General features: G+C 53.5%; 225 protein-coding genes, 2 tRNA genes, 5 pseudogenes and 4 riboswitches (2 of these 236 running past the window's edge). Of the genes and pseudogenes, 103 read left to right on the forward strand and 129 right to left on the reverse strand.

From position 1 onward, the window contains the following. Window positions 1–151, forward strand: the 3' end of a protein-coding gene (locus tag ACKXGA_RS13160) for a CD1247 N-terminal domain-containing protein (RefSeq protein ID WP_005932905.1). 422 nt of this gene lie to the left of the window's left edge; only the last 151 of its 573 coding nucleotides appear in the window; the start codon falls outside the window, past its left edge; it ends in the stop codon at window positions 149–151. Window positions 152–205: 54 nt separating this feature from the next. On the opposite strand, the gene ACKXGA_RS13165 is transcribed toward ACKXGA_RS13160, so the two are convergent. Next, complete coding sequence (locus tag ACKXGA_RS13165; RefSeq protein ID WP_005932907.1) at window positions 206–493, reverse strand: hypothetical protein; 288 nt, start codon at window positions 491–493, stop codon at window positions 206–208. Window positions 494–643: 150 nt separating this feature from the next. Then, window positions 644–731, forward strand: a riboswitch (ZMP/ZTP riboswitch). A gap of 51 nt (window positions 732–782) precedes the next feature. Here ACKXGA_RS13165 and ACKXGA_RS13170 point away from each other — a divergent pair. Together ACKXGA_RS13170 and ACKXGA_RS13175 are read left to right on the forward strand one after the other, a co-directional pair. Then, a complete protein-coding gene (locus ACKXGA_RS13170; RefSeq protein ID WP_423729670.1) occupies window positions 783–2,444 on the forward strand; it encodes a formate--tetrahydrofolate ligase in 1,662 nt (553 codons plus the stop codon). A gap of 90 nt (window positions 2,445–2,534) precedes the next feature. Then, window positions 2,535–3,119 (forward strand): hypothetical protein, encoded by a 585-nt coding sequence (locus ACKXGA_RS13175; protein ID WP_097772658.1) that lies wholly within the window; start codon window positions 2,535–2,537, stop codon window positions 3,117–3,119. Window positions 3,120–3,598: 479 nt separating this feature from the next. On the opposite strand, the gene ACKXGA_RS13180 is transcribed toward ACKXGA_RS13175, so the two are convergent. Further along, a complete protein-coding gene (locus ACKXGA_RS13180; RefSeq protein WP_242888446.1) occupies window positions 3,599–4,501 on the reverse strand; it encodes a GDSL-type esterase/lipase family protein in 903 nt (300 codons plus the stop codon). A gap of 182 nt (window positions 4,502–4,683) precedes the next feature. On the opposite strand from ACKXGA_RS13180, the gene ACKXGA_RS13185 reads away from it, so the two are divergent. The 8 genes from ACKXGA_RS13185 to ACKXGA_RS13220 all read left to right on the forward strand — a co-directional run bounded on the left by ACKXGA_RS13185 (window position 4,684) and on the right by ACKXGA_RS13220 (window position 14,398). After that, window positions 4,684–5,835: a cysteine desulfurase family protein gene (locus tag ACKXGA_RS13185; RefSeq protein WP_423729671.1), complete on the forward strand. Its 1,152-nt coding sequence runs from the start codon at window positions 4,684–4,686 to the stop codon at window positions 5,833–5,835. A 175-nt stretch (window positions 5,836–6,010) separates the two neighbouring features. After that, on the forward strand, window positions 6,011–7,210 hold the full coding sequence (gene thiI / locus ACKXGA_RS13190; protein WP_005932913.1) for a tRNA uracil 4-sulfurtransferase ThiI: 1,200 nt from the start codon (window positions 6,011–6,013) through the stop codon (window positions 7,208–7,210). 5 nt (window positions 7,211–7,215) lie between these two features. Continuing rightward, window positions 7,216–8,535, forward strand: a complete 1,320-nt coding sequence (locus ACKXGA_RS13195; protein ID WP_423729672.1) for a competence/damage-inducible protein A — start codon at window positions 7,216–7,218, stop codon at window positions 8,533–8,535. Window positions 8,536–8,554: 19 nt separating this feature from the next. Then, window positions 8,555–9,454: a CinA family protein gene (locus ACKXGA_RS13200; protein WP_423729673.1), complete on the forward strand. Its 900-nt coding sequence runs from the start codon at window positions 8,555–8,557 to the stop codon at window positions 9,452–9,454. A gap of 201 nt (window positions 9,455–9,655) precedes the next feature. Beyond that, window positions 9,656–12,496, forward strand: a complete 2,841-nt coding sequence (gene secA, locus ACKXGA_RS13205) for a preprotein translocase subunit SecA (RefSeq protein ID WP_423729674.1) — start codon at window positions 9,656–9,658, stop codon at window positions 12,494–12,496. 63 nt (window positions 12,497–12,559) lie between these two features. Further along, window positions 12,560–12,814, forward strand: coding sequence for a type II toxin-antitoxin system HicA family toxin (locus ACKXGA_RS13210; RefSeq protein ID WP_097770846.1), 255 nt, complete (start codon window positions 12,560–12,562; stop codon window positions 12,812–12,814). Further along, on the forward strand, window positions 12,811–13,149 hold the full coding sequence (locus ACKXGA_RS13215) for a type II toxin-antitoxin system HicB family antitoxin (protein WP_097770847.1): 339 nt from the start codon (window positions 12,811–12,813) through the stop codon (window positions 13,147–13,149). The genes ACKXGA_RS13210 and ACKXGA_RS13215 overlap by 4 nt, the downstream gene beginning before the upstream one ends. Window positions 13,150–13,177: 28 nt before the next feature. Further along, a complete protein-coding gene (locus ACKXGA_RS13220) occupies window positions 13,178–14,398 on the forward strand; it encodes a M20 metallopeptidase family protein (protein WP_117534973.1) in 1,221 nt (406 codons plus the stop codon). Between the two features lie 121 nt (window positions 14,399–14,519). Here ACKXGA_RS13220 and ACKXGA_RS13225 read toward each other — a convergent pair whose 3' ends face one another. From ACKXGA_RS13225 to ACKXGA_RS13240, 4 genes are all read right to left on the reverse strand, one after another. Further along, a complete protein-coding gene (locus ACKXGA_RS13225) occupies window positions 14,520–15,047 on the reverse strand; it encodes a QueT transporter family protein (protein ID WP_035394114.1) in 528 nt (175 codons plus the stop codon). 7 nt (window positions 15,048–15,054) lie between these two features. After that, a riboswitch (PreQ1-III riboswitch) is annotated at window positions 15,055–15,155 on the reverse strand. 114 nt (window positions 15,156–15,269) lie between these two features. Next, window positions 15,270–16,157 carry a DegV family protein gene (locus ACKXGA_RS13230; protein WP_097772649.1) on the reverse strand — a complete coding sequence of 296 codons (888 nt, stop codon included), beginning with the start codon at window positions 16,155–16,157 and terminating at the stop codon, window positions 15,270–15,272. After that, a complete protein-coding gene (locus ACKXGA_RS13235) occupies window positions 16,148–16,654 on the reverse strand; it encodes a tRNA (cytidine(34)-2'-O)-methyltransferase (RefSeq protein WP_423729675.1) in 507 nt (168 codons plus the stop codon). Before ACKXGA_RS13235 ends, ACKXGA_RS13230 begins: the two co-directional genes overlap by 10 nt. Before the next feature lie 10 nt (window positions 16,655–16,664). Beyond that, a complete protein-coding gene (locus ACKXGA_RS13240; protein WP_227611539.1) occupies window positions 16,665–17,501 on the reverse strand; it encodes a bifunctional hydroxymethylpyrimidine kinase/phosphomethylpyrimidine kinase in 837 nt (278 codons plus the stop codon). Window positions 17,502–17,666: 165 nt separating this feature from the next. Here ACKXGA_RS13240 and ACKXGA_RS13245 point away from each other — a divergent pair, with 165 nt between their 5' ends. Next, on the forward strand, window positions 17,667–17,879 hold the full coding sequence (locus ACKXGA_RS13245) for a hypothetical protein (RefSeq protein ID WP_423729676.1): 213 nt from the start codon (window positions 17,667–17,669) through the stop codon (window positions 17,877–17,879). 49 nt (window positions 17,880–17,928) lie between these two features. On the opposite strand, the gene ACKXGA_RS13250 is transcribed toward ACKXGA_RS13245, so the two are convergent. The 3 genes from ACKXGA_RS13250 to mtaB form a co-directional block, all read right to left on the reverse strand. Then, window positions 17,929–18,405, reverse strand: coding sequence for a pilin (locus ACKXGA_RS13250; RefSeq protein ID WP_156068737.1), 477 nt, complete (start codon window positions 18,403–18,405; stop codon window positions 17,929–17,931). Window positions 18,406–18,672: 267 nt separating this feature from the next. Beyond that, the gene (locus ACKXGA_RS13255) at window positions 18,673–20,226 is read right to left on the reverse strand and encodes a 4Fe-4S dicluster domain-containing protein (protein WP_423729677.1); all 1,554 of its coding nucleotides are present in this window, start codon (window positions 20,224–20,226) and stop codon (window positions 18,673–18,675) included. 229 nt (window positions 20,227–20,455) lie between these two features. Beyond that, complete coding sequence (mtaB, locus tag ACKXGA_RS13260; RefSeq protein WP_423729678.1) at window positions 20,456–21,751, reverse strand: tRNA (N(6)-L-threonylcarbamoyladenosine(37)-C(2))-methylthiotransferase MtaB; 1,296 nt, start codon at window positions 21,749–21,751, stop codon at window positions 20,456–20,458. Between the two features lie 281 nt (window positions 21,752–22,032). On the opposite strand from mtaB, the gene ACKXGA_RS13265 reads away from it, so the two are divergent. From ACKXGA_RS13265 to ACKXGA_RS13305, 9 genes are all read left to right on the forward strand, one after another. Further along, window positions 22,033–23,271: a D-alanyl-D-alanine carboxypeptidase family protein gene (locus tag ACKXGA_RS13265; protein ID WP_117476278.1), complete on the forward strand. Its 1,239-nt coding sequence runs from the start codon at window positions 22,033–22,035 to the stop codon at window positions 23,269–23,271. A 220-nt stretch (window positions 23,272–23,491) separates the two neighbouring features. Continuing rightward, window positions 23,492–24,823: a glucose-6-phosphate isomerase gene (locus ACKXGA_RS13270; protein ID WP_097770853.1), complete on the forward strand. Its 1,332-nt coding sequence runs from the start codon at window positions 23,492–23,494 to the stop codon at window positions 24,821–24,823. 59 nt (window positions 24,824–24,882) lie between these two features. Next, the gene (locus ACKXGA_RS13275; RefSeq protein WP_035394124.1) at window positions 24,883–25,287 is read left to right on the forward strand and encodes a hypothetical protein; all 405 of its coding nucleotides are present in this window, start codon (window positions 24,883–24,885) and stop codon (window positions 25,285–25,287) included. Window positions 25,288–25,421: 134 nt separating this feature from the next. Continuing rightward, window positions 25,422–25,922 (forward strand): YceD family protein, encoded by a 501-nt coding sequence (locus ACKXGA_RS13280; RefSeq protein ID WP_215666415.1) that lies wholly within the window; start codon window positions 25,422–25,424, stop codon window positions 25,920–25,922. 26 nt (window positions 25,923–25,948) lie between these two features. Beyond that, window positions 25,949–26,128 carry a 50S ribosomal protein L32 gene (gene rpmF / locus ACKXGA_RS13285; protein WP_005920250.1) on the forward strand — a complete coding sequence of 60 codons (180 nt, stop codon included), beginning with the start codon at window positions 25,949–25,951 and terminating at the stop codon, window positions 26,126–26,128. A 252-nt stretch (window positions 26,129–26,380) separates the two neighbouring features. After that, window positions 26,381–27,712 (forward strand): DUF512 domain-containing protein, encoded by a 1,332-nt coding sequence (locus ACKXGA_RS13290; RefSeq protein WP_423729679.1) that lies wholly within the window; start codon window positions 26,381–26,383, stop codon window positions 27,710–27,712. Between the two features lie 18 nt (window positions 27,713–27,730). Next, window positions 27,731–29,074 (forward strand): ribosome biogenesis GTPase Der, encoded by a 1,344-nt coding sequence (der, locus tag ACKXGA_RS13295; RefSeq protein ID WP_117476275.1) that lies wholly within the window; start codon window positions 27,731–27,733, stop codon window positions 29,072–29,074. Window positions 29,075–29,092: 18 nt separating this feature from the next. Then, the gene (gene plsY, locus ACKXGA_RS13300) at window positions 29,093–29,752 is read left to right on the forward strand and encodes a glycerol-3-phosphate 1-O-acyltransferase PlsY (RefSeq protein ID WP_117476274.1); all 660 of its coding nucleotides are present in this window, start codon (window positions 29,093–29,095) and stop codon (window positions 29,750–29,752) included. 313 nt (window positions 29,753–30,065) lie between these two features. Beyond that, window positions 30,066–30,141, forward strand: a tRNA-Ala gene (locus tag ACKXGA_RS13305). Between the two features lie 179 nt (window positions 30,142–30,320). On the opposite strand, the gene ACKXGA_RS13310 is transcribed toward ACKXGA_RS13305, so the two are convergent. From ACKXGA_RS13310 to ACKXGA_RS13345, 8 genes are all read right to left on the reverse strand, one after another. Then, window positions 30,321–31,919, reverse strand: a complete 1,599-nt coding sequence (locus ACKXGA_RS13310) for a recombinase family protein (protein ID WP_423729680.1) — start codon at window positions 31,917–31,919, stop codon at window positions 30,321–30,323. A gap of 138 nt (window positions 31,920–32,057) precedes the next feature. Further along, on the reverse strand, window positions 32,058–32,243 hold the full coding sequence (locus ACKXGA_RS13315; protein WP_015565653.1) for a hypothetical protein: 186 nt from the start codon (window positions 32,241–32,243) through the stop codon (window positions 32,058–32,060). A gap of 107 nt (window positions 32,244–32,350) precedes the next feature. Continuing rightward, window positions 32,351–33,169: a DUF6551 family protein gene (locus ACKXGA_RS13320; protein ID WP_112145130.1), complete on the reverse strand. Its 819-nt coding sequence runs from the start codon at window positions 33,167–33,169 to the stop codon at window positions 32,351–32,353. Next, window positions 33,160–33,837 carry a type II toxin-antitoxin system PemK/MazF family toxin gene (locus ACKXGA_RS13325; RefSeq protein ID WP_117529634.1) on the reverse strand — a complete coding sequence of 226 codons (678 nt, stop codon included), beginning with the start codon at window positions 33,835–33,837 and terminating at the stop codon, window positions 33,160–33,162. Before ACKXGA_RS13325 ends, ACKXGA_RS13320 begins: the two co-directional genes overlap by 10 nt. Window positions 33,838–33,971: 134 nt before the next feature. Continuing rightward, complete coding sequence (locus ACKXGA_RS13330; protein ID WP_015565651.1) at window positions 33,972–34,199, reverse strand: hypothetical protein; 228 nt, start codon at window positions 34,197–34,199, stop codon at window positions 33,972–33,974. A 446-nt stretch (window positions 34,200–34,645) separates the two neighbouring features. Then, complete coding sequence (locus tag ACKXGA_RS13335; protein WP_117529633.1) at window positions 34,646–35,134, reverse strand: sigma-70 family RNA polymerase sigma factor; 489 nt, start codon at window positions 35,132–35,134, stop codon at window positions 34,646–34,648. 519 nt (window positions 35,135–35,653) lie between these two features. After that, window positions 35,654–36,979 (reverse strand): BTAD domain-containing putative transcriptional regulator, encoded by a 1,326-nt coding sequence (locus tag ACKXGA_RS13340; protein ID WP_207698580.1) that lies wholly within the window; start codon window positions 36,977–36,979, stop codon window positions 35,654–35,656. Window positions 36,980–37,186: 207 nt separating this feature from the next. After that, window positions 37,187–37,278, reverse strand: a riboswitch (cyclic di-GMP riboswitch). A gap of 12 nt (window positions 37,279–37,290) precedes the next feature. Beyond that, the gene (locus tag ACKXGA_RS13345; RefSeq protein ID WP_117529631.1) at window positions 37,291–37,602 is read right to left on the reverse strand and encodes a helix-turn-helix domain-containing protein; all 312 of its coding nucleotides are present in this window, start codon (window positions 37,600–37,602) and stop codon (window positions 37,291–37,293) included. Window positions 37,603–37,961: 359 nt separating this feature from the next. On the opposite strand from ACKXGA_RS13345, the gene ACKXGA_RS13350 reads away from it, so the two are divergent. The 14 genes from ACKXGA_RS13350 to ACKXGA_RS13415 all read left to right on the forward strand — a co-directional run bounded on the left by ACKXGA_RS13350 (window position 37,962) and on the right by ACKXGA_RS13415 (window position 54,036). Next, a complete protein-coding gene (locus tag ACKXGA_RS13350; protein WP_423729681.1) occupies window positions 37,962–39,098 on the forward strand; it encodes a tyrosine-type recombinase/integrase in 1,137 nt (378 codons plus the stop codon). 209 nt (window positions 39,099–39,307) lie between these two features. Continuing rightward, window positions 39,308–39,883: an FHA domain-containing protein gene (locus tag ACKXGA_RS13355; RefSeq protein WP_015565647.1), complete on the forward strand. Its 576-nt coding sequence runs from the start codon at window positions 39,308–39,310 to the stop codon at window positions 39,881–39,883. 22 nt (window positions 39,884–39,905) lie between these two features. Further along, window positions 39,906–41,156, forward strand: coding sequence for a DUF975 family protein (locus ACKXGA_RS13360; protein WP_423729682.1), 1,251 nt, complete (start codon window positions 39,906–39,908; stop codon window positions 41,154–41,156). An 85-nt stretch (window positions 41,157–41,241) separates the two neighbouring features. After that, a complete protein-coding gene (locus ACKXGA_RS13365; protein WP_423729683.1) occupies window positions 41,242–42,009 on the forward strand; it encodes a DUF4234 domain-containing protein in 768 nt (255 codons plus the stop codon). Further along, window positions 41,999–43,021: a tetratricopeptide repeat protein gene (locus ACKXGA_RS13370; RefSeq protein WP_423729684.1), complete on the forward strand. Its 1,023-nt coding sequence runs from the start codon at window positions 41,999–42,001 to the stop codon at window positions 43,019–43,021. The genes ACKXGA_RS13365 and ACKXGA_RS13370 overlap by 11 nt, the downstream gene beginning before the upstream one ends. A gap of 21 nt (window positions 43,022–43,042) precedes the next feature. Continuing rightward, window positions 43,043–45,202 carry a protein kinase domain-containing protein gene (locus tag ACKXGA_RS13375; RefSeq protein ID WP_423729685.1) on the forward strand — a complete coding sequence of 720 codons (2,160 nt, stop codon included), beginning with the start codon at window positions 43,043–43,045 and terminating at the stop codon, window positions 45,200–45,202. Between the two features lie 14 nt (window positions 45,203–45,216). Next, the gene (locus ACKXGA_RS13380) at window positions 45,217–45,354 is read left to right on the forward strand and encodes a hypothetical protein (RefSeq protein WP_015565642.1); all 138 of its coding nucleotides are present in this window, start codon (window positions 45,217–45,219) and stop codon (window positions 45,352–45,354) included. 18 nt (window positions 45,355–45,372) lie between these two features. Then, window positions 45,373–46,248 carry a PP2C family protein-serine/threonine phosphatase gene (locus tag ACKXGA_RS13385; protein WP_223451747.1) on the forward strand — a complete coding sequence of 292 codons (876 nt, stop codon included), beginning with the start codon at window positions 45,373–45,375 and terminating at the stop codon, window positions 46,246–46,248. 18 nt (window positions 46,249–46,266) lie between these two features. Then, entirely contained in the window at window positions 46,267–47,340 is a 1,074-nt protein-coding gene (locus ACKXGA_RS13390) for an FHA domain-containing protein (RefSeq protein ID WP_423729686.1), read from the forward strand. Window positions 47,341–47,374: 34 nt separating this feature from the next. Further along, window positions 47,375–48,856, forward strand: a complete 1,482-nt coding sequence (locus ACKXGA_RS13395) for a protein kinase domain-containing protein (RefSeq protein WP_412601206.1) — start codon at window positions 47,375–47,377, stop codon at window positions 48,854–48,856. After that, window positions 48,856–49,737 carry a PP2C family protein-serine/threonine phosphatase gene (locus ACKXGA_RS13400; RefSeq protein ID WP_015565638.1) on the forward strand — a complete coding sequence of 294 codons (882 nt, stop codon included), beginning with the start codon at window positions 48,856–48,858 and terminating at the stop codon, window positions 49,735–49,737. Before ACKXGA_RS13395 ends, ACKXGA_RS13400 begins: the two co-directional genes overlap by 1 nt. Window positions 49,738–49,813: 76 nt before the next feature. After that, a complete protein-coding gene (locus tag ACKXGA_RS13405) occupies window positions 49,814–50,137 on the forward strand; it encodes a hypothetical protein (protein ID WP_015565637.1) in 324 nt (107 codons plus the stop codon). A gap of 103 nt (window positions 50,138–50,240) precedes the next feature. Then, complete coding sequence (locus tag ACKXGA_RS13410) at window positions 50,241–53,537, forward strand: lectin-like protein (RefSeq protein WP_423729687.1); 3,297 nt, start codon at window positions 50,241–50,243, stop codon at window positions 53,535–53,537. A 322-nt stretch (window positions 53,538–53,859) separates the two neighbouring features. Continuing rightward, window positions 53,860–54,036: a DUF3873 family protein gene (locus ACKXGA_RS13415; protein WP_223385292.1), complete on the forward strand. Its 177-nt coding sequence runs from the start codon at window positions 53,860–53,862 to the stop codon at window positions 54,034–54,036. Window positions 54,037–54,088: 52 nt separating this feature from the next. On the opposite strand, the gene ACKXGA_RS13420 is transcribed toward ACKXGA_RS13415, so the two are convergent. From ACKXGA_RS13420 to ACKXGA_RS13450, 7 genes are all read right to left on the reverse strand, one after another. Further along, window positions 54,089–55,471, reverse strand: coding sequence for a relaxase/mobilization nuclease domain-containing protein (locus ACKXGA_RS13420; RefSeq protein WP_223390011.1), 1,383 nt, complete (start codon window positions 55,469–55,471; stop codon window positions 54,089–54,091). Window positions 55,472–55,526: 55 nt separating this feature from the next. After that, window positions 55,527–55,805, reverse strand: a complete 279-nt coding sequence (locus ACKXGA_RS13425; protein WP_117506243.1) for a hypothetical protein — start codon at window positions 55,803–55,805, stop codon at window positions 55,527–55,529. A 109-nt stretch (window positions 55,806–55,914) separates the two neighbouring features. Beyond that, a complete protein-coding gene (locus ACKXGA_RS13430) occupies window positions 55,915–56,247 on the reverse strand; it encodes a plasmid mobilization protein (protein ID WP_207698577.1) in 333 nt (110 codons plus the stop codon). Continuing rightward, complete coding sequence (locus tag ACKXGA_RS13435) at window positions 56,244–57,101, reverse strand: helicase (protein ID WP_423729688.1); 858 nt, start codon at window positions 57,099–57,101, stop codon at window positions 56,244–56,246. The genes ACKXGA_RS13430 and ACKXGA_RS13435 overlap by 4 nt, the downstream gene beginning before the upstream one ends. Before the next feature lie 121 nt (window positions 57,102–57,222). Continuing rightward, entirely contained in the window at window positions 57,223–58,914 is a 1,692-nt protein-coding gene (gene ltrA, locus ACKXGA_RS13440; protein WP_423729689.1) for a group II intron reverse transcriptase/maturase, read from the reverse strand. A gap of 590 nt (window positions 58,915–59,504) precedes the next feature. After that, the gene (locus ACKXGA_RS13445) at window positions 59,505–64,607 is read right to left on the reverse strand and encodes a DEAD/DEAH box helicase family protein (RefSeq protein ID WP_423730410.1); all 5,103 of its coding nucleotides are present in this window, start codon (window positions 64,605–64,607) and stop codon (window positions 59,505–59,507) included. A 161-nt stretch (window positions 64,608–64,768) separates the two neighbouring features. Then, window positions 64,769–65,122: a TnpV protein gene (locus ACKXGA_RS13450; protein WP_423729690.1), complete on the reverse strand. Its 354-nt coding sequence runs from the start codon at window positions 65,120–65,122 to the stop codon at window positions 64,769–64,771. Between ACKXGA_RS13450 and ACKXGA_RS13455 the strand changes: the two genes are divergently transcribed. Continuing rightward, window positions 65,106–65,924, forward strand: coding sequence for a hypothetical protein (locus tag ACKXGA_RS13455; protein ID WP_423729691.1), 819 nt, complete (start codon window positions 65,106–65,108; stop codon window positions 65,922–65,924). The genes ACKXGA_RS13450 and ACKXGA_RS13455 overlap by 17 nt on opposite strands. A 77-nt stretch (window positions 65,925–66,001) precedes the next feature. Here the strand turns inward: ACKXGA_RS13455 and ACKXGA_RS13460 are convergent, their stop codons facing one another. From ACKXGA_RS13460 to ACKXGA_RS13590, 27 genes are all read right to left on the reverse strand, one after another. Beyond that, entirely contained in the window at window positions 66,002–66,436 is a 435-nt protein-coding gene (locus ACKXGA_RS13460; protein WP_243136815.1) for a hypothetical protein, read from the reverse strand. Between the two features lie 86 nt (window positions 66,437–66,522). Next, on the reverse strand, window positions 66,523–67,458 hold the full coding sequence (locus ACKXGA_RS13465) for a hypothetical protein (protein WP_423729692.1): 936 nt from the start codon (window positions 67,456–67,458) through the stop codon (window positions 66,523–66,525). 21 nt (window positions 67,459–67,479) lie between these two features. Then, entirely contained in the window at window positions 67,480–68,202 is a 723-nt protein-coding gene (locus ACKXGA_RS13470) for an AAA family ATPase (RefSeq protein ID WP_005921747.1), read from the reverse strand. 33 nt (window positions 68,203–68,235) lie between these two features. Continuing rightward, window positions 68,236–68,622, reverse strand: coding sequence for a DUF2500 domain-containing protein (locus tag ACKXGA_RS13475; protein ID WP_015536783.1), 387 nt, complete (start codon window positions 68,620–68,622; stop codon window positions 68,236–68,238). Window position 68,623: 1 nt separating this feature from the next. After that, the gene (locus ACKXGA_RS13480) at window positions 68,624–68,971 is read right to left on the reverse strand and encodes a DUF6054 family protein (RefSeq protein ID WP_348817333.1); all 348 of its coding nucleotides are present in this window, start codon (window positions 68,969–68,971) and stop codon (window positions 68,624–68,626) included. Window positions 68,972–69,144: 173 nt separating this feature from the next. After that, window positions 69,145–69,348, reverse strand: coding sequence for a transposon-transfer assisting family protein (locus tag ACKXGA_RS13485; protein ID WP_423729693.1), 204 nt, complete (start codon window positions 69,346–69,348; stop codon window positions 69,145–69,147). Continuing rightward, window positions 69,338–69,853: a YodL domain-containing protein gene (locus ACKXGA_RS13490; protein ID WP_423729694.1), complete on the reverse strand. Its 516-nt coding sequence runs from the start codon at window positions 69,851–69,853 to the stop codon at window positions 69,338–69,340. Before ACKXGA_RS13490 ends, ACKXGA_RS13485 begins: the two co-directional genes overlap by 11 nt. 8 nt (window positions 69,854–69,861) lie before the next feature. After that, window positions 69,862–70,749 (reverse strand): LPD16 domain-containing protein, encoded by an 888-nt coding sequence (locus ACKXGA_RS13495; protein ID WP_423729695.1) that lies wholly within the window; start codon window positions 70,747–70,749, stop codon window positions 69,862–69,864. After that, the gene (locus tag ACKXGA_RS13500; protein ID WP_423729696.1) at window positions 70,749–72,782 is read right to left on the reverse strand and encodes a DNA topoisomerase 3; all 2,034 of its coding nucleotides are present in this window, start codon (window positions 72,780–72,782) and stop codon (window positions 70,749–70,751) included. The genes ACKXGA_RS13495 and ACKXGA_RS13500 overlap by 1 nt, the downstream gene beginning before the upstream one ends. Window positions 72,783–72,882: 100 nt before the next feature. Continuing rightward, complete coding sequence (locus tag ACKXGA_RS13505) at window positions 72,883–73,617, reverse strand: DUF4366 domain-containing protein (RefSeq protein WP_423729697.1); 735 nt, start codon at window positions 73,615–73,617, stop codon at window positions 72,883–72,885. Continuing rightward, window positions 73,601–73,873 (reverse strand): DUF4315 family protein, encoded by a 273-nt coding sequence (locus ACKXGA_RS13510; protein WP_423729698.1) that lies wholly within the window; start codon window positions 73,871–73,873, stop codon window positions 73,601–73,603. The genes ACKXGA_RS13505 and ACKXGA_RS13510 overlap by 17 nt, the downstream gene beginning before the upstream one ends. Before the next feature lie 13 nt (window positions 73,874–73,886). After that, a complete protein-coding gene (locus ACKXGA_RS13515; RefSeq protein ID WP_423729699.1) occupies window positions 73,887–75,620 on the reverse strand; it encodes a C40 family peptidase in 1,734 nt (577 codons plus the stop codon). After that, window positions 75,617–77,983, reverse strand: coding sequence for a VirB4-like conjugal transfer ATPase, CD1110 family (locus ACKXGA_RS13520; protein ID WP_423729700.1), 2,367 nt, complete (start codon window positions 77,981–77,983; stop codon window positions 75,617–75,619). Before ACKXGA_RS13520 ends, ACKXGA_RS13515 begins: the two co-directional genes overlap by 4 nt. Then, window positions 77,958–78,320, reverse strand: a complete 363-nt coding sequence (locus tag ACKXGA_RS13525) for a PrgI family protein (protein ID WP_044960449.1) — start codon at window positions 78,318–78,320, stop codon at window positions 77,958–77,960. The genes ACKXGA_RS13520 and ACKXGA_RS13525 overlap by 26 nt, the downstream gene beginning before the upstream one ends. Window positions 78,321–78,332: 12 nt before the next feature. Next, the gene (locus ACKXGA_RS13530; protein ID WP_044960452.1) at window positions 78,333–79,199 is read right to left on the reverse strand and encodes a VirB6/TrbL-like conjugal transfer protein, CD1112 family; all 867 of its coding nucleotides are present in this window, start codon (window positions 79,197–79,199) and stop codon (window positions 78,333–78,335) included. A gap of 228 nt (window positions 79,200–79,427) precedes the next feature. Then, a complete protein-coding gene (locus ACKXGA_RS13535) occupies window positions 79,428–79,643 on the reverse strand; it encodes a Maff2 family mobile element protein (RefSeq protein ID WP_015565185.1) in 216 nt (71 codons plus the stop codon). Window positions 79,644–79,779: 136 nt separating this feature from the next. Continuing rightward, complete coding sequence (locus ACKXGA_RS13540) at window positions 79,780–81,561, reverse strand: VirD4-like conjugal transfer protein, CD1115 family (protein ID WP_423729701.1); 1,782 nt, start codon at window positions 81,559–81,561, stop codon at window positions 79,780–79,782. Further along, complete coding sequence (locus tag ACKXGA_RS13545; RefSeq protein ID WP_154266061.1) at window positions 81,558–82,016, reverse strand: PcfB family protein; 459 nt, start codon at window positions 82,014–82,016, stop codon at window positions 81,558–81,560. Before ACKXGA_RS13545 ends, ACKXGA_RS13540 begins: the two co-directional genes overlap by 4 nt. A 30-nt stretch (window positions 82,017–82,046) precedes the next feature. Beyond that, the gene (locus ACKXGA_RS13550) at window positions 82,047–82,496 is read right to left on the reverse strand and encodes a DUF3846 domain-containing protein (RefSeq protein WP_154266145.1); all 450 of its coding nucleotides are present in this window, start codon (window positions 82,494–82,496) and stop codon (window positions 82,047–82,049) included. Beyond that, window positions 82,417–82,620, reverse strand: a complete 204-nt coding sequence (locus ACKXGA_RS13555) for a hypothetical protein (protein WP_173016332.1) — start codon at window positions 82,618–82,620, stop codon at window positions 82,417–82,419. The genes ACKXGA_RS13550 and ACKXGA_RS13555 overlap by 80 nt, the downstream gene beginning before the upstream one ends. Then, window positions 82,620–83,093 (reverse strand): hypothetical protein, encoded by a 474-nt coding sequence (locus ACKXGA_RS13560; protein WP_154266146.1) that lies wholly within the window; start codon window positions 83,091–83,093, stop codon window positions 82,620–82,622. Before ACKXGA_RS13560 ends, ACKXGA_RS13555 begins: the two co-directional genes overlap by 1 nt. A gap of 11 nt (window positions 83,094–83,104) precedes the next feature. Continuing rightward, window positions 83,105–83,530 (reverse strand): hypothetical protein, encoded by a 426-nt coding sequence (locus tag ACKXGA_RS13565; protein WP_154266147.1) that lies wholly within the window; start codon window positions 83,528–83,530, stop codon window positions 83,105–83,107. 63 nt (window positions 83,531–83,593) lie between these two features. Beyond that, window positions 83,594–84,520 (reverse strand): ParB/RepB/Spo0J family partition protein, encoded by a 927-nt coding sequence (locus ACKXGA_RS13570; RefSeq protein ID WP_154266148.1) that lies wholly within the window; start codon window positions 84,518–84,520, stop codon window positions 83,594–83,596. Next, complete coding sequence (locus ACKXGA_RS13575; protein ID WP_423730411.1) at window positions 84,477–85,310, reverse strand: ParA family protein; 834 nt, start codon at window positions 85,308–85,310, stop codon at window positions 84,477–84,479. The genes ACKXGA_RS13570 and ACKXGA_RS13575 overlap by 44 nt, the downstream gene beginning before the upstream one ends. Continuing rightward, window positions 85,310–86,179 carry a DUF6017 domain-containing protein gene (locus tag ACKXGA_RS13580; protein WP_423729702.1) on the reverse strand — a complete coding sequence of 290 codons (870 nt, stop codon included), beginning with the start codon at window positions 86,177–86,179 and terminating at the stop codon, window positions 85,310–85,312. Before ACKXGA_RS13580 ends, ACKXGA_RS13575 begins: the two co-directional genes overlap by 1 nt. A gap of 558 nt (window positions 86,180–86,737) precedes the next feature. Next, window positions 86,738–87,835 (reverse strand): phosphotransferase enzyme family protein, encoded by a 1,098-nt coding sequence (locus ACKXGA_RS13585; RefSeq protein ID WP_117476273.1) that lies wholly within the window; start codon window positions 87,833–87,835, stop codon window positions 86,738–86,740. 17 nt (window positions 87,836–87,852) lie between these two features. Next, complete coding sequence (locus ACKXGA_RS13590) at window positions 87,853–88,719, reverse strand: helix-turn-helix domain-containing protein (RefSeq protein ID WP_423729703.1); 867 nt, start codon at window positions 88,717–88,719, stop codon at window positions 87,853–87,855. A 182-nt stretch (window positions 88,720–88,901) separates the two neighbouring features. Between ACKXGA_RS13590 and ACKXGA_RS13595 the strand changes: the two genes are divergently transcribed. The 6 genes from ACKXGA_RS13595 to gnpA all read left to right on the forward strand — a co-directional run bounded on the left by ACKXGA_RS13595 (window position 88,902) and on the right by gnpA (window position 94,770). Beyond that, complete coding sequence (locus ACKXGA_RS13595) at window positions 88,902–89,105, forward strand: hypothetical protein (RefSeq protein WP_207684896.1); 204 nt, start codon at window positions 88,902–88,904, stop codon at window positions 89,103–89,105. A 27-nt stretch (window positions 89,106–89,132) separates the two neighbouring features. After that, complete coding sequence (locus ACKXGA_RS13600; protein ID WP_373098983.1) at window positions 89,133–90,503, forward strand: carbohydrate ABC transporter substrate-binding protein; 1,371 nt, start codon at window positions 89,133–89,135, stop codon at window positions 90,501–90,503. An 83-nt stretch (window positions 90,504–90,586) separates the two neighbouring features. Then, entirely contained in the window at window positions 90,587–91,471 is an 885-nt protein-coding gene (locus ACKXGA_RS13605; protein ID WP_097770860.1) for a carbohydrate ABC transporter permease, read from the forward strand. 12 nt (window positions 91,472–91,483) lie between these two features. Then, complete coding sequence (locus tag ACKXGA_RS13610) at window positions 91,484–92,380, forward strand: carbohydrate ABC transporter permease (protein ID WP_005932964.1); 897 nt, start codon at window positions 91,484–91,486, stop codon at window positions 92,378–92,380. Window positions 92,381–92,391: 11 nt separating this feature from the next. Beyond that, entirely contained in the window at window positions 92,392–92,583 is a 192-nt protein-coding gene (locus ACKXGA_RS13615; RefSeq protein ID WP_005932965.1) for a DUF6903 family protein, read from the forward strand. Between the two features lie 27 nt (window positions 92,584–92,610). Then, entirely contained in the window at window positions 92,611–94,770 is a 2,160-nt protein-coding gene (gene gnpA, locus ACKXGA_RS13620; protein ID WP_423729704.1) for a 1,3-beta-galactosyl-N-acetylhexosamine phosphorylase, read from the forward strand. A gap of 75 nt (window positions 94,771–94,845) precedes the next feature. Here gnpA and ACKXGA_RS13625 read toward each other — a convergent pair whose 3' ends face one another. The 5 genes from ACKXGA_RS13625 to ACKXGA_RS13645 are packed head-to-tail and all read right to left on the reverse strand — an operon-like array spanning window position 94,846 to window position 100,581. Next, window positions 94,846–96,060 (reverse strand): carboxynorspermidine decarboxylase, encoded by a 1,215-nt coding sequence (locus ACKXGA_RS13625; RefSeq protein WP_117534983.1) that lies wholly within the window; start codon window positions 96,058–96,060, stop codon window positions 94,846–94,848. Next, window positions 96,060–97,319 (reverse strand): saccharopine dehydrogenase C-terminal domain-containing protein, encoded by a 1,260-nt coding sequence (locus ACKXGA_RS13630; RefSeq protein WP_423729705.1) that lies wholly within the window; start codon window positions 97,317–97,319, stop codon window positions 96,060–96,062. Before ACKXGA_RS13630 ends, ACKXGA_RS13625 begins: the two co-directional genes overlap by 1 nt. Before the next feature lie 46 nt (window positions 97,320–97,365). Then, the gene (gene speB / locus ACKXGA_RS13635; RefSeq protein ID WP_005932969.1) at window positions 97,366–98,244 is read right to left on the reverse strand and encodes an agmatinase; all 879 of its coding nucleotides are present in this window, start codon (window positions 98,242–98,244) and stop codon (window positions 97,366–97,368) included. Continuing rightward, window positions 98,244–99,101: a polyamine aminopropyltransferase gene (speE, locus tag ACKXGA_RS13640; protein ID WP_423729706.1), complete on the reverse strand. Its 858-nt coding sequence runs from the start codon at window positions 99,099–99,101 to the stop codon at window positions 98,244–98,246. The genes speB and speE overlap by 1 nt, the downstream gene beginning before the upstream one ends. Before the next feature lie 13 nt (window positions 99,102–99,114). Further along, the gene (locus tag ACKXGA_RS13645) at window positions 99,115–100,581 is read right to left on the reverse strand and encodes an aminotransferase class I/II-fold pyridoxal phosphate-dependent enzyme (protein ID WP_005932972.1); all 1,467 of its coding nucleotides are present in this window, start codon (window positions 100,579–100,581) and stop codon (window positions 99,115–99,117) included. A 598-nt stretch (window positions 100,582–101,179) separates the two neighbouring features. Here ACKXGA_RS13645 and ACKXGA_RS13650 point away from each other — a divergent pair. Further along, window positions 101,180–101,250, forward strand: a tRNA-Gln gene (locus ACKXGA_RS13650). 76 nt (window positions 101,251–101,326) lie between these two features. Further along, window positions 101,327–102,646: an MATE family efflux transporter gene (locus ACKXGA_RS13655; protein WP_423729707.1), complete on the forward strand. Its 1,320-nt coding sequence runs from the start codon at window positions 101,327–101,329 to the stop codon at window positions 102,644–102,646. 37 nt (window positions 102,647–102,683) lie between these two features. Here the strand turns inward: ACKXGA_RS13655 and ACKXGA_RS13660 are convergent, their stop codons facing one another. The 3 genes from ACKXGA_RS13660 to dusB all read right to left on the reverse strand — a co-directional run bounded on the left by ACKXGA_RS13660 (window position 102,684) and on the right by dusB (window position 106,365). Then, window positions 102,684–102,857: a chorismate--pyruvate lyase gene (locus tag ACKXGA_RS13660; protein WP_097770869.1), complete on the reverse strand. Its 174-nt coding sequence runs from the start codon at window positions 102,855–102,857 to the stop codon at window positions 102,684–102,686. 61 nt (window positions 102,858–102,918) lie between these two features. Next, on the reverse strand, window positions 102,919–105,297 hold the full coding sequence (locus tag ACKXGA_RS13665; RefSeq protein WP_423729708.1) for a YfhO family protein: 2,379 nt from the start codon (window positions 105,295–105,297) through the stop codon (window positions 102,919–102,921). 36 nt (window positions 105,298–105,333) lie between these two features. Beyond that, window positions 105,334–106,365 (reverse strand): tRNA dihydrouridine synthase DusB, encoded by a 1,032-nt coding sequence (gene dusB, locus ACKXGA_RS13670; protein WP_423729709.1) that lies wholly within the window; start codon window positions 106,363–106,365, stop codon window positions 105,334–105,336. A 181-nt stretch (window positions 106,366–106,546) separates the two neighbouring features. Here dusB and ACKXGA_RS13675 point away from each other — a divergent pair, with 181 nt between their 5' ends. Further along, the gene (locus tag ACKXGA_RS13675; protein WP_423729710.1) at window positions 106,547–107,698 is read left to right on the forward strand and encodes an aldo/keto reductase; all 1,152 of its coding nucleotides are present in this window, start codon (window positions 106,547–106,549) and stop codon (window positions 107,696–107,698) included. A gap of 45 nt (window positions 107,699–107,743) precedes the next feature. On the opposite strand, the gene ACKXGA_RS13680 is transcribed toward ACKXGA_RS13675, so the two are convergent. Next, window positions 107,744–110,515, reverse strand: coding sequence for a Helicase associated domain protein (locus tag ACKXGA_RS13680; RefSeq protein ID WP_423729711.1), 2,772 nt, complete (start codon window positions 110,513–110,515; stop codon window positions 107,744–107,746). A 752-nt stretch (window positions 110,516–111,267) separates the two neighbouring features. Here ACKXGA_RS13680 and ACKXGA_RS13685 point away from each other — a divergent pair. The 6 genes from ACKXGA_RS13685 to ACKXGA_RS13710 all read left to right on the forward strand — a co-directional run bounded on the left by ACKXGA_RS13685 (window position 111,268) and on the right by ACKXGA_RS13710 (window position 115,309). After that, a complete protein-coding gene (locus tag ACKXGA_RS13685; protein ID WP_423729712.1) occupies window positions 111,268–112,365 on the forward strand; it encodes an ABC transporter substrate-binding protein in 1,098 nt (365 codons plus the stop codon). Between the two features lie 17 nt (window positions 112,366–112,382). Then, window positions 112,383–113,306: an ABC transporter permease gene (locus ACKXGA_RS13690; protein ID WP_156061928.1), complete on the forward strand. Its 924-nt coding sequence runs from the start codon at window positions 112,383–112,385 to the stop codon at window positions 113,304–113,306. 7 nt (window positions 113,307–113,313) lie between these two features. Next, on the forward strand, window positions 113,314–114,132 hold the full coding sequence (locus tag ACKXGA_RS13695; protein WP_304999669.1) for an ABC transporter ATP-binding protein: 819 nt from the start codon (window positions 113,314–113,316) through the stop codon (window positions 114,130–114,132). Window positions 114,133–114,210: 78 nt separating this feature from the next. Then, complete coding sequence (locus tag ACKXGA_RS13700; RefSeq protein WP_373099008.1) at window positions 114,211–114,672, forward strand: GNAT family N-acetyltransferase; 462 nt, start codon at window positions 114,211–114,213, stop codon at window positions 114,670–114,672. Window positions 114,673–114,741: 69 nt separating this feature from the next. Continuing rightward, the gene (locus tag ACKXGA_RS13705; RefSeq protein ID WP_097770882.1) at window positions 114,742–115,023 is read left to right on the forward strand and encodes a type II toxin-antitoxin system prevent-host-death family antitoxin; all 282 of its coding nucleotides are present in this window, start codon (window positions 114,742–114,744) and stop codon (window positions 115,021–115,023) included. After that, a complete protein-coding gene (locus ACKXGA_RS13710) occupies window positions 115,013–115,309 on the forward strand; it encodes a type II toxin-antitoxin system RelE/ParE family toxin (protein ID WP_156059672.1) in 297 nt (98 codons plus the stop codon). The genes ACKXGA_RS13705 and ACKXGA_RS13710 overlap by 11 nt, the downstream gene beginning before the upstream one ends. A gap of 77 nt (window positions 115,310–115,386) precedes the next feature. Here ACKXGA_RS13710 and ACKXGA_RS13715 read toward each other — a convergent pair whose 3' ends face one another. The 5 genes from ACKXGA_RS13715 to treR form a co-directional block, all read right to left on the reverse strand. Next, on the reverse strand, window positions 115,387–115,620 hold the full coding sequence (locus tag ACKXGA_RS13715) for a hypothetical protein (protein WP_005933001.1): 234 nt from the start codon (window positions 115,618–115,620) through the stop codon (window positions 115,387–115,389). Between the two features lie 114 nt (window positions 115,621–115,734). Continuing rightward, entirely contained in the window at window positions 115,735–116,556 is an 822-nt protein-coding gene (locus ACKXGA_RS13720; protein ID WP_423729713.1) for a TatD family hydrolase, read from the reverse strand. Between the two features lies 1 nt (window position 116,557). Then, window positions 116,558–117,517, reverse strand: a complete 960-nt coding sequence (locus tag ACKXGA_RS13725; RefSeq protein ID WP_423729714.1) for a DMT family transporter — start codon at window positions 117,515–117,517, stop codon at window positions 116,558–116,560. A 3-nt stretch (window positions 117,518–117,520) separates the two neighbouring features. Then, entirely contained in the window at window positions 117,521–119,521 is a 2,001-nt protein-coding gene (gene metG / locus ACKXGA_RS13730; protein ID WP_423729715.1) for a methionine--tRNA ligase, read from the reverse strand. A gap of 690 nt (window positions 119,522–120,211) precedes the next feature. Continuing rightward, window positions 120,212–120,934, reverse strand: a complete 723-nt coding sequence (gene treR, locus ACKXGA_RS13735) for a trehalose operon repressor (RefSeq protein ID WP_423729716.1) — start codon at window positions 120,932–120,934, stop codon at window positions 120,212–120,214. Between the two features lie 224 nt (window positions 120,935–121,158). Between treR and treP the strand changes: the two genes are divergently transcribed. Further along, window positions 121,159–122,574, forward strand: coding sequence for a PTS system trehalose-specific EIIBC component (gene treP / locus ACKXGA_RS13740; RefSeq protein ID WP_423729717.1), 1,416 nt, complete (start codon window positions 121,159–121,161; stop codon window positions 122,572–122,574). Between the two features lie 18 nt (window positions 122,575–122,592). Further along, window positions 122,593–124,218, forward strand: coding sequence for an alpha,alpha-phosphotrehalase (treC, locus tag ACKXGA_RS13745; RefSeq protein ID WP_117533560.1), 1,626 nt, complete (start codon window positions 122,593–122,595; stop codon window positions 124,216–124,218). A gap of 146 nt (window positions 124,219–124,364) precedes the next feature. On the opposite strand, the gene ACKXGA_RS13750 is transcribed toward treC, so the two are convergent. The 4 genes from ACKXGA_RS13750 to ACKXGA_RS13765 all read right to left on the reverse strand — a co-directional run bounded on the left by ACKXGA_RS13750 (window position 124,365) and on the right by ACKXGA_RS13765 (window position 125,972). Further along, window positions 124,365–124,514 carry a hypothetical protein gene (locus ACKXGA_RS13750; protein WP_423729718.1) on the reverse strand — a complete coding sequence of 50 codons (150 nt, stop codon included), beginning with the start codon at window positions 124,512–124,514 and terminating at the stop codon, window positions 124,365–124,367. Window positions 124,515–124,584: 70 nt separating this feature from the next. Further along, on the reverse strand, window positions 124,585–125,223 hold the full coding sequence (locus ACKXGA_RS13755; RefSeq protein WP_117533898.1) for a YczE/YyaS/YitT family protein: 639 nt from the start codon (window positions 125,221–125,223) through the stop codon (window positions 124,585–124,587). Window positions 125,224–125,325: 102 nt separating this feature from the next. Further along, window positions 125,326–125,565, reverse strand: coding sequence for a hypothetical protein (locus ACKXGA_RS13760; RefSeq protein WP_117476258.1), 240 nt, complete (start codon window positions 125,563–125,565; stop codon window positions 125,326–125,328). A gap of 200 nt (window positions 125,566–125,765) precedes the next feature. After that, complete coding sequence (locus ACKXGA_RS13765; RefSeq protein WP_097771469.1) at window positions 125,766–125,972, reverse strand: DUF6219 family protein; 207 nt, start codon at window positions 125,970–125,972, stop codon at window positions 125,766–125,768. 276 nt (window positions 125,973–126,248) lie between these two features. Here ACKXGA_RS13765 and ACKXGA_RS13770 point away from each other — a divergent pair, with 276 nt between their 5' ends. The 12 genes from ACKXGA_RS13770 (at window position 126,249) to trxB (ending at window position 138,753) form a co-directional block, all read left to right on the forward strand. Further along, on the forward strand, window positions 126,249–127,028 hold the full coding sequence (locus ACKXGA_RS13770; RefSeq protein WP_097771468.1) for a DUF134 domain-containing protein: 780 nt from the start codon (window positions 126,249–126,251) through the stop codon (window positions 127,026–127,028). Between the two features lie 55 nt (window positions 127,029–127,083). Next, complete coding sequence (locus ACKXGA_RS13775) at window positions 127,084–127,686, forward strand: Crp/Fnr family transcriptional regulator (RefSeq protein ID WP_268889851.1); 603 nt, start codon at window positions 127,084–127,086, stop codon at window positions 127,684–127,686. Window positions 127,687–127,765: 79 nt separating this feature from the next. Further along, entirely contained in the window at window positions 127,766–128,308 is a 543-nt protein-coding gene (gene rbr, locus ACKXGA_RS13780) for a rubrerythrin (protein ID WP_117506262.1), read from the forward strand. A 21-nt stretch (window positions 128,309–128,329) separates the two neighbouring features. Further along, window positions 128,330–128,704, forward strand: coding sequence for a desulfoferrodoxin family protein (locus ACKXGA_RS13785; protein WP_186850926.1), 375 nt, complete (start codon window positions 128,330–128,332; stop codon window positions 128,702–128,704). Window positions 128,705–129,026: 322 nt separating this feature from the next. Further along, window positions 129,027–129,458 (forward strand): RrF2 family transcriptional regulator, encoded by a 432-nt coding sequence (locus ACKXGA_RS13790; protein WP_015536758.1) that lies wholly within the window; start codon window positions 129,027–129,029, stop codon window positions 129,456–129,458. Window positions 129,459–129,480: 22 nt separating this feature from the next. Next, window positions 129,481–131,394 carry an acyl-CoA dehydrogenase family protein gene (locus tag ACKXGA_RS13795; protein ID WP_423729719.1) on the forward strand — a complete coding sequence of 638 codons (1,914 nt, stop codon included), beginning with the start codon at window positions 129,481–129,483 and terminating at the stop codon, window positions 131,392–131,394. A gap of 23 nt (window positions 131,395–131,417) precedes the next feature. Further along, window positions 131,418–132,629: an FprA family A-type flavoprotein gene (locus tag ACKXGA_RS13800; protein ID WP_005946385.1), complete on the forward strand. Its 1,212-nt coding sequence runs from the start codon at window positions 131,418–131,420 to the stop codon at window positions 132,627–132,629. A gap of 165 nt (window positions 132,630–132,794) precedes the next feature. Next, a complete protein-coding gene (locus ACKXGA_RS13805) occupies window positions 132,795–135,311 on the forward strand; it encodes a ribonucleoside-diphosphate reductase subunit alpha (RefSeq protein WP_044954297.1) in 2,517 nt (838 codons plus the stop codon). Between the two features lie 10 nt (window positions 135,312–135,321). After that, window positions 135,322–136,365, forward strand: a complete 1,044-nt coding sequence (locus tag ACKXGA_RS13810; protein ID WP_005946381.1) for a ribonucleotide-diphosphate reductase subunit beta — start codon at window positions 135,322–135,324, stop codon at window positions 136,363–136,365. 34 nt (window positions 136,366–136,399) lie between these two features. Continuing rightward, window positions 136,400–137,263: a nitroreductase family protein gene (locus ACKXGA_RS13815; RefSeq protein WP_423729720.1), complete on the forward strand. Its 864-nt coding sequence runs from the start codon at window positions 136,400–136,402 to the stop codon at window positions 137,261–137,263. Between the two features lie 222 nt (window positions 137,264–137,485). Then, a complete protein-coding gene (locus ACKXGA_RS13820) occupies window positions 137,486–137,809 on the forward strand; it encodes a thioredoxin family protein (protein WP_158403891.1) in 324 nt (107 codons plus the stop codon). Between the two features lie 14 nt (window positions 137,810–137,823). Continuing rightward, window positions 137,824–138,753 (forward strand): thioredoxin-disulfide reductase, encoded by a 930-nt coding sequence (gene trxB / locus ACKXGA_RS13825; RefSeq protein ID WP_117506270.1) that lies wholly within the window; start codon window positions 137,824–137,826, stop codon window positions 138,751–138,753. Window positions 138,754–138,983: 230 nt separating this feature from the next. Here the strand turns inward: trxB and ACKXGA_RS13830 are convergent, their stop codons facing one another. From ACKXGA_RS13830 to ACKXGA_RS13840, 3 genes are all read right to left on the reverse strand, one after another. Further along, window positions 138,984–139,880: an IS3 family transposase gene (locus ACKXGA_RS13830; protein WP_423730412.1), complete on the reverse strand. Its 897-nt coding sequence runs from the start codon at window positions 139,878–139,880 to the stop codon at window positions 138,984–138,986. Beyond that, window positions 139,829–140,185, reverse strand: a complete 357-nt coding sequence (locus ACKXGA_RS13835; protein WP_181967255.1) for a helix-turn-helix domain-containing protein — start codon at window positions 140,183–140,185, stop codon at window positions 139,829–139,831. The genes ACKXGA_RS13830 and ACKXGA_RS13835 overlap by 52 nt, the downstream gene beginning before the upstream one ends. Window positions 140,186–140,362: 177 nt before the next feature. Then, window positions 140,363–141,058, reverse strand: coding sequence for a Crp/Fnr family transcriptional regulator (locus ACKXGA_RS13840; protein WP_097771455.1), 696 nt, complete (start codon window positions 141,056–141,058; stop codon window positions 140,363–140,365). Window positions 141,059–141,173: 115 nt separating this feature from the next. Between ACKXGA_RS13840 and ACKXGA_RS13845 the strand changes: the two are divergent. From ACKXGA_RS13845 to ACKXGA_RS13860, 4 genes and pseudogenes are all read left to right on the forward strand, one after another. Next, window positions 141,174–141,311: pseudogene (locus ACKXGA_RS13845) on the forward strand (ferredoxin); the annotation flags it as partial. 52 nt (window positions 141,312–141,363) lie between these two features. Continuing rightward, window positions 141,364–141,621 (forward strand): DUF2249 domain-containing protein, encoded by a 258-nt coding sequence (locus ACKXGA_RS13850; protein WP_097771454.1) that lies wholly within the window; start codon window positions 141,364–141,366, stop codon window positions 141,619–141,621. A gap of 4 nt (window positions 141,622–141,625) precedes the next feature. Then, complete coding sequence (locus ACKXGA_RS13855) at window positions 141,626–142,318, forward strand: DUF2249 domain-containing protein (RefSeq protein WP_117476250.1); 693 nt, start codon at window positions 141,626–141,628, stop codon at window positions 142,316–142,318. 19 nt (window positions 142,319–142,337) lie between these two features. Continuing rightward, on the forward strand, window positions 142,338–143,519 hold the full coding sequence (locus ACKXGA_RS13860; protein WP_117476249.1) for an FprA family A-type flavoprotein: 1,182 nt from the start codon (window positions 142,338–142,340) through the stop codon (window positions 143,517–143,519). Window positions 143,520–143,721: 202 nt separating this feature from the next. On the opposite strand, the gene ACKXGA_RS13865 is transcribed toward ACKXGA_RS13860, so the two are convergent. Next, window positions 143,722–143,988 carry an Rrf2 family transcriptional regulator gene (locus ACKXGA_RS13865; protein WP_097777359.1) on the reverse strand — a complete coding sequence of 89 codons (267 nt, stop codon included), beginning with the start codon at window positions 143,986–143,988 and terminating at the stop codon, window positions 143,722–143,724. Between the two features lie 62 nt (window positions 143,989–144,050). On the opposite strand from ACKXGA_RS13865, the gene ACKXGA_RS13870 reads away from it, so the two are divergent. Continuing rightward, entirely contained in the window at window positions 144,051–144,341 is a 291-nt protein-coding gene (locus ACKXGA_RS13870; RefSeq protein ID WP_117476248.1) for a 23S rRNA methyltransferase, read from the forward strand. A gap of 61 nt (window positions 144,342–144,402) precedes the next feature. Here the strand turns inward: ACKXGA_RS13870 and ACKXGA_RS13875 are convergent, their stop codons facing one another. The 7 genes from ACKXGA_RS13875 to ACKXGA_RS13905 all read right to left on the reverse strand — a co-directional run bounded on the left by ACKXGA_RS13875 (window position 144,403) and on the right by ACKXGA_RS13905 (window position 150,105). Then, complete coding sequence (locus ACKXGA_RS13875; protein WP_423729721.1) at window positions 144,403–144,855, reverse strand: low molecular weight protein-tyrosine-phosphatase; 453 nt, start codon at window positions 144,853–144,855, stop codon at window positions 144,403–144,405. After that, window positions 144,852–145,268 (reverse strand): winged helix-turn-helix domain-containing protein, encoded by a 417-nt coding sequence (locus tag ACKXGA_RS13880; RefSeq protein ID WP_423729722.1) that lies wholly within the window; start codon window positions 145,266–145,268, stop codon window positions 144,852–144,854. Before ACKXGA_RS13880 ends, ACKXGA_RS13875 begins: the two co-directional genes overlap by 4 nt. A gap of 20 nt (window positions 145,269–145,288) precedes the next feature. Then, entirely contained in the window at window positions 145,289–145,765 is a 477-nt protein-coding gene (ribE, locus tag ACKXGA_RS13885; protein ID WP_156075287.1) for a 6,7-dimethyl-8-ribityllumazine synthase, read from the reverse strand. A 21-nt stretch (window positions 145,766–145,786) separates the two neighbouring features. Next, window positions 145,787–146,983: a bifunctional 3,4-dihydroxy-2-butanone-4-phosphate synthase/GTP cyclohydrolase II gene (locus ACKXGA_RS13890; protein ID WP_423729723.1), complete on the reverse strand. Its 1,197-nt coding sequence runs from the start codon at window positions 146,981–146,983 to the stop codon at window positions 145,787–145,789. 12 nt (window positions 146,984–146,995) lie between these two features. Continuing rightward, window positions 146,996–147,637 (reverse strand): riboflavin synthase, encoded by a 642-nt coding sequence (locus ACKXGA_RS13895; RefSeq protein WP_423729724.1) that lies wholly within the window; start codon window positions 147,635–147,637, stop codon window positions 146,996–146,998. Next, the gene (gene ribD, locus ACKXGA_RS13900) at window positions 147,601–148,725 is read right to left on the reverse strand and encodes a bifunctional diaminohydroxyphosphoribosylaminopyrimidine deaminase/5-amino-6-(5-phosphoribosylamino)uracil reductase RibD (protein WP_423729725.1); all 1,125 of its coding nucleotides are present in this window, start codon (window positions 148,723–148,725) and stop codon (window positions 147,601–147,603) included. Before ribD ends, ACKXGA_RS13895 begins: the two co-directional genes overlap by 37 nt. A gap of 151 nt (window positions 148,726–148,876) precedes the next feature. Next, a riboswitch (FMN riboswitch) is annotated at window positions 148,877–148,991 on the reverse strand. Window positions 148,992–149,364: 373 nt separating this feature from the next. Further along, complete coding sequence (locus ACKXGA_RS13905; protein ID WP_423729726.1) at window positions 149,365–150,105, reverse strand: rhodanese-like domain-containing protein; 741 nt, start codon at window positions 150,103–150,105, stop codon at window positions 149,365–149,367. A 196-nt stretch (window positions 150,106–150,301) separates the two neighbouring features. Here ACKXGA_RS13905 and ACKXGA_RS13910 point away from each other — a divergent pair, with 196 nt between their 5' ends. The 5 genes from ACKXGA_RS13910 (at window position 150,302) to ACKXGA_RS13930 (ending at window position 152,302) form a co-directional block, all read left to right on the forward strand. Then, entirely contained in the window at window positions 150,302–150,484 is a 183-nt protein-coding gene (locus ACKXGA_RS13910; RefSeq protein WP_423729727.1) for a hypothetical protein, read from the forward strand. Further along, the gene (locus ACKXGA_RS13915; protein ID WP_179859643.1) at window positions 150,481–150,990 is read left to right on the forward strand and encodes a ferritin; all 510 of its coding nucleotides are present in this window, start codon (window positions 150,481–150,483) and stop codon (window positions 150,988–150,990) included. The genes ACKXGA_RS13910 and ACKXGA_RS13915 overlap by 4 nt, the downstream gene beginning before the upstream one ends. Before the next feature lie 124 nt (window positions 150,991–151,114). Further along, window positions 151,115–151,273, forward strand: coding sequence for a nitrous oxide-stimulated promoter family protein (locus tag ACKXGA_RS13920; RefSeq protein WP_223384176.1), 159 nt, complete (start codon window positions 151,115–151,117; stop codon window positions 151,271–151,273). Between the two features lie 68 nt (window positions 151,274–151,341). Further along, complete coding sequence (locus tag ACKXGA_RS13925; protein WP_156060487.1) at window positions 151,342–151,956, forward strand: class I SAM-dependent methyltransferase; 615 nt, start codon at window positions 151,342–151,344, stop codon at window positions 151,954–151,956. Window position 151,957: 1 nt separating this feature from the next. Then, complete coding sequence (locus ACKXGA_RS13930; RefSeq protein WP_117506319.1) at window positions 151,958–152,302, forward strand: GGDEF domain-containing protein; 345 nt, start codon at window positions 151,958–151,960, stop codon at window positions 152,300–152,302. Here the strand turns inward: ACKXGA_RS13930 and ACKXGA_RS13935 are convergent. From ACKXGA_RS13935 to ACKXGA_RS13950, 4 genes and pseudogenes are all read right to left on the reverse strand, one after another. Then, window positions 152,299–152,343, reverse strand: a pseudogene (locus ACKXGA_RS13935) (potassium-transporting ATPase subunit F); the annotation flags it as partial. The gene ACKXGA_RS13930 and the pseudogene ACKXGA_RS13935 overlap by 4 nt on opposite strands. 64 nt (window positions 152,344–152,407) lie before the next feature. Then, entirely contained in the window at window positions 152,408–153,745 is a 1,338-nt protein-coding gene (locus ACKXGA_RS13940; RefSeq protein ID WP_412591714.1) for an FMN-binding protein, read from the reverse strand. 467 nt (window positions 153,746–154,212) lie between these two features. Further along, window positions 154,213–154,725, reverse strand: a complete 513-nt coding sequence (locus tag ACKXGA_RS13945; RefSeq protein WP_423729728.1) for a hypothetical protein — start codon at window positions 154,723–154,725, stop codon at window positions 154,213–154,215. Window positions 154,726–154,837: 112 nt separating this feature from the next. Beyond that, window positions 154,838–155,170 carry a helix-turn-helix domain-containing protein gene (locus tag ACKXGA_RS13950; RefSeq protein ID WP_005921759.1) on the reverse strand — a complete coding sequence of 111 codons (333 nt, stop codon included), beginning with the start codon at window positions 155,168–155,170 and terminating at the stop codon, window positions 154,838–154,840. A 232-nt stretch (window positions 155,171–155,402) separates the two neighbouring features. Here ACKXGA_RS13950 and ACKXGA_RS13955 point away from each other — a divergent pair, with 232 nt between their 5' ends. Continuing rightward, window positions 155,403–155,597, forward strand: coding sequence for a DUF3873 family protein (locus ACKXGA_RS13955; protein WP_044959886.1), 195 nt, complete (start codon window positions 155,403–155,405; stop codon window positions 155,595–155,597). A gap of 55 nt (window positions 155,598–155,652) precedes the next feature. Here ACKXGA_RS13955 and ACKXGA_RS13960 read toward each other — a convergent pair whose 3' ends face one another. The 7 genes from ACKXGA_RS13960 to ACKXGA_RS13990 form a co-directional block, all read right to left on the reverse strand. Then, complete coding sequence (locus ACKXGA_RS13960) at window positions 155,653–157,035, reverse strand: relaxase/mobilization nuclease domain-containing protein (RefSeq protein WP_423730413.1); 1,383 nt, start codon at window positions 157,033–157,035, stop codon at window positions 155,653–155,655. 53 nt (window positions 157,036–157,088) lie between these two features. Then, window positions 157,089–157,346 (reverse strand): hypothetical protein, encoded by a 258-nt coding sequence (locus ACKXGA_RS13965; RefSeq protein ID WP_423729729.1) that lies wholly within the window; start codon window positions 157,344–157,346, stop codon window positions 157,089–157,091. Window positions 157,347–157,354: 8 nt separating this feature from the next. Continuing rightward, window positions 157,355–157,633 (reverse strand): hypothetical protein, encoded by a 279-nt coding sequence (locus ACKXGA_RS13970; protein ID WP_423729730.1) that lies wholly within the window; start codon window positions 157,631–157,633, stop codon window positions 157,355–157,357. A gap of 127 nt (window positions 157,634–157,760) precedes the next feature. Next, window positions 157,761–158,657 carry an IS3 family transposase gene (locus tag ACKXGA_RS13975; RefSeq protein ID WP_423730414.1) on the reverse strand — a complete coding sequence of 299 codons (897 nt, stop codon included), beginning with the start codon at window positions 158,655–158,657 and terminating at the stop codon, window positions 157,761–157,763. After that, window positions 158,606–158,962, reverse strand: coding sequence for a helix-turn-helix domain-containing protein (locus ACKXGA_RS13980; protein WP_181967528.1), 357 nt, complete (start codon window positions 158,960–158,962; stop codon window positions 158,606–158,608). The genes ACKXGA_RS13975 and ACKXGA_RS13980 overlap by 52 nt, the downstream gene beginning before the upstream one ends. Window positions 158,963–159,041: 79 nt before the next feature. Beyond that, on the reverse strand, window positions 159,042–159,371 hold the full coding sequence (locus tag ACKXGA_RS13985) for a plasmid mobilization protein (protein WP_097773947.1): 330 nt from the start codon (window positions 159,369–159,371) through the stop codon (window positions 159,042–159,044). Window position 159,372: 1 nt separating this feature from the next. After that, a complete protein-coding gene (locus tag ACKXGA_RS13990; protein WP_242990263.1) occupies window positions 159,373–159,747 on the reverse strand; it encodes a hypothetical protein in 375 nt (124 codons plus the stop codon). Window positions 159,748–160,508: 761 nt separating this feature from the next. On the opposite strand from ACKXGA_RS13990, the gene ACKXGA_RS13995 reads away from it, so the two are divergent. Further along, window positions 160,509–160,913: an AbrB/MazE/SpoVT family DNA-binding domain-containing protein gene (locus ACKXGA_RS13995; RefSeq protein WP_015536742.1), complete on the forward strand. Its 405-nt coding sequence runs from the start codon at window positions 160,509–160,511 to the stop codon at window positions 160,911–160,913. A gap of 57 nt (window positions 160,914–160,970) precedes the next feature. Here the strand turns inward: ACKXGA_RS13995 and ACKXGA_RS14000 are convergent, their stop codons facing one another. From ACKXGA_RS14000 to ACKXGA_RS14020, 5 genes are all read right to left on the reverse strand, one after another. Continuing rightward, window positions 160,971–162,362, reverse strand: a complete 1,392-nt coding sequence (locus ACKXGA_RS14000) for a tyrosine-type recombinase/integrase (RefSeq protein WP_112090681.1) — start codon at window positions 162,360–162,362, stop codon at window positions 160,971–160,973. Next, complete coding sequence (locus ACKXGA_RS14005; RefSeq protein WP_005928318.1) at window positions 162,362–163,252, reverse strand: helix-turn-helix domain-containing protein; 891 nt, start codon at window positions 163,250–163,252, stop codon at window positions 162,362–162,364. The genes ACKXGA_RS14000 and ACKXGA_RS14005 overlap by 1 nt, the downstream gene beginning before the upstream one ends. 90 nt (window positions 163,253–163,342) lie before the next feature. Continuing rightward, complete coding sequence (locus ACKXGA_RS14010) at window positions 163,343–163,588, reverse strand: helix-turn-helix domain-containing protein (protein WP_005933015.1); 246 nt, start codon at window positions 163,586–163,588, stop codon at window positions 163,343–163,345. A gap of 30 nt (window positions 163,589–163,618) precedes the next feature. Next, window positions 163,619–164,404: a DUF6551 family protein gene (locus ACKXGA_RS14015; RefSeq protein WP_055192220.1), complete on the reverse strand. Its 786-nt coding sequence runs from the start codon at window positions 164,402–164,404 to the stop codon at window positions 163,619–163,621. Next, window positions 164,401–165,168, reverse strand: coding sequence for a type II toxin-antitoxin system PemK/MazF family toxin (locus ACKXGA_RS14020; RefSeq protein ID WP_423729731.1), 768 nt, complete (start codon window positions 165,166–165,168; stop codon window positions 164,401–164,403). Before ACKXGA_RS14020 ends, ACKXGA_RS14015 begins: the two co-directional genes overlap by 4 nt. Window positions 165,169–165,819: 651 nt before the next feature. Here ACKXGA_RS14020 and ACKXGA_RS14025 point away from each other — a divergent pair. Then, a complete protein-coding gene (locus ACKXGA_RS14025; protein WP_113992752.1) occupies window positions 165,820–167,217 on the forward strand; it encodes an ATP-binding protein in 1,398 nt (465 codons plus the stop codon). Between the two features lie 56 nt (window positions 167,218–167,273). Here ACKXGA_RS14025 and ACKXGA_RS14030 read toward each other — a convergent pair whose 3' ends face one another. After that, window positions 167,274–167,594 (reverse strand): helix-turn-helix domain-containing protein, encoded by a 321-nt coding sequence (locus ACKXGA_RS14030; RefSeq protein WP_423729732.1) that lies wholly within the window; start codon window positions 167,592–167,594, stop codon window positions 167,274–167,276. Window positions 167,595–167,904: 310 nt separating this feature from the next. Here ACKXGA_RS14030 and ACKXGA_RS14035 point away from each other — a divergent pair, with 310 nt between their 5' ends. The 10 genes from ACKXGA_RS14035 to ACKXGA_RS14080 all read left to right on the forward strand — a co-directional run bounded on the left by ACKXGA_RS14035 (window position 167,905) and on the right by ACKXGA_RS14080 (window position 181,756). Next, window positions 167,905–168,108, forward strand: coding sequence for a helix-turn-helix domain-containing protein (locus ACKXGA_RS14035; protein ID WP_242888864.1), 204 nt, complete (start codon window positions 167,905–167,907; stop codon window positions 168,106–168,108). 381 nt (window positions 168,109–168,489) lie between these two features. Next, on the forward strand, window positions 168,490–170,049 hold the full coding sequence (gene cls, locus ACKXGA_RS14040) for a cardiolipin synthase (protein WP_423729733.1): 1,560 nt from the start codon (window positions 168,490–168,492) through the stop codon (window positions 170,047–170,049). Between the two features lie 210 nt (window positions 170,050–170,259). Beyond that, window positions 170,260–171,693: a phospholipase D family protein gene (locus tag ACKXGA_RS14045; protein ID WP_423729734.1), complete on the forward strand. Its 1,434-nt coding sequence runs from the start codon at window positions 170,260–170,262 to the stop codon at window positions 171,691–171,693. Then, the gene (locus tag ACKXGA_RS14050; RefSeq protein ID WP_005946428.1) at window positions 171,672–172,382 is read left to right on the forward strand and encodes a response regulator transcription factor; all 711 of its coding nucleotides are present in this window, start codon (window positions 171,672–171,674) and stop codon (window positions 172,380–172,382) included. The genes ACKXGA_RS14045 and ACKXGA_RS14050 overlap by 22 nt, the downstream gene beginning before the upstream one ends. Further along, on the forward strand, window positions 172,382–173,425 hold the full coding sequence (locus ACKXGA_RS14055; RefSeq protein ID WP_005929825.1) for a HAMP domain-containing sensor histidine kinase: 1,044 nt from the start codon (window positions 172,382–172,384) through the stop codon (window positions 173,423–173,425). The genes ACKXGA_RS14050 and ACKXGA_RS14055 overlap by 1 nt, the downstream gene beginning before the upstream one ends. A gap of 33 nt (window positions 173,426–173,458) precedes the next feature. After that, window positions 173,459–174,523 carry an FUSC family protein gene (locus tag ACKXGA_RS14060; protein WP_349935899.1) on the forward strand — a complete coding sequence of 355 codons (1,065 nt, stop codon included), beginning with the start codon at window positions 173,459–173,461 and terminating at the stop codon, window positions 174,521–174,523. Next, window positions 174,513–174,944, forward strand: coding sequence for a hypothetical protein (locus ACKXGA_RS14065; protein ID WP_349935900.1), 432 nt, complete (start codon window positions 174,513–174,515; stop codon window positions 174,942–174,944). The genes ACKXGA_RS14060 and ACKXGA_RS14065 overlap by 11 nt, the downstream gene beginning before the upstream one ends. Window positions 174,945–175,130: 186 nt before the next feature. Further along, complete coding sequence (locus ACKXGA_RS14070; RefSeq protein ID WP_055189757.1) at window positions 175,131–175,466, forward strand: hypothetical protein; 336 nt, start codon at window positions 175,131–175,133, stop codon at window positions 175,464–175,466. A 25-nt stretch (window positions 175,467–175,491) separates the two neighbouring features. Further along, the gene (locus ACKXGA_RS14075; protein ID WP_055189758.1) at window positions 175,492–177,957 is read left to right on the forward strand and encodes an efflux RND transporter permease subunit; all 2,466 of its coding nucleotides are present in this window, start codon (window positions 175,492–175,494) and stop codon (window positions 177,955–177,957) included. Then, window positions 177,929–181,756, forward strand: a complete 3,828-nt coding sequence (locus tag ACKXGA_RS14080; RefSeq protein WP_423729735.1) for a GLUG motif-containing protein — start codon at window positions 177,929–177,931, stop codon at window positions 181,754–181,756. The genes ACKXGA_RS14075 and ACKXGA_RS14080 overlap by 29 nt, the downstream gene beginning before the upstream one ends. Before the next feature lie 99 nt (window positions 181,757–181,855). Here the strand turns inward: ACKXGA_RS14080 and ACKXGA_RS14085 are convergent, their stop codons facing one another. After that, window positions 181,856–182,809 (reverse strand): MATE family efflux transporter, encoded by a 954-nt coding sequence (locus ACKXGA_RS14085; RefSeq protein WP_418520828.1) that lies wholly within the window; start codon window positions 182,807–182,809, stop codon window positions 181,856–181,858. Between the two features lie 154 nt (window positions 182,810–182,963). On the opposite strand from ACKXGA_RS14085, the pseudogene ACKXGA_RS14090 reads away from it, so the two are divergent. Next, window positions 182,964–183,497: pseudogene (locus tag ACKXGA_RS14090) on the forward strand (BRO-N domain-containing protein); the annotation flags it as partial. A 157-nt stretch (window positions 183,498–183,654) separates the two neighbouring features. Then, window positions 183,655–184,065 (forward strand): hypothetical protein, encoded by a 411-nt coding sequence (locus tag ACKXGA_RS14095; protein WP_242700168.1) that lies wholly within the window; start codon window positions 183,655–183,657, stop codon window positions 184,063–184,065. Between the two features lie 86 nt (window positions 184,066–184,151). Here the strand turns inward: ACKXGA_RS14095 and ACKXGA_RS14100 are convergent, their stop codons facing one another. Together ACKXGA_RS14100 and ACKXGA_RS14105 are read right to left on the reverse strand one after the other, a co-directional pair. After that, window positions 184,152–184,334 (reverse strand): DUF6061 family protein, encoded by a 183-nt coding sequence (locus ACKXGA_RS14100; protein WP_242889553.1) that lies wholly within the window; start codon window positions 184,332–184,334, stop codon window positions 184,152–184,154. A gap of 265 nt (window positions 184,335–184,599) precedes the next feature. Continuing rightward, window positions 184,600–184,764, reverse strand: coding sequence for a hypothetical protein (locus ACKXGA_RS14105; RefSeq protein ID WP_170126654.1), 165 nt, complete (start codon window positions 184,762–184,764; stop codon window positions 184,600–184,602). A gap of 318 nt (window positions 184,765–185,082) precedes the next feature. On the opposite strand from ACKXGA_RS14105, the gene ACKXGA_RS14110 reads away from it, so the two are divergent. Continuing rightward, window positions 185,083–185,277, forward strand: coding sequence for a DUF3873 family protein (locus ACKXGA_RS14110; protein WP_005924624.1), 195 nt, complete (start codon window positions 185,083–185,085; stop codon window positions 185,275–185,277). A gap of 56 nt (window positions 185,278–185,333) precedes the next feature. On the opposite strand, the gene ACKXGA_RS14115 is transcribed toward ACKXGA_RS14110, so the two are convergent. From ACKXGA_RS14115 to ACKXGA_RS14135, 5 genes are all read right to left on the reverse strand, one after another. Beyond that, on the reverse strand, window positions 185,334–186,716 hold the full coding sequence (locus ACKXGA_RS14115; RefSeq protein ID WP_423729736.1) for a relaxase/mobilization nuclease domain-containing protein: 1,383 nt from the start codon (window positions 186,714–186,716) through the stop codon (window positions 185,334–185,336). A gap of 62 nt (window positions 186,717–186,778) precedes the next feature. Then, the gene (locus ACKXGA_RS14120) at window positions 186,779–187,057 is read right to left on the reverse strand and encodes a hypothetical protein (RefSeq protein WP_423729737.1); all 279 of its coding nucleotides are present in this window, start codon (window positions 187,055–187,057) and stop codon (window positions 186,779–186,781) included. Between the two features lie 108 nt (window positions 187,058–187,165). After that, window positions 187,166–187,495, reverse strand: coding sequence for a plasmid mobilization protein (locus tag ACKXGA_RS14125; protein ID WP_349175775.1), 330 nt, complete (start codon window positions 187,493–187,495; stop codon window positions 187,166–187,168). A 1-nt stretch (window position 187,496) separates the two neighbouring features. Further along, the gene (locus ACKXGA_RS14130) at window positions 187,497–193,472 is read right to left on the reverse strand and encodes a DEAD/DEAH box helicase family protein (RefSeq protein ID WP_423730415.1); all 5,976 of its coding nucleotides are present in this window, start codon (window positions 193,470–193,472) and stop codon (window positions 187,497–187,499) included. A gap of 161 nt (window positions 193,473–193,633) precedes the next feature. Then, complete coding sequence (locus ACKXGA_RS14135) at window positions 193,634–193,990, reverse strand: TnpV protein (protein ID WP_423729738.1); 357 nt, start codon at window positions 193,988–193,990, stop codon at window positions 193,634–193,636. 130 nt (window positions 193,991–194,120) lie between these two features. On the opposite strand from ACKXGA_RS14135, the gene ACKXGA_RS14140 reads away from it, so the two are divergent. Beyond that, window positions 194,121–194,786 carry a hypothetical protein gene (locus ACKXGA_RS14140; RefSeq protein WP_423729739.1) on the forward strand — a complete coding sequence of 222 codons (666 nt, stop codon included), beginning with the start codon at window positions 194,121–194,123 and terminating at the stop codon, window positions 194,784–194,786. Window positions 194,787–194,822: 36 nt separating this feature from the next. Continuing rightward, complete coding sequence (locus ACKXGA_RS14145; RefSeq protein ID WP_156068789.1) at window positions 194,823–195,107, forward strand: NAD(P)H-hydrate epimerase; 285 nt, start codon at window positions 194,823–194,825, stop codon at window positions 195,105–195,107. A 116-nt stretch (window positions 195,108–195,223) separates the two neighbouring features. Here the strand turns inward: ACKXGA_RS14145 and ACKXGA_RS14150 are convergent, their stop codons facing one another. The 13 genes and pseudogenes from ACKXGA_RS14150 to mobQ form a co-directional block, all read right to left on the reverse strand. Next, the gene (locus tag ACKXGA_RS14150; RefSeq protein ID WP_005924644.1) at window positions 195,224–195,688 is read right to left on the reverse strand and encodes an Hsp20/alpha crystallin family protein; all 465 of its coding nucleotides are present in this window, start codon (window positions 195,686–195,688) and stop codon (window positions 195,224–195,226) included. 310 nt (window positions 195,689–195,998) lie between these two features. Continuing rightward, a complete protein-coding gene (locus tag ACKXGA_RS14155) occupies window positions 195,999–196,520 on the reverse strand; it encodes a DUF1003 domain-containing protein (protein ID WP_015564846.1) in 522 nt (173 codons plus the stop codon). Window positions 196,521–196,584: 64 nt separating this feature from the next. Beyond that, complete coding sequence (locus tag ACKXGA_RS14160) at window positions 196,585–196,968, reverse strand: hypothetical protein (RefSeq protein ID WP_097779536.1); 384 nt, start codon at window positions 196,966–196,968, stop codon at window positions 196,585–196,587. A gap of 204 nt (window positions 196,969–197,172) precedes the next feature. Beyond that, window positions 197,173–197,532 carry a DUF2500 domain-containing protein gene (locus tag ACKXGA_RS14165; protein ID WP_207699155.1) on the reverse strand — a complete coding sequence of 120 codons (360 nt, stop codon included), beginning with the start codon at window positions 197,530–197,532 and terminating at the stop codon, window positions 197,173–197,175. Window position 197,533: 1 nt separating this feature from the next. Then, window positions 197,534–197,881: pseudogene (locus ACKXGA_RS14170) on the reverse strand (DUF6054 family protein). A 173-nt stretch (window positions 197,882–198,054) separates the two neighbouring features. Continuing rightward, window positions 198,055–198,258 (reverse strand): transposon-transfer assisting family protein, encoded by a 204-nt coding sequence (locus tag ACKXGA_RS14175; RefSeq protein WP_154244646.1) that lies wholly within the window; start codon window positions 198,256–198,258, stop codon window positions 198,055–198,057. After that, window positions 198,248–198,763, reverse strand: coding sequence for a YodL domain-containing protein (locus ACKXGA_RS14180; protein WP_423729740.1), 516 nt, complete (start codon window positions 198,761–198,763; stop codon window positions 198,248–198,250). The genes ACKXGA_RS14175 and ACKXGA_RS14180 overlap by 11 nt, the downstream gene beginning before the upstream one ends. Before the next feature lie 8 nt (window positions 198,764–198,771). Continuing rightward, on the reverse strand, window positions 198,772–199,659 hold the full coding sequence (locus ACKXGA_RS14185) for an LPD16 domain-containing protein (protein ID WP_423729741.1): 888 nt from the start codon (window positions 199,657–199,659) through the stop codon (window positions 198,772–198,774). Continuing rightward, window positions 199,659–201,473, reverse strand: a complete 1,815-nt coding sequence (locus ACKXGA_RS14190; RefSeq protein WP_423729742.1) for a DNA topoisomerase — start codon at window positions 201,471–201,473, stop codon at window positions 199,659–199,661. The genes ACKXGA_RS14185 and ACKXGA_RS14190 overlap by 1 nt, the downstream gene beginning before the upstream one ends. After that, entirely contained in the window at window positions 201,460–203,085 is a 1,626-nt protein-coding gene (locus ACKXGA_RS14195; RefSeq protein WP_423729743.1) for a recombinase family protein, read from the reverse strand. Before ACKXGA_RS14195 ends, ACKXGA_RS14190 begins: the two co-directional genes overlap by 14 nt. A gap of 93 nt (window positions 203,086–203,178) precedes the next feature. Beyond that, a complete protein-coding gene (locus ACKXGA_RS14200; RefSeq protein ID WP_005924684.1) occupies window positions 203,179–203,361 on the reverse strand; it encodes a hypothetical protein in 183 nt (60 codons plus the stop codon). A gap of 223 nt (window positions 203,362–203,584) precedes the next feature. Next, entirely contained in the window at window positions 203,585–203,926 is a 342-nt protein-coding gene (locus tag ACKXGA_RS14205; protein WP_423729744.1) for a replication initiator protein A, read from the reverse strand. Between the two features lie 796 nt (window positions 203,927–204,722). Then, window positions 204,723–206,300, reverse strand: a complete 1,578-nt coding sequence (gene mobQ, locus ACKXGA_RS14210) for a MobQ family relaxase (RefSeq protein ID WP_423730416.1) — start codon at window positions 206,298–206,300, stop codon at window positions 204,723–204,725. 538 nt (window positions 206,301–206,838) lie between these two features. Between mobQ and ACKXGA_RS14215 the strand changes: the two genes are divergently transcribed. Further along, on the forward strand, window positions 206,839–208,044 hold the full coding sequence (locus ACKXGA_RS14215; protein WP_117554713.1) for an IS110 family transposase: 1,206 nt from the start codon (window positions 206,839–206,841) through the stop codon (window positions 208,042–208,044). 260 nt (window positions 208,045–208,304) lie between these two features. On the opposite strand, the gene ACKXGA_RS14220 is transcribed toward ACKXGA_RS14215, so the two are convergent. After that, window positions 208,305–208,622 carry a DUF3847 domain-containing protein gene (locus ACKXGA_RS14220; protein WP_154252803.1) on the reverse strand — a complete coding sequence of 106 codons (318 nt, stop codon included), beginning with the start codon at window positions 208,620–208,622 and terminating at the stop codon, window positions 208,305–208,307. Between the two features lie 331 nt (window positions 208,623–208,953). On the opposite strand from ACKXGA_RS14220, the gene ACKXGA_RS14225 reads away from it, so the two are divergent. The 5 genes from ACKXGA_RS14225 (at window position 208,954) to ACKXGA_RS14245 (ending at window position 214,317) form a co-directional block, all read left to right on the forward strand. After that, window positions 208,954–209,028, forward strand: coding sequence for a hypothetical protein (locus ACKXGA_RS14225; RefSeq protein WP_227623140.1), 75 nt, complete (start codon window positions 208,954–208,956; stop codon window positions 209,026–209,028). A 211-nt stretch (window positions 209,029–209,239) separates the two neighbouring features. Next, a complete protein-coding gene (locus tag ACKXGA_RS14230; protein WP_007890426.1) occupies window positions 209,240–209,932 on the forward strand; it encodes a response regulator transcription factor in 693 nt (230 codons plus the stop codon). Next, on the forward strand, window positions 209,929–210,960 hold the full coding sequence (locus tag ACKXGA_RS14235) for a sensor histidine kinase (RefSeq protein WP_055192238.1): 1,032 nt from the start codon (window positions 209,929–209,931) through the stop codon (window positions 210,958–210,960). The genes ACKXGA_RS14230 and ACKXGA_RS14235 overlap by 4 nt, the downstream gene beginning before the upstream one ends. A 182-nt stretch (window positions 210,961–211,142) precedes the next feature. Beyond that, entirely contained in the window at window positions 211,143–211,808 is a 666-nt protein-coding gene (locus ACKXGA_RS14240) for an ABC transporter ATP-binding protein (protein ID WP_015536575.1), read from the forward strand. 16 nt (window positions 211,809–211,824) lie between these two features. Continuing rightward, window positions 211,825–214,317 carry an ABC transporter permease gene (locus ACKXGA_RS14245; protein WP_423729745.1) on the forward strand — a complete coding sequence of 831 codons (2,493 nt, stop codon included), beginning with the start codon at window positions 211,825–211,827 and terminating at the stop codon, window positions 214,315–214,317. A gap of 222 nt (window positions 214,318–214,539) precedes the next feature. Here the strand turns inward: ACKXGA_RS14245 and ACKXGA_RS14250 are convergent, their stop codons facing one another. The 3 genes and pseudogenes from ACKXGA_RS14250 to ACKXGA_RS14260 form a co-directional block, all read right to left on the reverse strand. Continuing rightward, on the reverse strand, window positions 214,540–214,668 hold the full coding sequence (locus tag ACKXGA_RS14250; RefSeq protein ID WP_227612017.1) for a DUF6061 family protein: 129 nt from the start codon (window positions 214,666–214,668) through the stop codon (window positions 214,540–214,542). Between the two features lie 79 nt (window positions 214,669–214,747). Continuing rightward, window positions 214,748–215,071 (reverse strand): annotated as a pseudogene (locus tag ACKXGA_RS14255) (toprim domain-containing protein); the annotation flags it as partial. A gap of 340 nt (window positions 215,072–215,411) precedes the next feature. Continuing rightward, on the reverse strand, window positions 215,412–216,908 hold the full coding sequence (locus ACKXGA_RS14260) for a glycosyltransferase (protein WP_342760537.1): 1,497 nt from the start codon (window positions 216,906–216,908) through the stop codon (window positions 215,412–215,414). Window positions 216,909–217,421: 513 nt separating this feature from the next. Here ACKXGA_RS14260 and ACKXGA_RS14265 point away from each other — a divergent pair. The 3 genes from ACKXGA_RS14265 (at window position 217,422) to ACKXGA_RS14275 (ending at window position 219,402) form a co-directional block, all read left to right on the forward strand. Next, on the forward strand, window positions 217,422–218,381 hold the full coding sequence (locus ACKXGA_RS14265) for a MarR family transcriptional regulator (protein ID WP_112116545.1): 960 nt from the start codon (window positions 217,422–217,424) through the stop codon (window positions 218,379–218,381). Continuing rightward, the gene (locus tag ACKXGA_RS14270; RefSeq protein ID WP_186850374.1) at window positions 218,365–218,706 is read left to right on the forward strand and encodes a hypothetical protein; all 342 of its coding nucleotides are present in this window, start codon (window positions 218,365–218,367) and stop codon (window positions 218,704–218,706) included. Before ACKXGA_RS14265 ends, ACKXGA_RS14270 begins: the two co-directional genes overlap by 17 nt. A gap of 213 nt (window positions 218,707–218,919) precedes the next feature. Then, complete coding sequence (locus ACKXGA_RS14275) at window positions 218,920–219,402, forward strand: NADAR family protein (protein WP_112116541.1); 483 nt, start codon at window positions 218,920–218,922, stop codon at window positions 219,400–219,402. Between the two features lie 310 nt (window positions 219,403–219,712). On the opposite strand, the gene ACKXGA_RS14280 is transcribed toward ACKXGA_RS14275, so the two are convergent. From ACKXGA_RS14280 to ACKXGA_RS14305, 6 genes are read right to left on the reverse strand one after another with little or no spacing between them, the layout of a single operon-like run. Then, window positions 219,713–220,477: a DUF4366 domain-containing protein gene (locus tag ACKXGA_RS14280; protein ID WP_423729746.1), complete on the reverse strand. Its 765-nt coding sequence runs from the start codon at window positions 220,475–220,477 to the stop codon at window positions 219,713–219,715. Further along, entirely contained in the window at window positions 220,461–220,733 is a 273-nt protein-coding gene (locus ACKXGA_RS14285) for a DUF4315 family protein (RefSeq protein WP_015536499.1), read from the reverse strand. Before ACKXGA_RS14285 ends, ACKXGA_RS14280 begins: the two co-directional genes overlap by 17 nt. A 12-nt stretch (window positions 220,734–220,745) precedes the next feature. Then, entirely contained in the window at window positions 220,746–222,488 is a 1,743-nt protein-coding gene (locus ACKXGA_RS14290; RefSeq protein WP_423729747.1) for a C40 family peptidase, read from the reverse strand. Then, on the reverse strand, window positions 222,481–224,850 hold the full coding sequence (locus tag ACKXGA_RS14295; protein WP_348817180.1) for a VirB4-like conjugal transfer ATPase, CD1110 family: 2,370 nt from the start codon (window positions 224,848–224,850) through the stop codon (window positions 222,481–222,483). The genes ACKXGA_RS14290 and ACKXGA_RS14295 overlap by 8 nt, the downstream gene beginning before the upstream one ends. Next, window positions 224,825–225,187 (reverse strand): PrgI family protein, encoded by a 363-nt coding sequence (locus tag ACKXGA_RS14300; protein ID WP_181573324.1) that lies wholly within the window; start codon window positions 225,185–225,187, stop codon window positions 224,825–224,827. Before ACKXGA_RS14300 ends, ACKXGA_RS14295 begins: the two co-directional genes overlap by 26 nt. 15 nt (window positions 225,188–225,202) lie before the next feature. Further along, complete coding sequence (locus tag ACKXGA_RS14305) at window positions 225,203–226,009, reverse strand: VirB6/TrbL-like conjugal transfer protein, CD1112 family (protein ID WP_349936142.1); 807 nt, start codon at window positions 226,007–226,009, stop codon at window positions 225,203–225,205. Between ACKXGA_RS14305 and ACKXGA_RS14310 the strand changes: the two genes are divergently transcribed. Then, the gene (locus ACKXGA_RS14310; RefSeq protein ID WP_348802371.1) at window positions 225,903–226,178 is read left to right on the forward strand and encodes a hypothetical protein; all 276 of its coding nucleotides are present in this window, start codon (window positions 225,903–225,905) and stop codon (window positions 226,176–226,178) included. The two genes, ACKXGA_RS14305 and ACKXGA_RS14310, sit on opposite strands and share 107 nt — an antisense overlap. Window positions 226,179–226,296: 118 nt before the next feature. Here the strand turns inward: ACKXGA_RS14310 and ACKXGA_RS14315 are convergent, their stop codons facing one another. Then, window positions 226,297–226,392: the end of a Maff2 family mobile element protein gene (locus ACKXGA_RS14315; protein ID WP_015565185.1), read on the reverse strand. The gene runs 120 nt beyond the window's last position; only the last 96 of its 216 coding nucleotides appear in the window; its start codon lies off the right edge, out of view — the gene reads right to left on this strand; the stop codon is at window positions 226,297–226,299.

Consider the following 226,392-nt stretch of genomic DNA (forward strand, 5'->3'; position numbering starts at 1 on the left):
CGAGGAGCAGGAGGAAGGCCCCGTGCAGTACGAGGTGACCTGCCCCGCCTGTGGTCAGACCACTGTGTTTGAGGAGGACGACCTGCTGGATGGCGCACCCAAGTGCCCCGGCTGCGGCAAGCCCCTGGACTTTGAAGTGACCGAAGAGTAAAGCACAACAAAAAGGACCGTCTCCTCAGCGGGAGACGGTCCTTTTTTATGCCGTTCAGCGGGTCTCGTTTGCCTTCTGCAGCCAGATGCTGCCAATGTCCAGTGCGTTGTACAGGCCATTCTTGGTGGTCTGGCGGAACACGCGGGCCTCAGGGGCCAGGCTGTCGTTGGTGGAAAAGACCTGAATGTGTACCTTATCGGCCACATCCATGCCGCCCACGGATTTGGTGCTCAGGATCTGCATCCGCAGCACATAGGGGTCGGTCATACGGCCGTAATACAGCTCGTTGTCCTTACGGACGAGGGGCTTGCCTTTATAAGTCAGTTTCGGTGTAAATGGCATCGTGAAAGCCTCCCTATCGTTTGATACACTTTAGTATAACACATCTGGCAGGATGGATGCAAGCCGCAGGGGCCGTACAGGCAGATTTTTCTTTGCGGACAGTTTCTGCTTGACAAACCACGGGCAGATGTGATATCTTTGACCCAGAAGAACGGGTTTGCCTGCTGACGGAACGTTGTGGAGCACCACAGTGCAGACAGAACCGGGTTTTGTTACGCCGACCGTCTGGGCAGCCTTGCGCTATTGGTGCGCAAAGCTGCCCTTTTTGCATTTCAGGGAGGATTTGAGCATGAAGTCTGATATCGAGATCGCACAGGAAGCCAAAATGAAGCCCATCACCGAGATCGCTGCCTCGCTGGGCCTTGCCGATGAGGATGTGATCCCCTATGGCCGCTACAAGGCCAAGATCAATCACCGCCTCATCCACAAGGCATCCAAGCAGGGCAAGATGGTCCTGGTCACGGCCATCAGCCCCACCCCGGCAGGCGAGGGCAAAACCACCACCAGCGTGGGCCTGGCCGATGCCATGAACGCTCTGGGCAAAAAGACCATGCTCTGCCTGCGTGAGCCCAGCCTTGGCCCCGTGTTCGGTGTCAAGGGCGGCGCGGCCGGCGGCGGTTATGCCCAGGTGGTGCCCATGGAGGATATCAACCTCCACTTTACCGGTGACCTGCATGCCATCGGCACCGCAAACAACCTGCTGGCTGCCATGATCGACAACAGCATCCAGCAGGGCAACCCCCTGAACATCGATCCCCGCCGCATCACCTGGAAGCGCTGCATGGATATGAACGACCGCCAGCTCCGCTTTATCGTGGATGGTCTGGGCGGCAAGGTCAACGGTACCCCCCGTGAGGACGGCTTTGATATCACCGTTGCCAGCGAGGTCATGGCGATCTTCTGCCTGGCCACCAGCATCTCCGACCTGAAGGAGCGGCTGTCGAAGATCGTCTGCGCCTACACCTACGAAGGCAAGCCCGTCACGGCTGGCGACATCGGCGCCGCCGGTGCCATGACTGCACTGCTCAAGGATGCCCTTGACCCGAACCTCGTTCAGACGCTGGAAAACAACCCCGCCATCATCCACGGCGGCCCCTTTGCCAACATTGCCCACGGCTGCAACAGCGTCATGGCCACCAAGCTCAGCCTCTCGCTGGCCGATTACGTCATCACGGAGGCGGGCTTCGGTGCAGATCTGGGTGCCGAGAAGTTCCTGGATATCAAGTGCCGCTATGCCGGCATCGCCCCCAGCGCCTGCGTGCTGGTGGCCACTGTCCGTGCCCTCAAGAGCCACGGCGGCATTGCCAAGGCTGACCTGAACCAGCCGAATCTCGAGGCGGTCAAGGCTGGTGCCTCCAACCTTGTGCGCCACATCGACAACCTGAAGAACGGCTTTGGCCTGCCTGTGGTGGTGGCCATCAATGCCTTCCCCACCGACACCCCGGAGGAGCAGGCATACGTTGAGCAGGTCTGCGCCGAGCAGGGCGTGCCCTGCGTCCTGAGCGAGGTGTTCGCAAAGGGCGGCGAGGGCGGCAAGGCTCTGGCCGAGAAGGTGCTGGAGGTGCTGGAGGACCGTCCCATCCAGTACGTCTACCCGCTGGAGATGCCCCTGAAGCAGAAGGTGGAAGCCATCGCCAAAAAGATCTACCGTGCCGACGGTGTGAATTTCAGCGCCGCCGCTTCCAAGACGCTGGCCGAGCTGACCGAACTGGGCTACGGCGACCTGCCGGTCTGCATCGCCAAGACCCAGTACAGTTTCAGCGATAACGCCAAGCTGACGGGTGCGCCCACCGGCTTTACCATGGAGGTGCGGGAAGTCCGCCTTGCCGCCGGTGCCGGTTTCGTGGTGGTCATCTGCGGCAACATTATGACCATGCCCGGCCTGCCCAAGAAGCCCGCCGCCGTCAATATCGACGTGGATGCCGAAGGCAAAATCACAGGGCTGTTCTGATTGAAAAAATATGAAGTCCCATGTCCGCACCGTTAAGGTGCTGGGTATGGGACTTTTTAGCTCAACAAATCGGAAGCGGTGGAGAAAAAGATGAAAGCTTACCACATGAGTCAGACACTACAAGTTGGGGATAAATTAAAAGCTGGATACAAGAGAAATGAAATTCGTTGTAGAGAGGTTATCAGCACATTAGAACAATCTGAACAGTGTCTCGAAACAACGATTGCGTCGATGAAATTGCAAGGTGATGAATGGCGTGAATATGTAAAATGGTGTGTTGAAGGAATCTTTGAATTTGTAAGAGAAACCGAATTTTCTTTTCTTCCAAGCCGTTTAAATTGCAGCTACTATTTCGACAATATTGAATATTATAAAGTGTTATATGAAGCTGGCTGGGCTCAGAAATCGGAAGAAGAGAGAGCGCAAATTCGACTTTTTGAGGTTGACCTTGAAGAAGAGAAACCTACAAAATATGATATGCTTCTTTTCGATGAAGCTTTTGATGTTATGTTGAACACAAAAAATATAAAGGGTGTAGTAGAATGCGCCCGAAAATATTTTTCTGGAGAATGTAGCAATAACCCTGTTTGGGAAATTATGAGTGACAAACCGGCGATAGCAACAAAAGATATAACGGAAATCTTACTTGATTGCCTTGGCCGGGTCAAACAATGAAAACATTTAGTTTTATTGTTTGGCAAATCAAAATACCATTCTATGAAATCCCTGTGTTAGGCCACTCTCCCTTTTCTATATACAAATCAACTATAAGATGTTATGCAGAAATTATTCTGAGGCTGAAAGTTTCCAGTGATCTGGAAGAATACAAAAACTCTATTATCACGATGTGGAGCATCAGCCAGAAACGCTTCCGTCGTCTTTTGCGTCAGAGTGAGATACTTTACAAAAAGGGATAAATGTGGTATCCTAAACATAGGATAAGAAAGGTATTTGAGGTGGTCAATTTCGTGGCAGCCACACGCCGATGGTAACGACAAGGGCTTAGGCTCTGAGAGATGCAGGAGAACGCCACGCCTGCCAAATACCAATCGATGGGGAACGGTTTAGATGCCGTTCCCCGTTCCTGTTTCTATGACAAAACCGCCCTTCCAGTTTGATGCCGGAAGGGCGGTTTTTCTATCCGAATATTTAGTTTAAGCCGTCTGTTGGCCCACGGTGTGGGTGGCGAGATATTCCACCCAGGCGGGGTAGCCCTCGGGCTTGATGTGGATGCCGTCGGGTTGGGCGTATTCGGCTTTCAGGTCGCCGTTGTCGTCGGCAAGGGCTTCCCACAGGTTCAGAAAAGCGCAGTTCTTTTCCAGTGCAATGGCAGCCAGCTCATTGTTGATCTCGCACAGCCGCTCTTTGTACAGGCCGGGATGGCTGCTGCGCACCTCAGGCCGGACAGGCGTAATGGACTGCACGTAGATCTGCGTGTTGGGCAGGGCCTGGGAGATCATATCCAGCATGAGCCGGTAGTAGGTGAGGAAGCTGGAATAATCCCCGTCCCGGTTGAGCACGTTGGTGCCCAGCAGGATATACAGCACCGGGGGCTGCCGGGCTGTCAGCACCTCCATGGGGACCTCGGTGCCGCCATCGGAGCGCTTGCAGGTGGTGCCATTGACCACAACGCTGGGGCCTGCGCCCCGGTAGGCGCAGAAAGAGGCCTCCGGCAGGCCGCTGGAATAGATCTGCATCCCCTGCGTCAGGCTGTCGCCCAGAAAACAGACGTTGGCAAAATAGCTGCGGTCCACAGCGGTGGTGCGGTCCAGCGCGGCCAGCCGGAAATCCATGGCGGTGGATCCGGCAGAGGTGGTCTGCACGTTCAGCCGCCGCGCGGGCGTGTAGCTGATGGTGTTCCACTCGCTGCTCTGCAGCTCCTGCTGGAAGATGGTCGGGCCCTGCACGGCGGCAGGGCTCTGCTCCCGGTGGAGGTGCTTCCACAGCAGGCCTACGGCGCTGAGCAGGATGAGCAGCACCAGCAGCCCGGCAACGGCAAAAGTCCTGCGCCAGCGCTTGCGCAGGATGCGGCGGCGGTATTCCTGATAATCGGCCATAAAAACACCCGGCTTTCTTTGTGTTCGTTACCCTCATTATACAGCACCCGGCGGGGCCGTGCAAGTGGGCCGTGCTACTTTACGGCGGCAGATGCTTTGTGGTATAATCATCATGGTTTAGTATGAAATCCTGTCGGCGGCGGGTGCCGCTGGCGTAACTGAGAAAGCAGGAATCAAAATTTATGCTGCAAAACCCTGAATTGCATTATCTGGACAACGCCGCCACCACCATCGTGGCCCCGGAAGTGGCGGATGTCATCAACAAGGCCATGCGGGAGCACTGGGCCAACCCGTCCAGCCTGTATGCCCCCGGTGCCCGGAGCGAGGAAGCCCTGAATGCTGCCCGCGCCGCCGTGGCCCGCACCCTGGGCTGCAAGAGCCGGGAGCTCTATTTTACCTCCTGCGGCAGCGAGAGTAACAACATGGCCCTGCTGGGCGCGGCCCTGACCCGCAGGTTCGGCAAGGGCATCGTGGTGTCCGGTTTTGAGCACCCCAGTGTGCAGAAGCCGCTGGAGCGTCTGGCCGCCATGGGCTATGATGTGACCGTGGTGGACCCCGGCCCGGACGGCACGCTGGACATCGACCGGATGCTGGACCATGTGGACAAAAACACCATCCTTGTGGCCTGCATGATGGTCAACAATGAGGTCGGCACCCGGAACGATGTGGAGCGTCTGGCCGCCGAGGTCAAGCGCCGCAACAGCCGCACCATCGTTCATGTGGATGCCGTGCAGGCCTGGATGCGGGTGCCCATCAAGCTGGCGAACATCGACACGCTGGCTGTCAGCGGCCACAAGATCCACGCACCCAAGGGCATTGGTGCGCTCTACCTGAGCGACAGCCTGTATCAGGCGTTCCAGGCTCCCTATCTGGGCGGCGAGCAGGAGCGGGAGAAGCGCCCCGGCACCGAGAACCTGCCCTATGCGCTGGGCCTTGCTGCCGCGGCCACCCGCCTGAACAAGACCATGAAGAGCCGGGATACTGCTGTGCGCGCCCTGAACCAGCGCCTGCGGGAGGGGCTGAAAGCCTTCCCGGAGGTGGTCATCAACAGCCCGGACAATGCGGTGCCCGAGGTGCTGAACTTCAGCGAGAACTGCATCAAGAGCGAGACCATGCTGGCCCATCTGGCGCAGCAGCAGGTCTATGTCTCCTCGGCCAGTGCCTGCGGCCGGGGCCAGCCCAGCCATACCCTTGCCGCTATGGGCAGGGACCCGCTGGCCATTGATACGGCCATCCGCGTGTCCTTCTGTGCGGACAACACCCCCGAGGATGTGGACGCGTTCCTCAACGCCTTCGAGGACGGAATGAAGCACTTACAGAGAATCAAAAAGTAAAAAAGGAAAGCATCCTCACCCTCTCAGGCCGCTCCGCGTCCAGCTCCCCCAAAGGGGGAGCTCTTGACAAAACCGGAAACTTTGCGTGGAATGCCAAGGCCTCCCACTTTGGGGGAGGTGGCAGCGCGTCAGCGCTGACGGAGAGGGTGAGCCAGCTATAATTAAGGAGAACTCTATGCGTGAAATTATTATGGGCTATCAGGGCGAGATGTCCCTGAAGGGCCTGAACCGCAACCAGTTTGAGTCGGCCATGATGAAAATCCTGCGCTACCGGCTCAAGACCGTGGGCAAGTTCAAGGTGTACTGCACCCAGTCTACCTTTTATATGGAACCCGAGGAAGAGGACGTGGACATGGATCTGGCCTTTGACCGGGTGCGCACTGTGTTCGGTCTGGCGGCGCTGAGCCGTGCCGTGGTCTGCGAAAAGGACTTTGATACCATCTGCCGGACTGCGGAGGAGTATCTGGGCGACAGCCTGCACGGCATCAAGACCTTCAAGGTGGAGGCCCGCCGTTCGGATAAGACCTACCCCATGACCAGCCCTGAGTTGATGCGGGAGCTGGGCGCTTACCTGCTGGGGCTGCACAACTACCTGCGGGTGGATGTGAAGAACCCCCAGTTCAAGGTCATTGTGGAGATTCGCGATTACGGTGCGTATATTCATGGCCCGAAAATACCCGGAGAGGGTGGCCTGCCCGTGGGTACCTCCGGCCGTGCCCTGAATATGCTCTCCGGCGGCATCGACAGCCCGGTGGCTGCTTACCGGATGGCAAAGCGCGGTCTGGCCCTGGATCACATCCATTTTGCGTCCCCTCCGTATACTTCCGAGCGCGCAAAACTGAAAGTTAAAGCTCTGGCCCAGAAGATCACCCCTTATACCGGCAGCTCCAACCTGTTTGTGGTGCCCTACACCAAGCCGCAGGAGTATATCCGGGACAACGCTCCCGATGTGCTGTTCACGGTGCTGATGCGCCGCAGCATGATGCGCATTGCCAATCGGATTGCCACCAGACAGGGCTGCGAGGCCCTCATCACCGGCGAGAGTCTGGCTCAGGTGGCAAGCCAGACCGTCAAGGCCCTGCAGTGCACCGATGCCGCCCAGGATCTGCCCATCCTGCGCCCGCTGATCGGCATGGACAAGACCGAGATCATCGAGACCTCCCGCCACATTGGCACCTACGAGACCAGCATCCTGCCCTATGAGGACTGCTGCACCATCTTCACCCCGCCGCACCCGAAGATCCGCCCCGAGCTGGCAGAGATCCTGGAGGCCGAAGCCGCCATGCCCGGTCTGGCAGAGCTGGAGGCCGAGGCTGCTGAGAACACCGAGCGGATCCGCATCCGCATTACGGACGAGATCGAGTTTGAGGGGTGAGCGGCATGACAGCGGAGATCATCAGTGTGGGCACCGAGCTGCTGCTCGGCAACATCCTCAACACCAACGCCCAGTACCTGAGCCGGGAGCTTGCTGAGCTGGGCATTACGGTCCAGCGGGAGAGCACCATCGGCGACAATCAGGGGCGGCTGGCGGACTTTGTCAACGAGGCAAAGAACCGCTGTGACCTGCTGGTGTTCACCGGCGGTCTGGGCCCCACGGCAGATGACCTGACCAAGGAGACTGTTGCCGCCTGCTATGGCGATACGCTGGTCTTTGACGAGAGCGAATGGGAGAAGATCACCGGTTATTTTGCCCGCTCCGGCCGGGTGACCACCCCCAACAACCGCAAGCAGGCCATGGTGCCTGTAAAGGGGCATAAGATCATCAACCACCACGGCACCGCCCCCGGTGCATGGTTTGAGCAGGAGGGCCGCTGTGCTGTCCTGATGCCGGGCGTGCCCAGTGAGATGAAGGCCATGTGGAACGAGAGCGTCCGCCCCCTGCTGATGATGCGTCAGAACTGCACCCTGCACTCTGTCACCCTGCGGGTGTTGGGCGGCGAGAGCAGCCTGGAATATCAGGTGCGTGATCTGCTGGAAAACGCCAACCCGACTGCCGCTATCTACTGCAAGACCGGTGAGTGCGAGATCCGCATCACTGCCCGGGCTGCTTCCGATGCGGAAGGCGAAAAAATGTGCCGGGAATATGCCAAAAAGTTCTATGATCTGCTGGGCGATGCGGTGTATGATGAGGATGTGGCCGGGCTGGAGGAGACACTGGTGCGCACCTTAAAGGAAAAGGGGCTCACAATCTCCACCGCCGAGAGCTGCACCGGCGGGCTGATCGCACAGCGCATCACCTCGGTGCCGGGCTCCAGTGAAGTGTTCGGCTACGGCTTTGTGACCTATTGGGAGGCCGCCAAGGCCAGGCTGGTGGGCGTGGAACCGGATGTCATTGCAAAGTACAATGTGGTGTCGGCCCCTGTGGCTGCCCAGATGGCGCTGGGGGCCGCACAGGCCGCCGGTGCTGAGATCGGCATCAGCGTGACCGGTGTGGCCGGGCCGACCGGCGGAGATGCCCTTCGCCCGGTGGGCACGGTGTATCTGGGCGCGGCCCGGGGTGAGACGGTGTATGTGAAAAAGCTGTCCGTCTCCCGGCCCGACCGTGCATTGGTGCGTGCCCGCGCCGCGCAGGCCGCCCTGGAGCTGGCCCTGCGGCTGGCACAGGGAAAAGTTCCCGCAGGCACAGAGCCCCTTGCTCGGGACGCACAGCACAGCGCCGAAGCGCTGGACAAGCTGAACGAGGTGTTCCTGGGCCACTAAAAGGCAGGGGGAATGCAGGTTGACACAGCAACAGGAGACCGGGTGTGTGCTGCGGCTGTTTGGTGCGCAGTCCACAGCGGTGGGCAAAACGGTGGAAAACTTTCCGCCCCAGTGGCGGGCTGCGGCCCAGTGGAAGAGCCGAGGTGCGGAAACGCTGGTGGCCCTGCAGGCGCAGAGCCCTTCCGGGCTGAAAAAGGCCGCGCAGGCCCTGCGGCAGGCGTTTTCGGCAGACCTGTACGGGGCAGGGGAGACCACTCTGCCTGCTGCCGTGGTGGAGGCGCTGGAACGGCACGATAAGCTGCTCATCTGCGCGGATGCTGCCGCCGGTGCCCTGCTGGAAGCCCGGCTTGAGAACCTGCCCGGGGCCGAGAAGGTCTTTGATTTTGGTGCGGTGAGCTATGCCAACCCCAAGACCGGCCCGCTGATCGAAAAGCGTGCCCGTGCCCGCCTGCCCAAGGACTGCACCGACCCGCTCCGACAGGCGCTGGCCCGGGCTCAGGCTGCCCGCCGCGTGGTGGGGGCGGATCTCTCTGCCGCCTGTGCCGAGCGGGAAAATGATTGTGTGCTGGTGCTCAGCTGCAGGAAGGGCTGCTTTCTGCGCACCGTCCCAGCGGGGGAGAACCCCGCCCTCTGGCTGCTGGATATCATCCGGCGCACGGCGGCAAACAAGCCTCAGGCTGAGGGGACGGGTTTCCTGCCTGCCTGCAGGGCTGCAAAGAAGGATGTTCTGCCCAGCCCCCAGCCCAAGCGGCATCCCCTGCGCCGGGTGTGCATGACGCTGCTGGTGCTGGCTCTGCTGGCGGCTCTCGCCGCGGTGGGGGCGTGGAAATATACCAACGGCAATTTCTACGCCCTGCCGGAACAGCTGCGCGCTCTGCTGACGGAGCACGTTCCCCGCCCGGGGGCGACATTGGTATAGGACCGACCCTCTCCGTCATTGCTGCGCAATGCCGGAGAGGGTCTTTTTTTCTAAATTAACAGAAAGTTCACCCAAAAAACGGATAAAATCTATCCATCGGGTTTGACGGGTTTTCAGCTTTGGTGTATCATATAAACAGTATGTGGTTTTTCCGCTGTTGGGCGGCCTGCCGCCCCGATTTTTGATAGATGAGGTGTAACAATGTCCCTTGCTGAAAAACTCTTTGGCAGCTTCTCTGACCGGGAGCTGAAAAAGATCAATCCCATTACCAAAAAGGTGCTGGCACTGGAAACAAAGTATCAGCCGATGTCCGATGCCGAGCTGCAGGCGCAGACCCCGGCCCTGAAAGAGCGGCTGGCAAACGGCGAGACGCTGGATGATATCCTGCCCGATGCCTTTGCTGTCTGCCGCGAAGCTGCCTGGCGTGTGCTGGGCATGAAGCACTTCCCTGTGCAGATCATGGGCGGCATTGCCCTGCACCGCGGCTCCATTGCCGAGATGCAGACCGGTGAAGGCAAGACCCTGGTGGCCACCCTGCCCGCCTACCTGAACGCCCTGACCGGCGAGGGCGTGCACATCGTCACCGTCAACGATTACCTGGCCAAGCGCGACAGCGAGTGGATGGGCAAGCTCTACCGCTGGCTGGGTCTGAATGTCGGCCTGATCGTGCAGGGCATTGATGGCGATGCCCGCCGCCGTGCCTACAACGCCGATATCACCTACGGCACCAACAATGAGTACGGTTTCGACTACCTGCGCGACAACATGGTGACCTATAAGGACAACATGGTGCAGCGCGGCCACGCCTTTGCCATCGTCGATGAGGTGGACTCCATCCTGATCGATGAGGCCCGCACCCCTCTGATCATCTCCGGCAAGGGCGAGGATTCCTCCAGCCTGTACACTCAGGTGGACCGCTTCGTCCGTACCCTGCACAAGAGTGTTGTGGTCGAGCTGGAAGATAAGGTGGAGGCCGATGAGCAGACCGACGGCGATTATGTCGTGGACGAAAAGCACAAGACCTGCACCCTGACCGCCAAGGGCATCCAGAAGGCCGAGGAATACTTCAAGGTCGAGAACCTGGCTGCCGCGGAGAACATGACCCTGGCCCACCACATCGATCAGGCCATCAAGGCTTACGGCGTGATGCAGAAGGATATCGACTATGTCGTGAAGAATGGCGAGGTCATCATTGTGGACGAGTTCACCGGCCGCCTGATGATCGGCCGCCGCTACAACGAGGGCCTGCATCAGGCCATTGAGGCCAAGGAGGGCGTGAAGATCGCCGCCGAGAGCAAGACGCTGGCGACCATCACCTTCCAGAACTACTTCCGCATGTACAAGAAGCTGTCCGGCATGACCGGTACCGCCAAGACGGAGGCCACCGAGTTCACCGAGATCTACGGCCTGAACATCGTCACTGTGCCCACCAACCGCCCCAACATCCGCAAGGATTACCCGGACGCGGTCTACAAGACCGTCAACGGCAAGTACAAGGCTGTTATCGAGCAGGTGCTGGAATGCCACAAGAACGGCCAGCCGGTTCTGGTGGGTACCGTCAGCGTGGAAAAGAGCGAGACGCTGGCCAAAATGCTGCAGAAGTACACCCGCGATTTCAATGTCCTGAACGCCAAGAACCACGAGCGCGAGGCTGAGATCGTGGCGCAGGCCGGCAAAAAGGGTGCCATCACCATTGCCACCAACATGGCAGGCCGTGGTACTGATATCATGCTGGGCGGCAACGCCGAGTTCATGGCCAAGGCCCAGATGCGCAGGGAACACTTCTGTGAGAACCTGCTCGACCCCGAAAAGCCGCAGGATGCCGACCCGAATGCGGTGGAGCTTCTGCTGACTGAGGCCGACGGCCACGGCGACACCAACGATGAAAAGATCCTGGCGGTGCGGAAACGGTTTGAGGAGCTGTATGCCCAGTACAAGCCGGCCATCAGCGCCGAGGCAGAGGAAGTGCGCAAGGCCGGTGGTCTGTTCATCATCGGTACGGAGCGGCACGAGAGCCGCCGCATCGATAACCAGCTGCGCGGCCGTGCAGGCCGTCAGGGCGACCCCGGCGCGTCCCGCTTCTACCTGAGCCTGGAAGATGACCTGATGCGCCTGTTCGGCGGTGACCGCGTTTCCAGCCTGATGGATACCCTCAAGCTGGACGAGGATACCCCCATTGAGAACCGGATGATCACCAGCACGCTGGAGAGTGCCCAGAAAAAGCTGGAGGGCCGGAACTTTGAGATCCGTAAGAACGTGCTGAAGTACGACGATGTGATGAACCAGCAGCGTGAGATCATCTACGGCCAGCGCCGCAAAGTGCTGGACGGCGAGGATATCAGCAATGAGATGCACAATATGCTGCGGGAGAACATTGATTCCAGCTGCAAGCAGTTCCTGGCCGGAGATGTGAAGGACGAGTGGGACTTTGGTGCCCTGCGCCGCCACTATCAGGGCTGGCTGACCACCGATGCCGACTTCCACTACACCGTGGCCGATTACGACAGCCTCTCCCAGAAGGGCATCGCCGATCTGCTCTACGACCGCGGAATGCAGATCCTGCAGGCCAAGGAGGTGCGGTACGGCGCACCGGTCATGCGTGAGCTGGAGCGCATCTGCCTGCTCAAGTGCGTGGACCGGATGTGGATGGATCACATCGACAACATGGATCAGCTGCGGCAGGGCATTTCTCTGCGCGGCTACGGCCAGAAGGATCCCGTGGTGGAGTACCGCATCGAGGGCTTTGATATGTTCGACCAGATGGTGGATTCCATCCGGGAGTCCAGCATCAAGATGCTGCTGACCATCGAGGTGCGGCAGGCCGGTGCAGCCCCCAAACGGGAGCAGGTGGCCAAGCCCACCGGCGAGGGCTTTGTGCCCGGCAACGGCGCGCCCGGTGTCAAGGGTGCCCCCAAGGGCCAGCCTGTCCGGGTCATCAAGATCGGCCGCAATGATCCCTGCCCCTGCGGCAGCGGTCTCAAGTGGAAAAAGTGCACCTGCGCCCAGTACCACCCCGAAGGAAGCAACGGCGGGGAAAATTGAGCTGGTAACTAAAAATAGTTGCAAGTAGAGAAAAACGTGCTATACTGGAAGTGGGATGAGGATATGGGGCAGAAAGAAAAGCTGATCGAGCGGCTGAAAGCCAAGCCAAAGACTTTTACCTTTGATGATGCCGAAAGCCTGCTGCGATATTTTGGGTATGAGCGCTCCAACAAGGGCCGTACCAGCGGTTCCCGCATTGTGTTCGTATCGGAACAGTATCCACCGATCTTGATGCATAAACCCCATCCCCGAAAAGAACTGCTGGAATATCAGGTCAAGCAATTGATTCAAATTCTGGAACAGGAGGGACTTCTGTGAATAACACGATGGAGTACAAGGGCTATGTTGGCAGTGTGGAGTTCTCGGAGGAAGATGGCCTGTTTTATGGCAAGGTCATGGGGATCCGGGCTCTGATCTCTTACGAGGGCAGCACCGCTGCAGAGCTGGTAAATGATTTCCACGGTGCAGTGGATGATTATCTGGCATTGTGCGAGGAAAACCACACCGAACCGGAACGTGCCTATAAGGGGAGCTTCAATGTCCGCATTTCCCCGGAATTGCACAAGCAGGCGGTCATTTTTGCAATGGCCCACAATATGAGTCTGAACAGTCTGGTGGAAAATTCCATTGAACAGGCTGTCCATGCAGGCTGAAAATCAAATAGAACGGGAGCTGACTGAAATGTTGACTGCAAAAGAACTGCTGGGCCGTGCCCAGGCGCTGGAACCCCAGCTGGTGGAGTGGCGGCGCACCCTGCACCGTCACCCGGAGGTGGGCTTTGATCTGACCCAGACCAAGGCACTGGTGAAAAAGGCCCTGACCGAGATGGGCTACGAGCCCAAGGACTGCGGCAAGGCCGGTGTCATTGCGCTGGCAGGCGGCAAAAAGCCCGGCAAGACCATCCTGCTGCGGGGCGATATGGATGCCCTGCCCATTCAGGAAGAATCCGGCGTGGATTACGCTTCCGAGGTGCCGGGCAAGATGCACGGCTGCGGCCACGATATGCACACGGCAATGATGCTGGGGGCCGCCCAGCTGCTCAAGGAGCACGAGGACGAGATCGAGGGCACCGTCAAGCTGGAGTTCCAGCCCGCCGAGGAGATCTTCCAGGGCTCCCCCGATATGATCGCCAACGGCCTGCTGGAAAACCCCAGGGTGGATGCGGCGGTCATGTTCCATGTGCTGGGCGGAATGCCCATCCCCGCCGGTGTGGTGCTGGTGCCTGCCTGCGGCGGCATCACCATGGCAAGCTGTGAGCAGTATCACATCATCGTCCACGGCAAGGGCGGCCACGGCTCCATGCCGGAAAAGTGTATCGACCCCATCACGGCGGCGGCACACATCCACATTGCCTTGCAGGAGATCAACAGCCGGGAGCTGGATGCCCACAGCTTTGGCGTGTTCACCACCGGCCGCTTCCAGGCAGGCGCGGCCTCCAACGTCATCCCGGATTCCGCCGAGATGTGGGGTACCATCCGCACCACCGACCCCGAGGGCGCAGTGACGGAGCTGCTGCACAAGCGGATGACCGAGATCGTGCAGGGGGTGGCCACGGCCTACCGCTGCACCGCCGAGATCACTTTCAGTGATTACTGCCCCTGCATGGTGGTGGACAAGGAGCTTGCCGGCAACGCCCTGACCTATATGGGTGAGCTGCTGGGCAAGGGCGCAATGGATATGACCCCGATGACCGGCGGCAAGCCCGGCGGCGGCAGCGAGGATTTCGCGTTCGTCAGCCATGAGGTGCCCACCGTGAGCATGTTCCTGACGGCGGGCAACGCCAACGAGGGTTACACCTACGGCCAGCATCACCCCAAGGTGAAGTTTGATGACAGTGTCCTCTTTGAGGGCAGCGCGGCCTATGCCTATATGGCCCTGCGCTGGCTGCAGGAGCACAAGTGATCGGATAAAAACGAAGACCTCCTCTGGAAACGGCCAGAGGAGGTCTTTCTATATTATGGGCAAAAAGGCCGAGCAACGGAAAAGCCTTTGCCTTATAAATCTGTCTTGTCTGCCTGCTCGATCAGGCTTCCAGGAACACTTTGCGCAGGGAGGTGTTGGTCTCCACGATCTTCACCAGCAGCACGCCCAGCACGGTGCAGCTGATGAGCTCACCGATGCCGACGGAGATACCGTTGGTGATGCAGGCCAGCCACAGCGGAGCGGAGGAAGAAGGATCTGGGAACATGACAGCGATCTCAATGCCGATGATGACAGCATTGAAGAGCACGGGCGGCAGGGAAGGCACGATGGCCAGACCCTTGAAGCGGACGTTCCGCAGTTTGTAAGTCACAACACAGGCCAGCAGGGTGGCCAGGGTGCCAAAGATAACATCCACGATGGTGGAGCCCAGCAGGTTTGCCAGGAAGCAGCCCAGCACCACGCCCACGATGTACTCGGCACCGAACACGGGCAGCAGGCAGAGGGCCTCGGCAACACGCACCTGCACTGCACCGTAGGAGAACGGCTGCAGCGCCATGCAGAGCACCACATAGAGAGCTGCGACCACAGCGCAGCGGGCCAGTTTGCGGACAGTAAAATTCTGATTCATAACAATACTCCGGCGGATGAATTTTGACCGCACAGGGACCGCCAGCCCTATGGGTTTGGCCCGGCATGGTTCGAGACACGCCGGGGAGCCTAAAATCCTAAGTTGCTCTTTCAGGTTGCCGCGCAAAAGCACAGCAAAAGGGAGTATAGCATAAATTGCCGCAAAATGCAACGGCCTGCAAACAAAAAAGAACTGCCGCAGTGGGCAGTTCTCAGAAAAAACTCAGCGTGCGTGGCCAACGTAGACCAGAGCAATGGTGTCGGGGCCGGTGTTGGCGGAAACAACGCCGCCCAGCGGGAAGGTGATGAGCGGGTCCTTGCCGAACGCCTTGCGGCAGGCCTTGATCAGATCATCCTTCTGGGGAATGTTGGTGTGGCCGATCATATAATCAAAGTCCTCCACACCCTCGCTGCGCTTTTTGGCCAGCTCCACCATGGCGGGCACGACCTTGTCATCGCCGCGCACCTTGGCCTCCACTTTGGTCTTTCCGTCGATCAGGGTGATGATGGGGCGGATGCCCATCAGCTCGCCCATGACAGCGGCGGCGGCAGAGATGCGGCCGCTCTTCTTCATCTGCTTCAGGCTGTAAGGTCCGAGGACGATCTCCATCTTGTCCATCTGGGTCTCGAACTCCTGAATGACGTGGCTGATCTCCGCACCATTCTGCAGCTTGCGCGCCATCTCGCAGACATACCAGCCAAAGGGCATGGAGTAGGTGTGCGGGTCCAGCAGATGGATCCGCAGGTGGTGCTCCGGGCGCTCCTCCCGCAGCATCCCCTGGGCCATCACGGCGTTGTTGTAGGTGGAGGAGCCGCTGCGGTTGATGGGTACATGGATCACATCGGTGTAGCCCTCGTCCACATACTGGCAGTACTTTTCGCAGAACTGGATGGGGGTGATGGCAGCCGTGGAGGGAATGCCCTTGGCGGCGCGCATCTTTTCGTAGAACTCCTCATTGGTGCAGCTCTCACGCTCGATATAGTCTACATCATCCAGCAGGATGTGAAAGCTCATAATATCAATGCCGTACTTCTCGGCCAGCTCCTGCGGGATATCGCAGGAGGAATCGGTCAGGATCGCGATCTTGCTCATAATGTCCCTCATTTCCATTCATATTCTCGCAGGCGGCCATGATCCAGCAGCTCCGGGAAATCCCACTGGCGCAGGACCTCGTACACACCCACAGCCACACTGTTGGAAAGGTTCAGGCTGCGGCAGGTATCCCGCATGGGCATCCGGATGCAGTGTTCCTGATTGGCCGCCAGCAATGCCTCAGGCAGGCCGGCATCCTCCCGCCCGAACACAAGGTAGGCCCCGTCCGGGTACTGGATGTCGGTGTAGCGCTGAGGTGCTTTGGTGGTAAAGTAGTAGAACGGGCCTTTGTTCCGGGCAAAGAAATCCTTCAGCCCATCATAGTAATTGATGTCGAGGTAGTGCCAGTAGTCCAGCCCGGCATGCTTGAGCTTTTTGTCATCGATGGCAAAGCCCATGGGCCCCACCAGATGCAGGCGGCAGGCCGTGCAGGCACAGGTGCGGGCCACGTTGCCGGTGTTCTGGGGGATGCGCGGCTCTACCAGAACGATGTTCAGGGTCGGTTTTTCGCTCATGGCGGCCTCCTCAGTCATTCCAGCTCACCGGGCAGAGCCGGGGCAGCAGGGGCTCGAACCAGACACCGTACCGGGTGTCCTGATCGGCGGGGGTCTGCTGAATGGCCAGCGAGACGAACTCGGCGGCGTTGTCGGCAGCGGCGCTCAGGGCGTTGCCCTGGATCAGCGAGCCAATGAGCACGGCACCGTACAGGTCACCCGTGCCCGGGAAGCTGCGGCTGATGTGCAGCTTTTTGATGACGAAGCGCTCGCGGCCGGAGCCTGCGCAGCCGATGTACTTGCCCAGTGCGAGGCCGGTGACCACCGCGCTGGGGGCCAGTGTCAGCAGCTCGTCGGCCAGCGCCTGAGCGGAAGCGTCATCGAATGCGTCGGTCTGGGGCTCCCGCTCCAGCAGCAGGGCGGCCTCGGTGGCGTTGGGCAGGATCAGGTCTGCCCGGCGGCAGAGCCCGCGCATCCGGTCGATGAGAGCCGGGGTCACTGTGGAGTAGGCCTTGCCGTTGTCCCCCATCACAGGGTCCACCACCTTGCGGGCAGCGGGCCAGAGGTCGAACGCCTTTTCAGCCAGCGCCACCTGCTCCTCGCCGCCTAAGTAGCCGGTGTAGATACAGTCAAACTCCACACCCAGCTCCCGGTAGTGCTTCAGAGCGGCCAGCCCGTAGGCGGCACCGTCCAGCCGTGCCGGTGTGCCCAGACCGCCCGTGTGGGTGGAGAGCACCACAGTGGGCAGGGCCACAGGCTGGCAGCCCATAACGGACAGCACCGGCAGGATGACCGCCAGGCTGCACCGGCCCATGCCGGAAAGGTCGTGAATGCAGAGAATTTTTTTCGGTTCAGTCGGTTTCAACAAAAAGGATCCTCCTTTGCGCCATCCACGGGCCGCACAGGACCCAGTTTCTCAGCGTATGATACAGTATACCACATTTTGCGGGACAAAAAAAGCGCATACCGGATTCTTTACAGGAAATACTAGCCACAGCGGCAAAAAATCACACAGTGGAAAGGAGAGAGCCACATGAAAAACACAAATCGTCAGCCTTCCTCCGGCAGTGTTCTGCTGGGCATGGCGGCAGGCGCAGCCCTGGGGGCCGTGGGCACCATGGCAATGGCACAGAACCAGCGGCAGGTCAAGCGCACCGCACGCAAGCTGGCCAAGGGCGCGGAACGCGCCATGAGCCAGCTGGATACCATGGTCACGGATCTCGTGGAGCGCAGGATGGGCCTGTGAGGAAAAACAAAAAGGCAGGGCCCGCGGGCTCTGCCTTTTTGCTTGCCATTTACTTCTGGTTCCAGATACACATCCGGGCGCTGGTGTTGATCTCGCCCAGGACCTGCAGGTCCATCTGAATGTTGCAGGTCACAAGGACCGATTTGTTCACATCGCTGCCGGTGAGCACCGAGGCGGGCAGGTTCTTGATGGTGAGCACCGCCGTGGTCTTGTTGAAATCACCGGTCAGGGTGCCGTCGTAGGTCACGTCACCGATGGTCAGGCCGGACAGATAGCCGGTGACACCCAGCTTGGATACCTGCATGACCGGCAGGGTCAGGGTGTAAGTGCCGTTGGCCTGCCGGGTGAGGGTGGCGGTGCGGTTGGAATCGATGCCGCTGTTGGCCATGGATTCCTTATCGGAGCGTTCTTTCCAGAATTTCACACCGACATTCTGGCTGCTGGCGGCACCGGCACTGACGGCCAGCACCAACAGCAGCACCAGCGAGATCAGCGCTGCGCCGGAGCGTTTGAATGTATTTTTCATAAAGATCAACCTTTCCTGGCCGCGCGTGTGCGGCCTGCTCTGGTGTCCTGTTGGGGCAGAACACAGGGTTTGTCAACGCTAAAATATCACGCCAGCGATAATATGTCAATCTGCTTCGTGAGCTTTTCACAAAAAAGTTTCACTTATGAAATCAAAAAGTAGAAAAAATATCCGCTCCCCTGTGCGGGAAGCGGATATTGTAAAACCTCTCAGGCTCTTTGCGCCAGATCCCGTAATAGGGGAGGCAAGCCGCAGGTGACGGAGAGATTACAGTTCAAAATTGGGGTCGTCCTTCAGAACGTGGATCTCGCTCATATAGGGGCTCTGCTCAGGGTCAGTGAAGGGAGCTTCCTTCATATACTTGTTCAGCTGGATGGCGGTGCGTGCGGGGTCGGCAATGGTGCCTGCGCCGCCGATGCAGCCGCCGGGGCAGCCCATGCCCTCCAGCAGGTAACCGTTGTACTTGCCGGCCTTGGCCAGCATCAGCAGCTTCTTGCAGTCGGCCAGACCCTGTGCAGAGGCGATCTTGACCTCCATATCGGGGTGCCATTCCTTGATCTTGTTGGCAACGGCATTGGCAACGCCGCCGGACTGTGCGAAGCCGCGGCCTGCAGCAGAGGCGGAGCAGAGTGCTGCCTCGTTCTCATCCACTTCCAGCAGATCGATGTCCAGATCCTTGCCCTCGATGATGCCGGCCAGCTCCTCAAAGGTCAGCACAAAGTCCACGTCAGAGCGGACGGTGCGGCGGGAAGCTTCCAGCTTCTTGGCGGCGCAGGGGCCGATGAAGCACATGCGGGCGGTGGGGTCTTTCTGCTTCATCATGCGGGCGGTGAACACCATGGGGGTCATGGTCATGGAGATGTTCTTGGCCAGAGCGGGGAAGGCGGTCTTTGCCATCATGCTCCATGCCGGGCAGCAGGAGGTGGCCATGAAGTCCAGCTTCCCGGGAACTTCCTCCAGGAAGTCGTGGGCCTCGTCCACGGTGCACAGGTCAGCACCAATGGCAACCTCCACCACATCGTAGAAGCCGATGGCCTTCAGGGCAGCCTTCAGCTTACCGGCAGAAGCCAGAGAGGGGAACTGGTTGACGAAGGCGGGAGCAACCAGAGCGTAGATGCGGTCGCCGCGGTTGAAGCCCTGGATCAGCTGATAAATCTGGCCCTTGTCGGCAATGGCACCGAAGGGGCAGTTCACCAGACACTGACCGCAGGAAACGCACTTGCTGTAATCGATCTCGGCACGGCCCAGCTCGTCAGAGTGGATCGCACCCATGCCGCAGGCAGCGGCGCAGGGACGCTCGGTCTTGACGATGGCGTTGTAGGGGCAGACAGTGGCACAGCGGCCGCACTTGATGCACTTTTCCTGATCGATGATGGAACGGCCGCTCTCCCAGGTGATGGCCTTCTTGGGGCAGACTTCCATACAGGGGTGGGCCAGACAGCCCTGGCACAGGTCAGAGACCTTGACCAGCTTCTCGGGGCAGCGGTTGCAGGCAAACTTGATCACGTTTACCAGCGGGGGATCATAGTACTTATCGGCAATGGAAGCATCCTCCAGGCCGGAGACCACACTGTTGTGCTCATCCATGCGGCGGGTGGGCAGGCCCATGGCCAGACGGACGCGCTCCTCGACGATGGCGCGCTCCAGGAAGATGTCCTTGCGCAGCTTGCCTTCCTCACCGGGGATGATGGTGTAAGGGATCTTGCGCATCAGGTGGTTGGCCTGCTCGCCCTTGACGTTGGCGTAAGCCATGCGGGCAACCTCGGTAAACACCTGACGGCGGATCTGGATGACCGTGGTATTGATTCCTCTAAAACTCATTCCAATCTCTCCTTGTTCAGAAACAGAAAACATCCCGTCCCACACTGGACTGCGGCAGGCGGAATTTGCTTTGCTCCGGGTCAGCTGGTGCCGCACCGCTGCAACCGGCGCTCTGACCCGGATATCCAATTTTATTTTAACATAAACGGGCCTGCGTGAAAAGAGAAAATTTCAAATATGTTAAAGAATTAGCAAATAGTACAGGATGCACAAGAATTAACGAACTTTTTTAGCAGAGTGCTGCACGGACGCGCTCGCCATCGTACTCGCCCAGCCTGACGTGAACGATCTCGCCGCTCTTGTGGCCGGGGGCAGAGACCACCACCGGGATGTACAGCCGGGTGTAGCCTGTGAACAGCGTCTCGGAGAGGGGCGTTTCCAGCAGGACCTCGTCCTCGGTGCCGACATGAGCGGCCAGTACTTCCCGGCGGATCTCCTCGGCCAGCGCGTTCATCTCGCGGCTGCGGGCCTGCTTCTCCCGCTCATGCACCTGCGCCGGAAAATCATAAGCCGGGGTGCCGCTGCGGCGGGAGTAGGGGAACACATGGACCTTCAGGAAGCCGATCTTCCGGAGGAAGGCACAGCTTTCCTCAAAGTCGGCCTGGGTCTCACCGGGGAAGCCGCAGATGCAGTCGGTGGTAAAGCTGACAGGGCGCTCCCCATAGGCGGCGCGGATCTGGTCCACCACCTGGGCGTACTGCTCTGCGGTGTAGACCCGGCGCATCCGGCGCAGGGTGGAGGTACAGCCGCTCTGCAGGCTGAGGTGGAACTGGGGGCAGAGCTTTTCCACCGCTGCCAGCCGGGTGATGAACTCCGGGGTCAGCATGTCGGGGTCCAGGCTGCCCAGACGGATCCGCTCGATGCCCTCCACCTGAGCGCATTTTTCCACCAGATCCACCAGATTGGTCCCGGTGTCCAGACCGTAGCTGGGCAGGGAAATGGCGCTGAGCACGACCTCGCGGTAGCCGGAGGCGGCCAGCTGGCGCAGCTCCTTCAGGATGCTGTCCTCGGCGCGGCTGCGCACCGGGCCGCGGGCGCGGGGGATGACGCAGTAGGCACACTGGCGGTTGCAGCCGTCCTCCACCTTGATAAAGGCGCGGGTGTGGGTCTCGAACCGCTCCACGGGCAGCTCCTCAAACAGCTCGCCCCGCTGGTGGGGCGTAACGGCAACGATACGCTCGTGGCCGTCCAGCAGCTTGAGCACATTGTCCAGGATGGCCTTGCGGTCTCCGTTGCCGCAGACGAGGTCGGCCTCCATGAACTGGGCAGCTTCCTCGGGGAAAGCCTGAGGATAGCAGCCGGTGAGCACGGTCACGGCACCGGGATTTTCGCGCTTGGCGCGGCGCAGCCACTTGCGGCTCTTCTGGTCACCGAAGTTGGTCACGGTGCAGCTGTTCACCACAAAAACATCCGCTTCTTCGCCCTCCGGCACGATGGTGAAGCCAGCGCCCCGGAACATCTGCTCCAGCGCGCCGGTCTCGTTCAGGTTGACCTTGCAGCCAAGGGTATAAAAACAAACTCGCATAAAAATCCTCTCAGATAAACGGTCTCGCCCTCTCCGTCAGCGCTGACGCGCTGCCACCTCTCCCGAAGGGCGAGGCTTTGGCAATCCATGCAAAGTTACTGGTTTTGTCAAAAGCTCTCCCTTTGGGAGAGCTGGACGCGAAGCGGCCTGAGAGGGTGAGCCAGCTAAAGTGTTTATAAACTCTCCTATTATAGCAGATTTTCCTCCCGTAGAAAAGGGCATTGACCCCTCTTTTTTTGCATAGAATGCAACCAGAGACTTTACGCGGGGAGGTACGAGGAATGGAACGGAGAAATTTGGCCCTGCTCTGCGCGGGGGTGCTCTGCTTCTGGCTGTTTGCGCTGGCTGTGGGTACGGCACAGGGGGCCGGGCTGCGGGTGGCCATTGGGGGAACGGGACCGGCAGTGCAGGCGGATGCCCCGGCGGTGCTGACGGCGGCTCCGGCCAACAGCGGGCTGCAGCTGGAATGCCGGGCGGCAATCCTCATGGAACCGGAGACAGGCCGTGTGCTCTACGAGAAAGCACCGGATGAGCGGATGCCCATTGCTTCCATCACCAAGCTGATGACCCTGCTGCTGACCTTTGAGGCCATCCGCGGTGGAAAACTGACCCTCGATACCCCCGTGCCGGTGAGCGAACACGCTTACCACATGGGCGGCAGTCAGATCTGGCTGGAGCCCGGGGAGCAGTTCACGCTGGACGAGATGCTGCGGGCCATCTGCGTTTCCTCAGCCAACGATGCCGCTGTGGCAGTGGCCGAGCTGGTGGGCGGCAGCGAGCCGGTGTTCGTGGAACAGATGAACGCCCGGGCGGCGGAGCTGGGGATGACCAACACCACCTTCCGGAACGCCTGCGGGCTGGACACCGAGGGCCATCTCTCCACGGCGCGGGATGTTGCCGTTCTGAGCCGGTACCTTCTCAATACCTGCCCGGAGCTGCTGCACTATACCGGCATCTGGACGGACAGCCTGCGGAACGGCCAGACCCAGCTGGTGAACACCAACAAGCTCCTGCGCCGGTACAGCGGCATCACCGGGCTCAAGACCGGCACCACCAGCGGGGCGGGGGTCTGCATCAGCGCCAGCGCCACCCGGGACGGCCTGACCCTGATCGCCGTGGTGCTGGGGTCACCCTCCAGCGCCGACCGGTTCCACTCCGCCACCACCCTGCTGGACTACGGTTTTGCCAACTATGCCGCCGCCCCGCTGCCCACCCTGCCGGAGCGCCCGCTGGCGTTGGCCGTAAAGGGCAGCGCCGAGGACAGCGTGCCGCTGGATTACGCCGCCCTGCCCGAGACGATCCTGATAGAGAAGGGAACGGCCTCTGCCCTGCGGGCTGAGCTGACCCTGCCCGAGGCGCTGGAAGCCCCCGTGGAAAAGGGGCGGACGGTGGGAAAGGTGAGCATTTTTCAGGATGATACCTTATTGAATGAATACGAAGTAAAAGCGGCCGCGGATGCCCCGCTGCTGACCTTTGGCGGCGCGCTGGAGCTGTTGTGGCAGTGCCTGCTGGGAGCATAGCGGGCAAAAGAAACACATCACCGAATAAAAGCGGTTAGCAGGAACAAAGCAGCGTTGGCGGGCCTGAACAAAAGATGTCAGGACAGCCAAAAGAACACTATTAAAATTGTATGAAATCCGGGGATTTTGGCCTTGACTTTGCACGATTGGAACGGTACACTTATACTAACAAAACCCTCAGGGAGCACGTCCCGTAAAAACGTTTGGAGGTTCTGATAGAATGAGCGTCGTTCTGAATACAAAGCACCTCTCCAGTTTTATCAACGAAGAGGAATATAAGGCCATTTATCCTCAGGTGGAAGCGGCTCACAACCAGCTGGAAGCCAAGAATGGCCCCGGCAATGATTTCCTGGGCTGGATGTACCTGCCCCGCGATTACGACAAGGAAGAGTTTGCCCGCATCAAGGAAGCTGCCAAGAAGATCCGTGAGGACTCCGAGGTGCTGGTGGTTGCCGGCATCGGCGGCAGCTATCTGGGTGCCCGCGCTGTGATCGAGGCCGTCAAGGGCCTGTACCACAACGAGCTGGAGGATGGCCCCAAGATCTACTTCTGCGGCAACAGCATCAGCCCCAGCTATCTGAATGATATCATTGCTCTGTGCAAGGGCAAAAAGTTCTCCATCAATGTCATCTCCAAGTCCGGTACCACCACCGAGACCAGCCTGGCGTTCCGCGTTCTGCGCAAGCTGCTGGAGGATGAGATGGGCGTTGAGGAAGCCAACAAGCGCATCTATGCCACCACGGACCGTGCCAAAGGCACCCTGAAGCAGCTGGCTGACGCGCAGGGCTGGCCCACCTTCGTGGTTCCTGACGATGTGGGTGGCCGCTACTCCGTTCTCTCCGCTGTGGGCCTGCTGCCCATCGCTGCCGCCGGGATCAGCATCGACGAGCTGATGAAGGGCGCATCCGATGCCATGGAGCGCTTCTCCGTGCTGAGCCCGGACAACGACGCTTACAAGTATGCCGCCATCCGCAACATCCTGTACCGCAAGGGCAAGGCTGTTGAGATCCTGGAGTGCTACGAGCCCAACTTCACCCTGATGAACGAGTGGTATAAGCAGCTGTTCGGCGAGAGCGAGGGCAAGGACAACAAAGGCCTGTTCCCCGCAAGCTGCATCTTCTCCACCGACCTGCACTCCATGGGTCAGTTCATCCAGGAAGGCTCCCGCATCATGTTCGAGACCATCGTGGATGTGAAAAAGCCTGCGCAGGATCTGTTCATCGAAGAGCTGAAGGGCAACTTCGACGGCCTGAACTTCCTGGCGGACCAGAATATGAGCGTGGTCAACCGCAAGGCCATGGAGGGCACCATCCTTGCCCACACCGACGGCGGCGTGCCTGAGGTACTGATCGAGGTGGACGACCTGACTGCTTATAATGTAGGCTACCTCATCTACTTCTTCTGGCGTGCCTGTGCATGCAGCGGCTACCTGCTGAGCGTGAACCCCTTCAACCAGCCGGGTGTCGAGAGCTACAAGAAGAACATGTTCGCTCTGCTGGGCAAGCCGGGTTACGAGAACCTGACCGCCGAGCTGGAAGCAAAGTTGAAGTAAGCAGGAAACAAAAAATGATCTCCCGCCGCAAGGCGTGGAAAATACAGGAGGACAGAACTATGATTAAACTGATTGTTGGTACCAAGGGCTCCGGCAAGACCAAGGCAATGATCGACCAGATCAATGACGCGGTCAAGACCTCCAAGGGCAACGTCGTCGTCGTGGAAAAAGGCATGAAGCTGACTTACGACATCGCCCCCGCTGCACGTCTGATCGATCTGGATGAGTATAAGATCGCCGGCGGCGAGATGCTGTACGGCTTTGTTGCCGGCCTGATGGCAAGCAACTACGATATCACCGACCTGTACATCGACGGCATCCTGAAGGTGCTGGATCACGATATCAACCGTCTGGGTGCTGTGCTGGACGAGATGGCCGCCATTGCAGGCGATTCCGTCAAGGTCACTGTTACTGTCAGTGCTGACGAGGCTGCTCTGCCCCACGACGTGAAAAAGTACCTGTAATTTTCTGAACTGAGCGCATTCCAACGGGCAGGAAACCGGAAAATCAAAATTTTTTCGGTTTTCTGCCTGTTTTGGTGTTGACAAAGGTTGGCTTTGGCGCTATACTAACAAAGCAGCCTTTTATGAGGTGTACTATGCAATTTGACCTGAGAAAGTTTATCGCAACCGGCACACAGCCTTACCATGCAGAGTTTCCCTGTGATTTGTCTGCACGGGACTTTGCCGGTGCAAGGATCGAACAGCCTGTGACCGCCAGCTTTACCGCTGAGCCGGACGGCGACGAGGTCCGGATGACACTGCGGGCAAAAGCATTGGTGCACGGAGAGTGCGCCCGCTGTCTGGACCCGGTTGAGCGGGAAGAGACAGTTGAAGCGGAGTGGACAGCAAAGGAGCGGGATCTGGATGACCCGGATTTCGAGCTTCCGCTGGACGAAAAAGGACATCTGGATGTGGATGAATGGCTTGCCCAGGAGTTTATGTTCCAGATCCCCACGGTGCTGCTTTGCAGCGCCGACTGCCCGGGGTTATGCCCCCGGTGCGGCAAGAAGAGGGCAGATTGTACCTGCCTGCCGGAGGAAGACAAAGCCGCTCCTGTTGACGCAAGGCTCGCGATCCTCAAATCACTGCTGAACTGAGAAACCCATCAAGGAGGTGCAAAAATATGGCAGTACCTAAGAGACATCTTTCCAAGGCCCGCCGCGACAAGCGTCGCAGCAATGTTTGGAAGCTGGAGGCCCCCGCACTGGTCAAGTGCAGCAACTGCGGCTCTCTGAAGCTCCCCCACCAGGCATGTGGCAACTGCGGTTACTACAAGGGCGAGGAAGTCATCAAGAAGGCCTAATTTGCGCAAAATTGGTGGCACATTGGTGTTATGTTGAGAAGGGGATGGCGCAATGCCTTCCCCTTCTTTCTTTTGTCCGAAACCTCTCCGTCATCCCTGCGGGATGCCACCTCCCCTAATAGGGGAGGCCTTGGCAGCCGGATGAAGCTTACTGGATACGCCAGAGGCTCCCCTACTGGGGGAGCTGGCGGGCGCAAGCCCGACTGAGAGGTTGTACGAAGGCAGATCTAACGGAAAGCAGGTGAAGTGAAAGTGTCTATCAAGATCGACCGCATCGACGCGGGCAGCGAAGCCGAGGCGCTGGGCCTGCAGCCCGGCGATGAGCTGCTGAGCGTGGATGAAAATGAGCTGAACGATACGCTGGACTATGATTTTTATACCGACAGCAGCAGCTTTCACCTGAAGGCAAAGGTTGCCAACGGCATCCGGGAGTGGGATGTCCGGCGCGCGGAGCGCGGCCCCTTTGGATGCGATTTCTCCACCTATCTGGGCGACCAGAAGCATTCCTGCTCCAACCACTGCATGTTCTGCTTCATCGACCAGCTGCCCCCCGGTATGCGCGAGAGCCTGTATTTCAAGGATGATGACGAGCGGCTGAGCTTTCTGTTTGGCAACTACATCACCATGACCAATATGCAGGATCACGAGATCGACCGCATCATCAAGATGCACATCTCGCCCATCAACATTTCGGTGCACACCACCAACCCCCAGCTCCGTGTCCGGATGCTGGCCAACAAGCGGGGCGGCGAGGTGCTCAAGTACCTGCCCCGTCTGGTGGAGGGCGGCATCGCCGTCAACTGTCAGCTGGTGCTCTGTCGGGGCATCAACGATGGCGAAGAGCTTCGCCGCACCCTGGGCGACCTGCTGGAGCTGACCCCCATGGTGCAGAGCATTGCCGCTGTGCCCTGCGGTGTGACGGATTACCGCCAGAATCTGTTCAAGCAGATCCCCTATGATGCCGAGACCAGCGCCGCTGTCATCGACATTATGGAGGAGTTTGGCGATGAGTGCAAGCGCCGCCACGGCAAGCGCATCATCTACCCCAGCGATGAGTGGTATCTCAAGGCGGGGCGGCCCATCCCCCCAGCGGAGTTCTATGAGGACTTTGACCAGCTGGAAAACGGCGTGGGCATGATGCGCCTGTTCGAGGATGAATTCCGGGCAGAGCTGGACAGGCCCCACCGCATCTACGGCACCAAGCAGATCGATGTGGTCACCGGCACCATGGCAGGCCCCCTCATCACTGAGATGATGGACGAGCTCCACCGCCAGTACCCCATGATCGATGTAAAAGTTCACGTTGTCAAGAATAATTTCTTTGGCGGCAACGTGGGCGTGGCGGGGCTTGTCACCGCCACCGATATCATTGCCCAGTGTGAGGGAAAGCTGAAAAGCGGCACCCTGGGCATCCCCGCTGTCATGCTGCGGGAAGAAAAAGATACGTTCCTCGATGATATGACCATTGCCCAGCTGGGCGAACGGCTGGGGGTCAAGGTCGAGGTGCTGCCGGTGGGCGGCGGCGATGAGGCAAAAGCCCTGCTCCGCACCGGCCTGCATATTTCGAGAAGAAGAAGAGCATAACGAAAGGAGGAACCCCCTATGAGCAAACCCATCGTAGCAGTGGTTGGCCGCCCCAACGTGGGCAAGTCCACCCTGTTCAATAAGCTCTGCGGCCAGCGTCTGGCCATCGTGGAGGATACCCCGGGCATCACCCGCGACCGCATTTTTGCAAACTGCGAGTGGAGCGGCCACGAGTTCATGCTGGTGGACACCGGCGGCATCGAGCCCAAGGCGACCGAGGGTATTCTGGCCCACATGCGTGAGCAGGCAGAGATCGCCATTGACACCGCTGACTGCATCATCATGGTGGTGGATGTCCGCGACGGCCTGACCGCCGCCGACGAGGAAGTGGCCCACATGCTGCGCCGCAGCCATAAACCCATCATCCTGGCTGTCAACAAGTGCGATAAGACCGGCGAGGCCCCCATGGAGCTCTACGAGTTCTATAACCTGGGCTTTGACGAGGTGATGCCCATCTCGTCCGTGCACGGTCACGGCACCGGCGACCTGCTGGACGCTGTCTGCGCCCACCTCGATTTCAGCGAGACCGTGGTGGAGGAGGACCGCATCCCCGTTGCCATCATCGGCCGCCCCAATGTGGGCAAATCCAGCCTGACCAACCGCATTCTGGGCGAGAACCGGATGATCGTTGCCAACGAGGCCGGTACCACCCGTGATGCCATTGACACCCCCGTGGACAACGCCTACGGCAAGTTCATCTTTACCGATACCGCCGGTCTGCGCAAGCGGAGCAACATTTCTGACGGCCTTGAACGCTATATGGTCGTGCGTGCACTGGCCGCTGTGGAGCGCAGCCGCGTGGCCCTGATCCTGGTGGATGCCACCGTCGGCTTTACCGAGCAGGACAGCAAGGTGGCCGGTTATGCCCACGAGCAGGGCAAGGCCTGCATCATCGTTGTCAACAAGTGGGATGCTGTGGAGGGCAAGGAGACCAACACCATGGAGCATCAGCGCCGGGATTACGCCGATTGCTTCAGCTTCATGGGGTATGCGCCCATCATCTTCATTTCGGCCCAGACCGGCTATAACGTGAACAAGCTGATGCAGCTGATCCGTGACGTGGATGCCCAGAACGGTGCCCGCGTGCCCACCGGTGTCCTGAACGAGATGCTGGCCCGCGCTACCGCCCGGATGCAGCCGCCCAGTGACAAGGGCCGCCGCCTGAAGATCTTCTACCTGACCCAGGCTTCCACCCGTCCCCCGACGTTTGTGGCCTTCGTCAACTCCAAACAGCTGTTCCATTTCAGCTATCAGCGGTATCTGATCAACCAGATCCGGGAGAACTTTGGTCTGGAACATACGCCCATCCGCCTGGTGATCCGTGAGCGCGGCACCGGCAGCGTCGGCGCAAAAGATGTGTAACAGGGGAGGCGGCTGTTGATGATGACCTTCTTCATCGTTCTGGCTGCCGCTGCGCAGGCTTACCTGCTGGGCAGCGTGGACACCGGCATCCTGGTCAGCAAGTACCTGTACCACGATGATGTCCGCAATCACGGCAGCGGTGCGGCCGGTATGACCAACATGCTGCGCACCTTTGGCAAAAAGGCAGCGGCGCTCACCGCCGCAGGCGATGTGCTGAAAGGCGTTGCCGCTGTCTGCATCGGCCGCTGGCTCTTCGGGTTCCTGCCCGCAGATGCCGCCGTTTCGCCCTATCTGGGCGTGTATCTGACTGCCATTCTGGCCGTGGTGGGCCACACCAAGCCCATCTATTTCGGCTTCAAGGGCGGCAAGGGCGTGCTGGTGGCGGGAGGGGCCATCCTGGCGATCCAGCCCATCCTCCTGCCGGTGCTGACCGTTGTTTTTCTGCTCTGCCTTGTGCCCACCGGCATGGTGTCGCTGGGCAGCATTGCAATGGCGGCATCCTATCCGGTGCTGACCCTCATCTACGGCCTGCTCAAGGGCTTTGCCGTTGGCGACCTCATCGTCTGCGTGGTGGGAGCTGCCATCATGGGCGGCATGGTCATCTGGATGCACCGGGCCAATATCCAGCGCATCCGTGAGGGCAAAGAGTACCGCTTTGGTTCCAAGCACAAGCAGTAACCTGAACAAAAAACAACAGCGCATCCTTCGGGCAGAGCCTGCCTGCGGGATGCGCTGTTTTGCGTGGAGGGGGCTATGCCCGGTCGATGTGCCTGCACGGTCCAGTTTAATGAAAAAACTTTGCAAAAAAGGTTGACAAAGGGCGGTGCAGCTGGTATAATAATTCACGTCGCAGGACACGAACCGAATATGTGGGGGATTAGCTCAGCTGGGAGCCCGGTTGGTATCAAAACACACCCCCAGTCAGATGGTCCTGCGACAATCAATTCCCAACAAAAAACTCCATCCAAGAGGTTCGCTTCTTGGATTTTATGGGGGATTAGCTCAGCTGGGAGAGCGCTTGCATGGCATGCAAGAGGTCACCGGTTCGATCCCGGTATTCTCCACCAAAAAAGCACTGTACTTCGTTTGAAGTATGGTGCTTTTCTTTTTGATTTCTTGGAGGCTACGGAAAAAATCAGTCAAAAGTCTGATTTTGCAGGCGCATGGACGGCAACCCCCAATTCTTGCTGTTTCGTTGTTTTTGAAAATACTTGTTCGATGCCCGACTGTTTTGCAGGCGGACGTATCACTCCCCCTCGATGTACGGAGTAAGGTCGAAGTTGAACGAGATGTTGATCTGGTATCCGCGATATACGTCTACCCTGCGGATGAGCTGGTTGACGATCATCTTCTTCGCTTCAAAATTTGCACTGTCGTACAGGTCAGCATAAGAAATCAGTTCATCATACAGCCGCGACACTTTATCCATCAGCTCAGCCGTTTTCTCCAGTTCTTCACTGGCCGCTTCGCAAAGGTTTTCCAGCTCCGTGAGTTTCTCTTCCTGCGCTGTAATCATTTCGGCAAGGGTTTCTCTCGGTAACACGCTTTCACCTTTGATGCAAGCTAAAACCTCGGTTTTCAGTGCCAACAGGTCTTTTTCTGCCTTGTTCCGCTGTGTCTGAAGGTCTTGCAGATGATTCTTGCGTTCCGCATTCTCTTTTTCATAGCGTTTTGTAACGATCTGCTCTTTGGGGATACCCCTCATCTTGGAGAAAATCTGGCGGACAGCTTTATCAATGATCTCATCCAGAATGTGGACGGTATATCCCGTCTGCCCGGTGCAGTTGGTCTGCTTGCGGAGCTTTCCGTAACAGGTATAGCGAATACGCAGCGTATCGTCTAACGAACCATCTGCCATTTTTCGCCATTTACGGCTGCTGGTCAGTTCCAGTTTTGCACCGCAGTGTCCGCAGTAAGCGTTGCCGGCAAGCAGCGACTTCCCATGGATGTTCAAAGGAAGGCGATTTTCGGCTTCCGCAGTTGAGCGCACAGAGCGTTCATTCCGAATGCGCTGTGCGTTTTCAAACTGTTCCTGCGGGACAATCTGCAAATCCGGCATCAATTCTGACCGTGCATCCCCACAACGGAGAACGCCGGTGTAGGTCAGGTTTTGTACCATCCCCCGAATACTGGATGGGTGCCAGCACTTTCCAGACCTTGCGCGATAGCCAGAATTGTTCAGATAGGTAGCAATGTGCTGCGGGCCGTAGCCCTCATACACATACTTGTCAAAGACAATCCGCACTACGGCAGCTTCCTGTTCGTTGATGTGCAGTTCGTACAGTTCATGCTTGCGCTTGTTGATACGCCCACTCCGTACAAGGTCATAGCCATAAGGCGCATTTCCGCCCTTGAAGTGACCTTCTTCTACAAGCTGGCGCAGACTGGTGCGGGTACGGACGGAAGTCTTTTCGCTTTCTCCGTCCGCCTGCCAGAATCGGATGTAGTTCAGCAGTTTGTCAGTGTGGTTGTCGAAACGCTGCTCACCCTCTTGGGTACTCCATACCCGGATGCCGTTCCGTACAAACCATTCCACAACAAAGGGCGTTTCATCTGCGATACGACCGATACGGTCGAACATGAATACCAGCAGGATATCGAACTTGCCCTTTCGGGCATAGTCCTTGATGATCTGGAGCTTGTCGCGGGCGGCGGCCCGGACTTTGTGGCCGGACACGCCTTCTTCCTGTTCTTCATGGACGATGACCCAGCCCTTCGATTCAGCGAATTTATGGCAAGCCTTTCGCTGCATGGGCAGGTCTGCTTCATGGTTGGAGTTGAAATCCACCTGCTTATCGGTGGAAACGCGGTACAAGCAGCACACGCGATTGTTATTTCTTGTCATTGTAAATTCCTCACTTTCATCATAAAAGTGGGGATAGGCTTTATTTCGTTGTCAAAGAACGTCCGGCAATGGCTCGGTTTGTAATATCGCCCGTTACCGCACTCAGTATAGCGTTTGATTCTGCATTCGTCCATGATGTCAACCTACCTTCTTCGTATAGCTGGTGGCAAGCAGGATGTTCCGAATGCGCTCAAACGCTTCCGGGTTGGGTTCCTTGGAAAAGCTAAAAACGACAGGATAACCGTTGATTACATGATATTGCCGGTCGGCATCACGGTCAGCCGCAGGAAGGTTCTCTGCGACCTGTGAAAATTTATCGATCATAAGATTGTAACTCCTATTATGAATAAATGCTGTTGTCTTAATATGTAACAATGGGCATCTGCGTTGTGCGGATGCCCATTGTCTTTAAGGAGAGATTCCTGTAAATGTCAGAACTTCATCGGCAGGGCATCCTTACGGGATTTGCCGTTGTACGCCGCATAGATGGGGAAAACGTATTTCTTCCATCCGGGCAGCTTTGCCGGGTTGTCCATCCCGGTGCGGTAGATTTCCATGGGATGGACGCTGCGCAGGGCACGGATCAGCCGTTCCTCGTTGAACTCACCGTGATACACTTCCACGAAGTACATCACACCCTTCAGGACTGCGGCACGGAAGGAATCGGGTTTGCCCTCCCATGCGTCCACAATCAGCCGCAGAGCCTCGCAGTAGATTTTCTCGCCCATCTGGTTGTACAGCTTGAGTGCAGTGCCTACGCAGCTGATGCGGTAGTCGCTCAACTGCAAGCTGTCATAGTTGAAGTCCAGACCCACCCGGTTGGTGGCTGCGAGGAATGCCATGGAAAGAGCATCCTCGCCCACGACCTTGGCACGGAGCTTGATGCCCGCCGTCAGCGGTGCAGCGTGACCGTTTTGCTCTGCGAAGAACAGGGCTTCCTGCTGCATCGTCAGACCCGTATACACCTTGCAGAGAATCGGGAGGTCTTTGCCACCGTTGCGCAGGATACGCGCTTCAATGGTGTGCTGACCGTCCGTTACATAATACCGGCCATTGCGAAAGCTGACCTTCGGCTCATTCGCCGTATATTCATTGAAGTCTCTTGCAATCAGCTCAACGCGCTTACGCTGGATGCCCCGCTGATAAAGCTCGCGCGGGTAGATTAGCTTGCTGCTGTGAATGACCACCATCTGATAAGGAGTGGCCACATTGAAAGATGCGGAAAAGTTGTTGGTGTTGCTCAGTCGCATTGCATTTCCTCCCGGATTCTCCAGATGTATTTTTCGGCTTCTGCTAAAATCTCACTGACCTGCTGCTTACGCTTCGGGATGGTGAGCAGGCTGGGATTAAAGGTAAAGCTGTATTCGAGCCGCTGTATCATGGCATGAACAGCGGATTGCAGCTCGGTGTACAGCATCATTTCCTCCACGCTCCCTGCGTCCTCAAAGGACGATTTGATGGGTGTGTAGGGATAGATGGGTGGCTTTCCATCCACTACTTCCGGCGGCGCATACGCTGCCGTGGAGCGGATGATGGGCTTGAGCTTCCGAATGCTGCCCAGTGGGTTCAAGGCAAGACTGTTCTTCAAGGCATAATCGAGCCGCTGCATATCTTCCGGGGCGAGATGCCCTAAGTATTTCAAAATGCGGCTTTTGTCGATGGTGAAGATCTGTTCTGCCAGAGCCATAGAGGACATAGACAGCCCTTCGTTTTCCAACAAGCAGTGTGTCGGCTGAGTTACTTTCTTTTCCGTATTGCTTGTCAGAGGGACAACGATGAGGGTCGGTGCATAGGTATTGCCCACATCATTCTGAATGATGACCGCAGGGCGGTCGCCGTGCTGTTCCGAGCCGGTACTTGTGTTTCCGAATTGGACGTAGTAAATGTCTCCGCGCCGGAACTTCCAGTTTTGCTGCAAATGTTTACCTCCATGTTTTGTTATGTACAAAGCCCGCTGCTTTTTCTTGGCAGCGGGCTTCGTTCAATTTATGGTGGCATTCATTTTAATGGGGTGTGTTATCACCTCCCCGGTGACAAAGTGCAGTGCCGGACTTACCGGTGCATAACAACATAGTCATGCCCACGGTTGGTCTGGCAGACCGTGCAGGTGTCCATGCTCTTGTCAGGGCTGGGCACGAGCGCAATTTTGAAAGCCTTAGCTTCCACGAAGTGCCGGAGGCAGGTCGCGCAGAGGGTTCGGATGGATTTGACCATTTCCGGGGTCAGCTCCATTTCCTCGTAGATCTCCTGCTCCCGCACGGTAGGATTCAATTCAACCATAGAGATGTCCTCCTATGTCGGGTAGTTGTTTTGCGGATAGATATGGATAAGTAAAAGTAACAGGAGTTGTCGGAGACCGAAAACGGCATCCGACCGCTCCTGCTTTATTGCAAACCAACGTGTTATTCGTTGGGGAATCGTGTTGGGATTGCAGATCACTGCTCTGCCGATTTGGCAGTGCGATGAAAATATGAATAAAGTTCTCTCATATTCGCCCTCGGCTCCCTGAGAGTGGGGAATCATCTGGCGGCGGGCTTGTACCGCTCCATTGGCATCTCAGCCACCCCGCCTAACGCTGACCGGGCTGCGTTGAACAGAAGTATCATTATCTTGAAGTACCAGATGATTGAACTATTCAGCTTTCAAGGTCCGTGAGTGTGGACATATCACCAGCGGCGAGAGCCGTCTGGGAAATTGTCCCCTCACTTACGAGCCATCGAGAAGCCTCAATCTACACCTAAAAATCCAAACTTCTTCAAAAATTTAGTAATTTTCAAGATTCGCTTGCTAATATTTTGCTGTGCAATGCCATAAACTTTAGATAATTCTACGGTACTATATTCGTCGCGGAAATACAGCGTGATAAGCCGAAGTTCTTCATCGGAGAGTTTTTCTAACCCTTCTTGCAAACGCTTGTCTTTGATTTCGCCTACCCATGCAAACCGAGTCCGGGTCTCGTGGTAAGTATCGGTTACAGTAATTGCCTTTTCATACTGCTTAAAGTCAGAAGATTTCCTTCCCGTGTTGTCATCACCATCGTCAACGATTGCCAGTGTGTTTGCAACGTAGGAACGCTCACTATTGAGAACGCCCAAATCAAAATCATACATGGCTTGGATTGCATCTTCACTCATTCCCGCCTGTTGGTACTGCACACGCAGCCGTTCCCACTTTTTGTTCAGTTTTCGACGTTCGTTGCCGTTATTAAATTCCATTGTTGACCTCCAAATTTTCGATAATTCGTAAAAAATTGAAAATTTGGAGATTCTAGGGATACTTTGCGGCCAGTTCCAGCCACGAAAAGAGGGCAAAAAGAAACATGAAGTGTCCTTTCCGCTGGATGCGGAGGATGAGGACACCTCACTGCTGGACAGGGCACTGGCTTTTCTTTGGGCGCAAAAAAAGAGACGCATTAAAGAAAAGGGTACAGACACTGTTTTCCATCCGTAGATGGAAAGCAATATGAGTATCCTCAGCCTTTAATGCATCTCAGGCTTTCGATATATTTTTCTTCGTTACAGGTCAAAAGCGGTTTATCCGGCTAAAAAAGGACAAAAAATAAAGCCCTCGCAGCCAGACAACAAGGCTTTGCCTTGCTATCATAGCACACGAGGGTCTTACAGAAGTCACATGACGGTCTTATGAAAGTCACATGGGGCGATTTTTGAAAAAATCGGGTCACGCAGAAGTCGCATGAAGGTCACATGAAAGTCATATAGCGAAACTACGTTGTTTTATCGTTCGAGCGAAATGAGCAGTTTCTGATACTCATCTTCGGGCAGTTTCTGCTTTGCAGCCGCAAGCTCGCCCGCTGCCATCTCGTCCATGTGCTGCTTCTGGTACGAGCGAATAAGCCAATAGTAGGCTTTTGTGTTTTCCGGCGCGATGGTCAGGGCCAGTGCAGCATCCCGATGAAGCAGATCGTATGCGTGGAAGTCCATCAATTGCTTCAGCAGTTCATTAACTGTACTCATAAATGCGAGGTGGTATCGGTTTGCGTAGTGAACCAGCCAATGTTCGCCATTGGCAGCAGAAAGAAGTTTGCCCTGATACAATGATGCCGCTTTTTCGAGCAATCTCACCTTATTTATAGCAGAAGTGGCTTTTGCGGCTGCAATGCACAACTCATCGAACCGCTGAAAATCGGTCGTGATATGGAGGTCGGGGTTGAATTGGTAGCCAGACGGCGTGGAGAGAATCAGCTGCTCATCCGAGATAATGCTGAATGCTTGCCGCAGCCGGTAAACGAGCTGTTTGACCTTTTTTCCGGGTTCGTCCTTATCCTCCAGTTCTTCTGGCCAGATTTCCTGTACGATTTCCAACGATGAAAGGGCTTTCTTATTGGAAAGCAGCATAAAGGTCAGCAGACGGCTGATTTTAGGAGATTTCAGGTCAGACTCCGGCAGGACACCGTGGGAAGTGTGGATTTTCAATTCTCCGAACAAGCTGATGAAGACATCATGGCTGCTCTTGATATTTTCTGGCGAGAATGCCATGCTCAGACTGTCAGCCATTCGCTTATCGTTGTATGCCGCCAGTAACACATAGGCCAGAAGTTTAAGCATACTGGTCTGATGGGTGTACCGCTGAGGGTTGCGCACGGCAATCAGGGCGATTTGCCGTGGTTCCAGTGGAATCGCAAGGACGGACTTAATACCTAAGCGCTCATACAACCGGTATTCGTCCGGGTAGGTGTCCTTGACATCTTCTGCATCAGAAACGACCATCGGGGTTCCTCTGCGCACTGCCTTTACCCAGCGGTCGAGAAATTCAGACGATTCAAACTCATTTGTAAGGATAGTGGTTTTATCTTCTTGGCATTCATTGTGCCACCAGAGCGGCTTCCACAGCCCCAAATCCAGATCAACCTGAATTAGACCGCACCAGTCGGCATCATAGAATTTACAGGCCGCTTCCATGACCCGCAGAGCAACTTCCTTCGGCGGCAGATGGCGATAGTATAACTGTGTCTCCAGCTCATTCATTGTGTTCTCAAAATCAAGCGCACACTGAACGTTCTCCGTGTCAAGTTCTTCGCTCACCGAATCAGATTGCCGCATAACAGACACCTCCTGAATAAAAAGCAGCATCCGGGCATTCTTCCGCTTAATACGGTGAATCCCGGATGCTGCTATGTAAAGCTATCTCTCCACCGCATAAGCTGAAGAATGCCCCATCATTTTGCTTTTAAATAACAAAAACCGCCTGTGAGTTGAAATCTTCACAGACGGTTCTAACATGGTAGAGGGATAAAATTATCCCATTCAAAAAGCAACCAGCTGCCATGACCTCGTATATGAGATTTTAGACTCATTTGGCTTTGTTGCCCTATCTTTCGGTAGGTTTACCAAGTATTAGGTTCTTTGATAATTTACTTTTTTACGATTGTTTTTATAAAAGCCGTAAGTGCATTGATCTGCTCGGCATCGAACTGTTTTAGCTGGTCAACAAGTGCATTCATTCCATTGGAGGTTTCCTCGCCGAAATTAAAAAATTCTTGTGGAGTAATGTTGAAATATTCGCAGATGTAAAAGAAATTTGCCATCGTCGGAAAGGCAGTACCACTTTCGATTGCACGAATATAGCCGGGATTCTGCCCGATTGAGAGGCTCATGTCTCTTGCAGACACACCCTTCTGTGTGCGCAGCTCAGTAAGCCTCTTAGAAAACTGTTCTTCGTACATGGCCACCACCATCCTTCTCAACTCTATTGTAGTCGAGAGCATAGCTGAAACCGAATGATTAAATCTATTATTTTTAATTGATATAATCAACTACCTGTGATAGACTAAAAGAAAATGGAAAAAATAAAAACCATGAATTTTTACATTCATGGTTTATGTTTCCTGTCGCAGAGTAGCCCACTCTGCGACAGGATGATTCAATTGAATTCTACCGCCGATTACACGGATGGTCAAGAGAAAGCAATCTGAAATTCTGAAAAAAAGAAAATAATGTCGTACTTACTCGACAATTTCAACAAATCCGATACAATCCGATTGTATACTCCGTCAAATAAGCCGTCAGCGAAAGGAAGGTTTTTGTGTCAAGAAAAGGATTGAACATTTATAAAAGGAAGGATGGCCGCTGGGAAGCACGCTACATAAAGTCGCGAAATGCGCTGGGAAAGCCCAAATATGGTTATCTGTATGCTTCCTCCTACCGCGAAGTGCGATGTGATCTACAGCACACGCTCCAGCTCCAAGGTAAACCATCCGGAAGCGAGGAAAGAACCAGAAACAGTACATTTGAACTTGTTTCCATGGAGTGGCTTGACGCCTTTTCCATTAACTTCAAGGAATCTACCTACATTCGTTATCGGACGCTAATCGAATGCTATCTCATGCCATCATTCCAGACAGTAAAAATCGAGAAGATCACAAAAGAAATGGTAAGGAAGCTTTGCAAACACCTTGAACTGCACGGAAAAAAGGATAAAACCGGTCTTTCTCCCAAGACAATCTCGGATGTGCTCTCTGTTCTGCGTCGCATTCTGAATTATGCAGGAACAATCGGTATATCGGTAGATTCGAAGGTTCTTGATATCAGGGTCAAACAGACGCAAAAGTCGTTGCCCATTTTAAGCCTCCCAGAGCAGATGATTTTGCAGCAATATCTGGAGGAACATCCCGATGCTCTGAATCTGGGGATTCTTCTTTGTCTACTGACAGGAATACGTATCGGGGAGCTGTGTGCGTTGACGTGGGAAAAAATCTCGATTTCGGAAAGGAATATCTATATCTGTCAGACGATGCAACGTATCCAGAATCGGGTACCTGGGAGCAAAAAAACACATATCGAGATTGCATCTCCCAAAAGCAGCTCCGCTAATCGGAATATCCCAATCTCAAATTTGCTGTTCGGTTTTCTGGAGCGCTATTCCCTGAGTCACACCGGATTCTTTTTGAGCGGTTCTCCTTCGAAGTTTATCGAACCGCGGTGCATTCAGCGAAGATTTCACAAGATTTTGGATGCCTGTGGATTGGAAAAAAGGAATTTTCATGTTTTAAGGCACACTTTTGCCACACGCTGTGTGGAAGCAAAAATCGACATCAAAACTCTGAGTGAGATTTTAGGACACTCATCTGTTACCATCACAATGAATCGATATGTTCATCCTTCGTTGGAGCTGAAGCGGGAAACGATGGAACAGCTGGCAGATTTTATTTCCGTCAAATAAGCCGTCAATCCGAATTGCCAAACGAATTACCGTCGTTTTTTCGCCATTATCGCAGAGTGGGCTACTCTGCGACAGAAAATAATCCCAACAACTCACCTGTGCATTGTTGTACACCGTATAGATTCGGGTGTAAAGGGAACTTTTGATTCTACGGCAGAAATTCGTCTGCTGAGAATATAACAAACTTTTTACTTGAGGAGGACTTTATTATGAATTTGATGAAATGCCCCAACGGCCACCACTACGATGCTTCCCGGTTCAGCAGCTGCCCCTTCTGCGGCATGGAAGGTGTGAACGTTGGGCCGGATCAGACGACGGTTCCTTTGGACGTCCCGGTGTCTCAGCCGGGTCCCAGCGTAGCGACTGAACCTCTGAGCACTGCAATCCCCGATGACGATGACCGCACGCTCCCTGTAACTGCAGATATGTTGGACGGTGCTACAGAAAAGTCGGCACCAGTTGTTGGTTGGCTCGTCTGCACGGAAGGTGTGAATAAGGGAACTGACTATCGTCTGCATCAGGGCCGCAATTTTGTGGGTCGTTCTTCGGAGATGGATGTCTGCATCCTTGGCGACAACACGGTTTCCCGCAGCTCTCATGCGATTGTTGTGTATGATCCGCGCAGTAATGTGTATCTTGCGCAGCCGGGCAGCTCTAAAGAGCTGTTCTATGTGAACGATAAGCTTGTGCTCAACCCAATTGAGCTGAAGGCCATGGACCAGCTCAGCATCGGCGACACGAAACTGATGTTTGTTCCCTTGTGCAGCGAAAAATTCCACTGGTAAAACGAAATAAGGGGGAATCGTTGTGATAAATCGGGCTGGAAATAAAGAAAAGGCAAAACGTGTTTTGAATGAAAACGGAAATCTGTCCGGAATGGTCGGCATGGAGATTCTGTATCGGGTGATTGCGGCAATCACAAGTGTCCTGCTGGGTGCGATGATCGCAGGCGGCATTGGGGTCGTGTCGGCGGTTGTGTCGGCACCGTTCAAGCTGTTTGGTCTGGCGGGAATCATCATTGCCTATGTGCTGATTACTCCGATTGCAACGCTCGTCGGTGCTATCGCCGGTGGAGCAGTTACCGGGCCGTTTGAAGTGGCACGATACCGGTACTATCTTTCTCTGCGGAAGAATGGAATCCGACCAAAAGTCACCTGCATCTTTGATGCATTTGATTTCTTTATGCAATTTGCCCTTGTTACAGGAGTGCGGATGCTGACGATCATGTGGATCCCGGTTCTGATCCAGTTTGCTACGCTGCTGCTGGCGGCTGTTGTTGCGGCGGCTTCTCGGAGTTATCTGGCGGCAATGCTGCTGGTGATGATCGGCATGATTGCAGCTCTCGTTGTTGCGGCCTACCGTTCATATCAGTTCTGGCCTATGGCTCTGGTGCAGGCAGATCATCCGCAGCTGAATGCAGAACAGGTCATGGAGCGCTGCAAGGTAATGACGGAAGGTCATAAATTCGACCTGTTTGTCTTTGACCTCAGCTATCTCGGCTGGAATATTCTGAGTCTGCTTACCGGCGGTATTCTTTCTGTCCTGTATGTTGCACCGTACAAGATGATAGCAACTGCTTTTGTTTATGAAGAAATGAAGGGCCGCCCGGTCATGGTGGATGACATCAAACCGTCCACTGACGGCAACGGAATGACGATTGCTGTAGATCCGAAAAAACTGATGGGGATTGGCGGCACCGGTGGAAAGAAGCCGACTTCTCATATCCCGGCTGCTTCCAGAGCTGCGGGAGCAGCTCTGGAGGGGATCGCCGGTATGTATGCGGGCTCGAGCTATCCGCTGGAGCCGAACCAGCCGGTCATTCTGGGCAGAGACCCTGCCTATGCGAAGATCGTGTTTTCTCAGGGTGCGCAGAAGATCAGCCGCCGCCACTGTGAGGTCATGTTCAACAGTCAGGTTCAGAAATATCGTGTTACCGATTTTTCCAGCAACGGCACCTACGTAAACGGAAGCCGCCTCCCTGCGAATTCTCCGGTGCTGCTGGCCCGGGGAACGGAGCTTGCATTGGGCGATAACAACAATATCATCAGGCTGAGCTGAGTGATGCAGTATGCCTGAGAGATGCAGAAAAAGAACGAATCAGGATCGCGGAACAGATGAGGTAAAGCAGGATCGGAGCTTACTGTTGTATGTGCTGCTGTCTTTCGTGACGTTTTCGGTCTACCATTTTTATTTCATGGACTTGTGGGCGAAGGATGTCAACATTCTGTGCGAAAAGGATGGAAAACATACGGTGGGCGTCGAAAAAATGATGCTGTTCAGTGTCCTGACGTTCGGCGTGTACAAATATGTGTGGATTGCGGAGATCGTGGACCGCATTCGCGACAATGCAGCAGAATACGATGTGGAGGTCCGGCAGGACAGCGAAACCTTCTTTGTATGGATGATCTTGGTTCCGGTTCTTGGATATCTCGTCGCAATGTATCGAGCAATTCAGGATACGAACCGACTGGCTGAGGCATATGAGCGGAGCAGGCAAAAGCGCACGGAAGTGCACGACAACCCCAACACGAAACCTCCCCCGCCCTGTATGCGGGGGAGACTGTCTGGGTTGACCGGAAGTTTGGCGGGCAGAAGCTTTGAGCTGATACCCGGACGATCGGTGGAACTGGGTCGGAACCCAGCGGAGGTGTCGCTTATCGTAAGAGGCGAAAAGATCAGCCGGATTCACTGTACGGTTCAATATAATGGAAAGGATCTTGGGTTTAATATTACCGACCATTCCCGGAACGGGGTATTTGTCAATGGGGTGCGTATTCCTTATAATGTGCCGACTTATGTGTCCGGGAAAAGTATTGTCGCACTGGCAGATGGTGCAAATAAGTTTCAGCTGATAGAAGCGGCGGACGAAGATGATAGGAGTCCGGCTTTAGGAGCAGACAATGAAGAGTAAAAAAATCATCGTTGCAGCACTGGTGGCAGTGGCTGCAATAGTACTGGCAGGATGCAGTCCGAGAAGCTCGATGGCAACATTATCCACCGATTCAGATTCGGAGACGGCAGAGGTCTTTTCGCTGGCCAAGGTCTTGAATCTTGGAGCGAACTACTTGACCTCGCTGGATTATGATAACGCAATCTTGCAGTATATCGATATCATCCAGCACGACCCGACGAACAAGGAAGCCTATGCGGGCCTGTATGCCGCTTATGCAGCACAGGGAAAAGCCGACGAGGCAAACAAGGTCTTTGAACAGGCGCAGGAAGTGTTTGATGACGAGGCGGACTTTCTTCCAGGATTTCTGGATGATGCAAAGCTGGTCTTTGAAAGCGGTGGTGGAAACGTTCCCTTCCAGATGCTTTCGGAACACTTTTGGGCTGACTTGAATTCGGTCTTTGCAAAAGACGTGGGCGAGGCGTGGATTGCGGCAGACCCGCAGAATGCCGACCCCTATGCCCTGCTGGGAGCACACTATGCGGCACTAGACGATGAAATCGGCATTGAGAAACTGCTCCAGAATGCGGAAACAAATGGCGTCGATTTCAACACCATCGATACCAAGATCAAAACGAACTCGGATGGAACCTGCACGCTGACGGTACAGATTAATGATTTCCCGAAGGATGAATCGGGGCAATCGGCATCTGTAAGTGTCAAGGTTGATGCGAAAGACAACGCTAAGACGGTCACCCAAAAGGTGGCCGAGAAAGCAGCGGACAGCGCAGCAAGCAAGGTCGTGGAAAAAAGCGGACTCACCGGCGAAGCGGCCGGCATCGCAAATTCGATGGCTCAGGAGGCTCTCCGAAAGGGCCTCGGCAGCGCGGGAAGCGGACAGGGAACCGAATCGTCCGGGACAGTGACGGCGCCTACCTATGACCCGTCGCAGGACAGCGGCGAAAGCGATGATTTTGACTGGTCGCAGATTCAATCGGAGTTTGATAGTCTGAAAGACGAATTTCCGTCTTAAAAGTCGTGTGGAGGAATGTGCATGAATTATAACGAAACCAGTCAATGGGCGGCGGATCTTGGAAGCGGCTACAGTTCGATCCGACCTCTTGGCGAGGGCGGGATGGGCACACTGTACCGCGCGCACAAAGACAGTCTGGATGTTGATGTCGTCATCAAGCGTGTAAAACAGAAGTTCAAGGGACGGATGGACGAGCGCGCGGAGGCCAATATCCTCAAGACGCTGAAGCACAAGTATCTTCCGCGCATCTATGACGTGATCGAAAGCCCGAGCGGCTATGTCTATACCATCATGGACATGATACCGGGCGAGAACATGCAAAACTACGTCAAAACACACGGTCCGGTCAGCCAGAAGCTTGCGTACCGGTGGGCCTGTCAGCTCTGTGAGGTGATTGCCTATCTGCACTCGCAGGTACCTCCGATCCTGCACTGTGATATCAAGCCCAGCAATATCATGATAACACCCGCCGGCGATATCTGCGTCATCGATTTTAACACATCGCTTGTTTTTTCAAAAGGCGTACTGGCAATTGGCGCAACGCCGGGCTATGCGGCACCGGAACAGTATACCCGTCCGGGAGCATCGCCCGATACGATCGAGACGGTTCCGCTTGAAGAAACCATGCCGCTGCGAGGATACAAAGATGCGTTCGCCTATCAGAATGTCAGATCCAACAAGGATCCGTCCGGCAGAGGTGTGAGCAATTCTGTCACAGCGGCGCAAGCAACCAATGCGGGTGGTTATGGCACTATCAGCAAGAGAACGGACGTTTATGGCATCGGTGCGACTCTATACTATGCAATCACCGGGCAGCAGCCCGGCCATTCGCTGAAGGATGTTCGGCCCATCACGAGCTATAAACTCAAATTTAGCCGTAGCTTTTTGCTCATCATCGCCAGAGCGATGATGAAAAGGCAGGAAGAACGCTTCTGCGACGCACAGGAAATGCTCCGGGCACTGCAGGATATCCACGCAATCGACGGACGCTATAAAAAGGTGGTTCATTCTCAGCGAGTTGTGGCGGCGGTCTCTCTTGTCCTTGCGGTATCAGGAACTTTGGCTATCCTGTTTGGCGTACAGCGAATCGGCGTGGAACGGTACGCCGCTTATGATGCCCTCGTGCGGAAAGGCCGGACGGCCGCCGATGAAATGCGCTTTGATGAGGCGGAGCAGGACCTGCAGCAGGCTATCGCGATTTACGATGACCAGTTGGAAGCATATGTGGAACAGGCAGTCCTTCTCTATCGGCAGGGAAAGTATCAGGAGTGCATCGATGCAGTGGAAACGACGCAGTCGCGTGAGCTGAAATATTACAGCAGACAGAGCGTGGCAAACCTGTACAACGTGGCAGCGGAGGCTTACTACGAGCTGGAAAGCTATGAATCGGCTGCGACGATGTACCAGAAAGCGATAGGATACTCTCCTGATATCCTGAGCTATTATCAGGGTGAGGCGACCGCCCTGATTCAGCTGGGCGATTATTCTGGCGCGGATGAGGTCCTTGCAGAGATGGCGAAAGCTGTCCCTGACGCCGAACAAAGCGGTGCCTATCAGGTCGTTCAAAGCGAGCTTCTGAGAAAACAGGGAGACCTGCCGGATGCGCTGGATGCCGCCCGTAAGGCAATCGGCTCGGCGGACGGCAACGACCAGCTTGCACGCGCGTACCGTCTGGCAGCATCGATCTGTGAGGATATCGGAGACTCCATGCTTTCGGAGGAAATCAATCTCCTGAATCAGGGCATTGAACAGCTCCCCGATGGATATTACAACGCGCTGGCCGGACAGCTGGCGTCCGCATATATTCGTCAGGCGGAAGCGACCGGGAATCCCGGCTATCAAAAAGATGCCTTGCGAACCTATCAGCAGCTGGAGAAAAACGGAAACACCACGCTGGAAGTCCGGCTGAATATCGCAATGTTGCAATATCAGCTACATGATTTCTCCAAAGCGATGGAGATGCTTCAGGCACTGAAAAAAGATTACCCCAAGGACTACCGGGTGTATAAATGGCTCGCCTTTGTTCAGGGCGAACTTGATTTGCAGAACGGAGCATCCTACACGAAAACGCTGGGATATTACGAAACGGCTGCTGAACTCTATCGTGCAGAGCAGGCATCTGGCGTGTATGACCCGCAGATGGATGAGCTGGACCGCATGGCACGGAACAACTGGCAGTAAAAGAGGTGGAGAAAATGACGGTTGGACAAATCATGGTGGTGTGTGGTATCTGTCTGGTGCTGGTTGCTGTTTTATTGGCCGTGGTCGGGAGCGTTCTGCTGCACAAAAAGAAGAAAATGGTTCTTCTTGAAATCGAACACGAATACCGCTGAGAAAGCAGGAAAAGGAACATGAAATATTGTGCCGCATATTATTCCGATATCGGAATACAGAAGGAAACGAATCAGGATTCTCTCCTTCTGGTGCAACGAGGTCAGACTCAGGACGATGAAGCTGTCCTCGCAGTGATCTGCGACGGCGTAGGTGGACTGAAAATGGGCGAGCGGAGCAGCGCAGCGGTCGTGACAGCCTTCCGGGACTGGTTCGATGAGCGTGTCGAGGAACTATATGAACAGGAAGAACCGGAGACGGAGCTGTTCGATGACTGGGACAATCTTATCCAATCGCTTCATATCCGGTTGAAAGACAACTCCGAAAAGGCCGGATTCCGCAGCGGAACGACAGTGGAAGCTGTTCTTTTTATGAAAGGTCGGTATTACATCTGCCATGTCGGAGATTGCCGGACATATATCATTTCGGATACCCTCACGCAACTTACGACAGATCATACCATCGTCCAGCGTGAACTTACCGAAGGAAAACTGACACCGGAACAAGCCCGGAAAGATTCGAGACAAAGCCTCCTGCTTCAGTGCGTGGGAGCGGGCAAAGATGTGAAACCGGATTATCTTTCCGGTGAGGTTCTGCCGCACCGGACGTTTCTGATCTGCTGCGACGGGTTTCGCCGCAAGGTGACAGAGGCTGAAATAAAAAAGAGCTGCAGGTATTCTTCCAAGGAAAAAAAGTTACATGAGGCTCTGGAAGAAACAGCACAGCTCTGCATGAAACGAAAAGAGACGGACAATATCACAGGCATCCTTATCAGCGCGGTCGGAGAGAAAAAAGGTCTTTTCCCATTATGGAAAAAGGCTACACAGACTGCGGGGAAAAAGGTAATAAAGGATATCTTGCTGGAACACTCTACTCCGGCGGATAAAATATTGTAAAACAAAGGAGACATTATTATGGAGGACAACAGAAAATTTGCAACATTCTTTGCGGATGCCCCCAAGGGTAAAAAAATTGGAGCGGTTCTTTCGTGGATTGCAACGGTGATTTTGCTTGTGGCACTTTTTGTGCCGGGGTATCAGCTGAGATACCAGATGAAAACGGAAAAGGGGACCTTTAAGGATATCCCTGCAACCATGACTTCTGAGCTTAAACAGATGAAAGAAGCAGCAAAGCTGAATTTTCAGTTCGGTGCGGGCACTACCTCCGATAAGATCGATGAATTCGTTGAAAAAGGCAGTACGAGTGTATTTTCCTATCTTGTCAGTCCCGATTTGCAGAAGGCAAGGCTGGTAAATCTTGAAACCATGAGTGATGCCTCGGATGATATCTCTAAAATTTGCGTGGCACTGTTGGTACTGTTCTTCGTGCTGGTCGTCGCAGCGGCTATTGCTAGTGTGTTCACGATAAGCTGGTGCGCACTGGTGGCGAACCTGATTGGCATCATCGAGTTGCTGGCAGTGTACTTCTTTGTGTTTGCGGGTAAATTTTCCATCGATCCGACGGACACTTCGATAACCAGCCGTGTTGCCCCTGCACTGACTATGATTCTGATTGTGCTCCTCGTACTGGCCGCAATCATGTCCGTGGCTTCCGTGATCGTTAGCTATGCGGTGCATGAAGACGAGGAAGCGTTCGTGGACGACTGGAACAGCAACGATCCGAGTCGGGATGCCGAGACGAATCTGGTCGATGACGGCAATGCCACAACCGTGCCGGCAACGGACAACTCGATGACAGTCGTGGCCTCTTTGATCCAGATGAACACGAACCGGAGTTTTGCAATTTACAATAACACGGAGGTTGTGATCGGCAAGGGTTCTCAGGCAAACATCATCGTCTCCAACCCGATCATCAGCCGTGCCCATGCGAAGATTAGCTGCCGTAATGGTGTCTGCACCATTCAGGACCTTGGCTCCAAAAACGGCACGTTCGTGGGCGACGAGAAAATTCTGGGCAGCAATACAGTGACGCTGGCGAATGGTATGTATATCACGCTCGGAAACGAAATCTTCCAGTTCAAAATCTGAGCCGGGAAAGTATTAGGACGGGGTGAGATAAAAGATGGCGGGTCTGGAAGAAAAACTTTGTCCCGTTTGCTTTCAGGAAGCGATGGAGCATGGGGAGTGTCGGAACTGCGGGTATCATGCAGAAGAATCTTCTGCAGCGAAAGACTATCTGGCACCGTTCACCATTCTGAAAGAAAAATACCTGTTGGGCAAGAGTTTGGGACAGGGCGGTTTCGGAATTACGTATCTTGCTGAGAATATGCAGAGCGGCCTACGCTGCTGCATCAAAGAGTACTTCCCGTCCGGTCTGCTTCAGGGGAGGACACCAGATGGTGCCCTCATCCTTGCAGATGAAGAAAACCGGCCTGAGTATGAAGAGGGAAAGCAGCAGTTCATTGAAGAAGCATGCGCCCTTCAGGAGCTTCGAGAAAATATCTCTGTCGTTGACATTCGGGATTTTTTTGAAGAAAACGGGACGGCATATTTTGCAATGGAGCTGATTGAGGGTTGCAATCTGCGGGTGTTCCGAAAAAATCATAATCCGAAGCAGACGCTCAAGATGGCACTCCAGATGCTGTTCCTGCTCGGAAGTTCACTGGCAGAAGTCCATCGTTTCGGCATGATCCACGGGGATATCAGCCCGGAAAATATCCTTATCACACAGGACGGTGAAATAAAACTCATCGATTTCGGCGCGGCACGCTCGTTCCGTCAGGGGAGCGATAGTAAAGAAAGAAAAATTTACCTGAAGCCGAACTACGCCCCTTACGAGCAGTATACGCAGAAACCGTGTCAGGGACCGTGGACGGACATTTACGCACTGGCCGCAACTTTCTACTTTATCGTGTCAGGGCGCAAGATGCTGGACGCACTGAGCCGTGCGAAAGGAGCCTCCTATCCCCCGTTGCACGAGCTGTGTCCCGCTGTCTCCCGGCAGCTGTCGGACGTGATTGACAAGGCGTTGGCGTTCGACTACCACGACCGTTATCGCAGGATGCTTGATTTTCTGGATGCACTGGAACAGGTCGTCCGGCCGGAGGACTACGACATCGATCTGGGGGCACTGATGCCGAAATCAAAGGCATCGAAGCAGGCTGAAATTCATGTCGAGACTTCCGACGACTCGGAGAAGATGTGTCAGGTTGAGGAGCAGAATATGCCAGAGCCGAAGGGCCTGGCCGCATTCTTCCATCCGAAAAAACGCAGGCTGGCATATCTGGAGCTGACGATGCGGAAATCGGGTGGTCACATTTCCAGACGGCGGTGGATAATCGAGCCGAATCGCACGGTGAAGGTCGGGCGTCTGGCGACGAGCGACGTGATGATGCCAGCGGATAACCAGATCAGCCGGAATCACTGCGAGGTGTTTTACAACGAGCCCAAGCGGGAATTTATCGTCAGGGACCTGTCCAAATATGGCACCTATCTGGCGGACGGAAAGCCAATGGAAAAAGAAAAATCGTATACACTGAAAGATGGCGATATTTTTTGTGTCGTGTCGCCCGAGTACACATTCAAGGTGGTGATTGAAACGTGATGTCCCTGTTCAAGCGAAAAAAGGCAGGCGAGGAAGCCAATACCATTCCCGAAGCGATGGATGATATCACACAGACTCTTCTGATACCCGTAAAAGACGAAGGAGAAAAAACGATGTGTGCCGACGCCTATGAGACGAGTCAGGCGGAGATCGCCAGCTATACGTCGATTGGAACCCGGAAAAGCCAGCAGGATTCGATATGCTTTGATTTTGGGGATTTCTGCACAGTCTGCGCTGTGTGTGACGGTATGGGCGGGCTTACCGGGGGCGAACGTGCCAGCGCTTTGGCGGCGCATGGGGTAACGAGATACCTGCTGGAACACGCTCAGGCGGAAGATATTCCTACGGAGATGGGACGCGCAGCACTACGACTGAACGAGGAAGTCAAGAATCTCCGGGACCCGGCCAACCAGAAAATCGAAGCGGGGACGACTCTGACGACAGTGTTTCTCCGTAACGGGAAGCTGTTCTGGTGCAGTATAGGAGACAGCCATATTTACCTGTATAGAGATGGTACGCTAGAGCAGTTGAACATCGATCACAATTTTGGTGCCCAGCTTGACCAAATGGCACTGGAGGGCAGCATAACACAGGATGAGGCACTGCATCATCCGCAGCGTGCTGCTCTGACAAGCTATCTTGGGATTTCGGAGCTGACATTGATCAGCGGAAACCGGATGCCGTTCCAGCTTCGGAAGGGAGATGTGCTCATTCAATGCACGGACGGGCTGTACCGCTATCTGCCGGACAGCACTATGTGCAGAATTTTGGCCGTGACGGGAAATCTGAAACAGGCGGCGGAACAGATGGTCAAAACGGCACTTGCTGTTCCCGGAGGGCACGATAATACGTCGGTTCTATTGGCAAGATATAAAGGCTGAGATCGGAAAATTATAGAAAGAAAGGGGTGCAATAAAAAAACTGGAAGAAGGCACAAAATAAAAGGAGTGTTGCTTTATGGCAAACAGCAAACTTCAGATGCCCGCTAATTATATGGCACTGAACGAAAGTGAAATGTCTTGTGTTGAGGGCGGCGGTATCATTTCTCAGGTCTGCTATGCTTTCGGACGTATGTTCCGTAGCACCTACTACGATAAATGGGAAAGCGAATCCAAAACGCTTGAGCAGTCCCATGGTGCTGTCGTTTCCAAGAAAAACGGTGTATATACTTACTCCGATGGTTATACCCACACAATGTCTGGTGGCAGCAACTGGGGCTTTACCAGTCTCGGTGACTTCTTCTATGGAATCGGCGATCTGTTCGCTGCATTCTATCTGTAAATTCTAGGCTTCTGCGAAGTATCGCAGAGCTTTAACTTATGGCATTCTTCCAGTTTTTTTATTGCATCGCAAATTTCGGTAACTCAAGCAAAGGAATATCATTATGAAAAAATCTACTGCGGACCATATGCACAGAAAACGCCGTAAGAACAACTTGGTATGGCTCTTTGCCCTGCTTGGCATTCTTGTACTGTTTCTGGGAACGATTTTGGCTTTTTTGATTTTCAGCAATTTGTCGTCTAAGCCTACTGAAACTGTTCAAGAAGTCTCTGCGGTGAATGGAACAGGAATTGTTCTGCCGTCCCATTTTACGGAGCGAAAGATCACAGATCCTTCCACTGCAAGAGACGCAATCAATGATGTGGCGGATACTCTTGGAATTGTTTCAGTAGAGGATGAGCTTGGGACTGCGGATTGCAGCACAGTATTGGGAGATACATATTACAGCTTTCCGCAGGTGTACCGGGGAATACCGGTGTATGGCAGAAAAGTTACCGTATCGGCTGACGCAGACAGTGAAGCTGCACTTTTGACTTCCGGATTTTATCCGATTGAAAATCTTTCCGTTGAAGCTAAAATTACCCAAAATGACGCTGAAAAAATAGTTGCAGGGTTATATCCGGGAGAAGCGGATATCTATGTAAACAATTTGGTGATATTTTCACTGGACAAAACAAATCCTGAATTGGCATGGAAAATATCGGTTCATCAAAACAATTCGTGGGAGTCAGTGTTTTTATCAGCTGTAGATGGAAGGGCTCTAAAGACCTTTTCGAATGAATTGACAGATAATGAATCCAGCAGCAATCGCTTTACAAATGTGTACTTGTATAATGCTGAGAATCGGGATATTGAGGTGGATTTTAGAATAATTTTTGATGATGGAACGACAGCAATATATGATGGGGATGATGATGACGAATGGGTTTCACTGAATAATCAAAAATATACAACGAGCGGAAGCTGGAGGCAAGTCGTATTGACTGCCCAGAACGGTGAGCGTTATAAAAAAATCGGGAAAGGCGGAATTTCAATCTCTACAGAGGCATTGGGTGGTATGCCTGCAACGGAACTTTTGCCGATTGATATTGCCTCTTTGACGGATGGCATGGGAACACCCATCGTAGCACTTGCAAAATTGCTGGCCGTCAGCAATTTTTATCGTGACGTGCTTGGATATGATGCCTTTGGCGATGACAATAAGGCAGTGGCAATCGTTGCAAATGATCATAGAGGAGGTAAGGATTCGAATAATGCCTCAGCAGGTTATGGGAGAAGCAAGATTTTCACGCGAATTTCTGTTGGAGCAACCTGCTCGCCGACAATAGATACTTTAGGACACGAAGTCACACATGCAGTTGAGCAATCCATCAGCCGGATGACATATGAAGGAGAATCTGGTGCCTTGATGGAGGCGATTTCGGATATTATGGGAGAAATAATTGAAGATTGGTATAATGACTCTCCTAAAAGATTATATCCGGATATTCTCAGGCATTGGGATATCCCACTTGAAACCAGTTTGAAGTGGCTTGACGGAGATATTTCATGGATTTTTGGGACTGTGGGTGAGCTTGAGCGGAATCTGGCTGACCCATCCAGCGTACTTCAGGGGGATGGACTACCTTATCCGACGAAATACAAGGATGAAAACTGGCGCAAGTCACAAAATTATGATCCCGAAGCACAGTTTTCTGATCATGGGGGAGTGCATTCTAATTGCACAGTAATTTCTCACGCAGCGTACCTTATGACGCAGCCGTCTGTGGACGAAACAAAGTATGAACCTCTTTCTACCTATGATTTGGCACAGCTTTTTTACAAATCACTATATGGGATTTCAAAGTCTGATATCAGCTTCAGTGAATTCCGTAATGTGCTTGTCTATACTGCTTACTCTATGTGCCAGACAGGAATGCTGACAGCAAGGCAGGTTGCAACGGTGGATTGGGCTATGGGCATCAAAGCAGGTATTCCAAATTCTTTATTTCTTGACGAAAACGAGAATAGTGTGGTATCGATTGATGGTCAGGCTAAACTTTATGTCTATGCATGGGATGGAACATTATGTGATAATTATGATTTGCATATTGCTCAGTTGGATACGGATATATTACCACGGGAGTACGATGAAAATGTGCAGAAAATTGTAGCGTATGATTACACTATTCGAGAAGCAGAGGCATTTCAAATCGATCTAACACCGGGAATTTACGAATTTAGATTAACCGACCCAAATGGAAGAAATCAGGAAGAAGTAGAGTACCTGAGAGTTGTAGAAAACAATGGGTTAAAGGGGTATCCTTTTTATCCGGGATTCGAAAATGCCAATGTGTTAGAGGTCGATATTTCACAGGAGCCGAAGCAACACTCTTATGGTATTTTTTATGATACCCTCACGTGGGAACAGGCAAAAGCTGCCTGCGAAGCAAAAGGCGGCCATCTTGTGACCATTACCTCGCCAGAGGAACAGAAACTGATTGAAAGTCTGAATACTCAGAACAGTAAGCTTTGGATCGGCGGCTATAAAAATTCTGCCGGTCAGTGGTGCTGGGTGACAGGTGAACCATGGGAATATCAGAACTGGGGCGATGGAGAGCCGAACAACTCCAGCAATGTTGTGGCAGACGAGAGTTGTGTGGCTGTGTGGCCGGTAAAGTGGAACGACTTGGCAAACAGCAATACATATGAACAGAGCGGCTACATTTGTGAATGGGAAGCATTCGATGCAGCCGAGGAAACACAGGTCGAAGGTTACACAGGACACCTTTATGAGTTCTATACATTGCCCGAATCGGAATGGGAGTCTGGCCCAATCACATGGCAGCAGGCAGAGAAACGCTGCGAGTGGAAAGGAGGTCATCTAGCGGTCATTGAATCGTCAACGGAAAATTTCCTTCTCTACAGCGCAATGAAAGCGAAAGGGTATGAGAATGCCTACTTTGGATTCAGCGATGAAAGCTCTGAAGGAAACTGGAAATGGGTCAATGGAACCAGCACATCTTATACAAACTGGCATTCTGGTGAGCCGAGCAATCAGGATGGTATTGAGCACTATGCAATGTTCTATGAAAAGTTTCAAGATGGAACATGGAACGATGCAGATGGAATAATTGATGCCGGATGCGCCTACATCTGCGAATGGGACGACCCCACAGATAAAATATCTCAGGGAGATAGCTTTACAGATCAGCAACTGCGAATCATTGCAAAAGATTTGGGAGTTCCGGATGACCTTAATGTAGAGATTCGTCAATCGCCGAAAGCATATTGGGAGGCTGCTGGCCTTTGGGATATTTATGTTGAGATAACTCATAACGGAAAACTAGTGGCATCGGGAAGCTTCGATGTTGAAACGGGAGAGATGGGACGCAACATTTATATCTATACTCCCGTCTGATACTCTTTTTCTTCAAAGCTTCTGCAAGCAGTGCGCCGTGGTACCACGGCACGATTTTTGAATCCGATTTCTAAAAATCAAATTCAAAATGCTTGTTGGGCTGTGCCCAAACCCCTTATGTTCTGCATCCGGTGGATGCAGGCTGCGCATTCCTGCGGAACGCTTCTATTGCGTGTCAATGCACACTCTCCCTGAAAATTCCGAATGCTTTTTGGTGTAAGCGTCAATGGCGCAGTCATGGCATCCGTGGTAAAATGAATGCGTTGTGTGCCTGACACACGAAAAAGAGAGGACGGATGCAGAGATGGAACAGCTTTACCTGATGCCCGGTGAGGAACGCTACACGAAATTTCAGGACGAAAACGGCGTACCGAAAGTTCGGTATACTTACTGTTCGCTGCACGGCAGACTGTTCAATTGCACTTGCAAAACCATGGATGAAGCCCAGCGGTTGTGCGAGGACTGGCTCGTAACACAAGATCGCTGCTATATAAACTAAAAAAGACCGCCGAGAACCGACCATAAAAGGTCAGGCTCTCGGCGGTCTTGGCTTATCGGATTTGCTCTTTTTCTTTGCTGTCCTTTTCCTCCGCAAAGAACAGTTCCACATTCTTCTGCGCTTTTACGATGTCCTGCATCTCATCCCGCGCCTTTCGGTACTCTGGGTAGAGTGCTTTTTTCTTGGTGAGCAAAGCCGAATACTCTGCATTCAGGTCTTTCACTTTGGGCAGCTTTTTCAGGCCAGATTCATTGAAAGCGGCTTTCGCCGTCTTATGCAGCGTGACTTCTTCCCGGTGCGCTTCCAAAAATTTGGAGCAGTACCCGGATTTACGGTAAGCATCGTATACAGGCCGGGTCTTGGCATAGTTGACGATGTGCGCCCGGAGGACGGCGATTTCTGCCATACGCTTCTCGGCGGCCTTGATGGAATCGCCCAGTTTGTGATAGCGAGAAAGTGCAGCATCAGCACGCTCTTTCAGCTCATCCGCACTGCCGATTTTCTGCTCCTGCAAAAAAATCAGCGTTTTGGACATCTCTTTCAGGTTATGCTTCTTCGCCCAACGCTCGTATCCACCGCCCTTGCCCTCGGCAAGTTTTGCTTGAATGTCAACCAGCAACTGGAACGGCTGCTCTTTGGGAGGTTGCTTCTGATGTGGGCGGTGTTCGGCTTTTCCGGCAATGACTGCTTTGATTTCATCCTCGCTGTACCCGGCACCCAGTGTCTTGAACCGGATAAAGCGTTTCTGCCGTGCGCCTTTAACGGAAGTGTATTTGCCGCGTTTGATTTCATAGCCCTGCTGTTCCAGTTTTTGCAGAAAATCTTCGTAGTCGGTGGGCTTCTGCTGCAAAATCTCGTCGATTACACTGCACAGCCGGTCGCGGTTGCTTTCCTTTGGGGGGTAAGTGATGCGCTTCTGCCGTTCCCGGTAAGGCTTCTTTTCAATGACTGACAGCTGATGCTCCAGACAAATCAGGTCGCTCAACCGCTGCACTGCCAGACCGGAAAAGAAAAAATCCCGGAATTTTCTTGTGCCGTCCAGAGTGGTCGAGTTATAGATAATGTGATTGTGGATGTGTTCCCGATCGGTATGCGTTGCAACGATAAAAGCGTGTTTGCCTTTCAGAAACCGGGAGGCCAACTCATAACCGATGCGGTTTGCTTCTTCAGCCGTAATTTCACCAGGCCGGAAAGATTGCCGTATCTGATAGGCGATAATGTTACTTTTTTGGCTGCGCCCGGTGGCCTGCTCGTACAGCTTTTTTGTGAGCATGAACTCCTCGTCCACAGTAAGCGGGCTGCATTGATAGCTGCTGACAAGTTCGCCTTTTTCAGTCTTGTCAGGATTCTGTGCATAGTTGGTGCGGTCTTTCAGGCAGGCGGCAATAGATTTTCCTTTGTGCTGATGCAGTGCGATCAGACGAGTAGCAGCCAGAGCAGATCACCTCCTAAATGAAAAAGCCGCCCGAAGGCGGCAAGAAGATTCAAAATCAAATCAGGTCCCGGAGCCAACCGCTGAATTTCTCAACGCCCTCCACCATTGCAGTTGCGCCGACAAAAAGGACAAAGCAGAGAAATTCGGCAACCAGCAGAATCAGAAATTGATCCCAAGTCTGGCGGTAGACGGTGTAGATGCCGCAGCCAAAGATATACAGCATCAACGGCGCGACAACATAGCTGGACAGAGTAAGCAGCCACTTTGCCATCAGAGCCAGAAAAGCCACGAACAGAGAGATCGGGGCAAGCATCATCTTGAATAAAAACCTCATATCAAACACCAGCCTTTCTTTTTCGCCCCTATTATAAAGGTATCGCCCCTTGCCTTGCAAGGATGTCAACCGTTATGTAAACCCGCAGCCTCCTACTGCGGGAAATTTTTTAGAGTTCGGTGAGTTTGGCGAGAAGTTGCTTGCCAATAGCTATCAGCTCATCCAACCGACTACGCAAGTCCTCTAAATCGGCGGCATAGAACTGCCCGCTTTCATTGGCCCGTTTCGCCACCTGATTCAGGTTGTTGCTGCAATTCTGAAGAAGGTACGCCATCCGACGCAGCTGTGGTAAATCAAGATTCAGGCAGTAACCATCCAGAGCCATTTTTCGCAGATAAGAGCCAATGCTCAAAATACCGCAACTTTCCATCTTCTGACGAATGCGTTCCAGTTCGACTTTGCTGACCCGGAAATGGAGCTGCTGGTCGCGACGGTCGTTCACCGGGCATCACCATCCTTATCCAAGTAAGATTTGAATGGTCGGACAGGCTCCACTTTATCAGCCTTTTCTTCCAGAGCTGCCAGCACAGAGGGGCGGGCATCCGGCTTTTCTTCCGCTTCGGGTTCTGTCCGGCTGGACTGATGCTCCATGTTCAACAGCGCATCCAATTCTGCAAGGCGGGCAGACTTGGTTTGCAGTTCTTCCTCCTGCGCAAACGGCTTGGCGATTTCAACCTCTGCAGCCTGCTTCTGCTGTTCCAGAGAATCCAGTGCGGCCTCAGCATCGGCAATGCGGTCGGCAAAATTGCCGATGGCATTGTCCAGACGGACGATGTTGCCGCGAGGGTCATCGCCCAGCGGTACCGGATAACTCAGCTCGCCGCGGAGAACGATTTGATGCTCATTCTTGAAACTGTCAAAGCGAATGTTCAGCTCAAAGCCGCGATAGGTGCCCAGCAGCATCATATCCGCATTCGGCATCTCCTTGCAGGCGAGCATCAGCCGCTCACCAGCTGCTTTTTTCTCATCGAACACCATGCCCTTGATCGTCATGCCGCAGAAGTTCTCCTTATCCTGCGGGTGTGCGTCTGCGATTTGGGCATCGTTTTTCAGAGCCGCAATACGGTTCTTCGCTTTCTGAATTTCCTCCGGGTAATGCTTGAGCAGCTTATCTTCCAGACGATATTTTTGGTTCTGGTAATCCGAGCGCAGCACTTTGAGCCTTGCTACCTGCACATCCAGATCCATCTTTTCCCGGATGCGCGGGTCGCCTGCGCATAGGGCCTTGACCTCGGCATACGAAAGAGCCTGCTCATCCACATCATCACAGGAGCGCATCGGAGATTTGCTCGTCATGATCTGCGAAATAAACTTCTGCTTGTTTTCCAGCGTTTGATCGGGTAAGAGGATGGCATTACTGCCAGCCCCTCCCCTAAGAACCGTACGTGAGAGTTTCCCCTCATACGGCTCAAGCCTTTCATAAAGCTCCCATCAGGGAACCCGGCTCAACAAAACAAGAATCGTTTTTGTGCAATACGGCATGGCATTCGGGATGCACCATTTCCAGCCATGGCGACTTCCCGCTTCGGAACACCTTATGAACCTTGAAACTCGTTTCCGAGGTAATAGGCTCATTACATACTGGGCAACAGCGGTGTTGATTTCTCCATACTTTCAGGAGTTTTTCGCGTCCGTTAGTGCTGTTCAACATTTTCTCACCATCGCGCTCTTCATAATAACCGCTCCATCGCTCATCGAAGGGATTTGCGTTAGAGACGATTTTCTTAAAGCGGATGATTTTGGTGTCCGTTGCATATTCAAGAGCAAAGTAGGATTGCTCACCGTTCTTCTTGGTGCGTTCCTCTGCGGCAAAAGTCCAGTTTCGGGTTCCGATGCAATGCCAGTATTTCACTGCTATCCACCGTCTGCCTTTGTTCTTATGCCTGCGCTTTGCCCACTGCCAAAGACAATTGTAAATCTGATAGTCGATTTTGCTGAATGTTTCAGCGGATACAACAAATCGCTGGTTATTGACCCATCCACGGATAACCGGGTTGAGCTGGCGAATCAGGGAATCCTGCTTTGCCGATTTGTTGCTCTTGACGATTTCACGCATCTTTTTCAGCAGAGAGCCGACCGACTGCTTCGAGGGCTTGATTAGAAGTTTTCCGTTATACTTACGGATGTTCTTGCCCAAGAAGTCAAATCCATCATCAATGTGAGTGATGACCGTCTTTTCTTCAGATAACTGCAACCCACGTTCCGTCATGAAATCTCTGATAATAGGGAGCACTTCTTCACGCAGAAATTCCGGGCTTTCTCCGGTTACGATAAAGTCGTCAGCATAGCGCACGAAGTTCATCTTATTAAAATGAGTTTTACCATTGACCTTTTTGCGGGTCGGCAGTCGTTCCTTTAAGAGCCGTTCCAGTCCATCCAGCGTCATATTCATCAGAGTAGGCGAGATGGCTCCACCTTGCGGTGTGCCTTCCTCAGTGGGGAAAAGTTGCTTTGTATCAACGTATCCACACTTTAACCACTTCTGTAAAACCTGCGTATCCATCGGGATATTCTCCATGAGCCATTCATGGCTGATGTGGTCGAAGCATCCCTTGATGTCACCTTCAAGAATCCACTGAGGAGACTTGCCCTTGTTCAGGTCGGTGAAACACTGCTCGATTGCATCGTGTGTGCTTCTTCCGATTCGGAATCCGTAGGAGTTGAGGTCACCGTAGGTTTCAGCAAGCGGTTCCAATGCAAACTTGTATAGGGTCTGCATAGCACGGTCTGTCATCGTCGGAATGCTCAGAGGCCGCAGTTTGCCGTTTTTCTTCGGAATATAAACACGTTTCAGGGGCTGAGGACGGTATCCTCTCCGTTTCAGTTTACTGATTGCCTTGAATTTTGCCTCAGGAGTTAGCCACAATTCATGGTCAACTCCAGCCGTATTTTTACCACGATTGCTTGTTACCCGCTTCACTGCCAAGGCTTTGGCGTAAAACGAGTGAGTTAACAGCCATTGCAGCGTTTTTACCTTGCTGTAATGACCTTCTTGTTGAGCCTTTACGATACGCATTTGCAGCTTTTTAACATAAGCACGAGCCTTGTTCCAGTCGATGCTGTCCCAATTTCCCGCTCTGCAAGTCGGTGCACACGATTTCTCGTTCATTTGCAATTCCTCCTTTTTGAAAAGTTCTGTAAATTCTCTCGTAAAGAAAGACCATAGATGGAAGTCTGCCTGCTTTCGCACGAGGTGATGTTGCAACCTCTATCCGTCCCCATTACAGGGTCGGCATTCGCTTTTTCCATCTTTCTTCTACCCGCATTTCATAAAGTCTCCTTACGGTTTCCGTCCGATTGCTCGGGGAAATACGGGCTTACCACGTTCCGCTTATTCAACAGTATGGGTTAGGTTTCACTTCTCCGCCAGCAGCTTTTGAATCCATGTGTTCCCACTCTATAGAGGAGCAACCAGCTGCGTTACCGTTTTGGTTCAGGCTTGTCAGCAACTTTAGCCTGTTCAGCTTTAACGACGTTTAACAGTGATTCACATTACATTAACCATACCATACAAGTCAGGCTCCCCAACCACATTGTTGCTTGCAGTTTATCGCTTCCACCTCGCGGTTTCGGCTTGAACCCTTTCGGGTGGGGCTACCCTTGTCCTGTCACGCTTCCTCACAGCCGTTACCAGCTGCTTTGTTGACAGTAGACTACTGCTAATGGAATAACAGGTCTGGTCATAGCCAGACAGTTGATTTAAGCGACTTCGTGTCGCACCCAGAGGTAGGCGTCGAATGTCCCCTCCGTGACGTAATTATAGACGTAAACTTGTTTGTTTTTGTTGCCCTGACGGATGATTCGGCCGTTGCGTTGGGTCATATCGGACGGTCGCCAGCCTACATCCAGATGATGCACGGCCACCAGCAGGGTCTGGACATTGGTGCCTGCGCCCATCTTTGCAGTGCTGCCCAGCAGGACACGCACCTTGCCGCTGCGGACTTTGGAGAACAAATCCGCTTTCTTACCTTCAGTATCAGCGTTGTGGATGAACTCGACCTCCGATTCCGGCACCCCGGCGGCAAGCAGCTTTGTGCGAATATCATCGTAGACATTGAACGAGCCGTCTCCCTTGGGCGTGGACATATCGCAGAAAATCAGCTGCGTCAGATTATCCTCTTTGGTTTCGTTCCAGATACGCAGAACATTGTCGACACAGGCATTCAGCTTGCTGTCCGGGTCATCCGGGGTGAGCGGATTCATCAGCCGCTGGTCAAGGCCGATTTTACGTCCGTCCGAGGTGATCTTCAGCATATTGTCCACCGAGGGGTCAACCGCACCGCTATGCACCTCAGCAGCACGTTCGCTCAGGGATTTCACCATGTCCTGCTGGATTTCCGAGGGTTTGACCACGACAGTTTCAAACTTGGCTTCCGGAACAGGCAGATGCAACTGGTCGGAAGTCTTGATGTCCGCTGCCTCCTTGAACATATTCATCAGCTCCGGCAGGTTAAAGAACTTGGCAAAACGTGTGCGCGCACGGTAGCCGGTTCCTTCCGGCGCAAGCTCAATGGCCGTGGTGGTCTCGCCAAACGTAGAAGCCCATGCATCAAAGTGGGGCAGTTGTTTCTGCTGGAGAGTGCTGTACTGCAAATAGCGCATCAGTGTGTACATTTCCGTCATGGAGTTGCTGATGGGCGTTCCCGTTGCGAAAATCACGCCGCGCCCGCCAGTCACTTCATCCAGATAACGACACTTGCCGAACATATCGCTGGACTTCTGTGCTTCGGAGGTAGAAAGGCCAGCAACATTGCGCATCTTGGTGTAAAGATATAGGTTCTTGTAGTTCTGGCTCTCGTCCACAAATAACCTATCTACGCCTAATTGTTCAAATGTGACCACATCATCCTTGCGGTCGGTGGACTGTAGCTTTTTCAGTTTCACCTCCAGTGTTTTCCGTGTCTTTTCCATCTGTTTCACGGTAAAATGCTCACCGGACTGTTCCTTGGCCTCTGCAATGGCTTTTTCGATTTCCTCGATCTGATCTTCGATGATCCGTGCCTGCCGTTCCGCAGAAAGAGGGATTTTCTCAAACTGCGAGTGGCCGATAATGACGGCATCGTAGTCGCCGGTTGCGATGCGGGCGCAAAAACGCTTTCGATTGGCGGGTTCAAAGTCTTTCTTGCTGGTAACGAGCAGCTTTGCATTGGGGTATAGCCGCAGGAACTCGCTGGCCCACTGCTCGGTCAGATGGTTGGGTACCACGAACAGGCTTTTCTGACACAGGCCCAAACGCTTAGATTCCATTGCCGAAGCTGCCATCTCAAAACTTTTGCCGGCACCCACCTCGTGGGCGAGCAGGGTGTTCCCACCATAAAGCACATGAGCAACTGCATTGCGCTGATGTTCCCGCAGATTGATCTCCGGGTTCATACCGACAAAATGGATATGGCTTCCGTCATACTCGCGGGGCCGGGTACTATTGAACAACTCGTTATACTGCTTCACCAGCAGATTCCGCCGCTGCGGGTCTTGCCAAACCCAGCCTGCAAAGGTATCCTTGATGGCCTGCTGCTTCTGCTGGGCAAGCATCGTCTCCTTCTGGTTCAGGACACGCCGCTCTTTACCATCCTCCTCAATGGTATCATAAATGCGGCAGTCCCGCAAATTCAAGGTGTCCTCCAAAATCTTGTAGGCGTTGGCCCGGTGGGTGCCGTAGGTTTCGGTGGACATGATATCATACATTCCGGCGGCAGATTTGTTGCCGATGCGCCATTCGGACGTAAATGGAGAGTAGCGGACTTGGATCAGGTTGTTATAGCGGATGCGGTAGGGCGGCTGAAAAGTCTCCATCATAAACTGCTGCACAATGGCGGGATTCAGCCATGTGGCACCCAGTCGGATGTCGATTTCTGATGCTTCAAGGTCCTTCGGCTGCGCTTTGGTCAAAGCCTCCACATTGATCTTGAACTCCGGGTGGCTTTCAGCGGCAAGCTGAGCCATGCGCAGTTTATTCCGCACATTGCCGGAAAGATACTCGTCCGCAGTCTGCCAGCCTGCTTCCGGCTCATCTGCATCCGCAGAAGGGTCTTTGAAAATCACGCCTTGCAGCTCTGTGGTAATACGCTCATAATCGCCGGGAGAGCCGAGAAGTTCCGCCATATAGGGCAGATCAACACGGCCATGTTCTCCAATGGACACTGCCAGTGCTTCGCTGGGGGTGTCCACGCTGGTGACCGTGTGCTCTGGGCGAATCGTTCGCTTGGTGAACATATCCGCCTTGCTTTTGAGCTGTTTATTCTCATCGAGATTTTCCAAAGAGCAGAGCAGATAGTAGGAAGAATCATCCTCAAACAAACGCCCATTTTTGCGGTCGTTGAGCAGACCGTATTTTGCGGTAAAAGCGTCATAAGCTGTGTTCAGCTTTGCTTGGGTTGCCTTAATGTCCTCATCCGGGTAATCGTCCAGCTGCTCCTGAATCAGCTGGTTGACGATCTGCCGCAGTTCCACCATGCCGGTGACACGGGCTTTGGCATTATCGGACAACTCCACCTGCGTCATAATCGAATTTTCTCGGTAGTACACCTCACCGTCCACCACGGTGTAGGAGAAGTTTTTTACATCCGGGTCAGCCGGGAGAATATGCTTCTCGTTTTCGGCATCCGCAATATCTGGTGTTTCCACCTCAGCTTCGGTGTATTGCCCCTCAATATGCTGTACCACCTCGGCAAGCTGGTCGGCAAGGTTTGCGCCCTCGATGGGCGCAACGGTCAGGTCATGACCATACTGGGTGCTTTCCAGCGTAAGCTGCCCCAGCACCATCTCCGGGTGGTCTACGAAATACTGGTTGATGGCAAAACCATCTTCGGTCTTGCCAAGCTGCACCCAGTCCGGCTCGTGGTCGATGGGGCGGTCACGCTTTTGCAAAAAGATAATGTCCGAAACCACTTCGGTGCCTGCATTTGCCTTAAACGCATTGTTGGGCAGACGGATGGCACCCAGCAAATCGGCTCGTTCTGCCATGTGCTTGCGGGCGGTGCTGTCCTTGCTGTCCATGGTATAGCGAGAAGTCACAAACGCCACGATGCCGCCCGGACGCACTTGGTCGATGGTTTTCGCAAAGAAATAATTGTGGATGGAGAATCCCAGTTTGTTGTACGCCTTATCGTTGACCTTGTACTGACCAAAGGGCACGTTGCCCACCGCCAGATCGTAGAAATCACGGCGGTCGGTGGTCTCAAAGCCTGCCACGGTAATGTCGGCCTGCGGATACAGTTTTTTCGCAATGCGCCCGGTGATGCTGTCCAGTTCCACGCCGTACAGCCGACTGTCTGCCATGCTGTCCGGCAGCATTCCAAAGAAGTTGCCCACGCCCATACTAGGTTCCAGAATGTTACCGCTGTGGAAACCCATGCGCTCCACGGCATCGTAGATACTACGGATGACGGTAGGGCTGGTATAGTGGGCGTTCAGGGTGCTGGAACGGGCAGCAGCGTACTCATCCTCGGAGAGCAGCCCCTTCAACTCTGCATATTCCTTTGCCCAACTATCTTTGCCGGGGTCAAAGGCATCCGCCAGACCGCCCCAGCCCACATACTGGGAAAGCACCTGCTGTTCCTCGGCAGTGGCACCTCGGTGCTCCTGTTCCAGCTTGAACAGGGTGCGGATGGCTTCAATGTTCCGGGCATATTTCTGCTTTGCGCCGCCCTCGCCCAGATGGTCGTCCGTAATACGGAAGTTTCCGGCAGGCTCCGGCGCAGGTTCAGCATTCAGGGCTTCATCCAAGGCGGCGGCATCCGGGAAGGTCTGCACTTCGCCGTCAATCACCGTAGAGATGGGCAGTTCGTCTAGTTCCTCATCGGTCAGTTCAGACACATCCGGCTCCTCCTGCCGCAGTGCATTCTCGAACTGCTGCTTGTTGATGACCTCATTGTCCCATGACTGACCGTGCGCACTGGTGTCGATGCGCACATCGGTTTCGCCAACATAGCCGATGGTTCCTTCAATCGTTCTGGTGGGAAGGTCTACTACAACTTCGTCCCCGACCTTATAGCTGACCTCTTTTTCGGGAACCAGATCAATGGCTGCGGCCTGCTGTTCTTCGTACAGTTCTCTGATGTGCGGAAGATGCTCATTGCGGAAAATGGGCAGTCTGTTTTTCGTCAGCTCCATGTCCTGCAAGCTGACGGATTTGAACGTAAAATTAACGTGTTCTACCCGAAAATCTCGGTCATCCAGCTTGATGATGCTGCCGATTGGCAGATAATCCGCTTCCCGGAGATATTTTGTCTGGTGGTGGGAGCCATCTTCGTTCAAGCCAGCCAGATAGACGTTGTTGCCCGCTGCCCACAGCTTTTTAGATTTTGCTGCCCACTGCTCACTCGGAAAACCAGTTACTTTGACTTTGCCAAGCACATTTTCCTGTGACAGAAGATTGGTGCGCAGAATCCGCTCCACAGCAACGGCATCTTTGTCATAGAACAGATAGTTACCGTTCAGTTCAAAGCCCACGAGGGTGTTAGGATACTGTTCTTTCAGAGCAGTGTACTCTGCGGCAACAGTGCCATCCAGCATCGGAAGCTGACGTTCGGCTTCCTGTCTGGCAGTACGCTGCTCTTTTTCCTCATCGGTCAGGTAGCGGTCGGATTGGATCATCAGGTCGATATACTTTTCCACCTGCGCCCATTTCAAGGTGATTTTCTGGTGGTCGGGGTAATGGTCAAATTCCAGACCCTTCCAGTCGTGATTCACAAAGCCCCGGCTTCCGTCCAGAAAATCGTGGGAATGCCCACCAATGCCGTACTCCTTTGCCAACGCCTTGGCACGGAGTTTTCGGTCAGGCTGGGTCTGGTACAGTGCCATAATGCGTTGCTTGCCACCTGCAAACCCAGAACCATGCCGCCGCAGCTCGTTCTCAATTTCAGCCTGCGACAAAACAAAAGCGGAGGACGATTTCTCGCTCTCCGCTCGGTCAATCTTCTCAATTTGCTGGGCTTCGGTGGGAAGGACGGCATCCAGAAAACTTAGCTGTAGATCAGCTCCGTCAGCACCAGTTCCTCTGCCTGTGCCCGCAGGCTGTTCATGTGCTGCACCCATGCCATCTGATTCTGCTCCTTGTCCGGGGCCGGGTTCTGTTTCAGAAGCTGCGCCATGGTCTGCTGCATCCGGCTTTCTGCCGTCTGCTCCACCTCCATCAGGTGCGGGTACAGGCTCCCGTTCAGGAGCATCGTGTTGTACAGTGCCGGGTGCTGCTGCCTCAGAAAGCTCAGGCGCATCCTGCTGTACTTGCCCAGCGGGGTCTTCGGCTGATGCAGGGTCAGGTTCGGGAGAAGATAATCCCCGGTCTGCGTGTAACTCAGATTGCTGCTCATATTCATGCTGGCTCCTTTCATTGTTTCGGCGGCGAATGGTTGTTTTTACGGTGCGCTCGATGTTCCGCAGCACCTCCCGGCTCATGTCACTGACTGCTGCGCCGAGGGCAAAGACGGCATCCGGGGTGGAAAAATTGTAGATTGCCTGAAAATCGTCCTTGTCGAACCACCCGGCAGGCTCAAACCCGCAGCGTTCCAGCAGCGTGTAGGTGACACTCATTGCTGCTGCGCTTTTGAACTGCATCTCCACCCCGGCTTCATCATAATCCATCAGCAGCGAGCCGTCAACGATGGCACGGATGTCCTCGCCGTTGTTGTCCCAGTAATCCGCCACCAGTTTCCCGGCAACATCGGCAAGCTGCTGGCTGACACGCTCTCCGCTGATGCCGTAGGTCTTGCTCAACATTTCCGAAACCGGCTGTTTCAGGTCGTCATTGTACTGCCACATCTCCGGGTCACGGGAATTGCGGCGCACCCCGGTGTCGCTTACGTCAAAAACGTAGTGCAGTCGAGGGAATCCGCTGGATTCGTCCAGCAGAGCGATGCCCTTAGAGCCACGCCTGACATAGCGGTTCATCCGGTTGCGCCAAATGTCAAATTCGGCGCAGGCGGTGGCATCGGGCCGCTGAGCGTAGATCATCAACTGGTCTGCAAAGGGGTACTTGTACAACCGGGATGCGGTGGTCAGGTAGTCCGTCCAGCTTTCCCAATACCGGGTCAACCCGTTCGCCGTGCGCTGGGCAAGGGCGAGATATTCTTCGGTTTTGCTTGGCATAGCGTTCCTCCTTTTTCAGATTTTAGGGTATAAAAATAGCGGGCAACCGTTTTGAGGGTCGCCCGCAGAGGGTGTGTAATAATTTGATAGTCCGTCAAACAGGAATTGATTTACTTTGTTTGTAAATCTTCCAGAAAGAAAATTCCCTCTGTTAGGTTGACAAACATTTCCTTGTCCTTGATTACATGAATTTTATTGTTCCACCAGACAGTAGTGTTATTAGCGGAGATTGTTTTGCTTGTTCCATCCTTAAGAAAATAAGTAATTGTAATAGCGGGTTCTTCTTCGCTATTCACTTCCCCAAATAAATCATATTTCAGAAATCCCGTTAGCTTTAAGGCTAACTCAATGTCCTCACTGCTCGAAATTTCTTTAACATCATCCGTGACACTCGGATACGTGATATTTACAGACTGAATATCATTTATGCGGGGCAATCCCCAAAGATACATACCATTCGTAAATATGTTGATCCCAACAATCAAAACAGTCATAACTATCACTTCTATCAAAAATCGAATAAGACCTTTGAAAATCTTGTTCACCAACTTATCCTCCAATCTCGATTTCTCCTACTCCCTCAATTCCGATTTATTGAGTTGAGCATATCACATACGCGAACACTCCAAACCTACAGCACAGTTTCCACCGCAAGCTGCTCCCGCTTCTCTTTTTCATCAGCGATTTGGACATCAACATCTTCGCGCATCTTTTTCAGAAGTGCAAGAACTCGCTTGATTTGATCCTTGGTGTTTTCCACCCTGCTCTGTGCCTGATTGATGTGATCCAGAACTGCCCAGTCTGCAAAGAGGCCGTCAAAGAAGAAATCCGCAAATTTCAAAAAGCTGTCCACCGTAACCTGAAGGTCTGCGGTGATCTCAACATCGGCAAGCTCAGTTTTGAACCGCCGCAGTTCCACTTGAAGCTGTTCGATTTGTTCCTGTGCATCGTCCAGTTCCTCATACTTGGCAAGATCGGCCATCAAACCGCCGCCCATTACGTCCCATGTACTCCAGCCCTCGGCATTGTCGAGGGTTTCCAGAACTTCGTTGACCGTATGCAAGGCAGTCTTTCCTGCGTTGATGGCTTCCAGCAGCTCCCGCTTTTGAACTTTCAGTGCGGCAATGCGGCTTTCGCTTTCCGCAATCTGCTGTGCGGCAGGGTGGGCAGAGACTTTGATGCCTTTGATTTTTTCGGAAAGAGCAGCTTGATACTGACTTTCGCAATCGGACAGCCGTGCCAGTCTATTTTGAATCTGCTTCAAGTCGGCATCAACGGAAGAAAGATCATGGAGAGCAGCATCGTACTTGACACGGGCTGCATAGGCTTCCTGCCGTTCTTTGTCCAGCTTTTCATCCATTTTTCCAATCACTTGATAGAAAAATGCGGCAAGGCTGTGTCCCTCCAGACGGTCCACATCAGCCTGCTCTGCCAGCTTGGATTTTTCCAGCTTTTTCAGGCAATCAGCAAGCGTATCTCTCTGGGCGGTCAGTTCTTTCTGTTTTGCTTCGCAGCTTTTCTTTTCAGCGACCTGCTGCCAAAGCTCTTTCAACGTAGAATCACTCATATGGAATGTCCTTTCCCGGCATTACGTTTCTTCGTTCAGAAGCTGGTTCAAAAAATGCTGCCGATTATTTACAAATGTTTTGGTGATAACGTAGCTGTCCGTATCTTCATACTGACAAGGATGAATCGTGCCATTGTCGAAGCTAAAAATCTCAGCATCAGGCATTCCGAGGAGAATGGGTGAATGTGATACGATAATGAATTGCGCCCCTTCTTGGGCACACCGATAAATGTTGATCAGTAACGTGAGCTGCCGCTGCGGGGATAAAGCGGCTTCCGGCTCGTCAAAAATATAGACTCCATCTGCACCCATGTAGTCCTGCGCAATGGCGAGGAAACTTTCACCGTGTGATTTTTGGTGATAGCCTTTGGAGGGATGATCGTCATCGGAATAGTCGATTTCCTTGGTGGCTACATTATAGAAACTCTCTGCTCGGAGAAAATACCCGAACTTTGGTCTGCGATACCCCTTGGAAATCGTCATAGCCTCACATAGTTCCGAATGGGAGTTGTATGTGGAAAATGAATAGTTCTTCGTTCCACCCTCTGCGTTGAAGCCGTAAGCAACAGCGATTGCTTCCAGAAGCGTAGATTTTCCACTTCCATTTTCGCCAACAAAGAACGTAATGGGCTTATGGAATGTAAAAGTGTCGATTCCACTGATGGCAGGAATCTGACGAACATAATTGTATGGGCGAACTCTGTTCCAGTCGATGGTCAGCCCTTGGATAAACAAATCGTTCATACAGCACTCCATACTATATAATGTAAGAAACACTTAGCTCCGCTCAAACCCAAGATAGCGGGTGCCCTGAAAACTCAGCTTTCCGATGTCGCCCTGCACGAGCAGACCATAATCGCTTCCGTCCACTTCAAATTCCATCCGGTCGCCGCTCTCTACCTGAAAAGTCACATAGTACGATGTAAATGTGCTAGTGTCGTATCCGTGCGCACCGGACATATCTCCGGCATTGGCACTGCTGGAATGCGAAACATCGGTGCGCTTTGCTACCACTGTTGCCGGAACGGTAAGCCGCGGCGAGTGGTTGTTTTTGTTCCATGTGCGGAGATTTGAAATTAGAGCAAAGAAAAACATTCCAATAAAAAGCAGGAACAGGATTGGGAAAATGAAGCTGAATATAGCGTCAAACCATCCAAAAAACATTTTACTCCTCCAAAATTTCTTCCAGCAGGTCCTTTACATCGTCCAGAAAAGATTCTTCTCCAAGGGTGTTCACCTTGAAGAACACCGCCTGACTGCCGCCTGCGGTGATGGCAGACAGGCGGATCGGACTGTCTCCATTCTGGAACAGGGTCAGCGTCAGGCTCAGGCGGTTGCCGCCTATCATGCTGTACCGTTCAAATACACGGACACTGCACCGGGCATCGCCCTCTTTGAAATCACTGCCTGCCTCTAAATCTGCCGACCAACTGCTGTCCGGGATTTCATTTTCCAGCTTCCGAAGCAGCTTGTCAAAGTTTTTGTTTCGGATGGTCTTTTCAAAGATTGCCATAATGGTTCCTCCGTTCTGACAATTAAAATTCAGTCCCTTATTTTTGATACGAGCAGAGCCACAGGAAAATTGCGGAGAAATCGCTTGAAGAGAGGAATTTTGTCTAATTTGATTATAGCATATCTTTTGGAAGAACAAAATACTTTATGTACGCCGCCCGCAGGCGGCAAAGATCAGTCCAGTGGAAATTCCAACTCGACAAACTCAGCATCAGTCATGAGTTTCAGCTTTTCGATAACGCCCTCCGACAGTTCCCGCAGGGCAGTTTCATCGGGCATCAGGCAGCACTGCATCAGCCGCAGTTCGTGGATAAGCCCCAGTCGGGTTCCGGTGTTGTAAAGCATCATCAGCATGAGTTCTTCATGGTTAAAGTTCATGGTCAGCCCTCACTTTCCGGCATCCAGTTGGATTGCACTCCGGGGCATCGCACTTCTCTTTGAGCGTTTGCAAAACAGAGGTGCGTTCCGGCTTTTTATCCAGAAACCCCGGCAGCTCCTTAAAGCCGATGCTGTCCACATAATGGGCTGAAATCTTCCCATCATGATTCAGCATGATTACATCGCTGACCGACAGGCTGTGCCCCTCAAAATCCTGCGGACGGGAGAGGTTGAACATCTGAAATAGTTCTTCCAAAATCTCGTTGTTCGGCACATCCTGCCACATGGTGGGAAGATCAGCATAGTAGGTGACCTCGTAATGCTCCGGGTCGGGCGTTTTGCCCCGACGATGCAGTTCCCGCATGGAAGCAAATCTTTCATCGAGGATTTTTTCGTCATGCCGCAGCTGCATCACCATATAAACATCGCACCCTGCGTTCAGAAACTTCCGCGGGATGTCCGTCATGGGTTCACCGTCAAAATTCTGGTTCCATTTTTGCTGCATCGTCCACCTCACAGTTCTGGCGCAGAACGTGCAGAGGATTTTGGCGCAGCCGTATCACTTGCCAGTTCTGCCAGCTTTTCCAGTGTGGAAGGGCGATGGTCTGCACTCAGTTCCTCGGCTTCCGCAACTTTATCCATGACTGCATCGTAGTCCTGCAGTAGCCGCCGGCCCTTTTCCATGTGGTGCGCTTCCAGAATCTGCTCACGGGCTTCCTGAATGGTCAGTTCCGGGGCATCCAGCTGCCCACCGTCCATCACAGAATAATCGCTGTGGTAAATGGTGTAGTTCCATCCATCCTCACAGGACTGGATGGCAAGGTAGCCTTTGCCGCCCAGTTCCCACGCCGCCTGCTCGTCCTGTGTCTGAATCTCCGGGTAGAAGTCTGCATGGTTTCGTTCCATGACTTCGGCAAACTGGCAGATGTGGAACACATTGCCCAGACCGCCCATGTCAAAGTGGTAATCATCCAGATGTTCCACCCGTGCCGTAAAACTGCGCCCATCCGGGTAATCCACCTGAATCACGCCGCCATCTGGAATGCGATAGAGGTCATCATAGTGGCTGTTGATGAGACGAATATCCTTCGGCAGCGTTTCCGGCTCCCAGATGCGCCGCCTGCCAATGCCCGCCTGCGGGATGTTTTCAAGGATCTTTACGCTTTCCTGTTGGATGGCCTTACGGTCATCGTCCGAAAGTTCAAACAGATACCAGTTCCGGGCGGCAGAAATGGCGTTCCTGCCATCGGGCGGCAGGTTCTTTTCCGAGATCTGCCCGCTTTCCAGCGGCTCGCCAGTTACCTTGTTGTAGGTGGCAAAGCCGACGCCTGCACCGTTTTCCCGGAGGTGGAGATAGCGTTCATCGTTGATAAGGTAGACCGCTTCTTTTTTCTGCTCCATCAGCACCCACCTTCAAATTCCAGAGAAAACTTGCTGCGGCCATCCGCTTCACAGGACAGCAGCACGGTGGCGTTGTAGGTCTTGCCCTTGGCGCTCTTGCAGTCCTTCAGGCGGACACGCCCATCCCGCAGCAGCTTGTCCGCCACATGAGCGTCCAGCCGCTTGCCCAGACGCTTGAAGAACGCATTGTCCTTCCACAGCACGAAACGGCACTCCCGGTTCTCGCAGAACCAACCCTTTTCACGCTCCACAACAGGCTTCCCGCAATTCGGGCAGACACCAATAATCTTGTTTTTCATAAGCGCATTCACTCCTTTTTTCATTTCCGTGTTCTTTACCAGTTCGGTAATCATCGTATTGATCTCGGTCATAAATTCGCTCGGCTCCATTTCGCCACGCTCGATTTGCAGCAGTTTTGTTTCCCAATCGGCGGTCATTTCCGGGGATTGAATTTCTTCGGGCATCACGGTGATGAGGGCTTTTCCCTTATCCGTGGGCAGAAGCACCTTGGTCTTTTTGCTGCCCTTGCGTTCCAGAAAACCCTTCTGCACCAGCTTTTCGATGGTGGCAGCTCTGGTAGCCGGGGTGCCGATGCCCTGACGTTCCACGCCCTCCGGCATACTGTCTGCACCCGCTGCCTGCATAGCGGACAGGAGCGTATCTTCCGTGTAGGATTTCGGCGGGGACGTTTGACCTTCCTTCAGTTCGGCATCAGCAACGCTGCACTGGCTCTGCTCCTGCACATCCGGCAGAACAGCCGGTTCTTTCTGCTTGCTCAGCAGTTCTCCCAGCATTTTCCGCTCCATGGTTTTCCATCCCTCGGACAGCACAACTTTGCCTTTGGCGGTAAATTCTTCGCCTGCGCAGATTGTAGTCAAGGTGGTTTCTGCATAGCAGTAAGGCTCACCCACGGCGCAGAGCAGCCGTGCGGCAATCAGCCGCAAGACATTCTGCTCCCCGGCAGGGAGTGCGGCAAGGTCTGCTTTTGCCATGCTTTTCGTTGGCAACAGCGCATGGTGGTCGGTGACTTTGCTGCCGTTGATGACCTGCTGCACATGGATGGGAAACGGCTCTTCCACGGCAAACACCCGGCCCGTGTCCATCACCAGCCCCGGAAGGGATGCCGCCATATCCTCCGTCAAAAAGCGGCTGTCCGTGCGGGGGTAGGTGATGAGCCGTTTTTCGTAAAGACTTTGGGCATAATCCAAGGTCTGCTGCGCCGTAAATCCCAACAGACGGTTTGCATCCCGCTGCAATGCGGTAAGGTCATAGAGCTGCGGCGGGCTTTCGGCTTTTTCCTTGCGCTCCATCTTCTGCACCGTGACACGCCCATCCTTTCGGCATTTGGAAAGCAGCAGTTCGGCATCCGCTTTCTGGGCAAACTGCTTGCTGGATGCGGTGCCGCCATCCGCAAGGGTCAGGGCAACCGTGTAGAATTTCTCCGGCACAAAGGCGGCAATGGCGGCTTCCCGCACCACCGTCATGGCAAGCACCGGGGTCATAACACGCCCTACCGCCAGCGGCTGACCGTACAGGCACGAAAAAAGCCGGGACGCATTGATACCGACCATCCAGTCGGCACGTTCCCGGCATAAAGCCGCCTTGTACAAGGCGTCGTATTCAGTTGACGGTTTGAGGTGGGCAAAGCCCTCCCGGATGGCGTTTTCCTCCATGCTGGACAGCCACAGGCGGGTAAAGGGCTTTTTGCATCCCGCTTGCTGGTACACCAAGCGGAAGATCAGTTCTCCCTCACGTCCGGAATCGCAACTGTTCACGATGCTGTCTACGTCCGGGCGATTCATCAGCTTTTGCAGGATGCCAAACTGCTTTTTGGTGCTGGCAGACACCAGATACTGCCACCTTTCCGGCAGGATGGGCAAATCTGCGATGCTCCACTTGACGTATTTGGCATCGTAGACATTAGGCGGAGCCAGTTCCACCAGATGACCCACACACCAGCTAACCAGATAGCCGTTGCCCTCAAGGTAGCCGTCCTGACGGCTGGTGGCACCGAGGACTTTGGCATAGGACATGGCGACGGACGGTTTCTCCGCCACGATCAATTTTGCGATAAGAATCCCTCCAATCTGTTTCGGATTGCAATATGTAAGGCGGCAAACGCCGCCAATAGAATTATTCTTCTGCGTTATCCTCCTCGCCGGTCTCCTCCGGCTCATCCTCCACAGGGATTTCAAAGTCGCCCTTGTCCTCAGTGTAGTTTGCATCGGGGTCAAGGGCTTCTTTTTCTGCCTGCTTTTTCTGCTTCTGCTTCATAAAGGTGTAAATGCCACCGCCAGCAACCAAACCGACCAGTGCCAGTACGCCTAAGAACGTAGCAGCATACTTCGTAACTTTGTTGCCACCAGTCTGTTCAGAACCGGATGCCGCCGCTTCTTCCGCAGCCTTTTTCGCATCCTCCTCGGCCTGTTTGCGCTCCTGTTCTGCCTGCGCCGCTGCTTCTTTTTCAGCGGTGTAGGCATCGGCATCTTCATCTTCCATCAGGGAAAGAAGGTCGGCTTCGTCCACAAGATTCATGAAATGAACGGTGTTTTCCCCCTTGTCGTTGCGGTCGATGACCAGATAGAATGTGTTGCCAGACTTCGACACCAGCGTGATGAACTGCTGGCCAGAGCCATCCGAATAACTGGTGTGGTAATCGTCCACCAGCGTCAGATTGCCCTCCGGGGTCAGAGCACCGGTTTCCTCATCGGTCACGGTGACCACATCTTCTTCATCGGTGGTAGAAGTCAGGACGGGCTGTTCCACTTCCTCCACAGGCTCACCGCCATAGGCAAAAGCGGGAGCCGCCATGCCAGCGCACAGTGCCACCGACAGCACCAGCGCACAAACCTTATTCATCATCTTCATTGGAATCGTCCTCCTTATTAAAGGTAGCACCGACCGCGGACAGCGCAGCCGGGGTCGGGGTGGCAGTTGCAGACTGCCGCAGCAGGGCGGCAAGCTGTTCCGGCGTGACCTTTGCAGTCCGCACCATCTCGTTGACCTCGGCAGAATCTTCCTCCTGAATGCGCCGCTCCAGGATCTCGATGCGGTTGTTCAGCTTGATGCGGCGCTCCTTCTCTTTTTCCAGCATTGCCCGCAGCTTATCCGATTTCTCGCTCATAAAATTCCTCCAATCATTTTGAAAGTCGTCCAAATCCTGCAAGATGCTTCTCCCAGTAGGACGAGTGAATGTTTGCGTACTTGATGGGGTCGCCGGCGGACACCATCATCCCGTTGCCGAGGTAGATTCCAACGTGACTTTTTCCGGGGGTATCATACGTTCCCTCGAAGAAAACAAGGTCACCGGGCTTTGCTTCAGCCTCGCTGATGTGCTGGCTCTTATTCCACAAGCCGTTGGCGGTGGTGCGCCCCACATCGTAGCCGTTTTGATTGTAGACCCAGCAGACATAGCCGCTGCAATCGAATCCAGTTTCCGGGGTGGAGCCGCCCCACACATAGGGCGTGCCCACATACTTTTGAGCTTCCTTGTAGATGGCCGCAAACTCGCTGTCAGTCAGGGCCTCTGCCGGAACCTGATAGTCGATGCCCGGTGAGGCGGAGCCATCGGAGCCACCGGGCGGTAAGCCTCCATTAAAAAGATAAGGTCTGCCGCCCAAGGTGTCCTGAAAGATCTCATACCGTTTCCACTGGTCGTTGTCCAGTTCCTCTCGGATGACGACTTCCAGCCCTTTGTTCACCAGCTTTGTGTGAAAAATACGATACTCATAAGGCACCTGCGTGGGAACAGGGATTCCTGCCGGACTGATGACCCACACGGTCTTATACCGTATCTGCACCTCTACCCATGTGGTCAGCTTATACTGCTTTTTGAAGGTCTCCTTCAATTTGCCCTGTACCTCGCTGCGAGTGTAATCGTCGTAGAGAGTGGTCAAATACGAAGTGAGCTGCCACGGGTCGTGCTCGATGGGGTCGAGGTGGTACTGGTACTCGTTGTAGCCGGGGTGGTCGGTAGGAGTGCGCTTGATCTTTTTATCCAGTTCCTTTTCCAGCTTCTTGTAGTCGGTTTCGGCTCCCCGGATGTCCCGGTCCTCTGCGGTGTAAATGGTCTGCCCGGATACCTGCGTGGTGCCGGAGAACAGAATGGAACAGGACGAAAACGCTGACATGACCAGCAGCAGGAGCAAAAGAAAAACGCCCACGATCAAAAGAACGTGCGCGTTGCTCTTTGCAAAATTGGCAATGCCGTTGACTGCGGTGCTGACCACCGATCTTCCTTTGTCGATGACCTGTTCCATACCAGACTTCGCAGCAGTGGTGCCATTGGATACCGCTTTGCCGCCTGCGGTCTGTACCGCTGTACCCGAATGGGCGGCGGCATAGTGACTTTTACGGATTTCTTGCCGCTGTTTCCAGCGTGAAAGCCCGTTGGAGCCGCCCTTGCCGGTGCAGGATGCGCCTGCATCTTGTGCCGTAGTCGGCTTCTGCGGGAAAGATTTTGCGGTTTTGGCACCCTTCTTGCCCTGCATCTTGGCTTTCTTTTTCAGCTTCCGGGCATAGATGCTCTTGGAAATATCCCGGACATTTCCTGCTGTCTTTTCGCCCTCGCTTAAAGCCTGCGTGCCCACATTATCGTCCTCGTACTGGTCAACCTCCCGATGCACCGCAGACCGGGCGGCATGGGCGGCGTACATCTCCCGCTTCTGTGCCTTGCTCAACCGGCTCAGCTCGTCCGGGGTCAGCTCCGCTTTGCCAAACCGCAGGTGCTGCGCCCTTTCCGCAGCCTTATCTGCATCGGTTTTCAGTTTTTTCTTTCTGGGCGCCGACTGTTCCACCCTCGCTTTCTTCGGGGGAGAACGGGTCTTTTTTGCGGACGATTCCTCTTTGATGATCAGTTTCGGTTCACTCATTTCTGTGCGCCCTCCGAGATCTCGTTGAGCTTGGTCGTGAGGATGCGGTAGAGTTCAAGGTCTTTCGGGAAGTGGTCAACAAAGGGCAGGATCACGTTACCGAAAAACAGCAGCCCTTCACCTTCGCCGGAGTGGGTAACGTAGGAAAGCTGATGCGGGCTGATATTGAGCTGCTTTGCGAGGATTTGCCGATCACCGTTCGCCTGATTGAGCATATAAACGAAGTCTGAATTCTCAAAAATATTTGATACTTCGGGACTTGCCAGCAGATCTTTGACGTTCTGCGTCAAGGCTGTCGGGATGCCGCCCCACTTACGGAAACGCTTCCAAATCTCCACAGAATAAGCGGCAGTCTGCTCCTCTTTCAGCAAAAGGTGGAATTCGTCTGCATAGTACCGGGTGGATTTTCCGGCACTGCGGTTGGCGGTCACGCGCCCCCACACGGCATCCTGCACGATAAGCATACCGAGTTTCTTCAACTGCTTGCCAAGCTGCTTGATGTCAAAACAGACAATGCGGTTATTGATATCCACGTTGGTGTGGTGGTTAAAAATGTTCAAACTGCCCTTGACGTAGATTTCCAGCGCAGCCGCCACATGGCGGGCTTCCGGTTCGTCCTGTGTCAGCAGGGCGCTGTACAAATCTTCCAACAGGGGCATATTTTCTGGGATGGGATTCTCGAAATACTTGCGGTAGATTACATGGACACAGCGGTCAATGACCGTCTTTTCCACTGGCTGCAAGCCCTCCTTGCCGCCCACCACCAGTTCGCACAGGGACAGTACAAAGTCGGCTTTCAAAGCCAACGGGTTATCCTCTTCCGAGTAGTTGCTGTTGATGTCCATCGGGTTGATATACTGGGTACTGGCAGGGCTGATGTGGATGACCTGCCCATGCAGACGCTCCACCAGCGGAGCGTACTCACATTCCGGGTCACAGATGATGATATCATCGTCCGTCACGAGGAACGCATTACAGATCTCACGCTTTGCGCTGAAGGATTTACCGGAACCGGGAGTGCCCAAAATCAGACCGTTGGGGTTCTTCAGCTTTTTGCGGTCAACCATAATCAGGTTGTTGGACAGGGCGTTCAAGCCATAATACAGGCTTTCCTTGCCGTTGTCGAACAGCTCCTGTGTGGTAAACGGCACAAAAATCGCTGTGCTGCTGGTGGTCAGACCGCGCTGGATTTCAATCTGGCAGTCTGCCAGTGGCAGGCTGCTCATCAGCCCCTGCTCCTGCTGAAAATCAAGGCGGCATAATTCGCAGTTGTGCTTCTGCGCAATGCTGACCGCCTGAAACACGTTGGTTTCCAGTTCCTGCTCGGTTTTTCCGGTGTTCAACACGAGGAACGTCACCAAAAACATTCTCTCATTCTGGCTCTGCAGCTCCTTCAAAAGTGCCTTGGCATCCCTGCCGTAGGTCGCCAAATCAGACGGCAGCACGTCCATGTCGTATCCGGCGCGGACAGCTTTTTTCTGCTCCTCGATCTTGCTGCGGTCGAGTTCGGTGATGGTGTGCTTGATGGTTTTGATGGCCTTGTTCTGGTCAACGGACTGGATGTGCATGGTAACGATCTGGCTGGAATCCATGTCCAGAAAATCCTTCAGCAACTGGTCGCTCAGGTCAGAAGCCGTGATATTCAGAAAGCTGACCGCTCCGAAGATGCCGCCCATCTGAAAGGTGCGGCTGTTCTTAAACGCCAGCGCAGTGGGGGCAATGGCATCCTTTACGGACAGACCACTGGGCACAAGGTCTTTCCAGTTGAAGTGGAACTTGTTGGCGCCATCCATGTTCAGCATCCCATGCATCAGCCGCAGACGCTCCGTACCGTCCAGCGGCTTTGCCAGAACGCCCAACCTGTGAAAGTTGTTCATCAGGTCGTTCTGGATGTGCTCCAACCGAGGTTTGACCTGCGCCATGCTGTCGCCCTCGATGCCGTAGGTCAGGAATTTGGTCTTGGTCAGACCGTTGTTGCCCTTGGAAAGCTGCTGCCGCAACATCTGGCTGTACTCGGCTCGCACATCATCAAAGCCATCCTGCTGGTACGGGATGCGGATGGACTTCTCGAAGTCTGCCGAATCGGTGGCGGTATTCACGAAAGACAGTTCAAAGTGGATAGAGCTGTCGAAAAAGTTGAGAAAAGAGCACCATTCCTCAAAGATGGCGGTCTTGTCCTCCTGCTGCGCCAACTGATAGTTGATATCCTGATACTGGATGGTGCGGGTGTAGTAGCCGGGACGGACACGGCAGGTACCGTCCTCAAACATCCGCTGGAACGGGATGCTTTCCTGTGCCGTGCGGGGCACTGTGGGCTTGGGCGGCTTTTTGCCGTCTTTATTCTTTTTCAGAAACGGAATCATGGGCGTCATCTCCCTTCACAAGCAGTGCATAGTAATTGCGGGTCTGGTACGGACGCACCTTCGGGCGAACAAAGCGCGCCTGAAAGTAGTACCGCAGGATCTTTTCAGCCGGCTGACCGTTCTTCTGATACATGGCCAGAAAGAACATGGGCAGCATGACCGCCATCATGCCGAGGGTAGCACCGGAATTGCCAGCGGTGTCCCGCAGAACAAAAAACAGCGGCACCCCTACGACTGCCGCTGCACCAAAACAGATAAGCTGCCGGGCGGTCAGGTTGAAGGCTACTTTGGACTTCACCTTGCTGAAATCGCGCGGCACGGAAATATAAGCTGCCAAAATTCCACCTCCTTAGTGTGCGCCCAGAATGCTTCGGGCGACGGAACCAGTCTTGAACAGCGTAAAGCATAGCAGCACCGTGTACCCCACGATGCTCCAGATCGAGTTGATGGCATCCCCGGATATGGCAACATTCTGAAGCAGAACGGCATAGATCGCCACGCAGATCAGGATCAGGAATCCCTGAAATCCCAGCGCAAACAGAGAACGAAGATAGTTCTGTCCAACATGGGATTGCTCGTGGTTGCCCCATGTTGCCATGGGCACTGGAGCCAGACTGACCATCATGTAGATTTCAATCATTCTTCCGTAGACGATGACGAAAATCACGATGGACAGGATGCGCATGGTGATACCGATGAAGAAGGACTGCAAGAACAGCCCGAACAGTGGGCCTACGTCCATCTGCATCATGCTGGATTGCAGCATGGAAAGCCCGATGTCGTTGACCCTTGTGTTGCCGCTGATGATGCCGCTGGAATTTGCCACCACCTGCTGCGTCACATCGAACACCGCCATGATGATGTCGAAAGTGTTGGAGATCATCCAGACCGAAATGGCAGTTTTGAAGATCCATTTCATCAGCAGCGCAGGTTCAAATTGTGCCATGTTGTTATGCTGGGTGATCATCTCAATCAATTCATAACAGGCAATGAAGGTCAAAATCACGCCTGCGATGGGCAGCACCACATTACGGGATAGTGCCTCGATCATAGCGAAAACGCGCGGTTCAAAACTGGATGGTTTGGTGCCGACCTGCTGTGCGATGTTGCCCACTTGGGTGTTGACGTCATCGAACAGGCCGGAAAGATTGGACATGATCGCAGCTGTCAGCAGTGACTTGATCCAATCGGAGATTGCTTTGAGAACGGTTTCCACTCAGCGCCACCACCCATCAAGAAAAATGGTTGATAAGGGTCTTGAGCAGGTTGAGCAGAAAAATAAGGTGAGTCAGAATCTGCATAATAGCACCATCCTTTCAAAATAAAGGTGAATATTCGATTTGCAATGCGTTTCCTCTTTATAATAAGAATCCGTTTGCCACGGAGGGGCTGGAAATGCTTGCAAGTAAATATGTACGGGGCGGCAAACGCCGCCCGGAAAAGATCAGCCGAACAGACCGCTCAGCAGGGGGATCAGGGTGATACCAATCAGGGCAACGCCGCCGCCAGCCATGAGCTGCTTCATGCCCTGACTCTTGGCAGAAGGGTTATCACCGCCGTAACCTTCCATGAGGTTCACAGCACCCCACACGCCCAGACCGGCACCCAGAGCAACCACCAGAGTCTTCAGAACGTCCACTGCACTATTGAAAAATTCCATATTTCGTCTCCTTTGTTTGGCAAAAAGTGACCCTGCGCACACCCGAAACCTACTTGTGAACTGCCGTAAACTGCGGCAAGGGCTGATTTTCTGGTGCGCCTTTTGGGTCAGGATAAAAAATAACCGCTCGTCTTTGTCAGGCGGGCGGGAGTGAATCAACATCCACGAGGACGAACTGGTCGTCCGGGCGGATTTTTTCTTTATGGCTCAGATATTTTTCAATATCCAGAGCATTTTTGGGGTCAGCATCCGATGTCATTTTGTAGTTCGGATGTTGGGTCAGATCGTATTTATCCGACAGAAAGGGTCTTACACCGCGCAGCTGCAAGATGCACTTGCCGCCATCCAGCACCGCCAGCTCATCCCGGCTCATAAGTTCATGACCGAGTTTTTGATAGTTGGTGCCATAGCTTGGGCTATTGCCACGGGTATCGGAATTGTTGTAGCTGTCGATGGTTTCCTTGCCGAGTGCTTCGGCAAGATCTTTAAGGGTAGTAGGCTCGCTGCCACCCAGAAATATCTGGCTGTCCATGTTGCCCACGATGGTATCCGCATTATCCTTGTAGATGGCTTTCAACTGGCTTCTGGTTTGCAGCACAAGGCAGGCCGAAATCTCGCGGCTTCGGAGGGTTGCCACCAGTTTTTCCAGCTGCGGAATCTGGCCAATATTGGCACACTCGTCGATCAGGCAGCGCACATGGACAGGCAGCTTTCCGCCGTACACATCATCTGCCTTGTCACAGAGCAAATTGAAAAGCTGGGAGTAGATCATGCTGATAAGGAAATTGAACGTGCTGTCCGTATCCGACATGATAAGGAATAAGGCTGTTTTTCGGTCGCCCAGCTTATCCAGCTCCAGCTCATCGTACATGGTCGCATCCCGGATTTCTTGGATGTCAAAGGGCGAAAGGCGGGCACCGCAGGAAATCAGGATGGATTTTGCGGTCTTGCCGGCAGCCAATTTATAGAGCTTGTACTGCCGCCCTGCAAAGCTGTTCGGCTTCTTTTTTACCAAATCTTCAAAGAGCAAATCAACCGGATTCTGATAATCCTCGTCGTCCTCGGACACCTGCATGGTGTTGAGCATTTCCAGCAGCGTAGCAAAATTCTGCTCCTCAGCTGGGGCTTCATAGTGCAGATAGGCAATCAGCGATGTCAGTAAAAGCCGCTCTGCTTTGTCCCAGAATGGATCGCCGCCCTGACCTTCACCTTTGGTGTTGGTCATAAGGGTCGTGACCAGCTTCAAAATATCCTTTTCCTCGTGGATATATGCGAACGGATTGTAGCGCATGGACTTGTGAAAATTTATGGTGTTCATCGTCCTGATCTTATATCCGTTCTTCAGCAGGGCAAGTCCACATTCTTGAATGAGACCGCCTTTGGGGTCAGTTACCACGAATGAAACCGGATGGCTTTTTGACGTGCATTGAAGCAAATTCGGCTTAATAAAATACCTTGTTTTGCCGCTGCCGGAACCGCCCACCACCAGCACGTTTTTATTCCGGGCATTTTTGGGGTCAGGTGGTCGGTTGCTCATCATCAGGCGTTCTGTTTTAGTCAGAATGATGTTATCCTCAAACTTCGGAGCCATGAACGGCGCAATATCTGCCGGAGTACCCCACCGGGCAGAGCCGTACTCCATACCGTGCCGGTACTTTTTAGCGTTTTTGCTTTTTAGATAGACCGCCAGCCGCAGTCCGGCACCGCAGCAGATGCCCACCAGAATATCCAGTGGGTGCAGACTGGGCAGAGGGTTTGCAAATGCAGCCGGGAGCGTATCTATGAGTGACACGATTCTATCGCCCAGCTCCTTACCCTCGGCCAGCCGCCATGCCTCGCCAAAATTGGTCGCAGCCAGCCCAATCACCAGATAAGGCAGGTACAGGGCCAGCAGCTTGGTGAACTTTTTCTTGTTCATAAGCCACGTTCCTCCTCTTTGTGCCGTACTTTGTCGGGGAGGTTGGCAATGACCTGTGCCAGATCGTGCAGCTTGGCCAGCACAGAGGGACGCTCGGCCTTGTTCAATACTGCTGCAGAATACTCCTTGAACGCAGCGTTCAGAACGTCTGCATCCTGTGCCTTGAAGAAAATCAGAAACCGAGGTGGTGTGCAGGACAGGTCTTTTTGGATTGCATAGTCGATGTGATACCGCTTAGCGTAGCGGTCAAAATCCTTGATGCCAGTCTTTTCGATCTCCAGATTGGTCACACCCCGGTTCTGCCGTATGAGCCGCTTCATGGACTGCTTGCCCTGCGACGCACTCTTGTCGTACTGGCGCAGAAAGAACTGCGCCCCTCTCAAAAGTGTACGGGCAGATAGCTTTGCAGTCGAGATGGCGAAGTTGACCGTTTTATGCTCGATTTCTTCCTGCATTTCCATCACCTCCAGTGCAGAAAGTCGTGTTTAGCGGTCAAATCCGGCATCCTTCGGCAGGGTGGTTTTGCTTTCTTCCGGGCAAACTGCTTCATCGGGCACACGAACAACCATCATCCGATGCCCCAGCCGGATAAAATCTTCCGGCTGATGGAAAAGCCGCTCGTACTTCTGCGCCATCTCCGGGGTCAGGGATGCAAAATCCTCCTCGCCCAGCCCCACCACCAGAAAGGTTCCGGCAACGGCATCGTACATCTGCCCGTCCTCGTCCCGCAGGGCACGGTTCAACGGCAGTCCCATCAGCTTACCATCATCGTTGTAGATGATGGCGACCGGGTCATCGGCAAAGGGGTAGCTTGCGCCGATGGAGCCGCCCACCGCCTGCTGCAAGGCTTTCAGGTCAGGATCGATCTCGACCTGCTTCGGGTACTGTCCCGGTGCGATCTCCAGCACCGTCAGGGTGTTCTTTTCCTGTTCCATGCTTATCCTCCTCAAATTTGATGGTGATTTCCTGTCCGGCGCGCGCCGCATTCATCAGGGCTGCGATAAAGAACCCACAGAGCGCACCGGCTTCATAGATCAGAAAGTCTTTCACGAACTCCATTACGCAACCTCCGAAAGCGCAACACCAACATGGCGCATCTCAGCATCGTCATAGAAAAACAGATGCTCCCGAATAAAATCTTCCACATCGACCTTTTCATATCGGCTCGGAAGCATAAGACAACGCTCATTTTCCCTGCGGCAAAGAAATGCCGTGCCGGTTAGGATTTTTCTTCCGCTTGCGGCGAGAATCTGCTCTGGCTGGTAGCGAATCTGAAAATCCGTATGCGGAACGTCAAAGACTTCGTAAGTCCCCTCAAAGTAAGGAAACTTCTTTTGAAGGGATTCATCAAACGGCACACACTGAACACCTTTTTCGGCACTGATAAGGGCAACTTCCGGCCCAACCTCGAAATGGTGCTTCAGTTCCTTGAGACACTCCTCGATAATCTCATCGTGCGACAAGCCCGGATACATTGCAACAAACCTCGCTTTCTGGGCTTTCCGCTGTTCTCTTTTTTCTCTGGTTGACATAAAAAGGCACCTCACTCCATGCAGATGCAGGGCAGCTTCTGGCCGTCAGCCATCAGGGTGACGCTGTGGCGCATCAGGTACTTCTGAAAGAGGTAGACCTGATCAATCGTCAGCGAGATGAACTCGCCATCCATGTTGGTGCGCACCAGAATGACCGGGCCGGTCAGATAGTGCTTGCCTGCCAGTTTCAGAACCTGAGCCGGGTTGTAGCTAAGCAGCAGCGAGCTGTCGGGGATGTTCAGGTACGCATCATCCTCGTCAAAGCAGGGCAGGATGTCGGGAGCTTCGTCCAACGTGATGACCGTCAGCTCCATGTCCGGGGCGATGGCGGCAAAGTAGATCTCGCCGCTGCCACCGCTCTCCGACAATGCGGCACAGATATGCATATCAATGGTGGTTTCCTCGGAACGAATAATGGGATTGGAATCATTCTTCATAGGCATTTTCTCCTTTTTCCTAAAGAAAAAGACCCAACCGGGTCTTTTCAAATTCATATCCTGTCAGCGTTCTTCACTGTGCTGACGCTTTTTCTGCCACTGTTCCAGCAACTTGATGATGGTATCTTCCATCTGTTTGGGCGTATAGTTGCGGGGAAAGTATTTTCTCAGGGTGTCATTTTTGATGGTCACCGTATCAAGCTCGCTCTTTTTCTCCTCGCCCATAATGGCAACGACCGTCTCCGTTGTAAAAGTTCCATCCTGAGCTAGCTTCTTGATACGCTTTGCTTGTGAGACAGAAGGAAAGTTCTGGGTATCATCCATTGCCCGGATCACTTCCTGCTGTTGTTCAGGAGAAAGATAGGAAAGCTCCACAGCAGGATTGAAGGACACGGTTTTGTTATCCACCATGTCCAGCAGTTCTGGAATAAGGTTGGTCAGACGGATGAAACGTCGAACAGTCTCACGACTTTGATTATTCTCTGCGCCCAGCTTTTCATTGCTCCGCAACTTCGACACAACTTGTGTCGAAGTTAAATCTGACCTTGTACCTTGATTTTTCATGGCATCCAACTTCATTTTGTACGCAAACGCTCTCTCGCTGGGCAGAATATGCTCACGCTGCAAATTGCTATCTACCATGAGGATTATGGCAGCATCATCGTCCATCTGGCGCACAATGACCGGCAGGGTTTCCAGTCCGGCCAGCTCCGCAGCGTGTTGACGGCGGTGCCCGGAGATAATTTCATAGCCGCCCTTCGGTCTGGGGCGGGCAATCAACGGCGAAAGCACACCGTACTGCTTGACACTTTCCACGGTATCGCTCATAGAATCATCGTCCAGAACCTTGAAGGGATGGTTCTTGAATGGAAACAGCTCTCCAATCGGAATCTGCCGCACCTGCTCGCGCTGTTCTTCCTGCCGGGATTCTTCGGTGGAAAAAATATCATCGTAGCTGCTCAGGCTGGCGTTTACGCTGCTTTTCGGCATCGGCCAGCACCTCCTTCGTCAGAGATTTATAGGCTTCTGCCACTTTGCCTTTCGGGTCATGGACAAAGATGCTCTTACCCGCCGCGCTGATTTCCGCTGCACGGACGGAGTGGGGAATCGTCTGACCGAACACTTTGATGTGCTTTCCGTATGCCTGCCGGATCAGCGTGTCGATTTGTCGGCCATAGTTGGTGCGGTTATCTGTCATCGTCAGCAGGATACCTTCGATTTTCAGCTTTGGGTTGATCTGCCGATGCACCTTGTTGATGGTCTGCAAAAGCTGTTCCAGACCTTTCGCGGAAAGGTACTGTGCCTGTACGGGTATCAGAGCAGTGTCTGCCGCCGCCAGCGCGTTAATGGTCAGCATCCCAAGGGAGGGAGTGCAGTCCAACAGAATATAGTCATAGTGCTGCTTTGCACTGTCCAAGACTTGCTTCAGCATTTTTTCCCGGCTCATGGTATTGACAAGGGCAACTTCCAGCCCTGCCAGCTCAATGTTGGCCGGGATGAGGTCTACACCCTCTGCATGGTGCAGCACACCTTCACCGGGCGGAATGCACTGGTCGTTCATGGCTTTTGCCATCAGGGTAGAAAGAGTGGCGGGCAGTTCATCGGGCTGTTGCCAGCCCATACTGATGGTGAGCGAACCCTGTGGGTCAGCATCCACCAGTAAAACTTTCTTGCCCTCGGCGGCAAGGCCAACACCCAGATTTTCACAGGTTGTTGTTTTGCCGGTACCACCTTTCTGGTTGACAATGGCAATCGTGGTTGCTTTCTTGGAAATTTTTATCACCCCCGTTTCGCAAAATCGTGGTTGGTCTGATTCTGATAGTAAAGCTGCATGGTGGTCGGTGCGTTGTACAGAGAAGCGAGCAGGTATTGTTTCATGTTCCTGATGGGGCTGCTGTTCTCTGCAAGACACTTCAACACAAATTTGATGTGGTCGGCGTTCAGCTTCATAAACCGGCTGCGCACTATCTCGGCAGGGCGGTCATCCCCGGCAACTCGCAGCATCTTTCGCTTGGTCGCGCAGGTGTCCACCAGCAAATCAACGATCTGGTAGATGATGTCCTCGTCATCCGGGCAAAGCCGGAGAAGAAGCTCGACCTCCAAGGACTGAGAAAAATATTCCTCCAGTTGGGTGCGTTTGCTCATTCCATCCGATTCTTCGGAATAGAAGAGATCAGTCTCACTCATTTCAGTATCATTCTCTTTAGTCTTATTACATCGTGATTTTGCAGGGTCTTGACACGCGATTTTGAAGCCACAAGAATCGTCATTATCACGATTCTTGACACTCCCTTTTGAAGATTCTGCCGAAAAGTTTTTCACATACACCAAACTTGGCTTTCCCTGCCCTCGGCGTTTTCGTTCAATCAGACCAAACTTTTCAAGTTCCCGGAGCAACTTGGTCGCTTTGTTGTCTGCGCAACACAATACCCTCTTGACATCCTCTATCGTGAAGAGGATAAACACCCGGTTCTGCTTGTCCAGCCAGCCGTTTTTCACGGATAGGCTCATGCGATCCAGCAGGATACCATATAGGGTTTTGGCATCCGTGGACAGGCTCTGGAACCGTGGCTCCTGAAAAAGAGCCTTTGGAATGCGGTAGAACGAAAACAGCTCTCCGGCTTGTCCGTAGAAGTAGTCAAGGGTCATGCGGTTGGTTCATGGATAAAAAACAGCAAAAATACATCGGCATCGTTGAGAAAACCTCCTTGTCAATACTTTTGGGAAAAATAAAAAGCGCAACTTTGATGTGTAAAATCAAAATTGCGCTAAGTAAGCTGTCAGAAAAAACTTTTCTCGTAAATGACCTTCTCTCTGAGCAAAACCCATTGACACACTTAAAAATTGGGTGGTAAAATTGCCTTGTAGGCGGAGCATGATTCCTGGAAGTAGGATGCAGCTGTGGACTTTTTTGGCGGATAGAACGTATCAACGCGATATTAAGCCCGTCCCCACACTTTCGTGTGGGGGTGTGTTTCGATACCGTTCGGGAGAGCGCTTGCATGGCATGCAAGAGGTCAGCGGTTCGATCCCGCTATTCTCCACCAAAAAAGCACTGTACTTCGTAGGAAGTATGGTGCTTTTCTTTTTCTCAGCCGCAAAAAATGGGGGCTGCACTGCCTTGCCTGCATCGTTTTCAGATGTTTTGCAGGCGGTTCAGTGCAGCCCCCGGGTCATTGGTGCTTCGGCAGGTCAGAAGGTGCCGGTTCAGCTGACGATCTCCAGCATCTGCCCGAACACCTCTTCCATCTGGCGCACCAGCGTGAACTGGGTGCGGGCGCGGTCAAGGTTGTGGTCGGGGCGGGCGGTGTGGAAATAATGGTCGCCCTCCAGATAGTCGGTCAGAAAGCGGATGCCGCATTCCAGCGTCATCAGCTTGGCACCCCAGGCAAGGCTTTTTTTCTCCGCAGGGCTCATGGAAGCCCCGGCGGTGGAGAGATACCCCTTGGCGAACACCTCGTACAAGTGCAGGTCAAAGTGGACCTTGCTCTGGTCGGGTTCGTCCTCGGCGCAGTCGTTGGCACCGGTGCGGATGGAGTCGCCGAAATCGTAGGCCGACAGGCCCGGCATCACGGTGTCAAGGTCAATGACACAGATGCCTTTTCCGGTGGCGGCATCGATCAGGACGTTGTTGATCTTGGTGTCGTTGTGGGTGACACGCAGCGGGATCTCACCGGCTGCCAGCAGATCCAGCAGGGCATGGCAATCCTTTTCCCGCGCATGGATGAAGGCGACCTCCGGTGCAATGTCCTTGGCACGGCCCAGCGCATCGGCGGAAAGGGCTTTTTCAAAGTTTGCATAGCGGTTGGGTGTGTCGTGGAAGCGGGCAATGGTTTCGTGGAGGGTGGAGGCCGGATAATCTGCCAGCTGGTTCTGGAATTTGCCCAGGGTCTCGGCAACAGTGCGGAAGTCGGCCTCGCTGCCCACCTGCTGCAGGCAGATGGTGTCCTCTACAAAGTCGTAGGCGCGCCACGCGCCGCCCTCGGCATCCAGATGGAAGGCCGCACCGGACAGGGTGGGGATCACGTTCAGGGTCTCCCGTGCCGGGTCGCCGCCTGCGGCAAGGATCTTCTCCCGCAGATGCCGGGTCACGCCGCAGATATTCTCCATCAGGCCCACCGGGTCGGTAAAGGTGTCGGTGTTGATGCGCTGTAAGATAAAGCGCTTGGAGCGATCCTCCCGCCAGACCACGAAGGTATCGTTGATGTGACCTTCGCCGTAGTGACTGGCATCGCAGACCACCGGCCCGCCAAAATCAAAGGCATTTGCGGCGGCGTTGAGAATGGATTCGGTAACAGGTTTCATTTTGGGTTCCTCATTTCTTATCCTTCATGCCGTTTGGCAGGTGCAGGGCGTTGTCCCTGCCGCACCTGACGGCGGTATTCGTTGGGGGTCAGGCCTTCCGCCTTGCGGAAGCACTGCGAAAAGTAGCTGGGGGAGGAAAATCCCATCAGCTCGCTGATCTGCGCCAGACTGTAGCCGGTGTTGCCCAGCATATATTTGCTCTCCTCAATGCGGCGGTGGTTCAGGTAGGTGATGGGAGAAATGCCGTATGCCTTCTGGAAGGTATGGGCCAGATAGTACTTGTTGATGTGGGCAACCTCGGCAAGGGTATCAAGGGAGATATCCTCCCGGTAGTTGTTGTCCAGATACCGCTTGATCTCCACGCATTCCCGGTTGTCAGAGCGGGGGGATTCCTCCACCTGCAAAGAGAGGGTGGTGCACCGCACCAGCCAGATGAGCAGGACTTCCAGCAAGTCTTGGCAGACGGTCTCGCAGCCGTCCAGGCTGCGGTCTGCCTCAGCCAGCAGCATGTGCAGCAGCGTTACCATCCGCTCCCGGTTCTCCCGGCAGTTGAAGATGGCGTAGGTGGAATCGGCTTTGCCGAACAGGATCTCGATGCCCGAAATGCCCAGCACGATGTATTCCAGAGGCGAGGCGTTCAGGCTCAGCTCGGTGTGCTCCACCTGCGGGTTGACGATGACCATATCGTCCGGCTTGACCGGGAACAGCTGCCCGCTGAGCAGAAACTGCCCCTCGCCGCTGAGGCAGTAGAACAGCTCCGTGCAGGAATGGGTGTGGACCGTGCTGTTCCAGTCGCCGCCAAATCTGCTCTTGCTGATGTACAGCAGCCGGAAGGATTCCCGTGGAGCGGGAGCGTGGCGGATATCAAAGCGCTCGGTACTCATAAAAGGCTCCTTTTGAAGCAGACGCAAAAAGTATAAAAATAAAAGCAAGATACTAAAAATAAAATGCGAAAAACGCCGCACTGCTTCGTGCGTTTTTTCTCATTATAGGAGCAAATAAGAAAAAAAGCAAGTCTTGTTTTTAGGTATGGTAAATATTTTCCTCTGCACAGAAAGACGAAAATATGTCAAATTGGTTACAAACAGGGAAAATGTACCAAAACAATGCCGCAAAATTTAGTGCTTTTGCTAAAGAAAATGATAAAAGAGCAATATTTCTAAAAAATGAAACAACAAAGACCTTGTTGGAAACTGTAAAAACCTCTATATTGGGATCAGAAAAAAACACAGCCCCTCGGGCAAAACCTGTTTGCTCCGGCTGTGCATGAATGGAACTTTATGATGGAGGACACATTATGAAACGTATTTCTCGTCGCAATTTCCTGAAAGTGGCCGGTGTGGGTGCCGCTGCACTGGGTCTGGCTGCCTGCGGCGGTTCTTCCAGCTCCACAGCTTCCAGCACGGCTTCTTCCGCTGCTGCATCTGCCGCTCCCGCTGAGGACGTGACCATCAAGGTCGCCGCCATCGAGACCGGCTATGGCGCTGATATGTGGAAGAAGGTCACCGAGGCCTTTACCGCCCAGACCGGCATCAAGGTGGAGCTGACCACCGATAAGAAGCTGGAGGATGTCATCGGACCTTCCATGCAGGGCGGCGATTATCCCGACGTGGTCCACCTGGCTACCGGCCGTGAGGCTGCCCTGACCGAGCAGTTCATCAAGGGCAACCTGATCGCGGACATCACCGACGTGCTGAGCATGACCGTGCCCGGCGAGAGCAAGAAGGTGAGCGAGAAGATCGCAGGCGGCTTTACTGACACCTCCCTGACCAACCCCTACGGCGACGGCAAGACCTATCTGGCTCCCATGTTCTACAGCCCCTGCGGCCTGTTCTACAACGCCGGTTTCCTGAAGGAAAAGGGCTGGGACGTGCCCACCACCTGGGACGAGATGTGGGAACTGGGCGACAAGGCTGCCGCTGAGGGTACCTACCTGTTCACCTACCCCACCACCGGCTACTTTGATGCGTTCTTCTACGCACTGATGTATGCCGCCGGCGGCCCGGAGTTCTTCAACAAGGCCACCCACTATGAGGAAGGCATCTGGGATACCCCGGAGGCAAAGACCTGCTTTGATATCGTCAACAAGCTGGCTTCCTACACCAACCCCATTACCCCTGCACAGGCCAACGATCAGGACTTTACCCAGAACCAGCAGCTGGTGCTGGACAACAAGGCTCTGTTCATGCCCAATGGCACCTGGATCGTGGGCGAGATGGCCGAGGCTCCCCGTGCGGATGGCTTTGAGTGGGGCATGACCGCCCTGCCCGCTGTCAAGGCCGGCGGCGACCAGTACAGCTACACCTGGTTCGAGCAGGCATGGATCCCGGCCGGTGCCGAGCATCTGGATGCCGCCAAGCAGTTCGTGGCTTACCTGTACAGCGACGAGGCCTGCAAGCTGTTCGCCGAGAGCGGTGCCATCCAGCCTGTGCTGGGCATCGCCGATGATCTGGAAGGCGACAACAAGATGTTCTACTCCATCTACGACAACGGCGCAAAGGCCGCTATGGGCAACTTTGCAGCCTTCAGCGCCATTCCCGGCGTGGAGGTCCGCACCGTGTTCTTTGACCCCGTCAACTCTCTGGTGTCCGGCAGCATGACCGAGCAGCAGTGGATCGACGGCATCAAGTCCGCCAGCGACCAGATGCGTGCCAATATCGTTGAGTAATTAAACCCTGCCCAGCGGGGGCGGTTTTGACCGCCTCCGCTTTTTGTGGTTTTCGGGTTCCGACAGAAAGGAGCGGTTTGTCTATGAGATCTGACAAAAGCCGCAGACGGTTCGTCTTTCTCTGCGTGGCGCCGGCCACGATCCTGTTTTTTCTCTTTATGATCCTGCCCACCCTCAACGTGTTCCGCATGAGCCTGTACGAGCGCGGTGCCTACTCGCCCAACGAGACCTTTGTGGGCCTGAAGAATTTCCAGCACCTGCTCAAGGATGCCCAGTTCATCCGCTCCATGCAGAATATGATCCTGCTGGTGGTGGTAGTGACCATCGTCACCTTTGCCTTTGCGCTGGTGTTTGCAGCCATTCTGACCCGGGAAAAGATCAAGGGGCAGAATTTCTTCCGGGTCATCTTCTACATCCCGAACATTCTGTCGGTGGTCGTCATCTCCGGCATCTTCTCGGCCATCTATAAGCCGGAAAACGGTATGCTGAACAGCATCATCGGCCTGTTCCGGGATATGACAGACCCCATCCTCTGGAAGGGGGAAAAGCTGGTCATCCCCTCCATCATCCTCGCCATGGTCTGGCAGGCCGTGGGCTATTACATGGTCATGTATATGGCTTCCATGTCCTCGGTGCCCGCCAGCCTGTACGAGAGCGCCAATCTGGACGGTGCGGGCCGCCTGACCCAGTTCTTCCAGATCACCATCCCCCTCATCTGGACCAACATCCGCACCACCCTGACCTTCTTCATCATCTCCACCATCAACATGGCCTTCCTCTTTGTCAAGGCCATGACCAGCGGCGGGCCCAACGGCGCTTCGGATGTGGCGCTGAGCTATATGTACAGCCAGAAGGATGCGGGCCTGTATGGCTACAGCATGGCCATTGGTGTGGTCATCTTCCTGTTCTCGTTTGCACTGTCCGCCTGTGTCAACAAGGCCACCGACCGCGATCCGCTGGAATTCTAAGGAGGGAAGAAGATGCAGAATACCACCGAAAGATCTTCCCGCTCGGCGGAAGGTCTCTACAAGTTCTTTATCTATTTTGTGCTGGTCCTGCTGGCGGTGATCATCATCGTGCCGGTGGCATGGGTGTTCATGGCCTCCATCAAGCAGAACGCGGAGTTCTACGGCAACCCGTGGGCGCTGCCTGCCGGGTTCTACTGGCAGAACTTTGTCAATGCGTGGAACGGAGCCAAGATGGGCGAGTATATGCTCAACTCTGTCATCGTGACCGCATTGGCGCTGGTGCTGCTGCTGGTCATTGCGCTGCCTGCCGCCTACTGCCTGTCCCGCTTCCGGTTCAAGGGCCGCAAACTGCTGAACACCCTGTTCATGGCGGGCCTGTTCATCAATGTCAACTACATCGTGGTGCCCATCTTCCTGATGCTGCGGGACGGCGATGTCTGGCTGAAGAGCCACTTTGGCAGCAGCTTCCTGCTGAACAATCTGGTGGTGCTGGCGGTGGTGTACGCAGCCACGGCTCTGCCCTTTACCATCTATCTGCTTTCGGGCTATTTTGCCACCCTGCCCCATGATTTTGAGGAGGCTGCCTACATCGACGGTGCAAGCTACTTCTCCACCATGACCCGCATCATCTTCCCCATGGCAAAGCCCTCTATCATCACCATCATCCTGTTCAACTTCCTGTCCTTCTGGAATGAGTACATCATTTCCATGACGCTGATGAGTTCCACCAGCGCGCCCCGCACCCTGCCGGTGGGCCTTTTGAATCTGATGCAGGCCCAGCAGAGCGCGGCCCAGTACGGCACCATGTATGCCGGTCTGGTGCTGGTGATGCTGCCCACCCTGATCCTGTACATCTGCGTGCAGAAGCAGCTGACACAGGGCATGACCGTGGGCGGTCTGAAAGGGTAAGGTGACAAACGATGAAAGCATTCTGGAAAAATCATCCCGCCCTGCGTATGGTGCTGATGCTGGTGCTGTTCGTGCTGTCCATCGCGCTGGTGACAGCAGGCTGGAAAATGACCGGGCAGCTGGCCGGTCTTGGCATCATGCTTTTGGGGGTGGCGCTGCTGCTGGCTGTGCTGGCGCTCTATAACGCCCCCTATCAGGATTGAGGAGAAGAGAGGTAAAGGAGAATTCCCATGGAAGAAAATAGAATGACCGGGCGCGTAACGATCCCGACCGATCTGGACGTGGTGCCCGAAACGCTGCAGATCCTGAAAAAGTGGGGCGCGGATGCCATCCGCGACTGCGACGGCACCGACTTCCCGCAGGAGCTGAAGGATGCCGACGCAAAAATCTACTCCACCTACTATACCACCCGCAAGGACAACGCGTGGGCCAAGGCGAACCCGGACGAGGTGCAGCAGTGCTACATCATGACCGGCTTCTACACCGCCCCCGGTGACACCGTGACCATTCCACTGATGAAGGGCATCAGCCCGGAGTTGATGCAGGTGAACACCAACGACGACATCACCCGCTGGTGGGAGGTCATGGACCGTACCACCGGTCAGCCCGTGCCACCGGAGCTGTGGAGCTACGCCGACGGCAGCGTGACGGTGCAGGCCGTGCCGTTCCATGAGTATACGGTCAGCTTTCTGGCCTACCTGATCTGGGACCCGGTGCACATGTACAACGCCACCACCAACGGCTGGACCAACTTCGAGCATCAGATCACCTTTGATGTCCGTCAGCCCAAGACCCACAAGTATTCCATGGAGCGCCTGCGCAAGTTCATTGCGGAGCACCCCTATGTCAACGTGATCCGCTACACCACCTTCTTCCACCAGTTCACCCTGATCTTCGACGAGCTGAAGCGGGAGAAGTTTGTGGACTGGTACGGCTATTCCGCCTCGGTCAGCCCCTATATCCTGAATCAGTTCGAGCAGGAGGTGGGCTATAAGTTCCGCCCGGAGTATATCATCGATCAGGGCTACTACAACAACCAGTACCGGGTGCCCAGCAAGGAATTCCGCGATTTTCAGGCATTCCAGCGCCGGGAGGTGGCAAAGCTTGCCAAGGAGATGGTGGACATCACCCACGAGTGCGGCTGCGAGGCCATGATGTTCCTGGGCGACCACTGGATCGGCACCGAGCCCTTTATGCCGGAGTTCAAGACCATCGGTCTGGATGCCGTGGTGGGCAGCGTGGGCAACGGCTCCACCCTGCGCCTGATCTCGGATATCGAGGGCGTAAAGTACACCGAGGGCCGTTTCCTGCCCTACTTCTTCCCGGACACCTTCCACGAGGGCGGCGACCCGGTGCGGGAGGCCAAGGAAAACTGGGTCACGGCCCGCCGCGCCATCCTGCGCAAGCCCATTGACCGCATCGGCTACGGCGGCTACCTGAAACTGGCGCTGCAGTTCCCGGAGTTCGTGGACTATGTGGAGAGCGTCTGCAGCGAGTTCCGTGAGCTGTATGAGAACATCAAGGGCACCACGCCTTACTGCGTCAAGCGGGTGGCCGTGCTGAACTGCTGGGGCAAGATGCGGGCCTGGGGCTGCCACATGGTGCACCACGCCCTTTACTACAAGCAGAACTACAGCTATTCCGGGGTCATCGAAATGCTGTCCGGCGCGCCCTTTGACGTGAAGTTCATCAGCTTTGAGGACATCAAGAAGGATCCCGCCCTGCTGGATGAGCTGGATGTTATCATCAATGTGGGCGATGCCGATACCGCCCACACCGGCGGCATCTGGTGGGAGGACCCGGAGATCTCCTCCGCAATCCGGAAGTTCGTCTGGAACGGCGGCGGCCTCATCGGCGTGGGTGAGCCCTCCGGCCATGCCTATCAGGGCCACATCCTCCAGCTGGCCAGCGTGCTGGGCGTGGAAGAGGAAAACGGCTTCACCCTCAACTACGACAAGTACAACTGGGAAGAGCATCCCGACCACTTCATCCTGCAGGATGCCGACCAGCCCATCGACTTTGGCGAGGGCAAGAAGAATATCTACGCCCTCGAGGGTACCGAGGTGCTGGTGCAGCGGAACCGGGAAGTGCAGATGGCGGCACACGATTTCGGTAAGGGCCGCGCGGTGTACATCAGCGGTGTGCCTTACAGCTTTGCCAACAGCCGCACCCTGTACCGTGCCATCCTGTGGAGCGCCCACAGCGAGGAGGAGCTGCACACCTGGTTCAGCTCCAACTACAACGTGGAGGTGCACGCCTACGTCAAGAACGGCAAGTACTGCGTGGTGAACAACACCTACGAGCCGCAGGACACCACCGTTTACACCACCGGCGGTAACCATTTCGACCTGCATCTGGATGCCAACGAGATCAAGTGGTATGAGATCTGAGTTCTCCGTTTCATAAGCAAACACCCCTCTGCATTCCGAAAGGAGCGCAGAGGGGTGTTTGTGTATCCGGGCGGCTCAGCGGGGAGAGCCCAGACGGTATTTGAAATCGTGGTAGCCGAAGCGGGCCAGCGGCTGGGTGGTGCCGTTTTCATGCAGTACCCAGATATCCGGCAGGGGCATCCCGTTGAAGGTGTTGTTCTTGCAGGTGGAATAGATGGCCATGTCGCCGAAGATGAGCCGGTCACCCTCGGTGAGGGGGGCGGCAAAGCTGTAATCGCCCACCACGTCCCCGGCAAGGCAGGTGGGGCCGCCCAGCCGGAAGGTGCAGGGCTTTTCCCCCGGCTCGCCTGCGTCCAGCAGGGGCGGGCGGTAGGGCATCTCGATGACATCCGGCGTGTGGCAGGCTGCGGACATGTCCAGAATGGCAAGATGTGTCTCGCCGTTCTGCAGGGTGTCCAGCACCGTGGTGACGAGGTAGCCCGCGTTCAGCGCCCAGGCCTCGCCCGGTTCCAGATACACCTGCACGCCGTACTTTTCCTGCGTCCCGGTGATGCACTTTTCCAGCGTGGCAAGGTCGTAATCCGGGCGGGTGATGTGGTGCCCGCCGCCAAAGTTGAGCCACTTCATCCGGGGCAGCAGGTCACCGAATTTCGCTTCCAGCGCGGGCAGGGTGGCCGCCAGCGCGTCGGAATCCTGCTCGCACAGGGTGTGGAAGTGCAGGCCGTCCAGCAGGTCGGGCAGGTCAGGATGCTGCGCCGCAGCGGCATCCCACTGGGCGCGGGTGGTGCCCAGACGGCTGCCCGGGGCGCAGGGGTCATAGATCTCGTGGCCCTCCTGGGTGGAGTGCTCGGGGTTCACCCGCAGGCCCACGCTCTTGCCCGCCGCCTTTGCGGCCGGGCCGAACTTTGCCAGCTGGTGGGGCGAGTTGAACACGATGTGGTCAGCGTATTGCAGCAGCTCCTCGAACTGGTCGGCCCGGTAGGCGGCGCAGAACACATGGTTCTCCTTCTCCGGCAGCTCCTCCCTGCCCAGACGGCTCTCGTACAGGCCGCTGGCCTCGGTGCCTGCCAGATAGGGGGCCAGCACCGGGTAGAGGTCGTAGTTGGAAAAGGCCTTCTGGGCCAGCAGGATCTTGCAGCCTGTCCGCTGCTGCACGCCCAGCAGGATCTCGCCGTTGCGGCGCAGCCGGGCTTCATCCAGCAGGTAGCAGGGAGTGGGCAGGGCAGCCAGTGCAGCCTCAGAAAGGTTCGCCAGCCCCGCAAAGGGCGGGCGGGTGTCGGCCAGCCGCATCAGTCCACCAGAGCCGGGGCGTGGCTCTCGGAGCGGGGCAGGCCGTACTTGTCCAGAGCATCCAGATACGGGTCCGGATCAAACTCTTCCACAGTGTGCACGCCCTTGGTGGTCCACTTGCCGGTCAGCAGCATCAGCGCGCCGCACATGGCAGGCACACCGGTGGTGTAGCTGATGGCCTGAGAGCCGACCTCCTTGTAGCACTCCTGATGGTCGCAGACGTTGTAGATGTAGTAGGTCTTTTCCTTGCCGTCCTTCTTGCCGGTGAAGATGCAGCCGATGTTGGTCTTGCCCTTGGTGCGGGGGCCAAGGCTGGCGGGGTCGGGCAGCAGGGCCTTGAGGAACTGGATGGGCACGATCTCCTGACCGTTGAAGTTGACCGGGGTGGTGGACAGCATGCCCACGTCCTCCAGACAGCGCATGTGGTCGAGGTAGCTCTGGCCGAAGGTCATAAAGAAGCGGATGCGCTTTGCCTCGGGGATGTTCTTGGCCAGAGACTCGATCTCCTCGTGGTGGAGCAGGTACATATCCTTCTGGCCCACCTGATCAAAGTTGTACTCCCGCTTGATGCTCATGGCCGGGATCTCCACCCAGTGGCCGTTCTCCCAGTAGCTGCCGGGGGCAGAGACCTCGCGCAGGTTGATCTCCGGGTTGAAGTTGGTGGCAAAGGCATAGCCGTGGTCGCCGCCGTTGCAGTCCAGAATGTCGATGGTGTCGATGGTGTCGAACTCGTGCTTCTTGGCGTATGCGCAGTAAGCCTGGGTCACGCCCGGGTCAAAGCCGCTGCCCAGCAGGGCGGTCAGGCCGGCCTCCTCAAACTTCTTGGCGTAGGCCCACTGCCAGCTGTAATCAAAGTAGGCGGAGAAACCGGCCTCCTTGCAGCGCTTCTCGTAGATGGCACGCCACTCCGGGTCGTCGGTGTTCTCCGGCTCGTAGTTGGCGGTGTCCATGTAGTTCACGCCGCAGGCCAGGCAGGCATCCATGATGGTCAGATCCTGATAGGGCAGGGCGATGTTCATCACCAGATCGGGCTGGTAGCTCTTGATGAGGGCGATGACCTCATCCACATGGTCGGCATCCACCTGTGCGGTGGTGATCTTGGTGGTGGTCTTGGGGGTCAGCTCGGCGGCCAGCTTGTCGCACTTTGCCTTGGTGCGGCTGGCGATGCAGATCTCGGTGAACACCTCGGGGACCTGGCAGCACTTGTGGATGGCAACGGAGGCCACGCCGCCGCAGCCGATGATCAGAACTTTGCTCATATCGGTTACTCCTTTATCTGTAAAGTTGTCTTTTTACGGTCTGTCCTTATACCTGAAAGCCCGGCCAGCCCTTGTCCAGCGCGATCAGCAGCTCCCGCAGGACCTTGCAGGCTGTGGCGGTGGAAACGCCGGTGGTGTCCAGCGTGGGGGCCAGCTCGTTGAGGTCTGCGCCCACGATGTTGGCCTTGGTCACGGTGCGGATGGCCTCCAGCAGCTGCAAAAAGCTCACGCCGCCGGCCTCCGGGGTGCCGGTGCCGGGGAAGCAGGAGGGGTCCAGGCAGTCGAGGTCGATGGTCAGGTAAACGGGCACCTTGCTGGCACAGAGCTGCTCAGTGAGCTGGGCAAGGCCCGTGAAATCGAACTTGTGCATCTCGGTGTGGGCAGCTGCGAACTCGAATTCGGTGCGGTCACCGCTGCGGATGCAGAACTGGTGGATGCGCCCGTCGCCGATGAGGTCATGGCAGCGGCGCAGGACACAGGCGTGGCTGAGCTTTGCGCCCAGATAGTCGTCCCGCAGGTCGGCGTGGGCATCAAAGTGGACGATGTGGAGGTCGGGGTACTTTTCCACCATGGCCCGCACGGCACCCAGCGTGACCAGATGCTCGCCGCCCAGCAGGAGCGGGAACTTGCCGTCGTGCAGGATCTCTGCCGCGCGGCTCTGGATGTCGGCCAATGCGCTCTCGCTGGAGCCGAAGCAGAGCTCCAGATCGCCGCTGTCGAAGATGTCAAAATCGGTCAGGTCGGCGTTCTGGTAGGGGCTGTAAGTCTCCAGACCGTAGCTCTCGTGCCGGATGGCAGCCGGGCCGAACCGGGCCCCCGGGCGGTAGCTGGTGGTGGAATCGTAGGGGGCACCGTACAGCACGATGCTGGCGGCACGGTAGCTGCTGTCGCAGCCGATAAAGGTCTCAACGTTGGGGTAAAGCATCAGTGTTCCTCCACTTCCCGCAGCATCTCCTCCAGAAAAGCCGGCAGGTAGAATGCTCCGATATGCAGTTTGGTGGTGTAGTACCGGGTGCGCATGTTCAGGGCCTTCCAGGCGTCTGCATCCAGATCATCGATGGGGTGGTACTTCTTGCTGGCAAAGCCGAACAGCCAGTAGCCCGCTGCAAAGGTGGGGATGTGGGCCTGATACACCCGGCTGATGGGGAAGGTGGAAGCAATGCGCTTGTGGCTGCGCTGCATGGCGCTGGCATCTTCGGCGTAGAAGGGGCTGCCCTGCTGGTTGACCATGATGCCGTCCTTTTTCAGGGCGTTGAAGCAGCTGCCGTAGAACTCACGGGTGAACAGGCCCTCGCTGGGGCCGAAGGGGTCAGAGGAGTCCACGATGATGAGGTCGTATTCCTCCTCGCACTGGCGGATGAACTTGAGGGCGTTCTCAAAATAGATATGAACCCGGCGGTCGTCCATCCGGCAGGCGTTACCGGGCAGGTAGGCGCGGCAGGCCTCCACCACCTGGGGGTCCATCTCCACCAGGTCGATGCGCTCCACCCGGTCGTAGCGGGTCAGCTCCCGCACCACGCCGCCGTCGCCTGCGCCGATGACAAGGATATCTTTTGCCTCCCGGTGCACGGCCATGGGTACATGGACGATCATCTCGTCGTAGATGAATTCGTCCCGCTCGGTCAGCATCACATTGCCGTCCAGTGTGAGCACCCGGCCAAACTCGGGCGTTTCAAAAATATCAATGCGCTGGTAATCGCTCTGCTTGGAGTAGAGCTGCTTGTTCACCCGGATGCTGTGCTTCACATCGGGGGTGTGAAATTCCGAAAACCAAAACTCCATCTGTTTTCCCTCCTTATGCCAGAACGTTCAGGTGCAAAATATCAGGGTCCTCGGGGCCGGTCATGCTGCAGCCCTTGGCCTTGGCGTACTCGATATAGTTCAGGATCTCTTTGGTGATGCGCTCGCCGGGGGCCAGAATGGGGATGCCCGGCGGGTAGCACATGACGAACTCGCTGCAGACCATGCCCTCGGTCTCCCGCAGGGGCAGGCTCTTTTTGGGGGCATAGAAGGCCTCCTGCGGGCTGGCAGCCACCACGGGGTCGATGTATTCCTGGCTCAGCAGGCCGGTGCCGTCGGTGTGGTAGCGGCGCTTGATCTCGGCCAAAGCGCTGACCAGCCGCTCGATCTCCTGGGGGCGGTCGCCGATGGAGAGGTAGGCCAGGATGTTGCCGATATCGCCGAACTCGATCTGGATGTCGTACTCATCCCGCAGGATGTCGTAGACCTCGATGCCGGCAAGGCCGATGTCCAGCGTGTGGACGCTGAGCTTGGTGGTGTCAAAGTCAAAGACAGAGTTGCCGTTGCACAGTTCCTTGCCAAAGGCATAGTAGCCGCCCACGGCGTTGATCTCCTCCCGGGCGTACTCGGCCATATCCGCCACCTGATGGAACACCTGCCGCCCCCGCAGGGCAAGGTTGCGGCGGGAGATGTCCAGACTGGACATGAGCAGATAGCTGCCGGAGGTGGTCTGGGTCAGGTTGATGATCTGCCGCACATAGCCCTGATGCACATTGGGCCCGATGAGCAGCAGACTGCTCTGGGTCAGGCTGCCGCCGCTCTTGTGCATGGAGACCGAGGCCATATCGGCCCCCGCAGCCATGGCGGAAACGGGCAGGCCGTTGCCAAAGTAGAAGTGGGTGCCGTGGGCCTCGTCGGCCAGGCAGAGCATCCCGGCCTCGTGGGCCATCTTCACGATGGCGCGCAGGTCGGAACAGATGCCGTAGTAGGTGGGGTTGTTCACCAGAACGGCCACGGCGTTGGGGTGCTCCTTGATGGCCTTGGCCACCTGCTCCCGCTTCATGCCCAGCGAGATGCCCAGCCGCTTGTCCACCTCGGGATTCACATAGACCGGGACCGCGCCGCAGAGCACCAGCGCGTTCAGCACACTGCGGTGCACATTGCGGGGCAGGATGATCTCATCGCCCCGCTTGCAGGCCGTCAGCACCATGCTCTGCACAGAGCTGGTGGTGCCGCCCACCATTAAAAAGGCATGGGCTGCGCCAAAGGCATCGGCGGCCAGCTCCTCGGCCTCCCGGATGACCGATACCGGGTGGCAGAGATTATCCAGCGGCTTCATGCTGTTCACGTCCACACCCACGCACTGCTGGCCCAGAAAGGCCGTCAGCTCCGGGTTGCCGCGGCCCCGCTTGTGGCCGGGCACATCAAAAGGTACCACACGCATCTGCCGGAACTGCTCCAGCGCCTCATAAATGGGCGCGCGGCGCTGATCCAGCCGGAACCGTGTACGGTTCTCACTCATCTTTTCTCCTCCGTCCCTGGTTCCGGCGCAGCAAAAAAGCGCAGGCCCACCACACTGGTGCAGACCTGCGCTTGAAAAAGCATTCTGAACATGCAGACAAAGCCCCCGGTGACACTGGGGAAAACTTCCGCATGGTTCAAAAAGACGGGATGACGAGAGTCTATATAGCAATTACACTTTTACTACTCTTATTGACCGTTTCACAAGTCTGCGCACGTTCTGCGCAATTTCATGGCTGTAAAGGAACCAACTTATAAAATTTGAGCTTTCAACTCAATCAATAATGGCAGCTTGCGCCGCCGGTCGGCAGTGGACCCGGCTGTCCGTATGGCCTTAGCCCCGATGGGCGGTCCCAGGTAATTTGCTTTGAAAAGACTCTGACACGCTTTGTCTCTCAAAATCGATGATATCTTATCATGCTATGAGGGTGGTGTCAATACTTTTTGGGAAAATAAAGCGAAAAATGGGCAAGCGGTTCGCATGATGACAAGGACACTGTAAAGACATGGTAAAAGTGTGGCAAAACACTTTGCACAGACACGGCAAAACGCTTTTGCTTGACAAATGAAAGAAATTCTACTATACTGGTTCTTACCGGTGCGCCATCGCCAAGCGGTAAGGCAGGGGACTTTGACTCCCCCATCGTAGGTTCGACTCCTGCTGGCGCAACTGAAAAAGAACCCGCAGGGGGCCTGAGCGACAGGTTCCATGCGGGTTTTCTTTTTGTGAAAAGGAGGTTGTTTGTGTGAACGAAGAAAATTCTCTGCTGACCGGGGCGGTGCGGCCCGCGCTGCTGCGGTACGCGCTGCCCATTATCCTGAGCATGGTGGCAACACAGTTTTACGCCGTGGCCGATACCATGATCATCGGCCTGCGGCTGGATGCCGATGCGCTGGCGGCAGTGTCCAACGCTTCCACGGTGCTGATGATCTTCCTGTTCATCTCCGGCGGCATGGAGCTGGGCGGCGGTCTGCTGGTGGCGGCGGGCAAGCCCACTGCCACAAAGCATGAGATGACAGAGCTGCTGTATAACCTGCTGTTCGTGGATGAGGTCATCGCCCTGTTGACCACGGCAGTGGGCTTTGTGACCCTGCCGGCCCTGCTGCGGCTGATCAACACGCCTGCGGAGATCCTGGATACCGCTGTGCTCTATGGGCGCATCTATCTGCTGGGGCTGCCATTTCTGATGCCCTACGATCTGAGCAAGGAGTGTGTCATGGGCTGCGGCGATTCCAAAACGCCGCTCAAGGTCATTGTGGCGACCAGTGTGATGAACATTGTGCTTGACCTTGTTCTGGTGGGGCCCTTCGGGGTAGCCGGTGCAGCGGCTGCCACAGCGGCGGCGCAAGTGGCGGGCGCGGTCTACATGGTGGCATTTCTGCGCCGCACCCAGATGGATGCGGCCTTCTCGCTCCGGATGCTCAAGGGGCGCTATGCCAGGGATATTTTCCGGCTGTCAGCCCCCAACAGCATTCAGCAGGCCAGCGGCACCATCATCACCACGGTCAAACAGGGGCTGCTGGGCGGTCTGGGTGTGGAAGCCATTGCGGGTTTCTCCTGCGCAGGCAAGCTGTCCAGCCTGTTGATGATGCCGGTGTTCGGCTTTGTGCAGTCCACAGTGTTCTTTATTGCGCAAAACACAGCCGCCCTCCAGCCGGGCCGTGTAAAAGAGGGCCTGCGGGAAGGGCGGCGGATCTTGTTGGTGTATTCGTTTGGGGTGATGGCGGTCTGCATCGGTCTGCGGGGGCCGCTGCTCCGGTTCTTTACCACCGACCCGGCAGCGGCCAGCTACGGCTGCACCATGCTGGCCTTTGAGTCGGTGACCTACCTGTTTGTGGCACAGAAGCATCTGTTCGAGGCCCGCCTGCGCGGTGCCCAGAAGATGGGGCTGTATCTGGCCTCCAACCTGGGGCAGATCGCCCTGAACCTGCTGGCCTGTGTGATCCTGGTGCCCCGCATCGGTTTTGCGGGCTTCTGGATGTCCAGCTGGATCAGCGCGCCCATCGGAATGCTGCTGGCAGCGGTGCTGGCGAACCTCTCAGGTGCTTCGCACCAGCTCCCCTAATAGAAGAGGTGGCATCCCGCAGGGATGACGGAGAGGCTCAGCCGATCACCTCATACTGAAAATACTCGCACTTGACCTTGCTGCCTACTTCGATCTCGGGCGGCAGCAGGGCCAGCGCAACGGGATTCAGCTCGTCGCTCTCAATGTCGGTGCGGCGCAGGTTGACATAATCGCCGTCAAAGCTGACGACCTCGTAATACCAGGGGCCCATAGGATACCTTCTTTCAGTTGAGCTTTTCTTTGAGCTGTCGCTTTTTGGAGCGACGGCTTTTTTAATGCTTCCGTCTTTTCTTTTCGTCCCAGGCAAAGTGCCCGGCGTAGAGCAGGAACACGGGCAGGGCGGCAAGGGTGACGGTTCGGCTCAGGCGGATGCCGTCCGGCTGATAGACAAAGTCGATGGTGACCGTTCCGGCGGGGCAGAGGACGGCCATCAGGCCCTCGTCCACCCGCAGGATCTCGGTCTCCTGCCCGTCCACATAGGCCGTAAAGCCGTCATCGTAGGGCACGGAGAAGAACATCAGATTGGCCCTGTCCAGCGTGGCTTCAGCGTGGAAGCCTGCGCTGGTCATCTCAAAGGCGGTGCAGGCAGAGGCCCGGCGGTCGGCGCAGTCCTGAGTGTAGCGGGTGTAGGTCAGGTCGTTGAGCTCTGCCGTGGGCAGGGGCGTGAGGTACTGCCCGTAGGCCAAGGCATCCTCCTCGGTGAGAACCAGTGCCCGCATGAGCAGGTTGGAGCGGGTGGGAGTTACGGTATCCTCATACTGGGTCTCGGTGAGATAGTAATCGTAGGTGAAGCCCATGGGAACATAGTTCTGGTTCTCGTAGAGAACATAGCCGTCCAGGGTATCGTAATACGTCCAGCCCTCATCGGCCTCGGCGTGGAACTGCTCCTGATGCGCGAGCGTGGTCAGCAGGTATCTGACGCTGAGCAGGCCGCGCAGGGCGTAGTTGGAGAGCTCGGGCTGACTGCGCACATCCCGCTTGACCCCCAGTGCCGGATAGAAGCTGAGGATGCTGGGAGCGGCGGTGCTGCCGAAATACTGCAGGCAGCTCTTGTCCAGCCACAGGCCCAGATTGTCGTGGGTCTTGTAGGTGTCAATGCGCCAGTCACCCTCGGGCAGATCCTCCTTCAGGGCCAGCGCGTTGATATACTGCTCCACAAGGTCACTGTCGGTGTTCCACTGGCCGAACTTGCCAATGCCGATGTGGACGATGCCGAACAGGCAGCTGAACGCCAGCACACCGGCCAGCAGGCGGCGGGCAAAGACCCTGCGCTGCTGCCAGCGCCTGCAGATGCAATGGTAGACGGCCAGACCGCCCAGACCAAAGGCAAGCACTGCACAGTACTGGCCCGGATTCTGCAGCACGCCCAGGCTCCACTCCTTGGTGGTGGCATCCTGCACGGGCACCAGTGCAAAGGCCAGCGTGGCGATCATCACAAAGGCAATGCTCCGGGCGGGGCGGGCGAGGTCGAGGCTGGGGTCCTCCCATGCGCTCACCGTCATGGCCGCAAGGATGAGCACCGGCATATAGAACCACCGGGCATAGTAGCTGGAATTGAGGGCGTAGAACGCGCTGTTCAGGATGGGAACCAGCGCGAACACCATACAGACGGCAATGATCCGCTTTTTGCTGTCGCCCTGCCGGGAGCGCCAGTAGGCGACCACCCCGGCCAGACTGCACAGGGGCAGATAGGCTGTCATGCTGGTCCATTTGATGATGCCCTCAGACCAGATGGAGGTCATATAAGGGGAATCCGGGGGCAGCACCCAGCTCAGCAGGATGGCCAGATACTGCTGGGGCTTGGAATAGGTCAGAAAGCCCCAGCCGGAGGAAAGATCGATGGTGCGCGGGTTCTGCAGCACGCTGAGGACAGTGGGCCAGAGCACCACAAAGCCCAGTGCCACGCCCAGCAGGCTCTCAAAGGCCAGCTGACCGAAGAGGCGGCGCGTGAGCCGAAACTCCCCGGCGGAGAGCTTGCAGACGAAGTAGATGACAAGGAAGAGCACCTGCCCCACAAAGAAGAAGTAGTTGTTGAGCAGGTTCACCGCCACCCAGAAGGCGAACCATCCGTGGCGGTGCTCGTAAATGGTCTCATCCAGTGCCCAGAGCATCCAGGGGAAGAGGGCCAGCACATCAATGAAGTGGTTGAAGAAGATGTTGTACAGCCCCCAGCCCGAAAAGGCGTAGAGGGCCGCACCCAGCACCGCAAAGTTCGGGTCTTTGACGTAGCGGCGCAGGTACAGATACGCGCCGCCGCCCGCCACCGCGAACTTGAGCACCAGCAGCGGCACCATGAGGTAGGGGAGCCAGTTCTGCGGGAAGAGCAGGGAAAACCAGAAGAAGGGGGAGCCGTACAGGTAGAACGAATAGGCGTTCATGGTTCCGCTGCCCAGGTCAGTTGCCCAGGAAAAGGTATTCTTCACGCCTCCGTATCCGGCGGGGTAGCCTGCCCCCTTGAGAAAGCCGTTCATGTAGCGGTAAAAGCTGATCTGCTGGCTGTTGAAATCGCCTGCATAGTGGAAAAAGCCGCCGTCCAGCAGATAGAACGGCAGGAAGATGAGGGCGGCTGTCAGGGCGCAGAGCCCCACGGTGAGCCAGAACTTGTCCTGCTTCTGCCCCAGCATCCGGGGCGAAGAATGAAATGCAGTCATGCGTCAGTCCTCTTTTCAGTATCGGAAATTTCCCGCTTACGGGAACGGCACCTCGCGGGTGTCATCGGGGTCCTGCGCGGCCCTGCGCTGCTGCTCGAACACCGCGTCGATGAGGGTGTCGAGGTCAGAGAGGCGGCTCAGCTCACAGCAGTAGCGCCGCAGGCTGGCGGCCCCTTTCAGGCCCTTCATGTAGTGCATGGTCTGGGCCCGGGCCTGGGGCATGGCAACGAACTCGCCCTTCTGCTCCACCATCTCCTCCACCTGCCGGCGCAGGGCGTTCATCCGGGCCTGCAGGTTCGGCTCCTTGGGGGCGGGCAGGCCCTCCAGCGCGGCGTTCACCCGCTCAAAGAGCCAGGGGTCGCCCAGAGCAGCCCGGGCGATCATCACGCCGTCGCAGCCGGTCTCCTCCACCATCCGCACAGCATCCTCGGCGGTGCGGATATCGCCGTTGCCCAGCACGGGAACGTGGACGGCATCCTTCACCGCCGCAATGATGGACGGGTCGATGCCCGGGGTGTACATCTGCTCCCGGGTGCGGGCGTGGACGGCGATGAGCACCGCGCCCGCCTGCTCACAGGCTTGGGCGCATTCCACGGCCGTGACGTGCTCCGCGTCCCAGCCCTTGCGCATCTTCACGGTGACGGGGCGGGAGGTGTTTTTGACCACTTCCTCCACAATACGGCCGCAGCGGTCGGGGTCAAGCATCAGCTTGCTGCCTGCCCCGCCCGAGACGATCTTGGGGGCAGGACAGCCCATGTTGATGTCCAGAAAATCGAACGCGTACTGTTCCACGGCGGCAGCGGCCTGGCCCATGATCTCGGGCACTTCGCCAAAGATCTGCACGCCGTAGGGGGCACCGTTGGGCTCGGCCTTGAGCAGGCTGACGGTTTTGTGGTCGCCGTATACCAGCGCCCGGCTGGACACCATCTCACTGACGGTAAAACCGGCTCCGTGCTGGGCCATCAGCCGCCGGGCCGGGGCATCGGTAAAGCCCGCCATGGGGCCGAACACTGCCCGGTGGGGCAGGGAGATCTCCCTGATCTTCAAAGGGGTGTTGAAAGGTTCCATGATACTCCTTAGCGCTATCTGATTTAGTTGATAACATGATAAAATTTGGATTATAAGTATACCATATTTCCGGCGGCAGAACAAGAAGCGGGACATCTTTCTTGTCAGCGCGGGATTTTTCCGGTATACTGGGGACAAAAGGAGGAGCGGCTGGAACACGGCAGCCAGCTGCACAAAAGAGATGGAATACAGAGCATGGAAAAAGCAGAACGGCGCAGGGGAGAGCATCCGCACCTCCCTGCTGGGCTACGGCTGTATGCGGTTTCCCACCACACCGGAGGGAGCCATTGACGAGCCCCGGGCCGAAGCGCTGCTGAACGCTGCGCGGGATGCAGGCGTGAACTATTTTGACACCGCTTACCCCTACCACGGCGGCCAGAGCGAGCCCTTTGTGGGCAGGGTCATTGCAAAGTGGCCCCGGGAGAGCTTTTATCTGGCCACCAAGATGCCGCTGTGGCAGTGCGGGAGCCTGGAGGAGGCCCAGCATATCTTTGAAGAGCAGCTCCGGCGGCTGGGCGTGGAATACATCGACTTCTACCTGCTGCACTCCCTGCACGCCGCCCGGTACGACCGGGCCAAGGAAATGGGCATCGTGGACTGGCTGTGGGAGCAGAAAAAGCTGGGCCGCATCCGCAGCTTCGGCTTCTCCTGCCACGACAACGCGGTGGGCCTTGAGCACATCCTGCGGGATCAGCCCTGGGATTTCTGCCAGCTGCAGTATAATTATCTGGACACCGATGACCGTGCCGAGGAGATCTCGGGTGACCGCGGCTATCAGTTGACCGAGGAGCTGAACATCCCCCTCATCATCATGGAGCCCATCAAGGGCGGCACACTGGCCAACCTGCCCCCGGAGGCCGAAGCACCCCTCAAGGCCCTGCGGCCCGAGGCCTCGGATGCCTCCTGGGCTCTGCGCTGGGTGGGCAGCCATCGGAACGTCCATGTCATCCTCTCGGGCATGAGTGCCGAGGATCAGCTCACGGATAACCTGGCCACCTTTGCCCGCTTTGAGCCGCTGACCGCAGCCGAGACCGCCGCGGTGGAGCAGACCGCCGCCTTCCTGCACAGCCGCATCAAGATCGGCTGCACCGGCTGCCGGTACTGTATGCCCTGCCCCATGGGGGTGGACATCCCGGACAACTTCAGCATCTGGAACAAGCTGGGGATGTTCGGCCAGCCCGAGGCCATCAAGCACCAGTGGGAAGCCCGCTTCCCCGATGCCGAAAAGGCCAGCCACTGCGTCCGCTGCGGCAAGTGCGAGGCGGCCTGCCCCCAGCATCTGCCCATCCGCAATGCGCTGGCCCAGCTGCAGCAGGAGCTGGATCAGCTGTAATCTGTATCAGAAAAGCCACCGGCAAAAACCGGTGGCTTTTTTCTCTTATTCGCTCCACTCCATCCCGATCTTATCCAGCATTGCGCGGCGCTCAGGGGTGAGCTTGGGGTCGTGGATGGTATCCCACTCCCGCATCCGGCGGAGCCAGTCGCCCAGGCAGAAGCCGGTTTCGTCGGATTTGTAGTTGGCGGCGGCGTGGAGGTTGCCGTGGGCCTTGTAGTAGGCCTTTGCCTGCTGATAGGCAGTTCCCCACTTGGCATCCCGGGCATCCCACACCATGCCGATGCTGTTCAGCTTTTTGATGTGGGCGGGCGTGACCTGATAGGAATCAGGGCGGTTCTTGCGGGCTGCACGCAGGTTGGAGATCCACACGCCCAGCCGGACACCATCGCTGTCCACATAGCTGGCGGGGACCAGCAGGTGTTTGTATTTGCGGGCATAACGGGCGGCACTGCGGAAGTTCCGCTCCCAGTTGGCCTCGCGCACGGTGCCGTGGTCAGCGGCGGGATCACTGGGGCGGCGCTCGCCCTTGAACAGGGTGCGCAGCAGCTTGCGGCGCTCACTGCTCAGGGCGCTGCTGCCGGAGTTCAGGGTCTGCCGCTGGCGGTTGACCCAGCTGCCCAGCCAAACGCCGTCGGCGGTCTTGTAGACAGAGGGAATCTCCAGATCACCGTGCTCTGTCTTGTAGGCCAGAGCCAGATCATAGCGCTCCTGCCAGGGGTCGTACTTTTCCCACACCATGCCCAGCTTGTCCAGCAGGGCCTTGCGTTCAGGGGTGACCCGGGCGCTGGAGCGGTCCGGGTTCAGGTAGGCATAGCGCTGGCGTGCCACCCACTTGCCCAGCAGCACTCCGTCCGGCGTGACATACTCCGAGGGGACGTTCAGGTTGCCGTGCTCATGGTAGTAGGCGGCGGCAACATCGTACAGGGACATCCACTTGCGGTCGTTGCGGTTGGTCCAGTCCATGCCCAGAGCGTCCAGCCGCTCCACCTGCTCCTGTGGCAGCTCGCCTGCCTTGTGAGCGGCGCGCTGGGCCCCCAGCCAGACCCCCAGACCGAAGCCGGAGGACGTTTCGTACTTGATGGGCACTTCCAGATCACCGTGCTCCAGATAATACTGGGTGGCGGCGGCATAGTTCTGCTCCCACAGGTCGTTGGAGGTGCTCCACACCATGCCGATGGCTTCCAGCCGCTCGATGCGGTTCTGGGTCAGGTTGCCGCCCAGATAGCGCTGGCGGTTGTAGACGATCCATTCGCCCAGTGCAAAATCATTTTTATCGCGGTAGCGCACCGGCACCAGCAGGTCGCCGTGCTCGGTGCGGTATTTCTGCGCGGAGGCAAAGCCTTTTTCCCAGGCGGCTTCCAGCCGGTGGTTCCAGCGGATGCCCAGCTTTTCCAGCTTGGCGGCCTGCTCAGCCGTCAGGCGGCCCGGGCGCTGCCCGGCCTGTACCTGCCGCTGGAGCTCGAGCCACTTGCCCACAGGCACGCCGCTGTGGATGGTATAGCTCCGGGGCAGCTCCAAGGTGCCCTCTTTGGCAGCGGCAGCGGCGGCGGCCTGGCACAGCACCTCCCAGCGGGCTTCCATCTCCCGGCGCAGCTTGCCGTACAGGCGGTAGGTCTGCTGCATGGGGCGCTCCTGCCGGAAGCCCGGCGTTTTGCTGCCGGCTCTGGTCATGGCCTCGGTGCAGTCACGCTGCAGGGTACGGCCGTTGCCCAGTCCCTCGAACTGCGCCACAAGGTCAAACACCGGCACGCTGCGGCTGCCTGCAGCCACCAGCGCGCGGCAGAGCATCTGCTTGAAGGTGGACATCAGGCTGGACTGGCGCACCAGAATGACCCCGGCCAGCCCCTCCAGCGGCTGCTGGACTCCCGGCGCGTTGACGCAGAGCAGGACCTTGGGGCCGGGGGCTGTATCGGAGAGGAAGGTCTCCACGGCGGCAGAATCCGCAAAGCAGGCGTGATCCGCGGCGTAAAAGCGGACAGCAGGGTCCACAGTGCGCAGCAGCTGTTCCAGCTCCGTGCCCAGCTTTTCCTGATAGGCGGCGGATTCAAACAGGACCAGATAATGGCCGCTGGTATCGCTGAGCAGGCGGGGCAGCAGAACGCTCAGGTTCTCCACCTGACGCAGAGACCAGCTCAGCTCTTCATATTGAACGCGCAGGGAGGTGTCGCCCTTGGGCATACACAGGTTTTTGATCCGGGCGCGCAGGGTGGCCAGCTCCTCCTCCTGCGGCCAGAGCAGGGCCGCATAGGCTGAGGGCACCGGCATGGTCCCGGCGGCCATGGCCTCGGCCACAGTCATGTGGGAGACGATGCAGTCGGCAAACAGCTCCTGCGCGGCGGCGCAGACGGGGGCACCGTTGGGCACACCCAGCCCCAGCACCTTTGCCTGGGGGCACATCCGCAGCAGCTTCTGCACCGACTGTGCCCAACACACGGCGCTCAGCTCATGGTAGCAGTCCAGCACGACGCAGCCGGGTTTCTGCTCCCCCAGCCGCACCCACTGCTCCGGGGTGGCGGCGGCCAGCTTTTCGCAATCACAGAAGCGGACATTGCCGGGCAGGGTGCCGCCGTTGTAGCGTGTCAGCTCTGCCTGCCGCAGGGCCAGACGCTGTGCACCGGCCACCAGCCAGAAAAAGGTGGTCTGGGGGTGAGCCTCCACCACCTTCCAGGCAATACAGCTTTTGCCGGTGCCGGTGGGATGGAACACGGCGGCCCGGTTCAGGGTCTCCAGAGACTGTACAGCTTTCTGAAAAGCGGCTTCGTTGACGGGATTCAGGGTCATCGACATGGTGGTAGTGTCCTCTCCGAGTTGCATGTTTGACATCGTTGGATACAACGAAAATATTTCATAGGATTAGTTTATCGCAAAAAACATTTTTCTGTCAAGCCCTTTGAAGAGAATTTAGGGCAAAACTTGGGAAAAGGATAAAAATAGTGTGGAATCCGTGGCAGAAACTGCGAACTTTGTGCGCAGCAACGGGGATACTGAAAGTGGAAATGCGTCCCGGAGCGGAGAGAAAGTATGACCTATGGCAGGAAGAAGGTTTCTTTTGCCCCGGCAGAGCTGCCCGGGCCGCACCGTGGAGATCCGGGCAGGAGGGCTGCTGCGGAACATCCAAGAAGCATTTCATCTTTGCGGCCGAAAAAATGAAAAATTCCCTCTTGACTTTATGAAAATAAAGCGTATAATGCAATCAACAAACCGATGAGGCGGAAGAGAACCTGCAAGCGTACTTACAGTGAGCCCGAATGGTGAAAACGGGCAGAGAGCGGGGCAGAGTTCGTGGGCCGCCGAGGGCCGGGCGAACAGGGCAGTGCCTTTAGTAGCTTGGGACGGAAGCCTCCGTTACAGGGCAGGGGAGTGTTGGCTCTCCGTTGAGGGGCTCCTGCAGTTTTCCATGGTGGGAAGACGAGCGGAGCAAGCAAGGTGGCACCGCAGATTCGAATTTCTCGACTCTGTCCTTGTGGATGAACACACAGGGACGGGGCCGTTTTTATTTTACCCGTTCCGCAGGTGGAGCGGGTTTTATTTTTTGGGCCGCCCGCTCCGGGAAAGGAGCAACCGCTATGAAAACCATGAACATGATCTCCCGCCGCAGCTTCCTGAAGGCTACCGCCGCAGCCGCTGTCGTATCCGCACTGGGCCTGACCGGCTGCGGCTCCTCCGGCTCTTCTGCCGCAGCATCCAGCACCGCTTCCAGCGCTGCCGGTTCCGCTGCCGCCGCTTCTGAAGCAGGCCAGACCTTTAAGGTGGGCATCGTCAACTATGTGGATCATGCTTCCCTGAACCAGATCGTGGCCTCTGTTGAGAGCCGCCTGGATAAGGTGGGCGCGGAGAAGGGCGTGACCTTCGACTATGCCGATTACTACGCCAACGCCCAGGCTGACCAGTCCAACCTGAACCAGATCGGTGCAGACCTGGTGGCCGACGGGGTGGATGTCATTGTGGCCGTGGCCACCCCCACTGCCGCCACCATGCTGGCCGCTGTGGAGGATACCGACATCCCTGTGGTCTACTCTGCCGTCACCGACCCTGTTTCCGCCGGGTTTGACGGGGAAGAGGGCATCACCGGCACCTCCGATGCCCTGAACACCGAGGCCATTATGAACCTCATCACTGCAATCAACCCCGACATCGACACCATCGGCCTGCTGTACGACCTGAGCGAGGATTCCTCCACCCAGGCCATCGCCGATGCCAAGGCGTTCTGCGACAGCAGGGGCATCAAGTACATTGAAAAGAACGGTACCACCACGGCTGAGGTGCAGATGGCTGCCGAGGCCCTTGTGGCCGCCGGTGTCAAGGCAGTGTTCACCCCCACCGACAACACCGTGATGACCGCCGAGCTGTCCATCTATGAGACCTTCCTGGAGGCAGGGATCCAGCACTTCACCGGTGCGGACAGCTTTGCTTTGAACGGTGCTTTTGTGGGCTACGGCGTGGATTACGTCCAGCTGGGCGAGGCCACCGCCGATATGGTGGTAGAGCTGCTCTGCGGCGGCAAGACCCCCGCAGACCTGCCCTACCAGAGCTTCGACAATGGCATCGTCACCATCAATACTGAGAGCTGTGAGGCACTGGGCCTTGACCTCGACACCGTCAAGGAAGCCTTCAAGCCCTATTGCACCGAAATTGTGGTAGTGACCACGCAGGAGAATTTCTAAAAAGGAGTACATCAACCATGCTGGCGAGTATCTTTTCGCTCAACGTGATCCAGACGGCGCTGGAGCTGGGCTGCATTTACGGTCTGGTGGCGCTGGCGCTGTTTCTGAGCTATTCGATCCTGAACATTGCCGATCTGTCTACCGATGGCTGCTTCACCCTTGGCTGTGCTGTGGCCTGCCAGGTGGCGCTGACAGGCCACCCCATCCTGGCCCTGTTCGCGGCCATGGCAGCGGGTGTGTGTTCGGGCTTTGTCACCGCCTTTTTGCAGACACGTCTGGGCGTTGAGAGCATCATGGCAGGCATCATCGTGAACACCGGCCTGTATACCATCAATCTGGCGGTCATGGGCTTTTCGTCCACGATGTCCCTGGTCAAGACCGATACGGTATTCTCGCTGGCAAAATCCGCACTGGCCTTTACGGGCGGCTGGTATAAGCTGGTCATCGCGGCGGCGGTCATTGTACTCGCCTGTGCCGCCATGGTGGGTTTCCTGGGCACCCGGCTGGGCCTTTCCATCCGCGCCACCGGCGACAACGCCGCCATGGTGCGGGCCTCCAGCATCAACCCGGCCTTCACCATCACAGTGGGCCTGTGCATCTCGGGCGCGCTGACCGCCCTTTCCGGCGGCCTGCTGGCCCAGTACCAGAAGAGCAGCGACATCAACGTGGGCACCGGCATGGTGACCATCGCGCTGGCTTCCCTTATCATCGGCGAAACGCTGGTGGGCAAGCGCACCATGGTGCGCCGGGTGCTGGGCGTGGTGTTTGGCAGCTGCCTGTATCGCTTTATCGTGGCCGTGGCCCTGCGCTTCAATGTGCCCGCCGCCGCCATGAAACTGGTGAGCGCCCTCATCGTGGCTGTGGCCATCTCGATGCCCGCCATCCGGGCAAAGTTTGCCTTTGAGCAGCGCAAGCACAATGCCCGGAAGGAGGTGCACTGAGATGGAAATGCTGGAGCTGAACAACCTGCACAAGACCTTTAACCCCGGCACCGTCAACGAAAAAGTGGCCCTGAACGGTGTGAGCCTGCACATGGAGGCAGGCGACTTTGCCACCATCGTGGGCTCCAACGGCGCGGGCAAATCCACCATGTTCAACGCCATCACCGGCGGTTTCATTGCCGACGAGGGCAGCATCGTGCTGGGCGGGCAGGACATTACTTTTGCGCCCGAGTACGAGCGCAGCAAGGTCATCGGCCACCTGTTCCAGGACCCCCTCAAGGGCACGGCCCCCAACATGACCATTGAGGAAAACCTTGCGCTGGCCTATCTCCGGGCAGGAACCGCCCCTCACGCCATCTTCTCCCGCATCTCCCGCAAGGATAAGGAGCTGTTCCGGGAAAAACTTGCCCTGCTGAACATGGGCCTTGAGGACCGGATGAAGCAGCCGGTGGGCCTGCTCTCGGGCGGCCAGCGGCAGGCGCTGACCCTGCTCATGGCCACCCTCGTTACCCCCAAGCTCCTGCTGCTGGACGAGCACACCGCAGCCCTGGACCCTGCCACGGCGGAGAAAGTGCTGGAACTGACCAAGAGCATCGTGGCCGAGAAAAAGATCACCTGCCTGATGGTCACCCACAACATGCATCAGGCCCTCGAACTGGGCAACCGCACCCTGATGATGGACGGCGGCCGCATCGTGTTCGATGTCAAGGGCGAGGAGCGCAGGAAGATGACCGTGGACGACCTGCTGGAAAAATTCCGCGAGAACGCCGGCAAGGCCCTGGACAATGACCGCATCCTGCTGAGCAAGGTGGAAGCGGGCAACTGAAAAGAAACTCAAAATGCCCTGTCTGGACCTGAAACCGTGTCAGACAGGGTATTTTTGATACAACAAGGAGAAAACGAGATGAAAATAACGATCCGTACCCCGCAAATGCAGGATTATGACCGCTTTTCTGCTATTATGGATCAGGTGCAGCAGATGCATGTCGAGTGGCGGCCGGATGTCTACAAACCGGCCAGCCCGTTGATCACAAAGGAACTGTTTGGCGAACTCCTGAAAGGGGACAGCTGGTATATTGCCGAGACGGACGGCATCGTTGTTGGTGTTCTGGAAGTGTTCAAGCGCCATGTGGAAGGCCCGGCGCAGGTAACAAAGGATGTTTTGTTCGTCAGTACCATGGCGGTGGATGAGGCGTATCGCGGGAAGGGCATCGGGCACCAGTTCTTTGATAAGGTGAAGCAGCTCAAAGCAGAAAAGGGATGCGACACCATTGAACTGCAGGTGAACGCCAGAAATAAAAAGGCGTATGAGATGTACCGGAACTATGGCTTTACGGAAAAGTCCATCAATATGGAGCTGAAATAAAACGATTGTAATGATCCTTGTATATGTAGTCATAATGTGATACAATGCTTTTGACAGGAGGTGTCACTTATGATGCAGACATTTGTTCGCCCATCCCGTGATCTGCGCAACCACTACGCTGAAATTTCAGAGATGTTGAAAGACCACAATCATGTTATTATCACAAATCATGGTCGTGGGGAATCCGTCCTCATCAACATTGAGGACTACGCCAAGTACGAGGAGTTCATGCACCAGCGGTATGTTGCCGAGGAGCTTGCCAAGGCAAAACAGCAGGCGGCAGACCCCAACACGCAGTGGACAGAGCATGAAAGCGTATGGGAGACGCTCCACGAACAGTATGACGTATAAGATCAAATACCTGCCCCTTGCTGTACAGGACTTGAATGACATTGCCCGGTATTTGTCCGGCTTCTACCCCCAAACGGCCCGCCGTGTGCTGAAAGAAATGCAGGAAAAGATCACAAAGCTGGGGGATACCCCACGGATGTGTGAAGTCTATGCCCTTGACCCGACCTACCGCAAGCTGGTGGCAGACCAGTATCTGGTGTTTTACCATGTCAATGAGAACGTCAAGGTGGTAGAGATCCACCGTGTACTGCGCGGCTCATGGAATTTGCCGCAGTACCTGGAATAAAACAAAGAGCAGAGCGCTCCAGCCAGCTGGCTGGAACGCTCTGCTCTTTTTAATGCAATATACTGAAAACTCAGAACTTACTTCACATACTCAACGGTGTACTCGAAACCATACTCTTCCTGCAGTTTCTTGACGGCAGGCTCGCAGTCCTCGATGAAGCTGGGTGCGTAGACGGAAGCACCGTTGTGGTCCTTCTTGTAGTCCTCCACGATCTGCTGCAGCTTTGCCCAGCCCTCGTTGGCCTTGGCATTGTCAACAGTGTCGGGGAAGTTGATGATGAATTCACGGTGCTGCGGAATACGAGCTTTCATAAGTGATATCTCCTTAATTGACAATTTGTAGTTTGTTACTTGATTTATACAGAAGCTTAATGCTTTTGTAGATAACGGATAGGCCCTGCTCTCTGTGCACGGCTGCTGACGGTTTCAGACGGAGAGGTTATATACCTGGCAGGCATTCTCCACCGTCTGCCGGAACACCTGCTCCGGTTCCTCACCCTTGACGCTGGCGATATACTCGCCTACATAGCGGATGAGGGAACTGTCGCAGCGGGTGCCGCGGACAGGTTCCGGGGCCATATAGGGGCAGTCGGTTTCCAGGACGATGCGTTCCAGCGGCAGGGCGGCAATGGCCTTGGCGGCCCGCTTGGCACCCTTGAAGGTGCAGGCCCCGCCAAAGCCAATGTAGAGCCCCTGCTCTGCCAGCCAGAGCGCGTCATCAGCGCTGCCGGAATAGCAGTGGACGATGCCCTTGGGCCGGTACTTTTTCAGCAGGGCGTAGACATCGGCGTGGGCGCTGCGGTCGTGCACGATGATGGGCTTGTCCAGTTCCAGTGCCAGCCGGATCTCGGCCTCAAACAGCGCCAGCTGGGCATCCTTGGGCACGGGCCAGTGGTAATCCAGGCCGCACTCCCCCACAGCCACCACCTTGGGGTCCTCGTAATAGGGGGCAAGGGCACGCATCTCTGCGGCCCAGTCGCCGCCGTATACCGAAACAGTAGGGGTGGGGCCTTCCTCACCGCAATCCTCCGGGGCCAGCAGGCTCTCCGGATGGATGCCGACAGCGGCGTACACCCAGGGATATTTGTGGGCCAGCTCCAGCACCTTGGGTGCATCGCCCGAATGGGTGGCCTGCTCGCACACGCCCACCACCCCTTTGCCGGGCAGGCTGTCCAGCAGGGCAAAGCGGTCCGCGTCAAAGGCGCGGGCGCTGTAATGGGCGTGGGTGTCAAAGATGGGGTATTCCATATTACCGGGCACGCTCCTTTTTGGCGGGGGCCTTGTTTACCAACCAGATGCCGATGCAGACCAGCACCAGCGCCCCCAGATACTGCCACCGGAACAGCGGCTCCCCATTGATGAGGGCACTGAGCAGGACGTTCACCACCGGGTTCACGAACCCGAAGATGGCGATCCGGCTGACGGGGTTGTTCTTCATCAGCAGGGCCCAGACGATGTAGCCCGCGCCGCAGATGAAGGCCAGCGCCAGCAGGTCCAGCACGCTGAGCACAGACCAGTGTTCCAGCCGTCCGCCCAGAACAGCGCCCAGCAGGAACAGGGCTGCACCGCCCACGAACAGGTTCACAAAGCAGACGGCAAAGCTGTCTGCCCGGCGGGTGACGGATTTGTTCCAGGGGCCTGCCAGCGTGAAGAGGACGGTGGCAATGAGCATATAGGCTACACCCCGGGCGCTGCCGCCGCCGTGGTTGCCCAACGTGGCGATGAGAACGCCCGCAAAGCCGATGCCGCAGCCCAGCGCCTTGGCCGGGGTCATGCGGTCAGCCCTGCCGTAAAGGAAATGGGCGAAGATGACCCCCAGAAAGCTCTGGGTGCTGTTCAGGATGCCCCCAAAGGCACCGGTGAGCAGGGCAACAGCGCTGTAGAAAAAGGCATACTGCGCTGTGGTCTGCCACAGGCCCAATGCACAGCATTCGGCCAGGATCTTCCCTTTGGGCATGGCGGGCAGCCTGCCCTCCAGCAGCAGGCTGCCGCCCAGTACCAGCACACTGCCCAGCATGAACCGCACCCCTGCAAAGCAGAGAATGGAGGCCGTGTCAGCGGTGTCGATGGCAAAAAGCCGGTAGCCCAGCTTGATGAAAGGGAAAGCCGAACCCCACATGGCGTTGCAGAAAATGGCAATGATAACGGCAAAGGCCGGTGTGCCGAAAAGCCGGTCCAGCTTTTCGGCGCGGCTCAGCTGTGTCTCCATGGCTCAGTGGATGCGGCTGCCAACGGGGGTGTTGTCGCCGTAGAAGGCGATGGAGCAGCCGCCGTCAGCGGTGTCGGCAGCAAAGATCATGCCCTCGCTGACATACTTGCCCTTCAGCATGGGGCGGGGGGCCAGATTGCAGACGATGCCGATCTTCTTGCCGATCAGATCCTCCGGCTTGAACCACTTGGCAATGCCGGACAGGATGCAGCGCTCACGCTCGCCATCAAACACGGTCAGGTGGAGCAGCTTCTTGCTCTCTTTCAGGTTCTCGCAGGCGCGCACCTCGGCCACGCGCAGCTCCACCTTGCAGAAGGTGTCAAAGTCGATCTCTTCCTCGTGGGTAAAATCAACGGTGCTCTCCTCAGCGGCGGGGGCGGCAGCAGCCTTTTCGGCTTCGGCCTTGGCCTTGTTGGCAGCTTCGGCAGCGGCCTTGCGCTTTTCGTCCTCTTCCTTCAGGTGGGCGATCTCCTTGGCCACGTCAATGCGGGGGAACAGGGCATCGCCCTTGTGGACGGTGTAGGTCTCCTGCACGCCGTAAGCAGCCTTGCTCAGGTCGATGTCGGCAGTGGACAGGCCCAGCTGATCCATCATCTTGGGAGCGGTGGAGGGCAGGTAAGCGTTCAGCAGGATGCCTGCCACACGCAGTGCCTCGCACAGGTGGTAGAGCACGCTCTCCAGACGGGCCTTGTTGGCCTCGTCCTTGGCCAGAGCCCAGGGAGCGGTCTCGTCGATATACTTGTTGGCGCGCTGGATCACGGCAAAGATCTCCATCAGGGCCTGGGGGATGGTCAGGTTGTCCATATCGGCAGTGACCTTGCCCAGCAGCTCATTGACCATGGTCTCCAGCTCCGTGTCGATGGCCTCGGTGCCAGCGGCCTTGTGGACCGTGCCGCCGAAGTACTTCTCGCACATGGCAACGGTGCGGCTGAGCAGGTTGCCCAGGTCGTTGGCCAGGTCGCTGTTGATGCGGTTGATCAGGGCCTCGTTGGTGAACATGCCGTCGTTGCCAAAGGGGATCTCACGCAGCAGGAAGTAGCGGATGGAGTCCACGCCGTAGCGGTCGCATAGGACCACGGGGTCCACAACGTTGCCCACGGACTTGGACATCTTGCCGCCGTTCATCAGCAGCCAGCCGTGGCCAAACACGCGCTTGGGCAGCGGCAGATCCAGAGCCATCAGCATGGCGGGCCACAGGATGGTGTGGAAGCGCAGGATCTCCTTGCCCACCATGTGCAGGTCAGCAGGCCAGAACTTGTTGTAATCGTGGTAGGACTCGTTGCCGTAGCCCAGCGCAGAGATATAGTTGCTCAGCGCATCGACCCAGACATACATGGTGTGCTTGGGGTCAAAGGGAACGGGGATGCCCCACTTGACAGAGGTGCGGGAAACACAGGTGTCCTGCAGGCCCTGCTTGATAAAGGCGATCATCTCGTTCTTCCGGCTCTCGGGCTGGATGAACTGGGGATTCTCCTCGTAATACTTCAGCAGGCGGTCGGCATACTTGCCGGTCTTGAAGAAGTAAGCCTCCTCGTGGGCATCATAGACCTCGCGGCCGCAGTCGGGGCATTTGCCGTCCACCAGCTGGCTGTCGGTCCAGAAGCTCTCGCAGGGCTTGCAGTAGTGGCCGATGTACTCGCCCTTGTAGATATCGCCCTGCTCATACAGCTGGGTGAAGATCTTCTGGCAGGTCTCCACATGGTAGTCATCGGTGGTGCGGATGAAGCGGTCGTAGCTGACATCCAGCAGCTTCCACAGATCCTTGACGGTAGCAACGATCCGGTCAACGTACTCCTTGGGGGTCACGCCTGCATCGGCGGCCTTGTCCTGGATCTTCTGGCCATGCTCATCGGTGCCGGTCAGGAACATGACTTCCTTGCCCTGCATCCGCTTGAAGCGGGCCAGCGCATCGCAGGCCACGGTGGTGTAGCTGTGGCCGATGTGCAGCTTGTCGCTGGGGTAGTAGATGGGGGTCGTGATGTAGAATGTGTTGTGTTCGCTCATGGGGGATGATTCTTCCTTTCTGTTGTGGCTGTGTCACAAAAAAGCTCCCGTCCTGCCGGAATGCACCGGACAAGGACGGGAGCTGAACTTCCGTGGTACCACCTTGCTTCGCCGCGCCCTTGCGGGCATGGCCTTGCGTGCCGGGATGGACCCGGCCTCTGCGCGGTAACGGGCGCACCCGGCGGGGGCTTGGCGGCGTGCCGCTTCACCCCCACAGCTCAGAGGCCATCTTCCACCCCGTGCTCACCTGCCCGGTTCCATCCTTCGGGCTTTCTGTCAGGCGCAGGCGGGGCGTACTCTCCTCGTCAAGGCTGTTCGCTTTTTGCCAAAGGGGCACACGACCCCCTTGTTCCTATTATAATACGCAAAAACGGCGGGTTTGTCAACTCTCCCGGTAAAGTGTTCTGCAAAACGGCTTTTGACTCGGTTTGTGTATATAAACGAAATAGTCATTAACAAAAAGATACGGTCAGGAATTGCTATCCTATCCCCTGTACATTGCCAAGCGCAGCCGCACCCTGTCAGCAGTACAAAGCCCCCGAAGGGGGTAACCAGAGCGTAAGCGATGGTTAGCAAGCATTGCATCTATAAAACAGATTCTGATTCAGGGACACCCTAAAACCCATTTTGCCGGAGCCCCGGCCCAGCGCAAAATCCCAGGTGGATCCCCCTGCGCCGGGTGTCTGCTGCTCACTTTTTCCGCGTGGCAATGTCCTGAAAGCAGAAATAGTCCGGTTGGTGGCGGGACTGGGTGTACTCGAACAGCATCCCGTCCGAGTTGAAGGTCTGGTTTACCACCACTGCCACGCAATCATAGCCGTCCATATCCAGCAGCTTTTCATCACGGGCAGTTGCGTGTTCCACCGTGATGCGCCGTTTGCTGGTGATGATCTGCATTCCAAGCACGTTTTCAATAAAATCATAGATGGAATGGGATGCGATTTCCGCTGTCAGTCCGGGTACAAATTCCTTTAAAAAGTAGTTGATGTCCAGAATCAGTGCTTTTCCGTCCAGATAACGCACACGCTGTACCGCCCACAATTCATCGCCCTCAGAAAATCCGCTTTCCTCGGCAAACTGCTCCGTTGCGATGATGGTCTCAAACCGAATGACGCGGGTAACGGCTTGCAGACGATTGCGGCGGGCGGTTTCTTGAAACGTCTCGATTCCACCGATGGTAAAGGTCGTCTTTCCCACCGGCTGGTAGATGACCCGCACGCCACGTCCCTGCATGGACTGCACATAGCCGTCGGCGATCAGCTCCGCCAATGCGCGTCGAACTGTGTTGCGGGAGCAGTCGTATTCTGCAATCAGCGTATTTTCACTGGGAAGCAGGGACTGGTAAGGATAGTCCTGCGCTTCGATCCGTTTTTTGATACTGCGGTAAATTCCTTCATATTTTGCTTTTGGCATGGCTGTTTACCTCAACTTGTTCAAACATTTGTTTTAGTATACCGTGATTGCGCCTGAATTTCAAGGCATTCTCTTGTCCGAAATGCTGAAAATTTTCAAACAGAACATGATTTTTTGTAAATCCGCTTGACTTGTCTGAACAAGTTAACTATACTGAAACCGCAAACAAAAACTTGTATGAACAAGTTGAACGAATCATCAAAAAGATAAAGGAGAAATGAGTCATGGGAAAATACCAAGAAGACGCAAGGCTGCTGCTTGAGTACGTTGGCGGCAAAGAGAACATCGCGGCAGTTTCGCACTGTGTATCCAGGATGCGTTTTGTGCTGAATGATCCCGCCAAGGCGGACGTTGCCAAGATCGAGGCACTGAAATCCGCCAAGGGCACTTTCACCCAGGCGGGCCAGTTCCAGGTCATCATCGGCAATACGGTCAGCGATTTCTACAATGACTTTATTGCCGTCTCCGGCATCGACGGTGTCTCGAAGGAAGCTGTCAAGAGCGCGGCCAAGCAGAACCAGAACGCATTGCAGAAGGTCATGAGCGTGCTTGCGGAGATTTTTGCCCCGTTGATTCCCGCCATCATCACCGGCGGTTTGATTCTCGGCTTCCGCAACTGCATTGACAGCATCTACTTTTTTAATAACGGCACCCAGACGCTTTGCAACATCAGCCAGTTCTGGTCCGGCGTAGACAGTTTCCTGTGGCTGATTGGCGAAGCCATCTTCCATATGCTGCCGGTCTGCATCTGCTGGTCTGTCACAAAGAAAATGGGCACGACCCAAAGCCTGGGCATCGTCCTCGGCCTGACGCTGGTTTCCGGCCAGCTGCTCAACGCTTACGCCGTGGCTTCTACTGCGGCGGCAGATATCCCGAAATGGGATTTTGGCTTCTTCACCATCAACATGATCGGCTATCAGGCGCAGGTCATTCCCGCCATGCTGGCCGCGTTCACGCTGGTGTACTTGGAACGCTTCTTCCGCAAGATCTGCCCGGCGGTCATTTCCATGATCGTGGTGCCCTTCTGCTCGCTGGTGCTGTCCGTCATCATCGCCCACACTGTCCTTGGCCCCATCGGCTGGAAGATCGGCACCTTCATTTCTGACATCGTCTACGCCGGCATTTCCGGCTCCTTCCGCGTGGTCTTTGGCGCAATTTTCGGTTTTGTTTATGCCCCGCTGGTCATCACCGGCCTGCATCACATGTCCAATGCCATTGATATGCAGCTGATCGCCGATTTTGGCGGCACCATGCTGTGGCCGATGATCGCCCTTTCCAACATTGCACAGGGCTCCGCCGTGCTGGGCATGATCTACCTGCAGCGCAAGAATGCTGCCGCACAGGAAGTCAACGTTCCCTCCTGCATCTCCTGCTATCTGGGCGTTACGGAGCCTGCCATGTTCGGTGTCAATCTGAAATTCCACTTCCCGTTTATCTGCGGCATGATTGGATCTGCCATCGCAGCGGTCGTCTGTGTGGCAACTTCCACCACGGCCAACGCCATCGGTGTCGGCGGCATCCCTGGTATTTTGTCAATCCAGCCCGCCTATATGCTCAGCTTTGCGCTGTGCATGGCCATTGCCATCGTCGTCCCCTTTGTACTGACCGTCATCGTCGGCAGGAAAAAAGGCGTTGCCTGATTTTGTGAGGTGTGTACCATGAATGATTTTAAAGATAAAGTTGTCTACCAAATTTACCCGAAATCCTTCATGGATTCGAACGGTGACGGCTTCGGCGATTTGAAGGGTGTCACCGCGAAACTGGACTACCTCGCCGACCTGGGCGTTGACTATCTCTGGCTGACGCCGTTCTTCCCCTCGCCCCAGCGCGACAACGGCTATGATGTGGCCGACTACCGTGCCGTTGACCCGCGCTACGGCACGATGGAGGATCTGGAGGAGCTTATCCGCGAGGCGGACAGGCGCGGCATCGGCCTGATGCTGGACATGGTGTTTAACCACACCTCCACCGAGCATGAGTGGTTCAAAAAAGCACTGGCGGGCGACAAAAAGTACCAGGACTATTACATCTTCAAGGACGGCACGCCCGACTGCTGCCCGACGAACTGGGTGTCGAAATTCGGCGGCCCTGCGTGGGAATATGTACCATGGCTCGGCAAGTGGTATCTGCACCTGTACGATGTGATGCAAGCCGACCTGAACTGGGAGAACCCCGCCGTGCGAGAGGAAATGGCCGACATCCTGCGATTCTGGAAGGCGAAGGGCATCAAGGGTTTCCGTTTCGACGTCATCAACGTCATTTCCAAGCCGGAGGTCTATGAGGACGATTTTGAGGGCGACGGCCGCCGCTTCTACACCGATGGCCGCAACGTCCACAAGTACCTGAAGGAGCTGGTCGCCGCGGGCGGCATCGACGGCATGATCACGGTGGGGGAGATGTCCTCCACCACGCTGGAAAACTGCATCGGCTACACCGCTGAGGGCAACCACGAGCTGACGATGTGCTTCAATTTCCACCACCTGAAGGTCGACTACAAGGACGGGCAAAAGTGGGAATTGAGGGAGCCTGATTACCTCGCCATGAAGAAACTGTTCCAGACCTGGCAGGAGGGGATGCAGGCCCACGGCGGCTGGAATGCGCTGTTCTGGTGCAACCACGACCAGCCCCGTGCGGTCAGCCGCTTTGGCAGCGACACGACCTACTGGAAGGAAAGCGCCGAGATGCTGGCGGCGGCCATCCACTTTATGCGCGGCACACCGTACATTTATCAGGGTGAGGAGCTGGGCATGACGAACCCGCACTTCACGAAAATCGAGCAATACCGCGACGTCGAGAGCCTCAACTACTACAGGATCCTGCGAGAGCAGGACAAGACCGAGGCCGAGACGCTGGACATTATCGCCCAGCGCAGCCGCGACGACAGCCGCACCCCGATGCAGTGGGACGCGAGCGAGAACGCCGGGTTTACCACCGGTACGCCGTGGATCGGCATTGCCGACAACTACAAGGCCATCAACGCCGCTGCCCAAATGGACGCCCCGGATTCCATCCGCAGCTTTTACAAAACGCTGGTGGCCCTGCGCAAGAAAATGCCGGTCATCAGTGCGGGAAAAATCGAGTTCTTGTACCCCGACAACGCGGATTTGTTAGCCTATCGCCGGTACGACGGCGAGACGGAGCTGCTGGTTCTCTGCAACCTGCGGGAGCGGGAAATTGCCAAGCCCCTGCCCGTAGGCTGGACCGATGCCGAGAAACTGCTGGGTAACTACCCCGACACCGCCGACACGCTGCGCCCCTATGAGTGCGTAGTGCTGAAAAAGTGAAGGCTGTCGTATTATCTTTTCGCTATTGGGAGTTGACCGTATCCTTTGCGATCGTAACCTCATAGTGAGCAAGACAAAAGCACTTTCCCTTATTTGCAATGCAAATATAAGGGAAAGTGCTTTTTTGTAAGGGCAAAATTCCGCGTTTAAAGCTGTGCAAGACCTGCCGGGTGCCATTCGTCCCGGATGCCGATGTCGGCACAGACGATCTCACCGCAGAAGGGTGCGGAGCTTGGAGCTGTGTGCAGGGGCTTGCAGCAATCCACAGGCGATTTTGAAAGATAAATCTCCTTCATTTTCATTTTCTGCTTAACGGCAGCAATAAAAAAGACCCCCGCAGCGTATGATTTGACGCCGCGGGGTTTCTCAATTGTTCGGTTTGTATTGCAGCACCTTCTGGGAGAACGTCCGATCGAAGAACTGGATGAAGGGCCCAAGGCAGAACGCACAGATCAAGGTGCCAAGGCCCACAAGGCCACCCAGCAGCCAGCACAGCAGGGCGCTGAGCGCATCGGTGAAGATGCGGCACCCGAAGTACGGGCAGGGTGTGTAGTCCCGCAGACCGAGGGAAAGGTAATCGTAGGGCGCGATGCCGAGGTCGGCGGTCTGGTAGAGCGAAGCGCCCAGCGCCGTGACCAGCACCGCCGCGATGACCCACGCCAACTGCACCGCCAGCGACGGCGCGTCGCCGAAGTGGGCGTGAATGGGGTCATAGAACGCCGTGACGATGTACCCGATGCAGATGCCGTTGACGAAGGTGCCAAGGCCGATGTACTTGCGCCCGAACCAGAATTCCAGCAGGAAAAACAGGATGTTCGTGCACAGGTTCTGGGTGCCCAGCGAGATGCCGAGCAGCTCCGCCAGCCGCATGTTCAGGGCGCTGATGGAGTCGTTGCCGAGGTGGGACTGCTTGAAAAGCGCAATGCCAAGAGCGATGATGACGATGCCCGCCACCATGCCCACCACCCGCCGGGCAGTCGGTTTGTGCAATGCGGTGCCGTTCATAGGGGATTCTCCTTTAGCGTTTCTTTTCCCCTATTATACGCCTACTTTGGGCGGGAGACAAACTATTTATGGAAAGATACAACGATATACGGGGGATCCGCCTTACCCCTTTAATCTCACCTCAATCCGTTCTTTCTCCAGCCACTCCCCGATCACGATGAGCACTTCCTGCCCCTTGGGGATAGCATTTGCCGTCAGGCCGTCGGCGGTGGCGTTCAGCTCCACCCAGCCGTTCTCGTCCTGTACGAAGCCTTTCGCCCGCAGCACATGGCCGCACGCGGGGTCGGTGAAGAGGGCCGGGATATTCTGTTCGAGCTGCTGGCACGAGAGGCCCAGCTCCAAAAAGTAGGCCGAACCAAAGGCCCTATGCGGTTGGCGTTACCCGCTTCTAATTATAGCAAAAGGAGGTTCTTTTTCTACCGTTTCAACGCTACGGCTCTATTCTTCCACAAGCATAGCTTGTGGTTTTCTATATGAAGAAAGTTGCTGGAGAAAAAATTCTCCAGCAACTTTGTCTTTGATGAATAAAGGAAATTTTTTGTTTAACTATTCTCACTATTATTTGGTTTAGTGATTTTTTTCTTCTTTGGAGAAACCAGTTTGTGACCGGAATAAATGGACATACCCATACAAAGCAATGAAGAATAGGCAAAGTATTTATGCGCAGTCATAGATTTTTTGATTCCAGAATAAATGCATCCCAACATACAGAAAAGTGCGCCTAAGGACCAGTATTTATGTGATTTCATGATTTGATACCTCCTTTGATTTAACTGATTCAATTATAACGTTTTTTTACGAAAATGCAAGCATTACCGGGAACGCTTTCATGTGGATGCTGTGACTGCCGCTACGGTCATGATCGGTGGGCATTACGAACAAGGCTCACATGTAGCATTCGACTCCGAATATCAGCCGGCACACATATGAGGACGGAAAATGTAGCAGCTTTTGAAAAAAATTGCTTTTTTCTGCTCAAAGTGCTACAATCGGAATATACCGAATACAAAGGGAGGAAAGCTCCCATGCCAAGACCGCCACGGTGCCGTCAAATTTGTGGCGTACCACAGGTCGATACATTCTGTCCCAACGGGTGCGAGAATACCGAGCCGATCCTGCTGACGCTGGACGAATACGAGGTCATTCGGCTGGTTGACTTGGAGCAGCAAACCCACGAGCAGTGTGCCGCTCAAATGGACATTTCTCGCTCTACCGTGCAGGAGATTTACGAAAGCGCACGGAGCAAGATCGCAGCGTGTCTTGTCCACGGGAAACCGCTGCACATCACCGGGGGAAACTACCGCATCTGCGGAGGACAGGAGGCAGCTCACTGCGGCCGTTGCTGCCGGATGCAGAGAACCAACATGGAAAAATTAGGCAAAACTTGCAAAGGAGATTCCATTATGAAAATTGCAGTTACCTATGAAAACGGTCAAATCTTTCAGCATTTTGGTCACACCGAGCAGTTCAAGCTTTATGAAGCTGTGGACGGCAAAATCACTCATGCGAAAGTCGTTGACACCAACGGCAGCGGTCACGGCGCACTGGCAGGCTTCCTGATGCAGAACGGCGTGGACACTTTGATTTGCGGAGGCATCGGCGGCGGTGCGCAGGCAGCTCTGGCCGAAGCGGGCATCAAGCTCTACGGCGGTGTCAGCGGGGACGCTGATGCTGCGGTGAGCGCATTGCTCAACGGAAATCTGGGCTACGATCCCAATGTTCACTGTGACCACCATGATCATGAGCACGGCGAGGCTGGTCACTCCTGCGGTGACCACGGCTGCGGCAAGCATAGCTGCCATTGATATGGAACGCACACTGACACAACTTCCGTTCTGGTCATCCTTGACCGAACGCGAAATGGACACACTACGCCGAAGTGCCTTTGTCCGTCATTATAAAAAGGGTGCGTTCGTTCACAGCAGCGACAATGAATGTCTCGGAATGCTGTTTATTCTTTCCGGCGAGATCCGCACCTATCTTCTCTCTGATGAGGGGCGGGAAGTAACGCTGTTCCGCCTGTATCCGGGCGAACTATGCGTGCTTTCCGCCTCCTGCGTGATCAGTCAGATCACCTTTGATACGCAAATGACTGCCGGAATGGATACGGACGTTCTGATTATCCCTGCAAATGTCATTGCTGCACTCAAGGAGAAAAATCTCCATGTCCGCTGTTTTCTCTATGAACTGGCAACGAAACGGTTTTCTGATGTGATGTGGGCGATGCAGCAGATCATGTTCAAGGGGCTGGATCAGCGGCTGGCAGAATTTCTCTTTGCCGAAGCGGAACGTACCGGCTCCGACACGATACGTATGACCCATGAGCAGATCGCCCAGCACATCAGCTCGGCACGGGAGGCAGTGGCACGGATGCTCAAAAGCTTCTCGGAGGACGGACTGGTGGAGCTGAAGCGTGGTGCAATCACGCTGCGGGATAAGAACAGATTAAATCGTCTAAAATAAAAAGGAATGTGACTTCGTCACGGAATAAAATCATAGATTTGCTACAATAAAAGCAGAAAAGCAGGAAGGAGTATCCACCATGAAAGAAACGAAATACGCAGGAACTCAAACCGAAAAAAACCTGATGGCTGCCTTTGCCGGTGAGTCCGAGGCACGCAACAAGTACACCTATTTTGCATCCAAGGCCAAGAAGGAAGGCTTTGAGCAGATCGCGGCACTGTTCCTCAAAACCGCTGATAATGAGAAGGAACACGCCAAGCTGTGGTTCAAAGAACTGAACGGCATTGGCGACACCGCAGAAAACCTTCTCTCCGCCGCTGAGGGTGAGAACTACGAGTGGACGGATATGTACGATGGCTTTGCCAAAACTGCCGATGAGGAAGGCTTTCATGAGCTGGCCCAGCGTTTCCGCCTGGTAGCCGCCATTGAGAAGCACCATGAGGAGCGCTACCGTGCCCTGCTGCACAATGTGGAGATGGCAGAGGTCTTTGCCAAGAGTGAGGTCAAGGTATGGGAGTGCCGCAACTGCGGTCACATTGTGATCGGTGAGAAAGCTCCAGAGGTTTGCCCCACCTGCAACCATCCCCAGAGCTATTTTGAAATTCACGCAGAAAACTATTAAAGAAAGAAAAGGAGAATTATCATGGAGCAGAAGTTTTACATTTGCAAGCATTGTGGCAACATCATTGCCAAAGTTAAGGACGCAGGCGTCCCTGTCGTCTGCTGCGGCGAGCCGATGAGCGAGATCGTTCCCGGCACCACCGACGCTGCCGTGGAGAAGCACGTCCCTATCTGGACGGTGGAAAACGGCATCGTCCATGTCAAGGTCGGCTCTGTGGAGCACCCCATGCTGCCGGAGCACTACATCGAATGGGTATCTCTCCAGACCAAGCAGGGCAATCAGCGTAAGGAACTGCATCCCGGCGAAAAGCCGGAGGTCTGCTTCGCTCTCTGCGAGGGCGATGAGGTCGAGGCGGTCTACGCCTACTGCAACCTCCACAGTCTGTGGAAAGCGTAATTCACCTTCTTAAAATCCGGTGCTCAAAAAGCACCGGATTTTTTTTTTTATCAATGTAACCTCGTCACAGAAAAAGACTTTGTCCTGCGGTATGATAAAGCCACAATCAAGAAAGAGCTGGCGAACATGAAAATCAAGCTCAATCCCGATCAGGAGATTGTCAATATGAAAAGGAACATAGCTTTTCGCTGAATGGAAAGCGAAGCTGACCCGGGCTGGGGCGGTCTGTAATAAAGCGATATTTTTTTTGAAACTATCTTGACAAAATTTATCAAGATTGATATGATGGTATTAACAAGCAAGCGAAAAGAGGATGTGGAGCATGATCATCACCAAAGAGACGGACTACGCGCTGCGCATTTTGCGGGTGCTGCTGGACGGGGAGAAGCATTCGGTGGCCGAGATGTCGGAAACGGAATTGATCCCCAATCAGTTTGCCTACCAGATTCTGCGCAAGCTCTCCGCCGGCAATTTGGTGCGGGTGAGCCGCGGCGCTCTCGGCGGCTGCGAGCTGTCCTGCGATCTGGACGCGACCTCCCTCTACGATCTCATGGGGGTCGTGGGGGAGCGGGGCATCCTGTGCGCCTGCATGGAGCCGGGATATGAATGCCGCTGGCAGGACAAGCATGGGCGGTGCACCATCCACTGTCAGCTGGCGGCCTTGCAGCAAAAGCAGGACGAGGCGTTCCGTGCCGTGAGCCTGCGCAGGCTGCTGACCGGCGGATCCGATCCCCAAGATACAAGCAAGCTGTAAAATTTTAAAAGGAGGTACCCGTATGCTGTTTCAAACCACGTCGGCGCACGAAGAGCTGCGCGCGAAGATCCGGAGTTTTGCGGAGGAGGAGATCAAGCCCCTCGCATTTTTAATGGATCAGAACAATGAGTTTCCCGAGGAGGCTGTCAAGAAGCTGGGTAAGCTGGGCTGGATGGGCATTCCCTACCCCAAGGAGTACGGCGGTGCCGGTCTTGATGCTCTGAGCTACGCCATCGCGGTGGAGGAGCTGGCCCGTGTGGACGGCGGCACGGGCGTAATCCTCTCCGCCCACGTCTCCCTCGGCTCATGGCCCATTTTCGCCTATGGCACCGAGGAGCAGAAGAAGAAATATCTGGTTCCGCTGGCCAAGGGCGAGAAGATCGGCGCCTTCGGCCTTACGGAGACCAACGCCGGATCCGACGCCGGCGGCACGGAGACCACGGCGCTGGATAAGGGGGACTACTACCTCCTCAACGGCGGCAAGATCTTCATTACCAACGCCCCTAAGGCGGACACCTATGTGGTTTTCGCCGTCACCACGCCGGACATCGGCACCCGGGGCATCTCCGCTTTCATCGTGGAGAAGGGCTGGAAGGGCTTTGAGTTCGGCGACCACTATGACAAGATGGGTATTCGCTCCTCCTCCACGGCGGAGCTGATCTTCAACGACGTGAAGGTTCCCAAGGAAAATCTATTGGGCAAGGAGGGCGAGGGCTTCAAGATTGCCATGTCCACGCTGGACGGCGGACGCATCGGCATCGCCGCGCAGGCGCTGGGCATCGCCCAGGGCGCGTTTGAGCACGCGTTGAGCTATTCCAAGGAGCGCGTCCAGTTCGGCAAGCCCATCGCGGCCCAGCAGAGCATCGCCTTCAAGCTGGCGGATATGGCAACCAAGCTGCGCTGCGTCCGGTTCCTCATCTACTCCGCGGCGGAGCTGAAGGAGCAGCACGCGCCTTACGGCATGGAGTCCGCCATGGCGAAGATGTACGCCTCGGACATCGCGCTGGAGGTCACCAACGATGCCTTGCAGATCCACGGCGGCAGCGGCTACCTCAAGGGCATGGAGGTGGAACGGGCCTACCGCGACGCCAAGATCACCACCCTCTACGAGGGCACTAACGAGATCCAGCGGGTGGTCATCGCCTCTCATCTGTTGGGCAGGCTGGGCAAGAGCTCCGGCGGCGAGAGCCGTTCGGCGGCCAAGAAACCCGCGCCCATCACCGGCATTCGCAAAAAGACCATCTTCCGGGAGGGGGATGCTGCCCAGCAGGTGGCCGACCTTGTGGCGGCGCTGAAGAAGGATGGTCACGACTTCTCCGTCGGCATCCCTATGGATACGCCCATCCCGCAGGCGGAGCGGGTGGTCTCCGCGGGCAAGGGCATCGGGGAGAAAAAGAACATGAAACTGGTAGAGTCGCTGGCCAAGGCCGCCGGCGCGGCCATCGGTTCTTCCCGCCCTGTGGCGGAGACTCTCAAATATCTGCCGCTGAACCGCTATGTGGGTATGTCCGGTCAGAAGTTCACCGGCAATCTGTACATCGCCTGCGGCATCTCCGGCGCATCCCAGCACCTTAAGGGCATCAAGGACGCCTCCACCATCGTGGCCATCAATAAGAACGGTAACGCGCCTATCTTCAAGAACTGCGACTACGGCATCGTGGGCGATGTGGAGGAGATCCTGCCCCTGCTCACTGCCGCGCTGGATAGCGGCGAAAAGCTGCCCGCGCCGCCCATGGTAAAGATGAAGCGGCCCACGCCGCCGAAGCCCGCCCCCATCGGCGACCGCTACGTCTGCAGCGGCTGCGGCTACGAGTATGTGCCGGAGTTGGGCGACGAGGACGGCGAGATCGCGCCCGGTACGCTCTTTGAGCAGCTTCCCGCCGAGTGGGTGTGTCCCGAGTGCGCGGAGACGAAGGATCAATTTGTAAAGGCTTGAGGCCGTGAAGGAGGCAAGATAAGATGTATTGCGTGCGTAAAGTAACGAACGACCTCTACTGGGTGGGCGCCAACGACCATCGCCTGGCCCTGTTTGAAAACTGCTTTCCCATTCCCCGGGGCGTAAGCTACAACGCCTACTGCCTGCTGGATGAAAAGACGGTGCTCTTTGACACGGTGGACTGGTCTGCCTGCCGCCAGCTTTTGGAAAATCTGGCGTATGTGCTGGATGGCCGCGAGCTGGACTACCTGCTGGTCAACCATCTGGAGCCGGATCACGCCGCCTGCATCGAGGAGATCCTGCTGCGCCATCCCAAGGTGAAACTGATCTCCAACGAGAAGGCATTCATGCTCATGCGGCAGTTCGGCTTCCATGTGGACGGACATGAGTGCATCGAGGTGAAGGAGGGCGACACCTTCTCCTTCGGCAAGCACACCGTCACCTTTGTGGGCGCGCCTATGGTTCACTGGCCGGAGGCCATGGTGACCCTCGACGTCACCGACGGCGTCCTCTTTTCCGCCGACGCCTTCGGCACCTTCGGCGCGCTGGACGGCAAGCTGTTCGCCGACGAGGTGGACTTCGAGCGGGACTGGCTGGACGACGCCCGTCGCTACCTTACCAACATCGTGGGCAAGTACGGCCCCCACATCCAGCTCCTGCTGAAAAAGGCCGGCGGCGTTTTGGATCAGATCAAGTACATCTGCCCGCTCCACGGCCCCGTGTGGCGCAAGGATCTGGGCTGGTTCATTGAAAAGTACGACACATGGAGCCGCTATGCCCCTGAGACCCAGGGCGTGCTCATCGTCTACGCCTCTATGTACGGCAACACGGAGAACGCGGCGCAGGCGCTGGCGACGTCGCTCTGCGATAAGGGCATGAGCAAGGTGGCGATGTACGATGTGTCCTCCACTCATGTCTCCCAGCTGATCTCCGAGGCGTTTAAGTACAGTCACATTGTCCTGGCCTCTGTGACCTACAACCTCGGCATCTACCCTGCCATGCATGACTTCCTCATGGATATGAAGGCACTGAATCTGCAAAACCGCACCTTTGCCATCATTGAAAACGGCTCATGGGCGGTGAAGTCCGGTGACCTCATGCAGAAATTCGTCAACAATGAGCTTAAGAACATGACGGTGCTCAACGAGCGGCTCAGCCTCGCCTCGTCCATGGGCACGGACAAGCGCACTGAGCTGGAAGCACTGGCGGACGCCATTCTGGAATCTATGAAGTAACTGGCAGGAAAGCCAAAACCAAGACAACAGACAACAAACAGCCCCGCCGCGTCGGCTGCAGAAAAACCGGCTTTCAAAAACAGAGCGGGCAAGCGTGATACTGCGCTTGCCCGCTCTTTGCCCAAAAGGACATGAGAAGTGACCGGAGAAGATGAGAGGATCGAAATGGAGATCAGAAAACGAAACGGGGAGTCTGTTCCCTTTCAACAGGAGAAAATTTTCAACGCCATGAAAAAGGCGTTTGACGGACAGGGCAAGGAGATCGGGAGCAGAGAGATGGATGAGATCCTCGCCACCGTTCTCAACAATCTCTCCGTCACAGTGCCGCTCACCGTAGAACGTGTGCAGGACGAGGTGGAGCGAACGCTCATGGAGCGCGGGCACTATGAGGTGGCCAAGGCGTACATCCTCTACCGCGAAAAGCGGTCTGCGCTGCGCCGTGTCCGGCATACCATCGCGCGGACGGTGGGGGATGACTCGCTTGACGAGGTGCTGCGCCGCATCCAGATGGATTTTACCGAGGAAGTCTACTCCCTCGCGGCGCTTCAAATGAAGTTTGAGAGTTTCTGTCGCCTGGGCATGACGGAGGATGAGCGGGCTGAGGCACTGACCAAGGCGGCGGTAGAGCTGACTACGGCAGAGGCACCCAAGTGGGAGTTCATCGCGGCGCGGCTTCTGAACCACTCCTTTCGCTGTCGCAACGCACAGGAATGGGAGGGGCGCGGCGTCGGCGACCTCTATGGCAAGCTTCGCTATCTGACGGATAAGGGGCTCTACGGTGACTATATCCTTGCCCACTATACCCACGAGGAGATTGCCATGGCGGAGGACTTTCTCTGCCCGGAACGGGACGAGCTGTTCACCTACTCCGGCCTTGACCTGCTGCTCAAACGCTATGTGATCCAGTCACGCAGCCGCGTGCCGCTGGAAACACCGCAGGAGATGTTTTTGGGTATCGCGCTGCATCTTGCTATGAACGAAGGCTCTGACCGCATGGGGTGGGTAAAACGCTTTTACGATATGCTCAGCCGTATGGAGGTCACGATGGCGACACCTACCATGTCCAACGCACGAAAACCCTACCATCAGCTTTCAAGCTGCTTTGTGGACACTGTGCCGGACAGTCTGGACGGCATCTACCGCTCGCTGGACAACTTCGCAAAGGTCTCTAAATTCGGCGGTGGAATGGGGATGTACTTCGGTAAGGTGCGCGCTGCAGGCAGCACCATCCGCGGCTTTCAAGGGGCGGCGGGCGGTGTTATCCGCTGGATCCGGCTGGTCAACGACACCGCCGTGGCGGTGGATCAGTTGGGGATGCGGCAGGGCGCTGTGGCGGTTTACTTAGACGCATGGCACCGGGATCTGCCGGAATTCCTTCAACTGCGCACCAACAACGGCGACGACCGCATGAAGGCACATGATGTGTTTCCCGCCGTGTGCTATCCGGATCTCTTCTGGCGACTGGCGGAGGAGAACATAGACGCGCCGTGGCATCTCATGTGTCCGCATGAGATCCTCACGGTCAAGGGCTACGCACTGGAGGATTACTGGGGTACAGAATGGGAGAAGCGGTATCTGGACTGCGTCAATGACCCGCGCATCGAAAAGCGCAGCGTCACCGTCAAGGACATCGTGCGGCTGGTGCTTCGCTCGGCAGTGGAGACCGGCACACCCTTCGCTTTCAATCGCGACAGTGTAAATCATATGAACCCAAACGGCCACACGGGAATGATCTATTGCTCCAATCTCTGTACGGAGATCGCGCAGAACATGGCACCCATCGAGCACATCAGCACTGAGGTGCACACGGAGAACGGCGACACAATTGTGGTGACGGCCACACGTCCAGGTGAGTTTGTGGTCTGCAACCTGGCGAGTCTGTCTCTCGGTAATCTGCCGGTGGAGGACGAGGCCTATATGGAACGCACGGTGGAAACGGCCATCCGCGCACTGGATAATGTGATCGACCTCAACTTCTACCCGTTGGAATACGCGCGGCTTACCAATCAGAAGTACCGCAGCATCGGCCTGGGCGTCAGCGGCTACCACCACATGCTGGCAAAGCGCGGCATCCACTGGGAGAGCGATGAGCACCTTGCCTTCACCGACGCAGTGTTCGAGCTCATCAACTACGCCGCCGTCAAGGCGGACACAGCACTGGCACGGGAAAAGGGTCGTTACGCGCTCTTTGAGGGCAGCGACTGGCAGACGGGCGCGTATTTTGAAAAGCGGGGTTATACCTCCGAAAAGTGGCGGGCGCTTGCGAAAACGGTGGCGGTGCAGGGAATGCGCAACGCCTATCTGCTGGCGGTCGCACCGACCTCCAGCACATCTATCCTCTCCGGCACGTCGGCGGGCATAGATCCAATTATGAAGAAATTCTTTTTAGAGGAAAAAAAGGGCAGCATGCTGCCCCGCGTTGCTCCGGAGCTTTCTATGGACACATGGTGGTACTATAAGGCAGCGCATCTGATCGACCAAAGCTGGTCGGTACGCGCCGCGGGCCTTCGCCAGAGACATATTGACCAGGCGCAGAGCATGAATCTCTATATCACCAACGACTATTCCATGCGTCAGGTGCTCAGACTGTATTTGGAGGCGTGGAGGGCCGGCGTCAAGACCATTTACTATGTCCGCAGCAAGGCCCTTGAGGTCGAGGCCTGCGAAAGCTGCTCGTCATAAGGAGGATAGCATGACGGAACTGAAGAAAAAGCCCCTCTTTAACCCGGAGGGCGACCCTGATGTGCGCCTGCGGCGCATGATCGGCGGCAATACCACCAACCTCAATGACTTCAACAATATGAAGTACGCTTGGGTCAGCGACTGGTACCGGCAGGCCATGAACAACTTTTGGATCCCTGAGGAGATTAATCTCTCGCAGGATGTGAAGGACTATCCCCGCCTGCTGTCAGCCGAGCGCAGCGCCTACGATAAAATTCTGAGTTTTCTTGTCTTTTTGGATTCCATTCAGACAGCGAACCTGCCTAATATCGGCGCCTACATTACCGCCAACGAGGTCAATCTCTGCCTGTCCATTCAGGCGTTTCAGGAGTGTGTCCATTCACAGAGCTACAGCTATATGCTCGACACCATCTGTTCCCCTGTGGAGCGCAATGACATCCTCTACCAATGGAAAACGGACGAGCATCTGCTGCGCCGCAACACCTTCATTGGGGACTGCTACAACGAGTTTCAGGAGCGGAAGGACGCTCCCACGCTGCTGCGCGTGATGATGGCAAACTATATTTTGGAGGGCATCTATTTTTACAGCGGCTTTATGTTCTTCTACAATCTCTCCCGAAACGGGAAGATGCCCGGCTCGGCGCAGGAGATTCGCTACATAAACCGCGATGAGAACACGCACTTGTGGCTGTTCCGCAATATCATCACGGAGCTGCAAAAGGAGCAGCCGGAGTTGTTCACCGCCGAGAGCGTACAAGCGCTGCGCGAGATGATGCGTGAGGGCGTGGAGCAGGAGATCGCATGGGGGCATTATGTAATCGGCGACGACATCCCGGGGCTGAACCGGCAGATGATCAGCGATTACATCCGCTATCTCGGCAACCTCCGCTGGACGAGCCTTGGCTATCCCGCATTGTATCCAGGCTTTGAGAGCGAACCGGAGAGCATGGAATGGGTCAGCCAGTACGCCGACGCCAACATGGTCAAGACCGATTTCTTTGAGGCACGCAGTACCGCCTACGCCAAGAGCACCGCACTGATAGACGATTTATAAGAAAACCAAAGACATCAGAATAGGAGATACTACTATGAATTACAGCGCTATGATTCAAAATCGCAGATCCGTTCACGCATTCCGCGAAAAGGAAGTTCCGAGCGAGGCTATCGGCCAGCTCCGATCCTACTATGAAAAGACCTGCCCCCGTCTTGTCCCGGAGATTGCAACGGAGTTGATCGTCTTGGACAAGGATGCACAGCCGGCGCTGGAGAGCTCAGCGGGCTATAATCAATTTCTCATCGGAGCACCGCACTACCTGCTCCTTATGTCTGCCCCGCATTCCTATGCGGCCATCAACGCCGGCTACATGATGGAAGATCTCGTCCTCAAGCTGACTGAGTTGGACATTGACACCTGCTGGATGACCTTCACCGACAGCGACAAAATCAAAAAGGCACTGTCTCTCACCACCACGTTAGAGGTGGCGGCAATCGTTGCCTTTGGTTACGAGGAAAAGACCGCAAAAAAGCTGCGGCTGAATATCCTAAGTATGTCTCAAATCGATGTGCGGGCCGAGCAGCAGTACTACGCGCCCAAAAAGGGCGTGCACGATTTGGTTCACATGGGGAGCTGGAGCAACAAGTCTGGGCTTGACGAGATGATGGACTTCTACGACGATATGCTCTGGCAGTCCTTCTACGCCGCTTCGCTCTCCCCCAGCTATCTCAACCGTCAGCCCTATGGCTTCCTTGTGCAGGATCACAGCATCTATTTGGTGCAGCAGGAGGATGCCTACACCGATAATTTGGATGCCGCATTGGATCTCGGTATTGTCATGCTCCACTTCTCCGCCGTCGCCTCCCAGTGGGCGGGGCAGGTACGCTGGGAACTTTCACCTGCTGCGCCCGACGGCCTGCCGGAAGGACTTCGCTCCGCTGCGGTGCACCACATGTAATGACTCTGGGGGAAACAAGGCAACGGTAAAATGCGCGACCGTCGATCCGCGGTTGAGCGTATGTTTCATTAGAAAAGAAGAACCTATCCGTCAGAGTCTGAGTAAGGAAAATAGGAGGTATTTTTTATATGGCTACCGTCATCTCAGGATGCGGTCACAATGTGGTGTGGGGCGAGACCGGAGTCTTGAGAATACCCAAACAAAGGAAAGGAGCTGACAGATATGGCAGCTATCAATATGAATCAGGAGCAGTTTGAGCAGGCGACCCGGGGCGAAAAGCCCGTTTTGGTGGATTTCTGGGCGCCCTGGTGCGGCTATTGCCGGAGGATCGGCCCCGCGTATGAGAAGATTGGAGAGGAATACGCGGACAGCCTCGCCGTCGGCAAGATCAACATTGACGAGGAGCCGCGGCTGGCGGGGGCCGAGGGGATCGAGGACATCCCAACTCTGGTGCTGTACCGGAACGGAAAGGCCGTGGATTCCATCACCGCGCCCGGCTCAAAGGCAGAGATCGACCGTTTCATTCAGGAAGCCTTGGCGAAATAACGGAGGGTTCAGATATGAACAACAATCATGTTTATGATATGCTCGTGGTGGGCGGCGGCCCGGGCGGCTACACCGCCGCCCTGTACGCGGCACGGGCGGGGCTGGACACCATCGTGCTGGAAAAACTGTCCGCCGGTGGGCAGATGGCCCTGACCGAGCAGATCGACAACTATCCCGGCTTTGAGGACGGGATCGACGGCTTCTCTCTGGCGGAGAAGATGCAAAAGCAGGCGGAGCGCTTCGGGGCACGCAGCGAATACGCAGAAGTCCTCCGCATGGATTTGACGGCGGTTCCCAAGCTCGTGGAGACCAGCGAGGGGATTTTCCTGGGGAAAACCGTGGTGCTGGCCACCGGTGCGAACCCCAGAATGCTGGGCGTGGCCAGAGAGTCGGAACTGGTGGGCCGAGGCGTGGCCTACTGCGCCGCCTGCGACGGGATGTTTTACAAGGGCAAAACGGTGGTCGTGGTGGGCGGCGGCAATTCCGCCGCGGCAGATGCCCTCCTTCTCAGCCGCGTGGCGAAAAAAGTGATCCTCGTCCACCGCAGAGACACCCTGCGGGCCACCAAGATCTATCACGAGCCGCTGGCACAGGCCGAAAACGTGGAATTCCGTTGGAACAGCGTCGTTTCCGCGCTGCTTTCCGGGGACAGGCTGACCGGCGTCCGCCTGCGGGACACCGTCACCGGTGAGGAAAGCGTGGTGGACTGCGACGGCGTATTTGTCAGCGTGGGCCGACAGCCCGCCACGGCGCTGGCGGTGGGTCAACTGGAGCTGGACGGCGGCGGCTATATCGTGGCCGGAGAGACCACGGAAACCAGTATTCCCGGCGTTTACGCCGTGGGCGACGTGCGGACGAAGCCCCTCCGTCAGGTGGTCACCGCCGTGGCGGACGGCGCGGTGGCAGTTCACATGGCGGAGAAATATATCGCGGAAAACCGATAAGGGAGGTAGATTGAAAAAGCCATGTTTAAGGTCAGGCCGGATACGACCGCAGTGGGGATGCCGACATATCTGCAAGGCAAACTGCCAGAGTGATGGCAGATAAGAAACCCATGTAAGATCGGGAGATATGTTGTCTCTCCATATCCAGTCCACGCAACAGTAAGCAACTGAACACAAAACACAGCCACAGATGTATGATATGAACCCCAAAAGTTAGACAAAAAAACGAATTAAGCGGCCCCAACGGTCTGAATTCTGTATTGCACAGGACTCAGGCCGTTTAGTTTTAATTTAATTCGGCGGTTGTTGTAATAATTGATGTAATCGACAATAGCCTTTTCAAGCTGGTCAATGGAATCAAATTTTTCCAGATAGAACAGTTCCGTCTTGAGCAGTCCGAAGAAGTTCTCGGCAACAGCATTGTCCAGACAAGTTGCTTTCCTGGACATACTTTGCGTAATGCCCTTTGCCTTCAGCAGATTTTGGTAGGATTTCATCTGATACTGCCAGCCCTGATCCGAATGCAGAATCAGATTGTCAACCTTATTTGGCAGCTTCTGAAAAGCGCCCTCCAGCATATCCGTGATCTGTTTGAAATTTGGATGGCGGCTCAGGTTATAGCTGACAACTTCGCCATTGAACAGATCGAGAATTGGAGACAGATAGAGTTTTTGGTCGTTCACTTTGAATTCAGTAACATCTGTGACCCATTTTCGATTTGGCTGGTTTGTCTTGAAATGCCGTTCCAGCAAGTTTGGCGCAACTTCTCCGACTTCACCCTTGTAGGAGTTGTACTTTCTTTTTGCGCGAACCTGACAGACTAAGCCCAGCTGCTTCATGAGTTTCTGAACCGTCTTGTGATTCACACAAATATCGTTGTTGTGTAGTTCTTGTGTAATTCTGCGATATCCGTATCGCTTCTTGTTCTCATTGAAGATTGTAATGATCTGTTCTTTTACCATCTGGTACTTCGCAGGATTTTGAGACCGATGCAGGTAGTAGTAGAATGTGCTGCGAGGAAGTCCGGCAAGTTGCAGCAATGCTTTCAATGGATATTTCTGCCTTAGCTCCTGAACTACTTGTGCTTTCTGTTTTGGCGTTCCTCTTCCAGTACCAAGGCGTTCAATTTTTTTAAGTAATCGATCTCCATCCGAAGCCGTTGATTTTCTGCAATCAGATCTTCTTCTACTTGCTTATCCAGCTTTGGCTTCCGACCTTTCTGTGTCCCACTGGCTGCACAAGCCCTACCGCGCCGTTCTACCAGAAGTGCCTCTTCGCCTTCTTCCAGATAGATGCGCTCCCAATCTTGAAGCGTACGTCTTGGAATTCCATACTTGCTGGACGCTTCATAAAAGCTTAATTTTTCATTGTGAAGCTGTTTGATGATTTCTACCTTTTGAGCTCCGTTGTACTTTCGTTGTCCCTTTGGCATACAAAAACACCCCATTTCCTAAACAGTATACCATACTGTCTAACAAATGGGGTGCAGTTCAGTACTCTGCGGCTGTGTTTTTTTGCGTAGTATAGCTGCTTCTTCCATCTGCAAAACCCCGACGCTCCGTGGCTGACGGGGTTATCCGCACTTGCCAATACGCCCAAAGAGGGCTCCTTAACGCGCAGAAGGAAAGGGACGGTCAGTCTCCGGCGTTTTGAGAAGGAAATGGCTTTTGTGAAAGTCGAGCAGGCCCTCATCCCGCATTTTTCCAAGCTCTACAGACAGCCCGCTGCGCTCCACACCGAGGTAATCCGCAAGCTGCTGCCTTGAAAACGGAATGTCGAACTCATAGACGCTGCGCCGCTGGGCCTCGGCGGAAAAATAGGACATCAGCTTTGCACGCGTCGTGCGCTGGGCCATGTGGGTGAGCTTTTCGTTGAGCCGCAGGTTCTTCTCTGCCAGTTCGTCCAGCAGGTTGCGGATGATCCGGCTGTGGTGGGAGCAGGCGGAGGGGCACACGCTCAAAACGCGCCTTATATGCAGAAACATCACCGTCACCGCGCTCTCCGCCTCTACGCTCACGTTCAGTACCGCTCCCGGCGCGCAGGCGAATACCTCCGCGAAGGTCTGCCCCGGCCCGGTCTTGGAGAGGATGTTGCGGTTTCCCCAGATATCCTCCTGCACGATGAGGGTGCTGCCCGCCAGCACGAGACCCACCTCCTCCACCTGCTCCCCGGCGCGGAGCAGGCGCGAGCCTTTGGGGAAGGTGTCGATCCTCGCCCCAAGGTAGGAGAGCATGACGGCAAGCTCATCGTCGGAAATGCCGGAGAAAAGCGCCGCCGTATGAAGTACCGGAAAAAATTCTTTCATAAAAAGTTCTCTTTCGTTGAAAATTCAACTGACTTGTTGCTCTTAGTATAGTACAATGAACGCACAAAAGCAACAGGAGGATCGAACATGAAACGACGGATCATTGAAATCGATCAGGATAAACGCCCCGTATTTTGACGGCGCACGGCTCCTGATTGCCGCCGACTGCACCGCCTACGCCTACGCCGCTTTCCACGAGTGGTTCATCAAGGGACACATCACCCTGGTGGGCTGTCCTAAGCTGGACGGCGTGGGTAAGGATTCCTTCGAAGAGGCGTGAGCTTTCTGCAAGAGAGGCAAAGACTATGAGTTATGAAAACTGGAAGGACAAAATCGGCACATTTGAAGTGATGGACGTGCGGGGCAAAAAGATGGACTTCTTCCCCGCATTGAAGGCAAAGGCTGCCGCGCTGAAAAACGGCGAAGGACTGCATATCATCCAGACCTTCGAGCCTGTCCCCCTGTACCCGGTGCTGGCCCTTATGGGCTTTGAGCATCACACGGAGAAGGTGAGCGGCAGCGAATATCACATCTGGTTTTATCGAGTGAAGAAAGGAGAATAACCGCATGAGCTACGAAAACTGGAAGAATAAGGCGCAGGGGTTTCAGACCGTGGATGTGCGCCATATACAGGGCAGCTTCTTTGAAGGGCTGAAGAAAAGAGCCGAGGCGTTGGAGGTGGGCGAAGGATTACACATCATCCAGACCTTTGAGCCGCATCCACTGTACGCTGTCATGGAGGGCTTGGGCTACGAGCACCACACCGAGCGGCGGAGTGAGGCGGAGTTCCATGTCTGGTTCTGCCGTGTGGAGAAGAAGGAAGGCGACAGCTCCGCTCCCTTCAAGCCGCTGGCTCTTTTGAACTATCCCATGATCGATGAAAAGCTGGGGCAGATCGCCGTGGATTTTTGGGAGACCACATGGCAGAGCGAGAAGCGCGTACTGCCCTACGAAACGCGGCTGCTGCTGTCCCTGACCAACGCTGTCGGTGCGGGCCGGATGAGGCAGGCGGCGCGGGAGCTGGTAAAGGCATATATCCACGGTGTGGAGAGTGCCGCGTTGGACGACGTGTTCGAGCTGCTGGCATGGAATCAGGGCATCGGCTGTTTCAGCAGCGAGATCGGCCCCTCGGCGCTGTTCCAGGCGTACAAGCTCATTAAAAACGGTGAGAAACAGGGCAAGTCCCGGGAGGATATCTGCAGTGTGCTGCGCGAGAAATTCGGGGAGAAGAACCCAGAGATGCAGGTCTTGAACAGATGATAAGGAGTTGTTTTGTATTATGACCATTCAAACGGTAACAGATGCCATCCGCTATGTAGGGGTGGATGATAACACATTAGCACTCTTTGAAAACCAGTACCCCGTCCAGCCTATGGGAGTGAGCTACAACTCCTATGTCATTCTGGACGAGAAAATCGCCGTGATGGACAGCGTGGATGCACGGGCGGCGGAGGAATGGCTTTCCAATGTAGCGCAGGTGTTGGAGGGGCGCAACCCCGACTATCTTGTGGTCACACACATGGAGCCGGATCATTCCGGCAGCCTCATGCGACTGGCACAAAAGTACCCGGAGATGAAGATCGTGGGAAACGCGAAAACATTTACCCTGATCAAGCAGTTCTTCGGCACAGGTGCATTGTCGGAAGACCGTATGCTGGAGGTTGGCGAAAGAGATACGCTTTCCTTGGGCTTGCACCGGCTGCGCTTTCTGCTGGCGCCGATGGTACACTGGCCGGAGGTGATGGCAGCGTATGAAGAGGAGGAAAAGATCCTGTTCTCGGCGGATGCCTTCGGCCGCTTCGGTTCACTGGAACGGACTGCCCGTGCCCCCTGGGCGCCGCAGGCCCGGCGGTATTATTACAACATCGTCGGAAAGTATGGCGCACAGGTGCAGGCGCTGCTGAAAAAAATCTCCGCGCTGGAGATCAAAACGATCTGCCCGCTCCATGGCCCCATGCTCACAGAAGACTTGGGAGAGTATCTGCGGCTCTATGATCTCTGGTCACAATGGAAACCGGAAGAACCGGAGGGCATCCTGATCGTCCACGCGTCCATCCATGGAAATACCGCATACGCATCGGAGGCCCTCAAGAGCAAGCTGGAGGGAAAAGGTGCGCAAGTCACCATGTGCGATCTGACGGCAACAGACCTTTCCTATGCCGTGACCAGCGCATTCTACTGTGGGAAACTGGTGTTGGCCTGCTCCACCTATGACGGAGGACTGTTTCCGCCCATGAAGGAGTTTTTGGAACATTTACAGACAAAGGGATTCCGGAACCGCTGGGTTGGTCTTATTGAAAACGGCTCTTGGGCACCTGCTGCCGCGCGGCTGATGCGCACCAAACTGGAGGAGATGAAGGATATCCACCTTTACGAAACGGTAGTGTCTCTGCGTGGTGCATTGAACCAAACCAGCGAAGCGCAGATGGACGCTCTGGTGGCTGAGCTCTGCGCGGAGTAGGCGGCGAGTCTGGCTTCGTCCGGCTGCCCGATGCCTCAAAAGCAAAACATCGTCGCTGATTTATTTAGACAACAATATGGCGTTGAGTGATGCCGAAGCTTTGAAAATGGATCGAAGCGCAGCCGCAGAGAATATCTGCGGTTGCGCTTTTTGCATTTTGACCATGGTGCAAACGGATGGCTTTGACCGTTACCCTCGATTTCTAAGGAGACACGAAGTGTGCTACATGGAAGCGTATCATAGATCTGCTCCATAGCCACGCCCTCACTGCGCCAGCGTTTCCCGGATAGCCGCCGTCCAAGCCCTCCCGGGTCTCCACTATTCCCGCCTTTTTCAGCACCGCCTGCACCCGGCGGACGCGGGTGGGATTGGTGCAGATGTTCTCCGCCAGCGCTTCGCTGCTGAGGGAGCGTTCACTGTGGCTCAGGCAGACCAGCGCATGGACGGCCAGATTAAAAGAACTGTCCACAATCATCCCTCCTTCACAAGCTCGTAGGGCCAGTCGATGACACCGCCGAGACGGTATGCGCTTTGTCCAAACTAGATGTCTACCAGAAGATCACGGTAGACCTGAAGATGGATGAGTTGGACGTGACTGCTGCGGAGAACAAGGCTACCTATGAAGAAATCCAGGAGTACGTCAAGGAGCACACCGGTCTGAACGTGAGCAACCTCTATATTGCACAGGTCAAGCGCAAGTGCGGCATCAAGGAGCGGCAGAACTACAACAAGCCTAAGGCTGAGAACCCCAAGCAGCTCAAGTGCCCGCCGGAGAAGAAAAAAGCCATCCGGGAGGCACTGAAGTATTTTAAGATGATTTGAAATGAAAAATAGACGGATGTCTGTCAACTGGCAGACATCCGTCCGTTTTTATGATAATCTGTTATGATCGCAGTTCCTCAAGCAATGCCGTGCATCCTTCCAGTATATCCTGCCATGTGGATTCAAAATCTCCCGTGAACCATGGGTCTGCCACTTCACGGGGATGATCCGTATGCGCCATCAGCAGCGAGACTTTATGCTGTGGGTCTCCGCCGACAAGCCGCAGGATGTCGCACAGATTGCTTTCATCCATGCCAATCAGATGATCATACCGTGCATAATCCAGCCGGGTCATCTGCCGGGCGGTCTTGCCGTTGCAGTCGATGCCATGTTCTGCCAGCTTCTGCCGTGCAGGAGGATAGACCGGATTTCCGATCTCCCATGCACTGGTGGCGACTGATGCGATTTCAAATTGCTCGGATAGTCCTGCCTTGGACGTAAGGTCTTTCATCACATACTCCGCCATCGGGCTTCGGCAGATATTTCCGAGACAAATAAATAAGATCCTGGTCATGTCGGGTCGTTCTCCTTTTGGCTTACAAAAGCATAGCCGCCGTGGGTAGTGCGGATAAAGCTACCGCAGCCGGCCAGCTTCTTTCGCAGATTGGAAACGGTATTTGCCACGACCTTTAAGGTGTCGTCACAGTTTTGTCCCCACACGGCACGGAAAAGCTCTTCTTTTGAGAAGATTTGTCCTTCGTGGGAGGCAAGCATCAGCAGCAAATCGAACTCCAGTCGTGTAAGGGAGACTTTTCTGCCGTTGCACGACACTTCGTGGGTCATTCCATCCAGTGTAAGCTCCGGAAGAACCAACTTCTCCCATGAATCAATGGATATTTGCTCTGCCTCGATGTGCTCTCGTTCCAGAAGCATCCGGATCTTCTGCTCCAATTCCGGGTCAGGCTGTCGGGTCTTTATAACGATCATGGCAAACTCCTGCGTGTATTTTACTCTGCGGCGGCATCCATTTCCCGGAGCAGGTTTACCATCTCGATGGCACTGACTGCGCAGTCATAGCCTTTATTACCTGCTTTGGTGCCTGCCCTCTCGATGGCCTGCTCGATGTTCTCGGTGGTCAGAACACCAAAGAGGACGGGAACCCCGCTTTCCAGCGAGACCGTGGCAATGCCTTTGGAAACCTCATTGCACACATAGTCGTAATGGCTGGTAGAACCGCGAATCACTGCACCAAGGCAGATCACAGCATCATACTTTCCGCTTTTTGCCATTTTAGAGGCAACCAGTGGGATCTCAAAAGCACCCGGAACCCATGCAACATGAACATCAGCCTCCTGCACATCGTGACGGAGCAGACCATCCATTGCTCCGCTCAGAAGTTTGGACGTGATAAATTCGTTGAAGCGGGCAGCTACGATACCGACCTTGATGTTCTGAGAAACCAGCTTGCCTTCAAATGTTTTCATTTTTAAATACCTCTTTCATTGTTAATATTCCAGAAGATGTCCCATCCGTGCCTGCTTCGTTTTCAGGTAAAACAGGTCATACGGGGTCGCCGTCATCTGAATGGGTACGCGCTCGGATATCTCCAGCCCAAACTCGGAGAGCTGATATACTTTGTCCGGGTTATTGGTAAGCAGGCGCAGGCTTTTTACGCCAAGTTCCCGGAGGATCTGCGCGCCGAGATAATACTCCCGTTCATCTCCATGGAACCCCAGAGCGAGATTGGCTTCCAGCGTATCCATGCCCTGCTCCTGAAGTTCATAGGCACGCAGTTTGTTGATCAGACCGATGCCTCGGCCTTCCTGCCGCATATAGAGCAGGATACCCCGGCCTTCTTTTTCGATCTGCGTCATGGCAGCGGCCAGCTGCTGGCCGCAGTCACAACGCAAAGAGCCAAATGTATCTCCTGTCAGGCATTCCGAGTGGACGCGGCACAGAATATTCTTTCCATCGCCAATGTCACCTTTTACCAGTGCAATGTGATGTTCTCCGTTCAGGCGGCTCACAAAACCATAAGCTCTGAAGGTGCCATACTTGGTGGGCAGGTTCACCGCCGTTACCTGATCGACCAGTTTATCGTGACACTTGCGGTACTCCTGTAAATCACGGATGGTGATGAATTTGAACTGGAAACGCTCTGCCAGCTTTTCCAGTTCAGCGGTGCGCATCATCGTGCCATCCTCCCGCATGATCTCGCAGCACAGGCCGCATTCTTTCAGCCCTGCCAGACGGCACAGGTCAACGGTTGCTTCCGTGTGACCGTTGCGCTCCAGTACACCGTTCTTTTTTGCCAGAAGGGGGAACATATGGCCCGGTCTGCGGAAATCTTCTGCTTTTGCGTGGTCGTCCACACAAGCCATCGCCGTAATGGAACGCTCTGCGGCAGAAATGCCCGTAGAAGTAGAAACGTGGTCGATGGACACCGTAAATGCCGTTTCATGGTTGTCGGTGTTATGCTGCACCATCTGCGGAAATTGCAGCTTCTGGACGAAAGCCTCGGACATCGGCATACAGATCAGACCTTTGCCGTGGGTCGCCATAAAGTTGATGTTTTCGGTGGTGGCAAATTCGGCAGCACAGATGAAGTCCCCCTCGTTTTCACGGTCGGGGTCATCCGTTACCAGAATGATTTTTCCTTGTTTCAGGTCTTGCAAAGCTTCGGGAATGGTATTGAAGTTCATCCTAAACTCTCCTTAAAAGCCGCAGCGCAGCAGCATTTCTTTTGTGAGTGTGTTTTGTTTCGGTGCTTCCGGTTGAATCAGCTTCTCGATATATTTTCCGACAACATCGGTTTCCAAATTGACAAAATCCCCTTTGTGTCGTTGGTGCAGGTTCGTCTGACAGATGGTGTGCGGTATCGTGGACACGGAAAAGCCCGTAGGTTCCACCGCGGCCACGGTCAGGCTGATACCGTCTATTGTGATAGAGCCTTTTTCAACGACATAGCGAAGGATCGTGGAATCTGCATGAATGGTGTACCAGATGGCCGTATCGTCTTTTCGGATATTGGCAATACGTCCGACGCCATCCACATGGCCTGCTACAATGTGTCCGCCAAAACGTCCGTTGGCCGGCATGGCACGTTCCAGATTGACCGCACTTCCAACGGTGAGCTGTGCAAGTGCAGAGCGGTTCAATGTCTCGTGCATGACATCCGCAGCAAAGCTATCCGGGAAGAGCTGCCTGACGGTCAGACAGATGCCGTTGACGGCGATGCTGTCGCCGATCCTGGTTCCTTCCAGAACCGTTTTTGCACGAACAGTCAGTACGGCGGAATGCTGTCCCCGATTGATGGATTTTATTGTTCCGACTTCTTCCACGATTCCGGTAAACACGGGTACTCCACCTCACTTTCGATCAGGAAATCTTCGCCAAGCTGTTCCAATCGGCTGTTCTTCAGGCGGAATGCAGCATCCGGAAGCGGGATACCCGCACCCTCGATGGGTGTTCTGGCATCCCTTCCTCCGAACAGCTTCGGGGCAATGTAAGCCTGTACCTGTTGCACGATGCCACTTTCCAGTGCAGACCAGTTCAAAGTTCCGCCGCCTTCCAGCAGAATGCTGTCGATCTGCTCCTGCCCCAGCTGTTCCATCAGTTGCAGAAGATTCACATGACCGCATTGCTCTTCCAGAAAAAGAATCCGGCACCCGGCCTGTTGATATGCCGCCTGCTTCTCTGGGTCGCCGCAGCAGGTCGCAAGAATGGTGGGGACCTGTTTGGCGGTCATGACCACCTGTGATTGCAGCGGTGTCCGCAAATGTGTATCGCAGATGATCCGGACAGGATCACGGCCACCCTCTATCCGACAGGTCAGCAGCGGGTCATCTGCCAGAATGGTTCCGACTCCCACCATAATGCCGCGGAATCGGTGCCGCTGCCGTTGAACATGATTCCGGGCAATTTCCCCGGTGATCCATTTGGAAGCGCCTGTGTATGTGGCGATTTTTCCGTCCATCGTCATGGCGTATTTCATGGAAACGAAGGGGCGTTTTGTGGTGATATAGTGGAAGAATACCTTGTTCAGCGCATCGCATTCCTCTTGCAGAACATTTTCGGTCACATCTATGCCGTGTGCGCGCAGGATTGCAATTCCTTTTCCAGCCACCAGCGGATTCGGGTCAGCAGAACCCACGACCACCCGGTGAATGCCCGCGCCCAGAATCGCATCCACGCAGGGCGGCTGCTTTCCGTAATGGCAGCACGGCTCCAATGTCACATACAGGGTCGCTCCCTGCGGATCTTCGGTGCAGGATGCCAGCGCATTGCGCTCCGCATGAGCCTGACCGTATCTCTGGTGCCAGCCCTGTCCGATGGTTCTGCCCTCTTTTACGACCACGGCACCCACCATCGGGTTGGGAGATGTCCATCCGCAACCCTTTTTTGCAAGCTGCAAAGCCAGACGCATATAATCTTCGTCGTTCATCGTGTCGCCTCCAAAAGAAAAAGCCCTGAACAAAAACGTTCAGGGCAAGCCGAAAAGACACAAGGGACTCTTGTGCAAAAAAGAAAGCTCCAGAATGCAAACGCATCCCAGAGCAGCCTCCACAAGCACAGAACCGTGCGGGCTCTGCGCTTGGTATCTTCTTTCATCCAGACTGTACTGTCGGCTTCGGAGTTTCACCGAATCATGCCTTACGGCTCGTGGGCTGTACCACCGGTAGGGAATCACACCCTGCCCTGAAGATTTATGATTCAATTACAGCGGCATTATAGCACGGCTTCTTTCGGATTGCAAGGGCATTCTGCAAACCGGGACGAAACCGGGATGAAGCGAATCGCTACAACAATAAAATCACATCGTCCGTAGGACAATGTGAACGGAGAATCCAAAGGGGCGCGGGTCGCCAGTGGCGACCTCAAAATGCGTTGCATTTTGAAGCGCTTGACCGAGCCGACAGGCGAGAGCAGCGCCCTTTGGCACACGACTTTGCTTGCAAAGTCTATTCCGAACAAGACGGTACGAATGGGAGGTGCTGGAAATGGCAGCAGAAAAGACCAAGGTCTACACATGAAGGTAGATACCACTGCCATTGAGCAGGAGATCGCCGCCTATGAGAAGCAGCTACGGCAGCACTACTCCACAAAATCCCGGCTTATGGAGGAGATCGACCGCCTTTATAAGATGTACGATAAAATCGAAGAGGTGGAAAATGGACTGATGGATGCCCGGGCAAAGAAGCAGGCCATTGAAGCCGACAAAATCACAGGCGACAACATCTATAAGATCCTGATTTGCTTTGACAAGCTTTATGCCACCATGACCGAGGCGGAACGCCGCAGACTGGTGGAAATTTTGATCGACGAGGTGCAGATCTACCCGGAACGCCAGCCTAATGGACAGTGGCTGAAGTCCGTCCGGTTCAAGCTGCCCATCATCGACCATGACCTTGAATTGAATTTGGACAATCAGGATCGTGTCGAAGTCGTAGACGCTCTGATACCCCAGCGCCAGCAGCTTTTGTGCAGCATCCTTGCTGCGGCGGCCGCTGCGGCAGTAGATCAGCAGCGTCGCCTCCCTATCGGGCAGCGTCTCGGGCATTTCGCTCCTGATGCTCTCGTTGGGCACAAGGACGGCGTTTTCAATATGCCCGCCATCGTATTCCTCCCGGGTGCGGACATCCACCACCACGATCTCCTGCGAGATCATCATCTCATAGGCTTCCTCGGCGCTGATCTTATGATACGCCGCCTTGCCGGGAGCGTCCTCCTCTGTCGGCAACGGCTTGTCCTTGGTTCCCCCGCAACTCACCAGAAGCAGTGCAAGCACGGCGGCAAGTGCCGCGAAAAGCAATATCTGACGCATAATCAACCTCCAATGCAACTGTGTTTACTGCTGATACAGTTTATATTGAAATATAACAGATACAGTTAAAACTGTTAAGGTACTTCGAGGCAGCTTTTGGCGCACAAGCCCTTTGTGGTTGTTGACAGAGAAAAAAATATAGGTATAATAAAAGCAAAATAATAAGACTCATTCTTGCATTTAGAGGGTTGGCGGTATGCCAAAATACGCAGAGGAGATATTGGCCGCCGTAACGGAGCTGCAGCAGCATCCCAAGGCGGAGCAGGTGTTCCTGGAGATGAAAAGGGAGCATCCCAGCATCGCTCTGGGTACGGTATATCTGCCCCCCCCCCTGCCGGGAGCAGGAAAAAGACAATCTTATGGAGGAGAAGTATTATGAACGCAAACGTATCTAAGCTGCTCAACGAGCAGATCAATAAGGAGTTCTACTCCGCCTATCTGTATCTGGACTTTGCCAACTACTACGCCGCCGTCGGACTGGACGGCTTTGAGAACTGGTACCGGGTACAGGCGCAGGAGGAACGGGATCACGCCATGCTGTTTTATCAGTATTTGCAGAATAACGGCGAGGGCGTCACCTTTGAGGCTATCGCAAAGCCGGAGTGGGAGCGAGTCGATCACATGACCCCGCTGAAAAAGGCACTGGAGCACGAGAAGCTGGTCACCGCCAGCATCGATGCCATCTACGCCGCCGCACACGAGGTCAGGGACTTCCGTACCATGCAGACGCTGGACTGGTTCATCAAGGAACAGGGCGAGGAGGAGAAGAACGCCGCCGACCTCATTACCAAGATGGAGCTGTTCGGCGGTGACAGCAAGGGGCTGTATATGCTAAACAGCGAGCTGAAGGCACGGGTCTACACCGCGCCCTCGCTGGTGCTGTAAGCCCCGCGCGTCTGCGGGCTTTCGCATCAGGCAAAAGGCAGACTGCATACAGGTGGTCTGCCTTTTCTTCCACCAGACGGTTAGATTGTGCTAACTGTGTATAAAACAGAAAGGACTTCAGAACTTGAACAAGGAAAAGGAGACCGAAACCGTTACCCTCATGGTGCGCCGGTATTGTTGTGGCGTGCATGGGACAAGGGGCGAGGCGCTTTGTCCGGCGTGCAATGCACTGCTGGAATACGCCAGAGAGCGGCGGGACAGATGCCTGCACGGGAAAATTTAGTGGCACTTTGAATCCTTTCCGAGAGGCACAATGCGGCAAAAAATAAAGAAGAGATAAGGGCAACGGCTATGAAAGAACGAAAGACCTTCTGGGACAAAAATGCCGGTCGTTACGACCGCTTTATGCGAAAGGATCGGGCGGCATACGAAGAGATGTATAAGCTGATCCGACCGGTGGTGAAAGCCAAAACGGTGCTGGAGCTGGCGACCGGCACGGGACTGATTGCAAAGCACATTGTGAACGCGGCAGCGCACATCGAGGCGACGGATGCCTCTGCGGAGATGATTGCAGAGGCCAAGCGTGATAACCACTCTGCCAAGCTGCACTTTTCCGTGCAGGATATGTTCCGCCTTCCCTATGCGGATAAGTCCTTTGATGTGGTGATCGTGTCCAATGCGCTGCACATCGTGCCGCAGCCGGAAAAAGCCCTACAAGAAATCAAGCGGGTGCTGAAAGAGGACGGCGTGCTCATCGCGCCGACCTTCACCCACGCGGGAAACTCGTTTTCCGGCAAGGTCAAGGCATTTTTCATGAAGCTGGCAGGCTTCCCTCTCCACAGCAGATGGACGAGCGAGGAATACCTGCGTTTCCTGCGGCAAAACGGCTGGACGGTGCGGAAAAGCGCTGTCCTGAAAGCTTCGTTCCCGCTGACCTATGCCGAGTGTGTAAAAATGGAGGTGTGATATGGATCTCAACGGCTTGAAGCGCTGCAACGACTGCTTCGGCTATGCGGCGGGCGACGCCCTGATCTGCCGTGTAGCTGACGCGCTGAACGATGTGTTCCCCGGTGAAGCCTGCCGCATCGGCGGGGACGAGTTCGTGGTCATCTGCTGCCCGGTCACGCAGGAAAAATTTGAACAGCAGGTGGAAGCTCTGCGGGCGGCACTGGTCCGCCATCAGGTGGATGCAGCCATCGGCTCGTTTTGGCAGTCGTTGGTCGAAGACCTGCCCGCCTTCCTCCGCGAAGCCGACAACCGGATGTACAGGGAGAAGGAACGTCAGAAGCGCGCAGCGCGGCCCTCGGTTTAGGCGAACCGTTCTGGATACAATAAAACATATAATAAATAAGCAGCGCCCGCCGGGAGATCTCCCGGCGGGCGCTGCTGTGTTCAGAGGAACGTTATTTTTCTTGCCTTACTTTGCGGCATCCACCAGCACACCAACGTAGCCGGCAGTATCCACCAGCGTGGCACCGGAAACGGCGTCCACAGCCTTTTCATCTTTGCTCAGAGCCTCGGCGTCAGCAATACTCATGCCGTTCACGTGGTTCTGGATGGCGTCGTAGTTGGCATCCAACGAAACGGTGGAACCAGCCTTTTCGGCCATCATCTTGCTGTAGTAATCGGCGTTGACCCGCTTGGACATCAGCACCTTGCCCTCGGCGTAGCCTGCGCCGAAGTCAGAATCGGAGTTGGGCACACCGACGACCCCGGCGTCCGAACCGGCAAACTGGAACTCGTCAATGTAGCTCAGCACGATGGTGTCCCCGGCGGTGGCGACAGCGCCGGAGGTGAAGCACTTGGTGCCGTGTGCGGCCCCATAGACCACATTCAGCTTCAGGTCCTCGGAGCTGCCGTTGAACTCCACGGCCTGCGTGGTCTGGGCGTTTTTGGCGGCATCCACGATGGCAGAGAGATAACCGGCGGTATCCACCAGCGTTGCGCCGGAGACGGCGTCCACAGCCTCGGCACCCTTGGCGGCCACATCCTCCAGCTCGGAGATGGTCTTGCCGACAGCAAAGTTCTGGATGGCGTCGAAGTTTGCATCCAGAGCGACCGTGGAGCCGCCCTTTTCGGCCATCATCTTGCTGTAATAATCAGCGTTGGCCCGCTTGGACATCAGAACCTTGCCCTCGGCGTAGCCTGCGGCAAAGTCGGAGTCGGAGTTGGGCACGGCGGTCACGTCTGCATCGGCGCTGGTGAACTGGAAATCGTCGAGGTAGGCGGCGAGGATGACGTCATCCTTCACCACAGCCACCGCTTCGGTGAAGCACTTGGTGCCGTGGGCGGCAGCATAGGCCTGACCAATCTGGATGCCGCCTTCCACCGGGACGATGGCGGCGGGTTCAGCGGGGGCTGCGGCAGCAGAGTCGGCGGGGGCTTCTTCGGCCAGCTCCACACCCAGTGCGGCGGCAACGGCCTTCCGGACGGCCTTGGTGGTCACCGTGGCACCGGCAACACCGTCGATGGCGGGGCCGTTGGCGGCTACGACCTGCTTGGACAGCTCTTCCAGTGCAGCGCCGCCGATGCTCTCGGTCTCCTGTGCACCTTCCAGCTTGCAGTCGGTAACGGTGCCGTTGGCATCCACGGTCAGGGTGGCAGTGACAGCACCGCCAAAGCCTTCGGCAGAGCCGGTCTTAGTCACACCGGCAGCGGTGGAGCTGCTGCTGCCGCCGCAGGCGGCCAGAGAGACGCCAACAACGAGGCTCATGGCCACGGCAGCGCTCAGTTTGCGGATGATCTCCTGTTTCATGGGTCTTTCCTCCAGAGAAAAATCGGTTTGTGTTCGGCCCCCAGAAAAGGTCATACCTTTTCAAGGATGCTTACAAAAGATAACATATTTTGTGATGTGCTGTCAAGAGATTTTAGCACATACTTCGTGAAGAATGATAAATTGGTGTCAATTTGTGACGCTGACGGTATACGAAGCGAACGGACGGTCTACGCTGTTAGTAATTCCTGAATGGAAACCAAGCAAGCAGTTTTGCCACTTTCAGCCCCAGTTAGTACTTCAATATTACTATGTTTTGGAAATCGGCACAACCATATAACCGTCTTTGATGAAACTATTTTTGTTTCATCGATGACATTGTACCAGCAAGCAGTGCAGACGTATATACATCTGCTTATTTTGCGTTGCAAAACGCTTGTTGGGGAATGCCCCAAGCCCCTTTAATCTGCATTTTCCAATGCAGGCTGCGCATCCCTTCGGGACGCTTTTTACCCGGTGATGTGCTCTGGGTCGTTCAAAACTTGCATGAGGTGAGAAGCGGCTTCTGCAAGAGAATCGTACTTCATCTGTTCAGGAACAGGCGCATCCAGAAGCGTAATGCCCCATTTCTGCATACATTCCGCAAGCTCCTTCTGCGCCAGCAGTGCAGCCTCCCGGCGCATTTCCGGGGAAGTGTTTCTGTCCAGAACGTAGGCAGTATTAAATCTGCCGTTGCGATCTTCCGTCAACTGCACCATGGAGTAGTGTTCCTCCCAGTAGTGGCAGTACCAGACTCTGCCGCCGATGTTCGCCATGTCATGATGCAATTCTTCTTCGCTGCTCCGTTGTGGAGTTTCGGACAAAATGCGCTCCAGTTCCGAAAGAGCCTGCTGTTCTTCGTCCGATAACTTCTGACGGTGACATTCACGGTATAGGTCGTTCTGCCAATACGGACTCAGCTTTCCATTCCGGGCATCTTCCATTGCTTCTTCGATATTGGGTAGGATTGTCATGTCGTTCACCTCAAACACTCACTGTTAGCGTTATATGCACGCTTATAGTGTTGATTATAGACTATTTGTGGGCAAAAAGAAAGAGCGTCAGCACGTTTGCTGGCGTTCTTTGACATAGGTGTTATTTTGTAATATAGGGAATGTTGTCGGTGTATGCATTCAGAATGTCAATGGCAGCTTTCTTCTGCCCCGGTGTGAGCTGGCTCAGCTTTCTGCTCAGTTCGTCATCTGCCACATGGGATGCGGATGGAACGGAATCCCGGATCAGCACATCAGCAGATACGTCCAACACCTCTACGATTCGGATAAAGGTTTCCAGTTTGGGGATTTTTACTCCGCGCTCTAAATCTCCAACATAATTTGCCGACAAATCGACCCGTTCTGCAAACTGTTCAATCGTCCAGCCTTTTTCCTTGCGCTGTTCTCGTATTCGTTGACCCAAAAGCGTATTCATAGCGACCTCACATTCTAATTGTGTTTGTTACACACAAATAGCATACCTGTCGCAATTTTTGTTATACACAATCCAATAGCGTTTACTCAACGCCATCTGGATACTTTTGGGACGAAAAATTTTTGTGCGTATCTTTGGTCAAAAAAGCAATGGTCTTTTGGGACGGTACATGGTACAATAGCAAACGTTGTGCCCCTTGGCACATGAACGAAGGTAAAAGGAGCTGCTGAACGTGGATACGATCTATCTGCTGCCCGGTGAGGAACGCTGCGTTGATTTTCGAGATGCCAATGGAGTCCCGAAGGTACACTACACTTACTGTTCCATCCGTGGCAAACTTTTCAACTGCACCTGCTGCACAAAGGACGAAGCCCAGCGGCTGTGTGAAGATTGGCTTATAAAACAGGACCGCTGCTATATAAACTAAAAAAAGCCGCCGAGGACATCTCCCCAAAATGGGAAGAGTCCTCGGCGGTATTCGTTTATCGAGTCTGCGTTTTTTCGATGGTGTCCTTTTCTCCCGCAAAAAATCGTTCCACGTTTTTCTGTGCCCGAACCAGTTCTTGCATCTCGTTCCGTGCCTTGCGGTAGTCCGGGTAAGCGGCTTTCTTCTTGGTCAGTAGCTCTGCAAACTCCGCATCCAACTCCTTGACCTTCGGCAGCTTCTGCAGCCCGGCTTCGTCAAAGGCAGCTTTCGCCGCCTTGTGCAGAGTAATCTCCTCCCGATGGGCTTCCAGAAACGCCTTGCTGTACCCGGCTTTCCGATAAGCGGCGTACACCTCACGGGTCTTAGCATAGTTGATGATGTGGGTTTTCAGGACAGCAATTTCCGTCAACCTTGCTTCTGCCGCCTTGATGGAATCCCCCATAGCATGATAGCATTCCGTTGCCGCCGCTGCACGTTCCCACAGTTCCTCGGCACTGCTAATCTTCTGCTCCTGCAAAAATAGCAGAGTTTTGGACATCTCTTTCAGATTGAACTTGGTTGCCCACTTTTTGTAGCCAACGCTTTTGCCCTCTGCCATTTTTCCCTGAATGTCCACCAGCAACTGGAAGGGCTGTTCTTTGGGCGGCTGCTTCTGGTACGGCTGGTGTTTCGCCCTGCCCTCCAGCACCGCCTTGATCTCGTCCTCACCATAGCCGGTGCCCAGTGTGCGTAAACGGATAAAGCGTTTCTGCCCCTTACCTTTCACCGCCGTGTGCTTGCCACGCTTCACCTCATAGCCCTGCTGTTCCAGCTTTTGCAGAAACGTTTCATAATCTCCCGGTTTTTCTGCAAGGATGGTGTCGATGATTCCGCACAGGCGGTCCCTGTTGCTTTCCTTGGGAGGATAGAGAACACGCTTCTGCCGTTCCCGATAGGGCTTCTTCTCAATGACGGACAACTGGTGTTCCAAGCAAATCAGGTCGCTCAACCGCTGCACTGCCAACGCCGAAAAGAAAAAATCCCGGAACTTTCTGGTGCCATCCAGTGCCGTGGAGTTAAAGATCACATGGTTGTGGATGTGCTGCCGGTCCGTATGGGTGGCAACAACAAACGCATACTTGCCCTTGGTAAAACGCATGGCAAGTTCGTAGCCCACCTTGTTAGCTTCCTCTGCAGTGATTTCCCCCGGACGAAAGGACTGCCGTATCTGATAAGCGATCACATCGCTTTTCTGCCTGCGTCCGTTTACGAGATCATACTGCCGCTTGGTAAGCATAAATTCTTCATCTGCTGTCAGGGCGCTGCAAGCATAGCTGCTGACAAACTGCCCCTGCTCAGTCTTGTCCGGGTTTTCGATATAGTCCGTGCGATTTTTCAGGCAGGCCGCAACGGTCATGCCCTTGTTTTTGTGCAGCGCAATCAACCGTGTTGCTGCCAGCATCATCACCCCCTATTGCAAAGAAAAAATGCCGCCCGGAGGCGGCATCGAGATCATTTGGATAATTTTTCGTAATCGGTAGCACCTGCCAGATACATTGCCTTATATCGGGTGCACTCCAGCTCGTTGCCGATCTCATCTAAGGCGAGATATTGATTCCACGCTTCTTTGCTGATAACGCTCTGCAAGGCTTCCTCAGCTGCTCTTTTGGCTTTTTTCAGTCGTAGATACTCTTCATCCTCACCCAGCATCTCAGAAAAAATCGTGCTGTTGTGTTCAAAATAACAATCTTCTATCTTCTGTTTGTCCATAATATCCCTCACAGTTCTGCAAGCCACTCACTGAAACGCCCGATGCCCTCGGTGATGGCAGTTGCACCGAAAAAGAGGATGAAGCAGATGAACTCGGCCACCAGCAGGATAAAGAACTGATTCCAAGTCTGACGGTAAGCAGTGTAGATGCCGCAGCCGAAGATGTAGAGCATCAGCGGAGCGACCACATAACTGGACAAAGTGAGCAGCCACTTTGCCGTCAGAGCCAAAAACGCCACAAAGAGAGAAATCGGGAAAAGAACAACTTTCTTCAGCATAGACATCATATCAAGCACTTCCTTCCTGTTCGCCCTTATTATAAAGGTATCGACTACTGCGTTGCAAGGATGTCAAGCGTTATATGTACACCCGCAGTCCTCTGAAATGAACCCCAAAAGTTAGACAAAAATTGAATTAAGCAGCTCCAACGGTCTGAATTCTGTATTGCACAGGACTCAGGCCGTTTAGTTTTAATTTAATTCGGCGGTTGTTGTAATAGTCGATGTAATCGACAATAGCCTTTTCAAGCTGGTCAATGGAATCAAATTTTTCCAGATAGAACAGTTCCGTCTTGAGCAGTCCGAAGAAGTTCTCGGCAACAGCATTGTCCAGACAAGTGGCTTTCCGAGACATACTTTGCGTAATTCCTTTTGCTTTCAGCAGATTCTGGTAGGATTTCATCTGATACTGCCAGCCCTGATCCGAATGCAGAATCAGATTGTCAACCTTATTTGGCAGCTTCTGAAAAGCGCCCTCCAGCATCTCCGTGATCTGTTTGAAATTTGGATGGCGGCTCAGGTTATAGCTGACAACTTCGCCATTGAACAGATCGAGAATTGGAGACAGATAGAGTTTTTGGTCGTTCACTTTGAATTCAGTAACATCTGTGACCCGTTTCCGATTCGGCTGGTTTGTCTTGAAGTGCCGTTCCAGCAAGTTTGGCGCAACTTCTCCGACTTCACCCTTGTAGGAGTTGTACTTTCTTTTTGCGCGAACCTGACAGACTAAGCCCAGCTGCTTCATGAGTTTCTGAACCGTCTTGTGATTCACACAAATATCGTTGTTGTGTAGTTCTTGTGTAATTCTGCGATATCCGTATCGCTTCTTGTTCTCATTGAAGATTATAACAATCTGTTCCTTTACCATCTGGTATTTGGCAGGATTCTGAGACTGGTGCAGATAGTAGTAGAACGTGCTGCGAGGAAGCCCGGCAAGCTGCAGCAGTGCTTTCAACGGATATTTCTGCCTTAGTTCCTGAACTACTTGTGCTTTCTGTTTTGGCGTTCCTCTTCCAGCACCAAGGCTCTCAATTTTTTTAAATAGTCGATCTCCATACGAAGCCGTTGATTCTCTGCAATGAGATCTTCTTCTACTTGCTTGTCTAATTTCGGCTTCCGACCTTTCTGCGTCCCACTGGCGGCACAGGCTCGTCCTCGACGCTCTAACAGAAGTGCTTCTTCTCCTTCCTCCCAATAAATGCGCTCCCAGTCCCTGAGTGTACGGTCCGAAATGCCATATTCTCTGGACGCTCCCTTAAAGCTCAGGTTTTCTCTGTGGATTCGTTTAATGATTTCTACCTTCTGCGTTCCGTTGTACTTTCGTTGTCCCTTTGGCATACAAAAACACCCCATTTCCTAAACAGTATACCATACTGTCTAACAAATGGGGGGCAGTTCACTCCAACTGCGGGAATTTTTATAACTCTGCCAGCTTGGAAAGAATCTGCTTGCCGATATCAATCAGTTCATCCAGCCGGGTGCGTAGATCGGCAAGGTCGGCAGCATAGATCTTGCCGCTTTCGTTGACACGTTTTGCTACCTGATTCAAGTTGTTGCTGCAATTCTGGAGCAAATAAGCCATGCGCCGCAGCTGCGGAAGGTCGAGATTCAGGCAGTAGCCATCCAATGCCATTTTGCGGATATAGGCACTCAGGCTGTGGATGCCCATGCCATACATCTTATCTAAAATGCAGCTCCGTTCTTCATCAGTCACACGAATAAAGAGACGGTGTTCCCGCTTTTTCAAATTATCGGCCCTCCTTATCCAGATAGCTTTTGAACGGCTTAACAGGCTCTGGCTGATTGGCTTTTTCTTCCAGTGCAGACAGCACAGACGGACGAGTTGCGGGTGCTTCGGTTTCCTCGGATTCTTCGGGAGTATCCTGCGAGGAACTGCGGTCACGGTCGATATTCAGTAGAGCATTCAGTTCGGCAAGGCGAGCAGACTTTTCAGCCAGTTCTTCTTCCTGCGCGAATGGCTTTGCCACTTCAATCTCTGCGGCCTGTTTCTGCTGTTCTAGATTTTGCAGAGCATTTTCAGCGTCTGCAATTCGGTCAGCAAAATTGTCGATGGCATTGTCCAGACGAATGATGTTGCCGCGCGCATCATCGCCCAGCGACACCGGGTAGCTTAACTCTGCCCGGAGTACGGCCTGATCTTGTATTTACATGGATTTACAGGAAAGCGGCTGCCAATTTTAGCAGAGAGCCGGAAAACAGAGTTCAAAAGGCGCTTTATGGGGCTTCATTAGCTGGAAGCCTGATTTTATTAGCTGGAACCGAAAATTCTGCTAATGGCATTCGCTGGCTAATTTTGGTGATCGGTTCAAAATGAAAAATGCGAAGGTCATCTTTCACATGGAAAAATGACCTTCGCATTTTTTGAAATAGTGTCCTCAGGCGGATTCGAACCGCCGGCCTTTCGCTTAGGAGTAGGGGCTGAAGCCATAAATCCTAGGCAAAAGTAGGTAAAACAAGTAACGTTTTATCAATTGATTTTTTGTTGCGCTGTCAATCTGAGTAAAGAACACAAACCCCGAAATAAAACGAGTAAAAGGCTTTTCATTAGCAGAAAATTAGCAGAGCTAATGAAAAGTGGAAGGTTCATTGTAAAATGCCCACCTTTCATTAGCTGGGAAGTGTACGTTTCCCTACGGATATTTGCTTGTTTAGCATTCGTGAACCAGACCATACAGCCGTAGCTGGTGTGATGGACAAATGTTTTCAATAGAAAAAGACCAGAGCTTTCTGCGAGAAAACTCTGGTCTATGTAACAGTGCGAATGGAAATGCGCATTGTCTTGTAAAAGGAAGGGGCTTATGGTATTCTTACGGGAGTAAAGGCACTGGATGCAAGGAACTTTGCGTGATTTTAGGAGTGTGCGATGGAAAAGAAATTTAATATTGTAGTCGGTGAAGATGGAACTGTAAAACTCCCAGATGCGGTTCTGGAAAAACTTGAAGTCAAACCCGGAGAGGAAGTTCGCTTCGAGGTAGATGACAATTTCTATGCAGTCAGGCTTCTATCGCGGATAGAAGCTGAACGCTTGGATTACTTGAATTGGATGCATAATAAACATTGCCCCTCTATTGAGGAAATGATTGCAGAGTCGAGAAAACAAGCCACTCAGAACATTGTGATCTCCCGTATCCTTGATGGGATGCCGGCAGAAAAAATCGCAGAAGGCTATGAAGTTTCACTCGATTATGTAAAACAGCTTACACATCAGCTGAAGATGGACATAGAGGAAGCTAAGGCGAAAAAACACAAAGAAACGGGATCATCCTAAAACAGATAGCGGCAGTTTTCCATATACGGAAAACTGCCGCTGTTTATGTATAGAGGCTTATAGGTTCTTTGCAAGATTTTTAATGAGTGTAGCCATAGAGGGGTCAGCCAGCAGTTTAGCAAGAGCTGCTGCCGCATCTGTATCAACGGGACTGGCTTTGGGAGTGGATTGCTCTGCGCGAGGGAGGACTTCAGGCTCTGCACCATGATGCTGATAGAAGAAATCGTCGAATCGTTGTGCGTTCAAACGCCGATCATCATCCAGAATGTGTGCGTACTGCTCGGTGACCATCGAAGCCTGTGCATGACCGGAATCGCCCTGCACGGCTTTGATATCGCCGCCGTTCAGCTTGAGCTTGTATGTAATGCTGGAGTGTCGGAAGCTGTGGAAAACCACTTTGGGGAGATCGTTTTCCTCAATCAGCTGCTTCAATGCACCGTTAATGGTGGATTGTTCGGTCGGCATTCCCAGCGGGCCGGCAACCACGAGATTATAGTCTGCATACTCTGCACCCAGTGCGTCCTTTGTCATGTCCTGCTCGGCTTTATAGTGGACAAGCATTTCAGCAACTGTTTTGGGGAGAAAAATGGTTCGGATACTGCTGTCTGTTTTAGGGCTTTTCAGAACCTGGACCGTGGTGCAGCGGGAACTCAGCGAGGGAAAACGAGTGATGACATTTTTATTTTCCAAGGCGTTCAGCGAAGCAATATCTACACGCTGCAATTCCTTATTTATGTAAATGGAGGCTCGCCCGGCTTCAATGCTTTCGGGGGAGATATCCACACAATCCCATGTCAGACCGAGCAATTCCCCTAAGCGCAGGGAACAAGAGAAGGAGAGGTTGATGCAAAGCCGGAGCCGTGGATCATCACAGACTTCTAAGGCATGGAACAGGGTCTCGGCAGTCCAGATATCACGCTTCTTTGCAGTGTATTTGGGCAAGGTGGCATAAATACAGGGATTCTTTTCCATAAGTTCCCACTTTACGGCCTGCTCAAAGGCACTTCTCAAAATTTTGTGAACCGAACGAACTGTGCCGGGAGAAACGTATTGATGCTGACGCTTTCCACACATAGGGTCAACGGCTTCGTATTTAAGCAGCCGCTGATAATATCCCTCAATTACGCGGGTGGTGAGATCTTGCAGCTTCATTGAGCCGATAAGCGGTTCTATGTAGTTTGAAATCAGTGCAGTGTTTGATTGATAGGTTGAAAGTGCCCATTTGGTTCTTCCGTACAGGGTGACGTATTCTTTAAGCAGGTCTTTTAGAGTTCGGCACTGGGGTGCCACAAAGGTACCGACGGATTCTTTGTATTCGACCTCTTTCTTACGGTTTTTGGCATCTGCAAGGTCGGTAAAGGTTTCCCATTTCTGCTTTAGCGTTCCATTAGTGTGTTTGTAGGTATAGACAACGCAGTATCGGTTATTGCGTTTGACAATGCTAGCCATTATACATCCTCCTCTACTTTACGTTTGGACTTCAGAACTTCATCGAAAGCATCTTTTTGGATGCGTTTTACCCTTCCCAACTTCATCGTTGGAATTCCTTCTTTGAGAACCCACGAGTCAAGTGTTGGGCGGCTGATTCCGTAAAAAGCCTGAATTTCCTGAAAACTGTAGTATTTCCCATTCTTGGGACATTGCAGTTTTAGCGGCGGCTCCTCATGCGTTTCTTTTTTCGGTTTTTGAAGTTGGTATGTAGATTGGCTTTTAAGCCATGCCTTAAAACTTTTTTTGGTAATGCGCGGCCTGTCGGCCACGCGCTCAATGACGAAACAATCTCGGTATTTTTTGCAATCAAGAATCCCATAAACATTCTTGCGTGGGATACCGAGTAGTTTTGCCATTTCCGGGATGGAGATGGTTTGCGCTTCAATCTCCCGGTCACGCTCACGGTCGGCTGCTGTGCGGTAGCGGCTTTGTGATCGGTACCACCGCTCAAAGTCCTCTTTGGGAATTCTCATACAGAAGTCTGCCGTTTCTGTTTTCAACTTGCCCTGTCGGATGAGTGTATAGATCGTTTCGGGTTTCACCTTCAATATCTCGGCGGCGTCAGGAACGGAATAGGACCGTTTGCAAAGTTCCTCGCCCGGTGGCGAACCATTGACCTTATGATATTTGACCTGATTGGCATACCATTTCTCAAAGCTGGAAATAACGATACGCCTTTTGTCGTTTATCAGAATGACTTCAAAGAGATTCTTATGAAGCAGCCAATAGCTATCTGTTTTGCCAAGGCCGAGAAGCTGCCGCATCTCACGAACCGACATGGTGGTTTTGGTAGTGGCAGGTTCAGCTTTTCCGTATAAGGGAGCCGAAGTATTCCGCATATCATCCATGAAAGACACCTCTCTATCTATGTAAAAGTTTAGCCGGGATTTCTCATCCCGGCTAAAGAATAGCAGATTTCGCGTGAAATGTTGAGGATGTCAAACAGCAGGATTGCGTTCAACAGTGCCATCATTGAGCCATGCTTCAAAGCTGGCTTTGGAAATACGGTAAGCGCCGCTTACCTTGAACCAGCGGAATTCGTTCTGCTTCAGTAGACGGTAGACAGTGGGACGGCTCAGGAGCAGCATTTCCATCAGGTCTTCTACGGTATAGCAGCGGCTGTCCTTTGCTGTGGAAACAGGGGAGGAAACCGAGTTGGGCGAAGGTTCTTCATGGATAATCATTGGATAATACCTCGTTAAATATACTTAAAGTTAAAACTTGAGCGGCAATGCAGCCCGGCGGCTGCCACCATTATAAATAGTATAGACCTGCTGAAGGTACTTCGTCTTGCCGGGAAGGCTTACGCCTGCGGTTCGTGCAAGGCGAAAAATCGTGAATGCATCGACCTGCCGCAGTTTGGCAATCAGACGGCCTTTGTTGTATTCGGAGTGATACAGTTCTACAAAGCGGCAAATGCCGAGCAGGTTTGCGGAACTCATGGAATCGGGTTCTCCGTTCCACGCATTCAGCAAAACATCAAGGGATTCGATATACAGTTCCGGACCCAGCCGGATGAATTCATGATAGGCGGTTGCAATGCAGCTGATCCGCTGCTTGCCTCGGCCTTCTTCAAAAGAAAGATGAACGCCAGCCAATTCGGTGGCCTGCTGGAATGCAACGGCAGCAGGCTCCCCTGCAAAAATCAGGGCACGGAGCTTCTGTCCTGCACTCAGCCGTTCCGAAATGCCTGTCTGCTGTGCAAACAGGAGGGCTTCTTCTCGTTCTGTCATACCAAAATAAACCTTGCAGCGAATCTGCAAATCTTCGCCGCCGTTCAGAAATTTCCGTGCAGCGATGGTGTTCTGTCCGTCCATCACATAGTAGTGACCATCCCGGAAGCTGATCTTCGGCTCATTGGCAACCCGCTCGTCAAATTCTTTTGCGATGCGGGCAACACGAGCGGGGTGAAGAGCACGCTGATAAGTGTCGCGCGGCACGATCAGTTCGCTGCTGTTCAGGCACATCTCATGGTAAGGTTTTACAACTGCGTTCATCATAAAGGAACCTCCTTCTTCTTTTGCAGAAAATCAATTCCTGATTGGATAATCAAACCGATTTTCTTCTTTTCGTTATCGGATAAGTGAAAACTGGAATACCGTTCATAACAGATATTCCAGCGGAACATAAGCGATTGAAGTGCATCATCCAGTTCTGCGACCATGAACTCAACAGAAGATTCTGTCGGGGTGGAGAGCATCCTTTCCGATATCTGCTCAATGCTATGTAAACCGCCTTTTGTGTGCTTGGTGAGAGCAGGGGGCTGACTGTTCAGCACCCGAAGATTCTGAAACTGCTGGGAGAGCAGCTCTTTTGCAGCGGCGAGAACATCCTCCTGCGGAGGAGCCGTAAGGTATTTTCGGAATGACTTGTATCCAATGAACCCAAAGCTGTATTGCAGACACACTGACACTTGCCGCATTTCATATTTGGACAGGTGCCCAATGTAGCTTAACACTCTAGATTTATCTGCGGGGCGCGGGCTTTCGCAAATCGCCATAGATGGCGCACTCAAAAAACGATTGTGCAGAATAAAATGCGTTGGCATATTTCGCTTTTTGATCTGTGTTGTCAGCGGAACGACCAGAAGAACATTGGAATAAAAATTACCGTCATCGTTCTGGACAACAATGGCAGGTCGGATGCCGCCTTGCTCGGAACCGCTGTAAGGATTCAGATCCATCATGTAGACATCCCCGCGCTTGTACATCCAGTTTGCGGGCATAGGCGGATACTCTTTCTCTTTTTTGCCTCGTGTTGCCAATTTAGATTTCTCCTCTCTATCCGTATATGTAACAGTGGGCTGCTCGCACAGCCCACCCTACTATCTCAAACAGCAAAAATGCTGTGATTTATAGTTCTATACCTTTCCGTATTTGTCCCCGACATCCCCGGAAAACGAAAACTCAGTTTTCGTGTGGGAAATCTTTCAGCCGTCCGGCAGCGTACCGAATCCATAGGGTTCTCACCTCTCCGTGGTTCTCACCGAGCTGCCCGAAGGCAGAAGTATCATTATTCTGTGATGGCTCTTAGCTATGGAGAAGCTGTCATCCATTTACCGTCAACCTACCGCTCATTCCCTCAGTGGGAGATCATCGCATTTGTTACGGACGTGGCTCATCATCACAGGAACGTGACTGAAGAATGCGTGTTCAATTTTCAAGGGTCGGGATAGCTTGAGGGCTGCTTTGAACGCTTTCCGAAGCTATGGCTGTATTGTAACCGATGCGGAACGAAATGAACAGGAACTCAGAGTTCACAATTTTTGAGGAAAATAGGAAGTATCGTTCCTGTTTCTCGATGAGCCGTCAAAAATATATTTCTTGACTTTATGTAAGAAATGAAGTATTATACTCGTAAGAAACTAACTTACGAGTATATAAATTCGATAAATACACTTTGGGGAGGGAACAAAATGAGCCGATTTTACTGCCGCGATGAGGAACTTCGGAAGTTAAACAAACGATATGAGAATGGAAAGTTTGAATGCGTTGTCATTTACGGCAGACGCCGTGTTGGAAAAACTGCGCTGATCAATGAATTCTGCAAGGATAAACCGACCATTTTCTTCTCTGCCTTGAATACGACCGGAAAAGAAAATCTGGAAGCCTTGTCCAAGGCAATCATGAGTTTTGAACGACCCAATGCAGAATCATCTCCGGAATTTACAACCTACGATGCAGCATTGGACGAACTGACAGCTCTCTCCAAGGAGCAGCGGATCGTATTTGTAATTGATGAGTATCCTTATCTTGCAAAGGCTAAACCCGCTATTTCCGCAATGCTTCAGCACATCATCGACCATAAATGGACAGAGTCCCAAATGTACCTGATCCTGTGTGGCTCGTCCATGAGTTTTATGGAAAGTCAGGTTTTGGGCAAAGAAAGCCCTCTGTATGGGCGCAGAACAGCGCAATTCAAGATCATGCCGCTGGATTACAAGGAAACAGCGGTGTTCCATCCGAATCTGTCCGAGGAAGATAACGCCCTGATTTATGGCATCACAGGCGGCGTTCCGCATTATATCAACAAATTGGATGTTCGGGACAGCGTAGATGAAGCACTGATGGAAAACTTGTTTGACCGTTCCAGCTACCTCTATGAGGAACCGGCCAACCTGTTAAAGCAGGAGCTGCGTGAGCCAGCAATTTATAATGCAATCATCAAGGCAATTGCAGAGGGGGCTTCTCGCCTGAATGATATCACCACGAAAGTTGGTGAAGAAAACTCTGTGGTGGCGAAGTACCTCAAAACGTTGATAGACCTTGGAATCGTCAAAAAGGAAACGCCGATCACTGAGAAACCGGGCAAAAAAACGATCTATCTTCTGGCAGACAATTTTTTTCGTTTTTGGTACCGTTTTGTGCCGGTCAATGCAAGTGCCATTGATTCGGGGCGGATCGCAAAGACCTACCCCCATGCGGTGAAGCAGTATTTTCCAGACTATATGGGCCTGATTTTTGAGAAGATGTGCCAAGACTACTTGCTCTATTATGCGAATGATCTTCCTATCGAGTTGAGTGAGATTGGGCAGTGGTGGGGAACCGACCCTCAAAAAAAGAAGCAGATACAAATCGATATTGTCGGTAGGCCGGTTGAGGGCAATGACTATATCATCGGCTCCTGCAAATATCGCAATGAAAAAATCGGTTTGGACGAACTGGAACTGATTCGGGAATATGCAGCAGTCTTTGGGAAAGGAACAAACTACCACTACTACATTTTCTCGAAAGGCGGATTTACGGACGGACTACTTCAGGCACAGGAACGCGGAGAAGTACAGCTGCTTACCCTTGCCGATATTTTTGAATAACACAAGAAACGCTCTTGTCGGTGTAAAACCGGCAGGAGCGTTTCTTGTTGAAGTGATTATAAAAGACCTTTGATTTTTTCAAGATGATCTATAGCGGCTTGCAGTTCATTTTGAAACTGATCCCTAGAAGGATCTCGGCCCAAAAGAAGATAATCCATACTGACATGGAAGTATTCTGCAATATCGATCAGGATTTTTACAGAGCCATTGGAGCTTCCCCTTTCAAGATCGCCGAGGTGGCGATGGGAAACACCAAGTTTTTCAGCAAGTTTTTCCTGCGATAACTTCGCATTTGTACGCAAAGTAAAAATATGCACGAAAGTTCTGCACGCGATAAGTATCTTGCCATTATGAAGCCCTACCTTCTGATGTGGCACAGTAGGCTTCCACGAACCACTTGCCCTTTTCAAGCCAAAGATTCCGCTTCTGCCCGCAAATCAGGCAGGTGAAGCAATGCCCTTTCACGCCAAAACGTGATGTACCGTGCTTGACTGCCAAGACACGATCAATGCCATAAGTGTGAGCCTTGTCATAGTTTATGGCAAGAGGGCGGATCTTGCCATCAGGAGTAAAACGAACGTCCACTTCGACGTATCTTTTCTCACGGCGAAGGTTGTAATCACCACACATCAGAAAGATTCGAGATTGTCGGAAAAGTTTTGAACTAAAAAGATGGGAGGGAATTTCGTGGATACGATCAAGCGTGTTCAGGATTTGATGCAAGCGCGTGATATGAATCTGTGTGTATTGGCAAAGAAATGCGGAATATCGTACTCCACGATTCAAACCACCGCCCGTCGGGGAGGGCAGTTAAGCGTAGAGACGATTGAAAGAATTTGTCAGGGTTTAGGAATTACATTAAAAGACTTCTTCGATTCCTCCTACCTGTAAATATAGGGGCAGCAAAAAAGCCGTTCGCCACGCTGGAAAATCTGCGTGGTGAACGGCTTTAATACTGCTTCTATTTATCTTCTGGTAATCTCCAGATAAACACTAATCTCCATGATTGTTACCATTGAAGGAATACATTTGCGACGATCTTCGGGCATACCGAATAAGATTTGCATTGGCAGTTGAAAACAGCTCAGGTTACCTATTGCAATTCTGACTATTTGGAATATACTTGTAAGTATCAAATTATTTCACTGTATGAGGACATCCGCACCAAACTTATCCAGTCCGGTGTAATGAAATGCAGAGAATAAAAGACAAAATTGGTATGTTCCACGAAATTTAGGGAGAAAACTGAGCAAGTAGGAAGGCGGAATATATATGAAACAAGATACTTTAGAGGGCAAAGCAAAAACAAAAAATGGGGTAAAACGGCTGTGTTTTTCCATAATCTGCATTCTTCTGGAAGTGATTTTTATTATTACTATCGTAACACGCTTGAATGAATATGCAGAAGTCATAAATTTATTTACAAGGATTTTGAGTGGGATCTTGGTTTTGGGATTGTACGCATCAAATAAGACATCCTCTATGAAAATGCCTTGGGTCATCTTAATTCTAATTTTCCCAATTATGGGTGTAGGCCTGTATTTGTTGATTGGTTTGAATGGTGGCACACATAAAATGCGTGAGCGGTATGCAGAAATTGATAGAAAATTGTTACCCATGCTTCCGGACAGTCAGGAGTGTTTGAGCAGAATAAAAGAAACAATTCCGAAAGCAGGAAATATAGCAAGTTACATACAAAGAAATTCGCAGTATCCAATCTATCAGAATACGGATATTGTGTATTTTGATGAAGCAGTGAAAGGATTAGAGGCACAGCTTAAGGATTTGGAGAAAGCACAAAAGTTTATCTTTATGGAATATCATGCGATAGAAGACGCTGAAGCATGGCATAAGATTCAAGATGTTCTGGAAGAGCGAGTAAAAGCAGGTGTGGAAGTTAGAGTATTCTACGATGATATGGGTTCTATAGGCTTTATTAACACAGATTTTGTGAAAAAAATGGAGACAATAGGAATTCATTGCCGTGTATTCAATCCGTTTATGCCAGGTTTAAATCTGTTTTTGAACAATCGTGATCATAGAAAAATAACAGTTATTGATGGAAAAGTCGGATTTACAGGTGGATATAATCTAGCAAACGAATATTTTAATTACACACACCCGTATGGACAGTGGAAAGATACAGGTATTCGTTTAGAAGGAGATGCTGTTCAGTCGCTTACAGTGACATTTTTAGAAATGTGGAATGCTGTTAGTGAAAAAGCTACGAATGATACTGATTTTAGTAAATACATTATTCATTACGATTATAAAGCACAGCAAACAGGTTTTGTTCAGCCTTATGCAGACAGTCCTATGGATAATGAGCAGGTCGGAGAAGAAGTTTATATCAGTATGATAAATAAAGCTGAAAAATATTGTTGGTTTATGACTCCATATCTAATCATAACAGATGAAATGACGCATGCGTTATGTCTGGCTGCTAAGCGAGGGGTAGACGTAAGAATTATCACACCTGGTATCCCTGATAAAAAACTCATTTATAATGTAACTCGTTCTTTTTATCATGGATTAGTTAAACATGGTGTTCGTGTTTATGAGTGGACTCCTGGTTTCTGTCATGCAAAAATGAGTGTGGCAGATGACTGTATGGCAACTTGTGGAACAATTAATTTGGATTATCGAAGTTTATATCACCATTTTGAAAACGGCTGTTTTATGGCAGATTGTCAGGCAGTTGTGGAAATAAAAAATGATCTGATAAGAACGATGGGAGAATGTCGTGATGTGACAGACCAATATCAAACCGGACGAAGTGCATATTTGCGACTGGGACAATTATTTATGAGATTATTTGCTGGATTGCTATAAGAATCTGATGAAACGACCTTTCAAAAAACAGTTGATTTAGAAGTTAACTGTTTTTGAAAGGCCGTTTTTGCTATATCTAACAGTCTGTTGTACAAAGAAGATTTTGCATGGATGAAAAAACAAACCTTGTTGAGGTTAAGTTGAGTTTTCTATTGTATTGTATTGCTAATGAATAAGAATAAGAAATAAAAAGGAATCAGGTGATGTACAATGAAAAAGCATAAAATATGTAAAATCCTTCTTGTTATACTGGCAATTTTTTTATGTGTGGCTTTTTATGAATTGCTCGGAATCTGCGTTGCATATAAAAAGCAGCCGAAAGTGTCCAATACAACCAAAAAAGAAACAAAAAATGGGTCATGGAACAAATGCAGTGAAAATACAGAACGGGCAGTAATCATAGAAAAGAATCCAGAAGCGCTTTTACAAAGAGTGCGTTTGATCAAGAATGCAAAAAAGGAAATTATTCTTTCTACTTTTGCATTTCAATCCGATGAAAGTGGAAAATTGATCTTAGGAGCACTGCATGATGCGGCAGACAGAGGTGTACATATTCGTCTGTTAGTAGATGGAATGGAGAGCTGGATTGATATGGAAGGAAATCCGTATTTCTATGGATTATCTTCCCATGAGAATGTTGAAATTAAACTGTATAATAAGGCCAATCCGTTGAAACCGTGGAAAATAATGGGTAGAATGCATGATAAATATTTGATTGCAGATGGAAAGAGATATATTCTTGGGGGAAGAAATACATACAATTATTTCCTGGGTGATTTTCCGGGACATAAGAACTATGACAGAGACGTGTTAGTGGTTTGCGATGAACCTGAGAAAGAAAATTCAGTTAACCAGTTGTTAGAGTATTTTGAAACGATATGGGAACAAGAAGACAGTGATTATTTTCATGACAATAAAAAACTGGCAAATAGAAAATCTGTAAAGAACGCAGTTTTAGAGCTGCAGAACGGCTATCAGAAATATTTTGAAGAGAATAAGGAAAGAATCTGCGATACCGATTACACGGACGAAACTTTTGAGACAGAAAAGATTGCATTAGTGTCAAATCCTATTCACACAGGTTCCAAAGAACCAGTAGTGTGGTATCAGTTGGGAGAATTGATGAAAAATGCAAAAAATCGTGTGAAGATCCACACGCCATATATTATCTGTAATGATATGATGTATAATACATGGGAGGAGATTGCAGAGAACGTTTCAGATTTTTCTATCATGACAAATTCAGTTGCGAATAATGGAAATCCATTTGGGGCTGCCGATTATGCGAAAAACAGAAATAGAATCTTAAGTACAGGAATTAATATCTGGGAATATGAAGGCGGTTATTCATACCACGGAAAAAGTATTCTGATTGACGATGATCTGTCTGTAATCGGTTCCTTTAATATGGACATGAGAAGTGCATATCTGGATACGGAACTGATGCTTGTAATTCGCAGTAAAGATATTAATAAACAGTTGGAAGAGGGCATGATGGACTATGAAAGAGTGTCCCGCCAGGTATTGGAAGATGGAACCTATCGTGATCCATATCATGTAGAGCCAATCGAATTAACAAAGAAACGTCAGAGAAAAATATTTTTGGTACAGCATCTGCTTGGATGGGCAAGGTATCTGTTTTAATAAGGAGGAAGGAAAACGTGTTTCAAATATTGATTGTAGAAGATGATAAAGAATTAAGCCAGCTATTCCAAAAAGTGCTTGAGAAGAATGGATATCAAGTCAAAAGTGCATCGGATGGAGCACAGGCATTAGAAGTATTGGTTAAGGAATATATTGATCTGATCATTTCTGATATTATGATGCCGGTTATGGATGGTTATGAACTGGTGTCGGAACTCCGTTCAGCAGGATATCAGATACCTGTACTTATGATCACTGCGAAAGGTTCCTTTGATGATATGCGCCAGGGATTTCTTTCGGGAAGTGACGATTATATGGTAAAACCGGTAAATGTGAATGAAATGGTTTTAAGAGTCGGAGCACTGCTTCGCCGTGCACAGATACTGAATGAACACAAAATTGTGATCGGCTCAACAGAGTTTGATTATGATGCAATGACGGTTACAACTGATAAGGAAAGTCTTGTTTTGCCTAAAAAAGAATTCCTGCTTTTATATAAGCTTGCAGCTTCGCCAGGCAGAATATTTACAAAACAACAGTTGATGGATGAAGTATGGGGATACGAGACGGAGGCAGACCCACATACGATAGAGGTACATATAGGAAGAATCAGGGAGCGTTTGAAAGATAACCCTGATTTTGAAATCGTAACAATGCGTGGAATTGGATACAAGGTGGTGAAAAAATAATGGAACAAAAGAAAGAAAAAGGATTGCGGATCCGATCCTGTCTGACTGGTGCAATCTGGCTGGCACTTGTATTTTCAACAGTCATATCTGCGTTATTATTTGCTTTTTTGAATCATTTCTTTAATCTGCCGGGCAGCATACCTGTGCTTGGCTGGCTTTTGATTTTCAATACATTGATTGCAGGGCTGATCACTTCCTTTATTAATGCAAAGTTACTGGAACCAATTACAAGACTTAGTAAAGCAATGAAGGAAGTTTCTCGGGGAGATTTTGAACAGCATTTGGAAACGAACAGCCGTATAGCAGAAGTTGGAGAATCTTATCAAAGTTTTAACGTTATGACAAAAGAACTTCGTGCAACAGAGGTGCTGCAGATGGATTTTGTATCTGATGTTTCTCATGAGTTTAAGACCCCGATTAATGCCATTGAAGGATATACAATGCTGCTTCAGGGAGAAGAACTGTCTCCGGATCAAGAGGAATATGTAGAAAAAATCTTATTTAACACCCAAAGACTTTCCGGATTGGTTGGTAATATTTTGCTGTTATCCAAGTTAGAGAATCAGAATATACCAATGAAAAAAACAGAATATCGTCTGGATGAACAGATCCGCCAGGCAGTTCTTTCATTGGAAACAAAATGGACAGAAAAAGAAATTGGTTTTCAGGTAGAATTGGAGGAAGTTAAATATACTGCGAATGAAGGACTTTTTATGCATATCTGGATAAATCTTTTAGATAATGCGATTAAGTTCAGCCCTTCAAAGGGGACAATTACGATGTTTCTGAAACAAGAACAGGATTCTGTTAAGTTCATTCTGGAAGATGAAGGACCAGGAATAGAGGATGATGTAAAATCCAGAATATTTGACAAGTTCTATCAGGTAGATGGATCTCATAAAGCAGAAGGAAATGGCCTAGGTCTTGCACTTGTAAAACGGATTGTAGATAGTGCCGGAGGAACAATCAAAGCAGAAAACCGTGAATATGGTGGATGCAGATTTGTTATAGAGCTGCCAAAGCAGAAAGATGAGATTATCTAGTTTTAAGATAAATTAGAAGATGGGAGAATTTATATGACATTTTATCAGGAGTTGCAGTTAAATCAGGCAGGTTCTAAAAACCTGTTGAAAAAGAGTGAAACACTAAAAGAAAAACTATATCATATGTGGGTATATCTGGTGAAGATAGCTGCTACAATGGCATTTTGTTTTTTCTTTGTTAGTATTTTCAGCATCCTATTTGGAAATGAGAACAGCATTGTAGGTGTAGTAGTCTTATTATGTCTCATGGTGTTTAGGAATGCGGATCTGGGGATCCACACCGGACAATCTACGATGCTTTTGGCTTTGTTCTTTGTAATTATGACTGTATGTCCGCATTTAGCAAATCAGTTTTCACCGGTATTGGGAATGCTGTTAAATATTGCGGCACTGGCTGTGTTGATTCTGTTCGGATGCCATAATCCATCCATGTTTAATCAATCTACATTGGTTCTTGGGTATCTGCTGCTATATGGTTATGATGTTACGGGAAAAAGCTATCAGATGCGATTAGTCGGAATGGTTTTAGGTGCAGCACTTACCTGTTTCGTATTTTATCGAAATCATAAAAACAGAACTTATAAAAGAAATCTGAAAGATCTGATACAAGAATTTGATATCACTTCTTCCAGAACAAAATGGCAGCTATGTCAGATTTTATGCGTACCGATTGTCCTTTGCATTGCAGAACTTTGTAATATGCCACGTGCAATGTGGGCTGGTATTGCGGCCATGTCCGTGATTTTGCCGTCTATGGAAGATATGCACTACAGAGTCCGTAAAAGGATTGTCGGAAATATTGCAGGTGTTATATGTTTTACAGTATTATATTTTCTGCTTCCTTCGTCAATCTATGCATATATAGGAATTCTTGGTGGAATCGGTGTAGGATTTTCAGCACAATATGGCTGGCAGGCAGTATTTAACACATTTGGTGCTTTAGCCATTGCTGCAAAGACATATGGACTACAAGGAGCGGTTAGTCTTAGAGTGAGTCAAAATGTTTTTGGTGTTGTGTTTGCTTTAGCATTTTGTGTTATATTTTATTGGTTTATGCCTAAAAAAAAGGAAAGTGAGGTGACCGTACATGCAGAGTGAAGTGAATCAGGAAGAAAATTTGAATACCACTGATTTTGACGAGCACTTCGCTAAAATTTCGTCCTATATTGTAGATACATTGCACGGCGTTCCACTTGAGATGACCGAGGATGAAAAAGAACAATTTCGCATACAGGTTATTTCAAATCAGTATGCAGAACGGTTGCTAAGTGAAGCCGAAAAGACAGAAACGTATAGAGGTTTATCAAAAATTGATATTCTCCATACAGTTTCTATCCCTCAACTGGCTAGAACAATCCCACTTAAAGGTTTGAATCTCAGTTTAGAAAAATACAGAATGCCGGATGGTGTAATAATAGAGGTTGAGAGTTCGTCACATTATCTGGGGTCATTTAGTGTGAAAAATGATTCTTCCACAAATTGGATAGAAAAGATCATGGAGGGTGTCGGTATTCACTAGATGGATTCTCAAGAAGCATATGCACGAAAGTTCTGCACGCGATAAGTATCTTGCCATTATGAAGCCCTACCTTCTGATGTGGCACAGTAGCAGTTGAAAACGGCTCATGTTACCTATTGCAATTCTGACTATTTGGAAATATACTTGTAAGTATCAAATTATTTCACTTTATGGGAGGAAATTATTATGGCAAGACCCAAGGGAAGCAAGAATAAGACCCGTATTGTAAATGCCAACGTTGATTATGCAGCCGTCGTTGCAGAAAAGACCGCCGAAAAGGAAAAAATCGAATCTGAGGTTGCTGCGCTGACTGCAAATCTCGATGATCTGAAGACGCAGCTGAAAGCCAAGAAAGCAGAATTGAAAGCCGCCACCAAGGAACTTACTAAAGCCGAAAACAAAAAAGCTGCCGCCGAAGCAAAGGCAATGGAAGAAGCAAAGAAAGGCGAAGCAGAAGATGTGCTGAAGAAGCTGCTGGCCAGCGGTATGACGGCTGAGGAAATCCTTGCAAAACTCCAGTAATGCAATGCCGAGAGGAGGGAACACGATGACCGAGCAGGAACAGCCCAAAAACGATTTTATGCACAAGCTCGCGCTGCAAATTGTTGAGCGGCGCAACCTTGTGTTCCTCATCGTCATTCTGGGGACCATCTTCACCATCTTCTCCCGCAGCTGGGTCAAGGTGGAAAGCGACCTGACCACCTATCTGCCCAAGACCAGCGAGACCCGCATGGGCCTGGACATTATGGAAAAAGAGTTTACCACCTACGGTTCTGCCGATGTCATGGTGGCAAACATCACGCCGGACGAGGCAGACCAGCTGAACGACGAGCTGGCGGGCCTCAGGGGCATCCAGATGATCGAGTACGATGATACCACCGCCCATTATAATAATGTATCGGCGCTGTACTCCATCACATTCGATTACCCCGAGGACGACGACCAGTGCCTGGAAACGCTGGAAAGCGTCAAGGAGTACCTGAAAGACTACGATATCTACGTTTCCACCTCGCTGGGCAATACGCAGGAGGAGACGATTGAGCGTGAAGTCAATGTCATCATGGTGTATGTTGCCATCATCATTGTGGTGGTGCTGATCTTCACCTCCCAGACCTATGCGGAAGTTCCCGTGCTGCTGCTCACTTTCGTGGTGGGCATGATCCTCAACATGGGCACCAACTTCCTGCTGGGCACCATCTCGTTCGTTTCCAACTCGGTCACGAACATTCTGCAACTGGCCCTTTCGCTGGACTACGCCATCATCTTCTGCAACCATTTTAAAGAAGAACACGAGACCCTGCCCTTGAAAGAGGCGGTCATCGAGTCGCTGGCCAAGAGTATCCCGGAGATCAGTTCCAGCTCCCTGACCACCATCGGCGGTCTGGTGGCCATGCTGTTCATGCAGTTCAAGATCGGCCCGGATATGGCCATCTGCCTCATCAAGGCCATCCTGTTCTCCATGCTGTCGGTCTTCGTGGTCATGCCCGGCCTGCTGATGCTGTTTGGCCCTTACATGAGCAAGACCAAGCACCGCAACTTTGTGCCCAAGATCTCGTTCGTGGGCCGCTATGCTTACAAAACCCGCAAGATCGTTCCCATCGTCTTTGCAGTGGTGCTGGTGTTTGCCTACCATTTCCAGACACAGTGCCCCTACGCCTATGGCTACGGCCCGATCAAGACGCCAGTGTTGAATGAGACGCAGATCGCCGATAACATGATCGACGAAAACTTTACCAAGTCCAACCTGGTGGCTCTCGTCGTACCAAAGAACGACGATTACCGGGTGGAAGCAGCCATGATCAAAGAACTGGAAAGCCACGATGAGGTGGACCACACCCGCGGCCTTTCCAACATTGAGGCCATGGACGGCTACATGCTGGAAGACCGGCTCACTTCCCGCCAGTTCTCTGAGATGGCGGGCCTGGATTACGAGCTGGCCCAAGTGGTCTACACAGGCTACGCGTTGGAAAATGATGAGTACGGCCAGGTCATTGGCAACTTCTCCAACTACAGTGTGCCGCTCATTGATATGTTCCTCTACGTCTGTGACGAGGTCGATTCCGGCATTGTCAGCCTGGACCAGGATCAGATCAACGACCTGCATGATGCCCAGACCCAGATGCTGAGCGCAAAGGCCCAGCTGCAGGGTGCGGATTACAACCGTATTCTGGTCTACCTGAACCCCAGCCTCCAGAGCGGGGATGAAATGTATGAGTTCACGGACCAGATGCGCACCATCGCCCGGAAGTATTACCCGGACGGCGACATCTATCTGGCGGGCGACGCCACCAACGAGTACGACTTCCAGAAGTCGTTTGCCATCGACAACATCGTGGTCAGCGTGGTCTCCGTGCTGATCGTGCTGATCGTCCTGCTGTTCACGTTCCAGTCGGTGGCAATGCCCATCCTACTGATCCTCGTCATCGAGGGCGCGATCTGGGTCAACTTCTCCGTCCCCGCTTTTATCCACACGCCGCTGTACTTCATGGGCTACCTGATCGTCAGCTCCATCCAGATGGGTGCAAACATCGATTACGCCATCGTTATTGCAACCCGCTACAACGAGCTGCGGGATAAGATGGACCATAAGACAGCCATGATCGAGACGCTGAACTTTGCGTTCCCCACCATCCTCACTTCCGGCACCATCATGACGGTGGCCGGTACCCTTATCGGTCAGATGACGTCCGATGCCTGCATCGTGGGCATCGGCCAGTGCCTGGGCCGCGGTACCATCATCTCCATCTTCCTGGTGCTGTTCGTCCTGCCGCAGATCCTGCTGGTGGGTGGCAAGCTGGTGGATAAAACTTCGTTCTCCATGCATCATGTGGTGCTGCACACCAACACGGCCAGCGGCCGGGTGCGTGTCAATGGCATGGTGCAGGGCGAGGTGAACGGCTCCGTGGCCGGTACCATGAACGCCGTTGTGGATGGAAACGTACATCTTACCGTTCTTTCTGGTAAAATCTCACAGGAGGTGCAGGATGAAAACGACTCCCATGCGGACGAATGAGTCTGCGGCGGGCAGCACCCGGCTGCTGCACCGCCTGACCGCTGCGCTGCTGGCACTGGTGCTGGCGGCTTCGGCGGCGCTGCCGGTATTTGCGGCCGACACCGCGCCGACGGATACCATTTACATCAACAGTGTTTCGGACCTGCTGGCCTTTGCCGACAAATGCGGCTTTGATCAGTGGTCCAAAGGCAAGACCGTGATCCTGCAGGAAGACCTCTCGCTGGAGGATACGGAGTGGGCCCCCGTTGCGTCGTTCAGCGGCGCGTTCAAGGGCAACGGCCACACCATCTCGGATGTCAGCCTCGTGGGGGCTTATTCTCCAGCCGGCTTCTTCGGCATCCTGGAAGAGGGCGGTTCCATTCAGGACCTTACCATCAAGGGTGTGGTCAATCCCGCTGGTACCCAGAAGACCGCAGGCGGTCTGGTGGGCACCAACTACGGCACCATCATCAACTGCACGTTCTCCGGTGCTGTCCACGGCGAGGAGGAGGCGGGCGGTCTGGTGGGCCGCAATGAGACGAGCGGAACCATCGACCACAGCACTTCCCGTGCCATGGTCAGCGGTGCGTATGCCACCGGCGGCATCGTGGGCTACAACCTCGGTGTCATCACCGGCTGCACCAATGTGGGCGCCGTCAACTCCGAGTATCAGGAGTCCGCCCTCGATATGGAGGGCCTCCCGGCCACCCTGCTGGAGCTGGTCAAGAAGGATATGGGCGATGACCTGAGCAATAACATCTCCAATGTCTCCTCGGATACCGGCGGCATTGCAGGCCGCTCCTCCGGCCTGATCCTCAGCAGTGCCAACGCGGGCGACGTGGGCTATGCCCATGTAGGCTATAACGTGGGCGGCATCGTGGGCCGGACCGATGGCCTGATCTCCGGCTGTGTCAACCAGGGCCTGGTACAGGGCCGCAAGGACGTGGGCGGCATTGCCGGCCAGGCAGAGCCCTATGTGGAGCTGGACCTGGACCAGAGCACCATCAACCGTCTGCGCACCGAGCTGGACACGCTGCACACCATGGTCAACGGCGCGGCCGATGACATGGACGGCAGCACCAGCCTCCTCAATACCGACCTCAACACCCTGAACTCTCAGATGGACACTGCCGTGCAGGCAGCCCGCCGTCTGCAGGAGCAGGGAGGCGATTACTTTGACGAAGTGGCGGACGAGGTGGACCGCACGGGAGACCTCATCTCCGATACATTTACCCGGCTGGAGCCCGTGATGGACACGGGTGTCGACGCACTGGATAAGATGACCACCGCCGTGGGCCAGCTCAAGTGGGTCACCGCGGAGATGGCGGCCGAGATGCTGACCGCCTCCACGGCACTGGCCAAGGCTTCTTCCGGCGCGCACAAGGCCAGCGACGCGCTGGATTCCAGCAAGCAGGGTCTGGAGCAGATCAGCAAGGGCCTGGACGACCTGATCGCCTCGCTGCCGGGCAAGGATGACAGCGGCCTGAGCAGCGCCATCAGCACCATTCTGGGCGGCTATTCCAGCGTGTCCGGTGACGCGGTGGACGATCACATCAAAACAGCCATCTCCCTGCTGCAGGTGGCGAATTCCGCCATGAGCATCCTCTCGTTGGGCTCCGGCATGAGCGGCCAGATGAAGCTGCTGACCACCGGCCTGGGTCTGCTGCGGAGCGCCACGCTGCTGGCCGATGACGGCCAGCTGGCTTCCGCCGGCAAGCAGGTCACCCGCGCCGTGGGCAATATGGCAGGCCTGGCCACGCAGATCGGCGCGCTGCTGGGCAACACCGCCAACCTCGTTTCGGAGCAGGGCAATCCCCAGATGGCTTCTGCCCTTACCAGCATGTCCGGCGCGCTTGGCAATGTGGGCGACCAGCTGGGCAATCTGGAAGATATTCTGGATAAGCTGGGCTTCAACACCGGCAACATCAGTTCCGGCAATGCCTCCATTCAGGCGGGTCTGGATTCCCTGAGCGATGCCGCACAGGATCTGGGCAAGGCTGCGGATGATTTTGACAAGTCTCTGGATATCCTCAAGACGGATTCCGCCCTCACCAGCGCAACGCTGGGCCACATGTCCGCCAGCCTCGGCATCATGGCGGAGGGCATGAGCGGCCTGACCAGCATGACCAGCCAGGCGGCGGATATCGTCCACTGGCTGGCGGAGCAGGATCCCATCCATGTGCCGCGCCCCTCTTCCGAGATGACCGCGACCAAGGATGAACTGTTTGACGCTGTGACGAACATGACCGACCAGATGAGCACCCTCAACCGGGATATGCTCTCGGCCAGCAACACCCTCACCAGCAACCTCCGCTCCATCAACGACCAGATCAATGTGGTCTCCAACCTGCTGCTGGATGCTGTGGAAGAGATCAGCGACCCCGGCAGCAAGAACATCTTTGAAGATGAGTCCGAGAACCTGACGGCTCAGAACGAGGGCAAGATCGAGGGCTGCACCAACCGCGGCACCGTGGAAGCCGACATGAATGTGGGCGGCATCGCGGGTACCATGGCGGTGGAAAACACCCTTGACCCCGAAGACGACGATAAGGATGAGAACCGTTCGCTCCTGCGCACCGAGTACACCATCAGCGCGGTGGTGATGAACTGTGTCAACGAGGGCACCGTTACCTCCAAGAAAAAGGCGGCAGGCGGCATCTGCGGCGAGATGGATCTGGGCTACATCACGGGCTGCGAAGCTTACGGCAAAGTGGATGGCAACAACAAGGTGGGCGGCATTGCAGGCCATTCCTCCGCAAAGCTGATCTCCAACTGGGCCAAGTGTGAGCTGACTGGCAGCAAGTACATTGGCGGCATCGTGGGCCAGGGCGCGGACAGTGTCCTGACCGGCAACAGCTGCATCATCAAGGATAACCGCGCCATGGTGGAGATCCATGAGCCGGACGATGACGGGGATGACTCCGAAGTGGCCCTCTCCACGAGCAGCAGCAACACCGACGGTCAGTATTGGGGCGCCATTTCCGGCGGCCAGGATGGTACGTTCACGGGGAACCTGTTTGTCTCCGATACCCTGCGCGGCGTTGACCGCATCAGCCGTGCCGGTCAGGCAGAGCCCATTGATTACGATACCATGCGGGCACTGGAGGGCGCGCCCAAGGGCTTCCAGAAGCTGACGCTGACCTTTATGGCCGACGGCCACATCGTGGACCAGCGCACCTTTACTTACGGTGCATCGTTTACCGAGGCGGATTACCCCGAACTGCCCCAGAAAGACGGTTACCTTGCCGAGTGGAACACCCCGGTGCTGGATGACCTCCATCTGGACACCGTGGTCACGGCGCTGTACACCTCTTACACCCCGGCACTGAAGAGCATTGATGTCCGCATCAACGGCCGTCCGATCTTCTATGTGGATGGCCTGTTTGGCGGCTCCAATGCCCTGAGCGTTACCTCCCAGACGCCGTCCGGCGTGGCCAATGCCACCGAGCAGTGGCTGCTGGACTTCTCGGACGACGGGCAGGAGACCCACACCATCCGCTATCTGCCGCAGGGCAAGCAGGGCAGCGTCTATGTCCAGCAGGATGGCAAATGGATCAAAGTGCCTACCGATACCTTTGGCAGCTACATCACCTTTACGGCTGCCGGGACCGAGATCGTCATGGCCTTTGTGCCCAAGGGCATCCCGCTCTGGGAGCTCTGCGGCGGCACGGTAGCCGCGCTGCTGGTGGCAGCATTCCTCGCACGGAAGCTGATCCACAAGCGTAAGGCCCGTAAGGCCAAAAAGAACGCTGCCCCCGTGGAGGAACTGGATACGCCGATTGAATCGGACGACCAGAGCACCGAGCAGCACACCAAATAAAAACCAGCCCTTGGGCTGAAACGGAAAAGGCTCCGGGCTTGCCTCCCTGTGAAAGGGGAGTGCAGGCCCGGAGCCTTTTTTGCGTATACGGAAAACGTGTCAGACGCTCTTTTTGTAGACGATAAGGGAAACGATGGCGGAGAGCACTTCCGTGGCCCAGAACGCGTTCCAGACGCCCACAGGGCCAAACTGTCGGCAGAGCACCCAGGCCAGCGGCATGATGAAGACGATGTAGCGGCACAGGGAGATCACCAACGACTGCGTGCCCTTGCCCAGACCCTCCAGCGCGCCGGAAGAGGTGGTGGAGATGGCGGAGACCACAAAGCCCAGGCAGATGATCCGCAGAGCAACTTTTCCGGCTTCCACCGTCTCCGGGGTAGAGGTAAAGAGCCGCATGAGAGGCTCCGAGGCCACCAGACAGCCAAGGGTGCCCGCTGCCATGATGGCGGCGCTCAGGATGAGGGTAATCTGGTAGAGCCGGCGTACCCGTTTGTGCTCCCCGGCACCGTAGTTGTAGCTGATGAGGGGACGCATTCCCTGCACGATGCCGTTGGCGGGCAGGTAGAGGAATGTCTGTAGTTTGTAGTAGATGCCCAGCACCACCACATAGCTGCCTGAGAACGCGGCCAGCAGGCTGTTGAGGAACGTGACCAGCAGAGAGGGAAGCGCCAGGTTGAGGATGGCCGGGATGCCGATGGAGTAGAGCCGGGTGTCCAGCTCTTTGTCCAGCTTCAGGCAGGCGCGGCGCAGCCGGACGGGCAGCTCCGTGGAAGCATACACCACGAGGTAGATACCAGTGCTCAGTGCCTGGCCGATACCGGTGGCCAGCGCCGCGCCTGCAATGCCCATGGCAGGGAACGGCCCGATGCCAAAGATGAGCAGCGGGTCCAGGATAATGTTGCCCACACAGCCCACGATGAGGGCTACCATGGTCACTTTCATCCGGCCCACGGACTGGAAGATCTTCTCAAAAGCCAGGGAGGCCATGTTGACCGTGGCAAAGCCAAACACGATGTAGGAATATGACATCATCAAGCAGAATGTGGACGGCATCCTACGGACAACACCGGGAAAGGAGCAGATGCAGGAACGGTAAATCTGCACAAAATATTGTTCGGATTTTTGAATCCCAAACGCTTAGACCGGGTGGCGTTTCCGCCCGAAATCATGTAAAATAGACTTAGACAACGAAAGCGAGGAACCCTCTATGGCAGAAGTGAACGATAACAGCTCTATCCAGCTTTTTGAAGATCAGAAAATCCGTACTGCATGGGATGCAGAAAAGGAAGAATGGTATTTTTCTATTGTGGATGTGGTTGCGGTTTTAACCGAGCAAAAGGATAGTCGAAGTGCTGCTAAATATTGGAGCGTTCTGAAAGTTAGACTGAAAAACGAAGGCAGTGAACTGACTACAAATTGTAGTCAGTTGAAAATGAAGGCAGCAGATGGCAAACGTCGTCTTACGGATGTTGCCAATACGGAGCAGCTTTTACGTATCATTCAGTCGATTCCTTCCAAAAAGGCTGAGCCGTTCAAGGCATGGCTGGCAATGGTAGGCAAGGAACGCATCGAGGAAACCATCGACCCGGAGCAGGCCATCGACCGCGCGCTTGATACCTATTTGAAGAAAGGCTACTCCGAAGAATGGATTCATCAGCGGCTTTTGGCAATCCGCATCCGAAATGAGCTGACGGATGAATGGAAGAAGCGCGGAGTGCAAAAGGGTAAGGAGTACGCTATTCAATAAATGTTACCAATTATAGAGTTGCAGAAGATGACGAACTCGGATTGGAAGGCAAGATGCCAACTGTCGAAATAGTATCGAAGTAAGCAGCCAAGCTGTTTTATAATGAAACACAAAGATGTTGGTACACATTGGAATAGGATTCAAAAGCCGTATGAAGAACACAGCATCAAAAAAGAAAACTTGTCTCGGATTTTTGCTGATCGTATTTTTAGCATATGTGGTGTGCTATCTTCTTTCTCAAACAGTGTTTCATGAAGTCTACTTGTTTGAATGGACAGCAGCCCATTATTATTTGTGTTTATGGGTTGCATCTGTTGCTTTCTGTTTTCTGGAAATGTATAGAGCAGCTCTTATCACAACAGCTGGAAACTGGACAGGAATTTTGATCGGACAAGTGTTGGGCGATTTTATTATCAAAATAAACGCCACAAAAATCACGCCGGATATGTATATAGGAAAAGTATGGCAGCTCAAGGCACACTACGGAGTTTTGATTTGGCTACTCGTTTTCCTACTTTCGTTTATTATCGGAATGATTGTTGAAAAGAAAAATCATTGTTAAAATGCGTAGTTAATAATAGACAGCCCTCTATTTGCAAGTCGCAAGTAGATGGCTGTTTTGTCTGCTTTGGATATTTTAATTAAAGGTTAGTCTTCCATTCTACCGTGGTCACAACCAAGTGAGAGATAGTGCTCAATCTCACCAATCAGCACAAGCTGGGCGTACTCCAAAGGATTATTATACAGCAGCGCGTCCAGTTTTGCCCGCTGTGTGGGGCATGGCAGTACTTGCTCATCAAAGATCAACGCGGTCGTCCACTGTATTTCAATACAGAAGCAGACGACCGCATTGACTTTTTTACGAGATGAGGTCTCTTTTTTCTCTCTTAAGTCACCTAACCGCACTACCTTGCATCACAGGCATTGACGATGATATCCACGTCGGAGCGGTTCATCAGGTCTTTCAGGATGCCAAACTGCTTTTTGGTACCAGCAGACACCAGATTTTCATTATCTATCTTTTTGTATTAAGGTCTACAGCAATCTAATCCCACATTAAAACGAGAAAATGCTTAATTGTTCTCCTCAAAGTTCTCTATCTGTTCCATGACCTTTTTGAGAACTTCGGGGCTGTACTGCGGGGGATATCACGCTTTTCAAAGAACGAGCCGGAGTTGCGCGCAGCGCGCAGATAATCCCGGCAGTTAAACAAAATCTGATCAAGGTTGAGAGCTTTTTCTTCAGCCTTCGTCTTTGCCATGGCTTTTTTCTCCAATCTGAAAATTACAAATTGCGGACAAAAAGGACGCATTGTTGTGGCAAGCAGTGCATTCGTGCGCACAAATGAAAATTTTGCGTTGCAAAATGCTTGTTGGGAAATCCCAAACCCTTTCTGATCTGCACCGTTCCGGTGCAGGCTGCGCGTTCTTTCCGAACGTTATTGAATGTGTCAATGCACACTCTCTCCGAAAATCCGGGGCGCTTTTTGGTGCAAGCGTCAATGGCATAATTCCTAAGTTCATGATAGAATAGGTGCGTTGTGTGCCTGACACATGAAAACGGAAAGGACGATGCAGAAATGGAGCAGCTTTATCTGATGCCCGGTGAGGAACGCTACACAAAGTTTCGGGATGAGAACGGTGTGCCCAAAATCCGTTACACCTACTGCTCCCTGCACGGCAAGCTGTTCAATTGCGTGTGCCGCTCAACAGATGAAGCCCAACGGCTGTGTGAAGATTGGCTCGTAACGCAGGATCGCTGCTACATAAACTAAAAAAGTCGCCGAGGATTCCGCCCCATGAAAGGGTTAGAATCCTCGGCGACTTTCGTTTATCGGGTCTGCTGCTTTTCCTGTGCGTCTTTTTCTTCTGCGAAGAACAATTCAATATTTTTCTGTGCCTTTACCAACTCCTGCATTTCTTCTCGTGCCTTGCGATAGTCCGGGTAGCGTACTTTCTTTTCTGTCAGCAGCTTGGAATATTCCGCATCCAACTCCTTGACCTTGGGGAGTTTTTTCAAGTTGGCTTCATCAAACGCCGCTTTCGCTGCCTTGTGCAACGTGATCTCCGTGCGGTGCGTTTCCAGAAAGCGCTTGCTGTATCCGGTCTTACGGTAGGCATCATAGACCGGTCGCGTTTTGGCGTAGTTGGTGATATGCGCTTTCAGCACCGCAATTTCTGCCAGCCGATTTTCAGAGGCTTTAATGGAATCTCCCAGCTGGTGATATTTTTCTGTTGCCGCCGCTGCGCGTTCATTCAGTTCATCTGTGCTGCCAATTTTGTGCTCCTGCAAGAAAATCAGCGTCTTGGACATTTCTTTCAGATTATATTTTTTCGCCCATCGTGCATAGCCTTCGCTTTTGCCCTCGGAGAGCTTTGCCTGAATGTTAACCAGCAATTGGAACGGTTGCTCTTGGGGCGGCTGCTTCTGGTGGGGATGGTGTTCTGCTTTTCCTGCAATCACTGCTTTCAGTTCGTCCTCGCTATAGCCTGCGCCCAGCGTTTTGAATCGGATGAACCGTTTTTGTCGTGCGCCCTTGACGGAAGTGTATTTTCCGCGCTTGACCTCATAACCCTGTTGTTCCAGTTTTTGCAGAAAATCTTCGTAATCCTTGGGCTTTTCTGTAAGGATGCTGTCGATGATGCCACACAGCCTATCACGATTGCTTTCTTTGGGTGGATAGAGGGTACGTTTCTGCCGTTCCCGGTAGGGCTTTATTTCAATAACAGAGAGCTGATGCTCCAGACAAATCAAGTCGCTCAACCGCTGCACTGCCAACGCCGAAAAGAAAAAATCCCGGAACTTTCTGGTGCCATCCAACGCTGTGGAGTTGAAGATCACATGGTTATGGATGTGGTGACGGTCTGTGTGCGTTGCAACAATAAAGGCATGTTTTCCTTTTGTGAACCGCATCGCCAGTTCATAGCCTACATTGTTGGCTTCTTCGGCGGTGATCTCGCCGGGTTTGAATGACTGCCGAATCTGGTAGGCGATGATGTCGCTTTTCTGACTGCGCCCGGTAGAAAGTTCATACTGCCGCTTGGAAAGCATAAATTCTTCATCGACTGTCAGAGGGCTACACTCGTAGCAGCTTACCAGTTCACCTTGTTCGGTCTTATCTGGATTCTGCACATAGTCTGTGCGGCTTTTCAGACAAGCTGCAACCGACTTGCCCTTGTTTTTGTGCAACGCGATCAGCCGTGTCGCGGCCATCCTGAATCACCCCCATAAAAGAAAAATGCCGCCCGAAGGCGGCAAACGATTAAAACTATTTCTTACAGTTCGGCAAGCCACTCACTGAAACGTCCAATGCCCTCGGTGATGGCAGTTGCACCGAAAAAGAGGATGAAGCAGATGAACTCGGCCACCAGCAGGATAAGAAACTGATCCCAAGTCTGGCGGTAGGCGGTGTAGATGCCGCAGCCGAAGATGTAGAGCATCAGCGGAGCGACCACATAACTGGACAACGTGAGCAGCCATTTTGCCATCATAGCCAGAAACGCCACAAAGAGAGAAACCGGGAAAAGAACAATTTTCTTCAGCATAGACATCATATCAAGCACATCCTTCCTGTTCGCCCATATTATAAAGGTATCGACTACCGCGTTGCAAGGATGTCAAGCGTTATATGTACACCCGCAGCCCTCCAACTGCGGGAATTTTTATAGTTCTGCCAGCTTGGAAAGAATCTGTTTGCCGATATCAATCAGTTCACCCAGCCGGGTGCGCAGATCAGCAAGGTCGGCAGAGTAGATCTTGCCGTTTTCGTTAGCGCGTTTGGCGACCTGATTCAGATTGTTACTGCAATTCTGAAGCAGATAAGCCATTCGGCGCAGCTGTGGAAGGTCGAGGTTCAGGCAGTAGCCATCCAGTGCCATTTTGCGGATATAGGCACTCAGACTGTGGATGCCCATTCCATACATCTTATCTAAAATGCGGTTTCGTTCTTCATCGGTCACACGAATAAATAGACGGTGTTCCCGCTTTTTCACATTATCGCCCCTCCTTATCCAGATAACTCTTGAACGGCTTCACCGGCTCCGGCTGATTGGTCTTTTCCCCCAGTGCAGCCAGCACAGACGGACGAGTTGCAGGTGTTTCGGTTTCCTCGGTTTCTTCGGGAGTATCCTGCGAGGAACTGCGGTCACTGTCGATGTTCAGCAAGGCGTTCAATTCAGCAAGGCGGGCAGACTTTTCGGCCAGTTCTTCCTCCTGTGCAAAGGGCTTTGCCACTTCGACCTCTGCGGCCTGCTTCTGCTGTTCAAGGTTTTGCAGAGCATTTTCGGCATCTGCAATACGGTCAGCGAAATTGTCGATGGCATTGTCCAGACGAGTGATATTGCCGCGCGCATCATCGCCCAGCGACACCGGGTAACTCAACTCTGCCCGGAGTACGGCCTGATGCTCATTTTTGAAGCTGTCGAATCGAATGTTCAGTTCAAAGCCACGGTAGGTGCCCAGCAGCATCATATCAGCATTGGGCATCTCCTGCCGAGCCAGCAGCAGCCGTTCGCCTGCAGCCTTTTTGTCATCGTACACCATGCCCTTGATGGTCATGCCGCAGAAGTTTTCTTTGTCCTGCGGGTGTGCTGCTGCAATCTGTGAATCCTGTTGTAAAGCAGCAATGCGGGTTTTCTGTTTCTGAATCTCCTCCGGAAAAGTTTTGAGCAGCTTATCCTCCAGACGATATTTCTGATTCTGGAAGTCTCCGCGCAGCACCTTCAATTTTGCTACCTGCACGTCCAAGTCCATCTTTTCCCGGATGCGAGGGTCGCCTGCACACAGAGCCTTGATTTCTGCGTAAGATAAAGCCTGTTCGTCAATATCATCGCAGGAGCGCATAGGCGACTTGCTCGTCATGATCTGCGAAATGAACTTCTGCTTATTCTCTAAGGTCTGGTACAAGTAGGCGTCAAATGTCGATTCAGTGACGTAATTATAGACGTACACTTGTTTGTTTTGATTGCCTTGACGGATGATTCTGCCATTGCGCTGAGTCATATCCGACGGACGCCAGCCTACATCCAGATGATGCACTGCCACAAGAAGCGTCTGGACATTTGTACCGGCTCCCATTTTTGCAGTGCTGCCCAGCAGCACACGCACCTGTCCGCTGCGCACCTTGGAGAAAAGTTCTGCTTTCTTGTTCTCCGTATCTGCGTTGTGGATGAACTCGATTTCCTGCTCTGGCACACCAGCAGTGAGCAGCTTGGAGCGGATATCGTCATAGACGTTGAACGAACCGTCACCCTTTGGAGTAGACATATCGCAGAAAATCAGCTGGGTCAGCTTCTGTTCCTTGGTGTCGTTCCAGATGCGCAGGACGTTGTTGACGCAGGCATTCAACTTACTGCTGGGGTCATCAGGCAGAGCCGAGTTCATCAACCGCTGATCAAGACCGATTTTGCGGCCATCCGACGTGATTTTCAACATATTATCCACAGAGGGGTCAACAGAACCGCTGTGGACTTCGGCTGCACGTTCGCTCAACGCCTGCACCATATCCTGTTGGATTTCCGAAGGTTTGACCACCACCGTCTCAAATTTTGCATCAGGCACTGGGAGATGAAGCTGGTCGCTGGTCTTGATATCTGCTGCTTCTTTGAACATCGCCATCAGTTCAGGCAAGTTGAAGAACTTCGCAAAACGAGTGCGTGCACGGTATCCGGTGCCTTCGGGCGCAAGTTCGATGGCAGTAGTAGTTTCACCAAAAGTAGAAGCCCACGCATCAAAATGGGTCAGCCCTTTCTGCTGCAAGGTGTTGTACTGGAGATAGCGCATGAGGGTGTACATCTCGGTCATGCTGTTGCTCAGGGGTGTACCCGTTGCAAAAATCACGCCACGGCCTCCGGTGATTTCATCCAGATAGCGGCACTTGCCGAACATATCGCTGGATTTTTGCGCCTCGCTCGTACTCAAACCTGCGACATTACGCATTTTCGTGTACAAGTAGAGGTTCTTAAACGCCTGACTTTCATCTACAAACAACCTGTCTACGCCCAATTGTTCAAACGTAACCACATCATCTTTACGGTCTGCGCCTTGCAGCTTTTCCAGTTTCTGTTTCAGAGACTTGCGCAGCTTTTCCAGCTGCTTTACTGTGAAATGCTCACCAACCTGTGCTTTCGCTTCTTCGATGGCCTCCTCGATTTCATCCATCTGTTCCTGAATCAGACGTTCCTGTCGTTCTGCGGACAAGGGTATTTTTTCAAACTGACTATGCCCGATGATAACCGCATCGTAGTCACCGGTCGCAATTCTCGCACAGAATTTTTTGCGATTACCGGGTTCAAAATCTTTTTTGCTGGTAACCAGCAGCTTTGCATTGGGGTACAGGCGTAAAAACTCGCTGGCCCATTGTTCCGTCAAATGATTTGGCACGACAAAAAGACTTTTCTGGCACAAGCCCAGACGTTTCAGTTCCATAGCGGAAGCCGCCATCTCAAAACTCTTGCCGGCACCGACTTCGTGCGCCAAAAGGGTGTTGTACCCATACAGCACATGGGCAACCGCATTGCGCTGATGCTCTCGCAAATTGATCTCCGGGTTCATGCCCACAAAATGAATGTGGGAACCATCGTATTCACGGGGGCGGGTGCTGTTAAAAAGCTCGTTGTACTTCTTCACCAATAGGGCACGCCGCTGAGGGTCTTTCCAGACCCAGCCAGCGAAAGCATCCTTGATGGCCTGCTGTTTCTGCTGGGCGAGGGTGGTTTCGTTTTGATTCAGCACACGCTTTTCTTTCCCATTCTCCTCGATGGTATCATAAACGCGGCTGTCACGCAAATTCAAGGTATCCTCCAAAATCTTGTAAGCGTTGGCTCGGCGGGTACCGTAGGTTTCAGTGGCCATAATGTCACCAAAGCCAGTAGCAGATTTATTGCTGATCCGCCATTCGGAAGTGTAAGGGGAGTAGCGAACGGTGATGGCATTGTTGTAGCGGATACGATAGGGCGGCTGAAAAGTTTCCATCATAAACTGTTGTACGATAGAGGGGTCAAGCCATGTGGCACCCAAACGCACATCAATTTCAGATGCCTCCAGATCTTTGGGCTGTGCCTTGGTCAGTGCGTCCACATTAACCTTGAACTCCGGGTGGTTTTCCGCAGCAAGTTGTGCCATACGCAGTTTATCACGCACATTACCGGAAAGGTATTCGTCCGCTGTTTGCCAGCCGGCTTCCGGGTCGTCTACATCGGCGACAGGGTCCTTGAAGATCACACCAGACAATTCAGTGGTGATGCGCCCGTACTCGTCGGGTGTGCCCAGCAGTTCTGCCATATAGGGCAAATCCACCTTGCCGTGTTCCCCGATGGACACCGCCAACGCTTCACTTGGCGTATCCACGCTGGTGACGGTGCGTTCCGGGCGAATGGTGCGCTTGGTGAACATCGCCGCCTTGGATTTAAGCTGCCCTTGCTCGTCCAGATTTTCCAGCGAACACAGCAGATAATAGGAGGAATCCTGCTCAAACAGCCGCCCGTTTTTACGGTCGTTCAGCAGACCGTACTTTGCGGTAAAGTCATCGTAGGCGGCGTTCAAACGCTCCTGTGTTGCCTTGATGTCGGCATCTGGGTAATCCTCCAACTGTTGCTGAATCAGGTCATTGATGATCTGCCGCAGTTCCACCATGCCGGTGACGCGCCCCTTGGCGTTATCGGACAATTCCACCTGCGTCATGATGGAGTTTTCGCGGTAGTAGATCTCGCCATCCACCACAGTATAGCTGAAATTTTTCACGGTAGGATCTGCGGGCAGCGTTTTGCGCTGTGCTTCCACATCTGCGACGTCCGGGGCAGCAATCTCCACCGCAGTGTAATTGCCCTCAATATGCTGTACCGCTTCTGCAAGCTGGTCTGCCAGCACTGCACCCTCAATGGGTGCAACGGTCAGGTCGTGACCGTACTGGGTGCTTTCCAGTGTCAGCTGTCCCAGCACCATCTCCGGGTGGTCTACAAAATACTGATTGATATTGAAGCCATCTTCGGTCTGCCCCAGCTGCACCCATGCAGGTTCGATGTCTGCAGGGCGGTCACGCTTCTGCAAAAAGAGGATATCCGAAACAACCTCGGTGCTTGCATTTGCCTTAAAAGCGTTGTTGGGTAAGCGGATGGCTCCCAGCAAATCAGCACGTTCCGCCATGTACTTGCGGGCACTGCTGTCTTTGCTGTCCATCGTGAAACGGCTGGTCACGAAAGCAATCACGCCGCCCGGTCGGATCTGGTCGATAGTCTTGGCGAAAAAGTAGTTGTGGATAGAAAAACCCAGTTTGTTGTACGCCTTGTCGTTGACTTTGTACTGACCGAAAGGGACATTACCTACGGCAAGGTCGTAAAAATCTCGGCGGTCGGTGGTTTCAAAGCCAGCAACCGTAATGTCGGCCTGTGGATATAGTTTTTGGGCGATGCGTCCGGTGATGGAATCCAGTTCCACACCATACAGACGGCTGTCAGCCATGCCAGAGGGCAGCATACCGAAAAAATTGCCAATACCCATGGAAGGCTCCAAGATATTTCCAGACTGGAAGCCCATCTTTTCCACAGCATCATAGATGGCGCGAATTACCACCGGAGAGGTATAGTGGGCATTCAGAGTGGAAGCGCGGGCGGCGGCATACTCCTCTTCGGTGAGCAACCCTTTCAGTTGGGTGTACTCGGCAGACCAGTTTTCCTTGTTGGGGTCAAAGACATCTGCAAGACCGCCCCAGCCTACATACTGCGAAAGCACCTGCTGCTCCTCGGCGGTGGCACCGCGATGCTCCTGCTCCAAAGTGCGCAAGGTCTGGATGGCTTCAATATTGCGGGCGAATTTCTGCTTGGGGCCTCCGACACCCAAATTATCATCCGTGATGTGAAAATTTCCTGCGGCTTCCGGTATCGGTTCAGCGTTCAGGGCTTCGTCTGCGGCAGCAGCATCCGGAAAGGTCTGCCACTCGCCATTGACCTCCACAGAGATAGGCAACTTGTCCAGTTCCTCATCAGGTGTAGGTTCATCCCGCCGCAGACCGTCCTCGAATTGCTGCTTGTTGAGTACCTCGTTATCCCACGACTGCCCATGCGCGCTGGTGTCGATGCGCACATCGGTTTCGCCAACATAGCCGATTTTGCCCTCGATGGTTCGGGTGGGAAGGTCAACAACAACTTCGTCACCGACCTTGTAATCAACAGCCTTTTCAGGAGAAACGTCAATAATTTCATCCTGCTGCTGTTCATACAGTTCCCGGATATTGGGCAACCGTTCAACCCGGAAGATGGGCTGTCCGCTGTTGGTCAAGTCCATGTCCTGCAAGCTGACGGATTTGAACATGAAGTTGACGTGATCCACACGGAAATCCCGGCCATCTAGCTTGACGATGATGCCGATCGGCAGATAATCTTCCTCTCGCAGATATTTTGTCTGATGGTGGGTACCATCTCCGCCCTGTCCGGCTAGATAGATGCTGTTGCCCTCGGCCCACAGCTTCTGCGATTTTGCTACCCACTCTCTGCGCAAAAAGCCGGTCACTTTGACTTTTCCCAGCGCATTTTCCTGTGACAGCAAATTAGAGCGAAAAACTTCCTTTACAGTGATTGCATCTTTGTCATAGAACAGAAAATATCCGCCCAGTTCAAAGCCAATCAGGGTATTGGGGTACTGCTCTTTCAGAGCATTGTATTCGGCAGCGGCATCACCATCCAGCATTGGGAGCTGTCGTTCCGCTTCCTGCACGGCGGCACGATGCTCTTTTTCCTTATCGGTCAGGTAGCGGTCAGACTGAATCATCAGGTCGATGTATTTCTCGACCTGTGTCCAGCTTAACGTAACCTTTTGATGATCCGGGTAGTGGTCAAATTCAAGTCCTTTTCCATCATGATTTACAAAACCGCTGCTGCCATCCAGAAAATCCTGCGAATGTCCGCCGATGCCGTACTCTTTCGCCAATGCTTTAGCGCGGAGTTTGCGGTCGGGCTGTGTCTGGTACAGTTCGATGATCCGCTGCTTGCCATCCTGAAAACCGGAACCATGCTTGCGCAGTTCATTCTCAATTTCAGCCTGCGACAAAACAAAAGCGGAGGGCGATTTTTCGCTCTCCGCTCGGTCGATATGTTCAATTTGCTGGGCTTCGGTGGGGATGGCGGCATCGAAGAAACTTAGCTGTAGATCAGCTCCGTCAGCACCAGTTCCTCGGTCTGCGCTTTCAGGCTGTTCATGTGCTGCACCCAAGCCATCTGATTCTGCTCCTTGTCCGGGGTCGGGTTCTGTTTCAGAAGCTGCGCCATGGTCTGCTGCATCCGGTTCTCTGCCGTCTGCTCCACCTCCATCAGGTGCGGGTACAGGCTCCCGTTCAGGAGCATCGTGTTGTACAGCACCGGGCGATGGTTCATCAGGTGCGTCCGGCGCAGCCTGCCGTACTTGCCCAGCGGGGTCTTCGGCTGATGCAGGGTCAGGTTCGGGAGCTGGTAGTCCCCGATGGTCGAGTAGGTCACGTTCCTGCTGTTCGTATTCATATTGGCTCCTTTCTACATTGCGGCGGCGAATGGTTGTTTTTACGGTGCGCTCAATTTGGCGTAAGACCTCCCGGCTCATGTCGCTGACGGCTGCGCCGAGGGTGTAAACACTGTCTGGGGTGGAAAACTCGTGGATGGCTCGGAAGTCGTCCTTGTCGAACCACCCGGCTGGCTCAAATCCGCAGCGTTCCAGCAGCGTGTAGGTGACGCTGATGGCGGCAGCGGACTTGAACTGCATCTCCACCCCGGCTTCATCATAATCCATCAGGAGCGAGCCGTCAACGATGGCACGGATGTCGCCGCCGTTGTTGTCCCAGTAATCCGCCACCAATTTTCCGGCAACATCGGCAAGCTGCTGGCTAACACGCTCTCCGCTGATGCCGTAGATAGCGGCGAGCATTTCCGAAACAGGCTGTTTCAGATCATCGTTGTACTGCCACACCTCCGGGTCACGGGAATTACGGCGCACACCGGTGTCCGACACATCGAAAACGTAGTGCAGGCGCGGGAATCCGCTGGATTCGTCCAGCAGAGCGATACCCTTAGAGCCACGTCTGACATAGCGGTTCATCCGGTTGTTCCAGATGTCAAAGTCGGCGCAGGCGGTGGCATCCGGGCGCTGGGCGTAGATCATCAGCTGGTCTGCAAAACTGTACTTGTACAGCCGGGATGCAGTGGTCAGGTAGTCCGACCAGTTTTCCCAATATCGGGTCAGTTCCTTTGCCGTTTGCTGGGCGAGGTTAAGGTATTCTTGCGTTTTGTTTGGCATTTTGGCCTCCTTTCAGCTCTGTGGTAAACAAAAAAGCGAGCGGCCTTTTCAGGTCACTCGCTTATGGAATCTATGGTAGTTTATGGCGCACTTCGGCCTTCCGGTCTTGCTGCCTGCGGGCTGATACGCCGTCTGCATAAGAGCGACACCTTTGTGCTGGCTGTAGACCTGCCCAGCGGCATCAACACGGATACCGGGGAGGTTGCCGAGGGTGCTGCCCATGCAGATTTGACCGTAACCTTCGACAGTTATAAGCCTTTGCATATGGCAGAAGCTTCTGCGCCGCTGTGCGGAAAAATCATCTGTGCTGACATTGGCATCCGGGATGAATGGCACCCGGAGTTTTGACGAAGGCTTGCCGCTGCGGAAAAATACCGGGAAACAAAAAATGCCCCCGGAGGGCTTGTTGCGGCTCTCCGGGGGCATCTTATGTGCGTTGTGCCTTGGCGCACACGACCGGCGTTTTACTCGATTGCAATCAGATTCGGGTTCTCAGGCAAAGCCTTCGTCTGCTGAGGAGCAGGCAGCTCGACGTGCAGGACGCCATCCTCGAACTTTGCGTGGATGTCTTCCTTCTTCACATCGCCCACGTAGAAACTGCGTGCGCAGGTGCCGGAGAAGGATTCGTGCCGCAGATAGCGGCCCTTCTTATCCTTTTCGTCATTACTGTGGCTGCGCACTGCCTGAATGGTCAGGTAGCCGTCGTTCAGATCCATCTGAACGTCTTCCTTCTTGCAGCCCGGCAGGTCAACAGCTACTTCGTAACCGTTGTCCGTCTGTTTGACATCGGTCTTCATCATGTTTGCACCGCGCTTACCAAAGGTATCACGAGCCTCACGGTTCATCATACGTTCCAGTGCAGCGTCATTCCAGAACGGATCGAAGAAATCATCGAACAGGTTTTCATGGAAAACAGTCGGCATAAGCATAAATCATTCCTCCAATCCCGGCGTTCGGGTCGGGGCAAAAAATCTGAAGCGTCCACTCGGAAGAGCTTTCCGGGGAGCCTTGCGGCTCTCCTTTTGCCCTTCCTCCTGAGCACGCCACTGTTATAGCATTGTTTTTTAGCACTGTCAATATAAGAGTGCTAATATTCACGAAAAAATAATACTTTTGCAACAATATCTTGTATCTGTCTTTCCCCCATTACCACAATGAGACAAAAATCAACACCGGGAGATGAAATCGCACACCGTTTTCTTTCCGGCTTATCCCATTTTGGCGCAAAAAAGCTAGGATTCAGTTGTTTTCCTGCTGCTTTGTATGATTTTTGCCATCGTTTTGCAGCCGCTTTTCCAGTGCGGACTGCTTGGCAAGAATGGCGTTTACTTTATCGTACAGGTCCTCGATCATGATCTCGGTCTTCAAGTTGACTTTATAGTCATTTTCCGCTCTGCGGCGGTCTTTTTCCTCCTGACGGTTCTGGCTCATCATGATCAGCGGTGCCTGAATCGCCGCCACACAGGACAGTACCAAATTCAGCAGAATAAACGGATACGGGTCAAATGCCTTGGCAGCCAGCACCGTGTTGACCACCATCCAAAGGATCAGAACACCGGTAAAGGAAAAGATAAACGCCCAGCTTCCGGCAAATTTTGCAATGGAATCCGCTGCACGCTGCCCCAGCGTATACTTTTCTTTTTCGCTTTCAGGACTGACGGAGATCTTACTGTCTGCCAGCAGATTCAGCACTTCCTCATCGGTCATGTCGTGCCGGATGTCCTTGAGCACTTCTTTTAATAGTTTTCTGTTTTCCTTCATAACGGTCACTCCTCTCTCATGGATGTTCTTGGGTGGTAAACGGGAAGTTGTCCTTATGCCAAGTTTACTTGTCAATCACAAAATAAGCAATCACCATTACCAAAGAAATGGTCAATCCTATATAAAACTCGGGGAATGCTAATCGAATGCTATTCTGTAAACTGACTTCACCGGTGACAGTCAATGTATGCCAGGTGAGGAATTTATATATTTCGGAGACCACAATCCCAATCACGCCTAATGCGCCTAAACTTTTACTAACAACTCGTTTCTTGACGGGAAACCATACTCCTAAAACAAACAAAATGACAGACACTATTCCAATAGGATTGAGTAGATTTATCAAGCCGGTAATTTCCTGTACACCTTTTAATCCGCCATATTGGTTAAATAACATTGGTAATAAACTAATCAGAAACGCTATTGATAGAATTATTTTCTTTTTCATCCATTCACACTCCTTCGCCAAATTCCGAGTTGTCGAGTTCAGTACATAACGAATCGCTGAAATCCAATTCAGACATCGTGTTGCACAAGTTGATTACATCTGCTTTTTTGAAACCAATTTGTTTGAACATTGAATTTGGCATAAGTCGAAACAACATATTCTGAAATTTCGATAGCTTTTTAGGCATCTTATATTGTGCTGCAATTAGCTCCGCTCAAACCCAAGATAGCGGGTGCCCTGAAAACTCAGCTTTCCAATGTCGCCCTCCACAAGCATTCCGTAGTCCGAACCACTTACGGTAAGCTCCATGCGGTCGCCGCTCTCTACCTGAAAGGTCACATAATAGGTCGTGAACGTATGCGCCATCGTATTGTCTGTATGGTGGCGAGAAACTTCCGTTCGCTTTGCCACAACCGTTGCCGGAACAGTCAGCCGCGGCGAATGGTTGTTTTTATTCCATGTGCTGATATTTCCGATGATGGTGTATAGGATCATGCCCATAACCACAAGGAACAGGATGGGAAACAGAATGCTGAACAGCATATCAATTCCAGCGTAAAACATCTTATTCCTCCCAAATTTCTTCCAGCAGGTCCTTTACATCGTCCAGAAAAGATTCTTCTCCGAGGGTGTTCACCTTGAAGAACACCGCTTGACTGCCTCATGCGGTGATGGCAGACAGCCGGATCGGACTGTCCGCATTCTGGAACATGGTCAGTGTCAGACTCAGGCGGTTGCCGCCCATCATGCTGTACCGTTCAAATACACGGACACTGCACCGGGCATCGCCCTCTTTGAAATCACTGCCTGCCTCTAAATCTTCCGACCAACTGCTGTCCGGGATTTCATTTTCCAGCTTCCGAAGCAGCTTGTCAAAGTTTTTGTTTAGGATGGTCTTTTCAAAGATTGCCATAATGGTTCCTCCGTTCTGACAATTAAAATTCAGTCCCTTATTTTTGATACGAGCAGAGCCACAGGAAAATTGCGGAGAAATCGCTTGAAGAGAGGAATTTTGTCTAATTTGATTATAGCATATCTTTTGGAAGAACAAAATACTTTATGTATGCCGCCCGCAGGCGGCAAAGATCAGTCCAGTGGAAATTCCAGTTCGGCAAACTCTGCATCGGTCAGCAGTTTCAGCTTTTCGATAACACCCTCCGACAGTTCCCGCAGGGCGGTTTCGTCGGGCATCAGGTAGCACTGCATCAGCCGCAACTCGTGGATAAGCCCCAGTCGGGTGCCGGTATTGTAGAGCATCATCAGGGTCAATTCCTCGTGGTCAAAGTTCATGTTCATCCCTCGCTTTCCGGCAGACGGTAGGATTGCACTCCGGGGCATCGCACTTTTCTTTGAGATTCATCAGCACCGAAGGGCGTTCCGGCTGCTTGTCCAGAAACCCCTGTAAATCTTTGAAGCCGATGCTGTCCACATAATGCACAGACACCTCGCCATTGCGTTTGAGTGCGATCACATCGCTGACCGACAGGCTGTGCCCCTCAAAATCCTGCGGACGGGAGAGGTTGAACATCTGAAACAGTTCTTCCAGAACCTCGTTGTCCGGCACATCCTGCCACATGACGGGCAAATCAGCATAGTAGGTGACCTCGTAATGCTCCGGGTCGGGCGTTTTGCCCCAACGATGCAGTTCCCGCATGGAAGCAAATCTTTCGTCGAGGATTTTTTCGTCATGCCGCAGCTGCATCACCATATAAACATCGCACCCTGCGTTCAGAAATTTCTGCGGGATGTCCGCCATGGGTTCGCCGTCAAAATTCTGGTTCCATTTTTGCTGCATCGTCCACCTCACAGTTCTGGCGCAGAACGTGCAGAGGATTTTGGCGCAGACGTATCACTTGCCAGTGCTGCCAGCTTTTCCAATGTGGAAGGGCGGTGATCTGCACTCAGTTCCTCGGCTTCCGCAACTTTGTCCATGACGGCATCGTAGTCCTGCAACAGCCGCCGGCCCTTTTCCAAGTGGTGCGCTTCCAGAATCTGCTCACGGGCTTCCTGAATGGTCAGTTCCGGGGCATCCAGCTGCCCACCGTCCATCACAGAATAATCGCTGTGGTAGAGGGTGTAGTCCCATCCATCCTCACAGGACTGGATTGCAAGGTAGCCTTTGCCGCCCAGTTCCCACGCCGCCTGCTCGTCCTGTGTCTGAATCTCCGGGTAGAAGTCTGCATGGTTTCGTTCCATGACCTCGGCAAACTGGCAGATGTGGAACACATTGCCCAGACCGCCCATGTCAAAGTGATAATCATCCAGATGTTCCAGCCGTGCCGTAAAGCTGCGCCCATCCGGGTAATCCACCTGTACAACTCCGCCATCGGGAATGCGGTAGATGTCGTCATAGTGGCTGTTGATGAGACGAATATCCTTCGGCAGCGTTTCAGGCTCCCAGATGCGCCGCCTGCCGATGCCAGCTTGCGGGATGTTTTCGAGGATCTTCACGCTTTCCTGTTGGATGACCTTGCGGTCATCGTCCGAAAGTTCAAACAGATACCAGTTCCGGGCGGCAGAAATGGCGTTCCTGCCATCGGGCGGCAGGTTCTTTTCCGAGATCTGCCCACTTTCCAGCGGCTCGCCAGTTACCTTGTTATAAGTGGCAAAGCCGACCCCTGCACCGTTTTCCCGGAGATGCAGATAGCGTTCATCGTTGATAAGGTAGACTGCTTCTTTTATCTGCTCCATCAGCACCCACCTTCAAATTCCAGCGAAAACTTGCTGCGGCCATCAGCCTCGGTGCCCAGCAGCACGATAGCATTGTAGGTCTTGCCCTTGGCGCTCTTGCAGTCCTTCAGGCGCACACGACCGTCCCGAAGCAGCTTGTCTGCCACATGAGCGTCCATGCGTTTGCCCAGACGCTTGAAGAACGCATTGTCCTTCCACAGGACAAAACGGCACTCCCGGTTCTCGCAGAACCAGCCCTTTTCACGCTCCACAACATTTGCACCGCAGTTGGGGCAGACACCAATGATTTTGTTTTTCATAAGCGCATTCGCTCCTTTTTTCATTTCCGTGTTCTTTACCAGTTCGGTAATCATCGTATTGATCTCAGTCATAAATTCACTCGGCTCCATTTCGCCGCGCTCGATTTGCAGCAGCTTTGTTTCCCAATCGGCGGTCATTTCCGGGGATTGGATTTCTTCGGGCATCACGGTGATGAGGGCTTTGCCCTTATCCGTGGGCAGCAGCACCTTGGTTTTCTTGGTGCCCTTGCGCTCCAGAAAGCCCTTCTGCACCAGTTTTTCGATGGTGGCGGCTCTCGTTGCCGGGGTGCCGATACCCTGACGCTCCACACCCTCCGGCATACTATCCGCACCCGCTGCCTGCATAGCTGACAGGAGAGTATCTTCGGTGAAATGCTTCGGTGGGGACGTCTGACCCTCTTTCAGTTCGGCACCGGCAACGCTGCACTGGCTCTGCTCTTGCGCATCGGGCAGAACAACTGCTTCCTTTTGCTTGCCCAGAAGTTCCCCCAGCATTTTTCGTTCCATGGCTTTCCATCCGTCGGACAGCACCAACTTGCCTTTTGCGGAGAATTCCTCTCCGGCGCAGATGGTGATAATCGAGGTTTCTGCATAGCGGTGCGGTTCACCTACGGCGCAGAGCAGCCGTGCAGCAATCAGCCGCAGAATCTTCCACTCCCCGGCAGGGAGTGCGGCAAGGTCTGCGTTTGCCATGCTTTTCGTGGGCAGCAGCGCATGATGGTCGGTGACTTTGCTGCCATTGATGACCTGTTGCACATGGATGGGAATCGGCTCCTCCACGGCAAACGCCCTGCCCGTGTCCGTCACCAGTCCCGGAAGGGAAGCCGCCATATCCTCCGTCAAAAACCGGCTGTCCGTGCGGGGGTAGGTGATAAGCCGCTTTTCGTAAAGGCTTTGGGCATAATCCAAGGTCTGCTGTGCCGTAAATCCCAGCAGACGGTTGGCATCCCGCTGCAATGCAGTAAGGTCATAGAGCTGCGGCGGGCTTTCGGATTTCTCCTTGCGTTCCATCTTCTGCACCGTGACACGCCCCTCCTTTCGGCATTTGGAAAGCAGCAGTTCGGCATCCGCTTTCTGGGCAAACCGCTTGCTGGATGCGGTGCCGCCGTCCGCAAGGGTCAGGGCAACCGTGTAGAATTTCTCCGGCACAAAGGCGGCGATGGCGGCTTCCCTCACCACGGTCATAGCGAGCACCGGGGTCATAACACGCCCCACCGCCAAAGGCTGGTTGTACAGGCATGAAAAAAGCCGGGACGCATTGATGCCGACCATCCAGTCGGCTCGCTCCCGGCATAAAGCCGCCTCATATAAGGCATCATATTCTGTTCCCGGTCTGAGCTTCTGAAAGCCTTCCCGGATAGCACTGTCCTCCATTGATGAAATCCAAAGCCGTTCCACCGGCTTTTTGCAGCCGCACTGATGGTAAACCAGTCGGAAAATCAGTTCGCCCTCACGCCCTGCATCTGTAGGATAGTTCTCGGAGGTGACTTTTCTGACTTTGTTACTCGATGGCATCCAATGGGCCGATAAAGCGGTAGAAAATCTGGATTTTCTGGACGTATTCGCCATCGACCTTTTCCGCTTTGGATACCAGAATCTTGTCAATCAGCTGATGCAGAATCTTATAGTTCAGTTCGGTGATGCCAGCGTACTTGCTGACTTCATCAATAAAATCCTGAATCTTGTCCAGCTGATCGTGTTCAGAACGGCCTTCCCGCTCGTACTGCTCAATCTTCTCGGTCAGTTCAGCCTGTTCTTTGTCGTAGCGATCTGCAAGCATTTGAAAACGTTTCTCCGGGAGAAGTCCCTTTGATACGTCCTCATAAAGTTTTGCATACAGGTCTTCGATTTCTGCGATTCGTGCTTTACACTGCTTCAAATCCCGTTTGTGCTGCGCCCGGTCAGAGGACACCCGGAGGTGCATCTGATTTGCAATCTTCTTCACAAGGGCTTCCCGATTGCTCACAGCGGCCTTTGCGTGTGCCTGAATGTCCGCAAAGACAGCTTCATGCAGAACACGGGCTTCCAAATTATGAGAGTCACAGGCTTTCGCACCATATTTCCGATAAGTGCTGCAACAATAAAAGGTCTGATCCAGAACACTGTTACGTTTGCGCCTGTGCTCAACCTTGACTAACATCGTTCTGCCGCAGTCTGCACAGCGGACGATGCCTTTGAAGATATTGTCGTAGTCGGTCTTATCGCACATAAAGCAGCCGGAACGGCTGTAAAGGATTCGCTGCACGTTCTCCCAACGGTCTTGTGGGATGATTGCTTCATGTGTATTCGGAACGATAGCGCGTTCTTCAAACGGAATATAACGCCGCTTTTTGGATTTCATGGACACGGTGGGCTTGGCTTCGTAGATGATGTGTCCGGCGTAGACTGGGCTGTGCAGAACCTGACTGATATAGGCACTGTCCCAATCATACATCTTTTCATCATCAATAAAGCGGCCAAACATCTCTTTCTTGTAGTAACACGGCTTCAAGACTTTTTCATCGTGGAGCCGCTTGGCGATGCGGTGAAGCCCCAGTCCTTCCTCTGCCATTGAATAGATATACTCAACAACGGGGGCGGTGTTCGGGTCGATCACAAGGTGATTGTGGTCGGCAGGGTCTTTCTGGTAGCCAAACGGTGCGCCGCTGGAGATATACTTTCCGCTTTTCTTGCGTGTCCGAAGGGCACTCTTGATTTTTCGGGAAGTGTCTTTGGCGTACATTTCATTGATGATGTTTCGGAACGGGGCAATATCCATCTGAGATTGCTCGTTGGAATCATAACCATCGTTGATTGCAATATAGCGGACACCGTGCTCAGGAAAGAAGATTTCCATATACGTTCCGGTTTCGATGTGGTTGCGTCCAAGTCGGGACTGGTCTTTGGTAATGACTGTTGCCACCTTTCCTTCCCGGATATCATCCAGAAGTTCCTGAAAGGCAGGGCGGTCAGAGTTCGTACCGCTGTAACCATCATCGACATAGTACTGGCAATTCCCGAAACCGTTGCGTGTGGCATACTCCATAAGCATCGCCTTTTGAGTGCGGATGCTCAGGCTTTCGCTGTTTGAACCGTCATCTTTTGACAGCCGGCAGTATAAAGCAGTTGCTTTTTTGTCCTTTTCCATGTGTACCTCCATAATGGAAAAGAGACCTCATCAATCACATTGTAGCGGATGCTGCGTGATGATGCAAGCCCTTTTCCGCAGTAAAACGTCCAATTAGCCAGCGGCGAGATACGATTCGGCAGTTTTACGAATTTCTTCTTCCGCAAGCCGCTGAAAAAGCGTATTCATCGGCACATTGCCGATATAATGGCGTTCCACGATCAGGCGCACGGACTTCGGACTTCTCGGCGCACGTTTGCGTGTAGTGGGCTTCTTCTCAGATTTTTCTTTGTTCAAGGGCAGACCTCCTCATTCATGTGGTGCAAATACGGAAAGGAATGGATGGATTCTATTCGTTTTTCTCTTTTTGTTTTATTACGTTGGTTAGGTGAAAGTTTTCTTTGATACAGTCTTAAAGGCTGCTATACTGCATAGGAAAAATATCTTTTGTGGATGCCATTAAGAATCCGTATCACAGAATCGTGATTTTGGCGGTTCTTGAATCGTGAAAAACGCAGAACTATTCAACATTTGAAATTTTCACAAAGATGTGATTGGGCGAAGAAAACCGCGTTCGTCTGCGCTCAATCAATCCCGCAGCGTCCAATTCCTTAAGCGCACTGGAAACACTGACCGTGCTGCGCCCTAGCTGCTCAGCCAAAGAGCAAATCGTAAAAATGACAAACACGAAACCACGTTCATCTATCCAGAGATTTTTCTGCGAGAGCGTGGCACGGTCGAGCAGCAGCACATAAGTCATTTTTGCAGTCTGGCTCAGGTCAAGTTCCAAAAGGAAGCGTGGGTATGGGAGAAACGGCGGCAGCAGAGTTTGCGTGGTAAGATATTCTGAAATGTTGATCACCTCCAGCTGAAGCAGAAATCAGAAACAAAGAGTATGTAACGAGAATTGGTGGGTTCCAATTCTCCAGTCGCAGAAAAGCACGAAACAAGTGCTCAACTGCGTTAATAAGTTAAGGTCTCCCATATTGGTCCTCGACTTCCCTAGGAGTGGGGAATCGTCCGGCGGCGGACTTGCACCGCACCATTGGCATTTCAGCCACCCCGTCTTCGTTATAACCGGGCTGCGAGTTACAGAAGTACCTTTTGTGAAGTGCCGGACGATTGAACTATTCACTTGTCAAGGAACGTATGGAAGATTTCTGGACTTTGACGGACGAAAACCATCCTTCTACTTGGTAGCCGATGAAAAAGGTCATTTCGTAGCATTGAAAGCAATCTTGTAAACAAAATGTCATAATAGTCCGAGAATGGTCTTGAAAAAGATGCCCTACACTTGGTAGGCATCGAGAACGCCTGTTTCGTAGCATTGGTGAGAAACTTGTAATTGAATTGTAATTCTTGAGACCAAATCTCCGCTTTTGAAAAAATCCTCTCAATAGGTAGGCAACGAAAACAGCCCAAAGACAACCATCTTTTTGAGAATTAACAAAAAGGTCACAAATGACCGACTTTCAAAGAGGCGCTTCTACTATTAACAGAAAAAGTGGCCTAAAACGGGGGGTGTTGGAGAAAATTTCTGCCTTAAAAGTACGCCTCTACTCACTAGCCAGCGAGAATAGCCAAAAGCCAGCAAAAAACAAATGAATTATGTATTTCTGCCACTGATTGCAACGGCATATCGGTGACAGAAAGATCGTTTAGAGCGATTCTTCGCGGTTTGGGGTGGTGGAAATCGTTTTGTGGTTGGACTTTTTCTGCTGAAGCTGCTCCAGCTGTTTCAGCACTGATTCCTTCTCCGGGGTCTTGCCGCCCGGTGCGGAAAGCTGCTGCTTATTCAGCACCATGTCGATATACTTGCGGATATTTTTCAGGGCGGAGATGTCCGGCTGCAAGGTTTCCAGTTGGGTGTGCAGCTCTGCGCTGCTGGATTGCAGCGCAGAAAATTCGGCATCCAATGCCGAAAAATCTACCGCTGTGCTGCCGTTCAGTTTCATCAGAGTGCGGACAGCTTTATTAAAGGTGTCCAGCTCCTCTTTGTGCTGGGCGGCATAAGCGTCCTTGGTCAATTTGAAGTTCTTCTTCATAAAAGTGTCATGGATGGGTTTCTGCTTGGCATGGGCGGCGGCAGCGTCCCTAATCTGGGCGATTGCCCGCATACGGTTTTCGTTCTGTTTCAACTGTCTGCGGAGAGGGGCGGTGATCTGGTTCAAATTTGAGATAGCGGTGTCCAAATCCTCGATGGTGTTCAGGGAATGAGCTTTCAGGTAGTCCACCGCCTGCCGAATCTCCTCAAAGTCCCGGACAGTGCATTTCAGTTTTGCCTTGCCAGACCAATCGCTGCGCTGCTCGTTGCGGAGATTGAAATAGTCCATCAGAAGGTCGGACAGCGTGGGTTCCTTGGCTTTTTCCAGAGCGTCCAGAAGAAGCTGCTTCTTTTCGTTCAGGTCTGCGATCCAGCGTTGCAGTCCACGGATGGCACTGCGGATGGACTGCATCAGGCTGTTGGCGGCTTGAATATCTCGGTTCAGGTTGCCGAGAAAGGTTTCCACTCCACGCTTTTCCATCTGGTGTGCGGCGGGGCCGAGATGCACGGTCGGTATCTGCTGGATGCCCTGCCGTTCAAAGGAGCGCAAGTCAACACGTTCTGGTCTGCCAGCTGCTTCCAGATAGCGGTTGGTGATGGTTTCCCAGCTATGCCGCCAGATTTCGGCGTACTTCTGGTCGTTCCAGTCTACAGTGTTTTCCTTGTGGCACTTCCAGTTGCCGGAAGGAAGCTGAATGCGCTCACCGTTTTCGTCAAGGTCGTATACCTTTCGGGCTTTCGGGAGCCACTCGCCGTGTTCGTCCATTGCCCGGATGGTCAGCAGAATGTGGGCGTGTGGGTTGCCATCTCCCTTGTCGTGAATGGCAAAATCGGCAATCATGCCCTTGGAAACAAACTGCTCCTGACAAAACTCTTTTATCATGGACAAATACTGCTCTTTCGGCACCTCCACCGGGAACGCCAGCACGATGCGCCGGGCAAGCTGGGAGTTCCACTGGTTCTCCACGGCTTCCACGGCGTTCCAGAGGGTTGCCCGGTCTGCATATCCGGGCGGCGCATGGGACGGCAGCATGATCTCAGCGTGGACAAGCTCTTTCTTCTTGTTGTAGAATTTTGTTTTCTGGTCGTACTCGCTGAACAGCCGTTCGCCGCTTTGATAAGCGGCCCCGGCAACAGCGGACTGTCCTTGGCTGCGCTTGACGATGGTGATTTTGAAATGCGGACACGGAATAGGCATCACCTCCAAACAAAAAGACCGCCCAGCAAGATTGCTCTTGATGAACGGTCTGGAATCGTATTCGGTTTTGCTCGCCGCCTTGGAACGGAGTGCTGTGCGCTTCGCTCTCAGGCGGGAGCCGCAAAAGGATAGCTGCAAAGCAGCGCAAGGAAAATGCAGTTTTCCTTGGGATGGAATCGGGCTGGCGCACAAACGCCAGCTTCGATTTCATCGAGCCGTCTGCAAGACCGCAATTTCACCGGAACGGTGTATAATTGCGCCCTATTACAATAGGGTTGGGACCGGATATGGTAGCCAGCCATATTCCATTCCAACTCGTACCTAAGTTACAATAAGAGAGTAATCGGCTGACGCATTGCGCCCTGGGCAGTTACGCCCGCAACAAAGACAGTTCGCCATCTCTCTTGTTGTAGCATTCGTTTTAAGCAGGTTGAGCCACCGCCAAGCGGAGCGTTCGTGTCACCCAATAGATTGAATCGGCAACGAGTAAAGATGGATTCCGGTTGCAAATACAAAAAATGGAGGAAAGATCATGAACGCAGTAGGCATTGACGTTTCCAAAGGGAAGAGCATGGTTTGTGTTATGCGCCCCTTCGGAGAAGTGGTACTCGAACCTTTTGAAGTTTTACATACCGCCCAGAACCTGCACGATCTGGCGGAGAAGCTCAAAGCTCTGGACGGAGAGACCCGCGTTGTTCTGGAAGCCACCGGGAATTACCACAAACCGGTTGCTTTCGTTTTACACGATGCGGGCTTATTTGTTTCCGTAGTCAACCCTGTTCTAATTCACGACTACGACAACAACAGTTTAAGACGTGTCAAGACGGACAAAAAAGACGCTGTTAAAATCGCCAACTATACGCTCGACAAGTGGACACGGCTGCGGCAGTACCTTCCAGAAGATGATACCCGGCTGGCTTTGAAAAATTGTTATCGCCAATACCAGCAGGCCGTAGCGATTCGTACTATGCTGAAGAATAATCTGATTTCATCTCTTGACCTGACCTTTCCAGATGCAAATAAATTGTTTTCAAGCCCCGTGAAGAACAATGGGTGCGAGAAATGGGTCGATTTTATTGGAGACTTCTGGCACAGCGAGTGCGTTTCAAGTCTTTCTGCGAATGCTTTTGCCAAAAAATATCTGAAGTGGTGCCAGAAACACGGATACGTTTTCACTCGTTCAAAATCGGACGAGATCTATGCCTGTGCCGTTAATTCCGCTTCTCTTCCGAAATCGCCCACCTCAAAACTCCTTATCCAGCAACAGGTCGCTCAATTGAAAGCCGTATCTCAGTCAGTTGCTGCATTCCGGCAGGAAATGCTTCGCCTCTCTCAGCAGCTTCCTGAATTTGACACCGTGATGGAAATGTACGGCGTCGGCCCTTCTCTCGGCCCTCAGCTGATGGCCGAAATCGGAGATGTCCGCCGCTTTTCCTCCAAGAAATCTCTCATTGCTTTTGCGGGAATTGAGCCGCAGCCAAACGACTCTGGCAAGGTCGTTGGGAATGACAAAGGAATCAGCAAAGTTGGTTCAGCAGTTTTGCGAAGAACACTTTTTCTGATTATGACTGTTATTTTGCAAACACAGCCACAGGATGAACCTGTTTTTCAGTTCATGAACAAAAAGCGCTCAGAGGGAAAGCCCTACAAAGTTTACATGATGGCTTCGGCCAACAAGTTCTTACGAATCTACTACGCTAAAGTGAAAGCTGTAATGGACTCCGAACGCTCACAGTAAGCATGGATATTTGTTTTTGGACGTAATTTCCTCTTGAGCCTGAGCTAAATCCAAAGAACCACTTAGCTGGCGCAGCGAACCCTTGACAAACCGAAGCATTCAAATGCTATCCTGATTTTGCGGGGGCTGGCTGGGCTTGCTTTGCTATCCCCTCCGTCGCCCTCGCTGTGTTTTGACTAGCATTTGAATGCTGTTTGTCATGGGCAGCGGTTGGTTGGCGAATTTTCTTATTTTAGGGCTTGACTTTTATTAGCAGGTCTTTATTCTAAAGGGTTTTGGACGTTGCTGCGTTCGTGAACGTCATGCACCATCTTTGCAAGCGCCAGCACGACTTCAGGCTGGCGGAACGAGATTTTCAGCAGTTCCATCACCTGATCATCGGTCAATTCTCCCGGACAGACCAGAAAACTTTCCAGCATTCCGGCACGAGTGCAAAGACGATGCACGCGCTCTTTTCGGTTCAGCTCTGACATCTGGCGTTCAAGAATTTTCTCTCGGTGCTGACAAGAGCGCAGCTTCTGCTCTGCCTTGGCTTTTTCGCTGCGGAGATAGGCTAGGTCGGTTTTGGGTTGGGTCATGGCATCACGCTCCTTTACAGCATTAGTGACATTCGATATTTTTGTTGGTTCATGGTACACTACACATAATCAATATGGATAATCTCTCGCTAAAACTGTCATAATCCATTGGAAAAGTGGCGAGCGAAAACATGGACGCTGTTACGATCATTTTCTTAAAGTAAACAGAAAGTAGAGAAGTAAATGAAGGACTCTACAAATCGTAGGTGGAAATAAATCGGAAAACGTGATATGGATTGAGACAGTTCAAGAGAAAGGACAATCGACATGGATAGTCAAAAATTTGGTACGTTCATCTCGGAATTAAGAAAGGAAAGGGGGGTGGACACAACTGGAACTTGCACAAAAGCTAAATGTTACGGATAAAGCAGTTTTAAAATGGGAGCGGGGAGTTTCCCATAGTTAAAGATACCACACCAAATATGATGAACCCACGCTTATACACTACCAGCTATAATAAACCGCAAGGACAGCAATTTGATGATACTGCTGTCCTTTCTTTTATAAAATTGCAGTACACATAAAAAAGCTGTAAAATGATAAATATATTTGTCCTTGTAACATTTCACGGACATTTGCCTGTTATACTATCTGCAAAAAGCAAAGGAAGTGAGGATATGAAGCAGATTTTAATTGTCGAGGACGACAGTTTTTTGAATAAGATGTTGGCCTATAACCTAACCGCAGACGGCTACGGCGTGACTTCTGCCCTAAATGCCAGAACCGCAGCCGAAGCCATCCGCCAGCGGGAATTTAATTTAGTGCTGCTGGACATCAACCTGCCGGACGGGAACGGTTTTGAACTGTGCAAGCTGATAAAGCCCCAGCACCCGGATACCATCGTGATTTTCCTGACCGCCAACGATCAGGAGAGCGACCAGATACGGGGCTATGAGGTGGGCGCGGTGGACTACATCACAAAGCCCTTTGTGATCGGGGCCTTGCAGCGGAAAATCAAAGCCATGTTCGCCATGCTGGAACACCACAAACCGGCCAAGGACATTTACGACGACGGGCGGCTGTTTCTGGACTTCTCGGAACAGACGGCTTCCTTAAATGGCAAGCCCCTGACCCTATCCCCGATGGAGTACAAAATGCTGAACCTGTTCCGCAAAAATCCCCGGCAAGTGCTGACCCGTGGGCAGCTTTTGGAAAAGCTGTGGGATATAGACGAAAGGTTTGTAGACGAACACACCCTGACAACTTCTATCAGCCGGATTCGCAGCAAGATTGAATCCGACGGCGGCGCGCCCTACATCAAGACCGTTTACGGCATGGGCTATCAATGGACGGGAGGCGAGGCAAAATGAAGTTTCAAAACCTCTCGGTAAAGCGGCTGTTTGGCCGGGTGGCAATAGGGTTTGCCCTCTCCATGTCCGGGATCACCATAGCCCTTTTTCTTGTGACAAAACAGACGGCGGTGCTGCTGACGGGCGGGGCGCTGCTGTTGTGCGCCCTTGTAGGGATTTTTGTACTGACGCAGGCGTTTGGAAAACGGTTATCACAGTTTACCGCTGACCTGTGCCAGACCTTAGACCACATGATTGCCGGAAATGAAGCGCCCCAGCGGCCAGAGGACAGCGAAACCCAGCTTGCCAGAATCGGACACCGGCTGGCAAGGCTTTACCAGATCATGCAGGAGAACCGCCGCCGGGTGGACGAGGAACGGCAGGAGTTACAGACCCTTGTATCGGATATTTCCCATCAGGTGAAAACGCCGGTAAGCAATCTGAAAATGGCGACGGACACCCTGCTGGAAAAGCCTATGGCCGAGGCAGAGCGCACCGACTTTATCCGGGGAATCCGCAGCCAGACGGATAAGCTGGACTTTCTCTTTCAGGCCCTTGTGAAAACCTCCCGTCTGGAAACAGGCGTGATCCAGTTGGACAAGAAACCGGGCCGCCTCTTTGATACCGTGGCACAGGCCATGAGTGGGATCGTGTATGCAGCGGAGAAAAAGGAAATCGCCGTGTCCGTGGACTGCCCGGAGGATTTGACCGTTTCCCATGACAGCAAGTGGACATCGGAAGCCCTCTTTAACCTGCTGGACAATGCGGTGAAGTACACCCCGGCAGGCGGGAAAATCGCTGTGTCTGTGGTGCTGTGGGAAATGTATGTGGAAATCAAAGTGACCGACACTGGCAAGGGCATTTCCGAAAGCAATCAGGCCGCTATCTTCCAGCGCTTCTATCGTGAGGAAGAAGTACACGAACAGCAGGGTGTGGGCATTGGCCTGTATCTGGCCCGCGAGATCGTAACGCGGCAGGGTGGCTATATCAAAGTGGTTTCGGAGCCGGGCAAGGGTTCGGAATTTTCCATTATGCTTCCCTTGCGTTGAGAGAAACTTTCTGCTTCGGGTCAAGTTGGCCCGAAGTGCAGAGATAAAATGAAATGTCCGAGCGTTGTAACATTTCACCTCAATTTTCAATGAATTTTTTTAGCCGCTGTAACATTTCGCGGACATTTGGGTTTTACAATACACTCATCAACAGGTAGGAAGCCTTGAAAGGAGTTTTGAATATGAGCGTTTTACAGACGATTGACCTGAAAAAGTATTACGGTACAGAACCGAACATTACCCGCGCCCTTGACGGCGTAAATTTCTCCGTGGAGGACGGCGAGTTTGTGGCTGTTGTGGGAACCTCTGGTAGCGGCAAGTCCACCCTGCTTCACATGATGGGCGGGTTGGACACTCCCACCAGCGGAACCGTGATTGTCCGAGGCGAAGAACTGGCAAAGAAGAACGACGAGCAGCTTACCATCTTTCGCCGCCGCAACATCGGCTTTATCTTCCAGAACTATAACCTTGTTCCCATCCTGAATGTGTATGAGAACATTGTCCTGCCGGTGGAGTTGGACGGGGACACGGTGGATCAGAAGTTTTTGGACGAAATTGTTCACCTACTGGGGCTGGAAGATAAACTGAAAAATATGCCGAACAATCTATCCGGCGGACAGCAGCAGCGTGTGGCTATCGCCCGCGCCTTGATTACCAAACCGGCTATCGTGCTGGCGGACGAACCGACCGGCAATCTTGACAGCAAGACCAGCACTGAGGTGCTGGGGCTTATCAAGCGCACCAGTGCGGAGTTCCGGCAAACCGTTGTGATGATTACCCACAACAACGATATTGCCCGTCTTGCAGATCGGATTGTCCGCATTGAGGACGGCAAAATTGTGGAATAAGTAGGGGTGGCAGACTATGACATGGCCTTTTGAAAATGATACCAGTAACATTGAAAAGAAACTGGCAAAGCGCAGTTTGCACCATGAACGGCAGCGTAATTTATTTGCAATCATTGCTCTTGTGCTAACTGCATTTATGATAACTGCGACATTCAGTATTGGTTTTAGTTACTTTGAAACCTACCAAATGCAACAAATTCGGTTAATGGGAACTACCGCTGATGTCGGAATCACAAATGTAACAGAAAATCAGTTGGTTGACATTTCAAAATCAAACCTTGTCCTTGACGTAGGTATACAGCAGCGTTTAGGCAGTGTTGATACAGAGCAACTGCAAAATGCGAGATTAGGTATAGTTTGGATAGATGATACCGAGTGGGAACACCACCGTCTTCCTACTATATCAGGTGTTGTAGGAAATTACCCATCAAGTAAAAACGAAATTATGCTACCTACATGGGTGCTTGAACAGATGGGCATTTCTGATCCGCAAATAGGGATGGAGATTGTGTTGTCGTACCAAATTGGCGATAGCTATAATTATGTCTCAGACACCTTTTTGCTGTCGGGCTACTATACGGACTACATTCCAATGCGCACAAATAATCGTGGTTATGTTTATGTTTCATCCGCTTTTAAGGATAGCTTAAATGTATCACTGGATAATAGTGTTACGGCAATGATCCGTTTTCAAGGCAATGATAATGCTGACAAAAACTGTGAAAGATTGCGGCGTGAGATTGACTTTACAGAAGGGCAAACATTTGAAATTGCACCATTAGAACAGGCAAATGGTGGAACTATTATTTTAGCTGTAATAATTTTAGCAGTTTTTATATCCTTTAGCGGCTATCTGCTGATTTATAATATTCTTTATGTCTCTGTCGTAAAAGATGTGCAATTCTATGGCCGTCTTAAAACGATTGGAACGACCCAAAGGCAGATAAAAAGAATTATCTATAAGCAGGCAATCAGAATCTCTTGTATTGGTATTCCGATTGGTCTGTTACTTGGTGCGGTTGTTTCCTTTGGCATTGTTCCTTACTTCCTGAATATGATGTATTCAACAAATTCTGATGTGGGAACAAAAGTATCTTTTTCGCCGTTTATTTTCATAGGAGCGGCCATATTTACGTTCATTACCGTTATGATTGCAAGCATGAAGCCCGCCAAAATTGCCGGAAGTGTTTCACCAATAGCAGCACTCCAATATACAGCAGCCAGCACAAAGAGCAGCGCCAGAAATTGTAGCAAAATGAAGTTGTCCAGAATGGCATGGAACAATGTCTTTCGTAATGCTAAGAGTACAACCCTTGTTTTTGCATCGCTTTTTTTCGGCCTTTCCTTGTTCCTTGTCGTCACAGGGCTATTACATGGTTTAAGCCCGGAGAATTATGTGAGCCAATGGGGAGTAAGCGATTTTGCACTCACATATAGTATCCACGAAAGAGAAGATTTAATTTCCAGCGAAATGGTTTCAGAGATTGGTCAGCTTGACGGCATTGAGAATTTGAGGTTGACCTATGCACCTTATCCTCAAGTAGCAGCAGATGTTGTATATGACGATGCTGTATTTCACGAGTTTCTTGCGTCATTAGACGGAGTAAACGGCATTGATTTTTCTGATCCGGCAAAATTAGAAAATTATCAGCAAAACTTTTTTAGCGGGGTTTTTGGAATTGACAGTGCATATTTGGAAGAAATCAATAAAACCTTAAACTTGCCTATTGACACGTCTGCCTTTGAACAAGGAAAGGTTGTGCTGCTGTCCAAAACAGTAGAAGGCCTTATTCAGCCAGGGCAGGAAATAACAATCCAGACGCAGAACGGACAGCATTCCTTTATTGTAGCGAACGGTTATTTGAATGAAGGGTTTCGAGCAGGAGGAGGCAATGAGAGAGGGACGGCTCCTGATTTGTATATTAGTCAAACAGCTTTGAAAGAACTCTTTCCGCAATATAGAGTGTTCCGCGTGGCCTTTGATACGGATGGTCAACATGACGAAAGTATACTGCAAGAATTAAAGCAAATCACCGCATCACAAGCTAACATTGATATTATATCCCGATATGAACGGCGAGAAGAAATGCAGGAATATCTCATTACAGCAAAGGTTTTAGGAACAGGGTTGTCCGTGATCCTGCTGCTTGTTGGTGTCATGAACTTTGTCAATACAATGGTTGTCAATGTAAATACTCGGCGCTATGAATTAGCTGTTCTTGAAAGCATTGGAATGACAAAGCGACAAATCAAACGAATGCTATTTATGGAAGGTTTCTATTATTGGGGCGTTTCCCTTTCCCTTGCAGTCACCATTGGAACAGCAATCTTCATCTTGCTATATATGATTTTTAGTAAAGTGGCCTATTATGCTGTTTTCTCCTATCCATTTATCCCACTGGTGCTGGTGTCTGGACTGGTGTTGCTAATCTGCCTTATTGTGCCTATATGGGTCTACAAAACTGACGTTAACCTTCCAGTTGTGGAGCGATTGCGGTTGACAGAGTGAGTTTAATCAAATAGCAAAACATCCTTAGATCAATCATATCGAAGCGGAGCAGATTTTAGCTGCTCCGCTTCTTTAGTATTTTTCAAAAAATTCTTTTGAAATGTCCGAGCTTTGTAACAATTCAGCCTGTTTTTCTGTCGAAATCAAAGGCACCTCGGACATTTATAGTTCTTCCAAAAGTTTGATGATAATATTACCATTCATGGAAGAAGCAATCTGTTATTACAATAATGCGAAATTGACGATAGTGCCATCATTAAATTGGGCTTCCACCCGGTTGGTGTCCATGTTGTAGCGGCAGGAAAGCGCTTTTTGAGAGTGATTATGGTCGAAATACTGATTTCGTTTCATTTGAATTGCTCCTTAAATGATTTTTGGATTTGATTTTCAACGAGATGAGGTCTCTTTTTCCTTTCTCTTAAGTCACCCAACCGCACTGTCCTGCATCGGTTGCACAGATCAGACTCTCCACATCTTTCCGCTGCATGAGCTTTTTCAGGATTCCGAACTGCTTTTTCGTGCTGGCGGACACCTGATACTGCCAATGTTCCGGCAAAATCGGAAGATCATCATACTTCCACTTTGCATACTTTTCATCATAGGCTTCCGGCTGGGAAAGTTCCACCAGATGCCCCACACACCAACTGACAAGGTAGCCATTGCCCTCCATATAACCGTCCCCGCGCTGATCTGCCCCGATCACTTTCGAGAGACTCATGGCAACCGAGGGCTTTTCCGCTAATACAAGCTTCATTCGATACTGCTCCTTTCGCAAAAAAATTAGCAGCCAGGCACCGAAGCGCATGACTGCTATGTAAGGAACGGTATTCTGTTTTAGGTCTACAAACTGGGGCTTTTATGATCTTGCCACAGCTTATCAGTCTATGCACGTCAACTGTTGAAACCGCCGTGTACCGAACGGTACGCACGGTGGTGTGAGAGGACGGCGGCTAGTCACCGCCTCCTACTCGCTTGTGCCCATGTTTCGGCCCTCCACATCATCACTCCGCGCATGCGTTGTGCCTCGCCGCAACGCATTCTGCCCCTCGCTGACTCATCGCCAGGCATCGCTGATGGTGTTCGTCTGCCCATCCTCACTTCTGCAGTATCTGCTTTTCGTTCTCCTGCACACGCCGCTCGAGCGCTGTATACTGCCGGAGCTCGTCCTCGGTAAATCCCCGGAACTTCGCCTGCTCGTAGTCACGCTCCGCGGCCGCGATATCCTGCAGCACCGCATCCGACGCCGGCAGCAGCTCGAGACGAATCATCCGCGGCTCGCGTTTTTTCTTCGTCATTCCGTTCGCGTCTGCATCCTGTGCCTCGCCACGCTTTCCGAAAAGACCGGTCGCCTCGGCTATTTCCGCCGCTTCACGTCGTTTCCTCGGCACGTCGACCACTTCGAGCATCCCGCGTGAGACCAGCTTCTGCAGCGCGGCGCGCAGATCCCCGCGGCTCATATGCATCAGCTCCGCGAGATCCTTCCGGCTCAGCGCCTTTCCGGCATCCTTTCGATCAGTCGCCTCCACGGCATCTTCCCGCGCAGGCATCTGCGCTTCAGCCCCTCGAGTGAGCGCCTTTCCCGCGTCCTTCCGATACAGCAGCAGCGACAGCTCCGCCAGCGTCATATCATACTTCAGCGCCACCGACTCGAGATAGCGCTCGAGCAGCTTCCGGTCGCGGTACTTCTCCACGATGATCCCATCCTCCGAAATCACCTCCTGCAGCGCCTGGCTCCGCTCCTCACCGAGCTTCTGCGTCCCCGGAATCGTCGCCGGGAACACGAAACCATCCTTCGCCGCATCCACTAGAAAATGATAGACCTGCAGCCGCTTCCGCTCATACGCATCCTCATCCAGCACATGCTTGAAGAAGTCGTTGTAGCACTCGAACATCGCGAGTTTCATCTCCACCGTCCGCGCGAAGCTGATCTTCTGATTCACCAGCGAACCCTTCGTCTTCACATAATAGTAGACCGGCGTCCGCAGCGCATAGAACGTCGTCGCATAGCGCACATACTCGAGATTAAACAGAAAATCCTCGCACCAGCTGAGCTTCGCATCCATCCGGATCCCGTGCGCCTCCACAAGCGAGCGCCGGTACAGCTTATTCCACAGCACCCCATAGTAGTAGTCCGCCGGGTTCTCCATCATGAAGCCAACGAACGCTTCACGCCCGATCACCTGGTCCGCGTCGATATCCCCCTTCCGCGACACCATCTCTCCGACGACACGATAGAAATCCGCGATCACCATGTCGCAGCCCGTCTCCTCGGCCGCCCGCACCATCAGCTTCGTCGCATCCGCCGTCAGCCAGTCATCACTGTCCACGAACTGCAGAAACGTACCCCGCGCCCGCGCGATCGCCTGGTTTCGCGTATCCGACACCCCCGTATTCTCCTTATGCACGACCACCACGCGCGCATCCGCCCGCGCATATCCGTCGCAGATCTCCCCGGACCGATCCTTACTTCCATCATCCATGAGGATCAGCTCGAAATCCCGAAACTCCTGATTCAGAATACTGTCCACACAGCGCGCGAGACTCTTCTCCGCGTTATACACCGGCACGATGATACTGACCTTCGGCTCCATAGGCACCTCCATCAAAAAACTACTTCTAGTTGTACCATAAAACCCTCCCGTTGACACTCGTATATTTCTGCTCACTTTTCCCGGGCCAATGTCTCGGCCCTCCGCCTGCTCACTCCGCGCCCACGCGTCCGCACCCTCCACCTTCTCACGTCGCGTCCACCCATTCGCACTCGTTGCCTTTATCGCGCCCATGCCTCCGCCCACTACCTCCTCACGTCGCATCGAAGCACCAATTCCCTCATGAAAATGTCATATTACAGCATAAATTCGCTCATGAAAGTGTAATGAAGCACGGATTATTCCCTCATGAAAGTGGCAAAATACTGAAAAGAACGCTCATAAAAGTGGCAGAGCACGGAAATCTGAGAGGAAAAAGAAGGTGCCATGGTGTTAAATTATTCTTATGATATTTCCGCTTCCTGATGATTTTTTTGAATTATCTTAACTTTAATATCGAAACTTAACTTAAAACAAGTTATAATACAAAAATAGAGTTAAATAGAAGGAGAACATATGGAATATCTCTATAAAGTTCTGGGAATTAAAGCGACAGTTCAGCGCGCAGAGTTTGACCATCTGCCCAATTATATAGCTGTAAGGTATCGTTTACAGAAGGTATCCATGGATGGACAGAAAGTGATTTTTCTTTATCCAAAGACAGAGTTGGAGCAGATCGAAGTGCTGAAAAAGCATATTGCCCGTATACAGAAAAAAGAGAACCTGCCTGTCGTGCTGGTGCTAAACGAACTCAGTTATCGTCAAAAGGAATATCTGCTTCGTGAAAAGATCCCGTTTATCGTAGATGGAAAACAAATCTATCTGCCGTTTATGAGCGTGTATTTGCAGGAGCGGTGCGATGCGGAGAAGCAGCCAAGAGAAGATCTGCTTCCGTCGGCGCAGCTGCTTTTATTGCATTTTATTTACGGCGGCACGAAAGAACTGCCGTCGAGCCAGGCAGCGAAGGATTTAAAGCTGACAGCTACGTCTATATCGAGAGCATCGAGACAGCTGGAGGAGATGGGGCTGTTGCAGATAAAGAAAGCTGGTGTGCAGAAAATTCTGCTGTCCGAAGATCCGCCGGAAGTGCTGTTTCAGAAAGCGGAAGAGACTCTGTTGAATCCGGTAAAGCGAACGGTCTATGTTCCGAAGGAGTATATTGGGGCGGATATGCTGGTAAGCGGATATTCGGCACTGGCAGAATATTCGATGCTGAGCGCACCAGCCGTCGAGTGCTATGCGACAGATAAAATATCTCAATGGAAAAACGTTATGACAAACAGACTTCAGGATTCGAAGACTCAGGTGGCGGTAGAAATGTGGAGATACGATCCTCGGATTTTAGCTACTGGACATAGCGTTGACGCGCTCTCGCTGGCTCTGACATTAAAAGATGATACAGATGAACGTGTTGAACAGGCAGTGGAAGAACTGCTGAGCGAAGTATGGAGAAAGATAGATGGTAGGAAAATATAAAGTAGTCACGCTCTGTGGCAGCACCCGCTTCAAAGAGCAGTTCATGGATGCCCAGAAGCGGCTGACGCTTGCGGGTTATATCGTCATCAGCGTCGGGCTCTTCGGCCACGCCGGCGATCAGGAAGTCTGGGACGGCATGGACGAAGGAACCCTCTCGAAAACGAAGGAAATGCTCGACGACATGCACAAACGGAAAATCGACATGGCTGACGAAATCTACGTCATCAACGTCGGCGGCTACATCGGTGACAGCACCCGCTCGGAAATCCAGTACGCCGAAGAGCACGGGAAACCGGTCCGGTACTACCAGAACATCCGTAAATAGGAGATGCTGAGTCAGCTTTCGGAGGCGAGACAGGATATCGCAGATGGAAAGTGCAAAACCGGCGCCCAGGTAGCCGAGAACCTGGGAAAAAAGTACGGATTTATATAAAGACAGCCGAAATCAGGCGTATGATGTGAAAAATTTTGTCGTAGAACAGTGCTATGATCATAGTGCAGAAAACCATCTGCAGCATATAGACAGGAGGAACGGATTATGAATACAAAGCAGATCATCGGCTTTCACAACCCGGATGAGGAATACGGATATTTGAGTAACTGGTATCGGTCGGATTTCGAAAAGGACGGCATCCGGTTTTCATCCATGGAGCAGTACATGATGTACCAGAAGGCGCGCTGCTTTCGGGACGAGAAGGTCGCCGCAGAAATCCTGAAAACCGATGACGTCGGCCGCATCAAGGAACTGGGCCGCCAGGTTTCAAACTATGATGAAAGCAGATGGAACGGCATGCGCCAGATCCTCGTCTACGAAGGCCTCCTCGCAAAGTTTGAGCAGAACGAAGACCTGAAGGCTCAGCTCAAATCCACCGGCGACGCCATCCTCGCAGAGTGCGCCGTCAAGGACCACATCTGGGGCATCGGCTTATCGATGAAGGACCCAGATCGACTCGACGTGAAAAAGTGGCACGGAACGAACCTGCTGGGGTATGCACTCATGATCGTACGAGAACGGGTGTGAAGGGCGAAAATCCAGATACCAATATAAATACGTATTTGATGATTTATAGATATGAATAAATGCAGATCAAAATGCGCAGAATATGAGCACTTATAGACATTTAATCAACACTATATGAAAATATGCCTATTATTTTTGAGAGATGCTGGATGGTAAAATTCCGAGTTGTTGAGCTGTTCTTACTTTCTATTTTATCAGATATCGCCTACAGAGTCCATAGCTTCATAGCTCAAAACAGTTCACCCACCAACCATTTGGCTATGTAAAGGGGACGGCTTTTCAGCCGCCCCACCGGTCAACGCTGCGTTAATCAGACAGGTTCATCGTCCGATTCCGCTTCATAATCCTCGTTGACATCCACTTCTTCGTCCTCGTCACCATCATCCTCCGGCAGCTGGAGCGTATCTTCATCCTCATCGTGATAATCCGCATCCGGGTCCGGCTGATTTTTCTTGGACGCAGGCTTTACGCCCTTCATCTTGATATAGAGATAACCGCCGCCTGCCGCCAGTGCAATCAGCACGACCACACCCAGAAAGCCGGATGCGATCTTTGTGACCTTGTTTTCCTTGAGCTGTTCCGTGCCGGATGCCGCCGCTTCTTCTGCGGCTTTCTTGGCTTCTTCCTCGGCTTTCAGCCTGTCCTGTTCAGCCTGCGCCGCCGCTTCCTTTTCGGCGGTATAAGCGTCCGCATCTTCTTCCTCCATCAGAGCCAACAGGTCGGCTTCATCCACAAGGTTCATAAAATGGACGGTCTGCGCCCCTTTACTATTCCTGTCAATGACCAGATAGAATGTGTTGCCGGACTTCGACACCAGCGTAATGAACTGCTGACCACTGCCATCGGAATAATTGATGTGGTAATCGTCCACCAGTGTCAGGTTGCCCTCCGGGGTCAGAGCACCGGTTTCCTCATCGGTCACGGTGACTACATCTTCTTCATCGGTGGTAGAAGTCAGGACAGGCTGTTCCACTTCCTCCGTAGGCTCACCGCCATAGGCAAAAGCAGGAGCCGCCATGCCAGCGCACAGTGCCACCGACAACATCAGAGCACAGAACTTATTCATCATCTTCATTATCAGATTCCTCCTTGTTGAACGTAGCACCGACTGCGGACAACGCAGCCGGGGTCGGAGTGGAAGTTGCAGACTGGCGCAGCAGGGCGGCAAGCTGTTCCGGCGTAACCTTGGCGGTGCGCACCATCTCATTCACCTCGGCAGCTTCTGCTTCCTGAATCCGTCGTTCAAGGCTTTCAATGCGAGTGTTGATCTTAATGCGACGCTCCCTTTCCTTTTCCAGAGAAGCGCGCAGCTTATCGAGTTTTTCGCTCATGTTTTCCTCCAATCATTTTGAGAGCCGCCCGAAACCGGACAGATATTTCTGCCAGTAGGACGAGTGAATGTTTGCGTACTTGATGGGGTCGCCGGCGGACACCATCATCCCGTTTCCAAGGTAGATGCCCACATGACTTTTTCCCGGAGTATCATACGTTCCCTCGAAGAAAACAAGGTCACCGGGCTTTGCTTCGGCTTCGCTGATGTGCTGGCTCTTGTTCCACAGGCCGTTGGCGGTGGTGCGTCCCACATCGTAGCCGTTCTGGTTGTAGACCCAACAAACGTAGCCTGAACAGTCAAAGCCAGTTTCCGGGGTAGAGCCGCCCCACACATAGGGCGTACCCACATACTTTTGGGCTTCCTTGTAGATGGCGGCAAATTCCTCATCCGTCAAGGCTTCCGCTGGAACCTGATAATCAATGCCCGGCGCGCCAGAGCCATCGGAGCCACCGGGCGGCAGTCCACCTTTGAACAGATATGGCCGACCACCCAACGTATCCTGAAAGATCTCATAGCGTTTCCACTGGTCGTTGTCCAGTTCCTCCCGGATAACGACCTCCAGCCCTTTATTCACCAGCTTTGTGTGAAAAATTCGATACTCATAGGGGACTTGCACGGTGTAGGGGATGCCAGTAAAAATGTCGATCATCACTACCGTGCGGTACCGGGTCTGGACTTCCACCCATGTGGTCAGCTTGTATTGCTTGGCAAACGTCTCCTTGAGTTTTGCCTGTACCTCGCTGCGGGTGTAGTCGTCATAAAGAGTAGTCAGGAACGAAGTGAGCTGCCAAGGATCATGTTCAATAGCATCCAGATGGTATCGGTATTCGTCATAGCCGGGGTGGTCGGCGGGGGTGCGTTTGATTTTCTTATCCAGTTCCTTTTCCAGCTTCTTGTAGTCGGTTTCGGCTCCCCGGATGTCCCGGTCCTCTGCGGTGTAAATGGTCTGACCGGATACCTGCGTGGTGCCGGAAAACAGAATGGAACAGGACGAAAATGCCGACATGACCAGCAGCAAGAGCAAAAGAAAAACGCCCACGATCAAAAGAACGTGCGCGTTGCTTTTTGCAAAATTGGCAATGCCGTTGACTGCGGTGCTGACCACCGATCTTCCTTTGTCGATGACCTGCTCCACGCCGGATCGGGTGGCAGATGCACCGTTGGATGCCGCTTTGCCGCCTGCGGTCTGCGCCGCTGTGCCCGAATGGGCGGCGGCATAGTAACTTTGCCGAATGTCCTGTTTCTGCCGCCATCGGGAGAGCCAGTTGGAGCCGCCCTCGCCGGTGCCGGATGCGCCTGCATCTTGTGCCGCAGGCGGCTTCTGCACGGAAGATTTTGCGGTTTTGGCACCCTTCTTGCCCTGCATCTTGGCTTTCTTTTTCAGCTTTCTGGCGTAACGGCTCTTGGAAATATCGTGGGTAGTCTCGGCAGCTTTTTCGCCCTCGCTTAAAGCCTGCGTGCCCACATTGTCGTCCTCGTACTGATCAATCTCTCGATGTGCCGCAGACCGGGCGGCAGCAGCGGCATACATAGCACGTTTCTGCTGCTTTGTCATGCGGGATGCTTCATCCGGGGTTATCTCGGCTTTGCCAAAACGCAGATGCTGGGATTTCTCCGCAGCTTTGTCTGCATCCTGTTTCAGTTTCTGCTTTTTGGGCACCGACTGCTCCACTTTAGACTTTTTCGGAGGGGAGCGCGTAGCCGTGCGCTCCTTTTCCTCCTCGAATTTCAGCTTCGGCTGTTTCTCACTCATGCTTTTGCGCCTCCGCAACTTCGGAAAGGCGGGTCGTAAGGATGCGGTAGAGTTCAAGGTCTTTCGGGAAGTGGTCAACAAAGGGCAGGATCACGTTGCCGAAGAACAGCAGCCCTTCGCCCTCACCGGAGTGAGTGACGTAGGAAAGCTGATGGGGCGAAATGTTCAGCTGCTTCGCCAAAATCTGCCGGTCTCCGTTCGCTTGATTGAGCATATAAACGAAGTCCGAGTTCTCGAAAATGTTCGATACTTCGGGGCTTGCCAACAGGTCTTTGACGTTCTGCGTCAGGGCTGTCGGGATGCCACCCCACTTACGAAAACGCTTCCAAATTTCAACGCTGTATGCCGCAGTTTGCTCCTCTTTCAGCAAAAGGTGGAACTCGTCTGCATAGTACCGGGTGGATTTTCCGGCACTACGGTTGGCGGTGACACGCCCCCACACAGCATCCTGCACGATGAGCATACCGAGTTTTTTCAGCTGTTTGCCAAGCTGTTTGATGTCAAAACAGACGATGCGGTTATTGATATCCACGTTGGTGTGGTGGTTGAAAATGTTCAGACTGCCCTTGACGTAGATTTCCAGCGCAGCCGCCACATGGCGGGCTTCCGGTTCATCTTGCGTCAGCAGGGCGTTGTACAGATCTTCCAACAGCGGCATATTTTCCGGGGTGGGATTCTCGAAATACTTGCGATAGATCACATGGACGCAGCGGTCAATGACCGTCTTTTCCACTGGCTGCAAGCCCTCCTTGCCGCCCACCACCAGTTCGCACAGGGACAGTACAAAATCGGCTTTCAAAGCCAGCGGGTTATCCTCTTCCGAATAGTTGCTGTTGATGTCCATCGGGTTGATATACTGGGTGCTGGCAGGGCTGATGTGGATGACCTGCCCATGCAGACGCTCCACCAGCGGAGCGTACTCTGCTTCCGGGTCGCAGATGATAATATCATCGTCTGTCACGAGGAATGCATTGCAAATTTCACGCTTTGCGCTGAACGACTTGCCGGAGCCGGGGGTGCCCAGAATCAGACCGTTGGGGTTCTTCAGCTTTTTGCGGTCAACCATAATCAGATTGTTGGACAAAGCATTCAAGCCATAATACAAGCTTTCTTTGCCGTTGTCGAACAGTTCCTGTGTGGTAAACGGCACAAAAATCGCCGTGCTGCTGGTGGTCAGACCACGCTGGATCTCAATCTGACAGTCTGCCAGTGGCAGGCTGCTCATCAGCCCCTGCTCCTGCTGAAAATCAAGGCGGCATAATTCGCAGTTGTGCTTCTGCGCAATGCTGACCGCCTGAAACACGTTGGTTTCCAGTTCCTGTTCGGTCTTTCCGGTGTTCAACACCAGAAAAGTGACAAGGAACATCCGCTCATTCTGGCTCTGAAGCTCCTTCAAAAGTGCCTTGGCATCCCTGCCGTAAGTCGCCAAATCAGACGGCAGCACGTCCATGTCGTATCCGGCGCGGACAGCTTTTTTCTGCTCCTCGATCTTGCTGCGGTCGAGTTCGGTGATGGTGTGCTTGATGGTTTTGATGGCCTTGTTCTGGTCAACGGACTGGATGTGCATGGTAACGATCTGGCTGGAATCCATGTCCAGAAAATCCTTCAGCAACTGGTCGCTCAGGTCAGAAGCCGTGATATTCAGAAAGCTGACCGCTCCGAAGATGCCGCCCATCTGAAAGGTGCGGCTGTTCTTAAACGCCAGCGCAGTGGGGGCAATGGCATCCTTTACGGACAGACCACTGGGCACAAGGTCTTTCCAGTTGAAGTGGAACTTGTTGGCTCCATCCATGTTCAGCATCCCGTGCATCAGCCGCAGACGCTCCGTACCGTCCAACGGCTTTGCCAGAACGCCCAACCTGTGAAAGTTGTTCATCAGGTCGTTCTGGATGTGCTCCAACCGAGGTTTGACCTGCGCCATGCTGTCGCCCTCGATGCCGTAGGTCAGAAACTTCGTTTTCGTCAGGCCGTTGTTTCCCTTGGAAAGCTGCTGCCGCAACATCTGGCTGTACTCGGCTCGCACATCATCAAAGCCATCCTGCTGGTACGGGATGCGGATGGACTTCTCGAAGTCTGCCGAATCGGTGGCGGTATTCACGAAAGACAGTTCAAAGTGGATAGAGCTGTCGAAAAAGTTGAGAAAAGAGCACCATTCCTCAAAGATGGCGGTCTTGTCCTCCTGCTGCGCCAACTGATAGTTGATATCCTGATACTGGATGGTGCGGGTGTAGTAGCCGGGACGGACACGGCAGGTGCCGTCCTCAAACATCCGCTGGAACGGAATGCTCTCCTGTGCCGTGCGGGGCACTGTGGGCTTGGGCGGCTTTTTGCCGTCTTTATTCTTTTTCAGAAACGGAATCATGGGTGTCATCTCCCTTCATAAGCAGTGCATAGTAATTGCGGGTCTGGTACGGACGCACCTTCGGACGAATAAAACGCGCCTGAAGGTAGTACCGCAGGATCTTTTCGGCGGGCTGACCGTTCTTCTGGTACATGGCCAGAAAAAACATGGGCAGCATCACCGACATCATGCCGAGGGTAGCACCGGAATTGCCAGCGGTGTCCCGCAGAACAAAGAACAGCGGCACGCCTACGACTGCCGCTGCACCAAAACAGACGAGCTGCCGGGCGGTCAGGTTGAAGGCTACTTTGGACTTCACCTTGCTGAAATCGCGCGGCACGGAAATATAAGCTGCCAAAATTTCACCTCCGAATCAATGGGCACCCAGCAGAGTTTTGGCGACAGAGCTGGTCTTGAACAGCGAGAAGCAGAGCAGCACGGTATACCCCACGATGCTCCAGATCGAGTTGATGGCATCCCCGGATATTGCAACATTCTGGAGCAGAACAGCGTAGATCGCCACGCAGATCAGGATCAGGAAACCTTGAAATCCCAGCGCGAACAGAGAACGAAGATAGTTCTGTCCAACATGGGATTGCTCATGGTTGCCCCATGTTGCCATGGGCACCGGAGCCAGACTGACCATCATGTAGATCTCAATCATTCTTCCGTAGACGATGACGAAAATCACGATGGACAGGATGCGCATGGTGATACCGATGAAGAAGGACTGCAAGAACAGCCCGAACAGGGGTCCTACGTCCATCTGCATCATGCTGGATTGCAGCATCGACAAGCCGATATCGTTGACCCTTGTGTTGCCGCTGATGATGCCGCTGGAATTTGCCACCACCTGCTGCGTCACGTCGAACACCGCCATGATGATGTCGAAAGTGTTGGAGATCATCCAAACCGAAATGGCAGTTTTGAAGATCCATTTCATCAGTAGCGCAGGCTCAAATTGTGCCATGTTGTTGTGCTGTGTGATCATCTCGATCAACTCATAACAGGCGATGAAGGTCAGAATCACGCCTGCAATGGGCAGCACCACATTTCGAGAGAGGGCTTCAATCATGGCAAAAACTCTCGGTTCAAAACTGGATGGTTTGGTGCCGACCTGTTGTGCGATGTTGCCCACTTGGGTGTTCACATCATCAAACAAGCCGGAAAGATTGGACATGATCGCCGCTGTCAGCAGCGACTTGATCCAATCTGAGATCGCTTTGAGAACTGTTTCCACTCAGCGCCACCACCCATCAAGAAAAATGGTTGATAAGGGTCTTGAGCAGGTTGAGCAGAAAAATAAGGTGAGTCAGAATCTGCATAATAGCACCGTCCTTTCAGAATAAAGGTGAATATTCGATTTGCAATGCGTTTCCTCTTGTAATAAGAATCCGTTTGCCACGGAGGGGCTGGAAACACTTGCAAGTAAATATGTACGGGGCGGCAGACGCCGCCCGGAAAAGATTAGCCGAACAGACCGCTCAGCAGGGGGATCAGGGTGATGCCAATCAGGGCAACACCGCCGCCAGCCATGAGTTGCTTCATACCCTGACTTTTTGC

Origin of the sequence: Faecalibacterium hominis (ex Afrizal et al. 2022) (assembly GCF_049545105.1) — a bacterium.
Taxonomy (GTDB): domain Bacteria; phylum Bacillota; class Clostridia; order Oscillospirales; family Ruminococcaceae; genus Faecalibacterium; species Faecalibacterium duncaniae.

Bases quoted from the DNA above. Each gene is read 5' to 3' on its own strand.
- ACKXGA_RS13165 (WP_005932907.1), bottom strand. From the start codon at position 493: ATGCCATTTACACCGAAACTGACTTATAAAGGCAAGCCCCTCGTCCGT.
- ACKXGA_RS13170 (WP_423729670.1), top strand. From the start codon at position 783: ATGAAGTCTGATATCGAGATCGCACAGGAAGCCAAAATGAAGCCCATC.
- ACKXGA_RS13175 (WP_097772658.1), top strand. From the start codon at position 2,535: ATGAAAGCTTACCACATGAGTCAGACACTACAAGTTGGGGATAAATTA.
- ACKXGA_RS13180 (WP_242888446.1), bottom strand. From the start codon at position 4,501: ATGGCCGATTATCAGGAATACCGCCGCCGCATCCTGCGCAAGCGCTGG.
- ACKXGA_RS13185 (WP_423729671.1), top strand. From the start codon at position 4,684: ATGCTGCAAAACCCTGAATTGCATTATCTGGACAACGCCGCCACCACC.
- thiI (WP_005932913.1), top strand. From the start codon at position 6,011: ATGCGTGAAATTATTATGGGCTATCAGGGCGAGATGTCCCTGAAGGGC.
- ACKXGA_RS13195 (WP_423729672.1), top strand. From the start codon at position 7,216: ATGACAGCGGAGATCATCAGTGTGGGCACCGAGCTGCTGCTCGGCAAC.
- secA (WP_423729674.1), top strand. From the start codon at position 9,656: ATGTCCCTTGCTGAAAAACTCTTTGGCAGCTTCTCTGACCGGGAGCTG.
- ACKXGA_RS13210 (WP_097770846.1), top strand. From the start codon at position 12,560: ATGGGGCAGAAAGAAAAGCTGATCGAGCGGCTGAAAGCCAAGCCAAAG.
- ACKXGA_RS13220 (WP_117534973.1), top strand. From the start codon at position 13,178: ATGTTGACTGCAAAAGAACTGCTGGGCCGTGCCCAGGCGCTGGAACCC.
- ACKXGA_RS13225 (WP_035394114.1), bottom strand. From the start codon at position 15,047: ATGAATCAGAATTTTACTGTCCGCAAACTGGCCCGCTGCGCTGTGGTC.
- ACKXGA_RS13230 (WP_097772649.1), bottom strand. From the start codon at position 16,157: ATGGAAATGAGGGACATTATGAGCAAGATCGCGATCCTGACCGATTCC.
- ACKXGA_RS13235 (WP_423729675.1), bottom strand. From the start codon at position 16,654: ATGAGCGAAAAACCGACCCTGAACATCGTTCTGGTAGAGCCGCGCATC.
- ACKXGA_RS13245 (WP_423729676.1), top strand. From the start codon at position 17,667: ATGAAAAACACAAATCGTCAGCCTTCCTCCGGCAGTGTTCTGCTGGGC.
- ACKXGA_RS13250 (WP_156068737.1), bottom strand. From the start codon at position 18,405: ATGAAAAATACATTCAAACGCTCCGGCGCAGCGCTGATCTCGCTGGTG.
- ACKXGA_RS13255 (WP_423729677.1), bottom strand. From the start codon at position 20,226: ATGAGTTTTAGAGGAATCAATACCACGGTCATCCAGATCCGCCGTCAG.
- mtaB (WP_423729678.1), bottom strand. From the start codon at position 21,751: ATGCGAGTTTGTTTTTATACCCTTGGCTGCAAGGTCAACCTGAACGAG.
- ACKXGA_RS13265 (WP_117476278.1), top strand. From the start codon at position 22,033: ATGGAACGGAGAAATTTGGCCCTGCTCTGCGCGGGGGTGCTCTGCTTC.
- ACKXGA_RS13270 (WP_097770853.1), top strand. From the start codon at position 23,492: ATGAGCGTCGTTCTGAATACAAAGCACCTCTCCAGTTTTATCAACGAA.
- ACKXGA_RS13275 (WP_035394124.1), top strand. From the start codon at position 24,883: ATGATTAAACTGATTGTTGGTACCAAGGGCTCCGGCAAGACCAAGGCA.
- ACKXGA_RS13280 (WP_215666415.1), top strand. From the start codon at position 25,422: ATGCAATTTGACCTGAGAAAGTTTATCGCAACCGGCACACAGCCTTAC.
- rpmF (WP_005920250.1), top strand. From the start codon at position 25,949: ATGGCAGTACCTAAGAGACATCTTTCCAAGGCCCGCCGCGACAAGCGT.
- der (WP_117476275.1), top strand. From the start codon at position 27,731: ATGAGCAAACCCATCGTAGCAGTGGTTGGCCGCCCCAACGTGGGCAAG.
- plsY (WP_117476274.1), top strand. From the start codon at position 29,093: ATGATGACCTTCTTCATCGTTCTGGCTGCCGCTGCGCAGGCTTACCTG.
- ACKXGA_RS13310 (WP_423729680.1), bottom strand. From the start codon at position 31,919: ATGACAAGAAATAACAATCGCGTGTGCTGCTTGTACCGCGTTTCCACC.
- ACKXGA_RS13315 (WP_015565653.1), bottom strand. From the start codon at position 32,243: ATGATCGATAAATTTTCACAGGTCGCAGAGAACCTTCCTGCGGCTGAC.
- ACKXGA_RS13320 (WP_112145130.1), bottom strand. From the start codon at position 33,169: ATGCGACTGAGCAACACCAACAACTTTTCCGCATCTTTCAATGTGGCC.
- ACKXGA_RS13330 (WP_015565651.1), bottom strand. From the start codon at position 34,199: ATGGTTGAATTGAATCCTACCGTGCGGGAGCAGGAGATCTACGAGGAA.
- ACKXGA_RS13335 (WP_117529633.1), bottom strand. From the start codon at position 35,134: ATGGAATTTAATAACGGCAACGAACGTCGAAAACTGAACAAAAAGTGG.
- ACKXGA_RS13340 (WP_207698580.1), bottom strand. From the start codon at position 36,979: ATGCGGCAATCTGATTCGGTGAGCGAAGAACTTGACACGGAGAACGTT.
- ACKXGA_RS13345 (WP_117529631.1), bottom strand. From the start codon at position 37,602: ATGTACGAAGAACAGTTTTCTAAGAGGCTTACTGAGCTGCGCACACAG.
- ACKXGA_RS13355 (WP_015565647.1), top strand. From the start codon at position 39,308: ATGAATTTGATGAAATGCCCCAACGGCCACCACTACGATGCTTCCCGG.
- ACKXGA_RS13370 (WP_423729684.1), top strand. From the start codon at position 41,999: ATGAAGAGTAAAAAAATCATCGTTGCAGCACTGGTGGCAGTGGCTGCA.
- ACKXGA_RS13375 (WP_423729685.1), top strand. From the start codon at position 43,043: ATGAATTATAACGAAACCAGTCAATGGGCGGCGGATCTTGGAAGCGGC.
- ACKXGA_RS13380 (WP_015565642.1), top strand. From the start codon at position 45,217: ATGACGGTTGGACAAATCATGGTGGTGTGTGGTATCTGTCTGGTGCTG.
- ACKXGA_RS13385 (WP_223451747.1), top strand. From the start codon at position 45,373: ATGAAATATTGTGCCGCATATTATTCCGATATCGGAATACAGAAGGAA.
- ACKXGA_RS13390 (WP_423729686.1), top strand. From the start codon at position 46,267: ATGGAGGACAACAGAAAATTTGCAACATTCTTTGCGGATGCCCCCAAG.
- ACKXGA_RS13395 (WP_412601206.1), top strand. From the start codon at position 47,375: ATGGCGGGTCTGGAAGAAAAACTTTGTCCCGTTTGCTTTCAGGAAGCG.
- ACKXGA_RS13400 (WP_015565638.1), top strand. From the start codon at position 48,856: ATGTCCCTGTTCAAGCGAAAAAAGGCAGGCGAGGAAGCCAATACCATT.
- ACKXGA_RS13405 (WP_015565637.1), top strand. From the start codon at position 49,814: ATGGCAAACAGCAAACTTCAGATGCCCGCTAATTATATGGCACTGAAC.
- ACKXGA_RS13410 (WP_423729687.1), top strand. From the start codon at position 50,241: ATGAAAAAATCTACTGCGGACCATATGCACAGAAAACGCCGTAAGAAC.
- ACKXGA_RS13415 (WP_223385292.1), top strand. From the start codon at position 53,860: ATGCCCGGTGAGGAACGCTACACGAAATTTCAGGACGAAAACGGCGTA.
- ACKXGA_RS13425 (WP_117506243.1), bottom strand. From the start codon at position 55,805: ATGAGGTTTTTATTCAAGATGATGCTTGCCCCGATCTCTCTGTTCGTG.
- ACKXGA_RS13435 (WP_423729688.1), bottom strand. From the start codon at position 57,101: ATGACGAGCAAATCTCCGATGCGCTCCTGTGATGATGTGGATGAGCAG.
- ltrA (WP_423729689.1), bottom strand. From the start codon at position 58,914: ATGAACGAGAAATCGTGTGCACCGACTTGCAGAGCGGGAAATTGGGAC.
- ACKXGA_RS13445 (WP_423730410.1), bottom strand. From the start codon at position 64,607: ATGGCACTGTACCAGACCCAGCCTGACCGAAAACTCCGTGCCAAGGCG.
- ACKXGA_RS13450 (WP_423729690.1), bottom strand. From the start codon at position 65,122: ATGAATATGAGCAGCAATCTGAGTTACACGCAGACCGGGGATTATCTT.
- ACKXGA_RS13465 (WP_423729692.1), bottom strand. From the start codon at position 67,458: ATGAGTGATTCTACGTTGAAAGAGCTTTGGCAGCAGGTCGCTGAAAAG.
- ACKXGA_RS13470 (WP_005921747.1), bottom strand. From the start codon at position 68,202: ATGAACGATTTGTTTATCCAAGGGCTGACCATCGACTGGAACAGAGTT.
- ACKXGA_RS13475 (WP_015536783.1), bottom strand. From the start codon at position 68,622: ATGTTTTTTGGATGGTTTGACGCTATATTCAGCTTCATTTTCCCAATC.
- ACKXGA_RS13480 (WP_348817333.1), bottom strand. From the start codon at position 68,971: ATGGCAATCTTTGAAAAGACCATCCGAAACAAAAACTTTGACAAGCTG.
- ACKXGA_RS13485 (WP_423729693.1), bottom strand. From the start codon at position 69,348: ATGAACTTTAACCATGAAGAACTCATGCTGATGATGCTTTACAACACC.
- ACKXGA_RS13490 (WP_423729694.1), bottom strand. From the start codon at position 69,853: ATGCAGCAAAAATGGAACCAGAATTTTGACGGTGAACCCATGACGGAC.
- ACKXGA_RS13495 (WP_423729695.1), bottom strand. From the start codon at position 70,749: ATGGAGCAGAAAAAAGAAGCGGTCTACCTTATCAACGATGAACGCTAT.
- ACKXGA_RS13500 (WP_423729696.1), bottom strand. From the start codon at position 72,782: ATGTCCTATGCCAAAGTCCTCGGTGCCACCAGCCGTCAGGACGGCTAC.
- ACKXGA_RS13505 (WP_423729697.1), bottom strand. From the start codon at position 73,617: ATGAAGATGATGAATAAGGTTTGTGCGCTGGTGCTGTCGGTGGCACTG.
- ACKXGA_RS13510 (WP_423729698.1), bottom strand. From the start codon at position 73,873: ATGAGCGAGAAATCGGATAAGCTGCGGGCAATGCTGGAAAAAGAGAAG.
- ACKXGA_RS13515 (WP_423729699.1), bottom strand. From the start codon at position 75,620: ATGAGTGAACCGAAACTGATCATCAAAGAGGAATCGTCCGCAAAAAAG.
- ACKXGA_RS13520 (WP_423729700.1), bottom strand. From the start codon at position 77,983: ATGATTCCGTTTCTGAAAAAGAATAAAGACGGCAAAAAGCCGCCCAAG.
- ACKXGA_RS13535 (WP_015565185.1), bottom strand. From the start codon at position 79,643: ATGGAATTTTTCAATAGTGCAGTGGACGTTCTGAAGACTCTGGTGGTT.
- ACKXGA_RS13540 (WP_423729701.1), bottom strand. From the start codon at position 81,561: ATGAACAAGAAAAAGTTCACCAAGCTGCTGGCCCTGTACCTGCCTTAT.
- ACKXGA_RS13545 (WP_154266061.1), bottom strand. From the start codon at position 82,016: ATGCAGGAAGAAATCGAGCATAAAACGGTCAACTTCGCCATCTCGACT.
- ACKXGA_RS13550 (WP_154266145.1), bottom strand. From the start codon at position 82,496: ATGGAACAGGAAAAGAACACCCTGACGGTGCTGGAGATCGCACCGGGA.
- ACKXGA_RS13555 (WP_173016332.1), bottom strand. From the start codon at position 82,620: ATGGAGTTCGTGAAAGACTTTCTGATCTATGAAGCCGGTGCGCTCTGT.
- ACKXGA_RS13560 (WP_154266146.1), bottom strand. From the start codon at position 83,093: ATGTCAACCAGAGAAAAAAGAGAACAGCGGAAAGCCCAGAAAGCGAGG.
- ACKXGA_RS13565 (WP_154266147.1), bottom strand. From the start codon at position 83,530: ATGAAGAATGATTCCAATCCCATTATTCGTTCCGAGGAAACCACCATT.
- ACKXGA_RS13570 (WP_154266148.1), bottom strand. From the start codon at position 84,520: ATGCCGAAAAGCAGCGTAAACGCCAGCCTGAGCAGCTACGATGATATT.
- ACKXGA_RS13580 (WP_423729702.1), bottom strand. From the start codon at position 86,179: ATGACCCTTGACTACTTCTACGGACAAGCCGGAGAGCTGTTTTCGTTC.
- ACKXGA_RS13585 (WP_117476273.1), bottom strand. From the start codon at position 87,835: ATGAAACCTGTTACCGAATCCATTCTCAACGCCGCCGCAAATGCCTTT.
- ACKXGA_RS13590 (WP_423729703.1), bottom strand. From the start codon at position 88,719: ATGAGTACCGAGCGCTTTGATATCCGCCACGCTCCCGCTCCACGGGAA.
- ACKXGA_RS13595 (WP_207684896.1), top strand. From the start codon at position 88,902: ATGTCAAATTGGTTACAAACAGGGAAAATGTACCAAAACAATGCCGCA.
- ACKXGA_RS13600 (WP_373098983.1), top strand. From the start codon at position 89,133: ATGAAACGTATTTCTCGTCGCAATTTCCTGAAAGTGGCCGGTGTGGGT.
- ACKXGA_RS13605 (WP_097770860.1), top strand. From the start codon at position 90,587: ATGAGATCTGACAAAAGCCGCAGACGGTTCGTCTTTCTCTGCGTGGCG.
- ACKXGA_RS13610 (WP_005932964.1), top strand. From the start codon at position 91,484: ATGCAGAATACCACCGAAAGATCTTCCCGCTCGGCGGAAGGTCTCTAC.
- ACKXGA_RS13615 (WP_005932965.1), top strand. From the start codon at position 92,392: ATGAAAGCATTCTGGAAAAATCATCCCGCCCTGCGTATGGTGCTGATG.
- gnpA (WP_423729704.1), top strand. From the start codon at position 92,611: ATGGAAGAAAATAGAATGACCGGGCGCGTAACGATCCCGACCGATCTG.
- ACKXGA_RS13625 (WP_117534983.1), bottom strand. From the start codon at position 96,060: ATGCGGCTGGCCGACACCCGCCCGCCCTTTGCGGGGCTGGCGAACCTT.
- ACKXGA_RS13630 (WP_423729705.1), bottom strand. From the start codon at position 97,319: ATGAGCAAAGTTCTGATCATCGGCTGCGGCGGCGTGGCCTCCGTTGCC.
- speB (WP_005932969.1), bottom strand. From the start codon at position 98,244: ATGCTTTACCCCAACGTTGAGACCTTTATCGGCTGCGACAGCAGCTAC.
- speE (WP_423729706.1), bottom strand. From the start codon at position 99,101: ATGGAGTTTTGGTTTTCGGAATTTCACACCCCCGATGTGAAGCACAGC.
- ACKXGA_RS13645 (WP_005932972.1), bottom strand. From the start codon at position 100,581: ATGAGTGAGAACCGTACACGGTTCCGGCTGGATCAGCGCCGCGCGCCC.
- ACKXGA_RS13660 (WP_097770869.1), bottom strand. From the start codon at position 102,857: ATGGGCCCCTGGTATTACGAGGTCGTCAGCTTTGACGGCGATTATGTC.
- ACKXGA_RS13665 (WP_423729708.1), bottom strand. From the start codon at position 105,297: ATGACTGCATTTCATTCTTCGCCCCGGATGCTGGGGCAGAAGCAGGAC.
- dusB (WP_423729709.1), bottom strand. From the start codon at position 106,365: ATGGAACCTTTCAACACCCCTTTGAAGATCAGGGAGATCTCCCTGCCC.
- ACKXGA_RS13675 (WP_423729710.1), top strand. From the start codon at position 106,547: ATGGAATACAGAGCATGGAAAAAGCAGAACGGCGCAGGGGAGAGCATC.
- ACKXGA_RS13680 (WP_423729711.1), bottom strand. From the start codon at position 110,515: ATGCAACTCGGAGAGGACACTACCACCATGTCGATGACCCTGAATCCC.
- ACKXGA_RS13685 (WP_423729712.1), top strand. From the start codon at position 111,268: ATGAAAACCATGAACATGATCTCCCGCCGCAGCTTCCTGAAGGCTACC.
- ACKXGA_RS13690 (WP_156061928.1), top strand. From the start codon at position 112,383: ATGCTGGCGAGTATCTTTTCGCTCAACGTGATCCAGACGGCGCTGGAG.
- ACKXGA_RS13695 (WP_304999669.1), top strand. From the start codon at position 113,314: ATGCTGGAGCTGAACAACCTGCACAAGACCTTTAACCCCGGCACCGTC.
- ACKXGA_RS13700 (WP_373099008.1), top strand. From the start codon at position 114,211: ATGAAAATAACGATCCGTACCCCGCAAATGCAGGATTATGACCGCTTT.
- ACKXGA_RS13705 (WP_097770882.1), top strand. From the start codon at position 114,742: ATGATGCAGACATTTGTTCGCCCATCCCGTGATCTGCGCAACCACTAC.
- ACKXGA_RS13710 (WP_156059672.1), top strand. From the start codon at position 115,013: ATGACGTATAAGATCAAATACCTGCCCCTTGCTGTACAGGACTTGAAT.
- ACKXGA_RS13715 (WP_005933001.1), bottom strand. From the start codon at position 115,620: ATGAAAGCTCGTATTCCGCAGCACCGTGAATTCATCATCAACTTCCCC.
- ACKXGA_RS13720 (WP_423729713.1), bottom strand. From the start codon at position 116,556: ATGGAATACCCCATCTTTGACACCCACGCCCATTACAGCGCCCGCGCC.
- ACKXGA_RS13725 (WP_423729714.1), bottom strand. From the start codon at position 117,517: ATGGAGACACAGCTGAGCCGCGCCGAAAAGCTGGACCGGCTTTTCGGC.
- metG (WP_423729715.1), bottom strand. From the start codon at position 119,521: ATGAGCGAACACAACACATTCTACATCACGACCCCCATCTACTACCCC.
- treR (WP_423729716.1), bottom strand. From the start codon at position 120,934: ATGCCAAAAGCAAAATATGAAGGAATTTACCGCAGTATCAAAAAACGG.
- treP (WP_423729717.1), top strand. From the start codon at position 121,159: ATGGGAAAATACCAAGAAGACGCAAGGCTGCTGCTTGAGTACGTTGGC.
- treC (WP_117533560.1), top strand. From the start codon at position 122,593: ATGAATGATTTTAAAGATAAAGTTGTCTACCAAATTTACCCGAAATCC.
- ACKXGA_RS13750 (WP_423729718.1), bottom strand. From the start codon at position 124,514: ATGAAGGAGATTTATCTTTCAAAATCGCCTGTGGATTGCTGCAAGCCC.
- ACKXGA_RS13755 (WP_117533898.1), bottom strand. From the start codon at position 125,223: ATGAACGGCACCGCATTGCACAAACCGACTGCCCGGCGGGTGGTGGGC.
- ACKXGA_RS13765 (WP_097771469.1), bottom strand. From the start codon at position 125,972: ATGAAATCACATAAATACTGGTCCTTAGGCGCACTTTTCTGTATGTTG.
- ACKXGA_RS13770 (WP_097771468.1), top strand. From the start codon at position 126,249: ATGCCAAGACCGCCACGGTGCCGTCAAATTTGTGGCGTACCACAGGTC.
- ACKXGA_RS13775 (WP_268889851.1), top strand. From the start codon at position 127,084: ATGGACACACTACGCCGAAGTGCCTTTGTCCGTCATTATAAAAAGGGT.
- rbr (WP_117506262.1), top strand. From the start codon at position 127,766: ATGAAAGAAACGAAATACGCAGGAACTCAAACCGAAAAAAACCTGATG.
- ACKXGA_RS13785 (WP_186850926.1), top strand. From the start codon at position 128,330: ATGGAGCAGAAGTTTTACATTTGCAAGCATTGTGGCAACATCATTGCC.
- ACKXGA_RS13790 (WP_015536758.1), top strand. From the start codon at position 129,027: ATGATCATCACCAAAGAGACGGACTACGCGCTGCGCATTTTGCGGGTG.
- ACKXGA_RS13795 (WP_423729719.1), top strand. From the start codon at position 129,481: ATGCTGTTTCAAACCACGTCGGCGCACGAAGAGCTGCGCGCGAAGATC.
- ACKXGA_RS13800 (WP_005946385.1), top strand. From the start codon at position 131,418: ATGTATTGCGTGCGTAAAGTAACGAACGACCTCTACTGGGTGGGCGCC.
- ACKXGA_RS13805 (WP_044954297.1), top strand. From the start codon at position 132,795: ATGGAGATCAGAAAACGAAACGGGGAGTCTGTTCCCTTTCAACAGGAG.
- ACKXGA_RS13810 (WP_005946381.1), top strand. From the start codon at position 135,322: ATGACGGAACTGAAGAAAAAGCCCCTCTTTAACCCGGAGGGCGACCCT.
- ACKXGA_RS13815 (WP_423729720.1), top strand. From the start codon at position 136,400: ATGAATTACAGCGCTATGATTCAAAATCGCAGATCCGTTCACGCATTC.
- ACKXGA_RS13820 (WP_158403891.1), top strand. From the start codon at position 137,486: ATGGCAGCTATCAATATGAATCAGGAGCAGTTTGAGCAGGCGACCCGG.
- trxB (WP_117506270.1), top strand. From the start codon at position 137,824: ATGAACAACAATCATGTTTATGATATGCTCGTGGTGGGCGGCGGCCCG.
- ACKXGA_RS13835 (WP_181967255.1), bottom strand. From the start codon at position 140,185: ATGCCAAAGGGACAACGAAAGTACAACGGAGCTCAAAAGGTAGAAATC.
- ACKXGA_RS13840 (WP_097771455.1), bottom strand. From the start codon at position 141,058: ATGAAAGAATTTTTTCCGGTACTTCATACGGCGGCGCTTTTCTCCGGC.
- ACKXGA_RS13850 (WP_097771454.1), top strand. From the start codon at position 141,364: ATGAGTTATGAAAACTGGAAGGACAAAATCGGCACATTTGAAGTGATG.
- ACKXGA_RS13855 (WP_117476250.1), top strand. From the start codon at position 141,626: ATGAGCTACGAAAACTGGAAGAATAAGGCGCAGGGGTTTCAGACCGTG.
- ACKXGA_RS13860 (WP_117476249.1), top strand. From the start codon at position 142,338: ATGACCATTCAAACGGTAACAGATGCCATCCGCTATGTAGGGGTGGAT.
- ACKXGA_RS13875 (WP_423729721.1), bottom strand. From the start codon at position 144,855: ATGACCAGGATCTTATTTATTTGTCTCGGAAATATCTGCCGAAGCCCG.
- ACKXGA_RS13880 (WP_423729722.1), bottom strand. From the start codon at position 145,268: ATGATCGTTATAAAGACCCGACAGCCTGACCCGGAATTGGAGCAGAAG.
- ribE (WP_156075287.1), bottom strand. From the start codon at position 145,765: ATGAAAACATTTGAAGGCAAGCTGGTTTCTCAGAACATCAAGGTCGGT.
- ACKXGA_RS13890 (WP_423729723.1), bottom strand. From the start codon at position 146,983: ATGAACTTCAATACCATTCCCGAAGCTTTGCAAGACCTGAAACAAGGA.
- ribD (WP_423729725.1), bottom strand. From the start codon at position 148,725: ATGAACGACGAAGATTATATGCGTCTGGCTTTGCAGCTTGCAAAAAAG.
- ACKXGA_RS13905 (WP_423729726.1), bottom strand. From the start codon at position 150,105: ATGCGTCAGATATTGCTTTTCGCGGCACTTGCCGCCGTGCTTGCACTG.
- ACKXGA_RS13910 (WP_423729727.1), top strand. From the start codon at position 150,302: ATGCCAAAATACGCAGAGGAGATATTGGCCGCCGTAACGGAGCTGCAG.
- ACKXGA_RS13915 (WP_179859643.1), top strand. From the start codon at position 150,481: ATGAACGCAAACGTATCTAAGCTGCTCAACGAGCAGATCAATAAGGAG.
- ACKXGA_RS13925 (WP_156060487.1), top strand. From the start codon at position 151,342: ATGAAAGAACGAAAGACCTTCTGGGACAAAAATGCCGGTCGTTACGAC.
- ACKXGA_RS13930 (WP_117506319.1), top strand. From the start codon at position 151,958: ATGGATCTCAACGGCTTGAAGCGCTGCAACGACTGCTTCGGCTATGCG.
- ACKXGA_RS13940 (WP_412591714.1), bottom strand. From the start codon at position 153,745: ATGAAACAGGAGATCATCCGCAAACTGAGCGCTGCCGTGGCCATGAGC.
- ACKXGA_RS13950 (WP_005921759.1), bottom strand. From the start codon at position 155,170: ATGAATACGCTTTTGGGTCAACGAATACGAGAACAGCGCAAGGAAAAA.
- ACKXGA_RS13965 (WP_423729729.1), bottom strand. From the start codon at position 157,346: ATGGACAAACAGAAGATAGAAGATTGTTATTTTGAACACAACAGCACG.
- ACKXGA_RS13970 (WP_423729730.1), bottom strand. From the start codon at position 157,633: ATGATGTCTATGCTGAAGAAAGTTGTTCTTTTCCCGATTTCTCTCTTT.
- ACKXGA_RS13980 (WP_181967528.1), bottom strand. From the start codon at position 158,962: ATGCCAAAGGGACAACGAAAGTACAACGGAACGCAGAAGGTAGAAATC.
- ACKXGA_RS13995 (WP_015536742.1), top strand. From the start codon at position 160,509: ATGGAAAAGAAATTTAATATTGTAGTCGGTGAAGATGGAACTGTAAAA.
- ACKXGA_RS14000 (WP_112090681.1), bottom strand. From the start codon at position 162,362: ATGGCTAGCATTGTCAAACGCAATAACCGATACTGCGTTGTCTATACC.
- ACKXGA_RS14005 (WP_005928318.1), bottom strand. From the start codon at position 163,252: ATGGATGATATGCGGAATACTTCGGCTCCCTTATACGGAAAAGCTGAA.
- ACKXGA_RS14010 (WP_005933015.1), bottom strand. From the start codon at position 163,588: ATGATTATCCATGAAGAACCTTCGCCCAACTCGGTTTCCTCCCCTGTT.
- ACKXGA_RS14015 (WP_055192220.1), bottom strand. From the start codon at position 164,404: ATGATGAACGCAGTTGTAAAACCTTACCATGAGATGTGCCTGAACAGC.
- ACKXGA_RS14025 (WP_113992752.1), top strand. From the start codon at position 165,820: ATGAGCCGATTTTACTGCCGCGATGAGGAACTTCGGAAGTTAAACAAA.
- cls (WP_423729733.1), top strand. From the start codon at position 168,490: ATGAAACAAGATACTTTAGAGGGCAAAGCAAAAACAAAAAATGGGGTA.
- ACKXGA_RS14045 (WP_423729734.1), top strand. From the start codon at position 170,260: ATGAAAAAGCATAAAATATGTAAAATCCTTCTTGTTATACTGGCAATT.
- ACKXGA_RS14050 (WP_005946428.1), top strand. From the start codon at position 171,672: ATGGGCAAGGTATCTGTTTTAATAAGGAGGAAGGAAAACGTGTTTCAA.
- ACKXGA_RS14055 (WP_005929825.1), top strand. From the start codon at position 172,382: ATGGAACAAAAGAAAGAAAAAGGATTGCGGATCCGATCCTGTCTGACT.
- ACKXGA_RS14060 (WP_349935899.1), top strand. From the start codon at position 173,459: ATGACATTTTATCAGGAGTTGCAGTTAAATCAGGCAGGTTCTAAAAAC.
- ACKXGA_RS14065 (WP_349935900.1), top strand. From the start codon at position 174,513: ATGCAGAGTGAAGTGAATCAGGAAGAAAATTTGAATACCACTGATTTT.
- ACKXGA_RS14070 (WP_055189757.1), top strand. From the start codon at position 175,131: ATGGCAAGACCCAAGGGAAGCAAGAATAAGACCCGTATTGTAAATGCC.
- ACKXGA_RS14075 (WP_055189758.1), top strand. From the start codon at position 175,492: ATGACCGAGCAGGAACAGCCCAAAAACGATTTTATGCACAAGCTCGCG.
- ACKXGA_RS14080 (WP_423729735.1), top strand. From the start codon at position 177,929: ATGAAAACGACTCCCATGCGGACGAATGAGTCTGCGGCGGGCAGCACC.
- ACKXGA_RS14085 (WP_418520828.1), bottom strand. From the start codon at position 182,809: ATGCCGTCCACATTCTGCTTGATGATGTCATATTCCTACATCGTGTTT.
- ACKXGA_RS14095 (WP_242700168.1), top strand. From the start codon at position 183,655: ATGAAGAACACAGCATCAAAAAAGAAAACTTGTCTCGGATTTTTGCTG.
- ACKXGA_RS14105 (WP_170126654.1), bottom strand. From the start codon at position 184,764: ATGGCAAAGACGAAGGCTGAAGAAAAAGCTCTCAACCTTGATCAGATT.
- ACKXGA_RS14110 (WP_005924624.1), top strand. From the start codon at position 185,083: ATGGAGCAGCTTTATCTGATGCCCGGTGAGGAACGCTACACAAAGTTT.
- ACKXGA_RS14115 (WP_423729736.1), bottom strand. From the start codon at position 186,716: ATGGCCGCGACACGGCTGATCGCGTTGCACAAAAACAAGGGCAAGTCG.
- ACKXGA_RS14120 (WP_423729737.1), bottom strand. From the start codon at position 187,057: ATGATGTCTATGCTGAAGAAAATTGTTCTTTTCCCGGTTTCTCTCTTT.
- ACKXGA_RS14135 (WP_423729738.1), bottom strand. From the start codon at position 193,990: ATGAATACGAACAGCAGGAACGTGACCTACTCGACCATCGGGGACTAC.
- ACKXGA_RS14145 (WP_156068789.1), top strand. From the start codon at position 194,823: ATGGAATCTATGGTAGTTTATGGCGCACTTCGGCCTTCCGGTCTTGCT.
- ACKXGA_RS14150 (WP_005924644.1), bottom strand. From the start codon at position 195,688: ATGCTTATGCCGACTGTTTTCCATGAAAACCTGTTCGATGATTTCTTC.
- ACKXGA_RS14155 (WP_015564846.1), bottom strand. From the start codon at position 196,520: ATGAAGGAAAACAGAAAACTATTAAAAGAAGTGCTCAAGGACATCCGG.
- ACKXGA_RS14160 (WP_097779536.1), bottom strand. From the start codon at position 196,968: ATGAAAAAGAAAATAATTCTATCAATAGCGTTTCTGATTAGTTTATTA.
- ACKXGA_RS14165 (WP_207699155.1), bottom strand. From the start codon at position 197,532: ATGTTTTACGCTGGAATTGATATGCTGTTCAGCATTCTGTTTCCCATC.
- ACKXGA_RS14175 (WP_154244646.1), bottom strand. From the start codon at position 198,258: ATGAACTTTGACCACGAGGAATTGACCCTGATGATGCTCTACAATACC.
- ACKXGA_RS14180 (WP_423729740.1), bottom strand. From the start codon at position 198,763: ATGCAGCAAAAATGGAACCAGAATTTTGACGGCGAACCCATGGCGGAC.
- ACKXGA_RS14185 (WP_423729741.1), bottom strand. From the start codon at position 199,659: ATGGAGCAGATAAAAGAAGCAGTCTACCTTATCAACGATGAACGCTAT.
- ACKXGA_RS14190 (WP_423729742.1), bottom strand. From the start codon at position 201,473: ATGCCATCGAGTAACAAAGTCAGAAAAGTCACCTCCGAGAACTATCCT.
- ACKXGA_RS14195 (WP_423729743.1), bottom strand. From the start codon at position 203,085: ATGGAAAAGGACAAAAAAGCAACTGCTTTATACTGCCGGCTGTCAAAA.
- ACKXGA_RS14215 (WP_117554713.1), top strand. From the start codon at position 206,839: ATGAACGCAGTAGGCATTGACGTTTCCAAAGGGAAGAGCATGGTTTGT.
- ACKXGA_RS14220 (WP_154252803.1), bottom strand. From the start codon at position 208,622: ATGACCCAACCCAAAACCGACCTAGCCTATCTCCGCAGCGAAAAAGCC.
- ACKXGA_RS14230 (WP_007890426.1), top strand. From the start codon at position 209,240: ATGAAGCAGATTTTAATTGTCGAGGACGACAGTTTTTTGAATAAGATG.
- ACKXGA_RS14235 (WP_055192238.1), top strand. From the start codon at position 209,929: ATGAAGTTTCAAAACCTCTCGGTAAAGCGGCTGTTTGGCCGGGTGGCA.
- ACKXGA_RS14240 (WP_015536575.1), top strand. From the start codon at position 211,143: ATGAGCGTTTTACAGACGATTGACCTGAAAAAGTATTACGGTACAGAA.
- ACKXGA_RS14245 (WP_423729745.1), top strand. From the start codon at position 211,825: ATGACATGGCCTTTTGAAAATGATACCAGTAACATTGAAAAGAAACTG.
- ACKXGA_RS14250 (WP_227612017.1), bottom strand. From the start codon at position 214,668: ATGAAACGAAATCAGTATTTCGACCATAATCACTCTCAAAAAGCGCTT.
- ACKXGA_RS14260 (WP_342760537.1), bottom strand. From the start codon at position 216,908: ATGGAGCCGAAGGTCAGTATCATCGTGCCGGTGTATAACGCGGAGAAG.
- ACKXGA_RS14265 (WP_112116545.1), top strand. From the start codon at position 217,422: ATGGAATATCTCTATAAAGTTCTGGGAATTAAAGCGACAGTTCAGCGC.
- ACKXGA_RS14270 (WP_186850374.1), top strand. From the start codon at position 218,365: ATGGTAGGAAAATATAAAGTAGTCACGCTCTGTGGCAGCACCCGCTTC.
- ACKXGA_RS14275 (WP_112116541.1), top strand. From the start codon at position 218,920: ATGAATACAAAGCAGATCATCGGCTTTCACAACCCGGATGAGGAATAC.
- ACKXGA_RS14280 (WP_423729746.1), bottom strand. From the start codon at position 220,477: ATGAAGATGATGAATAAGTTCTGTGCTCTGATGTTGTCGGTGGCACTG.
- ACKXGA_RS14285 (WP_015536499.1), bottom strand. From the start codon at position 220,733: ATGAGCGAAAAACTCGATAAGCTGCGCGCTTCTCTGGAAAAGGAAAGG.
- ACKXGA_RS14290 (WP_423729747.1), bottom strand. From the start codon at position 222,488: ATGAGTGAGAAACAGCCGAAGCTGAAATTCGAGGAGGAAAAGGAGCGC.
- ACKXGA_RS14295 (WP_348817180.1), bottom strand. From the start codon at position 224,850: ATGATTCCGTTTCTGAAAAAGAATAAAGACGGCAAAAAGCCGCCCAAG.
- ACKXGA_RS14310 (WP_348802371.1), top strand. From the start codon at position 225,903: ATGGCAAAAACTCTCGGTTCAAAACTGGATGGTTTGGTGCCGACCTGT.
- ACKXGA_RS14305 (WP_349936142.1), bottom strand. From the start codon at position 226,009: ATGTCCAATCTTTCCGGCTTGTTTGATGATGTGAACACCCAAGTGGGC.